Source organism: Rhizobacter sp. Root1238 (assembly GCF_001425825.1).
GTDB lineage: Bacteria > Pseudomonadota > Gammaproteobacteria > Burkholderiales > Burkholderiaceae_C > Rhizobacter.
The window spans coordinates 223988-447429 of sequence record NZ_LMDM01000001.1 but is presented as its reverse complement, the minus strand read 5'-3'; the positions used below and the strand labels follow the sequence as shown (position 1 = coordinate 447429).

The 223442-nt window shown below is 69.9% G+C and carries 225 protein-coding genes, 1 tRNA gene and 1 riboswitch (2 of these 227 running past the window's edge); of the genes, 116 read left to right on the top strand and 110 right to left on the bottom strand.

Going from position 1 to position 223442, the window contains the following annotated elements; genetic code table 11:
- Nucleotides 1–239 carry the final stretch of a biotin--[acetyl-CoA-carboxylase] ligase gene (locus tag ASC98_RS02110; RefSeq protein ID WP_082541812.1) on the top strand. The gene continues 775 nt to the left of window position 1, outside the view, so the window shows 239 of its 1014 coding nt (coding positions 776–1014); the start codon falls outside the window, past its left edge; the stop codon is at nt 237–239.
- Nucleotides 239–904, top strand: a complete 666-nt coding sequence (locus tag ASC98_RS02105) for a hypothetical protein (protein ID WP_056803780.1) — start codon at nt 239–241, stop codon at nt 902–904. The genes ASC98_RS02110 and ASC98_RS02105 overlap by 1 nt, the downstream gene beginning before the upstream one ends.
- Nucleotides 905–938: 34 nt before the next feature.
- On the opposite strand, the gene ASC98_RS02100 is transcribed toward ASC98_RS02105, so the two are convergent.
- The 5 genes from ASC98_RS02100 to tkt form a co-directional block, all read right to left on the bottom strand.
- Nucleotides 939–2726, bottom strand: a complete 1788-nt coding sequence (locus ASC98_RS02100; protein ID WP_057480036.1) for a S8 family peptidase — start codon at nt 2724–2726, stop codon at nt 939–941.
- A gap of 61 nt (nt 2727–2787) precedes the next feature.
- Nucleotides 2788–4770 carry a S8 family peptidase gene (locus tag ASC98_RS02095; protein ID WP_082541810.1) on the bottom strand — a complete coding sequence of 661 codons (1983 nt, stop codon included), beginning with the start codon at nt 4768–4770 and terminating at the stop codon, nt 2788–2790.
- Nucleotides 4771–4977: 207 nt separating this feature from the next.
- A complete protein-coding gene (gene gap, locus ASC98_RS02090; protein ID WP_056803769.1) occupies nt 4978–5976 on the bottom strand; it encodes a type I glyceraldehyde-3-phosphate dehydrogenase in 999 nt (332 codons plus the stop codon).
- A gap of 38 nt (nt 5977–6014) precedes the next feature.
- On the bottom strand, nt 6015–6692 hold the full coding sequence (locus ASC98_RS02085) for a TonB family protein (RefSeq protein ID WP_082541809.1): 678 nt from the start codon (nt 6690–6692) through the stop codon (nt 6015–6017).
- Between the two features lie 3 nt (nt 6693–6695).
- Nucleotides 6696–8753, bottom strand: coding sequence for a transketolase (tkt, locus tag ASC98_RS02080; protein WP_056803762.1), 2058 nt, complete (start codon nt 8751–8753; stop codon nt 6696–6698).
- Between the two features lie 81 nt (nt 8754–8834).
- Between tkt and speD the strand changes: the two genes are divergently transcribed.
- A complete protein-coding gene (speD, locus tag ASC98_RS02075) occupies nt 8835–9197 on the top strand; it encodes an adenosylmethionine decarboxylase (RefSeq protein WP_056803759.1) in 363 nt (120 codons plus the stop codon).
- 8 nt (nt 9198–9205) lie between these two features.
- Nucleotides 9206–9910, top strand: a complete 705-nt coding sequence (murU, locus tag ASC98_RS02070; RefSeq protein WP_157597852.1) for an N-acetylmuramate alpha-1-phosphate uridylyltransferase MurU — start codon at nt 9206–9208, stop codon at nt 9908–9910.
- On the opposite strand, the gene ASC98_RS02065 is transcribed toward murU, so the two are convergent.
- Nucleotides 9897–11216, bottom strand: a complete 1320-nt coding sequence (locus tag ASC98_RS02065; RefSeq protein ID WP_056803753.1) for an NAD(P)/FAD-dependent oxidoreductase — start codon at nt 11214–11216, stop codon at nt 9897–9899. The two genes, murU and ASC98_RS02065, sit on opposite strands and share 14 nt — an antisense overlap.
- Nucleotides 11217–11391: 175 nt before the next feature.
- Here ASC98_RS02065 and ASC98_RS02060 point away from each other — a divergent pair, with 175 nt between their 5' ends.
- Together ASC98_RS02060 and ASC98_RS02055 are read left to right on the top strand one after the other, a co-directional pair.
- Nucleotides 11392–11850: a hypothetical protein gene (locus ASC98_RS02060; RefSeq protein ID WP_056803750.1), complete on the top strand. Its 459-nt coding sequence runs from the start codon at nt 11392–11394 to the stop codon at nt 11848–11850.
- Entirely contained in the window at nt 11847–12416 is a 570-nt protein-coding gene (locus ASC98_RS02055; protein ID WP_056803746.1) for a DUF6036 family nucleotidyltransferase, read from the top strand. The genes ASC98_RS02060 and ASC98_RS02055 overlap by 4 nt, the downstream gene beginning before the upstream one ends.
- 10 nt (nt 12417–12426) lie before the next feature.
- Here the strand turns inward: ASC98_RS02055 and ASC98_RS02050 are convergent, their stop codons facing one another.
- Complete coding sequence (locus ASC98_RS02050; RefSeq protein WP_056803743.1) at nt 12427–13407, bottom strand: aldo/keto reductase; 981 nt, start codon at nt 13405–13407, stop codon at nt 12427–12429.
- A gap of 156 nt (nt 13408–13563) precedes the next feature.
- On the opposite strand from ASC98_RS02050, the gene ASC98_RS02045 reads away from it, so the two are divergent.
- From ASC98_RS02045 to ASC98_RS02035, 3 genes are read left to right on the top strand one after another with little or no spacing between them, the layout of a single operon-like run.
- Nucleotides 13564–14538: a hypothetical protein gene (locus ASC98_RS02045; protein ID WP_056803741.1), complete on the top strand. Its 975-nt coding sequence runs from the start codon at nt 13564–13566 to the stop codon at nt 14536–14538.
- A gap of 26 nt (nt 14539–14564) precedes the next feature.
- Entirely contained in the window at nt 14565–15953 is a 1389-nt protein-coding gene (locus ASC98_RS02040; RefSeq protein WP_056803738.1) for an aminopeptidase P N-terminal domain-containing protein, read from the top strand.
- Between the two features lie 27 nt (nt 15954–15980).
- Entirely contained in the window at nt 15981–17450 is a 1470-nt protein-coding gene (locus ASC98_RS02035) for a diguanylate cyclase (protein ID WP_056803735.1), read from the top strand.
- 4 nt (nt 17451–17454) lie between these two features.
- On the opposite strand, the gene ASC98_RS02030 is transcribed toward ASC98_RS02035, so the two are convergent.
- The 5 genes from ASC98_RS02030 to ASC98_RS02010 all read right to left on the bottom strand — a co-directional run bounded on the left by ASC98_RS02030 (nt 17455) and on the right by ASC98_RS02010 (nt 21704).
- The gene (locus ASC98_RS02030) at nt 17455–18747 is read right to left on the bottom strand and encodes a TRAP transporter large permease (RefSeq protein WP_056803732.1); all 1293 of its coding nucleotides are present in this window, start codon (nt 18745–18747) and stop codon (nt 17455–17457) included.
- Nucleotides 18744–19229 (bottom strand): TRAP transporter small permease, encoded by a 486-nt coding sequence (locus ASC98_RS02025; RefSeq protein WP_056803729.1) that lies wholly within the window; start codon nt 19227–19229, stop codon nt 18744–18746. Before ASC98_RS02025 ends, ASC98_RS02030 begins: the two co-directional genes overlap by 4 nt.
- On the bottom strand, nt 19229–20227 hold the full coding sequence (locus tag ASC98_RS02020; protein ID WP_056803725.1) for a sialic acid TRAP transporter substrate-binding protein SiaP: 999 nt from the start codon (nt 20225–20227) through the stop codon (nt 19229–19231). The genes ASC98_RS02025 and ASC98_RS02020 overlap by 1 nt, the downstream gene beginning before the upstream one ends.
- Nucleotides 20228–20252: 25 nt before the next feature.
- Complete coding sequence (locus tag ASC98_RS02015) at nt 20253–21182, bottom strand: dihydrodipicolinate synthase family protein (RefSeq protein WP_056803722.1); 930 nt, start codon at nt 21180–21182, stop codon at nt 20253–20255.
- An 81-nt stretch (nt 21183–21263) separates the two neighbouring features.
- Nucleotides 21264–21704 carry an RbsD/FucU family protein gene (locus tag ASC98_RS02010; protein WP_056803720.1) on the bottom strand — a complete coding sequence of 147 codons (441 nt, stop codon included), beginning with the start codon at nt 21702–21704 and terminating at the stop codon, nt 21264–21266.
- A 128-nt stretch (nt 21705–21832) separates the two neighbouring features.
- Between ASC98_RS02010 and ASC98_RS02005 the strand changes: the two genes are divergently transcribed.
- The 6 genes from ASC98_RS02005 to ASC98_RS01980 are packed head-to-tail and all read left to right on the top strand — an operon-like array spanning nt 21833 to nt 27289.
- Complete coding sequence (locus ASC98_RS02005; RefSeq protein ID WP_056803717.1) at nt 21833–23071, top strand: fumarylacetoacetate hydrolase family protein; 1239 nt, start codon at nt 21833–21835, stop codon at nt 23069–23071.
- Nucleotides 23068–23859 carry an ATP-binding cassette domain-containing protein gene (locus ASC98_RS02000; RefSeq protein ID WP_056803714.1) on the top strand — a complete coding sequence of 264 codons (792 nt, stop codon included), beginning with the start codon at nt 23068–23070 and terminating at the stop codon, nt 23857–23859. Before ASC98_RS02005 ends, ASC98_RS02000 begins: the two co-directional genes overlap by 4 nt.
- 2 nt (nt 23860–23861) lie before the next feature.
- The gene (locus ASC98_RS01995) at nt 23862–24083 is read left to right on the top strand and encodes a hypothetical protein (protein WP_056803710.1); all 222 of its coding nucleotides are present in this window, start codon (nt 23862–23864) and stop codon (nt 24081–24083) included.
- Between the two features lies 1 nt (nt 24084).
- Nucleotides 24085–24381 (top strand): type II toxin-antitoxin system RelE/ParE family toxin, encoded by a 297-nt coding sequence (locus ASC98_RS01990; RefSeq protein ID WP_056803707.1) that lies wholly within the window; start codon nt 24085–24087, stop codon nt 24379–24381.
- A gap of 38 nt (nt 24382–24419) precedes the next feature.
- On the top strand, nt 24420–25901 hold the full coding sequence (locus tag ASC98_RS01985; protein ID WP_056803704.1) for an ABC transporter substrate-binding protein: 1482 nt from the start codon (nt 24420–24422) through the stop codon (nt 25899–25901).
- The gene (locus ASC98_RS01980; RefSeq protein ID WP_056803701.1) at nt 25898–27289 is read left to right on the top strand and encodes an amidase; all 1392 of its coding nucleotides are present in this window, start codon (nt 25898–25900) and stop codon (nt 27287–27289) included. The genes ASC98_RS01985 and ASC98_RS01980 overlap by 4 nt, the downstream gene beginning before the upstream one ends.
- A gap of 6 nt (nt 27290–27295) precedes the next feature.
- On the opposite strand, the gene ASC98_RS01975 is transcribed toward ASC98_RS01980, so the two are convergent.
- From ASC98_RS01975 to ASC98_RS01965, 3 genes are all read right to left on the bottom strand, one after another.
- Nucleotides 27296–27937: a glutathione S-transferase family protein gene (locus tag ASC98_RS01975; RefSeq protein ID WP_056803699.1), complete on the bottom strand. Its 642-nt coding sequence runs from the start codon at nt 27935–27937 to the stop codon at nt 27296–27298.
- A gap of 63 nt (nt 27938–28000) precedes the next feature.
- The gene (locus tag ASC98_RS01970; protein ID WP_056803696.1) at nt 28001–28711 is read right to left on the bottom strand and encodes a YafY family protein; all 711 of its coding nucleotides are present in this window, start codon (nt 28709–28711) and stop codon (nt 28001–28003) included.
- Between the two features lie 63 nt (nt 28712–28774).
- Nucleotides 28775–29158, bottom strand: coding sequence for a VOC family protein (locus tag ASC98_RS01965; RefSeq protein WP_235581139.1), 384 nt, complete (start codon nt 29156–29158; stop codon nt 28775–28777).
- Between the two features lie 82 nt (nt 29159–29240).
- Between ASC98_RS01965 and ASC98_RS01960 the strand changes: the two genes are divergently transcribed.
- Nucleotides 29241–30557 (top strand): Nramp family divalent metal transporter, encoded by a 1317-nt coding sequence (locus tag ASC98_RS01960; RefSeq protein ID WP_056803693.1) that lies wholly within the window; start codon nt 29241–29243, stop codon nt 30555–30557.
- Between the two features lie 43 nt (nt 30558–30600).
- Here ASC98_RS01960 and ASC98_RS01955 read toward each other — a convergent pair whose 3' ends face one another.
- From ASC98_RS01955 to ASC98_RS01945, 3 genes are all read right to left on the bottom strand, one after another.
- On the bottom strand, nt 30601–30990 hold the full coding sequence (locus ASC98_RS01955; RefSeq protein ID WP_157597850.1) for a hypothetical protein: 390 nt from the start codon (nt 30988–30990) through the stop codon (nt 30601–30603).
- Nucleotides 30991–31150: 160 nt separating this feature from the next.
- Nucleotides 31151–32653, bottom strand: a complete 1503-nt coding sequence (glpK, locus tag ASC98_RS01950) for a glycerol kinase GlpK (protein ID WP_056803687.1) — start codon at nt 32651–32653, stop codon at nt 31151–31153.
- Between the two features lie 13 nt (nt 32654–32666).
- Nucleotides 32667–33431 (bottom strand): DeoR/GlpR family DNA-binding transcription regulator, encoded by a 765-nt coding sequence (locus tag ASC98_RS01945; protein WP_056803684.1) that lies wholly within the window; start codon nt 33429–33431, stop codon nt 32667–32669.
- A gap of 36 nt (nt 33432–33467) precedes the next feature.
- Between ASC98_RS01945 and glpD the strand changes: the two genes are divergently transcribed.
- The 7 genes from glpD (at nt 33468) to ASC98_RS01910 (ending at nt 41211) form a co-directional block, all read left to right on the top strand.
- Nucleotides 33468–35198, top strand: a complete 1731-nt coding sequence (gene glpD / locus ASC98_RS01940) for a glycerol-3-phosphate dehydrogenase (protein WP_082541807.1) — start codon at nt 33468–33470, stop codon at nt 35196–35198.
- Nucleotides 35189–36259, top strand: a complete 1071-nt coding sequence (locus tag ASC98_RS01935; protein ID WP_056803678.1) for an ABC transporter ATP-binding protein — start codon at nt 35189–35191, stop codon at nt 36257–36259. The genes glpD and ASC98_RS01935 overlap by 10 nt, the downstream gene beginning before the upstream one ends.
- Nucleotide 36260: 1 nt before the next feature.
- Nucleotides 36261–37370, top strand: a complete 1110-nt coding sequence (locus ASC98_RS01930; protein WP_056803675.1) for an ABC transporter ATP-binding protein — start codon at nt 36261–36263, stop codon at nt 37368–37370.
- Entirely contained in the window at nt 37367–38257 is an 891-nt protein-coding gene (locus tag ASC98_RS01925; RefSeq protein ID WP_056803672.1) for a carbohydrate ABC transporter permease, read from the top strand. The genes ASC98_RS01930 and ASC98_RS01925 overlap by 4 nt, the downstream gene beginning before the upstream one ends.
- Complete coding sequence (locus ASC98_RS01920) at nt 38250–39062, top strand: carbohydrate ABC transporter permease (protein WP_056803669.1); 813 nt, start codon at nt 38250–38252, stop codon at nt 39060–39062. The genes ASC98_RS01925 and ASC98_RS01920 overlap by 8 nt, the downstream gene beginning before the upstream one ends.
- Nucleotides 39062–39370, top strand: a complete 309-nt coding sequence (locus ASC98_RS01915) for a DUF2160 domain-containing protein (protein WP_056803667.1) — start codon at nt 39062–39064, stop codon at nt 39368–39370. Before ASC98_RS01920 ends, ASC98_RS01915 begins: the two co-directional genes overlap by 1 nt.
- A gap of 107 nt (nt 39371–39477) precedes the next feature.
- On the top strand, nt 39478–41211 hold the full coding sequence (locus tag ASC98_RS01910; protein ID WP_056803664.1) for an ABC transporter substrate-binding protein: 1734 nt from the start codon (nt 39478–39480) through the stop codon (nt 41209–41211).
- A 121-nt stretch (nt 41212–41332) separates the two neighbouring features.
- Here ASC98_RS01910 and ASC98_RS01905 read toward each other — a convergent pair whose 3' ends face one another.
- Nucleotides 41333–42313 carry an MBL fold metallo-hydrolase gene (locus ASC98_RS01905; protein ID WP_056803661.1) on the bottom strand — a complete coding sequence of 327 codons (981 nt, stop codon included), beginning with the start codon at nt 42311–42313 and terminating at the stop codon, nt 41333–41335.
- 88 nt (nt 42314–42401) lie between these two features.
- Between ASC98_RS01905 and ASC98_RS01900 the strand changes: the two genes are divergently transcribed.
- Nucleotides 42402–43352, top strand: coding sequence for a LysR family transcriptional regulator (locus ASC98_RS01900; RefSeq protein ID WP_056803659.1), 951 nt, complete (start codon nt 42402–42404; stop codon nt 43350–43352).
- 293 nt (nt 43353–43645) lie between these two features.
- Here the strand turns inward: ASC98_RS01900 and ASC98_RS01895 are convergent, their stop codons facing one another.
- Both ASC98_RS01895 and ASC98_RS32230 read right to left on the bottom strand, forming a co-directional pair.
- Nucleotides 43646–44020, bottom strand: a complete 375-nt coding sequence (locus tag ASC98_RS01895; RefSeq protein ID WP_157597849.1) for a hypothetical protein — start codon at nt 44018–44020, stop codon at nt 43646–43648.
- Between the two features lie 237 nt (nt 44021–44257).
- Complete coding sequence (locus ASC98_RS32230) at nt 44258–44428, bottom strand: pentapeptide repeat-containing protein (RefSeq protein WP_157597887.1); 171 nt, start codon at nt 44426–44428, stop codon at nt 44258–44260.
- A gap of 50 nt (nt 44429–44478) precedes the next feature.
- On the opposite strand from ASC98_RS32230, the gene ASC98_RS30000 reads away from it, so the two are divergent.
- A complete protein-coding gene (locus tag ASC98_RS30000) occupies nt 44479–44856 on the top strand; it encodes a hypothetical protein (RefSeq protein ID WP_157597848.1) in 378 nt (125 codons plus the stop codon).
- A 376-nt stretch (nt 44857–45232) separates the two neighbouring features.
- Nucleotides 45233–45484 (top strand): GlsB/YeaQ/YmgE family stress response membrane protein, encoded by a 252-nt coding sequence (locus ASC98_RS01885; protein ID WP_056803650.1) that lies wholly within the window; start codon nt 45233–45235, stop codon nt 45482–45484.
- 293 nt (nt 45485–45777) lie between these two features.
- Here ASC98_RS01885 and ASC98_RS01880 read toward each other — a convergent pair whose 3' ends face one another.
- Both ASC98_RS01880 and ASC98_RS01875 read right to left on the bottom strand, forming a co-directional pair.
- A complete protein-coding gene (locus ASC98_RS01880; protein ID WP_056803647.1) occupies nt 45778–49017 on the bottom strand; it encodes a glycoside hydrolase family 3 N-terminal domain-containing protein in 3240 nt (1079 codons plus the stop codon).
- Nucleotides 49018–49340: 323 nt separating this feature from the next.
- A complete protein-coding gene (locus tag ASC98_RS01875) occupies nt 49341–50183 on the bottom strand; it encodes a 23S rRNA (adenine(2030)-N(6))-methyltransferase RlmJ (RefSeq protein ID WP_056803644.1) in 843 nt (280 codons plus the stop codon).
- A gap of 167 nt (nt 50184–50350) precedes the next feature.
- On the opposite strand from ASC98_RS01875, the gene ASC98_RS01870 reads away from it, so the two are divergent.
- The gene (locus tag ASC98_RS01870; RefSeq protein ID WP_056803643.1) at nt 50351–51358 is read left to right on the top strand and encodes a zinc-binding alcohol dehydrogenase family protein; all 1008 of its coding nucleotides are present in this window, start codon (nt 50351–50353) and stop codon (nt 51356–51358) included.
- Nucleotides 51359–51394: 36 nt separating this feature from the next.
- Complete coding sequence (locus tag ASC98_RS01865) at nt 51395–52447, top strand: AbrB family transcriptional regulator (RefSeq protein WP_056803639.1); 1053 nt, start codon at nt 51395–51397, stop codon at nt 52445–52447.
- 12 nt (nt 52448–52459) lie between these two features.
- Here ASC98_RS01865 and ASC98_RS01860 read toward each other — a convergent pair whose 3' ends face one another.
- Nucleotides 52460–53029, bottom strand: coding sequence for an MOSC domain-containing protein (locus ASC98_RS01860; RefSeq protein ID WP_056804754.1), 570 nt, complete (start codon nt 53027–53029; stop codon nt 52460–52462).
- Nucleotides 53030–53041: 12 nt separating this feature from the next.
- The gene (locus ASC98_RS01855; protein WP_082541806.1) at nt 53042–53851 is read right to left on the bottom strand and encodes a substrate-binding domain-containing protein; all 810 of its coding nucleotides are present in this window, start codon (nt 53849–53851) and stop codon (nt 53042–53044) included.
- Nucleotides 53852–54175: 324 nt separating this feature from the next.
- Here ASC98_RS01855 and ASC98_RS01850 point away from each other — a divergent pair, with 324 nt between their 5' ends.
- On the top strand, nt 54176–56041 hold the full coding sequence (locus ASC98_RS01850; RefSeq protein ID WP_056803634.1) for a phosphoenolpyruvate carboxykinase (GTP): 1866 nt from the start codon (nt 54176–54178) through the stop codon (nt 56039–56041).
- A gap of 67 nt (nt 56042–56108) precedes the next feature.
- Here ASC98_RS01850 and ASC98_RS01845 read toward each other — a convergent pair whose 3' ends face one another.
- The 3 genes from ASC98_RS01845 to ASC98_RS01835 all read right to left on the bottom strand — a co-directional run bounded on the left by ASC98_RS01845 (nt 56109) and on the right by ASC98_RS01835 (nt 56942).
- Nucleotides 56109–56345 carry a hypothetical protein gene (locus ASC98_RS01845; RefSeq protein ID WP_056803632.1) on the bottom strand — a complete coding sequence of 79 codons (237 nt, stop codon included), beginning with the start codon at nt 56343–56345 and terminating at the stop codon, nt 56109–56111.
- Between the two features lie 43 nt (nt 56346–56388).
- Nucleotides 56389–56646 carry a hypothetical protein gene (locus ASC98_RS01840; RefSeq protein ID WP_056803629.1) on the bottom strand — a complete coding sequence of 86 codons (258 nt, stop codon included), beginning with the start codon at nt 56644–56646 and terminating at the stop codon, nt 56389–56391.
- Nucleotides 56647–56708: 62 nt separating this feature from the next.
- The gene (locus tag ASC98_RS01835) at nt 56709–56942 is read right to left on the bottom strand and encodes a hypothetical protein (protein WP_056803627.1); all 234 of its coding nucleotides are present in this window, start codon (nt 56940–56942) and stop codon (nt 56709–56711) included.
- A gap of 142 nt (nt 56943–57084) precedes the next feature.
- Between ASC98_RS01835 and ASC98_RS01830 the strand changes: the two genes are divergently transcribed.
- The 5 genes from ASC98_RS01830 (at nt 57085) to hutI (ending at nt 63017) form a co-directional block, all read left to right on the top strand.
- The gene (locus tag ASC98_RS01830; RefSeq protein ID WP_056803624.1) at nt 57085–58020 is read left to right on the top strand and encodes a LysR family transcriptional regulator; all 936 of its coding nucleotides are present in this window, start codon (nt 57085–57087) and stop codon (nt 58018–58020) included.
- Nucleotides 58021–58118: 98 nt separating this feature from the next.
- The gene (hutU, locus tag ASC98_RS01825; RefSeq protein ID WP_082541805.1) at nt 58119–59852 is read left to right on the top strand and encodes a urocanate hydratase; all 1734 of its coding nucleotides are present in this window, start codon (nt 58119–58121) and stop codon (nt 59850–59852) included.
- Nucleotides 59852–60427: a HutD family protein gene (locus ASC98_RS01820; RefSeq protein ID WP_056803620.1), complete on the top strand. Its 576-nt coding sequence runs from the start codon at nt 59852–59854 to the stop codon at nt 60425–60427. The genes hutU and ASC98_RS01820 overlap by 1 nt, the downstream gene beginning before the upstream one ends.
- A complete protein-coding gene (locus ASC98_RS01815; RefSeq protein WP_056803618.1) occupies nt 60424–61797 on the top strand; it encodes a formimidoylglutamate deiminase in 1374 nt (457 codons plus the stop codon). The genes ASC98_RS01820 and ASC98_RS01815 overlap by 4 nt, the downstream gene beginning before the upstream one ends.
- Nucleotides 61794–63017, top strand: coding sequence for an imidazolonepropionase (hutI, locus tag ASC98_RS01810; RefSeq protein WP_056803615.1), 1224 nt, complete (start codon nt 61794–61796; stop codon nt 63015–63017). The genes ASC98_RS01815 and hutI overlap by 4 nt, the downstream gene beginning before the upstream one ends.
- Here hutI and hutG read toward each other — a convergent pair.
- Nucleotides 62964–63782, bottom strand: a complete 819-nt coding sequence (hutG, locus tag ASC98_RS01805; protein WP_056803613.1) for an N-formylglutamate deformylase — start codon at nt 63780–63782, stop codon at nt 62964–62966. The genes hutI and hutG overlap by 54 nt on opposite strands.
- Before the next feature lie 129 nt (nt 63783–63911).
- On the opposite strand from hutG, the gene ASC98_RS01800 reads away from it, so the two are divergent.
- From ASC98_RS01800 to ASC98_RS01790, 3 genes are read left to right on the top strand one after another with little or no spacing between them, the layout of a single operon-like run.
- Complete coding sequence (locus ASC98_RS01800; RefSeq protein ID WP_157597885.1) at nt 63912–64841, top strand: ABC transporter substrate-binding protein; 930 nt, start codon at nt 63912–63914, stop codon at nt 64839–64841.
- Entirely contained in the window at nt 64838–65611 is a 774-nt protein-coding gene (locus tag ASC98_RS01795; RefSeq protein ID WP_056803607.1) for an ABC transporter permease, read from the top strand. Before ASC98_RS01800 ends, ASC98_RS01795 begins: the two co-directional genes overlap by 4 nt.
- Entirely contained in the window at nt 65608–66411 is an 804-nt protein-coding gene (locus ASC98_RS01790; RefSeq protein ID WP_056804748.1) for an ABC transporter ATP-binding protein, read from the top strand. Before ASC98_RS01795 ends, ASC98_RS01790 begins: the two co-directional genes overlap by 4 nt.
- Here the strand turns inward: ASC98_RS01790 and ASC98_RS01785 are convergent.
- The 3 genes from ASC98_RS01785 to hutH all read right to left on the bottom strand — a co-directional run bounded on the left by ASC98_RS01785 (nt 66395) and on the right by hutH (nt 69690).
- Entirely contained in the window at nt 66395–67681 is a 1287-nt protein-coding gene (locus ASC98_RS01785) for a type II toxin-antitoxin system HipA family toxin (protein WP_056803604.1), read from the bottom strand. The genes ASC98_RS01790 and ASC98_RS01785 overlap by 17 nt on opposite strands.
- A complete protein-coding gene (locus ASC98_RS01780) occupies nt 67671–68021 on the bottom strand; it encodes a transcriptional regulator (RefSeq protein ID WP_056803601.1) in 351 nt (116 codons plus the stop codon). Before ASC98_RS01780 ends, ASC98_RS01785 begins: the two co-directional genes overlap by 11 nt.
- Before the next feature lie 160 nt (nt 68022–68181).
- Entirely contained in the window at nt 68182–69690 is a 1509-nt protein-coding gene (hutH, locus tag ASC98_RS01775; RefSeq protein ID WP_056803597.1) for a histidine ammonia-lyase, read from the bottom strand.
- 73 nt (nt 69691–69763) lie between these two features.
- Here hutH and hutC point away from each other — a divergent pair, with 73 nt between their 5' ends.
- Genes hutC through ASC98_RS01760 form a run of 3 tightly spaced genes read left to right on the top strand, consistent with a single transcriptional unit; the run spans nt 69764 to nt 72088 of the window.
- The gene (hutC, locus tag ASC98_RS01770; protein WP_056803593.1) at nt 69764–70486 is read left to right on the top strand and encodes a histidine utilization repressor; all 723 of its coding nucleotides are present in this window, start codon (nt 69764–69766) and stop codon (nt 70484–70486) included.
- Nucleotides 70487–70542: 56 nt separating this feature from the next.
- Nucleotides 70543–71316, top strand: a complete 774-nt coding sequence (locus ASC98_RS01765; RefSeq protein WP_157597847.1) for a YecA family protein — start codon at nt 70543–70545, stop codon at nt 71314–71316.
- Between the two features lie 4 nt (nt 71317–71320).
- The gene (locus tag ASC98_RS01760; RefSeq protein ID WP_056803590.1) at nt 71321–72088 is read left to right on the top strand and encodes a metallophosphoesterase; all 768 of its coding nucleotides are present in this window, start codon (nt 71321–71323) and stop codon (nt 72086–72088) included.
- 4 nt (nt 72089–72092) lie between these two features.
- Here ASC98_RS01760 and ASC98_RS01755 read toward each other — a convergent pair whose 3' ends face one another.
- Both ASC98_RS01755 and ASC98_RS01750 read right to left on the bottom strand, forming a co-directional pair.
- On the bottom strand, nt 72093–72311 hold the full coding sequence (locus ASC98_RS01755; RefSeq protein ID WP_056803586.1) for a hypothetical protein: 219 nt from the start codon (nt 72309–72311) through the stop codon (nt 72093–72095).
- Nucleotides 72312–72415: 104 nt separating this feature from the next.
- Entirely contained in the window at nt 72416–73336 is a 921-nt protein-coding gene (locus ASC98_RS01750; RefSeq protein ID WP_056803583.1) for a LysR family transcriptional regulator ArgP, read from the bottom strand.
- Between the two features lie 103 nt (nt 73337–73439).
- On the opposite strand from ASC98_RS01750, the gene ASC98_RS01745 reads away from it, so the two are divergent.
- Both ASC98_RS01745 and ASC98_RS01740 read left to right on the top strand, forming a co-directional pair.
- Complete coding sequence (locus tag ASC98_RS01745; RefSeq protein ID WP_200952991.1) at nt 73440–74069, top strand: LysE/ArgO family amino acid transporter; 630 nt, start codon at nt 73440–73442, stop codon at nt 74067–74069.
- A gap of 10 nt (nt 74070–74079) precedes the next feature.
- The gene (locus ASC98_RS01740) at nt 74080–75387 is read left to right on the top strand and encodes a D-amino acid dehydrogenase (protein ID WP_056803577.1); all 1308 of its coding nucleotides are present in this window, start codon (nt 74080–74082) and stop codon (nt 75385–75387) included.
- A gap of 37 nt (nt 75388–75424) precedes the next feature.
- On the opposite strand, the gene ASC98_RS01735 is transcribed toward ASC98_RS01740, so the two are convergent.
- The 3 genes from ASC98_RS01735 to ASC98_RS01725 all read right to left on the bottom strand — a co-directional run bounded on the left by ASC98_RS01735 (nt 75425) and on the right by ASC98_RS01725 (nt 77341).
- Entirely contained in the window at nt 75425–75919 is a 495-nt protein-coding gene (locus ASC98_RS01735) for a hypothetical protein (RefSeq protein WP_056803574.1), read from the bottom strand.
- A gap of 109 nt (nt 75920–76028) precedes the next feature.
- Nucleotides 76029–76760 (bottom strand): anti-sigma factor domain-containing protein, encoded by a 732-nt coding sequence (locus ASC98_RS01730; RefSeq protein WP_056803571.1) that lies wholly within the window; start codon nt 76758–76760, stop codon nt 76029–76031.
- Nucleotides 76757–77341 (bottom strand): RNA polymerase sigma factor, encoded by a 585-nt coding sequence (locus ASC98_RS01725; protein ID WP_056803568.1) that lies wholly within the window; start codon nt 77339–77341, stop codon nt 76757–76759. Before ASC98_RS01725 ends, ASC98_RS01730 begins: the two co-directional genes overlap by 4 nt.
- Before the next feature lie 55 nt (nt 77342–77396).
- Between ASC98_RS01725 and ASC98_RS01720 the strand changes: the two genes are divergently transcribed.
- Nucleotides 77397–78701, top strand: coding sequence for an Hsp70 family protein (locus ASC98_RS01720; protein WP_056803565.1), 1305 nt, complete (start codon nt 77397–77399; stop codon nt 78699–78701).
- A 10-nt stretch (nt 78702–78711) separates the two neighbouring features.
- Here the strand turns inward: ASC98_RS01720 and ASC98_RS01715 are convergent, their stop codons facing one another.
- From ASC98_RS01715 to ASC98_RS01705, 3 genes are all read right to left on the bottom strand, one after another.
- Nucleotides 78712–79449, bottom strand: coding sequence for a YecA family protein (locus tag ASC98_RS01715; RefSeq protein WP_056803561.1), 738 nt, complete (start codon nt 79447–79449; stop codon nt 78712–78714).
- Nucleotides 79450–79913: 464 nt separating this feature from the next.
- A complete protein-coding gene (locus tag ASC98_RS01710; RefSeq protein ID WP_056803558.1) occupies nt 79914–80327 on the bottom strand; it encodes a PaaI family thioesterase in 414 nt (137 codons plus the stop codon).
- Nucleotides 80314–81306: a LysR family transcriptional regulator gene (locus ASC98_RS01705; protein WP_056803555.1), complete on the bottom strand. Its 993-nt coding sequence runs from the start codon at nt 81304–81306 to the stop codon at nt 80314–80316. Before ASC98_RS01705 ends, ASC98_RS01710 begins: the two co-directional genes overlap by 14 nt.
- A 102-nt stretch (nt 81307–81408) precedes the next feature.
- Between ASC98_RS01705 and ASC98_RS01700 the strand changes: the two genes are divergently transcribed.
- Complete coding sequence (locus ASC98_RS01700; protein WP_056803552.1) at nt 81409–82929, top strand: CoA-acylating methylmalonate-semialdehyde dehydrogenase; 1521 nt, start codon at nt 81409–81411, stop codon at nt 82927–82929.
- A 12-nt stretch (nt 82930–82941) separates the two neighbouring features.
- Here ASC98_RS01700 and ASC98_RS01695 read toward each other — a convergent pair whose 3' ends face one another.
- Entirely contained in the window at nt 82942–83430 is a 489-nt protein-coding gene (locus ASC98_RS01695; RefSeq protein WP_162249259.1) for a peptidylprolyl isomerase, read from the bottom strand.
- Here ASC98_RS01695 and ASC98_RS30975 point away from each other — a divergent pair.
- Nucleotides 83429–83662, top strand: coding sequence for a hypothetical protein (locus ASC98_RS30975; protein WP_162249258.1), 234 nt, complete (start codon nt 83429–83431; stop codon nt 83660–83662). The genes ASC98_RS01695 and ASC98_RS30975 overlap by 2 nt on opposite strands.
- 42 nt (nt 83663–83704) lie before the next feature.
- Here the strand turns inward: ASC98_RS30975 and ASC98_RS01690 are convergent, their stop codons facing one another.
- The 3 genes from ASC98_RS01690 to ASC98_RS01680 are packed head-to-tail and all read right to left on the bottom strand — an operon-like array spanning nt 83705 to nt 86380.
- The gene (locus ASC98_RS01690) at nt 83705–84532 is read right to left on the bottom strand and encodes an ABC transporter permease (RefSeq protein ID WP_056819562.1); all 828 of its coding nucleotides are present in this window, start codon (nt 84530–84532) and stop codon (nt 83705–83707) included.
- Nucleotides 84533–84542: 10 nt separating this feature from the next.
- Nucleotides 84543–85349 (bottom strand): ABC transporter ATP-binding protein, encoded by an 807-nt coding sequence (locus tag ASC98_RS01685; protein WP_056803546.1) that lies wholly within the window; start codon nt 85347–85349, stop codon nt 84543–84545.
- Complete coding sequence (locus ASC98_RS01680) at nt 85346–86380, bottom strand: ABC transporter substrate-binding protein (protein WP_056803543.1); 1035 nt, start codon at nt 86378–86380, stop codon at nt 85346–85348. Before ASC98_RS01680 ends, ASC98_RS01685 begins: the two co-directional genes overlap by 4 nt.
- 226 nt (nt 86381–86606) lie before the next feature.
- On the opposite strand from ASC98_RS01680, the gene ASC98_RS01675 reads away from it, so the two are divergent.
- From ASC98_RS01675 to ASC98_RS01660, 4 genes are all read left to right on the top strand, one after another.
- The gene (locus tag ASC98_RS01675; protein ID WP_056803540.1) at nt 86607–88508 is read left to right on the top strand and encodes a hypothetical protein; all 1902 of its coding nucleotides are present in this window, start codon (nt 86607–86609) and stop codon (nt 88506–88508) included.
- 82 nt (nt 88509–88590) lie between these two features.
- Nucleotides 88591–89940, top strand: a complete 1350-nt coding sequence (locus ASC98_RS01670) for a serine protease (RefSeq protein ID WP_056804739.1) — start codon at nt 88591–88593, stop codon at nt 89938–89940.
- Nucleotides 89922–90932, top strand: a complete 1011-nt coding sequence (locus tag ASC98_RS01665) for an FHA domain-containing protein (protein ID WP_056803537.1) — start codon at nt 89922–89924, stop codon at nt 90930–90932. The genes ASC98_RS01670 and ASC98_RS01665 overlap by 19 nt, the downstream gene beginning before the upstream one ends.
- Nucleotides 90889–91698, top strand: coding sequence for an SDR family oxidoreductase (locus ASC98_RS01660; protein WP_056804736.1), 810 nt, complete (start codon nt 90889–90891; stop codon nt 91696–91698). Before ASC98_RS01665 ends, ASC98_RS01660 begins: the two co-directional genes overlap by 44 nt.
- A gap of 8 nt (nt 91699–91706) precedes the next feature.
- Here the strand turns inward: ASC98_RS01660 and ASC98_RS01655 are convergent, their stop codons facing one another.
- On the bottom strand, nt 91707–92753 hold the full coding sequence (locus ASC98_RS01655) for a septal ring lytic transglycosylase RlpA family protein (protein WP_082541803.1): 1047 nt from the start codon (nt 92751–92753) through the stop codon (nt 91707–91709).
- Between the two features lie 50 nt (nt 92754–92803).
- Between ASC98_RS01655 and ASC98_RS01650 the strand changes: the two genes are divergently transcribed.
- Nucleotides 92804–93670 (top strand): class II glutamine amidotransferase, encoded by an 867-nt coding sequence (locus tag ASC98_RS01650; protein ID WP_082541802.1) that lies wholly within the window; start codon nt 92804–92806, stop codon nt 93668–93670.
- The gene (locus ASC98_RS01645; protein ID WP_056803534.1) at nt 93648–94619 is read left to right on the top strand and encodes a LysR family transcriptional regulator; all 972 of its coding nucleotides are present in this window, start codon (nt 93648–93650) and stop codon (nt 94617–94619) included. The genes ASC98_RS01650 and ASC98_RS01645 overlap by 23 nt, the downstream gene beginning before the upstream one ends.
- Nucleotides 94620–94639: 20 nt before the next feature.
- Here the strand turns inward: ASC98_RS01645 and ASC98_RS01640 are convergent, their stop codons facing one another.
- Nucleotides 94640–95296 carry a DUF2799 domain-containing protein gene (locus ASC98_RS01640; protein WP_056803532.1) on the bottom strand — a complete coding sequence of 219 codons (657 nt, stop codon included), beginning with the start codon at nt 95294–95296 and terminating at the stop codon, nt 94640–94642.
- A gap of 158 nt (nt 95297–95454) precedes the next feature.
- On the opposite strand from ASC98_RS01640, the gene ASC98_RS01635 reads away from it, so the two are divergent.
- From ASC98_RS01635 to ASC98_RS01535, 22 genes are all read left to right on the top strand, one after another.
- Complete coding sequence (locus ASC98_RS01635; RefSeq protein WP_082541849.1) at nt 95455–96402, top strand: DedA family protein/thiosulfate sulfurtransferase GlpE; 948 nt, start codon at nt 95455–95457, stop codon at nt 96400–96402.
- Nucleotides 96403–96861: 459 nt separating this feature from the next.
- On the top strand, nt 96862–97332 hold the full coding sequence (locus ASC98_RS01630) for a DUF6484 domain-containing protein (RefSeq protein ID WP_157597846.1): 471 nt from the start codon (nt 96862–96864) through the stop codon (nt 97330–97332).
- Between the two features lie 8 nt (nt 97333–97340).
- On the top strand, nt 97341–98576 hold the full coding sequence (locus ASC98_RS01625) for a TIGR02270 family protein (RefSeq protein WP_056803524.1): 1236 nt from the start codon (nt 97341–97343) through the stop codon (nt 98574–98576).
- The gene (locus ASC98_RS01620; RefSeq protein WP_082541800.1) at nt 98573–99685 is read left to right on the top strand and encodes a DUF2169 domain-containing protein; all 1113 of its coding nucleotides are present in this window, start codon (nt 98573–98575) and stop codon (nt 99683–99685) included. The genes ASC98_RS01625 and ASC98_RS01620 overlap by 4 nt, the downstream gene beginning before the upstream one ends.
- A complete protein-coding gene (locus ASC98_RS01615; RefSeq protein ID WP_056803518.1) occupies nt 99682–100707 on the top strand; it encodes a beta-ketoacyl synthase N-terminal-like domain-containing protein in 1026 nt (341 codons plus the stop codon). The genes ASC98_RS01620 and ASC98_RS01615 overlap by 4 nt, the downstream gene beginning before the upstream one ends.
- A 43-nt stretch (nt 100708–100750) precedes the next feature.
- A complete protein-coding gene (locus ASC98_RS29155) occupies nt 100751–101140 on the top strand; it encodes a PAAR-like domain-containing protein (RefSeq protein ID WP_082541799.1) in 390 nt (129 codons plus the stop codon).
- A 13-nt stretch (nt 101141–101153) separates the two neighbouring features.
- Nucleotides 101154–101936 carry a hypothetical protein gene (locus ASC98_RS01605; protein WP_157597845.1) on the top strand — a complete coding sequence of 261 codons (783 nt, stop codon included), beginning with the start codon at nt 101154–101156 and terminating at the stop codon, nt 101934–101936.
- Entirely contained in the window at nt 101933–102631 is a 699-nt protein-coding gene (locus tag ASC98_RS01600; protein WP_157604785.1) for a hypothetical protein, read from the top strand. The genes ASC98_RS01605 and ASC98_RS01600 overlap by 4 nt, the downstream gene beginning before the upstream one ends.
- Nucleotides 102628–103365 (top strand): hypothetical protein, encoded by a 738-nt coding sequence (locus tag ASC98_RS01595; RefSeq protein WP_056803506.1) that lies wholly within the window; start codon nt 102628–102630, stop codon nt 103363–103365. The genes ASC98_RS01600 and ASC98_RS01595 overlap by 4 nt, the downstream gene beginning before the upstream one ends.
- 711 nt (nt 103366–104076) lie before the next feature.
- Entirely contained in the window at nt 104077–105417 is a 1341-nt protein-coding gene (locus ASC98_RS01590) for a site-specific integrase (RefSeq protein ID WP_056803503.1), read from the top strand.
- A 73-nt stretch (nt 105418–105490) separates the two neighbouring features.
- Entirely contained in the window at nt 105491–105769 is a 279-nt protein-coding gene (locus ASC98_RS01585; protein WP_056803499.1) for a type II toxin-antitoxin system RelE/ParE family toxin, read from the top strand.
- A 9-nt stretch (nt 105770–105778) separates the two neighbouring features.
- The gene (locus ASC98_RS01580) at nt 105779–106093 is read left to right on the top strand and encodes a HigA family addiction module antitoxin (RefSeq protein ID WP_200952990.1); all 315 of its coding nucleotides are present in this window, start codon (nt 105779–105781) and stop codon (nt 106091–106093) included.
- Between the two features lie 104 nt (nt 106094–106197).
- On the top strand, nt 106198–106866 hold the full coding sequence (locus tag ASC98_RS01575) for a hypothetical protein (protein ID WP_056803494.1): 669 nt from the start codon (nt 106198–106200) through the stop codon (nt 106864–106866).
- Entirely contained in the window at nt 106863–107204 is a 342-nt protein-coding gene (locus ASC98_RS01570; protein WP_056803492.1) for a helix-turn-helix domain-containing protein, read from the top strand. The genes ASC98_RS01575 and ASC98_RS01570 overlap by 4 nt, the downstream gene beginning before the upstream one ends.
- A gap of 30 nt (nt 107205–107234) precedes the next feature.
- A complete protein-coding gene (locus ASC98_RS01565) occupies nt 107235–108137 on the top strand; it encodes a hypothetical protein (RefSeq protein ID WP_157597844.1) in 903 nt (300 codons plus the stop codon).
- A complete protein-coding gene (locus tag ASC98_RS01560) occupies nt 108137–108817 on the top strand; it encodes a hypothetical protein (protein WP_056819545.1) in 681 nt (226 codons plus the stop codon). Before ASC98_RS01565 ends, ASC98_RS01560 begins: the two co-directional genes overlap by 1 nt.
- Nucleotides 108814–108957 (top strand): hypothetical protein, encoded by a 144-nt coding sequence (locus tag ASC98_RS29995; RefSeq protein WP_157597843.1) that lies wholly within the window; start codon nt 108814–108816, stop codon nt 108955–108957. Before ASC98_RS01560 ends, ASC98_RS29995 begins: the two co-directional genes overlap by 4 nt.
- Before the next feature lie 236 nt (nt 108958–109193).
- Nucleotides 109194–109484 carry a hypothetical protein gene (locus ASC98_RS01555; RefSeq protein WP_056803469.1) on the top strand — a complete coding sequence of 97 codons (291 nt, stop codon included), beginning with the start codon at nt 109194–109196 and terminating at the stop codon, nt 109482–109484.
- A 157-nt stretch (nt 109485–109641) separates the two neighbouring features.
- A complete protein-coding gene (locus ASC98_RS01550; protein WP_056803466.1) occupies nt 109642–110148 on the top strand; it encodes a DUF2824 family protein in 507 nt (168 codons plus the stop codon).
- A complete protein-coding gene (locus ASC98_RS01545) occupies nt 110148–110846 on the top strand; it encodes a hypothetical protein (RefSeq protein ID WP_056803465.1) in 699 nt (232 codons plus the stop codon). Before ASC98_RS01550 ends, ASC98_RS01545 begins: the two co-directional genes overlap by 1 nt.
- Nucleotides 110847–110851: 5 nt before the next feature.
- A complete protein-coding gene (locus ASC98_RS01540) occupies nt 110852–112243 on the top strand; it encodes a hypothetical protein (protein WP_056803462.1) in 1392 nt (463 codons plus the stop codon).
- On the top strand, nt 112243–113391 hold the full coding sequence (locus tag ASC98_RS01535) for a hypothetical protein (RefSeq protein ID WP_056803459.1): 1149 nt from the start codon (nt 112243–112245) through the stop codon (nt 113389–113391). The genes ASC98_RS01540 and ASC98_RS01535 overlap by 1 nt, the downstream gene beginning before the upstream one ends.
- On the opposite strand, the gene ASC98_RS32225 is transcribed toward ASC98_RS01535, so the two are convergent.
- From ASC98_RS32225 to ASC98_RS01520, 4 genes are all read right to left on the bottom strand, one after another.
- On the bottom strand, nt 113292–113549 hold the full coding sequence (locus ASC98_RS32225; RefSeq protein ID WP_369820438.1) for a beta-ketoacyl synthase N-terminal-like domain-containing protein: 258 nt from the start codon (nt 113547–113549) through the stop codon (nt 113292–113294). The genes ASC98_RS01535 and ASC98_RS32225 overlap by 100 nt on opposite strands.
- 71 nt (nt 113550–113620) lie before the next feature.
- Complete coding sequence (locus ASC98_RS01530) at nt 113621–115294, bottom strand: beta-ketoacyl reductase (RefSeq protein ID WP_056803456.1); 1674 nt, start codon at nt 115292–115294, stop codon at nt 113621–113623.
- Nucleotides 115255–115707 carry a polyketide synthase dehydratase domain-containing protein gene (locus ASC98_RS01525; RefSeq protein ID WP_056803452.1) on the bottom strand — a complete coding sequence of 151 codons (453 nt, stop codon included), beginning with the start codon at nt 115705–115707 and terminating at the stop codon, nt 115255–115257. Before ASC98_RS01525 ends, ASC98_RS01530 begins: the two co-directional genes overlap by 40 nt.
- A 419-nt stretch (nt 115708–116126) precedes the next feature.
- A tRNA-Arg gene (locus tag ASC98_RS01520) sits at nt 116127–116202 on the bottom strand.
- A gap of 127 nt (nt 116203–116329) precedes the next feature.
- Between ASC98_RS01520 and ASC98_RS01515 the strand changes: the two genes are divergently transcribed.
- Nucleotides 116330–116944, top strand: a complete 615-nt coding sequence (locus ASC98_RS01515; RefSeq protein WP_082541797.1) for a cytochrome c5 family protein — start codon at nt 116330–116332, stop codon at nt 116942–116944.
- Nucleotides 116945–116991: 47 nt separating this feature from the next.
- Here the strand turns inward: ASC98_RS01515 and ASC98_RS01510 are convergent, their stop codons facing one another.
- The 4 genes from ASC98_RS01510 to purU are packed head-to-tail and all read right to left on the bottom strand — an operon-like array spanning nt 116992 to nt 119918.
- Entirely contained in the window at nt 116992–117525 is a 534-nt protein-coding gene (locus ASC98_RS01510; protein ID WP_056803447.1) for a DUF2946 family protein, read from the bottom strand.
- 20 nt (nt 117526–117545) lie between these two features.
- Entirely contained in the window at nt 117546–118559 is a 1014-nt protein-coding gene (locus ASC98_RS01505) for a YheT family hydrolase (RefSeq protein WP_056803444.1), read from the bottom strand.
- A 10-nt stretch (nt 118560–118569) separates the two neighbouring features.
- On the bottom strand, nt 118570–119019 hold the full coding sequence (locus ASC98_RS01500) for a nuclear transport factor 2 family protein (protein ID WP_056803437.1): 450 nt from the start codon (nt 119017–119019) through the stop codon (nt 118570–118572).
- Nucleotides 119020–119033: 14 nt separating this feature from the next.
- Nucleotides 119034–119918 (bottom strand): formyltetrahydrofolate deformylase, encoded by an 885-nt coding sequence (purU, locus tag ASC98_RS01495; protein ID WP_056803434.1) that lies wholly within the window; start codon nt 119916–119918, stop codon nt 119034–119036.
- A gap of 106 nt (nt 119919–120024) precedes the next feature.
- Here purU and ASC98_RS01490 point away from each other — a divergent pair, with 106 nt between their 5' ends.
- Together ASC98_RS01490 and ASC98_RS01485 are read left to right on the top strand one after the other, a co-directional pair.
- Complete coding sequence (locus ASC98_RS01490; protein WP_056803433.1) at nt 120025–120654, top strand: sigma-70 family RNA polymerase sigma factor; 630 nt, start codon at nt 120025–120027, stop codon at nt 120652–120654.
- Entirely contained in the window at nt 120654–121355 is a 702-nt protein-coding gene (locus ASC98_RS01485) for an anti-sigma factor domain-containing protein (RefSeq protein WP_056803430.1), read from the top strand. The genes ASC98_RS01490 and ASC98_RS01485 overlap by 1 nt, the downstream gene beginning before the upstream one ends.
- Here the strand turns inward: ASC98_RS01485 and ASC98_RS01480 are convergent.
- The 11 genes from ASC98_RS01480 to ASC98_RS01430 all read right to left on the bottom strand — a co-directional run bounded on the left by ASC98_RS01480 (nt 121331) and on the right by ASC98_RS01430 (nt 130557).
- Complete coding sequence (locus ASC98_RS01480) at nt 121331–122881, bottom strand: PAS domain-containing sensor histidine kinase (protein ID WP_056803427.1); 1551 nt, start codon at nt 122879–122881, stop codon at nt 121331–121333. The two genes, ASC98_RS01485 and ASC98_RS01480, sit on opposite strands and share 25 nt — an antisense overlap.
- The gene (gene waaF / locus ASC98_RS01475; protein ID WP_056803424.1) at nt 122871–123872 is read right to left on the bottom strand and encodes a lipopolysaccharide heptosyltransferase II; all 1002 of its coding nucleotides are present in this window, start codon (nt 123870–123872) and stop codon (nt 122871–122873) included. Before waaF ends, ASC98_RS01480 begins: the two co-directional genes overlap by 11 nt.
- Nucleotides 123873–123891: 19 nt before the next feature.
- Complete coding sequence (locus ASC98_RS01470; RefSeq protein ID WP_056803420.1) at nt 123892–124104, bottom strand: zinc-finger domain-containing protein; 213 nt, start codon at nt 124102–124104, stop codon at nt 123892–123894.
- A 7-nt stretch (nt 124105–124111) separates the two neighbouring features.
- Entirely contained in the window at nt 124112–125035 is a 924-nt protein-coding gene (locus ASC98_RS01465; protein WP_056803417.1) for a branched-chain amino acid transaminase, read from the bottom strand.
- A gap of 41 nt (nt 125036–125076) precedes the next feature.
- Nucleotides 125077–125475 carry a hypothetical protein gene (locus ASC98_RS01460; protein WP_056803415.1) on the bottom strand — a complete coding sequence of 133 codons (399 nt, stop codon included), beginning with the start codon at nt 125473–125475 and terminating at the stop codon, nt 125077–125079.
- Nucleotides 125472–126269, bottom strand: coding sequence for a metallophosphoesterase (locus tag ASC98_RS01455; protein ID WP_056803411.1), 798 nt, complete (start codon nt 126267–126269; stop codon nt 125472–125474). Before ASC98_RS01455 ends, ASC98_RS01460 begins: the two co-directional genes overlap by 4 nt.
- Nucleotides 126270–126281: 12 nt before the next feature.
- Nucleotides 126282–126545 carry a DUF6587 family protein gene (locus ASC98_RS01450; protein WP_056803408.1) on the bottom strand — a complete coding sequence of 88 codons (264 nt, stop codon included), beginning with the start codon at nt 126543–126545 and terminating at the stop codon, nt 126282–126284.
- A gap of 111 nt (nt 126546–126656) precedes the next feature.
- A complete protein-coding gene (locus ASC98_RS01445; protein ID WP_056803405.1) occupies nt 126657–128507 on the bottom strand; it encodes a ferrous iron transporter B in 1851 nt (616 codons plus the stop codon).
- Complete coding sequence (locus ASC98_RS01440) at nt 128504–128764, bottom strand: FeoA family protein (protein ID WP_056803402.1); 261 nt, start codon at nt 128762–128764, stop codon at nt 128504–128506. Before ASC98_RS01440 ends, ASC98_RS01445 begins: the two co-directional genes overlap by 4 nt.
- A gap of 126 nt (nt 128765–128890) precedes the next feature.
- Complete coding sequence (gene radA, locus ASC98_RS01435) at nt 128891–130249, bottom strand: DNA repair protein RadA (RefSeq protein ID WP_056804730.1); 1359 nt, start codon at nt 130247–130249, stop codon at nt 128891–128893.
- Nucleotides 130246–130557 carry a DUF2917 domain-containing protein gene (locus ASC98_RS01430; protein WP_056803399.1) on the bottom strand — a complete coding sequence of 104 codons (312 nt, stop codon included), beginning with the start codon at nt 130555–130557 and terminating at the stop codon, nt 130246–130248. Before ASC98_RS01430 ends, radA begins: the two co-directional genes overlap by 4 nt.
- 176 nt (nt 130558–130733) lie before the next feature.
- On the opposite strand from ASC98_RS01430, the gene ASC98_RS01425 reads away from it, so the two are divergent.
- The 5 genes from ASC98_RS01425 to ASC98_RS01405 all read left to right on the top strand — a co-directional run bounded on the left by ASC98_RS01425 (nt 130734) and on the right by ASC98_RS01405 (nt 135206).
- Nucleotides 130734–132194 (top strand): PLP-dependent aminotransferase family protein, encoded by a 1461-nt coding sequence (locus tag ASC98_RS01425; RefSeq protein ID WP_056803396.1) that lies wholly within the window; start codon nt 130734–130736, stop codon nt 132192–132194.
- 23 nt (nt 132195–132217) lie between these two features.
- Nucleotides 132218–132841: a LysE family transporter gene (locus tag ASC98_RS01420; RefSeq protein ID WP_056803393.1), complete on the top strand. Its 624-nt coding sequence runs from the start codon at nt 132218–132220 to the stop codon at nt 132839–132841.
- 135 nt (nt 132842–132976) lie between these two features.
- Nucleotides 132977–134473 (top strand): methyl-accepting chemotaxis protein, encoded by a 1497-nt coding sequence (locus tag ASC98_RS01415; protein ID WP_056803392.1) that lies wholly within the window; start codon nt 132977–132979, stop codon nt 134471–134473.
- A 62-nt stretch (nt 134474–134535) separates the two neighbouring features.
- Nucleotides 134536–134811, top strand: coding sequence for an AbrB/MazE/SpoVT family DNA-binding domain-containing protein (locus tag ASC98_RS01410; protein ID WP_056803389.1), 276 nt, complete (start codon nt 134536–134538; stop codon nt 134809–134811).
- Nucleotides 134811–135206, top strand: coding sequence for a PIN domain-containing protein (locus tag ASC98_RS01405; protein WP_056803386.1), 396 nt, complete (start codon nt 134811–134813; stop codon nt 135204–135206). The genes ASC98_RS01410 and ASC98_RS01405 overlap by 1 nt, the downstream gene beginning before the upstream one ends.
- 12 nt (nt 135207–135218) lie before the next feature.
- Here the strand turns inward: ASC98_RS01405 and arfB are convergent, their stop codons facing one another.
- Both arfB and alr read right to left on the bottom strand, forming a co-directional pair.
- Complete coding sequence (gene arfB, locus ASC98_RS01400) at nt 135219–135620, bottom strand: alternative ribosome rescue aminoacyl-tRNA hydrolase ArfB (protein ID WP_056804727.1); 402 nt, start codon at nt 135618–135620, stop codon at nt 135219–135221.
- On the bottom strand, nt 135617–136717 hold the full coding sequence (alr, locus tag ASC98_RS01395) for an alanine racemase (protein WP_056803384.1): 1101 nt from the start codon (nt 136715–136717) through the stop codon (nt 135617–135619). The genes arfB and alr overlap by 4 nt, the downstream gene beginning before the upstream one ends.
- 170 nt (nt 136718–136887) lie before the next feature.
- Between alr and lplT the strand changes: the two genes are divergently transcribed.
- On the top strand, nt 136888–138165 hold the full coding sequence (gene lplT / locus ASC98_RS01390) for a lysophospholipid transporter LplT (protein ID WP_056803381.1): 1278 nt from the start codon (nt 136888–136890) through the stop codon (nt 138163–138165).
- Nucleotides 138166–138169: 4 nt separating this feature from the next.
- A complete protein-coding gene (locus ASC98_RS01385; protein ID WP_056804724.1) occupies nt 138170–139084 on the top strand; it encodes a DMT family transporter in 915 nt (304 codons plus the stop codon).
- A gap of 1 nt (nt 139085) precedes the next feature.
- Here the strand turns inward: ASC98_RS01385 and ASC98_RS01380 are convergent, their stop codons facing one another.
- Together ASC98_RS01380 and ASC98_RS01375 are read right to left on the bottom strand one after the other, a co-directional pair.
- The gene (locus ASC98_RS01380) at nt 139086–139412 is read right to left on the bottom strand and encodes a hypothetical protein (RefSeq protein ID WP_056803378.1); all 327 of its coding nucleotides are present in this window, start codon (nt 139410–139412) and stop codon (nt 139086–139088) included.
- A 116-nt stretch (nt 139413–139528) separates the two neighbouring features.
- Nucleotides 139529–140332: a response regulator gene (locus ASC98_RS01375; protein WP_056803376.1), complete on the bottom strand. Its 804-nt coding sequence runs from the start codon at nt 140330–140332 to the stop codon at nt 139529–139531.
- 172 nt (nt 140333–140504) lie between these two features.
- Between ASC98_RS01375 and ASC98_RS01370 the strand changes: the two genes are divergently transcribed.
- The 3 genes from ASC98_RS01370 to ASC98_RS01360 all read left to right on the top strand — a co-directional run bounded on the left by ASC98_RS01370 (nt 140505) and on the right by ASC98_RS01360 (nt 144880).
- A complete protein-coding gene (locus ASC98_RS01370) occupies nt 140505–140957 on the top strand; it encodes a cytochrome c (RefSeq protein ID WP_056803373.1) in 453 nt (150 codons plus the stop codon).
- Nucleotides 140958–141083: 126 nt separating this feature from the next.
- Nucleotides 141084–143627 (top strand): SLBB domain-containing protein, encoded by a 2544-nt coding sequence (locus tag ASC98_RS01365; RefSeq protein ID WP_056803369.1) that lies wholly within the window; start codon nt 141084–141086, stop codon nt 143625–143627.
- Between the two features lie 5 nt (nt 143628–143632).
- Nucleotides 143633–144880 carry a Wzz/FepE/Etk N-terminal domain-containing protein gene (locus ASC98_RS01360; protein WP_056803367.1) on the top strand — a complete coding sequence of 416 codons (1248 nt, stop codon included), beginning with the start codon at nt 143633–143635 and terminating at the stop codon, nt 144878–144880.
- A gap of 10 nt (nt 144881–144890) precedes the next feature.
- Here the strand turns inward: ASC98_RS01360 and ASC98_RS01355 are convergent, their stop codons facing one another.
- The 3 genes from ASC98_RS01355 to ASC98_RS01345 form a co-directional block, all read right to left on the bottom strand.
- Nucleotides 144891–145709: a PhzF family phenazine biosynthesis protein gene (locus ASC98_RS01355; RefSeq protein ID WP_235581136.1), complete on the bottom strand. Its 819-nt coding sequence runs from the start codon at nt 145707–145709 to the stop codon at nt 144891–144893.
- 92 nt (nt 145710–145801) lie between these two features.
- Nucleotides 145802–146980, bottom strand: coding sequence for a PLP-dependent aminotransferase family protein (locus ASC98_RS01350; RefSeq protein ID WP_056803361.1), 1179 nt, complete (start codon nt 146978–146980; stop codon nt 145802–145804).
- A complete protein-coding gene (locus ASC98_RS01345) occupies nt 146977–147906 on the bottom strand; it encodes a DMT family transporter (RefSeq protein ID WP_056803357.1) in 930 nt (309 codons plus the stop codon). The genes ASC98_RS01350 and ASC98_RS01345 overlap by 4 nt, the downstream gene beginning before the upstream one ends.
- A gap of 86 nt (nt 147907–147992) precedes the next feature.
- Here ASC98_RS01345 and ASC98_RS01340 point away from each other — a divergent pair, with 86 nt between their 5' ends.
- Together ASC98_RS01340 and ASC98_RS01335 are read left to right on the top strand one after the other, a co-directional pair.
- Nucleotides 147993–149495 carry a PLP-dependent aminotransferase family protein gene (locus ASC98_RS01340; protein WP_056803354.1) on the top strand — a complete coding sequence of 501 codons (1503 nt, stop codon included), beginning with the start codon at nt 147993–147995 and terminating at the stop codon, nt 149493–149495.
- Between the two features lie 33 nt (nt 149496–149528).
- Nucleotides 149529–150287 (top strand): hypothetical protein, encoded by a 759-nt coding sequence (locus tag ASC98_RS01335; RefSeq protein ID WP_056803351.1) that lies wholly within the window; start codon nt 149529–149531, stop codon nt 150285–150287.
- A gap of 9 nt (nt 150288–150296) precedes the next feature.
- Here the strand turns inward: ASC98_RS01335 and ASC98_RS01330 are convergent, their stop codons facing one another.
- Together ASC98_RS01330 and pnuC are read right to left on the bottom strand one after the other, a co-directional pair.
- Complete coding sequence (locus tag ASC98_RS01330) at nt 150297–151325, bottom strand: AAA family ATPase (protein WP_056803348.1); 1029 nt, start codon at nt 151323–151325, stop codon at nt 150297–150299.
- A gap of 5 nt (nt 151326–151330) precedes the next feature.
- Nucleotides 151331–151822, bottom strand: coding sequence for a nicotinamide riboside transporter PnuC (gene pnuC, locus ASC98_RS01325; protein ID WP_235581135.1), 492 nt, complete (start codon nt 151820–151822; stop codon nt 151331–151333).
- Here pnuC and ASC98_RS30970 point away from each other — a divergent pair.
- Nucleotides 151800–152009, top strand: coding sequence for a hypothetical protein (locus ASC98_RS30970; protein WP_162249249.1), 210 nt, complete (start codon nt 151800–151802; stop codon nt 152007–152009). The genes pnuC and ASC98_RS30970 overlap by 23 nt on opposite strands.
- A gap of 46 nt (nt 152010–152055) precedes the next feature.
- Here ASC98_RS30970 and ASC98_RS01320 read toward each other — a convergent pair whose 3' ends face one another.
- The 8 genes from ASC98_RS01320 to ASC98_RS01285 all read right to left on the bottom strand — a co-directional run bounded on the left by ASC98_RS01320 (nt 152056) and on the right by ASC98_RS01285 (nt 162460).
- Complete coding sequence (locus ASC98_RS01320; protein ID WP_056803341.1) at nt 152056–153942, bottom strand: ATP-binding cassette domain-containing protein; 1887 nt, start codon at nt 153940–153942, stop codon at nt 152056–152058.
- Between the two features lie 45 nt (nt 153943–153987).
- Complete coding sequence (gshB, locus tag ASC98_RS01315; RefSeq protein WP_056803338.1) at nt 153988–154932, bottom strand: glutathione synthase; 945 nt, start codon at nt 154930–154932, stop codon at nt 153988–153990.
- A gap of 20 nt (nt 154933–154952) precedes the next feature.
- Nucleotides 154953–156116: a benzoate/H(+) symporter BenE family transporter gene (locus ASC98_RS01310; protein WP_235581134.1), complete on the bottom strand. Its 1164-nt coding sequence runs from the start codon at nt 156114–156116 to the stop codon at nt 154953–154955.
- Between the two features lie 75 nt (nt 156117–156191).
- Entirely contained in the window at nt 156192–158066 is a 1875-nt protein-coding gene (locus tag ASC98_RS01305; protein ID WP_056803334.1) for a potassium transporter Kup, read from the bottom strand.
- Between the two features lie 235 nt (nt 158067–158301).
- Nucleotides 158302–159597: a glutamate--cysteine ligase gene (gene gshA / locus ASC98_RS01300; RefSeq protein WP_056803331.1), complete on the bottom strand. Its 1296-nt coding sequence runs from the start codon at nt 159595–159597 to the stop codon at nt 158302–158304.
- A 213-nt stretch (nt 159598–159810) separates the two neighbouring features.
- Complete coding sequence (locus ASC98_RS01295; protein ID WP_056803328.1) at nt 159811–161334, bottom strand: ammonium transporter; 1524 nt, start codon at nt 161332–161334, stop codon at nt 159811–159813.
- 22 nt (nt 161335–161356) lie between these two features.
- Nucleotides 161357–161695 carry a P-II family nitrogen regulator gene (locus tag ASC98_RS01290; protein ID WP_047509787.1) on the bottom strand — a complete coding sequence of 113 codons (339 nt, stop codon included), beginning with the start codon at nt 161693–161695 and terminating at the stop codon, nt 161357–161359.
- A gap of 48 nt (nt 161696–161743) precedes the next feature.
- Complete coding sequence (locus ASC98_RS01285; RefSeq protein ID WP_056803325.1) at nt 161744–162460, bottom strand: TorF family putative porin; 717 nt, start codon at nt 162458–162460, stop codon at nt 161744–161746.
- Nucleotides 162461–162745: 285 nt separating this feature from the next.
- On the opposite strand from ASC98_RS01285, the gene ASC98_RS01280 reads away from it, so the two are divergent.
- Nucleotides 162746–164278, top strand: a complete 1533-nt coding sequence (locus ASC98_RS01280; RefSeq protein WP_056819542.1) for a YifB family Mg chelatase-like AAA ATPase — start codon at nt 162746–162748, stop codon at nt 164276–164278.
- Nucleotides 164279–164332: 54 nt separating this feature from the next.
- Nucleotides 164333–165253 (top strand): DUF72 domain-containing protein, encoded by a 921-nt coding sequence (locus tag ASC98_RS01275; protein WP_056803317.1) that lies wholly within the window; start codon nt 164333–164335, stop codon nt 165251–165253.
- On the opposite strand, the gene ASC98_RS29985 is transcribed toward ASC98_RS01275, so the two are convergent.
- The 14 genes from ASC98_RS29985 to metH form a co-directional block, all read right to left on the bottom strand.
- Nucleotides 165216–165431: a hypothetical protein gene (locus ASC98_RS29985; protein WP_157597840.1), complete on the bottom strand. Its 216-nt coding sequence runs from the start codon at nt 165429–165431 to the stop codon at nt 165216–165218. The two genes, ASC98_RS01275 and ASC98_RS29985, sit on opposite strands and share 38 nt — an antisense overlap.
- 69 nt (nt 165432–165500) lie before the next feature.
- Nucleotides 165501–167315 carry a protein-disulfide reductase DsbD gene (dsbD, locus tag ASC98_RS01270; protein WP_056803314.1) on the bottom strand — a complete coding sequence of 605 codons (1815 nt, stop codon included), beginning with the start codon at nt 167313–167315 and terminating at the stop codon, nt 165501–165503.
- Nucleotides 167316–167328: 13 nt separating this feature from the next.
- On the bottom strand, nt 167329–168465 hold the full coding sequence (locus ASC98_RS01265; protein ID WP_235581133.1) for a DUF3570 domain-containing protein: 1137 nt from the start codon (nt 168463–168465) through the stop codon (nt 167329–167331).
- Entirely contained in the window at nt 168452–168676 is a 225-nt protein-coding gene (locus tag ASC98_RS01260; protein ID WP_056803308.1) for a DUF4266 domain-containing protein, read from the bottom strand. The genes ASC98_RS01265 and ASC98_RS01260 overlap by 14 nt, the downstream gene beginning before the upstream one ends.
- A 21-nt stretch (nt 168677–168697) precedes the next feature.
- A complete protein-coding gene (locus tag ASC98_RS01255; protein WP_056803304.1) occupies nt 168698–169198 on the bottom strand; it encodes a TlpA disulfide reductase family protein in 501 nt (166 codons plus the stop codon).
- Entirely contained in the window at nt 169198–169593 is a 396-nt protein-coding gene (locus ASC98_RS01250; RefSeq protein WP_056803301.1) for a hypothetical protein, read from the bottom strand. Before ASC98_RS01250 ends, ASC98_RS01255 begins: the two co-directional genes overlap by 1 nt.
- Nucleotides 169590–170993, bottom strand: coding sequence for a S8 family serine peptidase (locus ASC98_RS01245; RefSeq protein WP_082541791.1), 1404 nt, complete (start codon nt 170991–170993; stop codon nt 169590–169592). The genes ASC98_RS01250 and ASC98_RS01245 overlap by 4 nt, the downstream gene beginning before the upstream one ends.
- Nucleotides 170990–171535 carry a hypothetical protein gene (locus ASC98_RS01240; protein ID WP_056803296.1) on the bottom strand — a complete coding sequence of 182 codons (546 nt, stop codon included), beginning with the start codon at nt 171533–171535 and terminating at the stop codon, nt 170990–170992. The genes ASC98_RS01245 and ASC98_RS01240 overlap by 4 nt, the downstream gene beginning before the upstream one ends.
- On the bottom strand, nt 171525–172172 hold the full coding sequence (locus ASC98_RS01235) for a sigma-70 family RNA polymerase sigma factor (RefSeq protein WP_056803293.1): 648 nt from the start codon (nt 172170–172172) through the stop codon (nt 171525–171527). Before ASC98_RS01235 ends, ASC98_RS01240 begins: the two co-directional genes overlap by 11 nt.
- 55 nt (nt 172173–172227) lie before the next feature.
- Nucleotides 172228–172941: a hypothetical protein gene (locus ASC98_RS01230; RefSeq protein WP_056803290.1), complete on the bottom strand. Its 714-nt coding sequence runs from the start codon at nt 172939–172941 to the stop codon at nt 172228–172230.
- 1 nt (nt 172942) lies between these two features.
- The gene (locus tag ASC98_RS01225) at nt 172943–173551 is read right to left on the bottom strand and encodes a glycine zipper 2TM domain-containing protein (protein ID WP_056803287.1); all 609 of its coding nucleotides are present in this window, start codon (nt 173549–173551) and stop codon (nt 172943–172945) included.
- Between the two features lie 83 nt (nt 173552–173634).
- Nucleotides 173635–175107: a DUF1501 domain-containing protein gene (locus ASC98_RS01220; protein WP_056803284.1), complete on the bottom strand. Its 1473-nt coding sequence runs from the start codon at nt 175105–175107 to the stop codon at nt 173635–173637.
- Between the two features lie 16 nt (nt 175108–175123).
- On the bottom strand, nt 175124–176884 hold the full coding sequence (locus ASC98_RS01215) for a DUF1800 family protein (RefSeq protein ID WP_235581132.1): 1761 nt from the start codon (nt 176882–176884) through the stop codon (nt 175124–175126).
- A gap of 259 nt (nt 176885–177143) precedes the next feature.
- A complete protein-coding gene (gene metH / locus ASC98_RS01210) occupies nt 177144–179933 on the bottom strand; it encodes a methionine synthase (RefSeq protein WP_082541789.1) in 2790 nt (929 codons plus the stop codon).
- A gap of 58 nt (nt 179934–179991) precedes the next feature.
- Nucleotides 179992–180066: riboswitch (S-adenosyl-L-homocysteine riboswitch) on the bottom strand.
- 120 nt (nt 180067–180186) lie between these two features.
- On the opposite strand from metH, the gene ASC98_RS01205 reads away from it, so the two are divergent.
- Nucleotides 180187–180816: an OmpA family protein gene (locus ASC98_RS01205; RefSeq protein WP_056803281.1), complete on the top strand. Its 630-nt coding sequence runs from the start codon at nt 180187–180189 to the stop codon at nt 180814–180816.
- A gap of 15 nt (nt 180817–180831) precedes the next feature.
- Here the strand turns inward: ASC98_RS01205 and ASC98_RS01200 are convergent, their stop codons facing one another.
- From ASC98_RS01200 to ASC98_RS01180, 5 genes are all read right to left on the bottom strand, one after another.
- Nucleotides 180832–181908 (bottom strand): homocysteine S-methyltransferase family protein, encoded by a 1077-nt coding sequence (locus ASC98_RS01200; protein ID WP_056803278.1) that lies wholly within the window; start codon nt 181906–181908, stop codon nt 180832–180834.
- Nucleotides 181909–181972: 64 nt separating this feature from the next.
- Nucleotides 181973–184027 carry a bifunctional diguanylate cyclase/phosphodiesterase gene (locus tag ASC98_RS01195; RefSeq protein WP_056803276.1) on the bottom strand — a complete coding sequence of 685 codons (2055 nt, stop codon included), beginning with the start codon at nt 184025–184027 and terminating at the stop codon, nt 181973–181975.
- 138 nt (nt 184028–184165) lie between these two features.
- On the bottom strand, nt 184166–186472 hold the full coding sequence (locus ASC98_RS01190; protein ID WP_157597838.1) for an ATP-binding protein: 2307 nt from the start codon (nt 186470–186472) through the stop codon (nt 184166–184168).
- 102 nt (nt 186473–186574) lie between these two features.
- Nucleotides 186575–186847, bottom strand: coding sequence for a DUF3567 domain-containing protein (locus tag ASC98_RS01185; protein ID WP_056803273.1), 273 nt, complete (start codon nt 186845–186847; stop codon nt 186575–186577).
- Nucleotides 186848–186916: 69 nt separating this feature from the next.
- Nucleotides 186917–187891 carry a DUF3108 domain-containing protein gene (locus tag ASC98_RS01180; protein WP_162249256.1) on the bottom strand — a complete coding sequence of 325 codons (975 nt, stop codon included), beginning with the start codon at nt 187889–187891 and terminating at the stop codon, nt 186917–186919.
- 110 nt (nt 187892–188001) lie between these two features.
- Here ASC98_RS01180 and ASC98_RS01175 point away from each other — a divergent pair, with 110 nt between their 5' ends.
- Both ASC98_RS01175 and ASC98_RS01170 read left to right on the top strand, forming a co-directional pair.
- Nucleotides 188002–189006 carry a fumarylacetoacetate hydrolase family protein gene (locus ASC98_RS01175; RefSeq protein ID WP_056803269.1) on the top strand — a complete coding sequence of 335 codons (1005 nt, stop codon included), beginning with the start codon at nt 188002–188004 and terminating at the stop codon, nt 189004–189006.
- A gap of 17 nt (nt 189007–189023) precedes the next feature.
- Complete coding sequence (locus ASC98_RS01170) at nt 189024–189857, top strand: tetratricopeptide repeat protein (RefSeq protein WP_056819539.1); 834 nt, start codon at nt 189024–189026, stop codon at nt 189855–189857.
- A 5-nt stretch (nt 189858–189862) separates the two neighbouring features.
- Here the strand turns inward: ASC98_RS01170 and ASC98_RS01165 are convergent, their stop codons facing one another.
- Nucleotides 189863–190276, bottom strand: coding sequence for a VOC family protein (locus ASC98_RS01165; protein ID WP_056803264.1), 414 nt, complete (start codon nt 190274–190276; stop codon nt 189863–189865).
- Between the two features lie 41 nt (nt 190277–190317).
- On the opposite strand from ASC98_RS01165, the gene ASC98_RS01160 reads away from it, so the two are divergent.
- Entirely contained in the window at nt 190318–191298 is a 981-nt protein-coding gene (locus ASC98_RS01160) for a TraB/GumN family protein (protein WP_157597837.1), read from the top strand.
- Here the strand turns inward: ASC98_RS01160 and ASC98_RS01155 are convergent, their stop codons facing one another.
- Nucleotides 191299–193119, bottom strand: a complete 1821-nt coding sequence (locus ASC98_RS01155; protein ID WP_157597836.1) for a S8 family peptidase — start codon at nt 193117–193119, stop codon at nt 191299–191301. It lies immediately after the preceding gene.
- Between the two features lie 243 nt (nt 193120–193362).
- On the opposite strand from ASC98_RS01155, the gene ASC98_RS01150 reads away from it, so the two are divergent.
- The 8 genes from ASC98_RS01150 (at nt 193363) to ASC98_RS01120 (ending at nt 200360) form a co-directional block, all read left to right on the top strand.
- Nucleotides 193363–194058, top strand: coding sequence for a PhaM family polyhydroxyalkanoate granule multifunctional regulatory protein (locus ASC98_RS01150; RefSeq protein ID WP_056803256.1), 696 nt, complete (start codon nt 193363–193365; stop codon nt 194056–194058).
- A 13-nt stretch (nt 194059–194071) separates the two neighbouring features.
- Entirely contained in the window at nt 194072–195304 is a 1233-nt protein-coding gene (locus tag ASC98_RS01145) for an FIST N-terminal domain-containing protein (RefSeq protein WP_056803253.1), read from the top strand.
- Complete coding sequence (locus tag ASC98_RS01140; RefSeq protein ID WP_056803250.1) at nt 195301–195882, top strand: GNAT family N-acetyltransferase; 582 nt, start codon at nt 195301–195303, stop codon at nt 195880–195882. Before ASC98_RS01145 ends, ASC98_RS01140 begins: the two co-directional genes overlap by 4 nt.
- A gap of 27 nt (nt 195883–195909) precedes the next feature.
- Nucleotides 195910–197412 (top strand): FAD-linked oxidase C-terminal domain-containing protein, encoded by a 1503-nt coding sequence (locus tag ASC98_RS01135; RefSeq protein ID WP_056803248.1) that lies wholly within the window; start codon nt 195910–195912, stop codon nt 197410–197412.
- Nucleotides 197413–197414: 2 nt separating this feature from the next.
- On the top strand, nt 197415–197678 hold the full coding sequence (locus ASC98_RS29980; protein WP_157597835.1) for a hypothetical protein: 264 nt from the start codon (nt 197415–197417) through the stop codon (nt 197676–197678).
- On the top strand, nt 197675–198766 hold the full coding sequence (gene glcE / locus ASC98_RS01130) for a glycolate oxidase subunit GlcE (RefSeq protein WP_056803246.1): 1092 nt from the start codon (nt 197675–197677) through the stop codon (nt 198764–198766). Before ASC98_RS29980 ends, glcE begins: the two co-directional genes overlap by 4 nt.
- A gap of 17 nt (nt 198767–198783) precedes the next feature.
- A complete protein-coding gene (glcF, locus tag ASC98_RS01125; protein ID WP_056803243.1) occupies nt 198784–200031 on the top strand; it encodes a glycolate oxidase subunit GlcF in 1248 nt (415 codons plus the stop codon).
- Nucleotides 200032–200156: 125 nt separating this feature from the next.
- Nucleotides 200157–200360 carry a CsbD family protein gene (locus ASC98_RS01120; protein WP_056803240.1) on the top strand — a complete coding sequence of 68 codons (204 nt, stop codon included), beginning with the start codon at nt 200157–200159 and terminating at the stop codon, nt 200358–200360.
- Between the two features lie 248 nt (nt 200361–200608).
- Here the strand turns inward: ASC98_RS01120 and ASC98_RS01115 are convergent, their stop codons facing one another.
- The 3 genes from ASC98_RS01115 to ASC98_RS01105 form a co-directional block, all read right to left on the bottom strand.
- Nucleotides 200609–201586: a DMT family transporter gene (locus ASC98_RS01115; RefSeq protein ID WP_157597883.1), complete on the bottom strand. Its 978-nt coding sequence runs from the start codon at nt 201584–201586 to the stop codon at nt 200609–200611.
- A 71-nt stretch (nt 201587–201657) separates the two neighbouring features.
- A complete protein-coding gene (locus ASC98_RS01110) occupies nt 201658–202983 on the bottom strand; it encodes an alpha/beta hydrolase (RefSeq protein ID WP_056803234.1) in 1326 nt (441 codons plus the stop codon).
- Complete coding sequence (locus tag ASC98_RS01105) at nt 202983–205622, bottom strand: tannase/feruloyl esterase family alpha/beta hydrolase (protein WP_056803232.1); 2640 nt, start codon at nt 205620–205622, stop codon at nt 202983–202985. Before ASC98_RS01105 ends, ASC98_RS01110 begins: the two co-directional genes overlap by 1 nt.
- Nucleotides 205623–205786: 164 nt before the next feature.
- Here ASC98_RS01105 and ASC98_RS01100 point away from each other — a divergent pair, with 164 nt between their 5' ends.
- A complete protein-coding gene (locus ASC98_RS01100) occupies nt 205787–206713 on the top strand; it encodes a LysR substrate-binding domain-containing protein (protein ID WP_056803229.1) in 927 nt (308 codons plus the stop codon).
- Nucleotides 206710–207687, top strand: a complete 978-nt coding sequence (locus tag ASC98_RS01095) for a tripartite tricarboxylate transporter substrate binding protein (protein WP_056803226.1) — start codon at nt 206710–206712, stop codon at nt 207685–207687. The genes ASC98_RS01100 and ASC98_RS01095 overlap by 4 nt, the downstream gene beginning before the upstream one ends.
- On the opposite strand, the gene ASC98_RS01090 is transcribed toward ASC98_RS01095, so the two are convergent.
- Nucleotides 207659–208513, bottom strand: a complete 855-nt coding sequence (locus ASC98_RS01090; protein WP_056803223.1) for an AraC family transcriptional regulator — start codon at nt 208511–208513, stop codon at nt 207659–207661. The two genes, ASC98_RS01095 and ASC98_RS01090, sit on opposite strands and share 29 nt — an antisense overlap.
- Before the next feature lie 27 nt (nt 208514–208540).
- On the opposite strand from ASC98_RS01090, the gene ASC98_RS01085 reads away from it, so the two are divergent.
- Nucleotides 208541–209767: a hypothetical protein gene (locus ASC98_RS01085; RefSeq protein WP_157597834.1), complete on the top strand. Its 1227-nt coding sequence runs from the start codon at nt 208541–208543 to the stop codon at nt 209765–209767.
- Nucleotides 209768–209775: 8 nt separating this feature from the next.
- Here ASC98_RS01085 and ASC98_RS01080 read toward each other — a convergent pair whose 3' ends face one another.
- Nucleotides 209776–210354, bottom strand: a complete 579-nt coding sequence (locus ASC98_RS01080; protein WP_056803217.1) for an SRPBCC domain-containing protein — start codon at nt 210352–210354, stop codon at nt 209776–209778.
- 46 nt (nt 210355–210400) lie between these two features.
- On the opposite strand from ASC98_RS01080, the gene ASC98_RS01075 reads away from it, so the two are divergent.
- The 3 genes from ASC98_RS01075 (at nt 210401) to ASC98_RS01065 (ending at nt 216383) form a co-directional block, all read left to right on the top strand.
- Nucleotides 210401–211639, top strand: a complete 1239-nt coding sequence (locus ASC98_RS01075; RefSeq protein ID WP_056803215.1) for a CaiB/BaiF CoA-transferase family protein — start codon at nt 210401–210403, stop codon at nt 211637–211639.
- A 29-nt stretch (nt 211640–211668) separates the two neighbouring features.
- Nucleotides 211669–213444, top strand: a complete 1776-nt coding sequence (locus ASC98_RS01070; RefSeq protein WP_056803212.1) for an ATP-binding protein — start codon at nt 211669–211671, stop codon at nt 213442–213444.
- A gap of 260 nt (nt 213445–213704) precedes the next feature.
- Nucleotides 213705–216383, top strand: coding sequence for a TonB-dependent receptor (locus ASC98_RS01065; RefSeq protein WP_056819532.1), 2679 nt, complete (start codon nt 213705–213707; stop codon nt 216381–216383).
- 67 nt (nt 216384–216450) lie between these two features.
- Here ASC98_RS01065 and ASC98_RS01060 read toward each other — a convergent pair whose 3' ends face one another.
- Nucleotides 216451–217188 carry a helix-turn-helix transcriptional regulator gene (locus ASC98_RS01060; RefSeq protein WP_056803201.1) on the bottom strand — a complete coding sequence of 246 codons (738 nt, stop codon included), beginning with the start codon at nt 217186–217188 and terminating at the stop codon, nt 216451–216453.
- A gap of 133 nt (nt 217189–217321) precedes the next feature.
- Here ASC98_RS01060 and ASC98_RS01055 point away from each other — a divergent pair, with 133 nt between their 5' ends.
- From ASC98_RS01055 to ASC98_RS01035, 5 genes are all read left to right on the top strand, one after another.
- Nucleotides 217322–217771 (top strand): YiaA/YiaB family inner membrane protein, encoded by a 450-nt coding sequence (locus ASC98_RS01055; RefSeq protein WP_056803198.1) that lies wholly within the window; start codon nt 217322–217324, stop codon nt 217769–217771.
- A 29-nt stretch (nt 217772–217800) separates the two neighbouring features.
- Nucleotides 217801–218220, top strand: coding sequence for a hypothetical protein (locus ASC98_RS31430; protein WP_235581131.1), 420 nt, complete (start codon nt 217801–217803; stop codon nt 218218–218220).
- A complete protein-coding gene (locus tag ASC98_RS31425; RefSeq protein ID WP_056803196.1) occupies nt 218217–218996 on the top strand; it encodes a DUF2145 domain-containing protein in 780 nt (259 codons plus the stop codon). The genes ASC98_RS31430 and ASC98_RS31425 overlap by 4 nt, the downstream gene beginning before the upstream one ends.
- A gap of 52 nt (nt 218997–219048) precedes the next feature.
- The gene (locus tag ASC98_RS01040) at nt 219049–220938 is read left to right on the top strand and encodes an MFS transporter (protein ID WP_056803193.1); all 1890 of its coding nucleotides are present in this window, start codon (nt 219049–219051) and stop codon (nt 220936–220938) included.
- A 64-nt stretch (nt 220939–221002) separates the two neighbouring features.
- Nucleotides 221003–221515, top strand: coding sequence for a pyridoxamine 5'-phosphate oxidase family protein (locus ASC98_RS01035; protein ID WP_056803190.1), 513 nt, complete (start codon nt 221003–221005; stop codon nt 221513–221515).
- Between the two features lie 21 nt (nt 221516–221536).
- On the opposite strand, the gene ASC98_RS01030 is transcribed toward ASC98_RS01035, so the two are convergent.
- A complete protein-coding gene (locus ASC98_RS01030; RefSeq protein ID WP_056803187.1) occupies nt 221537–222280 on the bottom strand; it encodes a FadR/GntR family transcriptional regulator in 744 nt (247 codons plus the stop codon).
- A 124-nt stretch (nt 222281–222404) separates the two neighbouring features.
- On the opposite strand from ASC98_RS01030, the gene ASC98_RS01025 reads away from it, so the two are divergent.
- Together ASC98_RS01025 and ASC98_RS01020 are read left to right on the top strand one after the other, a co-directional pair.
- The gene (locus ASC98_RS01025) at nt 222405–222734 is read left to right on the top strand and encodes a UxaA family hydrolase (protein ID WP_369820437.1); all 330 of its coding nucleotides are present in this window, start codon (nt 222405–222407) and stop codon (nt 222732–222734) included.
- 40 nt (nt 222735–222774) lie between these two features.
- Nucleotides 222775–223442: the 5' portion of a UxaA family hydrolase gene (locus ASC98_RS01020; RefSeq protein WP_056803181.1), read on the top strand. 580 nt of this gene lie beyond the right edge of the window; the window shows 668 of its 1248 coding nt (coding positions 1–668); the start codon lies at nt 222775–222777; its stop codon lies beyond the right edge, outside the window.

The following is a 223442-nucleotide window of genomic DNA, read 5'->3' as shown; positions in this document are numbered from 1 at the left end:
ACCGGCGCGGCTTCGGTGCCTTCGTCGACCGCTTCGCGGAGCGCGACCTGCTGCGCGGCCGCGCGATCACGACGACGCAGCCCGACGTGGCCGAGGGCATCGCCGACGGCGTCAGCGCCAACGGCATGCTGCGCGTGATCACCGTCGACGGCCCGCGCGAGGTCGGCAGCGGCGAGGTCAGCGTGCGCCTGACGCCGTCCGACGGCGGCGCGCCCGACGTGCCGGCCGAGGACGCCTGATGCTGCGTGCGGTCGTGCTGTTGCTGGTGCTCGCGAACCTGGGCTTCTGGGCCTGGACGCAGGGGCAGCTCGACGGCGTGGTCGGCGTGCGCGCGCAAGGCGACCGCGAGCCCGAGCGGCTGGCGCGCCAGGTGCGGGCCGACAGCGTGCACATCCTGCCGTCGAGCACGGCGTCGGCGCCGGCCGGCGGCCCCGGCGAGCCGGCGCTGGCCTGCCTGGAGGCCGGCCCCTACACGCCGGCGCAGATCGCCAGCGCCGAATCCGCGCTGCAGAGCGCGTTGCCGCCCGGCAGCTGGAGCAGCGTGAGGAACGAGCTGCCGGCGGTCTGGATGGTCTACATGGGCAAGTTCCCGAACCGCGAAGGCCTGCAGAAGAAGGAAGACGAGCTGAAGCGGATGAAGGTGCCGTACGAAGAACTGCGCAACGCGCCGGAGTTCGAGGTCGGCCTGTCGCTCGGCCGTTTCGACAACAGGGATTCGGCCGAGAAGGCGCTGGCCGAGCTGACGCAGCGCGGCGTGCGCACCGCCCGCGTCGCGCAGCTGTCGGCGCCCGGCGTCAGCCATTCGCTGCGCATCCCGCGCGCGGACGACGCGCTGTGGGCGCAGGTGATGGCACTGAAATCCGACGCGCTGCTCGGCCGCCCGTTCGGCAGCTGCGCGAGGTAGAACCGTAGCCCGGATGACGATCCGGGTCCGTGGATCAAACCGGCGCAGTACGTCGCAGCGCCACCACCGCCGCCAGCAGCCCCAGCAGCCAGCCGAATCCCAGCGCCCCGCCACCATCCCCCGGCGGGTTGATCGGCGGCGTCACCGGATCGCTTTCGCCGTTGCCCGGCAGGTCCTGGCCCTGGGCCGCCGCGGCCCGCAGCGCCGGCGTGTCGATCACGACCGACGACCAGTTCGGCGCGGTGTAGCCGGTCGGGTTCGCCGCATACACCAGCGCCTGCGCCGCATCCATCAGCCCGGCGCCGCAGGTGCTCGTCGTGCAGATGCAGCGCCCCGGGTTCGCGTTCGCACACGCCCCGACCACCGGCGACGTGACGTGCGGCCGCGCGCTGCGCTTGAGCCCGTCGATCAGCTGCGCGGTCGTGAGGTTCGGGTTGACGCTGACCATCAGGCTCAGCACGCCGGACACCAGCGGCGTCGAGAAGCTGGTGCCGAACACGTTGACGTAGTTGCCGGTGCCCGGGTTGCTGGAGCCGCTGTTGCTGATCGTCAGCAGCCCGTCGTCGTTGACCGTGCTGCCCCAGGCGCCGATCTGCGAGCTGTCGCCGCCGACCGTCGCGATCTGGATGCTCGGGCCGAAGTTCGAATAGCTGGCCTTGAAGCCGTCGCGGTTCACCGCGGCGACGCCGACCACGCCGCTGCAGTTGGCCGGTCGCGTCACGCCGCCGCTTTCGTTGCCGGCTGGCGCAACCACCACGGTCTTCACCGCGGCCAGGTCGTCGATCGCGCTCTGGTAGGCGGCGTTGCAGGCACTGCTGCCGCCGAAGCTCAGGTTGATCACGCGCGCCGGGTGCGGGTTGACCGGGATCGTGTTGTTGCTGCTGTCCAGCACCGACAGGCCGGCGGCCCAGCGCATGCCGTCGACGATGTCGCCGACCGTCGCGCCGCACTTGCCGGAGATGCGCACCGGCAGCACCCGGCTGGTCCAGTTGACGCCGGCCACGCCGACGCCGTCGTTGCTGGACGCCGCCGCGATGCCGGCCGTCGTGGTGCCGTGCCACGAGCTGTCCTCGACGCCGCAGCCGGCGAACGCGGGGTCGCCCAGGTCGGCCTGCGTGACCCAGTCGCCGGGATCGCTCGGGTCGGTGTCCCAGCCGTTGCCGTCATTCGAGTACTCGATCTCCGAGACGAAATCGCGTCCCGGCCAATAGCGTGCGGCCGACAGGTCGGGGTGAACCGTCACGCCCGAATCGAGGATCGCGATCGTGACCGCGGCATTGCCGGTGCTCGTGTCCCACGCACCCTGCACCCCCGGCACGCCGCGCATGCGGTCGACCGCAGCGTTCAGGTTCGAGCCGCTGACCGGCTGCAACCACCATTGCCCGGTGGTGCCGGCGGTCTTCGGGAAGCGCGGGTCGTTCGGCAGCGCCAGCCGGCGCTCCAGGTCGTTGGTGACGACCCATTCGACCTCCGGCTGCGCGCGCAGCCTGGCGGCCATCGCCGCAGCCTCGCCGGCCGTCAGCACGTGGTCGAAATCGACCCGCTGCGCCGCGCGCCCGTTCGGCGAGATCTTCAGCGCGGTGAGGCCCGACGCGCGCATCACGCCCTGCAGCCGTTCGGTGCCCGCCTTCGTCGCGCCGAGGGCCGCGGCCTGCTCGTGCGACGGCGCATCCTTCAGCTTGACCAGCAGCCCGAGCGCGCGCGGCGCGGTCGCCGTGGTCGTCAAAAGCCGTTCGGGCTGGGGCGAGGCGGCCGCGGCGTGGCCGGCGGCCAGGGCCCCGAGCACCGCGACGGCGCAAGGGAGTGTCAGAAAGTGGCGCATGGGGTGTCTCCGTCGAGCGGAGATCATGCCCCAATGCCGTGCTTCAAGTTGTGTGCAAGGGCTAGCGGCGGATGACGCGACGACGACGCGCGCGCGACGACCGCTGCAGCGCCAGCACCGCCGCCAGCAGCCCGGCCAGCCACGGCCAGCCGAGGGCGCCGCCGCCGCTGTCGCCGCTGGACGCGGTGGTCGAAGGGCCCGGCGCGGGGGGCAACCTCGGCGTCGTGCCCGCGCTCACCGTGACCGACGCGGTGCTGGTGGCTTGCGCCGCGGCGTCGTCGGTGACGGTCAGGCTCACGGTGAAGCTGCCGGCCGCCGTGGTCGCGAGCGTCGCGGTCGCGGCATTGGTCGCGCTGGTGAAGCTGGCGATGTCGCTGCCGGCGGTCAGCGTCCACTGGTAGCCGGTGATCGCATGGCCGGCTGGTGCCGACGAGCCGCTGCCGTCCAGCGTGATCGAAGCGCCGGGCGTCGTGCGGGACGAGCCGGCATCGATGCGCGCCACCACCTGGGCCACCGCGGTCACCGCCGCCCCGGCGTCCAGCAGGCCGGCGCCGCAGGTGGTCGTCGTGCAGTAGCACTCGGCGCTCTGCGCGGTCGCCGACGGCGCCTTGCAGGCCGCCACGCCGGCGCCCGCCCCGGTGCTCGGGAACGCACGCGCGGTGCTCTTCAGCACGCCGATCGCTTGCGCAGGCGTCAGGCTCGGGTTGGCGGAGAACATCAGCCCCAACGTGCCGGCCACCAGCGGCGTCGAGAAGCTGGTGCCCAGCGACGGGTTCGCGCTGTCGGTGTAGGCGCTGGCGACCGGCGTGGTGCTGCCGGTGTTCGTGGTCGTCAGGATCGGGTACAGGCAGGCGCCGCTCGTGTTGACGCAGTTGCCGGCGGGCGCGGCGATCGTCAGCTCCGGCCCGAGGCTCGAGAAGCCGACCTTGGTGCCGCTGTGGCGCACGCCGGCCACGCCGACGACGCCGGGGCAGTTGGCCGGCACGTTGACCGCGAGGCCGTCGTTGCCGGCCGCGGCCACGACGACGACACCGGCGGTGGTCAGCTCGGTCATTGCGTCCTTGTAGGCCTGCGAGCAGGTGCCCTCCCCCCCGAGGCTCAGGCTCAGCACCTTGGCCGGGTGGGCATTCGTCGCCACCCCGGCCACCCCGAGACCGGCGGCCCAGCGCATCGCCGCGATGATGTCGCTGTCGGTGCCGCCGCACTTGCCGAGCACGCGCACCGGCAGCACCTTGACGTCGCGTCCGATGCTGGCCATGCCGCTGCCGTTGTTGGTCGACGCGCCGACCAGCCCGGCCGTCTGCGTGCCGTGCCAGCTGCTGCCCTCGACACCGCAGCCGGCGAAGTCACCGCTCGCGTCCTCGGTCGACGAGATCCAGTCGCCGGGATCGCTCGGGTCGCTGTCGCGGCCGTTGCCGTCGTTCGCGGTGGCGGCGTCGCTGACGAAGTCGTAGCCGGGCAGCAGCTTGCTGGCGAGTTCCGGGTGGTCGGGGCGGATGCCGGTGTCCAGCACCGCAACGACGACGCTGCTGCTGCCGGTGGTGATGCCCCAGGCCGTCTCGGCGTTGATGGCCGAGACCAGGCTGGCGGTCGATGCGCGCAGGTACCACTGACCGGCGGTCGGCGACACGCTCGCGCCGCCGGCGTACAGCGGATCGTTCGGCGCGGCGAACGCGCGGCGCCGGCCGTCCGGCACGGCGTATTCGACATCGGACAACGCCGACAGGCGCGCCGCCAGGTCGGCCGAACTGAGCCCGCTCGCCTTCACGACCTGGCTGCGCGCCGTCAGCGCATGGCCGTCGCTGAGCGCGAGGCCGAGCCGCTGCGACAGCGCCTGCGCCTGCTGCGGCGCGGCCTGCGCGCTGCCGCTGGCAACCGACAGCGCCCGCATCGCGCTCGAATCGGCCTTGAACTTGACGATGACCCGCGCCTGCATCTCGGCCGGGATCTTGTGCACGGCGGGCGCCTGTTCGGCGGCCGACGCCGCTGGCGCGAACGCCACGGCCAGCAACGAGGCGATGCAGCAGGAAATGAGTCGCGTCATGGGACAGCCTGAAGGGGCTCGCAGCCCGGAACGGCCAGTGTAGGCATCGGCCGTGTGTCCAGGGGTGAACCGGACATCGGCCGACACGCTTGGAGACAACTCGGTTTCACGGACCGTGCAGATGCAACGGATCGGCGGGCCGGCCCATGAAAAAAGGCCTCCCGGGGGAGGCCTTTCGCGGTCGCGCTGCGCTGCGGCAGCCGACACTCACTTCGAGATCACGCGGACCATCTCGAGCACCTTGTTCGAGTAGCCCCATTCGTTGTCGTACCAGGCCACCAGCTTCACGAAGGTGCTGTCGAGCGCGATGCCGGCATCGGCGTCGAAGATCGAGGTGCGCGGGTCGCCGCGGAAGTCGGTCGCGACGACCTTGTCCTCGGTGTAGCCGAGGATGCCCTTCAGCGCGCCTTCGGACTGCGCCTTGAACTCGGCGCAGATCTCCTTGTAGCTCGCTTCCTTGTTCAGCTCGACCGTCAGGTCGACCACCGAGACGTCGGAGGTCGGCACGCGGAACGACATGCCGGTGATCTTCTTGTTCAGCTCGGGGATCACGACGCCGACGGCCTTGGCCGCGCCGGTCGACGACGGGATGATGTTCTCGAGGATGCCGCGGCCGCCGCGCCAGTCCTTGTTGCTCGGGCCGTCGACCGTCTTCTGCGTCGCGGTGGTGGCGTGCACCGTGGTCATCAGGCCGCGCTTGATGCCCCACTTGTCGTTCAGCACCTTGGCCAGCGGGGCCAGGCAGTTGGTGGTGCACGAGGCGTTGGAGATGATGTCCTCGCCCTTGTAGGTCTTGTCGTTGACGCCGAACACGAACATCGGCGTGTCGTCCTTCGACGGCCCGGTCATCACGACCTTCTTGCCGCCGGCGGCGATGTGCTTGGACGCGGTGTCCTTGGTCAGGAAGATGCCGGTGCCCTCGACGATGATGTCGGCGCCGACCTCGCCCCACTTCAGTTCGGCCGGGTCCTTGACGGCGCTCAGGCGGATCTTCTTGCCGTTGACGATCAGCGTGTTGCCGTCGACCTCCACCGTGCCGTCGAAGCGGCCGTGCACCGAGTCGTACTGCAGCATGTACGCGAGGTAGTCGGGCTCGAGCAGGTCGTTGATCGCGACCACCTCGATGTCCTTGAAGTTCTGGACGGCCGCGCGGAACACCATGCGCCCGATGCGGCCGAAGCCGTTGATGCCGATCTTGATGGTCATGAGATCTCCTTGGGGTGAAGCTGAGCGACGGCCGTCGATCAGTTGATTTTGAAACTGAATGCCCGGTCGACCGAGAAGGGATCGCCCGGTTTGAACTTGTAGGCCAGCATGGTCGCCATGGCGATCGCATCGAGCTTGGTATCGCCGGACGATTGCAGCATGCTGACCATCTCCACCGAGCCCGAGTCGTTCACGCGGGCTCGCAAGTTGGTGACGCCCTCGAAGGCGTATGCCAAGTGGACACCAGGAATCGCAGGGGCATGGATCAACCTCTCCGCGATGGCGGCGGCAGCCGCGGCCGGATCGGTGCGAGCCAAGCTCTCCGCATTCCAGCTGAGCACCGCGGTGTCCTGGTAGCTGCGTCCCTTGTCACGCTCCCATTCGAACCCTTTCGGCAGGTGGTAGCGGGACGAATTCACTCTCTCGACCACGGCCGCATCGATGATCTCGTCGCCGCTGCTCTGATAGACGCAGTCGACCGCAACCTTGCCTGATGCATCGATCAAGTGATACTGAAAGCCGACAGTACCTTCATGGCCGGCAGCAAACGCCGCCTCCGGGTACTTGAATGGCGGTCCGCTTCGGCGAGCGAGCGAAGGCACGTCCAGCATCGACGCGCAGCGTGTTGGCGCTGCTTGCCCCCACGCGGCACTCACGAAGAGCACGCTTGCAAGGCCGGAGAACGCTGCCCACCGACGCTTGTCGACCGCACCCATCACTTACTTGCCGAGCACGACACGCACGGTGTCGGCCACGTTTTCCGGCGTGAAGTGGAAGTGCTTGAACAGCACCGGCGCCGGCGCCGATTCGCCATAGGTGTCGATGCCGACCACCGCCGCGACGCCGTACTTCCACCAGCCGTCGCTGACGCCCATCTCGACCGCGATGCGCGGCAGGCCCTGCGGCAGCACGCTGGTCTTGTAGGCGGGGGTCTGGCGGTCGAACACCGAGGTGCTGGGCATGCTGACGACGCGCACCGCGATGGCGCCGTTCTCGGGCTTCGCGAGCAGCTGCTGCGCGTGCAGCGCGAGCTGCACTTCCGAGCCGGTCGCGATGATCACCGCCTGCGCCTTCTTCTTCAGGCCCACCTCGCTCGGCTCGGCCAGCACGTAGCCGCCCTTCTTGAGGGTGTCGACCGCCGCCTGCGGCTGGCCGGCCTGGAACTCGGCCTTCGGCGCGTACGGCAGGTTCTGGCGCGACAGCAGCAGCGCGCTCGGGCGGTTGCTGTTCTCGATCGCGCTGGCCCAGGCCACGGCGGTTTCGGCGGTGTCGGCCGGGCGCCAGACGTCCAGCCCGGGGATCAGGCGCAGCGCCGCGGCATGCTCGACCGACTGGTGGGTCGGGCCGTCTTCGCCGAGGCCGATGCTGTCGTGCGTGAACACGTGGATCACGCGGATCTTCATCAGCGCGGCCATGCGGATCGCGTTGCGGCTGTAGTCGCTGAACGTCAGGAAGGTGCCGCCGTACGGGATGAAGCCGCCGTGCAGCGCGATGCCGTTCATGATCGCGGCCATGCCGAACTCGCGCACGCCGTAGTTGATGTGGCGCCCGCCGTTCGACGCGCCGTCGGCCTCGAAGCGCAGCGGCGGCGTGCTGCTGGTGTTGGTCAGGTTCGAGCCGGTCAGGTCGGCGCTGCCGCCGAGCAGCTCTGGCAGCGCCTTCGTGAACGATTCGAGTGCGATCTGGCTCGCCTTGCGGCTGGCCACGTTCTCGGCCTTGGCGTTCGCCGCCAGCGCGGTGTCGAGCACCGTCTGCGCGAAGTTCTTCGGCAGCTCGTGCGCGGTGCGGCGGATGAACTCGACCGCCAGTTCCGGGAACGCCTTCGAGTAGGCCTCGAACGCGTCGACCCACTGCGTCTCGGCGGCCAGGCCGTCGGCGCGGCTGTCCCACTCCTCGTAGGCTTGCTCGGGGATCACGAACGGTTCATAGGTCCAGCCGAGGGCTTCGCGGGTCAGCTTGATCTCGTCGGCGCCCAGCGCCTCGCCGTGCGCCTTCGAGGTGCCGCCGCGGTTCGGCGAGCCCTTGCCGATGGTCGTCTTGCAGCAGATCAGCGTCGGCTTGTCGGCCTTCTTCGCGGCGGCGATCGCGGCATCGACCGCGTTCACGTCTTGCCCGTCGACGGCAGCGATCACGTTCCAGCCGTAGGCCTCGAAGCGCTTCGGCGTGTCGTCGATGAACCACGGCGCGACCTTGCCGTCGATCGAGATGCCGTTGTCGTCGTACAGCGCGATCAGCTTGTTCAGGCGCCAGGCGCCGGCCAGCGCGGCGGCTTCATGGCTGATGCCTTCCATCAGGCAGCCGTCGCCGAGGAACACGTAGGTGTGGTGGTCGACGATCGCGTGGCCGTCGCGGTTGAATTCGTGGGCCAGCAGCTTCTCGGCCAGCGCCATGCCGACGGCATTGGTGACGCCCTGCCCGAGCGGGCCGGTGGTGGTCTCGACGCCCGGCGTGTAGCCCACTTCGGGGTGGCCGGGGGTCTTGCTGTGCAGCTGGCGGAAGTTGCGCAGCTCGCTCATCGGCAGGTCGTAGCCGGTCAGGTGCAGCAGCGCGTACAGGATCATCGACGCGTGGCCGTTGCTCAGCACGAAGCGGTCGCGGTTGGCCCAGTGCGGGTTGGCCGGGTTGTGGCGCAGGTGCCGGCCCCACAGTGCGACCGCCATGTCGGCCATGCCCATCGGGGCGCCCGGATGACCTGAATTGGCCTGCTGGACGGCGTCCATCGCCAGGGCGCGGATGGCGTTCGCCATCAAGGTGGTGTCGTGGGCGGGGGCAGTCATGCCGGGCGGCTCCTGGGGTTGGTCTGGCGGGTGGAGAGGGGGCGAAACGCGGCATTTTAGGCGCCACCGATAATCCCGCCGATGCAAGGCCTGCACCTCACCGCCGACCTGCGCGGCTGCGCCACCGGCAACCCCGCGATGACCGACCCCGACGCGCTGCGCCGGTGCTGCCTCGCGGCCGTCGCGGCGGCCGCGCTGCGGCCGGTCGGCGAGCTGTTCCACCGCTTCCCGGCACCGGGCGGCGTGACCGGCGTCGTGCTGCTGGCCGAGTCCCACCTGGCGGTGCACACCTGGCCCGAGCTGGACGCGGTGACGCTGGACGTCTACGTCTGCAACCTGGGCGCCGACAATTCGGCCCGGGCGCAGGCGCTGCTCGATGCGTTGCTCGGGGTGTTCGAGCCGGCCCGGGTGCAACGCCAATCGCTGCTGCGAGGGGTCGAATGAAACCAGGCATGAAAGCCATCATCCTGGCCGCCGGCCGCGGCGAACGCATGCGGCCGCTGACCGATGCGCTGCCGAAGCCGCTGCTGGCGGTGCACGGCAAGCCGCTGATCGAATGGCACCTGGAGGCGCTGGCGCGCGACGGCGTGCACGACGTGGTGATCAACACCGCGTGGCTGGAAGACCTGATCCCCGCCGCGCTCGGCGACGGCAGCCGCTGGGGGCTGCGCATCCGCTACTCGATGGAAGGCCGCGACCACGGCGGCGCGCTCGAGACGGCCGGTGGCATCGCGAAGGCGCTGCCGCTGTTGGTCGACCATCCCGATGAGTGCTTCTGGGTTGTCTCGGGCGACATCCATGCGCCGGGCTTCCGCTTTGACGCAGCCCAAGGCGAGCGCTTCGCGGCCGGGTCGCTGCTGGCGCACCTGTGGCTGGTGCCGAACCCGGCCTTCCATGCGAAGGGCGATTTCGGGCTCGACGCCGAGGGCTTCGGACTGGCCGACTCTGCGGGGCCGGATGGCCTGCGCTGGACCTACGCCAACCTCGCGCTGTGCCGCGCGTCGCTGTGCGCCGGCATCGCGGCGGGAACGAAGGCGGCGCTCGGCCCGCTGCTGTTCGCCGGCATGCGCGAGCGGCGCATCAGCGCCGAGGTGTGGCGCGGCGCGTGGGAAAACGTCGGCACGCCGGCGCAGCTCGCTGCGCTCAATGCAGCTTGATCTTCGGACGATACGTGCGATCAAGGAATTCCGACAGCGTCACCAGCACCATCCGCCAGAAGCCGCCGAGCGCCATCTGGTGCTGCTTGTGCAGCGCCCAGTACATGAACTGCGCGAGCCGGCCTTCGATGAACAGGCTGCCGCGCGTCAGGCTGCCCATCAGGCTGCCGACCGACGAGTACTCCGACAGCGACACCAGCGAGCCCTTGTCGCTGAACACGAACGGCTTCACCGGCTGGCCGGCCAGCAGCTTCGGGATCGCCTTCACCAGGTACATCGCCTGCTGGTAGGCGGCCTGCGCGCGCGGCGGCACCCAGGTGCCGTCGGGCTGCTGGCAGGCTGCGCAGTCGCCGAACGCGAAGATGGCCGGGTCGCGCGTGGTCTGCAGGTTGCCGTTGACCACCAGCTGGTTGAGCTTGTTGGTCTCCAGCGGCTCAATGCCCGGCGCACCCCCCAGCGTGCGCAGGAAATCCGCCGCCTTCACGCCGGCCGCCCACACCGTCAGGTCGGAGCCGATCACCTTGCCGCTGGCCATCCGCAGGCTGTCGGCGGTCACCTCGACCACGCGCTCGTTGGTGTGCACCTCGATCGCCAGCTTGCGCAGCTCGCGCACCGCCGCTTCGCTCAGGCGCGCGGGCAGTTGCGACAGCAGCCGCGGCGCCGCCTCGACCAGCACGATCTGCAGGTCTTTCTCGGGGTGGATGTGGTCGAAACCGTAGTTCGCCAGCACGCGCGCGGCGGCATGCAGCTCGGCCGCCAGCTCGACGCCGGTGGCGCCGCCGCCGACGATCGCCACCGTCAGCCGGCCGCTGCCGGCCGCGCGCGGTACGCTCTGCGCGCGGATGCAGGCGTTGATCAGCCGGTCGTTGAAGCGCTTGGCGGCCGGCGGGCTGTCGAGCTTGATGGTGTGCTCGGCCGCGCCCGCGGTGCCGAAGTCGTTGGTCTGGCTGCCGACCGCGATCACCAGCGTGTCATAGGCCAGCGTCTGCGCCGGCGTGATCTCGCGGCCGGCCTCGTCGAAGCTCGCGTCGAGCTGCACCGTCTTCGCGGCGCGGTCGACGCCCGACAGCCGGCCGAGCCGGAACTTGAAGTGGTGGCCGCGCGCCTGCGCCAGGAACTCGATCTCTTCGGCGTGGGTGTCGAAGCTGCCGGCCGCGAGCTGGTGCAGCAGCGGCTTCCAGACGTGCGTACGTGCCGCGTCGACCAGCGTGATCTCCGCCAGTCCCTTGCGCCCGAGCGACTTGCCCAGCTGCGTGGCCAAGGCCAGGCCCCCGGCGCCCCCACCGACGATCACGATCCGTTGCATGCGACGCCTTTGTTGTGCTGATCCAGGCCGAGGGTATCAGCCAGCGGTTGGTCGCTGCGTGTGTGACATCGGCAGTGCCCGCGGGTACCGCCCTGCGGAATCCAGGTTGGTGTCGAATTTAAAGACATGTTGTCTAATTTGATCAAAAATGAACAAATCCTCAGGTGGGCATGTCATGAAGCAGTTCTCCTCCACGCACGCGAAGCAGTACTTCGGCGAAGTGATGAAGGCGGCCGGGCAGGCCCCAGTGGCCATCGAGCGTTACGGCAAGGTCGAAGCCATCGTCGCCGCGCCTCAGTTCTTTCAGGCAGCCGGAGCCGACGTGGCCGCGGAGCGCCGGCACATCCGCCTTCAACAGGCGATGGTCGAGAAAGACCGCCTCATCCGGCATCAGCGCATTGCGCTGGATCTGGTGACTGCCAACCCCAAGACCCGCGACGCGATGATCGGCGAGGCAGTGAAGGTCGTCGAACGGTGGCGGCGTGAACGGCTGTGCAGCGATGACTACATTGATCGCTGGTCAGCGATCCTTCGGCAACCTGTGCGCCAGATGGCGCAGACGATGATCTCGGACGCCGATGGCTGGGGCACGGCACTTCGCCAGAACTCGCCTTGGGTGGGGCTGCACGCGTGAACCTGAACGCGCTGTTCGCGTTGCTCGACGAGGCCCGGCGGCTGTCGGGGCATCTCGATTTCGTCGTGATCGGCAGCCTGTCGATCCTCGGTCTCGCAGAGCATTTCAATGTTCCGGCCGGCATGACCCTGTCCAACGACCTCGACTGCTACACGCGGGACGATCCGCGCCGCATCTTCGATGTGCTCGCTGCGCTCGGCGAAAACTCGGCCTATCACCAGAAATCCGGCTACTACCTGGACGGTGTCCGCCCAGGACTGGCCAGCTTGCCGTCCGGCTGGGAACAACGGCTGATCAAGGTGGAACGCAGCGGGCTGCGAGCGTGGTTTCTGGATCCCAACGATGCCGCCTTGTCCAAATACGCGCGTGGCGAGCGCCGCGATCAGCGTTGGATCCGTGCCGGCATCGAGGCTGGCGTCGTGTCGCTGGCGATGGTGAAGTCGCGTTTTGGCAGCACAAACTTCCTGGACGACGACGAGCGGGACCAGGCGCGACAGCGGGTGGACGCCGACCAGGCCTGGATCGACGGGGCCACCGGTTCCAGCCAGGAGCCCGAGAGCTCCTGACCCGAACAAGTCAAGCCGCGAACGGCATCGTGATCTCGTCGATCTTCGCCAGCACCTCCGGCGTCAGCTTCGGCGTGATCGCCAACGCGCCGAGGTTGTCCTGCAGCTGCGACAGCTTCGACGCACCCAGGATCACCGTGCTGACGCGCGGGTTGCGGTTGACCCAGGCCACCGCCAGCTGCGCCAGGTTGCCGCCCAGGTCGAGGGCGATCGGCTCCAGCTTCGCGACCGCGGCGTTCTTGTCGGCATCGGTCAGCCCCTTCAACAGGAAGCCCATGCCTTCGAGCGCGCCACGGCTGCCCTGCGGCACGCCGCTGCGGTACTTGCCGGTCAGCAGCCCGCTGGCCAGCGGGCTCCAGGTCGTCAGGCCCAGTCCGATGTCGTCGTACAAGCGGGCGTACTCCTGCTCGACGCGCTGGCGGTGGAACAGGTGGTACTGCGGCTGCTCCATCACCGGCTTGTGCAGGTGGTGGCGCTCGGCGATGTCGTAGGCGGCGCGGATCTCGGCGGCGCTCCACTCGCTGGTGCCCCAGTACAAGGCCTTGCCGCGGGTGATCATGTCGCTCATCGCCCAGACCGTCTCCTCGATCGGCGTGTGCGGGTCGGGCCGGTGGCAGTACACCAGGTCGATGTGCTCCAGCTGCATGCGCTTGAGCGAGCCGTCGATCGCCTGCGTCAGGTACTTGCGGTTCAGCGTGTCGCGCCGGTTGACGGTGTTGCCCTCGCGGTCCAGGCCCCAGAAGAACTTGGTCGACACGACGTAGTTCAGGCGCGGCCACTTCAGCCGGCGGAACGCCTCGCCCATCACGACTTCGCTCTGGCCGGCGGCGTAGGCTTCGGCGTTGTCGAAGAAATTGACGCCGGCGTCGAAGGCCGCGGCGAGCATTTCGGCGGCCGAGCCGGTGTCCACCTGGTTGTGGTACGTGACCCACGAGCCCAGCGACAGCTCGCTGACCTGCAGGCCGCTGCGGCCCAATCGACGGTATTTCATCGCTACACCTCGTTAAGAATTGCGGCATCTTAGCCACAGCCCCGCGTCGATTCGCGCACGCGACGCGAGCCCCGGGACGCCATGCGGGTACTGTGGCAGCCCGGTTTCTCGTCGTCCCTCTTTGCGGGCGCTGCGCTTCGCGTTACCGTCGCGTCCGTGATCAAGTTTCCCCGCCCCCGCTCCCTCCTGCTGCCGCTGGCGCTCTGTGCGCCGCTCAGCCCTTCGATGGCCGCCACCGCCGCCCGCGCCAGCGGCCTCGCGTCGTTCAGCACCTGGCTGCTGCTGCCCTTCCTGGTCGCGTTCGCGGTCGCCGGCCACATCCTGATCGGCCGCGGGGCGAAGGCGCTGACCGCATCCTTCCAGCCGCTGGCCAGCGGCGAACTCGAACTCGCCAGCTACGACCGCAACGTCTACGGCACCTCCGACCGCGCGATGCTCGAAGTCGTGGTCGTCCCGATCGTCGCCGGCCTGGTGATCTGGCTCGGCACCGCGCTGTCGTTCGGCTGGCTGATCTTCGTCGGCATCCTCGGCGTGCTCGGCGCGGTCGCCTTCGACATGGCGCGCTGGGAGCGCGTCAGCGTCAGCGCGAGCTACGTCTGGTTCCAGCGCGGCTTCGCCGGCAAGGTGCACCAGGTGGCGATCGAGAACATCCGCGACGTCAGCGTGGTCGAGGAAGACGGCACGCTGCCGACGCTGCGTCACCTGAACAACAACCGCGTCTGCCGGCTGCTGATGCGCATGACCGACAAGCGCGCCGTGGCCCTGCCGAAGACCGACGCCGAAACCCAGCTCGATGCGGTCGAGAACGCGGCCAACCAGATCCGCTGGCGCCAGCAGGCCCTGCTCGACAAGCAGAACGACAAGCGGGGCGACGCGGCGGCCGGCGAGAGGGGCGGCAGGAGCGAGAGGCACGAGAAGGGCGCGAGCACCCGACCGGGCCCGCTGGACACGCGCCCCGGCGCGCCGGACACCCGGCCCGGCGACGCTCCCGACCCCGACGGCGGCCGCATCCCGACCGCCGGCGACAAGGAAATGCTGCGCGAGCTGCGCCGCCTGCGCAAGCAGCGCGCCGCGGCCGCCGCCGCGGACCCCGCCCAGCCGCCCAAGGCCCGCGCGGACAGCGAGTCCTGACGCCCCGGCGCACCGCCCGCCCACCGATGCGCACCCCACCCTTCCGCCGTCGCCGCGCCGAGCTGGCCCGCCGCCTCGCCGCGGCCGGTGGCGGCATGGCGATCGTGCCGACCGCGCCAATGCAGATGCGCAACGGCGACAACGAGCACCCGTTCCGCCACTGCAGCCACTTCCACTACCTGAGCGGCTTCGACGAGCCGCACAGCTGCCTGGTGCTGCATGCCGACGGCTGCAGCGAGCTGTTCTGCCACGCCGCCAACGCCGAGCGCTCGGTGTGGGAAGGGCCGATGCTCGGGCCGGAGGCCGCGCCGCAGGCGCTCGGCGTCGACCTGGCCTGGCCGATCGAGCGCCTCGACGAGCTGCTGCCCGAGCTGATGGGCCGGGTGCGCAACGTCTGGACGCTGTTCACCGTGCCGAGCGGGATCGACCAGCGCCTGCCCGGCTGGCTGGCCCGCGCCCGCACGCGCGCCGGCCTCGGCGCCGAGGGCCCGGTGCACCGCGACCTCGGCCCGCTGCTCGACGAGATGCGCCTGATCAAGGACGCCGACGAGATCGACACGATGCGCCGCGCCGCGGCGATCTCGGCCGGCGCCCATGCGCGGGCGATGCGCTACTGCGGGCAGCGCTTCCGCGCCGACCCGGCGGCGGCCGTGCGCGAGTACGAGATCGAGGCCGAGCTGCTGCACGAGTTCCGCCGCCAGGGCGCGACCGGGCCGGCCTACGGCAGCATCGTCGCGGCCGGCGGCAACGCCTGCGTGCTGCACCACGCGGCCGGTCCCAGCGAGCTGCGCGCCGGCCAGCTGTGCCTGGTCGATGCCGGCTGCGAGCTGGACGGCTACGCGAGCGACGTCAGCCGCACCTTCCCGGCCGACGGCCGCTTCACCGGGCCGCAGCGGGCGCTGTACGACGTGGTGCTGGCCGCGCAGCAGGTGGCGGTGGCCGCGACGCGCCCCGGCAGCCGGCAGCGCGACGCCCACGAGGCGGCGGTGCGCGTGCTGTCCCAGGGCCTGCTCGACCACGGGCTGCTGGCGCGCGACCGCCATGGCGACGTCGACGCGGTGATGGCGAGCGGCGCCTACCGGCGCTTCTACATGCACGACACCGGCCACTGGCTCGGGCGCGACGTGCACGACGTCGGCGAGTACCTGTCGCTGCAGGAGCCGGCCGTCGACCAGCCGGATTTCCGCGGCGGGCGGGTCGTGCGCGCACCGTCGCGCCGGCTCGAATGCGGCATGGTCGTGACGCTGGAGCCCGGCCTGTACGTGCAGCCGGCGCCCGACGTGCCCGAGGCGTTCTGGAACATCGGCATCCGCATCGAGGACGATGCGGTCGTCATCCCGGGCGGCTGCGAGCTGATCAGCCGGGCGGTGCCGGTCGAGCCCGACGCCATCGAGGCGTGGATGAGCGCGCATTGAGGCACCTTCGCGCATGAACGGCATGCCATGAACGTCACCGAGACCCTGCCCCCCGCCGAACTGGCCAGCCTGTTCGAGCTCGCGCCGGTCTCGCTGTGGCTGGAGGACTACAGCGCGCTGCACGCGATGTTCGCGCGCTGGCGCACCGACGGCGTGACCGACCTGCGGGCGCACCTGCGGGCCGACCCGCGCCGCGTTGCCGAATGCTCGGCCTGCCTGCGCGTGCTGCAGGTGAACCGGCGCACGCTCGAGCTGTACGGCGCACGCGACCTGGCGCACCTGGTCGAGAACCTGCCGCGGGTCTTCCGCGACGACATGTTCGAGCAACTCGTCGAAGAACTGGCCGCGCTGTGGGACGGCCACACCCGCTTCACCAGCCAGACGGTGAACTACGCGCTCGACGGCCGGCGCCTCGACATCGTGCTGAACGCCACCGTGCTGCCCGGCCACGAGGCCGGCTGGGACCGCGTGCTGCTGTCGATCGAGGACGTGACCGAGCGCAGCGCCGCCGCCGAGGCGCTGCGCATGAGCGAGCTGTATGCGCGCGGGCTGTTCGAGCATTCGCCGGTGTCGTTGTGGGTCGAGGATTTCAGCAGCGTGAAGCGCCTGCTCGACGAGGCGCGCGCGCAGGGCATCAGCGACTTCCGGGTCTTCACCGACGTGCACCCGGAGTTCGTGACCCGCTGCCTGCAGGAAGTGCGCGTGGTCGACGTGAACCAGCAGACGCTGCGCATGTTCGGCGCGCCCGACCGCGACACCTTGCTCCGCCGGCTCGGCGACGTGTTCCGCGACGACATGACGGCGCACTTCGGCGAGCAGCTGCAGGAGCTGTGGAACGGCAAGACCACGCACCAGCGCGAGGTCGTCAACTACAACCTGGCCGGCGACCGGCTGCATGTCTACCTGCAGTTCTCGGTGCTGCCCGGCCACGAGGCCGACTGGGACCTGGTGCTGATCTCGCTGACCGACATCACTGCGCGCAAGCAGGCCGAGGCCTACCTCGAATTCCTCGGCAAGCACGACCCGCTGACCAAGCTGCGCAACCGGGCGTTCTTCGTCGACGAGATCAACCGGCTGGAGCGCAAGGGCCCGTGGCCGGTGACGGTGGTGGTCGCCGACCTGAACGGGCTGAAGACCATCAACGACACGCAGGGCCACGCGGCCGGCGATGCGCTGCTGCGGCGTGCCGGCGAGGTGCTGACGAAGGCGATCGACAAGCCGATGTGCGCCGCGCGCATCGGCGGCGACGAGTTCGCGCTGCTGCTGCCCGGCATGGACGCGCGCGCCGCGCAGCTGCTGCTGGACCGGCTGGCGTCGCTGTCGGAGCTGAACAACCAGTTCCATGGCACGACCACGCTGAGCTTCGCGCTGGGCATCGCGACCTGCGAAGCCGGCGGGCGCATCGAGGCCGCGGTCAACGAGGCCGATCACGCGATGTACGCGTCGAAGAAGGCGTTCTACGACCGCGCGGCGATGGATCGGCGCAAGGCGGGCTAGCGCGCTATCGGTACCCCATCGACTGCGGCAGCCACAGCACGATCTGCGGAAACAGCGTCATCGCGAGCAGCAGCGCCAGCAGCATCACGATGAACAGCCAGCCCTCGCGCAGCATGTCGCGGATCGGGATGCCGGTCAGCGCGTTGGTGACGAACAGCAGCATGCCGAACGGCGGATGGATCAGCCCGATCATCATGTTCAGCACGATCACCACGCCGAAGTGCACCAGGTCGATGCCCAGCGCCTTCACCATCGGCAGCAGGATCGGCACGAACACCAGCAGCAGCACCGAGATGTCCATGAAGCAGCCGAGCACCAGGAACAGCAGGTTCACCAGCAGCAGGAACGAGGTGCGGCCGAGCTCGAAGCTGGCCATCCAGGCCGCCAGCGACTGCGGCACGCCCTCGGCGGTGAATGCGTAGTTCATCATGAAGGCGCCGGCCAGGATCATCGTGATCACCGCGCTGGAACGCGTCGACTCCATCACCACGCCCCACAGCGTGCGCCAGCTCAGCGCCCGGTAGACCACGCCGGCCAGCAGCAGTGCATGCAAGGCCGCCACCGCGGCGGCTTCGGTCGGCGTGAAGATGCCGGTGTAGATGCCGGTCAGCAGCAGCACCGGCAGCGACAGCGGCAGCGCGCCCCGCCACAAGATGAGCGGCCATTCGCGCAGCGGCACCTTGTCCTCGCGCGGCATGTTGCGCCGCGTCGCGATGAAATGCACCACGCCCATCATCAGCAGCGCCATCAGCACGCCCGGCACCACGCCGCCCAGGAACAGCGCGCCGACCGAGCTGCCCGACACCAGCGCATAGATCACCATCGGGATCGACGGCGGGATGATCGGCCCGAGCGTTGCGCTCGCCACCACCACCGCGCCGGCGAAGCCGGGCGTGTACTCCGGCTTCTTCAGCATCTGCCGGATCGTCACGAGGCCCGGCCCGGCCGCATCGGCGATCGCGCTGCCGCTCATGCCCGAGAACACCACGCTGACCAGGATGTCGACCTGCGCCAGCCCGCCGCGCAACCGGCCGACCAGGATGCGGCAGAAGTCGAAGATGCGCTCGCTGATGGTGCCGGCGTTCATCAGGTTGGCCGCGAAGATGAACAGCGGCACCGCCAGCAGCACGTAGCTGTTGTAAAGCCCATTCAGCACCTGCTCGGCCGCGAGCCCGACATCCTGCCGCTTGACGATCAGGTAGGCGATGCCGCTGCCGATCATCGAGAAGCCGATCGGCGCGCGCAGCACGAAGCCGGCGACCAGCACGCCGACCAAGGCCCACAGCGCCGCGGTCATGGTTTCACCTCGCCGCTCAATTCGTGGTCGAGCCCGCGCGCAAGGCGCCACAGCGTGAACGCACTGCGCGCCACCACCGACGCGAGCATGAACGCGAACGGCATGAACACCGCCATGAACGGCAGCCCGAGCACCGGCGTGCCCTCGCGCGCCATGAAGCGGATGTAGTCCCAGCTGGCCGGCAGCGCCCACAGCGCGAGGCCGCCGAACAGCAGCGCCGCGAGGCCACGGAACACGCGCCGCACGCCGGCCGGCATCGCGTTGTAGACCAGGTCGAAGGCGACGTGCTCGCGCTGCGGCACGACGAACGCGGTCGACCACAGGATCACCCAGACGTACAGCACCACCGCCAGCTCGTCGGTCCACGGCAGCGGCTGGTTGAAGCCGAAGCGCGCGGTGATCTGCACCAGGAACACCAGGAACAGCAACACGAACAGGCCGCCGCCGACCGCGTCGGCGCCCCGTTTCAGCCAGCGCCGCATCACGAGGTTCCGTTGATGCGCCCAAGCATCCCCTGCGGCCACGCCTTCGCCTGCTCCGACGCGGCATAGGCCTGCTGCACCGCGAGGCGGAAGGCCGCCACGTCCGGCGTCGTCACCTGCAGCCCCTGCTGCTTGAAGAACTCGACCAGCTGCGCTTCTTCCTGGATGCGGTGGTCGTTGTTGTAGCGGGCTGCCGCCTGGGCTGCCGCCTTCAGCTTCTGCCGCTGCGCCGGGCTCGCGGCGTTCCAGGTCGTGTCGGCGATCGCGATGAACAGGCCGTCGACCAGGTGGCTGGTCAGCACCAGCTGCTTCGTCACCTCGTAGAACTTGGCGGCGCGCACCGTCGGCAGCGGGTTGTCCTGGCCGTCGATGGTGCCGGTCTTCAGCCCCAGGTAGACCTCGCCGAAGGCCAGCGGCGTCGGCGTCGCGCCGAGCGCCTGGCCGAGGAACAGCCATTCCTTCGAGCCCGGCATGCGCAGCTTCACGCCCTTCAGGTCGGCCGGCGTCGTCACCTTGCGCACGTCGCGCAGGTTGACCTGGCGCGTGCCGAGATAGGCGGTGGCGAGCACGGTGACGCCGAGCTTGTCGGAGACGCGCTTGAACATCTCGTCGCCGATCGGCCCGTTGAACACCTTCTGCTGGTGCTGCGGGTCGCGCAGCATGTAGCCGGCGGTGAAGATCGAGAACTCCGGCAGCAGCTTCGCGATGTCGAAGGCCGAGATCGACGCCAGCTCCAGGTTGCCGCGCGCCATCGCGGCCGGCTCGGCGCCCTGCTTGAACAGCGCCGCGTTCAGGTTGACCTGCACCTCGAACTCGCCGGGGGCCGATTGAGCGAGCGTGTCCTTGAAGACGGTCCACATCTTCGCGTGCCAGTCGTCCGGCACCGCCGGGGTCGAGATGCGCAGCAGCGTCTTGCCGGCGGCCAGCGCCCCGTGCGAGGCCAGGCCGGACAACACCAGGCCGGCCGCCAGGCGGCGGCGCCGTGAATCGAAAGTCATGCAGTCTCCAGGTTCCTTGTTCGGATCAGTCCACGTCGACATCCAGCGCGATCGGCTTCAGCGCATGCTGCAGCGTGTGCATCTGGTCCGTCGTCAGCGCCACCAGCGGCGCCCGCACCCGCAACCAGCCGGGTTCGCCGCTCAGGGCCGCCATGATGCCCTTCAATGCGGGGGTCAGCGCATACGGGCCGAGCATCGCGAGCAGCAGCCGCACCCGCGACACGTCGTGCGGCGTGTTCGGCGCGTCGGGCCGGCCGGCCAGCCGCTGCACCACGTGCGGCATGAAATTGGCCAGCCCGCTGACGGCCCCGGTGCTGCCGCGCCGCGCCAGCTCGGGCAGGTCGGGCTCGTGGCCGGCGGTGACCATCAGCGTCTCGTTGAAGGCATCGGCCAGCGCCAGCGTGTGCGCGGTGTCGCCGCTGCTGTCCTTGATGCCGACGATGGTCTGCGGGTACAGGCGCTTCAGCGTCTCGACCACCTTGCGCGAGAGCCCGACGCCGCTCACCTGCGGGATGTGGTACAGGTAAAGCCGCAGTCGGTCGTCGGCCGCGCCGTCGATCACCTGGCGGTAGCAGTCGATCACGCCCTGGTCGCTGACGCCCTTCAGGAAGAACGGCGGCATCATCAGGCAGCCGTGCGCGCCGATCGCCAGCGCATGGCGCGTCAGCGCCAGCGTGTCGGGCAGCGCGGCGCAGCTGGTGGACACCAGGATCTGCGACGCCGGCACGCCTTCGCCGACCAGCGCGTCGACCGCGTCGCGGCGCTCGTCGACCGAGAACGACGGCCCCTCGCCGGTGGTGCCGAACGGCACCACGCCGCCGCAGCCCTTGGCATGCACCAGCGCGCGGGCGTGCAGCCCGAAGCGGTGCAGGTCGATGCCGAGGTCGGGTTTCAGCGGCGTCAGCAGCGCCGGCCAGATGCCGTGGAAGGAGGCGGTTGCGGCAGGAATCGTCATGATCTTCTCCCGTCAATGGGAGCGGATGACGGCGCGGCTCCCGTCGCGCCAGAAACGAACGTCGGATCGGCAGGCGGTTCGTCAGTCGGTGGCCACCACCCCCTTGCGCAGCAGCAGGTTGCCGTATTTGCGCTGCTCGCCGGTGCGCAGGATCAGGAAGGCGCGCTTCGCCTGCTCGTAGAACGCGAAGCGCTCCAGCGTGGCCGGCTCGCGTTCGCCGGCGGCCCGCAGCAGCTGATGGAATTCGGCGACCGGCGGCGGCACTGCACGCGCATCGCCGACGACCTGCATCGTCCAGGCGCATTGCGGCACGAAGGTGTCGAGCGGAAAGAGCGGCAGCAGCGCCGCCAGCACGGCCGGGGCATCGGCGCCGGCGACCTGCACCAGCCGCGCACCGGCCTGCTGCGCCACCTGGGCGGCGGGGAAATTCGCGTCCACAATCGCCAGGTCGTCGCCGTGGCCCATGCTGGCCAGCGCGTGCAATGCATCGGGCGTCAGCAACGGCGATATCGTCTTGAGCATCGGGACTTCCTTCGCTTTCTTTGTGGGACAGCGGTGCCTGACACGCCAAGTGTCATGGTAAGCGCCGGCCCCGCAGCGTTCAGCGGGACAAACCCTTCTGCCCTGTCAACCCAGCCGCGAGAGCCTCCATGAGCATTCCGAACAGCAGTCCCACCAGCGCCCCCAGGAGCATCCAGTTCCCGCCGCTGCCGTTGCAGGTGGCCGAGTCGCTGCCGCACGACGCCCGGCGCGCCACGCTGGTGGGCCGGCTGTGGGTGCCCGGCGCCGGGCCGACGCTGGTCACGCTGGCCGGCGATGACCTGCACGACCTGTCGACGGTGGCCGCCACCAGCAGCCAGCTGCTGGAGCTCGACGACCCGGTGTTCGCGGTGCAGTCGGCGCTGCGCAACGGCCAGGCGCCGCGCATCGCGTCCTATGAAGCCTCGCTCGCCAACAGCGACGAATCGCTGCGCGACGGCACCCAGGCCTGGCTGATGGCGCCGTGCGACCTGCAGCCGGTGAAGGCGAGCGGCGTCACCTTCATCGCCAGCCTGCTGGAGCGGGTGATCGAGGAGCAGGCGCGCGGCGATGCGTCGCGCGCCGACGCGATCCGCCGCTCGCTGACCGGCATCCTCGGCAACAACCTCGCCGGCATCGTGCCCGGCTCGGCCCAGGCGGCGCAGGTCAAGGAGGTGCTGATTGCGCAGGGCGCCTGGTCGCAGTACCTGGAGGTCGGCATCGGCCCCGACGCCGAGGTGTTCACGAAGGCGCCGCCGATGGCCGCGGTCGGCACCGGCGCCGATGTCGGCCTGCACCCCGGCTCGTCGTGGAACAACCCGGAGCCCGAGGTGGTGCTCGCGATCGACAGCCGCGGGCAGGTGCGCGGCGCGACGCTCGGCAACGACGTGAACCTGCGCGATTTCGAAGGCCGCAGCGCGCTGCTGCTCGGCAAGGCCAAGGACAACAACGCGTCGTGCGCGATGGCGCCGTTCATCCGCCTGTTCGATGCGAACTTCACGATCGACGACCTGCGCCGCTGCGAGATCGCGCTGCGCGTGATCGGGCCGGACGGTTTCCGCGTCGAAGCCCGCGACACGCTCGCGAAGATCAGCCGCGACCCGCTCGACCTGGCGGCGCAGGCGATCGGCCCGCACCACCAGTACCCGGACGGGCTGATGCTGTTCCTCGGCACCATGCTCGCGCCGACGCAGGACCGCATGGGCCCGGGCCAGGGTTTCACGCACGTGGTGGGCGACGTGGTCACGGTGTCGTCGCCGGCCTTCGGCGCGCTGGTCAACCGGGTGCGCCGCTGCGACGAGATCGCGCCGTGGCGCTTCGGGCTGACCGCGCTGATGCGCAGCCTGGCGGCGCGCCAGCTGCTGGCGTGAGCCTGCCTGGCAACGGCGCTCCGCTGCTCGCGCTGGAGCAGGTGACGCGGCGCTACACGCTGCCGCGCGAGCGGCTGCTGCAGCCGGCGCCGGTGGTCGACGCGCTGCGCGGCGTCAGCCTGCAGCTGCAGGCCGGGCACAACCTGGGCGTCGTCGGGGAATCAGGGTCGGGCAAGTCGACGCTCGCGCGCATCGCGATGGCGCTGGAGCCGCCGAGCAGCGGGCGGGTGCTGTTCGACGGGCGCGACCTGAACGCGCTGGCGCCGGGCGCACTGCGCGCGGCGCGGCGCGATTTCCAGATGGTGTTCCAGGATCCGTATGGCTCGCTGGACCCGCGGCAGCGCGTCGGCCGCATCGTCGCCGAGCCGCTGCCCGCCGGCGCGCCCGATGCGGCCGGGCAGGTGGCCGAGGCGCTGGAGGCGGTCGGGCTGCGCGCCTCGGACGCCGACCGCCATCCGCACGAATTCTCCGGCGGCCAGCGCCAGCGCATCGCGATCGCGCGGGCGCTGGTGACGCGGCCGAAGCTGATCGTTGCCGACGAGCCGGTCAGCGCGCTCGACGTCTCGGTGCAGGCCCAGGTGCTGAACCTGATGGGCGACCTGCAGCAGCGCTTCGGCATGACCTACCTGCTGATCAGCCACGACCTCGCGGTGGTCGACCACCTGTGCGCGCAGGTGCTGGTGATGCGCGACGGCGAGGTCGTCGAACGCGGCGCATCGGACGAGGTGTTCCGCGCGCCGCAGCACCCGTACACGCGTGCGCTGGTGTCGGCTGCGAGTACCATCTGAGCATGCAAGTCACCACTGGAAAAGTGATCGGCGGAAAGGTCGTCGTTGACGGCGTGCCGCTGGTCGAAGGCTCGACCGTCACCGTGCTGTCGCGTGAGTCGAAGGTGCCCTTTACCTTGTCGCCCGAAGACGAGCGCGAGTTGCGGGAGGCAGTGGCCGAGATCGAACGCGGTGACTTCGTCACGCCCGAGCAGTTGAACGAGAGCCTGCGTCAGTTCGATTGAGATGGCGCTGCGCGTCAATATTTCCACCCGCGCCGGTTCGCAGATTCGCCAGGTTGCGGCTTGGTGGGCCGAGAACCGGACCAAAGCCCCCGGGGCGGTGCGTGAAGATTTAGGGGAAGCACTCGCGCTGCTGGCCCATCAACCCTTTCTCGGAAGCCCCTGCGCCAGCATCGGCACGCCCGAGCTTCGTCGCCTGCTGCTGGGCCGACTCCGGTACTTTCTCTACTACCGCGTGACCGACAAAACGGTGGATATCCTGGCGTTCTGGCACGCCAGCCGCGAGCCGCCCGGCATCTGACTCACCGACAGACCGATCCTTGCGCACGGAATGATCCGATGAACTCGACCCTCAAGACCACCGCCACGCTGCTGCTGTTCGCCGCGACGCTCGCCACCGCCCAGTCCCGCAAGGACAGCGCCGTCATCGGCATCACGCTCGAACCGCCCGGGCTCGATCCGACCACCTCGGCGGCGGCGTCGATCGGCGAGATCGTCCACTACAACGTGCTCGAGGGCCTGACGAAGATCAACGTCGACGGCAGCGTGACGCCGTTGCTGGCCGACAGCTGGAGCATCGACCCCGACGGCAGGCTCTACACCTTCAAGCTCAAGAAGGGCGTGCGCTTCCACGACGGCGAGGCCTTCGATGCGTCGGACGTCAAGTTCAGCTTCGAGCGCGCCCGCGCCGAAGGCAGCACCAACAAGGCGAAGAAGACGGTGTTCGACAACATCACCCGCATCGAGACGCCGGATGCGCAGACGGTGGTGCTGGTGCTCGCGAAGGCCGATGGCAACCTGCTGTTCCGCCTCGGCGAGAACACCGCGGTGATCCTCGACCCGAAGAGCGCCGCCGGCACGGCGACGAAGCCGGTGGGCACCGGCCCGTTCCGCTTCGAGAGCTGGTCTCGCGGCACCGCGGTGGTGCTGTCGCGCTGGGACGGCTACCGCAACGCCGCCGCGATCAAGCTGAAGAAGGTGAGCTTCCGCATCATCAACGACCCGGCCGCGCAATCGGCCGCGCTGCTGGCTGGCGACGTCGACGCGTTCCCGCGTTTCCAGGCGGCGCAAAGCCTTGCCCAGTTCCAGAACGACCCGCGCTTCACCGTCGCGATCGGCGGCACCGAAGGCAAGACCCTCGTCGCGATCAACAACAAGCGCAGGCCCTTCGACGACGTGCGCGTGCGCCGCGCGATCGCGATGGCGATCGACCGGCAGGCGGTGATCGCCGGCGCGATGGAAGGCCACGGCGCGCCGATCGGCAGCCACCTGGTGCCCAGCGATGCCGGCTACGTCGACCTGACCGGCGTGAACCCGTACAACCCCGACAAGGCGCGCGCGCTGCTGAAGGAGGCCGGCGTCGCGACGCCGCTGAACGTGACGCTGTCGCTGCCCCCGCCGCAGTACGCGCGCAAGGGCGGGGAGATCGTCGCGGCGCAGCTGGCCAAGGTCGGCATCGTCGCGAAGATCGACAACGTCGAATGGGCGCAGTGGCTGGCCGGCCCGTTCAAGGGCAGCTTCGACCTGACGATCATCAGCCACGTCGAGCCGCTCGATTTCGCGGTGTACGCCGACCCGTCGTACTACTTCGGCTACGACGGCAAGGCCTACGCCGGGATCGTCGCGAAGTACGACGCCAGCACCAGCGCGAAGGAGCGGCTGAAGCTGCTCGGCGACGCGCAGCGCCGGCTCGCCGGTGACGCGGTCAACGCCTGGCTGTTCCAGCTGCCGCAGTTCCTAGTCGCCAACAAGCGGCTGAAGGGGCTGTGGAGCAGCTCGCCGGTGTTCGCGAACGACATGGGCGCGGTGAGCTGGCAATGAATGCGCTCGCGCAGTTGGGTGCCGTGGAGCTGCTGGCCGCCTACGCGGCGCGCACGCTGTCGCCGGTCGAGGTGACGCGCGCGGTGCTCGCGAACATCGAGGCCTGGGAGCCCCGGCTGTGCGCGACCTATGCGCTCGACGCGGCGGCGGCGCTCGCGCAGGCCGAGGCCTCGCAGGCGCGCTGGCTCGCGAACGCACCGCTCGGCGCGCTCGACGGCGTGCCGGCGATGATCAAGGAGAACATCGCGACCCGCGGCACGCCGGTGCCGCTGGGCACCGCCGCCACCGAGCTGGTGCCGGCCGCGGCCGATGCGCCGCCGGCCGCGCGGCTGCGCGAGGCCGGCGCGGTGATCCTCGGCAAGACGACGATGCCCGACTACGGGATGCTGTCGTCCGGGCTGTCGAGCTTCCACCCGCTGGCGCGAAACCCGTGGGACCTGCGCCGCAACCCGGGCGGCAGCAGCGCCGGCGCCGCCGCGGGCGCGGCAGCGGGCTACGGGCCGCTGCACGTCGGCACCGACATCGGCGGCTCGGTGCGGCTGCCGGCCGGCTGGTGCGGGATCTTCACGCTGAAGCCGAGCCTCGGCCGCATCCCGATCCAGCCGCCGTATGCCGGCCGCGTCGCCGGGCCGATGACGCGGACGGTCGCCGATGCGGCGCTGATGATGGGCGTGCTGTCGCAGCCCGATCCCGGCCTGCGCGACACGATGAACCTGCCGTACCAGGACATCGCGTGGGGGCAGCTCGACCGCCCGCTGCGCGGCCTGAAGCTCGGCCTGCTGATGGACGCCGGCTGGGGCCTGCCGGTCGAGCCGGAGGTGCGGGCGGCGGTCGAGGCCGCGGCGCGTGCCTTCGAGAGCGCGGGCGCGATCGTCGAGCTGGTCGCACCGTTCATGACGCGCGAGATGATCGACGGCATGGACCGCTTCTGGCGCTGCCGTGCGTGGACGGACATCGCGGCGCTGCCCGAGGCGCGGCGCGCCAAGGTGCTGCCCTTCATCGTCGAGTGGGCGCGCGGCGGTGCGGCGCTGAGCGGCGCGCAGGTGTTCCACGGCTACAGCCAGATGGGCGCGATGCGCGAGGCGGCCGTCGCGGCCTGCCGTCCGTTCGACGCGCTGCTGTCGCCGACCGCGCCGATCCCGGCCTTCGCCGCCGAGCTGCCCTGCCCGACCAACGACCCGGCGCGGCCGTTCGAGCACATCGCGTTCACGCTGCCGTACAACATGAGCGAGCAGCCGGCCGCCAGCATCAACTGCGGCTACACCGGCGACGGCCTGCCGATCGGGCTGCAGATCATCGGCGCGCGGCACGACGACCTGGGCGTGCTGCAGCTGGCGCGGGCCTGGGAGCAGATGCGGCCGGCGCAGCGGGCGTGGCCCACGCCCTGAGCCCGCTCAGACCAGTGGCGGCTGCAAACCCTCGCTCGCCAGCATCCGCTGCACCGCCGGCCGCGCCAGCACGCGCTGCAGATGCGCCCCGAGCGCCGGCAAGGTGCGCGCCGGCCGGTGGAAGCCGCGCGTCCACCGGCACAGCATCAGCGCGTACAGGTCGATCGCGCTGAATGCATCGCCGAGCAGCCACGGCTTGCCGTGCGACGCGAGCTCGGCCTCGAGCAGGTCGACCAGCGCGCCGACGCGCGCCTCGGCGCAGTCCTTCACCTGCGGCACCGCGTCGGCATCGCGCACATAGCGGTCCGGGTAGAAGTACGTGATCAGCGCCGGCTGCAGCGAGTTGGTCAGCCACATCAGCCACTTGTAGAAATGCGCCCGCTGCGGCGTGCCGACGGCCGGCGCCAGGCCGCTCTGCGGGTGCGCGTCGAGCAGGTGCAGGCAGATTGCCGCGGCCTCGTACAGCACCAGCTCACCATCGACCAGCACCGGGATCAGCCCGTTCGGGTTCAGCTTCAGGTACTCGGGCGAGCGCAGCGCGCCCTTCTCGCGTTCGACGCGCACGAGCTCGAATGGAATGCCGAGCTCTTCGAGCAGCATGTGGGGCGCCATGCTGGCATTGCCGGGAAAGTAATACAGCTGGATCATGGGGAGGCCGGGTGGGTGCGGAACCCGGCATCTTAAGAGCCCGCCGTGCCCGGCGGACCCCGCTCAGGCCGCGCTCGCGTTGCGGTGCGCCTCGGCCGCGGCCTCGTTGTGGCGGAACAGGTCGGCCAGCGTCTTGCCCGGCTCGTCGCGGAATGCGCTGTCGGTGACGATCAGCTGCCGGATGCGGTCGACGCGGAAGCTGCGGAAGCTCTCTCGCGTCTCGCACCACGCGGCCAGCGTCCACACCGCACCCCAGTAGAAGCAGCCGAGCGGCCGCACCGTGCGTTCGGTGCCGACCTCTTTCAGGTCGACGTACTGCAGCTCGACACGGCGGCGCGATTCGGCGGCCAGCCGCAGCAGCTCCAGGTGCGAACGCGCCTGCGGGTCGAAGTCGAAGGTGGGTGCATACAGCGCGAGGCTTTCGGCGGCCGCGCGGGCCGCACTGGGCAGCACCGACAGGATCTTCGACAACGCGGCATCGGCACGCGCCGCCAGTGCCGCATCGATGCGCGGCTGGGCGATGCGCACCGCCGCCACCAGCGCCTGCGCCTCCTCGCCGCTGAACATCAGCGGCGGCAGGTCGAAGCCGGCCCGCATGCGGTAGCCGACCCCCGCCTCGCCTTCGATCGGCACGCCCTGCAGCTGCAGGTCGGCGACATCGCGGTACACCGTGCGCGCCGACACCTCGAGCCGCTCGGCGATGAACTCGGCGGTGGTCAGGCGCCGCCCGCGCACGAGCTGCACCAGCTGGAACAAGCGGTCGGCGCGGCGCATCAGTGGGGGAGGCCTTCGTGGGGCCGGTGGGTGGCGTTCATCGACGTCTCCTGGGCGCGCATGCTACGCCAGTGCGTGCAGCCCGATGCGGTTGCCTTCGCTGTCGGCGATGTGGGCGAAGCAGCCCATGTCGCCCGGCAGCGTGACCTTCGGCGTGGTGATGGCGCCGCCGGCGGCCTGCACGCGGTCGAGCACCGCATCGAGCGACGGCTGCGCGTTCAGGTAGACGATGGTGCCGCCCTGCGACGGCGGCGCGACACGGTCGCCGGCGATCAGGCAGCCGCCGACGCCGGGCTCGTCGTAGCCGAATACGGCCAGCGTCACGTCGCCCATCGGCTCGCGGCGCAGCGTCGTCGCGAAGAGCTTCTCGTAGAAGGCCTGGGCCCGGTCGAGGTCGGTGACCGGGATCTCGAACCAGTTGAGGGCGCTGCGGATGGTGTCGGTCATGGCGGGTCTCCAGAACAGGAGCCGCGATGCTGCGCGGCGACTGCTGACAACGTCGTGTCAGCAGCCCGGCAGAATGCGGCCCATGTTTTCGTTGCCACGCACCGCCACCGCCCCGTTCTGCCCGTCCGAAGTGCGCGGCAGCATCGCGATCCCCGCCACGGCCCCGACGTGGCGCAAGCTGCTGCGGGTGGCTGGCCCGGGCCTGCTGGTGTCGGTCGGCTACATGGACCCCGGCAACTGGGCGACCGACATCGAGGCCGGCTCGCGCTACGGCTACGCGCTGCTGTGCGTCGTGCTGCTGTCCAGCCTTGCGGCGATGCTGCTGCAGACGCTGAGCCTGCGCCTCGGCCTGGTGGCCCGCAAGGACCTCGCACGCGCCTGCCGCGACCACTACCCGAAGGCAACCAGCCGCGTGCTGTGGATCCTGGCCGAACTCGCGATCGTCGCGTGCGACGTCGCCGAGGTGCTGGGCAGCGCGCTCGCACTGCACCTGCTGTTCGGCGTGTCGCTCGTCACCGGCATCGTGATCACCGCGTTCGACACGCTGGTCGTGCTCGGGCTGAAGGGCAAGGGCTTCCGGCAGGTCGAGGCGATCGTGCTCGGGCTGATCGTCACGATCGGCGTCTGCTACGCGGTCGAGCTTGCAATGGTCGGGCCCGACTGGCGGGCGGTGGCGCAGGGCTTCGTGCCGCGGCTGTCAGCGATCGAGAACCCGCAGGCGCTGTACCTCGCGATCGGCATCCTTGGTGCCACCGTGATGCCGCACAACCTGTACCTGCATTCGTCGATCGTGCAGACACGCCATGTCGCCGGCGGCGACGCCGCGAGGCGCGAGGCGATCGGCTTGTCGACACTGGACACCATCGTGTCGCTGTCGCTCGCGCTGCTGGTGAACGCGGCGATCCTGACGCTCGCGGCCTCGGCCTTCAACGGCAGCGGGCACACCGAGGTCACCGAGATCCAGGACGCCTACCACCTCCTCGACCCGCTGGTCGGCGGCGTGTTCGCGTCGGTGCTGTTCGGCGTGGCGCTGCTCGCGGCCGGGCAGAGCTCCACCTTCACCGGCACCATCGCCGGGCAGGTGCTGATGGAAGGCTTCCTCGACCTGAAGATGCCGTGCTGGCAGCGCCGGCTGATCACGCGCGGCCTCGCGCTGCTGCCCGCGCTGGGCGGCGTGCTGTGGCTCGGCGAGGCGGGTGTCGGCAAGCTGCTGGTGGCCAGCCAGGTGGTGCTGAGCTTCCAGCTGCCGTTCGCGATCTGGCCGCTGATCCGCTTCACCAGCGACCGTGCTCTGATGGGATCGTTTGCCAACGGACCGTGGCTGAAGGCCGGCGCGTGGACGCTGTTCGTTCTGATCAGCGTGGCCAACCTGTGGCTGGTGTCGGCGCTCTGGCGCTGAAAAGGCACGTGGTTGAGGTTCACTCCACCACGGGGGTCCGCGTTCAGTTCAACGGCTCGAAGTCGGAAGGGCTGCGTTCACGCTTGCTCCAGACATGCCGTACCAGCCGCTCGGCGCCGACGCCCAGTGCGAACAGCACCGGCAGCGTGCCGCCGCCCACCCCCAGATAGGCATTGCGCCAGCTGGTGCAATCCATCACCCAGCCGAGCCCGACATGGTCGAGCACCCACGTCTGCGGCGCGAGCGGATACCACAGCCAGGTGCGATGCCACTCGGTCGTTGCCGCGCTCAGTCCACCGGCCATCCAGATGCAGGTGACGCACAGGTACAGGTAGAGCACGCACAGCACGAAGCCGGTCCAGCACATCCTCCATCGGGGCCACCGCCTGCCGGCGGGTGCTGTCGGGGTTTTCAGTGCTTGGGCTTGCGTCATCGTCTGCTCCTTGGACCCGGGGACCGGGGATGGGCGCAGAGCTTGGAGACGCTTTGTGCAGGGAAATTGCAGATGGGCATGCCGTCGCGAGATGGCGCCATGCTTGATTTAGATGGCCGGCGCGGCCGGCGGCACGCGACGCTGCGCGCAGCGCACTCGCTCAGCTCGCCGTCGTCTGCCGCACCGCGTGCTCCCACTCGCCCATCAACGCCTGCGCGCGCTCGCGCGACATCGTCGGGTGGAAGGTGCGCTCGACCTGCCACTGCCGTGCCAGTTCGTCGAGACCGCTGTAGACGCCGCACGACAGCCCCGCCAGCGAGGCCGCGCCGAGCGCGGTCGTCTCGATCACCTTCGGCCGCACCACCGGGATGCCCAGCAAATCGGCCTGGAATTGCATCAACAAGTTGTTGACGCAAGCACCACCGTCGACGCGCAACTCGCTGACCGGCGCGCCACCCGCCGCCACCGCATCGCGCCCCATCGCCTGCAGCAACGCCGCGCTCTGGAACGCGATGCTCTCCAGCGCTGCGCGCGCGATGTGCGCCACTGTCGTGCCGCGCGTCAACCCGACGATCGCACCGCGCGCATCGGCCTTCCAGTACGGCGCACCCAGGCCGGTGAAGGCCGGCACGAACATCACGCCGCCGGCGTCGGGCACGCTCTCGGCGAGCGACTGCACTTCGCTGCTTGCCTTGATCGCGTTCAGCCCGTCGCGCAGCCACTGCACCACCGCACCGCCGATGAAGACGCTGCCTTCGAGCGCGAACTCGGTCTGCGCCGTCGGTTGCGCCGCGCTGGTGGTGATCAGCCCGTTGGTCGAGGTCTGGAACTGTGCGCCGGTGTGCATCAGCATGAAGCAGCCGGTGCCGTAGGTGTTCTTCGCGAGCCCGGCGCGAAAGCAGGCCTGCCCGAACAGCGCGCTCTGCTGGTCGCCGGCCACGCCGCCGATCGGCAGCGAGGCGCCGAGCAACTCGGCCTTCGTGTGGCCGTACACGTGGCTCGACGGGAACACCTCGGGCAGCACCTCGCGCGGTACGTCGAGCAGTTGCAGCAGCTCGTCGTCCCAGGCATTGCGGCGCACGTTCAGCAGCAGCGTGCGCGATGCGTTGCTGACGTCGGTGGCATGCACCGCGCCGCCGGTCAGGTGCCACATCAGCCACGAATCGACGGTGCCGAAGGCCAGCTCGCCACGCGACGCCGCCTCGCGCGCGCCGCCCACGTGGTCGAGGATCCACTTCAGCTTGGTGCCCGAGAAGTAGGCGTCGATGATCAACCCGGTCTTCTCGCGGAAGGTGGCTTCGAGCCCGCGCTCGCGCAGCGCCGCGCAGGTCGGCTCGGCGCGGCGGTCCTGCCAGACGATCGCGTTGTACAGCGGCTCGCCGGTGCGGCGGTTCCACACCACCGTGGTCTCGCGCTGGTTCGTGATGCCGATCGACGCGATGTCGCGCGCCGCGATGCCGGCTTTCGCGAGCACCTCCTTCGCGGTCGCGAGCTGCGAGTGCCAGATCTCCATCGGATCGTGCTCGACCCAGCCCGGCTGCGGGTAGATCTGCCGGAACTCGCGTTGCGCCATCGCGACGATGGCGCCGGCGCGGTCGAACACGATGCTGCGCGAACTGGAGGTGCCCTGGTCGAGGGCCAGCAGGAAATTCGGAGTGCTCATGGCGGAAGAAGGGTCAGGCGGCGACCTCGCATTGGACGCCTGCGTCGGCCAGCAGGGAAGGGAAAGGTTCGGGCGGCGCCTGGTCGGTGAACAGCGCATCGATCTCGGCGAAGCCCGCCACCTGCACCATCGCCGGACGGTTGAACTTGCTGTGGTCCGCGGCCACCCACACCTGGCGCGACTGCTCGATGATCGCGCGCGCCACCTTGACCTCGCGGAAGTCGAAGTCGCGCAGCGTGCCGTCGCTCTCGATGCCGGAGATGCCGATCAGCCCGATGTCGACCTTGAACTGCTTGATGAAATCGACCGTCGCCTCGCCGACGATGCCGCGGTCGCGCGAGCGCACCACGCCGCCGGCCACGATCACCTCGCAGTCGGGGTTGTCCGACAGGATCGCCGCGACGTTCAGGTTGTTCGTGATCACGCGCAACCCCTTGTGCCGCACCAGCTCGCGCGCGATGGCCTCGGTGGTGGTGCCGATGTTCAGGATCAGCGAGCAGCCCTCGGGCACGCCCTGCGCCACGCTGCGCGCGATGCGCTGCTTGGCCTGCTCGTTGAGCTGCTGGCGCTGCCGGTAGGCGATGTTCTCGGTGGTCGAACTCGGCAGCCGCACGCCGCCGTGGAAGCGCGACAGCAGCCCGGCATCGGACAGCAGCTTCACGTCGCGCCGCACCGTCTGCAGCGTCACGCCGAACTGGTCCGACAGCGCCTCCACCGTCGCCGTGCCGCGCGCGCGCACCTCGTCGAGCAGCAGCGATTGGCGCGGGTTCGGGGTCATGGCGGCGGAGGGTACCGAAAGCCCGAACGAAAGCAGATGCTGGATTTCCTGGGTTGCATCGTTTTCGTTTTTCGCATAAAACGAAAAAAGAAGATCAGAAACGAACTTAAGCGAACAGTGCGTCGAACGACGCCACGAACAACAGCGCCGGACCGCCTTCGCGGTCGGCCAGGCGTCGATGGGCCAGGAGACCGAGTGTTGAACCAAGCTTTGCCGGGTGAAGTGGACGTGCTCGTCGTGGGCGGCGGCATCAATGGCGCCGGCATTGCCCGCGACCTGGCAGGCCGCGGCGTGCGGGTGCTGGTGTGCGAGAAGGACGACCTGGCGCAGCACACCTCGTCGGCGTCGACCAAGCTGATCCATGGCGGCCTGCGCTACCTGGAGTACTACGAGTTCTCGCTGGTGCGCAAGGCACTGGCCGAGCGCGAGGTGCTGCTGAAGGGCGCCCCGCACATCATGTGGCCGCTGCGCTTCGTGATGCCGCACGACGCCAGCATGCGGCCGGTGTGGATGATCCGCGCCGGGTTGTTCCTGTACGACCACCTGGCCAAGCGCGAGGTGCTGGCCGGTTCGCGCACGGTGTCGCTGCGCGAGCACCCGGCCGGCGCGCCGCTGAAGCCGCAGTACAAGCGCGGCTTCGTCTATTCCGACGGCTGGGTCGACGACGCGCGGCTGGTGGTGCTGAACGCCCGCGACGCGGCCGACCGCGGTGCGACGGTGCTGACGCGCTGGCGCTGCATCGATGCGCAGCGCGGCGACAACGCCTGGCGCGTCACGCTGCAGGCCGGCGACGGCCGCACGCACACGCTGACGGCTCGCGCGCTGGTGAACGCCGCCGGGCCGTGGGCGGCGCAGTTCCTCGCCGAAGGCACGCATGCGCCGCGCGCCCGCTCGCTGCGCCTGGTGAAGGGCAGCCACATCGTCGTGCGCAAGCTGTTCGACCACGACCACGCCTACATCTTCCAGAACCCGGACCGCCGCATCATCTTCGCGATCCCGTACCAGGACGGCGAGTTCACGCTGATCGGCACCACCGACGTCGAACACCACGGCGCGATCGGCGACGCGCGCATCGACGACAGCGAGATCGCCTACCTGTGCGAGCAGGCGAGCCGCTACTTTGCGAAGCCGGTGGTGCCGGCCGACGTGGTGTGGACGTATTCCGGCGTGCGGCCGCTGCTCGACGACGAGTCGGGCGATCCATCGGCCGTCACGCGTGACTACTCGCTGGAGCTCGACACCTCGAAGGCGCCCCTGCTGTCGGTGTGGGGCGGCAAGATCACCACCTTCCGCAAGCTGGCCGAAGAGGCCGCCGACCTGCTGGCCGCACCGCTCGGCAGCACCCGCGGCGCATGGACGGCCGGCGCCTTCCTGCCCGGCGGCGACCTCAGCGTGTGGATCGGCGACCCGCAGCGGCCCGACACCGACTTCGCGCGCTTCGAGCAGGCCTTCGCGCTGCGCCACCCGCAGCTGCCGGCGGCGATGCGCCACCGGCTCGCGCGCTGCTATGGCTCGCGCGTGCAGGAGCTGCTGGCCAACGGCGCCGGCGCCGAGGTGGTGCCCGGGCTGCACGAGGCCGAACTGAACTACCTGCACGACCACGAATGGGCGCGCGAGCCCGACGACGTGCTGTGGCGGCGCACCAAGCTCGGCCTGCACCTGACACCGGCCCAGCGCGAAGAGGTGGCCCGCTGGTGCGCGCAACACTGGCGCGGCACGCCCGGCGCGACGCCGCAGACGAGACCTTCGGAGACCTCATGGAATTGACGCTGGAGCGCATCGGCAAGCAGGTCGGTGCGCAGACCCACCTCTACCCGCTGGACCTGACCCTGGTCCCGCGCGCGGTGACCGTGCTGCTGGGCGCGACGCAGGCCGGCAAGACCTCGCTGATGCGCGTGATGGCGGGGCTGGACACGCCGACGCAGGGCCGTGTACTGGCCGATGGCCGCGACGTGACCGGGCTGCCGGTGCGCGAGCGCAACGTGTCGATGGTCTACCAGCAGTTCATCAACTACCCGTCGATGACGGTGGCCGACAACATCGCGTCGCCGCTGAAGCTGCGCGGCGAAAAAGGGATTGCCGAACGCGTGCAGGAGCTCGCGAAGCGCCTGCACATCGAGCCCTTCCTGAAGCGCTTGCCGGCCGAGCTGTCGGGCGGCCAGCAGCAGCGTGTGGCGCTGGCGCGGGCGCTCGCGAAGAAGGCACCACTGATGCTGCTCGACGAGCCGCTGGTGAACCTGGACTACAAGCTGCGCGAGGAACTGCGCGACGAGCTGTCGCAGCTGTTCGCGGCCGGCGAATCGACCGTCGTCTACGCGACCACCGAGCCGACCGAAGCGCTGCTGCTCGGCGGCTACACCGCGGTGATGGATGCCGGCGAGCTGCTGCAGTACGGCCCGACCGCCGAGGTGTTCCACCGCCCGCAGTCGATCCGCGTCGCGCGCGCGTTCAGCGACCCACCGATGAACCTGGTCGAGGGCACGCACGCGAGCATCGGCATCAGCCTGCAGGCGGGCGTGAACCTGTCGGTGCCGCTGCCGGCGTCGAGCACGCCGGCGCTGACCATCGGCATCCGCGCCAGTGCATTGCGCGTGCGCCAGCGCGACGGCGACATCGCGTTGAGCGGCAAGGTCGAGCTGGCCGAGATCTCCGGCTCCGACACCTTCGTGCACGTCGACACGCCGATCGGCGAGCTGGTGGCGCAGCTGACCGGCGTCCACCAGTTCACGCTCGGCGAATCGGTGACGCTGTACCTGAACGCGGCGCAAGTGCATGTGTTCGATTCGGCGGGCCAGCTGCTCGTCGCCCCGCAACGGGAAGGCACCTGAGATGGCACGCATTGACCTTGACCTCGCGCACGCCTACAAGCCGAACCCGCAGCGCGACGAGGACTACGCGCTGCTGCCGCTGAAGATGACCTTCGACGACGGCGGCGCCTATGCGCTGCTCGGCCCGTCGGGCTGCGGCAAGACGACGCTGCTGAACATCATCTCGGGCCTGGTGACGCCGTCGCAGGGCACCGTGAAGTTCGGCGGGCAGGACGTCACCGGGCAGTCACCGCAGCAGCGCAACATCGCGCAGGTGTTCCAGTTCCCCGTCATCTACGACACGATGACCGTCGCCGAGAACCTTGCGTTCCCGTTGCGCAACCGTGGTGTCGCACCGGACCGCATCCGCCAGCGCGTCGGCCAGATTGCCGAGATGCTGGAGATGAGCGGCCAGCTCAATGTGCGCGCGGCCGGCCTCACCGCCGATGCCAAGCAGAAGATCTCGCTGGGCCGCGGGCTGGTGCGCGAGGACGTGTCGGCGGTGCTGTTCGACGAGCCGCTGACCGTCATCGACCCGCACCTGAAGTGGCAGCTGCGCCGCAAGCTGAAGCAGATCCACCACGAGCTGAAGCTGACGCTGGTGTACGTGACGCACGACCAGGTCGAGGCGCTGACCTTCGCCGACCAGGTGGTCGTGATGACGCGCGGACGCGCGGTGCAGGTGGGCAGCGCGTCGGCGCTGTTCGAGCGGCCGCAGCACCGCTTCGTCGGCCACTTCATCGGCTCGCCGGGCATGAACTTCCTGCCGGTGCGCTGGGCCGGGCAGGGTCTCGACGTGGCCGGCCGCGTGCTGCCGCTGGCGCACAACCCGCTGCATGGCGAGGGCAGCTTCGCGCTCGGCGTGCGGCCGGAGTACGTGACGCTGGCCGCGCCCGAGGCCGCCGGCGCCGTGCCGGCCACCGTGACGCAGGCGCAGGACATCGGCACCTACTGGCTGCTCAGTGCGCGCCTCGGGTCCGGCGACAGTGAGCAGACGATCCGCGCCCGCCTGTCGCCCGACCAGCGCATCCCGCGCGTTGGCGACGCGGTGTGGCTGTCGCTGGTCGGCTCGCACACCTGCTATTACCGCGACGATGTCTTGATCGATTCTTCCGTGGAGGTGGCGGCATGAAGCCGGTCAACCAGAAAGCCTGGCTGCTGATCCTGCCGGTGGTGCTGTGCGTGGCCTTCTCGGCGGTGCTGCCGCTGATGACGGTCGTCAACTACTCGGTGCAGGACATCATCTCGCCCGAGCGGCGCGTGTTCGTCGGCACTGAGTGGTTCAAGTCGGTGATGCGCGACGAAGACCTGCAGGGCGCGTTGCTGCGCCAGATCTGCTTTTCGCTCGCGGTGCTGCTGGTCGAGATTCCGCTGGGCATCGGCCTCGCACTGTCGATGCCGGCCAAGGGCGCGCGCTCGTCCGCGGTGCTGGTGCTGGTGGCGATCTCGCTGCTGATCCCGTGGAACGTGGTCGGCACCATCTGGCAGATCTACGGCCGCACCGACATCGGGCTGATGGGCGCCGCGTTCGCGAAGCTCGGCATCGACTACAGCTACACCGGCAACGCGACCGATGCGTGGCTGACCGTGCTGCTGATGGACGTGTGGCACTGGACGCCGCTGGTGGCACTGCTGTGCTTCGCCGGGCTGCGCGCGATCCCCGACGCCTACTACCAGGCCGCGCGCATCGACGGCGCAAGCAAGTTCGCGGTGTTCCGCTTCATCCAGCTGCCCAAGCTGCGCGGCGTGCTGATGATCGCGGTGCTGCTGCGCTTCATGGACAGCTTCATGATCTACACCGAACCGTTCGTGCTGACCGGCGGCGGGCCGGGCAATGCGACCACCTTCCTGAGCCAGTACCTGACGCAGAAGGCGGTCGGCCAGTTCGACCTGGGCCCGGCCGCGGCCTTCTCGCTGATCTACTTCCTGATCATCCTGTTGCTGTGCTTCATCCTCTACAACTGGATGCAGCGCGTGGGCCAGGACGCCGCAACGACCGAGGGAGCCGCCCATGGATGAACGCCGTTTCAAGAAGCGGGTGGTCTTCCTGCTGCTGTACCTGGTGTTCGCGATCCTGCCGGTGTACTGGATGGTGAACATGTCGTTCAAGACGAACGAGGAGATCCTGTCCTCGTTCAGCCTGTGGCCGCAGCATTTCACGATCGACCACTACGTCACGATCTTCACCGACGAGTCCTGGTACTCGGGCTACATCAACTCGATGATCTACGTGGCCATCAACACGGTGATCTCGCTGCTGGTGGCGCTGCCGGCGGCGTATGCGTTCTCGCGCTACAGCTTCCTCGGCGACAAGCATGTGTTCTTCTGGCTGCTGACCAACCGCATGACGCCGCCGGCGGTGTTCCTGCTGCCGTTCTTCCAGCTGTACACGACGCTCGGGCTGATGGACACGCACATCGCGGTGGCGCTGGCGCACCTGCTGTTCAACGTGCCGCTGGCGGTGTGGATCCTCGAGGGCTTCATGAGCGGCATCCCGCGCGAGATCGACGAGACGGCCTACATCGACGGCTATTCGTTCCCGCGCTTCTTCCTGACGATCTACATCCCGCTGATCAAGGCCGGCGTGGGCGTGGCGGCGTTCTTCTGCTTCATGTTCAGCTGGGTCGAGCTGCTGATGGCGCGCACGCTGACCAGCGTCAACGCGAAGCCGATCGTCGCGGTGATGACGCGCACCGTCAGCGCGTCGGGCATGGACTGGGGCGTGCTGGCAGCGGCCGGCGTGCTGACCATCGTGCCGGGCGCGATCGTGATCTGGTTCGTGCGGCATTACATCGCCAAGGGCTTCGCGATGGGGAGAGTGTGATGTTCGAGTGGATGGCATGGACGACACCGGTGGCGGTGTTCTTCGTCTGCATCGTGCTGATGCTGGCCGGCATGACGGTGTGGGAGCTGAAGTCGCCCACCACGCTGCGCCGCGGCTTCCTGCCGATGGCGACGACGCGCGGCGACCGGCTCTTCATCGGGCTGCTGAGCGCGGCTTACGTGAACCTGGCCTTCGTCGCGCTGAGCGAGAAGATGGTCGGCTGGTTCGGGCTGGCGGAGGAACCGTCGATCTGGATCAGCTTCGGCGTCTCGATGGCCTTGCTGGCGCTCGTGATGCGCAAGGGCTGATGAGTCGACGCAAAAGCTGAAGCTCCCTTTCTGTTTGAAAACGCCGCCGGTGATTCTTCCCAGCCGGCGTGCCGAGTGAACCCCGGGAAGTACCAGAGGAGACAGACATGAAGTTGCGCTTGAACGCCGTGGCGTTTGCCGCCGTTGCGCTGGCACTGGGCCACAGCGCCTGGGCCGGCGAGGCCGAGGCGAAGAAATGGATCGATGCCGAGTTCCAGCCGTCGACGCTGAACAAGGACCAGCAGATGGCCGAGATGAAGTGGTTCATCGAGGCTGCGAAGAAGCTGCAGGCCAAGGGCGTGAAGGAGATCTCGGTGGTGTCGGAGACGATCACGACGCACGAGTACGAATCGAAGACGCTGGCCAAGGCCTTCGAGGAGATCACCGGCATCAAGGTGAAGCACGACCTGATCCAGGAAGGCGACGTGGTCGAGAAGCTGCAGACCTCGATGCAGTCGGGCAAGTCGATCTATGACGGCTGGATTTCCGATTCGGACCTGATCGGCACGCACTACCGCTACGGCAAGATCATGAACCTGACCGACTACATGTCGGGCAAGGGCAAGGAGTGGACGAACCCGGGCCTGGACATCAAGGACTTCATTGGCACGAGCTTCACGACCGCGCCGGACAAGAAGCTGTACCAGCTGCCCGACCAGCAGTTCGCGAACCTGTACTGGTTCCGCGCCGACCTGTTCGCACGCCAGGACCTGAAGGACAAGTTCAAGGCCAAGTACGGCTACGACCTGGGCGTGCCGCTCAACTGGAGCGCGTACGAGGACATCGCCGCGTTCTTCAGCGAAGACGTGAAGACGATCGACGGCAAGCCGATCTACGGCCACATGGACTACGGCAAGAAGGATCCGTCGCTGGGCTGGCGCTTCACCGATGCGTGGCTGTCGATGGCCGGCACGGCCGACATCGGCATCCCGAACGGCATGCCGGTGGACGAGTGGGGCATCCGCGCGTCGGCCGACGGTTGCACGCCGCAGGGGGCGTCGGTCTCGCGCGGTGGTGCCACCAACTCGCCGGCGGCCGTGTATGCGCTGACGAAGTATGTCGACTGGATGAAGAAGTACGCCCCGAAGGAAGCCACCGGCATGACCTTCGGCGAAGCCGGCCCGGTGCCGGCGCAGGGCCAGATTGCGCAGCAGATCTTCTGGTACACCGCGTTCACCGCCGACATGACCAAGCCGGGCCTGCCGGTGGTGAATGCCGACGGCACGCCGAAGTGGCGCATGGCGCCCGGCCCGAACGGCCCGTACTGGAAGCAGGGCATGCAGAACGGCTACCAGGACGTGGGCTCGTGGACCTTCTTCGAGGCGCATGACGCGAACCGCACGGCGGCGGCGTGGCTGTATGCGCAGTTCGTGACGGCGAAGACGACCTCGCTGAAGAAGACGATCACCGGCCTGACGCCGATCCGCGAGAGCGACATCCAGTCGAAGGCGATGACGGACCTGGCGCCGAAGCTGGGCGGCCTGGTGGAGTTCTACCGCAGCCCGGCGCGTGTGGCATGGACGCCGACCGGCACCAACGTGCCCGACTACCCGAAGCTGGCGCAGCTGTGGTGGAAGAACGTGGCGGTGGCGGTGACTGGCGAGAAGACGCCGCAGGCCGCGATGGACAACCTGGCCGAGGAGATGGACCAGGTGATGTCGCGGCTGGAGCGCGCCGGGATGGCACGCTGCGCACCGAAGCTGAACCCGAAGGGCGACCCGAACAAGTGGCTGAGCGACAAGGGCGCGCCGTGGAAGAAGCTGGCGAACGAGAAGCCGAAGGGCGAGACGATCGCTTATGACACGCTGCTGAATGCGTGGAAGGCTGGCAAGGTTCGCTGACCTGCATTGGAGGCACGGGAATTCTTCCGTGCCTCCGGCGAGCGTGCTGCGAGTTCAAGGCGCGTTTGGTTGCTTTCGACCCTGAGCCGCCATCCGCTGCCCTGAACCGCTGGGCCACGGTTCACTTCGCCTCGTAGTGGTCGTTCACGTAGGTCATGGGGATCCACCGGTAGCCTGTGCCATCGCGACGCAGATGGCCGACGCCGGGGAATGAGATGTGGTCGGCCGCGACCCAGTACCGGCCCTTGACCGCGTCGGCGAACGCCTTCTTGCGCGTTGCTGCGGCGGCCTTGGGATCGACGTCGAAGACGATCATCACGCCCGGGTCGGGCATCTGGACTTCCGCCACGTGAACCAGGTCGCCCCAGAACACCAGCTTCTCGCCCTTGCTCTCGAGCGCGTAGAACGTGTGGCCCGGTGTGTGGCCCGGAGCGGGGATGGAACGGATGCCGGGGAACAGCTCGGTCGCGCCGGAGAACGTCTTCACCTTTCCGGCATCGACATAGGGTTGCACCTTGGATGAAGCCTCGTCGAAGTACTTCTTCGCCGCATCCGGCGCCCGGGCGCGATTCTCGGGATTCAGCCAGTACGCGACCTCCTTCTGCTCGATGTGGACCGTGGCGTTGGGAAACACGATGCGCTTGCCATCCATCAGGCCACCGGTGTGGTCGGTGTGGATGTGCGTGATCAGGATGTCGGTGATCCGCTCCGGGGTGGCGCCCACCGCCTTGAGACTGGCCTCGAGCTTGTTCAACGTCGGACCGTAAAGCTCGCCGGTGCCGGCGTCCATCAGGATCAGGCGGTCGCCCGCCCGGATCAGGTAGGCGTTGACCGAGGCATCGACCTCGGTCGTCTGATACGTGTCCGCCAGGCGCGACACCACCTCGCCGGGCTGGGCGTTGGTCAGCAGCTTCAGCGTCGGAATCGGCAGCGTGCCGTCGGAGAGCGCCGCGACCTCGAAGTCGCCGAGCTTGAAGTGGTGATAGCCGGCTTGATAGCGGCTTGCCTTGGTCGCGGGCGCCTCGGCCGCGGATGCGACCGGGGCGACCAAGCTGGTGACGACAGCGGCGGCCAGGAAGGCCTCAAGGAATGTGCGTTTCATCGTGGAGGCTCTGTTAAGTGGTGAAAGGCACTATAGTTATCTCCATAAGATTGATAACGATTGAGATCGTGATTTCAAAATCACCGATATGGAAACAATGATCGACAACCTGGTCGAGCTGACGATCTTCGACAAGGTCGCCAGTGCCGGCAGTCTCACTGGGGCCGCGAACGAGCTGGGCCTGTCTCTGGCAGTGGTGAGCAAGCGCTTGGCCAGCCTTGAGGCGCGCATGGGCGTTCGCCTGCTCAACCGGACCACGCGGCGGCAATCAATGACGCAGGAAGGCGAACTCTTCCACCTGCATTGCGTGCGCATCCTTGCGGAGGTGCAGCAGGCCGAGTCGGTGATGCAGCACAGCCGCACCGACATCAACGGACACCTGCGGGTGACGGCGACGCGCATGCTGGGCACGCGCTATCTCGCAGCGCTGGCGGCGCAGTTCCAAGCCATGCATCCGGCGTTGCGAATCGAGCTCGTCTTGAGCGACGACGTCGTGGATCTCGTGGAGCAGGGCATTGATCTGGCGCTGCGCTTCGGAGTGCTCGACGACTCGACGATGACGGCACGCCACATCGCCGACAGTGAGCTCGTCCTGTGCGCCGCACCGGACTACTTGCGGCGCTTCGGTTCTCCCGACACGCCCGCTGCGCTCTCAGCGCACAACTGCATCCTCTACGGCAAGCGAAGCACGCGGCACTGGCTCTTCCAGCACGAAGGCAGACCGGTCTCGGCCGAGGTGAACGCGACCTTCCTGTGCAATGACGGCAACGCGGCCAAAGCGCTCGCGCTCGCCGGCGGCGGGATCTTTCTGAAGTCGATATGGGATGTGGGCTCGGAACTGAGGGAGGGAACGTTGGTGCGCGTGCTGGGGCGATACAGCATCCCCAGCGCACCGCTGCATGTCGTGTACCCGCATGCATTGCATCTGGCCCCGCGAGTGCGCCACTTTGCCGACTACGCTCTCAAAAGCCTCCGCGGCGAATGGGAGCTGCTCACCGACATGGCCTCCGCGGGGGATCGCTCTCGGCATGAGGTTTGATGCTGAGAGGACTCTTGCCTGCTCACGAACCGTTTGCCGCCAACCACCCCACTACGAACATCGGCCCGGCGCTCAGGCGACGCGCAAAAATTGAGAGGTCGACGCTTGCCTTCATGGCTGCGCATGCTGGCTGGGCGCACGTTCATGGTCTCGCCAGACGACCCTGAGCGGATCTTCAGGGCGTCCATTTCGTCACCCGCAACCGGGCGCTCGAGTTGGATGTTGGCGACTTCCGACCAGAAGGAACGTGCTTGACGTCGACTCGGCTCGAACCACAGCTCCGCGAGGTTTGATCAGTGGCCAGACTTCCCATAGTAGGCAAGCCATGCACGGAGCTCTTTCTCCAGAGTCTCCAGGGTGACGTTGTAGGCATTCGGAATGAAATCCTCGATTCCGACGACGACCTTTGCGAACGAGCGTGCCTTGCTTTCCTTGGTGTAGGTCGGGTGGTACTCAATGGCGATGACAGATCCTGCAGTGCCCAATGACGCGCGCCGGAAGGACTTGACGTCTTGCCACTTCGTCTTTCGCCGGACACGGCCCGACTTCAATTCAAACCCTTCACTGTCCAGGCGCAAGTATGTGAGGCCTGGCGTCATCATTCTGCAGGCCAGCACGAAAAAGGCCCCACCGAAAAGAACGAACATCCAGCCAAGGAGTGGGTGCATGAGAAACTTCCAGCCGAACCAGAAAAGAAGACACGCTCCGATCAAAAAACTGATCGCCAATCCGCGGCTCGGATGGAAAGTACGCGTGGGTTGCACAGAAGATGCTCGAACACTCATCGTAGCGATCACTTTAGTCGGAACCCTTGACTCGTCCCGCACCAGTCACTCGTGACCGTCAGGAAGTGGCCGAACTGAGGCCTTGGGTTTCAGCCCTATGCGAACTTGCGCGGCACCCCACTACCACTCCCAGGATGGCAGCTCGTCATCATCGCCCAGTTCGCAGCCGTAGAACGTCGCGCCCTTGACTTTGACTCCCTCTCGCACGGCACCCGTTGCCTTGATGGACTCTATCGCGGCGAGCTCGAACGTCGCGCCCGTGAGGTCTGCATTGGAGAAGTCGGCACACAGTCCTTCGAGGAGTCGAGGTGCTCAGCGGTTGACTTCCGCGAACGCCTGAGGTGGTCCGCTGGAACGAATGGTTAGACGCGCACATACGCCAGTGCAGCCTTGCTCAACAAGGGCCGAAGAATCTTGTTGAGCCGTACTTGGTGAAGGTGCTCGAGAAAGCAAGTGTCTGCTGCGTTCTCTCGATCTGCGCCGGAAGCTACGGCCTCACTGAGGTGGTCGGCAAGGAGCTGCCATTGCTTCTGCGTAGGGTGCGCGACTGCCACGAAGGGAAGGAAGCTCATGTAAACGCTATGAAGGCTCGAAGAGCGAAACTCTTCATCCTCGTTCTCCTCTTCCCAGACGGCCCGAAATTCCGGGAAGATCTTGACCAGCTCAGCGAGCAGGTCGTCTTGGTGATTGGTACTCATGCCGTTCAACGTTTGATTTGAGCGGCGCCATCAGGCGTCGGCTTGAAGCAATGTCACGGAGGTCGATCCTGCTCTTCGCCAGGTCAACCCTTTAGCCAATCCATGATGGCCACAGCCTACCCGAAAGTCGACCTTCGCCAGCGTCCGTTCCTGGCCGAGGCTGACGCGACCCTAGAGACGTCCTCGGTCCTGATCTCACCACCTCGAAGCTGCCGCTCAGGCACCGGTTGCGGGCCTCGCATCAGACGCCACACATCGGCAGGCCCGGCGCCGTAGCCAAGTTTCGGCTGCCGAGCGAAGCGCGGCAGCCATCAACACACGCCCGTCCGTTCGCGTGCTTGTGGCATGCTCGGTCTGGCAGGATCTTCAACATCCATCACACGAGAGAGCCAACACCATGGGCATCATCAGCACCATCCTCGTCGGGTTGATCGTCGGCGCGATCGCGCGCTTTCTGCTGCCAGGCGAGCAGAAAATGGGCTGGATCCTGACCTGCCTGCTAGGCATCGCCGGCTCGATGATCGCGGGCTTCGTCGGCCAGGCGATAGGCTGGTATTCGGTCGGGCAACCGGCCGGATGGATCGCCTCGGTCATCGGCGCCATCGTGCTGCTGTTCGTCGTCAGCAAGCTCAAGGCCCGCAGCAGCTGACCGCGTTCGCGGTTCAGCCACACCTGCGCGACCGGCGAGGCAACGCGCCGCCTGTCCGGGCACGACCGCCGGCTTGGCAGGCGTGACGCGGCCCATGCAGTGGTCGTGGGCGCCGCTCGCACCTCCTGAGAACAACCCACGCCCGTTCGCCCTGAGCGGCTGGGGCACGGCGCCTTTGTCGCAAGACAAACGCAGAACAGGAACAAAAAAACGGGGCGCAACTCGCGTTGCGCCCCTCAAGGGTCACGCGCTGACCGCCAGGCCCGCGCGACCGCCGCAATCGAGAACCTCGCTCAGAGGTTCTTCACGATCCGCAGGTTGCGGATCTGGAAATGGATGGTTCCCTTCTGGTCGTCCCACGCCGGCAGCATCTCCAGCGGCGACGTCAGCTTCGACGCGTCGAACCCGTTCGCCGTGTAGTCCGGCGAGCTGAACGGGATCTTCACCGTCTGCCAGGTGTTCAGCGCCGGGTGGCCGACCTCGTCCTTCAGGTCGCCGGTGCGGCAGGTGTCGCTCTTGCGATCGCACACCATCTTGGTCCAGAAGTCCTGCGTGCTGTTGCCGTAGTCGAGCACCCGGATCTCGAACTGCACGCCGCCGGTCGCCGCGATCGCCGACGCATCGATCAACGTGTTGTCCGGCACCGACAGGTAGATGCCGCCATTGCCGCCACCATCGGTCACGCCGTTGAACGCCACATCGATGACCTTGTCGGCGCCATCGACCACGTCGTTCGTCAGCGTCACGCTGCCCGTGCCACCGGTCGACCACGCACCCGGCGCCGCCAGCGCCGCCGCATCGCTGATGCCGTTGACGTACAGGTCCTTGTCGGCCGTCACCGCGATCACGTTCACCGCCGGCCCGCCAGCACACGGCACGTTGCCGGTGTTCTTCGGATCCCAGCGGATGTTCGCCACCGACACCTCGAACTGCCCCCCGCTGCTGTACAGCAGGAACGGCGTGTTCACCGCGGTGAAGTCGGTGCCCTGGTCGGCAAAGCAGTGCAGCGGCACCGCCAGCTCCGTCCAGGTGTTGGCCGGCAGCGCGCCGAAGGTGTTGGTCGCATCGATCTCGCCCATGCACGGGTAGCCGCAGTCCACCCGCATCTTGACCGCCGCGGTCGGCGCCACGGCGACGCGCGCATCGAACACCAGCGAGCCTTGCGAGTTCAGGTACGACTGCAGGTCCTGCTTGTCGGCGTCGTTGGTGCTCTGCATGTAGAGCTGGCCGGCGGCGCCGTTCCACTTCGCCTTGATCGCCGCCCACTGCTTGCCGTCCTTGTCGTCGACCGGCACCGCGGTGATCTCGCCCTGCGGCGTCGACGTGCTCGTCGCGGTCGACAAGCCCACCAGCACCGCCCAGCTCGACGGCGCGCCGATGCGCATCGAGAAGCCGCTCTGGTTCGCGCCGTCGAACACCGCCAACGTCTGGTCGGTGGTGCCGCCGCCACCGGCCGGCACGCCGCAACCCTGCGCCACGGTGGTCTCGTCGTACGCGCCCTGATCGGTGCCGGGTGCGGCGTAGGTCAGGCCGTAGCCGAACGCATACAGCGGGTCGTAGCCGGCATCGCCCTTGTTCAACGCGACCTGGCAGGCCGCCTTCGGCCACGAGTACGAGAGCTTGCCGCTGAAGTCGGCATTGACGCTGCCGTCGTCCTTCTTGAACAGAACGTCGGCCAGGCCGTCGCCCTCGGTGCCCGGCAGCCACGCGGCGACGAACGCATCCGAGCGGTTGATCTCGCGGCTCGCGTACAGCGGGCGGCCCGAGTACAGCACGGTGACGATCTTCTTGACGCCCTTGGCCTTCAGCGCGTCGATCAGCGCGACATCTTCCGGATGCAGCTTCGCGTGCTCCAGCGTCTTGTTCTTGCCGATGTCGCCGACGCCTTCTGCATACGGCGTCTCGCCGATCACGACGATGGCCGCGTCGTAGTCCGCGCTGCCCAGCGCGCCGGTGGCGCTGGTGTCGATCACCGCGTTCGGTGCGATCTTCTGGATCGCCGCCCACAGCGTGGTGCCGCCGCCGAAATCGGCATTCACGTTGTCGGTGCCCTGCCAGGTCAGCGACCAGCCGCCGCTCTGGTTCGACAGGCTGTCGGCGCTCTTGCCGGCCACCAGCACCTTGGCGCTGCGTGCCAACGGCAGCGTGGCACCGTTGTTCTTCAACAGCACCAGCGATTTGCGCACCGCCTCGCGGGCAACCGCGCGGTTCTCGGCGGTGCCGACCTCGCTGCTCGCATTGCGCGCCGACGGCTTCGGCTTGTTGAACAACCCGGCGCGCAGCTTGACGCGCAGGATGCGGCGCACCGCGTCGTCGATGCGCGCCTGCGGGATCTCGCCGCTCTGCACGCTGGCGATCGTGTTGGCGATGAAGGCCTTCCAGTCGTCGACGTACGGCACCATCACCATGTCGATGCCGGCGTTGATGGCCTGCGGGCAATTCGCGTTGGTGCACGCGATCGTCGAATCGCTGTTGGTCGTGTTGACCTGGCCGAGGCCGTTCCAGTCCGAGACGACGAAGCCGTCGAATCCCATCTTGGTCTTCAGCACGTCGGTCAGCAAATACTTGTGGCCGTGCATCTTGTCGGCGCGCGCGGTGTCGCCCTTCGATGCGTCCTTCCAGCTGCTGAACGACGCCATCACTGATTGGGCACCCGCCTGCAGCGCGGTGTAGTAGCCGCGGCCGTGGATGTTGATCAGGTCGGCCTCGGTGACCGCGGTGACGCCCTGGTCCTTGCCGTCGGTGGTGCCGCCGTCGCCCAGGAAGTGCTTCGCGGTCGCGACCACCTTCTCGCTGGCCTTCGCGTCCTTCGCGAGCGCGCCCTGCAGGCCCTTGATGACCTCGCCGCCGTACGACTGCACGACCAGCGGGTCTTCCGAATAGCCTTCGTAGGTGCGGCCCCAGCGGTCGTCGCGGACGACGGCGAGCGTCGGGCCGAAGGCCCAGTCGATGCCGGTGTGCGCCACTTCGCGCGCGGTGACCTCGCCGATGCGGCGCAGCAGTTCCGGGTCGCGCGTCGCGCCCAGGCCGATGTTGTGCGGGAACAGCGTCGCGCCCTTCACGTTGTTGTGGCCGTGCACCGCGTCCGTGCCCCAGATCAGCGGGATCGGGTTCGGGTTGGCCGGGTCCATCGACGCGGCCCACAGCGTGTCGGCCAGCGCCAGCCAGTCGCCCACCGCCGCATCCTTGTGCTGGCCGGGGAACGAGCCGCCACCGTTCAGCACCGAGCCGAGGTGGTAGGTCTTGATGTCGTCCGGCGTCACGCCCTGGATCTCGACCTGCGTCATCTGGCCGACCTTCTCGGCCAGGCTCATCTTGGCCAGCAGCGCGTCGACCTGCGACTCGATGCCGGCATCGCGGGCCACCGCGCTCTTGATCGCGGGCCAGTCCTGCAGCGGTGTGGTCGGGATGTCGGTGCTCACGGGAGGCGAGGGCGGTGGCGGGCTGTCGGAATCGCCGCCGCCGCAGGCGCCCAGCGTGAGCGCGACGGCCCAGGCGAGCCCGTGCAGGGCAGCGCGGGAAGAACGAATCATGGCTTTGTCTCCTCTTGTGGGTATGTCGACCGCATCGGCGGACCGTGCGAACGCGGCGCGAGCATAGCCACGGCTGAAAGCGCTTGCAAGAAGACGTTTACCAATCGTTAAGGCGATGACAAGCCCGGGACACCCCGTGGAAGACTGTGGAAAACCGCACATGACATCGCGCGACACAAGCTGCAGCGCGCCCTGGCGCGGATTGCGGCGGTGCAGCTACGGCACTGCAGCAAAACGGCGGGCGTCAGGGAATCTACCGAGCGTTTCGTGAAACTCGGCTGAAACCGCTTGCAACCTAACTTACGCGGCTGCGGCCGCGCGGTTCAGGCGGCTTTCTGCTCGAGCAGGTAGTTCGCGTCGTCGTACTGTCCCAGCACGTCGACCAGGTAGGGCAGCACCGCGAGCAGCTCGTCGTGCAGCGTGTACGGCGGGTTCAGGATGAACACGCCGCTGCCGGCCAGGCCGAAGCCCTGCGCATCGGGCACCTGCACCGTCAGGCGCACATGCAGCCAGCCCTTGGGCGCCAGGCCTTCGAGGCGGCGCGGCAGCTGCGCGGCTTCGAGCTTCTGCACCTGCGGGTACCAGACCATGTAGACGCCCTCGGCGAAGCGCAGCAGCGCCTCGCGCAGCGAGGCGATCACGCGGCCGTAGTCGCCGTGGCCTTCGTAGCTCGGGTCCATCAGGATGGCGGCGCGCCGGCTCGACGGCGGCACCTGGCCCTTCAGCCCGTCGAAGCCGTCGGCATTGAAGATCTCGACGTTCTTCGTGGCGCCGAGGAAGGACTCGAGGATGCGGTGGTCGGTGTTGTGCAGCTCGAACAGCCGCAGCTGGTCCTGGGCGCGCAGCAGCATCTGCGCAAAGGCGGGCGAGCCGGGGTACTGGCGCAGCTTGCCGTCGGGGTTGAACTGGCGCACCGCGGCCACGTAGTCGGCCACCGGGCCGGGCAGGTCGTCGCGGGCCCAGAGCCGTGCGATCCCTTGCTCGAACTCGCCCTTCTTGGTCGCGTACTGGCCTTCGAGCGAATAACCGCCGGCGCCGGCATGGGTGTCGACCAGGCGGTACGGCTTGTCCTTCTGGTTCATGTAGCGCAGCACCATGCCGAGCACGGTGTGCTTGAGCACATCGGCATGGTTGCCGGCGTGGAAGGCGTGGCGGTAGGCGAGCATCGGCGGCTTTCTGGAAACGGTTCAGCACCGTATTGTCGTTGCCTCGATCGCCGTCACGGCATCCTTCAAATTTTGTTTGAAGGTGATAGTGAGCGGATATGGATTATCAATTCTCATCGACTTGCCTACAGTGCCCGGACCGCACCACTACCTTCCGGAGCCGCTCGATGAAAGCCGTTGCCTACCGCCGCCCCCTGCCGATCACCGATGCCGAGTCGCTGCTCGACGTGACGCTGCCCGAGCCGGTCGCCGCCGGCCGCGACCTGCTGGTGCGCGTGGAGGCCATCTCGGTGAACCCGGTCGACGTGAAGATCCGCGCCGGCAGCACGCCCGCCGACGGGCAGGCAAAGGTCATCGGCTGGGATGCCGTCGGCACCGTCGAAGCGGTCGGCGAGCAGGTCACGCTGTTCAAGCCGGGCGACCGCGTCTGGTACGCCGGCGACATCACGCGCTCGGGCAGCAATGCCGAGTTGCAACTGGTCGACGAGCGCATCGTCGGCCACGCGCCGACGTCGATCCCGGCCGCCCAGGCCGCCGCGCTGCCGCTGACCGCGATCACCGCCTGGGAGCTGCTGTTCGACCGCCTCGGCACGACGGCCGACACCGAAGGCGCGCTGCTGATCATCGGGGCGGCCGGCGGCGTCGGCTCGATCCTGACGCAGCTCGCGCGCCGGCTGACGAAGCTGACGGTGATCGGCACCGCCTCGCGCCCCGAAACGCAGGCCTGGCTGCACGAACTGGGCGCGCACCATGTGATCGACCACCACCAGCCGCTGTTGCCGCAACTGCAGGCGGCCGGCGTGCCGCAGGTCACCGCGGTCGCGGGGCTGACGCACACACCCACCTATTTCCAGCAGATCGTCGAGGCGCTCGCGCCGCAAGGCAAGCTGGCACTGATCGACGACTTCAAGGAGCCGCTCGACGTGATGCCGATGAAGCGCAAGAGCCTGTCGCTGCACTGGGAGCTGATGTTCACCCGGCCGATGATGCAGACCGCCGACATGCACAAGCAGCACGAGCTGCTCGACGAGGTGGCCCGGCTGATCGACGCCGGCCGGCTGCGCAGCACGCTCGGCGAGCACTTCGGCAGCATCAACGCCGCCAACCTGAAGCGCGCGCATGCGTTCATCGAAAGCGGAAAAGCCCGGGGCAAGGTGGTGCTCGAGGGCTTCTGAAAGCGCGCTGACAGGCCCCGCGGCTAGCATCGCCGGGTGCCTGAATTCCTCGCGCGGCGCCCGGCCCGCCTTGCCCTGACCTTGCTCGCCGGCGCCGCGGCCGCCGGCTTGTGCCTGCTGCTGCGCACCCCGCTGCCGTGGATGATCGGCCCGCTGATCGCGACAGCCATCGGCTGCATGGCCGGTCTGCCGTTCGCGGCCGCCACGCCGCTGCGCAATGCCGGCCAGTGGGCCATCGGCACGGTGCTCGGGCTGTACTTCACGCCGCAGGTGGTCGGCATCGTCGCGAGCCACTGGGCGGTGATCCTCGCCGGCATCGCGTGGGCGCTGCTGCTCGGCGCCGGCTTCGGCGCCTACCTGGCGCGCGCCAACGCCGCCATGGCGCTCGACCGGCCGACGCTGTTCTTCGCGAGTGCCATCGGCGGCGCGTCGGAGATGGCGGTGCTGGCCGAGCGCTTCGGCGGGCGCATGGACCTGGTCGCGAGCGCGCATTCGCTGCGCATCCTGCTGGTCGTGCTGACGATCCCGTTCGGCTTCCAGTTCGCCGGCCTGCACGGGCTCGACCCGACGCTGCCCGGCCCGCAACGCGTCGAGTGGCACGGGCTGCTGCAGTTGATCGCGATGACGGCCGCCGGCGGCGCCTTCCTGCGCTGGCGCGGCGTCTCGAACCCGTGGGTGCTGGGCCCGCTGTTCGTCGCGTTCGGGCTCACCGCCACCGGCGTCGAGCTGTCGGCGCTGCCGAAGTGGATGACCAACCTCGGCCAGCTCTTCATCGGCGTCGCGCTCGGCACGCGCTTCACGCCGGCCTTCCTGCACACCGCGCCGCGCTGGCTGCTCAGCGTGGGCGTCGGCACGCTGGCGATGATCGCGCTGTCGGCCGGCTTTGCGCTCGGCGTCGCGCAGCTCAGCGGGCTGCACCCGGCCACCGTGCTGCTCGGCACCTCGCCCGGCGGCATCGCCGAGATGTGCCTGACGGCCAAGGTGCTGGAGCTGGGCGTGCCGGTGGTGACGGCGTTTCACGTGACGCGGATGGCGGCGGTCGTGCTGCTCGCGTCGCCGATGTTCCGCTGGTCGGCGCCGAAGGGCTGAGCCGCCCGGGCCTCAGCCCTTCTTCATGCGGGCGCGGAACAGCTCCGGAATGCCGACCTCGCGCGGCCCCGGCACCAGCTCGAAGGCCTGCCCGGCGCGCAGCGTGCCCGGCGAGCGCACCGACAGGTAGAAGCCGCACCAGGCGCTCGACGCCATCATCTTGACGGCCTGGTTGAAGCCCATCGCCGCATTGAACTTGAAGCACGGGAAGCGCGGCTCGCTGACCGCAAGCTCGCAGTCGGGAAAGCGCAGCACGTCGCCGATCCAGGCCTGGTTTTCCAGCATCCCCGCGAGCGTCAGGTTCTCGCCGATCGAGCCGGGTCGCAGTGGCTCGTCCCAGCCGGCCACCTGGGCCTGCGCGCGCACCGTCTGCCAGAACGGGTAGTGCTCGCTCGGGTAGGCGTAGACCGCCTTGCCCAGGCCACCGTGCACGCTGAGGTCGGCCTGCTCGTCGCCATCGAGCCCCATCGGCTGCGCCGCGACCGGGCCGTCGACCGGCTGCTTGCCGATCGCCGTCAGCACCGGCCGGCCGTTGATCGACCACTCGCTCGCGCGGGCGACGTTGACGCTGACCAGCCGCATCGACACCGGGGCTCAGGTCGCCGAGCGCCAGCCGCGCACGCTCGCCGCGACGCGGCGGCCTTGCGGGCCGGAGATCCACTGCGTGAACAACTTGGCCGCCGGGTGGTTGACGCGGAACGCGCGCATCACGTGCACCTCGGTCGCCAGCAGCGGGTCGCCTTCAACGACGATCGCAAGCGGCTTCGTCGGGTGGCTCAGCCAGACGCCGCGCTCCACCACCGCGTAGGCGTTCTGCGCCGCGGCCTGCGCGATGATCGAACTCTTCGGGTCAGCAGTCATGTACCACGGTGCGGCCGGTGCGACCTTCGACGCGCGCCACAGCGGCAGTTCCGCGAGTGCCGCACCGCTGCCGTTGTTGTTGCCCAGGAATCGCGCCTGCGCATTCGCGATGCCCATCAGCGCAGCGCCGATGTCCTTGCCACCCAGCACGCCGGCCGGGTCCTTGGCCTTCTTGCCCTTGCCCTCGACCGGGCCGATCAGCACGTAGTCGCCGAGCGCGACGCGGTGGCGGTCGTGCGCCAGGCCCTGCTTCTCGAGCTGCATCTCGAGTTCGGGCGCGTTGGTCATCGCCATGTCGATCTCGCCGCGCTCCAGCGCCTGGATCAGCGCGGCGCTCTGGCCACCCGACACCTGCACCGCAACGCCGGTGTCGCGGCCGAATCCCTTCTGGAAAGCCTGGCCGAGGCCGGAGTCGAGCAGCGACTGCTCGACGCCCATCAGCAGCGGGTCCGCCAGCGACTTGCGCTGGGCCGCACGGGCGGTGAACGGGACAGCCAGACTGCTGGCGGCTGCGAGGGAAAGGAGTAGGCGTCGTCGCATCATCCGACGATCTTAAAGCGGCCGCAGAAACGGCCAGGGGCGGCCGGATCGAGTGCCGCACCGCCCGGCCAGCCGCCGCGCAGAACCGCCGAAAAAGTCACGACTGCTTTGCATGTCCGTATTCCCAAATTGCATGGCCCCCCGGGCCCTGGTGGTTACGGCGCGATTACAGTCGAACGACAATGCCTTGCCCGGCGGCGGCACGCCGATTGCCGATCCGGCATGAAACCGCCTGTTCCTGGCGATGGCGATGGCAGACCGCGTTTGCGGCATGGGGCGAGCCCGGAGGTTCGCCCGATCCCGCAACTTTGATGATTGGAGTCCACGATGAACCGACCCGCGATGGAGGGTTTGCGCCTGAATGCGCCCGCCTACGTCAAACACACCCGGCTGATGGAATGGGTGGCCGAGATGGCGGCGCTGACCGAAGCCCGCGACGTGCACTGGTGCGACGGCAGCACCGCCGAATACGACAGGCTCTGTGCCCAGCTCGTCGCCGCCGGCACTTTCAAGAAGCTGAATCCCGAGCTGCGGCCGAACAGCTACCTCGCCTGCAGCAGCCCGAGCGACGTGGCGCGCGTCGAAGACCGTACCTTCATCTGCAGCGCGAAGAAGGAAGACGCCGGCCCGACCAACAACTGGATGGACCCGGCCGAGATGCGGGCGCTGCTGCAGACAGGCGACCGTGCCCTGTTCCGCGGCGCGATGAAGGGCCGCACGATGTACGTCGTGCCGTTCAGCATGGGGCCGCTCGGTTCGCCGATCGCGCACATCGGCGTCGAGCTGTCCGACAGCCCGTACGTCGCGGTCAACATGAAGATCATGACGCGCATGGGCCGGGCCGTGCTCGACGTGCTGGGCACCGATGGCGACTTCGTGCCGTGCATGCACACCGTCGGCGCGCCGCTGGAAGCGGGCCAGAAGGATGTCGCGTGGCCGTGCAACACCACCAAGTACATCGTCCACTACCCCGAGACGCGCGAGATCTGGAGCTACGGTTCCGGCTACGGCGGCAACGCGCTGCTGGGCAAGAAGTGCTTCGCGCTGCGCATCGCCAGCACGATGGGCCGCGACGAAGGCTGGCTGGCCGAGCACATGCTGATCCTCGGCGTCGAAAGCCCCGAAGGCAAGAAACACCACGTGGCGGCGGCCTTCCCGAGCGCCTGCGGCAAGACCAACTTCGCGATGCTGATCCCACCGGGCGGCCTGCCGGGCTGGAAGGTCACGACGATCGGCGACGACATCGCGTGGATCAAGCCGGCCGCCGACGGGCGCCTGTACGCGATCAACCCGGAAGCGGGCTACTTCGGCGTCGCACCCGGCACCAACGAGAAGACCAACTTCAACTGCATGGCCAGCCTGAAGCGCGACGTGATCTTCACGAACGTCGCGCTCACCGACGACGGCGACGTCTGGTGGGAAGGCATGACCGACGTGCCGCCGGCCCAGCTGACCGACTGGCAGGGCCAGCGCTGGACCCCGGCGATCGCGAAGGAGACCGGCGCGAAGGCGGCGCACCCGAATGCGCGCTTCACGGTGCCGGCCACCAACAACCCGGCGCTCGACCCGGCCTGGGACGACCCGGCGGGCGTGCCGATCGACGCGATCATCGTCGGCGGCCGCCGCTCGACGACCGTGCCGCTGGTCACCGAAGCGCGCGACTGGACCGAAGGCGTCTACATGGCCGCCACCATGGGCAGCGAAACCACCGCCGCCGCCGCCGGCCAGCAGGGCGTGGTGCGCCGCGACCCGTTCGCGATGCTGCCGTTCATCGGCTACAACATGAGCGACTACTTCCAGCACTGGCTGTCGCTGGGTGCGAAGCTGCAAGCCAAGGGCGCCACGCTGCCGAAGATCTTCTGCGTGAACTGGTTCCGCAAGGGCGACGACGGCAAGTTCGTCTGGCCCGGCTACGGCGAGAACATGCGCGTGCTGAAGTGGATGCTCGATCGCGTCGAAGGCCGGGCCGCGGGCCGCGAGAACGTGTTCGGCGTCACGCCGAGCTACCAGGACCTGAACTGGACCGGCCTCGATTTCAGCGCGGCGCAGTACGACCAGGTGACCGGCGTCGATGCCGGCGCGTGGCAGGCCGAGCTGGCGCTGCACGACGAGCTGTTCAAGCAGCTCGCCTGGCACCTGCCGGCGGAACTGACCGCGACGAAGGCGCGCATCGAGGCACGGCTGGCCGGCTGACGCGACCCGCGATCACCCATGAAAAAAGGCCCGCGGATGCGGGCCTTCTCGTTGGAGCGTCGAACGCTCAGACCTGGGCGTCGGCCCGGTCGGCAGCCGCGCGCAGGTCGGCGGCGTAGCTCGGTTGGCCGTCGCTGTAGGCGTCGGCCAGCGAGCGCAGGCGGCTCGCGGCTTCGGCCGGGCTTTCGGCGGCCGGGCTCAGCAGGCTGGCGAGCGCGGCGGTGGCGAACGCATAAGCGTCCGAGATGCGCTGGACGAAAGCCGTCGAGGCTTGCGAGTCAGCGAAGAAAGTCGACTGGTTCATGGTGGTCTCTCTGTGTGCCGCCGCCCGTGGCAGCGGCACCGGTTCAGTTGCCGAACAGCTCTTCGTGCCGGTCGGCGGCTGCGAACAGGTCCGCAGCGAAGCCGGGGTCGGTCTTCAGGTACTGGCGAGCCATCGCTCGCACGTCGGCGGCCTCACGGGCGGCCTGGTTCTCTTCGACGTTCACGCGCTCGGCGGGCTTCAGGGCGTTCAGCAGCGTGGCGAAAGCAGCAGCGAACGGCGCGGCCAGGCGCGGGGCGGTACGTTGTTGGGGGACTTGCAGGTCCATCGTCGTCGTGGTCATCGTGTTTCCTTCGGGTTGGGGTCGCTTGTGGCGAATTCGGGGGAGGTCGGTGCGTGCTGGTATCAGCGCTGGCGAACGGAAGCCATGGAGCGCAGCTGGGCTGCGAGTTCAGGCTGCGACGCTTCGTAGCGGCTGGCCAGCGCCAGCAGTTCGGGACGGGCGCGGGTCTGGCCGGCGGCCTCCAACGAGGCCCAGACACGGCGGCCGAGACGGCCCCACAGGTCTTGCGATGCCGAACCGGACGCGGCGGCGCCGGTCGGCACTTGCGGGAGATTCAGGCTGATCACGGGGTTCATGGAGAGGTCCTTTCAAGACTCGCGAAATCGTTTTCGACCTCGCATGCCGCAATCCTAGGGTTTACCCCATGGGTTGACTACTGAAAGCTGTGAATCAGTGATATACACGCCAGTGATATCCCGGTGTCGAGGAGTACGAAACATGAATTTCCGCACACTTGACTTGAACCTGCTGCGCGTGTTTGACGCGGTGATGGCCGAAGGCAACCTGACCCGCGCAGCCGAGCGGCTGGCGCTGACGCAGCCGGCGGTCAGCAACGCCCTCAAGCGCCTGAAAGACTCTGTCGGTGAGGAACTGCTCACTCGCACGTCGTTCGGGGTGAAGCCGACGCCGCGCGCCGAACAGCTGTGGCCGGAAGTCCAGGCCGCTCTGGCGGCGTTGCGCCAGGCCTTCGCGCCGGGCGACTACGACCCCCAGAAGGATGTGGCGAACTTCCGACTCGCGATGGCGGATGCGACCGCGGCGATGCTGATGCCCTCCCTCGTTCAGCAGATCGAACAGGGCCAGGCGCTCGCGAACCTGCGGGTGATCCCGCTGACCACCCGCGACCCGCGGCCGCTGCTGGAACGCGGCGAGGTCGACTTCGCGGTCGGTTACTTCCCGGACGCGGTCGCCAACCTCGTCGCCCAGGGCAGCACCAGCCCGATCCACCATGAGCGCCTGTATGACAGCGAATACGTCTGCGTGATGCGACGCGGCAACCCGCTCGCCGACGGCGAACTGACGCTGGACCGCTTCTGCGAGGCGCACCACCTGCTGGTCAGCTTCTCCGGCCGGCCGCACGGGCTGGTCGACCAGGCGCTGACGCAACTGCACCGCACGCGGCGCATCGTGCTGACGGTCAACCAGTTCTTCACCGCCGGCCGGGTGGTCGCCAGCAGCGACCTGCTGACCGTGCTGCCGCGCACCTTCATCGCCGCCACCGGCTACCAGGACCGGCTGGTGCAGCGCCCGATCCCGCTGCAGCTGGCGGGCATCCACGTCGAGGCGCTGTGGCACATGCGGCACGACCGGGCCAGCGCGCACCAGTGGCTGCGCGCGCGGCTGGTGGAGGCGGCGCAGTCGGCCACCGACTGATCGGCGGACCGGACCCCGGGGCTTGACGGCCCGTGCAAGTCCCGGCATCCTGCGCAAAGTGGTCTAGACCACTTTCCAGAACCCCTCGAAGGCCGCCGATGAACTCCACCACCGACATGAAGACCGTGGCCCATGCCGCGGCACAGGCCGCACGCTCGGCTCCCGGCCGCGTCGTGCGGGCCCCGCGCGGCAGCACGCTGAGCTGCAAGTCGTGGCTCACCGAAGCGGCGTTCCGGATGCTCCAGAACAACCTCGACCCCGAGGTCGCCGAGCGCCCCGAGGAGCTGGTGGTCTACGGCGGCATCGGCCGCGCGGCGCGCGACTGGGCCTGCTTCGACCAGATCCTCGCGTCGCTGCGCGAGCTGGAAGACGACGAATCGCTGCTGATCCAGTCCGGCAAGCCGGTCGGCGTGTTCCGCACGCACCCGGACGCGCCCCGGGTGCTGCTGGCGAATTCCAACCTGGTGCCGAAGTGGGCCACCTGGGAACATTTCAACGAGCTCGACCGCCAGGGCCTCTTCATGTACGGCCAGATGACCGCCGGCTCGTGGATCTACATCGGCACCCAGGGCATCGTGCAGGGCACCTACGAGACCTTCGCCGAAGCCGGACGCCAGCACTTCGGCGGCACGCTGGCCGGGCGCTGGGTGCTGACGGCCGGGCTCGGCGGCATGGGTGGCGCACAGCCGCTGGCCGCGAGCTTCGCCGGCGCGGTCTCGCTGAACATCGAATGCCAGCAGAGCAGCATCGATTTCCGGTTGCGCACGCGCTACCTCGACAAGCAGGCGAAGGACCTGGACGACGCCCTCGCGCTGATCCAGCACCACACGTCGAAGCGCGAGGCGGTGTCGATCGGCCTGCTCGGCAATGCCGCCGAACTGCTGCCCGAGCTGGTGCGGCGCGCGAAGGCCGGCGGCATCCGGCCCGACATCGTCACCGACCAGACCTCCGCCCACGACCTGATCAACGGCTACCTGCCGATCGGCTGGAGCGTCGCGCAGTGGCGCGATGCGCAGCGCGACCCGCACCAGCACGAGCGCCTGAAGCAAGCGGCAGCGCAGTCGTGCGCGGTGCACGTGCAGGCGATGCTCGACTTCCATGCGATGGGCGTCGCGACCGTCGACTACGGCAACAACATCCGCCAGGTCGCGTTCGACCAGGGCGTGAAGAACGCGTTCGACTTCCCCGGCTTCGTGCCGGCCTACATCCGCCCGCTGTTCTGCGAAGGCAAGGGCCCGTTCCGCTGGGTCGCGCTGTCCGGCGACCCGGACGACATCCGCAAGACCGACGCGAAGATCAAGCAGCTGTTTCCGCACAACGCGCACGTGCACCGCTGGCTCGACATGGCCGGCGAACGCATCGCGTTCCAGGGCCTGCCGGCGCGCATCTGCTGGCTCGGCCTCGGCGAGCGGCACGTGGCCGGGCTGGCGTTCAACGAGATGGTGCGCAGCGGCGAACTGAAGGCGCCGATCGTGATCGGCCGCGACCACCTCGACACCGGCTCGGTCGCGAGCCCGAACCGCGAGACCGAAGGCATGAAGGACGGCACCGATGCGGTGTCCGACTGGCCGCTGCTGAACGCGCTGCTGAATGCCTCGGGCGGCGCGACCTGGGTGTCGCTGCACCACGGTGGCGGCGTCGGCATGGGCTACTCGCAGCACGCCGGCATGGTGATCGTCGCCGACGGCAGCGACGCGGCCGCGAAGCGGCTGGCACGCGTGCTGGTCAACGACGCCGGCTCGGGCGTGATGCGCCATGCCGATGCCGGCTACGAGCTCGCGGTGCAGACGGCGCAGGCCCAGCACCTGAAGCTGCCGATGGTCGGCCGCTGATGAGCGGGCGCAGCGAAACGCTGGACCTGCAGTCGCTGCCCGCCATGGCCTGGCGCAACGGTGCCGGGCTGACGCGTGAGCTGGCGGTGCAGCCGCGCGACGCCTCGGCCAATTTCGACTGGCGCCTCAGCGTCGCCGAGGTCGAGCGCGACGCGCCGTTCTCGGCCTTTCCGGGCATCGACCGCTGCATCGTGCTGCTGCGCGGTGCCGGCATGCACTTGCAGTCGCCCGACCGTCGGCTCGACGAGCGGCTCGACCGCGCGCATGAGCCCTTCCATTTCTCCGGCGACGACGCGCTGAACGCCACGCTGCTCGACGGCCCGTGCCGCGACTTCAACGTGATGGCGCGCCGCGGCCGCTGGCGTGCCGACGTGCGCGCGCTGCACGGCGCCACGCGCACCGAGCCGGCCGCGGCCGGGCTGCTGCTCGCGAGCCTCGGCCGCTGGTCCGACGGTGCGCGCGGACTCGGTCCGCTGCAGGCCTGGCTGTGGCGCGACGGCATGCCCGCGCTGTCGCTCGACTGCACCGGCGACGCGCCCTGCGCGCTGCTGGTGCGGCTGGAGCCCCTCGCATGAGCCCGGCAGGATCGCTGTTCGCCTCCCACGCGCTGCTGCCGCAGGGCTGGGCCGACGACGTGCTGCTGCAATGGGACGACGCCGGCACGCTGACCTGCGTCGAAGCCGGCCTGCCGCTGCCCGCCGGCACCGAACGCGTGGCCGGCGTGCTGCTGCCCGGCCTGCCGAACCTGCATTCGCACGCGTTCCAGCGCGCATTCGCCGGGCTCACCGAGCACCGCAGCGCCGAGCAGGACAGCTTCTGGAGCTGGCGCACGCTGATGTATGGCTTCGCGCAGGCGCTGACGCCCGACGCGCTGCAGGCGATCGCGACGCAGCTCTACATCGAGATGCTGCAGGCCGGCTACACCGCCGTCTGCGAGTTCCACTACGTGCACCACCAGCCCGACGGCCGCGTGCATGCCGATGCGGCCGAGATGTCGCTGCGCTTGGTGGCCGCTGCGCGCGACGCCGGCATCGGCCTGACGATGCTGCCGGTGCTGTACCAGGCGAGCGGGTTCGGCCGCCAGCCGGCGCTGGCCGGGCAGCGCCGTTTCCTGAACAGCGTCGACGGTCTGCTGTCGCTGATCGGCCGGCTGCGCCACGACGGCGTGCGCGTCGGCGCGGCGCCGCATTCGCTGCGCGCGGTGCCGCCCGAGGCGCTGCGCGACCTGCTCGGCGGGCTGCACGGCGCCGATGCCAGCGCGCCGGTGCACATCCACGTGGCCGAGCAGCAGCGCGAGGTCGACGACTGCCTGGCCTGGAGCGGCCAGCGGCCGGTGCAGTGGCTGCTGGACCATGCCGCGGTCGACGCGCGCTGGTGCCTGGTGCATGCGACGCACCTCGATGCGGCCGAACGCCGCGCGCTCGCCCGCAGCGGCGCGGTCGCCGGCCTGTGCCCGAGCACCGAGGCCAACCTCGGTGACGGCGTGTTCGATGCCGAGGCCTTCATCGCCGACGGCGGGTACTGGGGCATCGGCTCCGACAGCCATGCGTGCGTCGACGCCGCCGAGGAACTGCGGCTGCTCGAGTACGGCCAGCGGCTGACGAAGCTGCGCCGCAACGTGCTCGCGAGCGCCGCGCACCCGCAGGTCGCCGACGCGATGTGGCTGTCGGCGGTGGCCGGCGGCGCGCGCGCCAGCGGGCGCTCGATCGCCGGGCTGCGCGTCGGCCAGCAGGCCGATTTCGTTCACCTGGCCGCGTTCGATGACGCTGGCCTCGCCGCGTCGCAACGCCTCGCGCGCCATGTGTTCTCGACGCACGGCGCCCGCGGCGTGCGCGACGTCTGGGTGGCCGGGCAGCGCCGTGTGCACGACGGGCAGCATGCAGGCGCCGGGCGCGCCGCCGAGGCCTTCGTCGCCGCGCGCACCCACCTGCTGGAGCACCGATGACCGACCTGCTGCTGACGAACGCGCGCATCGTCGACGGGCTGGACGAGGCCTGCACGCCGTCGGCGCCGGGCTTCGTCGCGGTCACCGGCGGCCGCATCGAGCGCGTCGGGCCGATGTCCGCGCTGCCGGCCGGCCTGCAGCCGCGCACCGAGCACGATGCCGGCGGCGCGCTGCTGACGCCCGGCCTGGTCGATTGCCACACCCACCTGGTCTACGCCGGCGACCGCGCGCGCGAGTTCGAACTGCGGCTGCAGGGCGCCAGCTATGAAGAGATCGCGCGGGCCGGCGGCGGCATCCGCTCGACCGTGCGGCAGACCCGCGACGCGACGCCCGAGGCCTTGTTCGACGCGTCCGCCCGCCGGCTGCGCGAGCTGATGCGCCACGGCGTGACGACGGTCGAGATCAAGTCGGGCTACGGCTTGTCGCTCGATGCCGAACGCAAGTGCCTGCAGGTGGCCCGCCGGCTCGGCGAGCGCTTCCCGATCGACGTGCGCACCACCTTGCTGGCCGCACACGCACTGCCGCCGGAGTTCGACGGCCGCGCCGACGCTTACATCGACGAGATCGTCGAACACCTGCTGCCGGACATCGCACGGGCCGGCCTGGCCGATGCGGTCGACGCGTTCTGCGACACGATCGGCTTCACGCCGGCCCAGACGCAACGCGTGTTCGACGCGGCGCAGCGCCACCGGCTGCCGGTCAAGCTGCATGCGGAGCAGCTGTCGAACCAGCACGGCGCCGCACTTGCCGCCGACTTCGGCGCGCTGTCGGCCGACCACCTGGAGCATGTCGACGAAGCCGGCGTCATCGCGATGGCGCGCGCCGGCACGGTGGCGGTGATGCTGCCGGGCGCGTACTACTTCCTGCGCGACACCGTGGTGCCGCCGATCGCGCTGTTCCGCCGGCACCGCGTGCCGATGGCCGTCGCGACCGACTGCAACCCGGGCACCAGCCCCGGCACCCACCTGCCGCTGATGATGAACATGGCCTGCACGCTGTTCCGCATGACGCCGGCCGAGGCGCTTCTCGGCGTCACCCGCCATGCGGCCCAGGCGCTCGGCCTGGCGGCCACGCACGGCTGCATCGAGATCGGCAGGCAGGCCGACCTGTGCCTGTGGGACGTCGACCACCCGGCCGCGCTGAGCTACGCGATCGGCGCGAGCCCGCTACGTGCGTGCTTCCATCGCGGCATCGAGCGCGGCCTGCAGCATCCGCTGTAGCAGCGGCCGCACGCGGGCCGCGAGATCGGGCCGGAAGCCGAACGGCGCCGGCTCGTCCATGTAGGTGCAGTGGCACATCTCCATCTGCAGCGCGTGGATGCCGCGCGCCGGTTCGCCATAGTGGCGCGTGATGTAGCCGCCCTTGAAGCGGCCGTTGCTCACCTGCGTGTAGTCGCGCTGGCCGCCGAGCACCGCCTCGACCGTCGCCTGCACGCGCGGTGCGCATGCGCGCCCCTGGTCGGTGCCGAGGTTCAGGTCGGGCAGCTTGCCGTCGAAGAAGCGCGGCAACACGCTCGAGATCGAGTGTGCGTCCCACAGCACGGCCACGCCGTGCAGGTCGCGCAGGCGCTCCAGCTCGCCGCGCAAGGCCACGTGGTACGGGCGCCAGAAGCGCTCGCGCCGCGCGTCGACCTCGGCCGCGTCGGGCGCCTGCCCAGCAAGGTACAGCGGCTGCTTGTGGAAGGTGTCCTGCGGCACCAGGCCGGTGGTGTCCTGCCCGGGGTACAGATTGGTGTCTTCCGGCGGGCGGTTCAGGTCGATCACGTAGCGCGACATCTGCGGCACCAGCGTGCTCGCACCCATCTTCGCGACGAAGTCGTAGAGCAGCGGCAGGTGCCAGTCGGTGTCGGCGCGCAGCAGCGCCTCGGGGGTCATGCGCGCCTCGATGTCCGGCGGGATGCCGGTGCCGGCGTGCGGGAACGAGACGAGCAGCGGAATGCTGCCCCGCGAGAGTGCATGCGTCGGTGCGTGCGTGCTGGTTTCCATGGGTGGAAGTGGCCTAGACAACCGGAAGGCCGAGTGTAGACTGCCCGGCACGGGGCTTGCATCAGGCCCGTCGGCTTTCCCCTTCCCGCAGGAGTCCTGATGAATCCAGTGCGTGCCCTGGCCGGTCTGATGATCGGATCGATGATGTGGTCGGCGCTGCCGGCGATGGCGCAGGAGACGCCGGTCGCGATCGCGATCTCCGGCTGGACCGGCTTCGCGCCGCTGACGCTCGCGAAGGAGGCCGGCATCTACAAGAAGCACGGCCTCGACGTGTCGATCAAGAAGATCCCGCAGAAAGACCGCCACCTCGCGATCGCGTCGGGTGACGTGCAATGCGCGGCCACCACCGTCGAGACCTGGGTGGTGTGGAACGCCAACGGCGTCGCCACGACGCAGATCTTCCAGCTCGACAAGAGCTTCGGCGCCGACGGCATGGTGGTGCGCAACCACATCGCGAAGATCTCCGACCTGAAGGGCAAGACGGTGGCCGCCTCGGCACCGGGCACCGCGCCGTACTTCGGGCTGGCGTGGATGCTGAAGAAGAACGGCCTGTCGGTGAAGGACGTGAAGGTCGTCACGCTCGAACCGCAGGCGGCCGCGAATGCCTTCGTCGCGAACGCCGGCGACCTGGATGCCGCGATGACCTACGAGCCCTACCTGTCGACGGTGCGCGCGAAGCCCGAGGCCGGCAAGATCATCGCGACCACACTGGACTACCCGATGGTGATGGACACCTTCGGCTGCACGCCGAAGTTCCTGGCGGAGAACCCGAAGGCCGCGAAGGCGCTGGCCGACAGCTACTTCGACGCGCTGGAGATGATCCGCAACGAGCCGAAGAAGTCGTTCGAGATCATGGGCGCCGACGTGAAGCAGAGCGGCGAGGCCTTCGAGAAGTCGCAGGCCTACCTGCGCTGGCAGGACCGCGCGGCGAACCAGCGCTTCTTCACCAGCGTGCTGCAGCCGTTCAGCAAGGAGGCGGCCGAGCTGCTGCTGGAGATCGGCAGCATCAAGCAGATCCCCGACCTGAAGGCGCTGTCGGACACCCGCTTCATCCAGTGAAGCCGCTGCAGCAGGTCGAACCCGGGCAGCGCATCGCGCTCGGGGTCGCGTTCTTCGTGCTGTTCTTCGCCGGCTGGGCGTTCGCCACGCTCGGCGGCTTCGTCTCGAAGACCTTCCTGGCCGACCCGCTCACCATGGTCCGCTCGGGCTGGGACCTGCTCGCGCAGCAGGGCTTCGCGCACGACATCGGCATGACGATGTGGCGCGTGATCGGCGGCTTCGTCGCGGCCGCGCTGCTCGCATTGCCGCTGGGCGTCGCGATGGGCGCGTACAAGCCGGTCGAGGCGTTCTTCGAGCCCTTCGTGTCGTTCGCGCGCTACCTGCCGGCGTCGGCCTTCATCCCGCTGCTGATCCTGTGGGCCGGCATCGGCGAGGCGCAGAAGCTCGCGGTGATCTTCCTCGGCTCGTTTTTCCAGCTGGTGCTGATGATCGCGGTGAGCGTGGGCAACACCCGGCGCGACCTGGTGGAGGCGGCCTACACGCTGGGCGCGCGCGACTGGGGCATCGTGCGCCGCGTGCTGATCCCGGCCGCCGCGCCGCAGGTGGCCGAGACGCTGCGCCTGGTGCTCGGCTGGGCCTGGACCTACGTGATCGTCGCCGAGCTGATCGGCGCATCGAGCGGCATCGGCCACATGATCACCGACAGCCAGGCACTGCTGGCCACCGACCAGATCATCTTCGGCATCATCACCATCGGCGTGATCGGGCTGGTGTCCGACCTGGGGTTCAAGCGCCTGAACCGCCGCCTGTTCCGGTGGGCCTCGCTGTGAGCCGGCTGTCGATCCGCGGCGTGGGCCGCAGCTTCGCCGGCCTGCATGGCGGCAGCCCGACGCTCGCCTTGCAGCCGACCGACCTGGAGGTTGCCGACAACGACTTCATCACCGTGCTGGGGCCGTCGGGCTGCGGCAAGTCGACGCTGCTGCGCATCGTGGCCGGGCTGGATGAGCCGAGCACCGGCCAGGTGCTGCTCGACGGTGCGCCGGTGCGCGGCCCGGGCGCCGACCGCGGCATGGTGTTCCAGAGCTACACGCTGTTCCCGTGGCTGACGGTGCGGCAGAACATCTGCTTCGGGCTGCGCGAGAAGGGCCTGCCCGACGCGCAGCAGCGCGAGATCGCGCAGCGCTTCATCGCCGAGGTCGGGCTCGCCGGCTTCGAATCGCACTACCCGAAGCAGCTGTCGGGCGGCATGCAGCAGCGCGTCGCGCTGGCACGGGCGCTGGCCAACGACCCGAAGATCCTGCTGCTCGACGAACCGTTCGGCGCGCTCGACCACCAGACGCGCGCGCTGATGCAGGAGTTGCTGCTGTCGATCTGGGAGCAGCACCGCAAGACGGTGCTGTTCGTCACGCACGACATCGACGAGGCGATCTTCATGGGCAACCGCTGCGCGGTGTTCAGCGCACGGCCGGGCCGCATCAAGACCGAACTCGCGATCGACCTGCCATACCCGAGGCACTACACGGTGAAGACGACGCCGCGTTTTTCGGAATTGAAGGCCCGGCTGACGGAGGACATCCGGGCCGAGAGCATCAAGGCGGCCGGCATGGCCGAGGTCACGAGCCGGTCTTGAGGAGTTGCTGCAGGCCGGCGATGCGTGTCGCTTCGGTCAGCGGCACGCCGGCTTGCTGCGCGCAGGCCGGCCAGCGCGCGAAGACATCCGCCAGCCGGTCGATGTGGTGAGCGGGCTGCCGGATCCCGAACTGGTCGCCCACCTGCACGAGGTCTGCACGCGTGATGCCTTCTCCTTTGCCCGCGACCAGCATCTGGTGCTGGCGCGTCCATTTGCCCGGTGCCGGGTTGTGCGCAAAGCAAAGGTCGTAGGCGGGTGCCAGCGACCACGCGCCGGACTCGTCCATCAGGAACGCGAGGTTCTTCGTGTGATCGTCGCAGTTCCTCGCCATCACATTGAAGACGCATCGCAGCCACGCCTGCTCCATCGCCGCGGCGCCGAGGTTCATCGACAGGATCGTGCGGAAGAACTGCTCGTAGCCGTGCACGTAGGGCGTGTTGAAGTCCAGGTGCTGCAGGCCGCACAGTGAATGCACATGCAGCTTGCGGTTGCCCACGCGGTCGAAGCGGCGGGTCATGAAGTGCGCCCGCCCGCCTTCTTCCAGCAGACGGCATTCGCTCATCTCGATGCCGCACGCGATGGCCATCAGGTAGTGGGCGTACTCGATGCGCCCGAAGCCCGCCGCGGCGCCGAGCTGGCCGTCGTCGCCGACCCCATCGAACTTCAGCAGCCAGTGCTCGTACCCGGCCGGCAACTCGAACTGCCCCGACACGATGCTGTTGCTCTCGGCATTCCAGCCGATCACGGCCTTGGCACGGGCACCGCCGGCGGAGCTGCCAACGTCGATGATGTCCTGCGCGACCTCGGAGAACTCGCCGCGCAAGGCCCGCCGCGCGTCCTCGACGAGGCTCGCCATCTGCAGCGGGGCCGCGGCCTGCGCCGAGTCGCGGTCGCGCACGGCCGGCTCGAACTCCAGCGCACCCATCGCGCGGCGACCGACGTACACGAGGCGCTGCAGGGTCGTGATGTCCGACGGCGCGATGCCGCGCCGCGTCAGGTATTCGTTGATGAGCGCGTTGCCGAAGCGGTCCGGCAGCGCGTCGGCCAGCAGCCCGGGCAATCCGAAATAGGTGTCTTGCGGGAGCCCGGGAAAGCTGTAGCGCCGGCGTGGGCTGAGCGGCATCTGCAGCGGCGACAGCTCGAGGCCTGAACGCGCGAAATCCGCGCTGTACTGGAATTCGAAGAAGCCGGGCTTGCCGCGCAGCGCCGCCACCGCACCGACCTGTTGCCCCCACAGCCGGACCTCGACGACACGGAGGTCACTGGCCATGTTTCACGCCGAGGCTGGCGCTGGCGCGCCGCGGCGCGCGCTGGCGGACCGGCTTGGCCTGTTCGGCTTCGAGCAGGTCCAGCGGGCCCGGCCCTTCGGGAGTGGGAACCAGCGCTCCCAACCGGTCGAGGAGCCCCATCGCCCGCATCAGCGCAATCAGGTTGCGCAAGGTGATGCCACCGGTTTTCTCGAATCGCTTCAGTGGGGTCAGCCCCATGCCGCTGCGTTGCGACAGTTCGTCGAGCGTCATGCCGGCGGCATCGGGATCGAGGCGCCACGCACGGAGCTGCTGCGCAAGCTGCAGCGCGACTTCCTCGTTGGTCAGGTGATCCAGGCTCATGGTGGTCTCTTGCGATAATAGTCTAAAAGTAGCCTGCTAACAGCCCACTCAGCCGACAACAGCCTAACATTAGGCTATCACATTGGAGACACCGGAGTCGATGGCCAATCAGGCCAACTTTAGATTCATAAGCACAGAAATTCTCGATAGCAGACTATTTTTAGCCCTTTATCGACTCAGCATGTTCCAGCATGTCGATGGCCGCCTCGATGTCCGGCGCCATCAGCCGGTCTTCCTTCAGGAATGGCACCCGCTCGCGCAGCCGCGCATGCAGGCACTCCAGCGCCGGCGACGAGCGCAGCGGCCGGTGGAAATCGAGCGCCTGGGCCGAGGCCAGCCACTCGATCGCGACGATGCCGGCCGTGTTGTCCAGCATCTGGTGCAGGCGCCGCGCGGCGTAGGTCGCCATCGACACATGGTCTTCCTGGTTGGCCGAGGTCGGCAGCGAATCGACGCTCGCCGGGTGCGCCAGCGACTTGTTCTCGGACGCGAGCGCCGCCGCCGTCACCTGCGCGATCATGAAGCCGGAGTTGAGCCCGCCGTTCTCGATGAGGAAGGCCGGCAGCCCGGAGATGCCCGGGTCCATCAGCATCGCGGTGCGCCGCTCCGACAGCGCGCCGATCTCGGCGATCGCGAGCGCCAGGTTGTCGGCCGCGAAGGCCACCGGCTCCGCATGGAAGTTGCCGCCTGACAGCGCCTCCAGCGTGTCGGCGAACACCAGCGGGTTGTCGGAGACGCCGTTCGCCTCGGTCAGCAGCACGTTCCATGCATGCTGCATCTGGTCGAGGCAGGCGCCCATCACCTGCGGCTGGCAGCGCAGGCAGTACGGGTCCTGCACCTTGTCGCAATCGAGGTGCGACTGGCGCAGCGCGCTGCCGGCCAGCCAGCTGCGGAAACTGGCCGCCACCTTGCGCTGGCCCGGCTGGCCGCGCACTTTATGGATGCGGTCGTCGAACGGCGTGTCGGCGCCCTTGGCGGCATCGACCGTCATCGCGCCGATGCCGATCGCCGCGTCGAAGATGCGCTCGAGCCGCTGCACCGCGACCAGCGCGAGCGCGGTCGACGCCTGCGTGCCGTTCAGCAGCGCCAAGCCTTCCTTCGGGCCCAGCACCAGCGGTTGCAGCCCGGCGTGCGCGAGCGCCTGCAGCGCGGGGACGCGCTTGCCGTCGACGAAGGCCTCGCCGACCCCGATCAGCACGCCGCTCAGGTGCGCGAGCGGCGCCAGGTCGCCCGACGCACCGACCGAGCCCTTCTCCGGCACCACCGGCAGCACGTCGGCCGCCAGCAACGCCAGCAGCGCCTCGATGACCTGCGGCCGCACGCCCGACACGCCATGCGCGAGGCTGGCCGCCTTCAGCAGCAGCATCAGCCGCACCACCGGTGCCGCCATCGGCTGGCCGATGCCGGCGCTGTGCGACAGCACCAGGTTCTTCTGCAACTGCGCCAGCTGGTCGTCGGGGATGCGCGTCTGCGCCAGCTTGCCGAAGCCGGTGTTGATGCCGTAGACCGGTTCGTGGCGCGCCATCAGCATGGCCACCGCCTGCACGCTGGCGTCGATGCCGGCCCGGGCCGACGGCGCGATCGTGAAGCGGGCCCGGCCCGCGGCCGCATCGAGCAGCATCGCCTTGTCGAGCTGGCCGGGGGTGATCAAGTGCGCAGGCGTCGTCATGAGGGTCCTCGCAGGCCGCGGCGAGCGCCGCAAAGTGGTCTAGACAACTTTAGCACAGGGGTAAGATCGGCCCATGAAATCCGGCGACAAGACGCTGCCCTACGAAGCAGTCAAGCATTCGATCCGACACCGCATCGCCGAGGGCGGCTGGCAGCCGGGCGTCAAGCTGCCGTCGGAGCGCGAACTGGTGCAGGAGTTCGGCTGCGCCCGCATGACGGTGCACCGCGCGCTGCGCGAACTCGAAGACGAGGGGCTGATCGAGCGCCGCCAGGGTTCGGGCTCGTACGTGGCCGAGCTGCACCCGATCTCCAACCTGCTGCAGGTGCGCGACATCCACGACGAGATCGTCGAGCGCGGCCACCGCCACACGACGCGGGTGTGCGGCGTCGAGCGGGTGAAGGCGAGCGCCGAGATCGCGGCCGCGATGCGCCTGCGCAAGGGCGCGGCGGTGATCCGCTGCCGGCTGGTGCACCTGGAGAACGGCGTGCCGATCCAGTACGAAGACCGGCATGTGAACCCGGCGCTCGCGCCCGACCTGCTGGCGCAGGACTTCACGCAGGTCACGCCGTCGCACGTGCTGTTCGAGCACGCGCCGCTGACCGAGGCCGAGCAGGTGGTCGAGGCGGTGCTCGCGACCGACGAGCAGGCGCGGCTGCTCGACGTGCCGCCCGGCAGCGCGCTGCTGCAGGTGTCGCGGCGCACGCTGTCGCAGGGCGTCGTCGCGTCGGTCGCGCGGCTGGTGCATCCGGGCGGGCGCTATCGCTTGATCGGCTCTTTCTCCCCCGGCAAATCGTGATCGCCCGCCGATCCGGATGACAATCCGCCTTCGATCGTTTGTTCAAGAGACCCGCCATGCCCGCTCCCACCGCCCTGCCCGCTTCGCTGCCGCCCGCCCATGACCTGACCGATGCCGAGTTCGCCGAACTCGACGACTTGCTCGCGGCGACGCCCGAGCCGCTGCAGCCGGTCGATGCGGTGATGCTCGACGGCTTCCTGTGCGGCGTGCTGGTGCAGCCGGTGCTGCTCGATCCGGCGACCTGGTTCCCCCACGTGTTCGATTTCGACGGCCAGCCGCTGCCCGACGACGTCGACACCGCCTGGCTGGAGCGCACCCGCGCGCTGGTGCTGCGCCGTTACACCGCACTGAACCGCGCGATCGTCGAGGACGGCTGGTTCAACCCGCTGGTGCTGGAGTTCGACGACGAGCACCCGCCGGCCCCGCTGGCCGAAGGCGAGGTCGATCCGATGGAAGGGCTGGCCGAGGTGTCGCAGCCGCTGATGCCGTGGGTCGCCGGCTTCCAGCATGCGGCGATCTGCTTTCCCGACCTGATGGAGCTGCCGCAGGACGAGGTGATGACCTCGCTCGCGCGGCTGTACCGCCACCTGCCGGCCGAGACCGACGAGGAGCGCGAGGTCGTCGCGACGCTCGACCGCGAGTACCCGCTGTCGACGCTGGACGACGCGATCGAGGAGATGGTCACCACCGTCGCCGAGCTGTCCGACCTGACGCGCGACGCGCGCTACAAGGTCGACACCGTGAAGCGCGAGACGCCGAAGGTCGGCCGCAACGACCCCTGCCCGTGCGGCAGCGGCAAGAAGTTCAAGCAATGCCACGGAGCCACTTGAACCGGTGAAGCTCCAGCTGCTGTCCGACCTCCACCAGGAGACCGAGAGCTTTGCCCCCGAGCCCGCACCCGACGCCGAGCTGCTGGTGCTGGCCGGCGACATCGACAGCACCTGGAAGGCGTTCGACGCCTTCCGCGGCTGGCCGGTGCCGATCGTCTTCGTCGCCGGCAACCACGAGTTCGACGGGCGCGAGCTGAACGACACCTGGCCGGCGCTGCGCGCAAGCTGCGAAGCGCTCGGCATCACGATGCTGGAGCGCGAGACCTGCGTGCGCAGCGGCGCCGACGGCCGGCGCATCCGCTTCGTCGGCACGGTGCGCTGGTGCGATTTCGACCTGTTCGGCGCCGCGCAGCGCGACAAATCGATGCGCGCCGGCTCGTACTTCATGAAGGTGCAGCGCTCGACGCTGAACGGCGAGGTGTTCGCCGCGCCGCAGGTGCGCGACGAAGCGCTGGCCTGCCGCGACTGGCTGGCCGCCGCGCTCGCGGAACCCACCGACGCCGACGCGACCGTCGTCATCACGCACTTCGGCCCGAGCTTGCGCAGCGCCGACCCGCGCTACGGCAGCCAGGCCGGCACCGCGAGCTTCTGCAATGCCGACGACGACCTGCTGCCCGGCGCCAACCTGTGGATCCACGGGCATGTGCACTGCCGGCACGACTACCAGGTGGCCCATGCGACAGGCGTCACGCGCGTCGTCTGCAACGCGCGCGGGCACACGAAGCGCGGCGAGAGCGCGGGCTACGACGGCCTGCGCGTGATCGAGGTGTGAGCGCTCAGGGGTGGCGCCGCGCGGTGATGCGGCTCATCCACTGCAGCGGTGCCGGCGCGGTTGCCCCCGGCGAGAACGCATCGAGCTCGCTGTCGCGCGGCGGCGACAGGCTCATGTCGAGCCCGAATGCGGTGCCGTAGTCGGCGGCCTCGGGTTCCACCTGGCGCGGGGCGCGGCGCGGGGCCAGCGATGCCAGCCAGGACCATCCGGATGCCAGGTTCATGATGCGGCTCCACGAGTGCTTGTGACATTCAGTGTCGGATGCCACCTGCTGTTGCTGAAGCTCGAAATGAAGCACGCGAACGGTGCAGTTCGCGCCGCCGTGGTTCAAGTCACATCCAGCACCGCGCGCGCGCCGGACAGCAGCGCGTCGCCGACCCGGTCGAGCAGCCCGACGCGCGCCGACGGCGCCGCGCCGTCCGGGCCGAGCTTCCACTGGTGCCAGTACAGGCGCACCGCCAGCCGGTCGTCCGGCCGCAGCGCGACCAGTGCACCGCTGTCGAGCAGTGGACGCGCCTGCAGTTCCGGCACGACGCCGATGCCCCAGCCCATCGCCGCCGCCCGCACATAGGCCTCGGACGACGGCACGTAGCGCTCGCTGAGCCGCGGCTGGCGTACGCCGAAGGCCTTCGACACCCAGTGCTGCTGCATGTCGTCCTTGCGGTTGAAGATCAGGAACGGCACCTGCGCGAAATTCGCGCGCGTCAGCCCGTGCGGCAAGGCCTCGGCGATGAAGCCGGGGCTCGCGACCGCGGTGTAGTGCATCGCGCCCAGCGGCACGACGCGGCAGCCGCGCAGCGCCTCGCTGATGCTGGTCACGCAGCCGAGCACCGCGCCTTGGCGCAGCCAGTCGTGCGTGAAGTCCTGGTCGTCGACCACCAGCTCCAGCGACAGGCCTTCGTGCACCAGCGCATCGAGCGCCGGCAGCACCCAGGTCGCGAGGCTGTCGGCATTCACCGCGATCGGCAGGCGCTGGTCGGACGCCGGCGCCTCGCCCAGCTCCAGCGCCAGGTCGGCCCGCATCGCCTGCAGTTGCCGGGCGAAGCGCAGCAGCAGCTTGCCGGGCTCGGTGAGCCGCAGCGGGCGCGAGCGCACCACCAGCGGCTGGCCGACCTGCAGCTCCAGCGTGCGCAGCCGCTGCGAGACGGCCGATTGCGTGATCGCCAGGCGCTGCGCCGCCCGTTCGAAGCTGGCGGTGTCGGCCAGCGCAGCCAGCGCATCGAGCGCGGCGGGGTCCAGGTCTTTCATAAGTCATGCTAATGCAAGCCGAGAAATATGAATCCTCCTTCATGGATTCGTGGGGCTTGCCGACAATCCGGCGGCCTGCCGTTGCCCATCAGAACCCGCACCGATGCCCATGCCCCCCGATCTCTCCGCCGCATTCGCCCAAGGCTGGCTGATGACCGCCGGGCTGATCGTCGCGATCGGCGCGCAGAACGCGCTGGTGCTGCGCCAGGGGCTGGCGCGGGCCCACGTCGGACCGGTGGTCGCGCTGTGCACCGCCTCCGACTGGCTGCTGATCCTGCTGGGCGTGTTCGGGCTCGGCGCCGCGGTGCAATCGATGCCGGTGCTGCTGCAGGTGCTGCGCTACGGTGGTGCGGCGTTTCTGTGCCTGTACGGCCTGCGCTCGGCGCGCCAGGCCTGGCGCGGCGCCGAAACCGGGCTGCAGGCCCGGGCCGGCGCCGGCAGCCTGGGCGCCACGGTGGCCAGCGTGCTGGCGATGACCTACCTGAACCCGCATGTCTACCTCGACACCGTGCTGCTGCTGGGGACGGTCGGTGCGCAGCAGCCGGGCGACGGCCGCTTCGCCTTCGCGGTCGGCGCGGGTCTTGCGTCGCTGATGTGGTTCATGACGCTCGGCTATGGTGCCGCAGCGGCCTCGCGCTGGCTGCAGCGCCCGGCGGTGTGGCGGGCGATCGATGCCAGCGTCGCGGTGGTGATGTTCTGCGTGGCAGCCCAGCTGTTGTGGCGCCCGCTCTGAAGGAGCTTCCATGAAAGTCGTCGTGTTGGGTGCCGGCATCATCGGCGTGAGCACCGCCTGGTACCTGCTGGAGCAGGGCCACGAGGTCACCGTGGTCGACCGCCAGAAAGACGCGGCGCTGGAAACCAGCTTCGCCAACGGCGCACAGATCTCGGTCAGCTTCTGCGAGCCGTGGGCGAATGCCGGTGCGCCGCTGAAGGTGCTGAAGTGGCTGGCGCGCGACGACGCGCCCTTGCTGTTCCGCCCGAAGCTCGATCCGCACCAATGGCGCTGGGGCCTGAGCTTCCTGCTGCAGTGCAACGATGCGGCCTTCGAGCGCAACGTCGCGCAGCTGGTGGCGCTGGGCCGCTACAGCCACGAATCGCTGAAGGCGCTGGTCGCGCAGACCGGCATCCAGTACGACCGGCTGGAGCGCGGCATCCTGCACTTCTTCTCGACGCAGCAGGAATTCGACGAAGGCGCGGCCGGCGCCGAACTGATGCGCCACCATGGCGTCGACCGCCGCGTGCTGTCGCGCGACGAGGTGCTGAAGGTCGAGCCGGCGCTGCGGGGTTTTGCGAACGGCATCGCCGGCGGCACCTTCACGCCGAGCGACGAGTCAGGCGACGCACGGGTCTTCACGCAGCAGCTGGCGCTGCGCTGCCAGCAGCGCGGCGCGACCTTCCTGTACGAGCACGACATCGCCGGCATCGAATCGGCCGGCGGCGCGGTGCAGTCGGTGCAGTTGCGCTCGCTGCAGACCGGCGAACGCCGCACGCTGACCGCCGACAGCTTCGTCGCCGCGATGGGCAGCTTCACCGCGCCGCTGCTGCGGCCGCTGGGCATCTACCTGAACATCTACCCGGCCAAGGGCTACTCGGCAACGCTGGCGCTGAAGCGCCCGCAGGACGCGAGCGTGGTCAGCATGATCGACGACGCCCGCAAGATCGCGATCAGCCGGCTCGGCGACACGATCCGCATCGCCGGCACCGCCGAGATGGCCGGCTACGACACCGGCCTGGCGAGCGCGACCTCGCGCGTGCGCTGCCAGGCGCTGATCGAGCGCTACGAAGAACTGTTCCCCGGCGTCGCGGACACCAGCGAACCGAATTTCTGGGCCGGCCTGCGGCCGAGCACGCCGACCAACGTGCCGTACATCGGGCGCAGCAAGCTGGCCAACCTGTGGATCAATGCCGGGCACGGCACGCTGGGCTGGACGCACGGTGCCGGCTCGGGCCGCGTGCTCGCCGAGCTGATGAGCGGCATGCGGCCGGCGCTGGATTTCGGGTTCTGCGGCGCGGTGCCGGCAGGCAGCGCCACGCGGATGGTGGCGGCCTGACGAGGTCGCCCCGATCCGGGAAGCGTCCGTCGACGCCTTACCAGCTGCTGGCAACGAACTTGTTGCCCGCCGCCTTGTAGCGCTCGATCGCCTTCTTCAGCTCGACCGTCTCGTCGCAGCCGGCGCCGCACACCTTGTTCAGCGACGCGAGGCGCTGCTCGGCGGTCGGCAGGTCGCCCTTCATCAGCGCCAGCTCGCCGGAGTACTCCAGCGTGCCCTTGTGCTTCGGGTCGATGCGCAGCGCGTCGTTGTAGAACTTCTCCGAGCCGGCCAGGTCCGGCGTCTTCGCCTTGCGCAGGCTGTAGCCCATCAGGTTGTTCCAGTCGGCGCTGCCGGTGTCGTTGACCTTCTTCAGCTCGTCGATCGCGCCGCTCCAGTTCTTCGCGGCAATCTGTGCGCGCGCGGCACCGAGCTTGTCAGCGGCCGCGGCGGCCGGCGTCGGGGCCGGCGGCGCGCTGTCGGCGGCAAAGGCGCTGCCCAGCGCGAGCGCGAGGGTCGAAAGGGTCAGCAAGCGGGCGAATGCGGTGTTCATGATCGTCAGGTCCTTTGAGCGGTGGGTTGGCAGACACCATCGTCGATGTCTTGCGGGCACTTACGGGTCGGGAGGCGCCGACGGACGCATCCGCGATTGAAAGAAATTGCTACCAGAGCTTCACGCACGGTCCGATCAGCACGAACGGTGCCGACGGGGCCGCACCGGCCTGCGCCGGCGCCGCCTCCAGGCTGACCGCGAGCCGTGTCACGTTGAAGAACAGCGTCTCGGAGCTGTCGGCGAGCGCCACCACGCCGCTGCCGTGGTCGGGCACGACGCCGACCGGGAACGGCGCGCTGCCGTCGCGTGGCAGCGCCCACAGCTGCGCGACGCGGCCGGCCGGCACCGCGACCGGCTGCAGCAGCTTCACGCTGAGCTGCCGGCCATGGCGCAGCGAACTCGCGAGCACCGCCGGGCGGCCTTCGGTATCGCTGAGCAGGCCGACATAGCTTTGCGGCAGCGCCTCCGACGGCGGCTGCAGGCCGATCAGCCCCGGCTGCAGCCGCAGCACCGCCAGGCACAGCAGCACGCCGGCCAGCGCCCCGCCAAGCGAGCGCGCGGACAGCATGCTGGCCAGCCAGGCACCGAAGCCGGGCGCCTTGCCGGACGCCGCCGGGAACAGCCGGCGCTCGAGCCCTTGCCAGGCGGCCTCGCGCGGCTGCATCGGCGGCACGCTGGCCGCGAGCACCGAGAAGCGCTGCTGCCACGCGCCGACCGCGAGCGACGCCGCCGGGCTGGCCGCCAGCACGCGCTCGAAGCGGCGCCGCGCGCCGCCGGTCAGCGTGCCCAGCACGTACTCGCGCGCCAGCCGGTCCAGGCGTTCGGGCTGCAGGTAGTTCATGCGCCCACCCCCGCCGCGCCGAGGCAATCCTTCAGCTTGTCCAGGCCGCGCCGCACCCAGGCCTTCGCGGTGCCGACCGGCGCGTTCAGCGCCAGCGCGATGTCGGTGTGCACCATGCCGCGGTAGTACGCGAGCGCCAGCGCCTGCCGCTGCGAGGCGTTCAGCGCCGCCATGCAGCCGTCGATGCGGGCCTTCGTCAGCCCGTCGTCCAGCAGCCGCTGCGGCTCCAGCGCCGGATCGCCGGCCACCGCCATCGCGTCGTCGTCGAGCGCGACGGTCGAGGCGCGTTCGGTCTTGCCGGAGCGCAATGCATCGATCGCCTTGTTGCGCACGATGTTGATCAACCAGGTCATCGGCGCCGCCACATCCGGCCGGTAGCCGGCGGCGTTGTGCCAGACGTTGATGAACGCCTCCTGCAGCACGTCTTCGGCGCGGTCCCGGTCGTTCAGCACGCGGTAGGCGACGCCCAGCAGGTGCGCGCAGGTGGCGCGGTACAGCGGCTCGAAGGCCGCTCGCTCGCGCAGCGCGATGCGGGCCAGCAGCGCGGACAGGTCGGGGGGCGGGGCGCTCGTCGGGCTCATCGCGCGGCAGTGTGCCCTACAATCCGCGCCCCCCATCCGTTGTGACCCCGCCGCCATGATGTATTGCGCCATCGATTTCGGCACGTCCAACTCGGCCATCGCGATTCCCGATGGATCGCCCCCCAGCGCCGGCGGCGCGATGCGCCTGGTCGAGCTCGAACCCGGCCAGCGCACGATGCCGACCGCCGTGTTCTATTTCGTCGACGGCGCCGAGACCAACGGTCCGCCGCGGGCGTTCGGCCGCGCGGCGCTGGCCGCCTACGTCGACGGGCTCGACGGCCGGTTGATGCGCTCGATGAAGAGCATCCTCGGCAGCAGCCTGGCCGACCAGACCACCGACGTCGGTGGCGGGCGCGGCGTCAAGTACCTCGACATCATCGCCGGCTACCTGAAGCACCTGAAGACGCTGGCCGAGACCGAGGCGCAGTCGCCGATCCACCGCGCGGTGCTCGGCCGGCCGGTGTTCTTCGTCGACGACGACCCGGTGCGCGACGCGCAGGCGCAGGCCACGCTGGCCTCGGCCGCCGCGATGGTCGGCTTCGACGAGGTGCATTTCCAGTACGAGCCGATCGCCGCGGCCTTCGACTTCGAGAGCGGCATCGACCGCGAGCAGCTGGTGCTGGTGGCCGACATCGGCGGCGGCACCTCGGACTTCTCGCTGGTGCGCGTCGGTCCCGAGCGCGCGCCGCGGCTGGAGCGCAAGGACGACATCCTCGCCAACCACGGCGTGCACATCGCCGGCACCGACTTCGACCGCCGCGTCGAACTGGCCAGCATCCTGCGCGAGTTCGGCTACGGCGCGCTCGGGCCGAGCGTGGCCGGCGCGCCGGCGCGCGAGGTGCCGACCGGCGTCTACTTCGACCTCGCGACCTGGCACCTGATCAACTCGGTCTACAGCCCGCAGCGGGTCGCCGAGCTGCGCAGCATGCGGGGCTTCTACGGCAACCCGCTGCACCACCAGCGGCTGATGACGGTGGTGACCGAGCGGCTCGGCCACGAGCTGGCGTCGCGCGCCGAGGCCGCGAAGATCAGCGTCGCCGAGGGCGGCGACACCACCATCGACCTGTCGCACGTCGAGCGGCGGCTGGAGGTGCTGCTGACCGAGCGCGAGGCGGTGCAGGCGATCGAGGGCGACATCGCGCGCATCGTCGGTGCCGCGCGCGAGACCGTGCAGCAGGCCGGGCTGCGGCCGGAACAGGTCGACGCGCTGTACTTCACCGGCGGCTCGACCGGGCTGCGGCTGCTGGCCCAGCAGATCGCCGCGGAGTTCCCGCAGGCGCGCGCGGTGCGCGGCGACCGGTTCGCGAGCGTCGCGACCGGTCTCGGGCTGCACGCGAAGCGCTGGTTCGAGCGCGGCTGACGCGAAAGGCTCAGCGCCGCGGGCGGTGCGGCGGCCGCTGCTGCGACCGGGGCGCCGGCTGCTGCGGCGGCAGTGGCCGGCCGACGTCGGCCAGCAACAGCGTCGCGCGCACCAGCCCTTCGACCGCCTCGCTCAGGTCGGCCGGCGGTTCCAGCGATTCGATCTCTTCGAGCAGGTCGTCGGCGTCTTCCAGGTCCTCGGGGTCGAGGTGGCGGTACAGCAGCGCAAGCGGCTCGGTCAGCGCCTGCGCGTCGCCGTTCATCAGCTCGGGAAAGGCCTCCATCGCGGTCGCGAAGCCGGCCACCCAGGGCAGCACCGCCTCGATGCTGGCATCGTCTTCGTCCGCCCCATCGTCGAGTTCGAACACCCACGGGTCGAACCACTGGCGGCGCGCGATCGCATCGTTCAGTTCGGCATGGCGGCGTTGCGCCAGCTCATGCAGGCGGCGAGCGTCGAAGTTCGCCGGCAATGCGCGCCCGTCGACATCGGTCAGCAGCGGCAGCCAGCGCTGCGCCGGCACCCGCACCGGCTGCACCAGCACGCCGCACAGGAAGCCGTCGACCATGCTGGCGTCCAGTGGATCGAGCGGCGCCGGCACCGCGTCGAGGCGCGCCTGCAGTTCGTCGATCTCGGATTCGTTCAACGCAGCGGCGGGCGCATGCGTGCGCGCGGGTGGACGGCGGTGGGAAGGCGGGTGCATCACCGGATTGTCGCGCTGCGCGGTGTGAACGTCGCGCCACAGTGTCATTCGCGATGCGAACGCAGGAAATTGCATGCGAACTTTCGGGCGAAATATTGAAATCGTTTCGGACGCCCTGTTGAACGAGGACCGGCATGCACCGACATCCGTCAATCACCGCAAAGCCGCGCCGTTGCTGGCTTTGCGGCCTGCTTCGACGCGCCCATCGGTCGCCTGTGCCACAAGTGACGTGAAAACGTTTCCCCCGTTTTGGGGATGGCCCAAACGATTCCCCCCCTTCTATAGTCGCTGCAGGCTGTCACCCGACGGCAACGATCCCAACGACGTCCTCTCTCTTGAGGACTTCCAGCCCACCCCTCACAGGGTGGGCTTTTTTTTATTGGATGTGACCCACCCCCGAGGCGCTGGCGCGCCTCCCCCTCAAGGGGGCGCCACCAGCGGCCCGGCGGAGCCGGTTCCGCGGTGGCCGCTGGGCCGTCGCTTTGCTTCGCTCGCTCTGTTCTCTCGAGTCGTCACACAAGGATGATTTGCGTGCAGCGGAACAAGGCCATCTTCTTGCCTTGGGGGCTGAAGACGGTGGCGGACCAGACCTGGGTCGAGCGGCCGAGGTGGTCGGCGCGAGCCTCGCAGCGCAGCAGGCCTTCTTTCGCGGTGCTGAAGAAGTTGCTCTTCAGCTCGATGGTCGTGAAGTTCTTCGCCCCTTCGGGCAGGTGCGCGATGGTCGCGTAGCCGGCGCTGGTGTCGGCCAGCATGATCACGCTGGCGGCGTGCAGGAAGCCGTTCGGCGCCAGCATCCACGGCTGCACCTGCATCTGCGAATCGAGGTGCCCCTCGGCGAGGGCCGTGATCTGCACGCCGAAGCGGTCGGGCGCGAAGCCCGCCTGGCGTTCGTGGAATCCTTCGATGGTGATGTCAGCGCGCAGCATGGTGTCCCTCCGGTTCGTCAGAAGACGACTGTAGCGAGGCTTCGCCGAAACCGCCGGCCAGCGCCGCGCGCAGGTGCGCCACCACCGCCTGCACCGCCTTCGGCGTGCCCGGGCTCCACGGCCGCATCGCATAGACCGCATCGCCGAAGAAGCCGACCGGCCGCCAGTCGGGCAGCACCTCGCGCAGCTTGCCGGCGCGCAGCGCCGCCGCCGCGCTGAAATCGGGCAGCAGCGCGATGCCGAGCCCGGCCAGCGCCGCGTCACGCAGCACCTCGCTGTTGCCGGCCCGCAGCGGCCCTTGCGCGACGACGCTCTCCCGCTGCGGCTCGCCCGCCTGCGCATGGCGCTCGAACTGCCACACCGCCGGGCCCGGTCGCAGGTAGGTCAGGCAGGCATGGGCGGCCAGGTCGGCCGGTGCCTTGGGCGTGCCCTGCCGTTTCAGGTAGGCGCGGTTCGCCACCAGCAGCGCGCGCGACGCGCAGAGCTTCCAGGCCACGTGGTTCTCCGGCGGCGCACTGGTGTGCCGCACCGCCAGGTCGAAGCCCTCGTGCGCCAGCGTAACGAGGCGGTCCGACAGGTCGAGCTCGACGCGGATGTCGGGGTGCGCCCGCACGAAGGCCTCGAGGTGCGGCGCCACATGCTGCCGCCCGAGCGCGACCGGCGCGGTGATGCGCACCAGCCCGCGCGGCTGCGCCGCCTGGTCGCGCGCCTCGACGACGCTGCGCGCGATCAGCTCGAAGGCCTCGCCGGTCTGCTCGACCAGCCGCCGGCCGGCATCGGTCAGCCGCACCGAACGGGTGGTGCGCTGCACCAGCGGCTGGCCGACGGCCCGCTCCAGCTCGGTGATGCGCTGGCTGACCGCCGCCTTCGACAGCCCGAGCCGCTGCGCCACTTGCGTGAAGCTGGCCAGCTGGCCCAGCAGCGTCAGCGTGTGCACCTGCGGCCAGAGCAGGTCGATGCGTTGGTCTGTGGTCGTCATTGTTCAGATTATCGAACAATGAAGTCACCGTGATCGCATTGGCAAGTGGCGGCTCGACTCCTAGACTGGATTCGCACCCCCACCGTTTCAGGAGACCACGCCATGGGCGCCCACGAACCGTTCACCGCCACCGCCGAGGTTGGCCATTTCATCCAGGGCGCGCCGGTCGCGAGCCGCAGCGGGCGCCGCCAAGCGGTCTACAACCCGGCGACCGGCGCGGTCGCGCGCCAGGTCGCGCTCGGCAGCGTCGACGAGGTGAACGCCGCGGTGGCCTCCGCACAGACCGCGTTCGACGGCTGGGCGCAGACGCCGCCGATCCGCCGCGCGCGCGTGATGTTCAAGTTCCTGGAGTTGATGAACCGGCACCGCGACACGCTGGCCGCGATGATCACCGCCGAGCACGGCAAGGTGTTCACCGACGCGCAGGGCGAGGTCTCGCGCGGCATCGACATCGTCGAATTCGCCTGCGGCATCCCGCAGCTGCTGAAGGGCGACTTCACCGACCAGGTCTCGACCGGCATCGACAACTGGACGCTGCGCCAGCCGCTGGGCGTGGTGGCCGGCATCACGCCGTTCAACTTCCCATGCATGGTGCCCTGCTGGATGTTCCCGGTGGCGATCGCCGCCGGCAACAGCTTCATCCTGAAGCCGAGCGAGCGCGACCCGTCGGCATCGCTGTTCATGGCCGGGCTGCTGAAAGAGGCCGGGCTGCCGGACGGCGTGTTCAACGTCGTGCAGGGCGACAAGGTGGTCGTCGACGCGCTGTTGACGCACCCCGACGTGAAGGCCGTCAGCTTCGTCGGCTCGACCCCGATCGCGCAATACATCTACGAGACCGGCGCGCACCACGGCAAGCGGGTGCAGGCGCTGGGCGGCGCGAAGAACCACATGGTGGTGATGCCCGATGCCGACCTCGACCAGGCGGTCGACGCGCTGATCGGCGCCGGCTACGGCTCGGCTGGCGAACGCTGCATGGCGATCAGCGTCGCGGTGGTGGTGGGCGACATCGCCGACCGGCTGGTTGATGCGGTGGCCGCGCGCGCGAAGACGCTGAAGGTGAAGAACGGCATGGAGCTCGATGCCGAGATGGGCCCGATCGTCACCGCGCAGGCGCTCGAGCGCATCGCCGGCTACATCGACGTCGGCGTGCAGGAAGGCGCGACGCTGGTGGTCGACGGCCGGGGCTTGCGCGTGCCCGGGCATGACGGCGGATTCTGGATCGGCGGCACGCTGTTCGACCACGTGACGCCGCAGATGCGCATCTACCGCGAGGAGATCTTCGGCCCGGTGCTGGCGGTCGTGCGGGTGCCCGATTTCGCGGCCGCGCTCGACCTCGTCAATGCGCACGAGTTCGGCAACGGCGTCGCCTGCTTCACCAGCGACGGCAACGTCGCGCGCGAATTCGCGCGGCGCGTGCAGGTCGGCATGGTCGGCATCAACGTGCCGATCCCGGTGCCGATGGCCTGGCATGGCTTCGGCGGCTGGAAGAAAAGCCTGTTCGGCGACATGCACGCCTACGGCGAAGAGGGCGTGCGCTTCTACACGAAGCAGAAGAGCGTGATGCAGCGCTGGCCGTCGAGCATCGCGCGCGGCGCGGAATTCGTGATGCCGACGGCCAAATGAGCGCCTGCGCGGCTACTTGAGCTGCTGGACCCAGAAGGTCGCGGTGGGCACGGTCGGGGCGGCGAAGTAGTCGACCTTCAGCTCGGTGATCTTGTCGAGGGTGTCGAGCCCCGCGATGACCTTGCCGAACACCGCATAGCCGTTCTGGTCGCAGTTGGCACCGGTCGGGTGGATGTCCAGGCAGGCGTGGTTGTCGGCGACGTTGAAGAAGAACTCGCTGGTGGCGGTCGTCGTGTTGACGTCGCTGGTGCGGGCCATCGCGATCGTGCCGCGCACGTTGCTCAGGCCCTTGTCGCTCTCGAGCGCGATCGGGGCGTAGGTCGCGATGTGCTTCCAGTTGGCGTCGTAGCCGCCGCCCTGCACGACGAAGCCCTTGACGACGCGGTGCAGCAGCGTGTTGTCGTAGCGCTTGGCCGCCGCGTACTTCAGGAAGTTCTCGACAGTGATCGGCGCCTTGTCGGCGTACAGCTCCAGCACGATCTCGCCATGCGTGGTGAGCATGCAGACGGTGTTGGTGGCCGTGCTGGCGGCGGCGGCCGCCTTGCCGGCATCGCTGCAGCTGGTTGCCGGCGCGGCCGGGATCGAAACCGGCGCGGGCGGAAAGGTCGGCGCGGGCGGGTACGAGGGAGCGTCGCTGCCCCCGCCGCCGCAGGCGGTCAGGGCAACCATCGCGAACAACGGAATCAGGCGTGATGTCGACATGGGGCTGGAACGGAACAGGCCGCTGATTTGACGAAGGCCGCATTGTCGGCGACTTCGCCGCCCGCTGCCCCGCTCAGAGTTTCTCGGTTTCCCCGCTCTTCGGCTGCCATTTCATCAGCCGCCGCTCGCCCCAGCCCACCGCGGCGTCCAGCAGCAGCGCGAAGGCCGTCAGCACCAGGATGCCGGCCATCACGGTGTTGATGTCGAACGAGCCCTCGGCCTGCAGGATCAGGTAGCCGACGCCCTCGGCCGAGCCGAGGTACTCGCCGACCACCGCGCCGACGAAGGCCAGGCCGACGCTGGTGTGCAGCGAGCTGAACACCCAGCTGGTCGCGCTCGGCAGGTACACGTGCCGCAGCAGCTGGCGCCGGCTCGCGCCCAGCATGCGCGCGTTCGCGAGCACCACCGGGCTCACCTCCTTCACGCCCTGGTAGACGTTGAAGAACACGATGAAGAACACCAGCGTGATGCCCAGCGCCACCTTGCTCGCGACACCGAGCCCGAACCACACCGCGAAGATCGGCGCGAGGATCACCCGCGGCATCGAGTTCAGCGCCTTGATGTAGGGCTCGCAGATCGCCGCCGCCATCGGGCTCAGCGCGAGCCACAGCCCGCAACCCAGCCCCATCGCGGTGCCGATGCCGAACGCGAGCACCGTCTCCTGCAGCGTGATCCACAGGTGGTGGTAGATGTCGGCGCCGGTCACGAACCAGGCCCACACGCGGCCGAAGATCTTCAGCGGCTCGCCGAAGAAGAACGCCGCCTGCCGGTCGTTGTCGAACAGGAACGGGCGGATCAACCCGGGCGCGGTCAGCAGGTGCCACGACGCGAAGATCGCGACCAGCAGCCCGAGCTGCCAGACGCGCAGGTTGCCGGGACGCGGCTTGATGAATTTCCACATGGTCGTCACGTCAGGCCGCGAGTTGCTGCTGGTAGCCCTTGACCACCTCGTCGCGCAGCACCGACCAGATCGCCTGGTGCAGCTCGACGAAGCGCGGCGTCGCCCGCACCTCGGCCACGTCGCGCGGGCGCTCGAGGTCGATGCGGAATTCGCCGATCGGGTGCGAGCCCGGGCCGGCGCTCAGGCAGACCACGCGGTCGCTCATCGCGATCGCCTCGTCGAGGTCGTGCGTGATGAACAGCACCGCCTTCTTCTTCGCGGCCCACAAGGCCAGCACCTCGTTCTCCATCAACTGCCGGGTCTGGACGTCGAGCGCCGAGAACGGCTCGTCCATCAGGATGATGTCGGGGTCGAGCGCCAGCGTCTGCGCCAGGCTCACGCGCTTGCGCATGCCACCCGACAGCTGGTGCGGGTAGCGGTCGCCGAAGCCGCCCAGGCCAACGCGGCGCAGCCAGTCGCCGGCCTGCGCCTTCGCGTCGGCGACGCCGCGGAACTCCAGCCCGGCCATCACGTTGCCGAGCGCTGTGCGCCACGGCATCAGGCTTTCCGCCTGGAACATGTAGCCGGCCTTCGAGTTCAGCCCGGCGAGCGGCTGCCCGAACACGCTGACGGTGCCGCTGCTCGGCGTCAGCAGCCCGGCCGCCATGTTGAGCAGCGTGCTCTTGCCGCAGCCGGTCGGCCCGACCACCGAGACGAACTCGCCGGCGCCGACGGTCAGCGAGACATCGCGCACCGCGGTGTAGCGCTGGCCCGGGTCGTCGCGCGAGATGAAGGTGCAGCTGACGCCGTCGAACTGCAGCGCTCGGTCCGCGGTCATGCCTTCGGGTACTTCGCGTTGGCCTTCTTCACGAAGTCGTTCGTGTAGACGGCCGACAGGTCCAGCTTCGCCGCGGCGATCTCGGGGTCGACGCTCGCGAGTGCGCGGCGCGCGGTCTCGGGGCCGGCCTCCGGCATCAGCCCATCGACCGACAACGCGCCCTTGGCCGCCAGGAAGGCGTCGATGTAGACGGCGCGGTCGCCGAGCAGGTAGCTTTCCGGCACCGCCTTGATGATCTCGCCCGGGCCGGCGGCCTGGATCCACTTGTCGGCCCGCACCAGCGCATTCGCGAGCGCCTGCGTCGCCAGCGGGTTCTTGTCGATGAAGGTCTGCGGCGCGTACAGGCAGCCGGCCGGCATCGGCCCGCCGAACACCTTGTCGGCTTCGGCGACGATGCGGGTGTCGGAGACGATCTTCAGGTCGCCGCTGCGCTGCAGCAGCGTGATCACCGGGTCGAGGTTGCTCATCGCGTCGATCTGGCCGGAGCGCATCGCCGCGACCGCGCCGCTGCCGGCGCCCACGCCGATGATCGACACGTCGCTCGGCTTCAGCCCGGCCTTCGCGAGCACGAAGTTCGCGAGCACGTTGGTCGACGAACCCGGTGCGGTGACGCCGATCTTCTTGCCCTTCAGGTCGGCGATGCCCTTGAAGGCCGGCATCGTCTTCGGGTTGACGCCCAGCACGATCTGCGGCGCCCGGCCCTGCAGCGCGAACGCGCGCATGCGCTGGCCCTTGACCTGCATGTTCAGCGTGTGCTCGAACGCGCCGGACACCACGTCGGCGCTGCCGCCGACCACCGCCTGCAGCGCGCGCGAACCGCCGGCGAAGTCGACGATCGTCACCTCGAGCCCCTCGGCCTTGAAGTAGCCGAGGCTCTCGGCGATCGTCAGCGGCAGGTAGTACAGCAGGTTCTTGCCGCCGACCGCGACCGTCAGCTTCGGCTTGTCGAGCGCCTGTGCATGCAGCAAGGCGGGAAAGGCGGCCACCGCGCCGGCGGCGGCGCTGCGCAGGAGGATGTCACGACGTTGCATGGTGCGAATCCGGATCCGAGGAACCGCCGACTTTAGCCCCGATGCCCATCCGGCCCGTGAGGGTTGCTGCGTAGGCGCCGGCACGTCACGAAGTCACGTTCGGGCGGGAGACCCCGACTCAAGCGCGCCGTGGCCGCGCCGAAGACGGGTCACCACGGGCCGCCGGAAATCGCTTCCGGGACGGCACCGTGCGTTCTTGCCATCTTGCCGGTCGCGAAGGAGCGCCATGAACCTCGGATCCCACCGTTTCACCCTCTCCGTCCTGGCCGTGCTCGCGCTGGCCGCCTGCGGCGGCTCGCCGTCGTCGCAGAACGCCGCGCCGGCATCGACCACGCCGACCACGCAGCTCAGCGGCTCGGTCGCGGTCGGCGCGCCGATCACCGGTGGCACGCTGCGCATCCTGGACGCCGACGGCGTGCTGGTCGCGCACGACATCGCGGTCGGCGCCGACGGCAGCTTCACGGTGCCCGCGCTGACCGGCAAGGCGCCGTTCCGCATCGAGGCCTGCGGCTATGCGGGTGCGAACTACCAATGCCTGTACTCGGTCGTGCAAGGCCCCGGCACCGCGCAGGTGACGCCGCTGACCAGCGCCACCGTGCTGCTGGCGGCCGGCCAGTCGCCGGCCGACCTGATGGCGGGCAGCAGCAGCGTGCTCGACGCGGGCGCCGTCGCCGGCGCGCAGGCGCAGCTGCGGGCTGGCCTGTCGGGCGTGCTGAGCGGCAACGTCGCGGCCGATTTCGACTTCATCACCGGCGCGCTGTCGGCCGGCTCGCGCAGCGGCTACGACAAGGTGCTCGACGCCGTCGGCGTGACCACCGGCGTCGACGACAAGGCCTTCGTGCAGATCACGCCGCGCCTGGGCAGCGGCAACCTGTACCTCGAGCAGGGCTCGACGGTCGGCGCAGTGACCGTGGCCAACGGCGCCGGCGAGCTGTCGCTCGGCGGGCTGGAGACGCTGTTCGCCAACATGACGCAGGCGATGGCCGGCGCGGGCGCGTGCAGCAGCGGCCTCGCGTCGCAGCTCGCGAGCGGCGCGCGCATGAGCACCGACGACGGCGCGCCGCTGAGCGGCGCGAGCGCGGTCGCCGCCGGCCTGTGCGGGATGTTCGCGTCGCAGGACATGTTCGGCTCGCGGCTGCTGAGCCCGACGCTCGGCCGCTGCGACCTCGACGGCGCGCAGCCGGTGTGCCGCGTCAGCTTCGTGCTGCAGGACCGGGACGGCGGCGTGCAGCCGGTGGGCAGCGGCATGGGCGTCACGCGCGAGAGCGGCGCGTGGAAGTTCCTCGGCGATGTCGACCCGGTGCAACTGCATGCCTCGGCGAAGGCGCAGCGCGACGTGCGCATCGACGGCGACACGCCCGTCGCCAGCTACTCGCGCGCGATCGCGTTCGACATCCAGGCCGTCAGCGGCCTGCAGTGCGCGCAGGTGGTGCAGCGCAACGCCGACCAGGCGCTCGTGACCATCGCGTACTACAAGCGCTTCGGTGCCGGCGTGCCGCGGCTGTCGCTGTGGCAGCAGAACGGGTTCAGCAACGAGCGCAGCCTGGATCCGGCGAACGGCGCGTTGCGCAGTGCCGACGACACCTGGGTCGCGCTGCCGGACGGCGATGCCGGCGACGTGGTCGTGCGCAACTTCTTCCGCGGCGGCCGCACCGTCACCGTCAACACCTTCAGCGACGATGCCTGCAGCCTGCCGTTCGCGGTCTCGGGGCGCAGCAGCTTCGAGGTCGACGTCGAAGGCGTGCCGCCGGTCTGGGCCGCGATGCCGAGCCTGCCGTGGACCGACCTGACGGGCACCGCCCGGCAGGCCCTGCTCGACCTCGCGCTCGACGCGAACGCCGGCACCACGCTGAACCTGGCGTGGACCTTCGCCCACGGCACGCTCGGGCTCGACAGCGGCTCCGTCTGCAGCGACCGCTCGCAATGCGGCCAGGGCGGCAGCGGCCGGATCGCCGACTTCCGGCTGCGCCCGGGTGCCACCTCGGCAGCCATCGCGGTCGCCAACGGCGGCAGCGCGCTGGCGGCGACGGGCTACAAGATGCTCGCGCTGTACGGCCGCACCGGCGACGGGCTGGACCTGCAGAGCAACGCGATCGCGTGCCCGCCGGGCACGACCGAATGCCACTGACACATCGGTCGTAGAAGAGGCGGCCCGAGCGAAGAGGCGGGCCGGGCGAGGGGTCGCCATCCCGCCCCGTAGAATGATTTCGATGAGATCCTTCCGCACCGGGCTGCCGGTCCTCGTCTGCGCGCTGTGGCTGGCCGCGTCCGGCAGCGCGATCGCGCAGGCCGCGCCCCAGAAACCCGTTCCGCCCGACCCCCCGGCGTCCGCACCGGTGTCGCTGTCGGCCCGCAAGGTCTACGAGCAAGCCCGCTCGCAGCTGGTGCAGATCCGCACCGTGCTGAAGGGCCAGGCGAGCCAGACCTCGGTCGGCTCCGGCTTCATGGTGTCCGCCCAGGGACACATGATCACCAACTTCCATGTCGTCGCCGAGGCCGCATTGCAGCCCGAGCGCCACGACCTGGTGTCGGTCACCGCCGACGGCCGCGAGGCGCCGGTCAAGATCCTGATGCTCGACGTGCTGCACGACCTGGCGCTGCTGAAGCTGTCCGACCCGAAGGCCGCCGCCTCGTTCGATGCGCTGCCGTTCCGGCCCGAAGCCCAGAAGCTCGCGCAGGGCGAGCGCATGTACTCGCTCGGCAACCCGCTGGACGTCGGCTTCGCGGTGATCGAAGGCAACTACAACGGGCTGGTCGAGCGCTCGTTCTACCCGCAGATCTTCTTCGCCGGCTCGCTGAGCGGCGGCATGAGCGGCGGCCCCGCGCTCGACCAGGAGGGCCGCGTGATCGGCGTCAACGTCGCGCGGCGCGTCGACGGCGAGCAGGTCAGCTTCCTGGTGCCGGGCGCTTTCGCGAGCGCGCTGCTGGCACGCGGGCGCGACGCCGCGCCGCTCGCGCTGCCGGCCTGGCCGGTGCTCACCGAGCAGATGATGGGGCACCAGCAGCTGCTGACCGACCGCTTCATCGCGCAGGGCTGGAAACTCGCGACGCACCCGCGCTACCAGGTGCCGGTGCCGCCCGACCGCTTCATGCGCTGCTGGGGCAGCAGCGAGCCGTCGCGCACCGGCGGGCTCGATTTCGAGCGCTCCGATTGCGTGATGGACACCCGCATCTTCATGGGCGAGTTCACGACCGGCGCGATCTCGGTGCGCCACGAGAGCTACGACGGCCGCAAGCTCGGCACGCTGCGCTTCTCGGCGCGCTATGCACAGAGCTTCCGCAACGAGCACTTCGACCGCCGCCGCCCCGACCAGCAGACGCGTCCGCAGTGCCACGAAGACTTCATCGACCGCGACGGCCTGCCGCTGCGCGCGGTGGTCTGCCTGCGCGCCTACAAGAAGCTGCCGAAGCTGTACGACGTCTCGGTGCTCGTCGCGACGCTCGACGAGCCGAAGTCCGGCGTGCAGGGCCGCTTCGACGCGCAGGCCGTCAGCTACCCGAACGCGATGAAACTCGCACAGCATTACCTGGAGGCCTACGCATGGGTGCGGTCGCGCTGATCGAAGTGCTGGAACGCGACGGCACGCCGCGCCACGGCGTGGCGGTGCCGCAGTGGCCGCTGCGGGTCGGGCGCGCGCTCGACAACGACCTGGTGCTCGACGACCCGCACGTCGCGCCGTACCACCTGGTGATCGACCGCGACGAGTCCGGCGCGTTCGTGCAGGTGGGCGAGACGATCAACGGCGCGCTGCTCGGCACGCAGCAGGTGGGCGCTGGCGGGCGCGGTGCGGTCGGCGACGTGCCGCTCGCGATCGCGATCGGCCGCGTGCACCTGCGGCTGCGGCTGGCCGAGCACGCGCTCGCGCCCGAGCTGCGGCTGGACCCGACGCGTCCGCTGGCGCAAGGCCTGCCGCTGCTCGCGCTGCTGGTGCTGCTGGTCGGCGCGATGGAGGTGTTCAACACCTACCTCGACACCGACCCCGACGGCTTCGTGCGCGCGCTCGGCAGCGGCGCCATCTCGGCCATCGTCGGCCTGCTCGGCTGGTGCGGCGTGTGGACGCTGCTGTCCAAGCTGTTCACGCGCCAGGGGCATTTCGGCTGGCACCTTCGGGTGGCGCTGATCGCGGTGCTGGCCTGGGAGCTGATCAGCGGCGCGACGCAGCTGCTGTCGTTCTCGCTGTCATGGCCGTGGCTCAGCGATTTCAAGTTCGTGCTCGGCTATGCGGTGGGTGCCACGCTGCTGTACTTCCACATGCTGGCGGTCGAGCCCTACCGGCACCGCCGCGTGCGGCAGGCGGCGGTCGCGATGGCGCTGGTCGGCACCTCGCTCAGCCTGTGGTTCAACTGGCAGAACGGCGACCGCCTGGGCAGCGAGCTCTACATGAGCCACCTGTTCCCGCCGGCGCTGCGCGTCGCGAAGCCGGTCGACACCGCCAGCTTCATGAAGGGCGTCGCGGAGCTGCAGGCCACGCTCGACGCGAAGGCGAAGCGCAAGGAGGATGCCGGCGATGACGACAGCAGTGCAGAGGGCGGCGGTGGCGACGACGACTGACACCGGCGCCCGCACGGTGCTGGTGACCGGTGGCAGCCGCGGCATCGGCGCCGCGGCGGCGCTGTGCTGCGCCGGGCTGGGCTTCGACGTCGTCGTGAACTACACCCGCGATGCCGCGGCGGCGCAGGGCGTCGTCGACCGCATCGTGGCGCTCGGCCGGCGCGCGATCGCGCTGCAGGCCGACGTGTCGATCGAGGCCCAGGTGCTCGCGCTGTTCGCGCAGGTCGACGCCGCGCAGCGCGGCGGCACGATCGGGCCGCTGCACGGCCTCGTCAACAACGCCGGGGTCGTCGACCGGGCGGCACGCGTCGAGCAGATCGATGCCGCGCGGCTGCAGCGCATGTTCGCGATCAACGTGTTCGGCAGCTTCCTGTGCGCACGCGAGACGGTGCAGCGGCTGTCGACGCGCCATGGCGGCCCGGGCGGCGCGATCGTCAACCTGTCGTCGGCCGCGGCGCGGCTGGGCGGGGCGGGTCAGTACGTCGACTATGCCGCCGCGAAAGGGGCGATCGACACCTTCACGACCGGCCTGGCGCGCGAGGTGGCCACCGAAGGCATCCGGGTGAACGCGGTGCGGCCGGGCATCATCGAGACCGACATCCATGCGTCCGGCGGCCAGCCCGACCGGGTGCAGCAACTCGCGCCGCAGGTGCCGATGCAGCGCGCCGGCAGTGCCGACGAAGTGGGCCGCGCGATCGCGTGGCTGATCTCCGACGCGGCCAGCTACACGACGGGCGCGCTGCTCGACGTCACCGGCGGCCGCTGACAACCCGTTCAGCGGCGCTCGACGATCAGCGGCACCAGCTTCAGCGCATCGCGGATGCGGGCCGCCGCGTCCTGCGCCTCGCTGCGGCTCGGGTACGGCCCGGCCTGCAAGCGGAAGATCGACGGCTCGCTGAACACCGCGAGCAGCGGCGCCAGCCAGTCGAGCTCGCCGGACACCCGGCGCTGGAATTGTTCGGCGCCATCGCGCTGCTTGAACGCACCGATCTGCACCCAGAAGCCCTGCGCCGCCGTCGTGAAGGCGCGGCTGGGCTTCGGGTCGATCGGCGCGTCGGGCGCCGAGGCGGAAGGCGGTTCGGCAGGTGCCGAGGCAACGCTTGCGACCGGCGTCGGCACCGGCAGCGCCGCCGGTGCAGGCAGCAGCACCGGCAGCGGCGTGGACCCTTGCGCGGGCGGTAGCGTGGGCGCAGGCGCGGGTGCCGGTGCCGCCGCCACCTCGGTCGCACCGCCATCGCGCCGCCACGACCCGGTGCGGATCTGCTCGAACGTGATGCGCTCGACCTCGACCGGCGCGACGCCGGCGAGCACGCCGAGCTTCATCGCCGCGGTGTAGCTCAGGTCGATCACGCGGCCCGGGTGGAACGGGCCGCGGTCGTTGACGCGCACGATCACCTCGCGCCCGTTGGCCGGGTTGCGCACGCGGGCGTAGCTCGGGATCGGCATCGTCTTGTGCGCCGCCGTCATCGCGTACATGTTGTAGACCTCGCCGCTCGCGGTGCGCTTGCCCTGGAACTTGCGGCCGTACCACGACGCGAGGCCGCGTTCGGCCAGCGGGCTGTCGTCGCGCTGCGGCGTGTAGTCCTTGCCGAGCACCTCGTAGGGCTTGTTCGGCCCGCCCGGGCGGATCGGTTCGACCTGCGGCTGCGCATCGGGCACGCGCGCGAGATCGGGCGGCGTCTTCGCCTCCGGCCCGTCGCGCGACGGCGACCTCGACGGACCCGACGCGCACGCCGCCAGCAACGCCGCCACGCACAGCATCGAGAGGTGGTGCCTGTGCTGCTGGAGCAGCTCGCGACCGATCGCATCGAACTTCGTCATTTCTCCTCAATTGGCCGACAGGATGCCGATTATTGAACACCAGACCTGCCATGTGTCAGCTTCTCGGAATGAGCTCCAGCGCGAATGCCGCGATCACGTTCTCGTTCACCGGCTTCGCGCAGCGCGGCGGCCGCACCGGCGACCACGCCGACGGCTGGGGCATCGCGTTCTACGAGCGCTCCGGCTGCCGTCTCTTCCTCGACGACCAGCCGGCCTGCGATTCGCCGCTGGCCGGGTTCGTCGGCCGCTACCCGATCAAGTCGAAGATCGTGCTGGCCCACGTCCGCAAGGCCACGCAGGGCGAGCCGATGCTGTCGAACTGCCATCCGTTCCAACGCGAGTGGTTCGGCCAGTCATGGATCTTCGCGACCAACGGCGACCTGCGCGATTTCAATCCGCCGCTGCGCGGGCCCTACCGGCCGATGGGCAGCACCGACAGCGAGAAGGCCTTCTGCTGGCTGCTGCAGGAGTTGCGCCGCCGCTTCGACGGCCGGCCCCAACCGCCAGGCTGGCTCGAGATGGCGCCTTGCGTCGCCGAGCTCGCCGCGTCGATCGCGCGCCACGGCAACTTCAATTTCCTGCTGTCCAACGGCCACGGGCTGTACGCGCACTGCTCCAGCCGGCTGGTCGTGCTGGAGCGCCACCATCCGTTCCCGACCGCGCGCCTGGTCGACTGCGACCTGTCGCTCGACCTGGGCGTGCTGAACCGCCGCGACGACCGCATGGTCGTCATCGCGACCGCGCCGCTGACGCTCGACGAACCCTGGTCGCCGCTGAAGACCGGCGAGTCGCGGCTGTTCGTCAATGGCGAAACGGCCTGGCGCCACACGCATCCCGACACCCGGATGTTCCCGCCGCCGACGACGCATTGCGGCCGGGGACGCATCGCCGCCGATGGACCTCCGGTGGCTCGATGATTTCCTGACGGTGCTCGACTGCGGCAGTTTCACGCAGGCGGCGCAGCGCCGCGGCGTGTCGCAGTCGGGACTGTCGCGGCGCATCCAGGCGCTCGAGCAGTGGGTCGGCGCGCCGCTGTTCGACCGCCTTGCGCAACCCCTGCTGCCGACCGCGGCGGGGCGCCGGTTCACGCCGCTGGCGATCGGGCTGCGCTCGATGTTCGACGGCGCGCGGCGCCACGCGCCGTCCCGCGATCCGCGCACCGTGGCCATCGCCACTTCCGACGGCTTCGAGGCCGGCCTGCTCCCGCTGCTGCTCGGGCGCATCCGGCGCCAGTTCCCCGACACCCCGTTGCGGGTCGTCGGCCACGACGAGCGCGGTGCGCGTGCCGCGCTGCTGTCCGGCCAGTCGCTGCTGTGGGTGGTGGCCCAGGATCCGCAGGCGCCGATCGACCTGGTGCCGGAGTTGTTCCACGCCAAGCGGGTCGCGCGCGACCGGCTGATGCCAGTGGTCGGGGCGCGCGGCGGCCGGCCCTTGTTCGAACTGCCCGGCACGCGGCAGCGGCCGGTCCCGGTCATCGACTATGCCGATGCGCATCCGCTCGCAACCTTCCTGAGCCGGCGCCTGGCGCGCGAGCGCACGTTGCCGCACCTGCGCGTGGCCTGCGTCGCCGAGAGCATGCACGCGCTGCGCGCGCTGGTGGCGCAGGGGCTCGGGCTCGGCATGCTCTACGAATCGATGGTGAGCGACGACCTGCGCGCCGGCGAGCTGCTGTGCGCCCAGCCGCGCTGGACCTCGGCGGTGGACGTGCTGATGGTGCGGCCGCGTTGCGCGATGCGCGCCAGCCCGGCGATGGCGGTCGCGAACGCGATCTGGGACCAGACCGTCGAACTGTCCGAGGAGCCGCGCAACCCGCCGGTCACCTCGGCCGGGCGCGGCGCACTGCTGGTCAGCGACGTCGTGGTGTGAGGCGTCCGCCGAGCGCCGCGTCAGAACGACAGCGCGGACAGCTCGGCCTGGCGGATCAGCCGGCGCGTCGCGGCCTCGTCGCCGTCGAGCTGGCGCAGTAGGCGGCGGGCGGTGTCGCGCTGGTCGGCGCTCGACTTGTCGTCGGCGAGGACCTTGCGCTGCTCGCTCGCGTCGCGCTGGATGCCGTCGAGGCGGCCGTTCAGCTCGCGCAGTTCGGTGCCCATGCGCAGCCCGGCCTGGAACGGGCCGGCCAGGTCGGCCGGGCAGGTGTTGCGGTAGTTACCGCCGAGGCGCGCGAACTCGTAGCCGTTGCGCGCGGTGCAGAACTGGATCAGGCCCATCGCATAGCCGGTCTGGTAGGCGTTGCCGAGCGGCACCGGCGCGCACAGCGGCGCCGACACCTTGCCGAGCGTCGCATCGTTCTCGCCGAGCTCGCCGGTGCAGTAGGCGCGCTGCCCGTCGGCATGGCCGGCGGCATAGGCGGCGCGGTCGGCGCCGATGTCGTTCTTGCGGCAGGCGTCGGCACGCGCGGCGAAGCGCTCGATCGCGAGGCCCTGCGACGCATCGCGGCGGCCGAGCTCGCGCCAGTCGGCCTTCAGGCAATCGTCCTTGCTCATCACGGCGCAGCCGGCGAGGAGGGTGGCGGACAGGGTGGCGAGGACGAGGGTGCGGATCATCGGGGTTGTGCTTCAGCAGTCTCTTTGACCGCGCATGCGCGCAAACTTTGGCCGCCATAGTACCTTCCAGCGCCGATCCTCCGGCGCGCGGTAGCGCTCCCCATCGCGGAATGCAGCTTGCTTGGGACGGCGATATCCTCTGCTCCTTTGCACCCATGTTGAACACCATCCTTGGCTGGCTCACCGACTACGGGCTGGGCGTTGTCTTCTTCAACGTGTGGGCGGAGCAACTCGGCCTGCCCGTGCCTGCGTACCCCGTGTTGGTGGTGACCGGCGCGCTGAGCGTCGAAGGCCGCTACTCGGCCATCGCACTGCTGGGTGCGGCGGTGTCGGCCTGCCTGCTGGCTGACCTGGTCTGGTACGCCGCCGGCCGCCGCTACGGCAGTCGCGTGCTGCGTACGGTATGCCGCATCTCGATGTCGCCTGACTCCTGTGTACGGCAAACCGAGTCGATGTTCGAGCGTTGGGGCATCTGGTCGCTGCTGGTCGCCAAGTTCATTCCCGGCTTCGCCACCATCGCCACCGTTCTGTGCGGGCGGATGCGGTTGCCGTTGGCAGCGTTCATCATGGTCGACCTGATCGGCGCCACTCTCTATGCGGGCGTCGGCATCACTCTCGGTGTGCTGTTCCATGAGGCCATCGACGATGTCATCGCGGTGTTCGCGAATCTTGGCCGCATCGGCCTGGTGGTGCTGCTGCTGGCGCTGGCACTGTTCATCGCCACCAAGTGGCGGCAGCGGCACCGACTGATCCGGGCGCTGCGCACGGCGCGCATCACGGTGTCAGAGTTGGAACTGCTGATCAGCCAGGGCATCGCGCCGGCGATTGTCGACGTGCGTTCGGCCGGCAGCCGCGAACGTGACGGCACCATTCCCGGGGCGCTGCCTTGGTCGGTGAACGCTGCATTGGACAGCGCACCCGAGCTGCCGCGCGATGCCCAGGTGGTGGTCTATTGCGCTTGTCCGAACGAGGCCTCGGCCGCCAAGGTGGCGCAGCAACTGCAGCGCGCCGGTTTCACTAACGTCCGGCCGCTGCACGGCGGCATCGACGCCTGGATCGCCGCCGGCCTGCCGATCGAGCGGCCGCTGGCGGTAGCGGTTGCCTGATTCGGCACGCAGACAAAGGAGCCCGGTCAGTGGCCGACTTTGTCGGTGCAGGCAAACAGGCGGTCGCCGTAGCTGTCGCCGCATGGGTACCCAACGCCTTCGGAACCCCTGAACGGCTCTTGCAGCCTACGTTCCCCACGGTAGGTGCCGTCCGTTGCACATTGAGACAGTGGTCAATTGCGCGGCCATGCATCGGACCGCCTCCTGGGTCAGTCGTCGCTCGGTCACGACACCTGCACGGAACAAAGACCCCGTCGCCTTTCCACCTGGCATGACCAAGGTCACTGGCTGGCCTTCTCTGCCTCAGCAGAATCCGTCAACCTAAAGACGCAAACGTCTGCGCACAGAGAGGGGCGTATTTGCATGCGGAATGACCAAACGGTGCACAGCCGAACTGCTGCGTCGGTGAGCGAGACTGCTGAACACCCTGCACCGCCCAGGGACAGTTCGGATGCCCTGATGCGCCTGCTGGTGCGCGAGCCTGCCGCTGCTCCGCCCATTGACTACCACGGCGTGGTCGTGGGCCGTCTGTTGGGTCTGATTGACGCAGGGCAGGTGCCACTGGTGGCATTGGCTGATGCGCAAGCCCCGGCCGCCATGCCGGCGCGCAGCATCGTGGACCTGCACCACAACCACATCGGCTCCAGCGTGCTGCTGATGTTCGAACAGGGCGATCGCACCCGCCCGATCGTGATGGGGGTGCTGCGCGAGCCTCGCGCCGATGGCGTGTCGCAGATGCCACCCGCCCTCGAAGTCAGGTACGAAGGCGGACGCGTGCTGCTGAATGCCGACACTGAACTGGTCTTGCGCTGTGGCAAGTCCCACCTCACTTTGCGCCAGGACGGTCGCGTTGAATTGCACGGCGAGACCATCGTCACGCGCGCTACCGGCGCCAACAAGGTGCAGGGTGGGTCGGTGCAGTTGAACTGACAGGCTCCATGCGCAACGGCTTCAGCCCGGCAGAGATTTCATCCCTGCAGAACGCGCCTGTGCTCGCCGAGCACGCCGACGAAGCTGCATTTCTCTGGCGGGCGCGCGAGCGCGCAGCCTTGGGCCCGCACTACCGCTTCGTCCAGTTGGCTCAACTCGACGAGCGCCTGCTGGGACACCTGCAGGGTTTGCACGTCGCTGGTGCGACCGGACAGAAACTGGCGCTGCACGCGCTGGGCGACCTCGATGCCGGCACGCTGTTCGTCGCAACGCATCTCGCTTTCGGCCGCCAGGACCCCGACGCCATGGCACACACCCTGTCAATCGCCAGTAGCGATCCAGCGTGGGCGCAGCCGTTCGTTGCGGCGCTGTCGTGGCTCGAGCCGGCGGCGCTCGAGCCACTGCTGAATCGCATGGCGTTGTCGCCTGTGGCTGAGCATCGCGCCATCGCCCTGGCTGCGCGGGTGGCTCAACGCGCGGTCGTGCGGCCGCAACTCGTCGCGGCGCTCGACGATCCGCACGCGGGCCTGCGCGCTCACGCGTTGCGAGCGGTCGGCGAATTGGGCTTGATCGAGTTCCATGCCCGGATCGAGACTTCGGCAGCGGACCCAGACGCTTCCTGTCGTTTCTGGACCGCATGGTCACGTGCACTGGGCGGCGACGAGGATGCGGCCGAGCGCGCCTTCGAGGCCGGCATCGAGGCGCATGTGCCCGGTCCGGCCCTGGAAGTCTCGATGCGTGCCGGCCGTGCCGGGTGGGCTCGCGAATTGATCCGCCGCCTTGCGAGCGACAGCGGGACTCAGCGGCAGGCTATCGTCGCTGCAGGCGCTCATGGGGACCCGGCCACCGTGCCCTGGCTGCTTCAGCTCTGCGACGAAGACGCCTTGGCGCGCGCCGCGGCGCAGGCGCTGGCGATGATCACCGGCGTCGACCTGGAGGACCCGCTGTTGCGGCGCGACGCCCCCACGTCGGAAGAGGAACACGTGGACGATGCCGATGCCTGGTGGGCCAGTGCCGATGCGTTGCGCCGCTGGTGGCAGGTCGAATCCGGGCGGTTCCGTGCGGGTGTCCGGCACCTCGGGGGGCGTCCCGTCGGCGAAGAGGCCGCCGTGCAACTGCTTCGCGACGGAACCCAGCTGCAGCGCCGCAGTGCGGCGCTCGAAGCCGCCCGGCTGCGTCGGGGCACCGCCGTGTTCCCCGTGACCGCGCGTGCCGACTGGCAACACCGGCGGCTCGCCGCATGAAGTTCACCAATGTGACAGCGTTCCCTGCCACCTGGACCATGGGCTTCCAGCGCGATGGCCGGGAGTTGCTGGTGGCGATCGTGAAGGCCACGTTCCGGATGCCGAGCGGGCAGGGTGAGGCGGCGACGGTTCATGACGAGCAGCAATCGCTCGTGCGTGCCGACGAGTTCGTCGACGAGCCCGGCCTCAGTGCGCCGCTGCGCGAGACCGACTTTGCCCACATGAAGCCCGCCTGCGACGTGTTGCTGCTCGGCCATGCCCGCGCGCCTGGCGGCGGCATGGCCAGGCGCCTGGTGGCCGGCCTGCGCGTGGGGACGATGAGCAAGCAATTCACCGTCGTCGGCGACCGGCAATGGCGCAAGAGCCTGCTGGGCATCGTCAGCGCGAGCGAAGCCGTGCCCTTCGCGGCGATGTCCGTGGGCTACGAGCGGGCCTTCGGTGGCATCGACAACACGACCCTGGCGCGCACCGGGCGGGCCGACACTTTCATCGCCAACCCGGCGGGCCGCGGCTATTGGCGGCACACCGACCACATCGATGGCCAACCCCTGCCCAACACCGAGGAGACCGCCCGCCCGGTGTCGCAGCATGACGGCGACTACCGGCCGATGGCACTCACGCCGGTCGGCCGCCACTGGGCGCCGCGCCACCGCTACGCCGGCACCTATGACGATCGCTGGCTCGACGAGCAGGCACCGTTCTGGCCCGATGACTTCGACGAACGCTACTTTCAGGCCGCACCCGCAGACCAGGTCATTGCACATCCGCAGGGTGGCGAGGAGGTCGTGCTGCAGCACCTCACTGCGGACGGCCTGCGCGCATTCCAACTGCCGCGGCTGGCCATGCCGGTCACCTTCGTTCCGCATCGCGGCCGCGACGTCACGCGCGACGCGGTGCTCGACACCATCGTGCTCGAACCCGACCAGGAGCGCTTCACGCTGACCTGGCGTGCAAGCATCGCCCTCGGCAAAAGCGTGTTCGACGTGAAGGAAACCATCACCGGCGAGATGACGCAAGCCTGGCATCGCGCACGGCGCTTCCCCGACAAGACCTACCACCGCAGCCTGGCGGATGCCGTGGCCGCCAAGCGTGCGAGGGCGCGCCGATGAACCTGCAACTGTCGCTGCAGGCGTCCGGGCTGGTCACCGCGCTCGGGTACAACGCGCCGTCGACGCTGGCGGCCTTGCGGGCGGGGATCAGCGGTGTGCGCACGCAGGCGTGGGCCGACCTCGAAGGCGGAGAGCCCTACCGGTGTGCGCGCGTCGATCTGCCGCAACGCTGGGGCGGCGTGGCACTGCTGGCCGACCTGCTGAGTCCGGCCATCCACGAGTGCCTGCAAGGGGGCGGCGCCGGCGGGCTGACCGAGATTCCCCTTCTGGTCGGGGTGTCGCACCCCTCGCGACCCGGGCGCGCGGCGCAGATCGAGACGCAGCTGCTGGCGGCGGCGGCCGAACGCCTCGAGGCCCGCCTGCACCCCGATTCGCGAACCTTCGCTGCCGGCCAGACCGGCTGCGCGCAGGCCCTCGCGCACGCACGCGAGCTGATCGCGGGCGGGCGCGCGAGCCACGTGCTGGTGGCCGGGGTCGACAGCTACATCGATCGTGAAACGCTGCGGGCCTACGATCAACAGCGCCGCTTGTTGTGCACCGGCAACTCGAACGGCTTCCTGCCGGGCGAGGCCGGGGCGGCGGTACTGGTGTCCTCGCATGCCGCCGGTGCCGCAGAGCCGTATGTCGCGAGCGGCGGCCAGGCCGTGGAGGCGGCCACCATCGAGAGCACCTCGCCGCTGCGCGGCCACGGCCTGGCGCAGGCGGTGCGCCAGGCCATGTCCAGTGCCGGCGCGACGATGGGCGACATGGCGTTCCGCCTGAGCGACCTGTCCGGCGAGCACTACAAGTTCAAGGAAGCGCTGCTCGTCGCGATGCGCCTGGACCGCGGCGAGCGGGCCCAGCCGCTCCCGATGTGGCACCCGATCGAGCATCTGGGCGAAGTCGGCGCGGCCATCCTGCCGTGCCTGCTTGCCTGGGCGGCCCATGCGATGCGCGAGGGCTATGCCCCCGGAGGGCGTGCGCTGTGCCACGTCGGCAGCGACGCAGGCGAACGAGCCGCACTGGTCGTGCGAGCGGCGTGATGCAGGAAACCGGAACACGGCAAAGAGACAGGAGTGAGCCAGCATGAGTGCGAATGTTTTCGCCAACGGGCGAGAGATTTCCGCGGAGAAGGACGACACGCATGTCTCGGGTGCCATGCCCGATGTCTGCCTGTCGCCGCCCGGCCCCCCGGCGGGTCCGATCCCAATCCCCTATCCCAACTTCGCGCAAGCCAGCGACACCTCGCAGGGTTCACGCTCGGTCAAGATCAAGGGCGGACAGGTCGGATTGAAAAGCACCTCCAACTATGCAAAGTGCAGCGGCGACGAGGCGGCGACGCGCTCCTTCGGCATGAGCGTGACCGACCACTGCCTGCAGGGCAAGACGATCTCCCAGGCCTGGTCGTTCGACGTCAAGATCGAGGGCAAGAACGCCGCGCGCCTGCTCGATCTGTCCACCAGCAACAATCGATGAGGGAGCCCGGGCGATGAGCATGTCCATGATCCTTTACGGTGGCTCCCCGGCCTTGGGTGAGCCGGTCCCCACCTGCAGCCAGCTCCAGAAGCGCAATCTCGACGAGCGGGCCCATTTCATCGCAACCAGCCCCCCGCGCGTCAGCAAGCCCAAGGCGGACGGCAGCATGCCGAAGAAGACACCGTGGGAGATGGCCAGCGGCTCCGGCATGACGTATTCGTCGGCTCACAGCACGGTGCCGGGTGCATCAGGCACCAGCACCTATACCAGCAACAAGCTATCGGACACCTACCTGCACCAGACCGGACTGGGGGGGACCAGCGAGCAGCGCAATGGCCTCAACCAGGAGATCCGCGAGAGCAAGAAACCGGAGCATGCTGCGGCCAAGCAGAAGGCCGGTGCGCTGTGCGACGAGTACGTCCACCCGGGTGGCGGCAAGGGGGCGCATGCGGAGTGCAAGATCTTCAACGAGCTCACCAACGCGGTCACCAAAGGCACCCTGCGCGGCGGCAAGGTGCTGCTGAGCATCGACTGGCGCTCGCAGGGCAAGGACGGCATCGAGTATTCGGGGATGCCGTGTTCGGACTGCTACAAGATGCTGTGCCACGCGGCCAACGAGTGCGGCATTGACATCCACATCTGCGACTACAAGAACGAGCCGGTGGTGATGCGCAAGACCGACTGCGACAAGGCAGGCGGCCACCGTCGCTTGGCCAAATTAGTTGATGGCAGGCCGACCGGTGGAAGAATGGATGTGCCTCCGGGCGTGCCACCTCGAAGAATCTTCATCGCGTGAATGCCATGAACATCCCAGACCACCTGCTGCAAACCGGTATCGATCAGCTTCCGCTCGACTACAAGTGGGACGTGAGCATCGGCAACAAATTTCAGGGCGCTCGCTCCGAGAGCAAGCCCAAGCTCGCCGAGGCCATCCGCGCCATCAGCACAAGGGCGTCGTATGGGCTGGTGATCGCCGCGACCGAGTGGGTGGTCGCGCGCTTGTCACGGCATATCGACGTTTCGGATTCGCTGCAACGCATCGAGGCCTCCTGGGCCGCGATGATCGATGCACGCTATGCGAATCTGCCCGAGCCCGATGAACCCGATGTCGATGAGCGCTTCGTGCTGACGGGGCCGCTGTGGACCTCGGCGACGATGATGGGCGACTGCTTCGAGTACGGCATCGTGCCGGATGACAACACCATCTTCTTTGACACCAGCATTGGCGTCTGCATGCTGGCAGAGCACGTCTGCGGCCGTTCGCCGGCGTTCAAGGCATGGCTGCCCGACACCTTGAGACGGCTGCAGCAGCAGCACCCGGATGTCGCGTTGCCGGTCTCGGCCCAGCAGCCAGCAGGCGTCGACTTCTTCCGCCCGGCTGGCCCCGGCTCGTTCATTGCAACGCTGTCGCCGCAACGCAACCCCTACCTCAGGTCGGCGGCCGAACTGCAGGCCGATGGTATGGCCAATCCCTATCCGGGCGGCTCTTGAACCGTCCCGATTGGATCGCGCTGGACGAATCCTCCCGGCACAGCCTGCGCTTCGTCTGGGACGATGCGCGTGTCGATGCCGACTTTCGTGCCGACAACACGGCGCTGCTCGATGCGGCAGCGCTGTTGTCGATCCGCGCACGCATGGCCTTGGCCGTCGGCCTCTATGAATGGCTGGTGTGGCGCTTCGATGGCCTGCACGACCGAGCCGAGCCGAAGCAGGTGCTGCAGGCGGCGTGGTGTGGCACGGTGGATCCGCGCTACCTGAAGTACTTCGAACTGGTGCGCCAGGACTGGACCGGGCCGATTGACGGTGCGCTGTGGTGCGGTATGACCCATCTCAGCCATGGCGTGAACAACGGCCATGCTTATGAGGGCGATCTTTACGCCGCGCTGGGTTTCCTCTACCGGCTGACGGTGCACGTGCTTCCGCTGCGCAACTCGCTCGATCGCTGGCTTGAGCCGGTGCTGGCCCGGCTGGCGCAGCAGCATCCGGTGCAGCCGATTGATCCACTGGCTGACTTGTTCGATCGACACATCGCGGAGCAACTCGGTCCTCTCGTGGGGCGCCGCGCACTTGACCCGTCACTGCCTTTCGACGTCGCGCACGATCGGCAGTTTCTGGCCGGCTGCCTTGCCGATGCGGCCGCAGACGGCAACCCCTTTCTTTCGTCCCCGCAGGACTTGATCGATTTCGACCTCGACGTCGCAGGAGAGCACTACCCTCTTCCTTGAACTGGGCTTGAGCCACCTCGAAGGTCAGTTTCAGCGCCGAAGTCCACGAGACTGCCCTTTCTCGAACATCGCTGGACCAGTTCCTGCGTTGTGCGCGGCCGGAAAGATCGCACCGGGTGCGCTCTTCGGTCTTCACAGCTCGCTGGCACGGTGGTTGCCGTCGAGTTGTTCCTACGTCGCGCGGGGCTGGAGCGCAGCAATAGGTTCAACTGCTGGCGCGTGAGCCCTTGGCGCGGAACCGCAAATTGCGCCGCATGCAGCTCTGCCCACTACCAAGCCCTGGCGCGTCAGCAACGCTGAGGACCGCTGCCGTTGCGAAGCAGCCTCGCCCACCCGCCAGTGGCTGGCCGAAGCAACACGGCAAGTCTGCCTGTCCTCGCTGGCTCTCAGCTCTTGCCCGCAAAGACGGAGTGAAGCAAAAGCTGGCCGCGAATAAATCGCGCCAACACTGGCCAAACGGCCAAACCAGCAGCGAAATCACAGGGGGGGCACTCACCGGTCGAATCCGGCGGAGTGGTGCGCCCGGCTGGGATCGAACCAGCAACCCCTGCCTTCGGAGCCAAAGGGTCTTGGTATTTCTGGTGTTCCACGAAGTTCCCTCACCGTTGATTTCAAAGGGCTTTCGGGTAGGCTTGAGGTTGATGCAGTACTACCAACTTCCCTCGGTGCTACCTTCGGCGGTAGCACTGGGGTAGCCCTGAAGACCCACCAATGCCCTCTCCCCGCCTCGTTTTCGATCGGAAGACCCTCTCAGCCATCGTAGCGCCGCAGAAGCGAACGACGTACCTCGACGAGGAGACGCGGGGCTTGATCCTTGACGTCACCGTGAATGGTGTGAAGACATTCCGCGTGTACCGCAAGGTCGCCGGCCGGCCAGAGCGAATCACCCTCGGTCGCTTCAACCCGTCGTTGCCCGACAGTCGAGAGTTTCCTCGCGACACCGATCTCCTCAAGGCGATGCTGGCACAACCCGAGCTGAACGTCCGGATGGCGCGCCGCCTGGCCGAGGCTGTCAACCTGCAGCTGGACAGCGGACGCAATCCGGCGGAGACGAAGCGCCAGGCGCGCGGCGAACTCACGTTGGGCCAGATGCTGGATCGCTACATCAAGGACCACGCCGAACCCCACAAGATCCGGACGTTGTCGATGATCCGCGAGAACTTCCAGCGATATCTGGGAGCACTGCCCGACGAGCCCCGCAAGAAGCACGGGAAGGAGCGGACGAAGCCGCCCTTCGCCGTCAACTGGGAGCATCGCCGCCTCTCCTCGATCCGAACAGAGGAGATCCGCAAGCTCCAGCTCGCCGCGGTGAAAGAGCGGACATACGCCACAGCGAACCGCATCGTTGAACTGCTGCGTCGCCTGTACAGCAAGGCGATCCTCTGGGGCGAGTTCAAGGGGCCGTCGCCAGTCGATGGGATCAGCCTGTTTTCCGAGGTAAAGCGGGATCGCTTTGTGCAGGCGGGAGAGATGCCTGCATTCTGGAAGGCGCTCGATGAGGAGACGAACGAACCCTTCCGCGACTACGTGATGCTCGCTTTGCTGACGGGTGCGCGCGCCGGCAATCTGATGTCGATGCGATGGGCGGACATTGATCTGCAAGCTTCCGAGTGGCGGATACCTGATCCGGACTCCAAGAACGGCGAATCGATGCGCGTAGTGCTGGTGCCCGAGGCCATCGACATTTTGGAGCGCCGCCGCCTCGACAGCATCTCGTCCTGGGTCTTCCCTGCCGACTCGGCAAGTGGCCACATCACTCCGCCGAAAAAGCCCTGGGCAGCGCTGCTCAAGCGCGCAGGGATCGCCAACCTCCGATTCCACGATCTGCGCCGCTCGCTGGGAAGCTGGCAGGCCCGCACCGGAGCGAGCCTCATCATCATCGGCAAGAGCCTTGGCCACAAGAGCCACGAGGCGACTCAGATCTACGCGCGGCTCGATACCGATCCAATCCGGGAGAGTGTCACTCGCGCCACATCGGCGATGCTCGCCGCGCGGCGGGGCGAACCGGCGGCCGTGGACCCGATCACGAAGCCGAAGCGCCGTGTCGCGTGAAGAAGTCTCGCATCGGGTTGATGACTGCAATCCCATGCATTACAATGATATGCATCACATAGCAGGTTGATCGATGATCCGATCGTTCAGGCACAAGGGCCTTGAGCGGCTTTTCACCAAGGGTGATCACCGCGGCGTCCCGGCACAGAGTGTGGCGCGGATTGAGCGGATGCTCGACAGGCTCGATGCAAGCATCCACCCCAGCGACATGGATCTGCCGGGGTATCGTTTCCACCCGCTCAAAGGTGCACGAGCCGGTGAGTTCGCTGTGACAGTGACCGGCAATTGGCGGATCACATTCGGCTTCGACGGCAAGGATGCGGTCGACGTGAACCTTGAGGACTACCACTGAGGAATGACCATGAAGTCCCTTCGCAACCCGAACCGGCGGCCGACGCACCCTGGCGCGATCCTGCGTGAGGATGTGCTGCCTGGCCTCGAGATCACGCAAGGCAAGTTGTCCGAACTGCTGGGGGTCAGCAGGCTCACCGTCTCGCAGCTGCTGAACGAGCATCGAGCGCTGTCGCCTGACATGGCGATGCGACTCGAAAAGCTGCTCGGCACGAGCGCCGAGAGCTGGTTGCACATGCAGGAAGCGGTCGACCTTTGGGAGGCTCGGCAGCAGCCGGATCGATTTGCGGGCATCAAGCGCCTGCCGGCTTCCGCCGCGGCTTGACGAATCCGGCGCCTCAGCGGACCTGAGGTAAAGCGGGGAGCACCGGCGCGGCAACGCCGGCGACCCCTCACCACAACGCACACACCGAGAAAGGACTGTGCACCATGGCTACCGAGACTGTATCGCGACTCGCTGACGCGGGCGCCCCCGAGCTGGTCATCCAGCTGAGATCGCTCATCGACGAACTGGAGCGTCGACTCAATCCGTCAGTGACCACTGGCGCCTCAATGGCACTGACGGCGACGGATCAAAACAGCCAGAGCCCGCGCGGCCGAGGCCGCTACTACACGCCGGCGACAACCATTCGCGAGACGGAAGGCGTCACGAAGAACATCAGCAGCGTCTGGCAGGACAGCTACGTTGGAACGCTCGACGCGCTGGTCGCCTCTGGAATTGCAACAGCCGACATGTTCCCCGGGCAACCCGGAAACGGCAGGTCGCGCACTACCTACCAGGTTGCAGGCGTCCTGCCTCCGAAGGGCGAGAGCGTCAGCAACGTCGCCGGGTACATCGAAATTCATCGGACTGTTGCTGGTGACTTCCGCGTTCACCTGACCGTCACCCGCGAAGAGCGGGCCCGACGCGAGCAGCTGCAGCGCGAAGAGCGTGAAACCAACGAGGAACGCAGGCGCCAGGCGACAGCCATCGTCCAGAACGCACAGGAGCTGGCTCGCTCGATGCGACAGCGCGACGACATCGAACAGGCGCCCGTCGTCGACCTCGCTACCTTGGCCGGGAGGCCGGTGCGCCCCACGCACCTCCGCCTCGTATGACCTCGCCCGCGCCCCTGGTGCCGATGATCTCCGCGCTCGAGGTCGGGCGCCTCCTCGGCATCAGCGCGCGGGCCGTGTACGACTTGCACGCGACGGGGCGGCTGCCGGCGTACCGGATCGGCCGCGCAGTACGGTTCGAGGTGGCCGACGTCGAGGCCTTCAAAGCGGCATGCCGCGTGACCGTCCAGCCGTTCGACGCTGGCCGAGCACCTGGTCGGCCGCGCACAGCAATGACCGCCGGCATGGATGCGACTGCAGAGCTGCGCAAGCTCTTCCAGGACGCAAAGGCACCGAAGAGGAAGCCGCGGCTGGCAAGACCGCGCGGTGGCGGGCGGTAACAGGCTGGCGCCAAACCCAAGGGACCGGCAATGACAAACCCAGACCACCGTTCTTCTGCGCCGCAGGGCCGCCTCGTGAGCAACACGTCGACCAAGCCGTTCCTCGCCATCACCGGCCTCTGGAAGACCAGCGCGCAAACGGAGGGTGGTAGCTCCTTCTATCCAGATGGCCTGCTGTGGCGGTTCGATCCGGGGCGCGAAGTCTCTCGGCTCGCATCTCGAGCGCTGGTCGTTTGCGGCGAGAGGCGGTCATGGGTCGAGGTGCGGCAGATCGCGCAGTTCGCCATGGAAGAGCTTGACGCCATTGCGGAGGGGCACGCCGAGCAGTGGCGCCGAGAGTTCAGCCGCCCAATGACTGCAACGAGGATCATCCAGGAGCACGGCGCGGCCGAGGTTCTCGCCTGGGGCCGTCTGTGGAGTCTGCAAAGTGCCGAGGCGAACAACCGGTCCAAGGCCAGTGCCGTTGCATTGAGCGACGACCAGATTGTGGCGGCCTTCGCGTTGCTGATGGTCGATCATGCCGCCCACGAGCTGCACGGCGCGCATCCAACGACTGCGGCAGAGTTTCTCAGCATCGCCGGTTCGGCATTGGCCTTCGCGACCATGGACCGCGCAAGCCACGAAGCGGAGAAGCAGCGATTCGACCAAGCCTCGGCGAGAGGCCGCACCGGCGCCACAGCCAGGTGGACAACTGCAACTGACCATCGCGCCGAAGCGCTTCGGATGGCAAAGGAAGGCAAGTTCAGGACCCGGATCGAAGCTGCTCGCCGCATCGCACAGGACCTCGTCAAGGCAAAGCATGGCGAGACGGAAGAGTTCTACACGCCGGAGACGATCGACGCCTGGTTGAAAGACGCGAACTGGAAGCCAGCAGCAAAGGCCGAGAAAGGTGAGGGGCACAACCCGAAGAGCAAGCGCCAGGATCCCAGCTGATGGTCGCCTTCACCGATCAGTTCGAGCGACGTGATCCGCTCACCTTCAATGCCTATGGCAGCGTCATGAATCTCTGGCCTCGGCAACTCGCCTGGGAGGCGCGGCGCTTGGTCGCCACCAGGTCGGTCATCGACCTCACGGAGATTGGGCGCGCAATTGATCGCGTCGTCTGGAGAGCCGCCGAAGCGACCATTGATCGCGGACCCCGTTCGATCGCTGAGTCGCGCCAGCATCCGCCGAAGACCAGCGGCCTTCTGACGCCGCGCGAACACTCGGCCCGAGCGATCGGGGAAGTGCGCCACGTTGACGGCGATCTCAACCTGTACCGAGAGGCCGGCGGCATTGGCGAACTACTCCGGGACCCCGCATTAGCGCGGCTAATTCCCACGGACTGGGAGGCGTACGCAACGATTGCGCTGTGGAAGCTGGTGGATCTGTACGAGCACCTGGCAGCGGCGATGGAGCGAGATGAAGAGGGGCGTGTGGTGAGCTCGCTGTATCGGCAGGACGACCCTGATCACCTGCGACGCTCTCGTTCGGGGCTGCGATACGCATCAGAGGAGGCGATCGAGGCGGCCTGCGCCTGCACGCTCGCGTCCGAAGCAAGACTTCGTCACGACATCGCGGCAGTCCTGACGGCAGCCACTGATCAGCAAGCTTCGTCCTGTGGCCAGACATGACACTCGGCTTCGTGCTCATCACGCGTGATGACGCCGCCTACCGGGCCCGCCTGATCGCGTCCTACCAGTCTGCGCGCAGTTCGCTGGAGCTCCTGGCTCTCGAATTCTTCCAACTCTTCGACCGCACCAAGCCGCAATGATGGATTGGCTCTCCGGAGTCAGGCCAAGCCACAATCCGCGGGAGCGATCGGCACACTCGGTGTGTCTCGTCGCCTGCTGGTGGAGATCAGCGGTGCTGATATGGCTGCGAAAACCCATTGGCGGTCGACCGATCCGCGCACCGCGTAGTCCGGCGCACCTGCTGTGCCAGGTCGGCCGGACCTCGGCGGCGCAGACGAGGCGCTCAATCGACCGTAGGCTGCATGAAAGGCAAGGGATGAGCAACGATCGTGAAAATCCAGATTTCGACAGAGAGGAACTCGCCCAGGCGCTCTCTCGCATGGAGTCCCGGCTGCGCGGAATCGATGAGAGCACAAGCGCGGCACGCGGAGACCTCGAGGCGCTTCACGAACTCGCCGAGACGATGAAGGAACTCGCGGTGGACTTCCGGGGGTACTACGTCGGCGGCCAGGTGGCGGCCAGCGGCGAGCTCGCCAGGCACCTGCGCCACATCAAGCTGCTGTTGCTGGTGATCGCTGTTGCGACCGTCGCCAGGCTCATTCTGTAGGCCTCGCCGAGCTGCGGCAGTGTCCAAAGGCGGCACTCATGGCAGCGCGGCCTTCCGCTGAAGAAGGCCCGAGCCTATACTGGCTCCGTTGCCGGACAGTGTTCGACGACAGCTGAGTTTCGAGCGCCCAGCGGCTCATGACCCCGAAAGGGAGCGCATGACACTCGCTGACCTGGCCGCCGACGCTGCCCCCCGCACCAGATCCATCCGCATCGCGCCCATCGCCGACGAGGCCCTGATCGGCGCGACGTTGCGCCACCCGCGCATCTTCCCCCACATCCGCGACGACGGCTGCCCGACGGCCGCGTCGCTGCAGATCGTGCTGTCCGAGGCACTCCGCTACCTGGGCGTCTACGACGGCGACAAGTACCTCGGCCTCTTCCTCGCGCACCCGCACAACCTCGTGCTGTTCGAGGTGCACACCTGCCTCCTGCCGGCAGCGTGGGGTCCCGCCGCTGTCGACGCGGCGAAGGCATGCGCCTCGTGGCTCTACGAGCACACGCCGTGCCGCCGAATCGTGACGTGCGTCCCCGAAGGCAACGTGCTCGCGCTGCGGCTCGCGCGCCAGGCCGGCATGACCGAGTACGGCCGCAATCCGCGCAGCCTGCTGCGTGACGGGCTGCTGCTCGACCAGATCCTCCTCGGCATGAACAAGGACGCGTGATGCCAGCTGCAGCAGTGGCCGGAGCGGCCGTCATCGGGGGGATTTACTCCGCACACAAGCAGGCCAACGCCGCAGAGGATGCGGCGAATACGCAGGCCGCCGCGAGCGATCGTGGCATTGCAGAACAACGGCGACAGTTCGACGCGGTGCGCGAGCTGTTGCAGCCCTACGTCAGCACCGGTACGACCGCCCTCGCGCAGCAGGGCGATCTGGCCGGCCTGGGCGGCATCGGCGCGCAGCAGGCCGCCATCAACGCGCTGCAATCCTCGCCAATGTTCACCGCGCTGCAGCAGCAGGGTGAGAGCCGCATCCTCGCCAACGCGTCGGCCACCGGCGGCCTGCGCGGCGGGAATGTGCAAGGTGCCCTGGCGCAGTTCAGCCCGGCCCTGCTCAACCAGGTCATCACCGACCAGTACGCGCGCCTGGGGGGGCTGTCCTCGATGGGCCAGAACGCCGCAGCCGGCGTCGGCAACGCCGGCATGCAGACCGGCTCCGGGATCTCGAACCTGCTGCAGCAGCAAGGTGCGGCGCTCGCCGGCGGCGCGCTCGCCGGCGGCCGCGCGCAGGCCGGCTATGCGAATGCCGTCGGCAGTGGGCTCGGTCTCTACGGTGCGATGGGTGGGTTTTCGAGCGGCCGGCCCTTCACGGGCGACACCGCACTCTCCAACGCAGACCTCGCGGCCAAGTACGGGTTTTGAACACCATGACTTCCCCAATCGACTACACCATCGACGTCCAGACGCCGTTCCTGGCCGCGCTGCAGGGCTACCAGGGCGGCGCGGCGATCCGCAACGACCAGCAGCAGCAGACGATGCTGGCGCAGCAGCAGGCTGCCGCGCAGCAGCAGCAACAACTGCTCTCGCGCCTGGCGAGCAATCCGAACGCAACCGCGAACGACTATGCGGCCGTGATGACGCAGATCCCGTCGGCGTCCGAGCACCTCGCGCGCGCCTGGTCGACGAAGAACACCGCGCAGCAGCAGTCCCAGGCGTCCGATCTTCTGCAGTGGGGGGCAGCCATCAAGTCCGGTCGGCCGGACATCGCGGCGGAGATGCTGAACAAGCGCGCCGACGCAATGGAGGCCCGCGGTGGATCTACCCCCGAGTCGCAGGTGCTCCGCGTGCATGCGCAGACCATCGAGGCCCACCCAGAGTTCGCTCTCGGGCTGATCCAGGCATTGCTGTCGGCCAACCCGAACGGCAAGGATGCGGCGAACACCCTGGCGTCCTTCGGCACCGAGCAGCGCGCACAGGATGCCGCGCCTGTCGAGCTCGCGACGAAGAAGGCAGAGGCGACCATCAAGGGCGTCGAGGCTGCGAATGCTCCGGAGAAGACCGCACTCGAAAACACGAACGTGCGCAGCCAGATTCAGGACCGCGCCGGCCGCCTGGCGCTCGACAAGGACAAGCTGCAGAGCGATGTCGAGCTCGAGCTCTACAAGCTCAAGCAGAAGCAGGGTGAGTTGCCCGAGTACGTTGCGAAGGGTGTTGAATCGGCCGTCACCGACGCAATCGCGGCGCAGCAATCGGGCGCGCGGATGATGCAGCTCGCCGACCAGATCACCAATGCCGCGAGTGAGATGGGGACAGGCTGGAAAGGATCTCTGGACGAGTTCGTCAAGCGGGCCACCGGCACGCAGAACGAATTGACCCGCATCCGTTCGGAGTTCAGTCGCATCGTCACGCCGGCGGCGATGGCCGCCTACAAGAAGGTCGCCTCGGGCCCGACTTCCGACAAGGATATCGACACCGCGATGATCGGCGTGCCGAAGGACACCGACCCGCCGGAGCGCATGGCCTCGTTCCTGCGTGGGGTGGCGAAGCTGCAGGCGTACGACGTGGCGCTGAACAACGCGAAGAGCGAGTGGCTCGGCGCGGTGCGCAGCCTCGGGAAGTCGAAGGCCGACGTGGAGATCGACGGCGTGAAGGTGCCGGCCGGCACGACCTTCAAGGACTTCACCGACCAGTACGTCGAGCGCAAGGTCACGCAGCAGGCGGCCGCCGACGCCGCGAAGGTGGTGCAGGGCCGCAGCTACATGCGCTTCGCCCAGCCGCCGCAGCAGGCCAACAACGCGCCAGAACCGGCTGCACAGTAATGGCCGCCGAAGCACCGAACAGCTACAAGGACCCGTTCTGGTCCGATCTCGCTGGCCGCGTGGAGGCGAAGCTCGAGCTGCCGAAGGGGCTGCTGACGGCGGTCGTCACGCGCGGCGACGCGCGGCTGCTGCCGACCGAGAAGAAGCTGCTGGCCACGCTCAACGGCGAGGACGGCCCGGTCACCTACGCGCTGCTCGACCAGACCCGCAAGCAGATCGGCCAGGCGATGCGCAAGGCATCCGGCCCGTTCGCCGATTCGGAGTCCGGGCTGCTGAAGCGGCTGTACTCGACCCTGTCGACGGATCAGATGGCTGTGGCCGAGGCGCAGGGCGCCGGTGACCTCTTCAAGGCCGCGAACGCCGCCGTCTCGGTGCGCAAGGGCATCGAAGACGACATGGTCGGCCTGTTCGGCAAGACGCTCGATTCGAGCTTCGTCGGAGACCTCTCCGGCGCCGTGCGCGCACTGCCGCAGGGTGATGCCTCGAAGCTCGTGAAGCTGCTGTCGGCGCTGCCGCCCGACATGCGCCCGCAGGTCGTCGCGTCTGGCCTGGCGTCGGCATTCCGCACCGCCGGCACGCGTGGCCCGATCAACTTCAACACCTACGCGAAGTGGTACGAGGGGATCCTGCGCAACCGCCAGGCGCATGCCGCGTTGATGTCGAACCTGCCCGGCCCGGCGCGCAAGCAGCTGAGCGACCTGTACCGCGTCTCGAGGGCCATCAGCGCCTCGACGCGCGAGCGCATCACGACCGGCCGCATCCAGGCCGTGCAGGAGCAGTTCAAGGACGCAGACACCCTGGCCGGGAAGATCTACGAGGGCGCGAAGCGGCATGCAGCCAGCGCGGCCGCCGGTACCGTCGCCGGCGCTGTCGGCGGCCCGGGGCTCGGCGCGGCGGTGGCCAGCGCGCTCGCCAAGGGCGCGAAGCCGAACGCCATGAAGGCCGCCGACGCGCTGCTGTCGTCGCCCGAGTTCATCCAGGCCACGAAGGCCGGTGGCAATCCGGCGATGAAGGCCCGGCTGCTCGCGAACTCGAAGCCCTTCATCCGCTACGTGCGCGCGCTCGGCAGCCCGCGCGAGATGAGCAACGGGGAGCGCTGGGTCCTCGCGACTTTGCAGGCCCGCAACAACACCAGTGAGAACCCCTGATGCTTGCGACCACCGCCCCCTTCCCGCATCGCATCGACGCCGTCGACGAGCACCTGCCAGCACTGCTCGGGGCTGTCGGCGCCGCCTGGGAAGTGGCAGCCCATGCCGACAACCGCGATCGTGTCGGCGCGGATCAACGCCTCGCTCTGGCCGCGCATCTGCTGCGCCATCGACGCAAGCTTGACGGCGGAGAGCTGGTTCAGCGGCAGGGCGGGCTTGTCGCTTATCGTCAGCGCCTCTTGCGCAGCAGGCGCGCCGCGTCTCCGCCTGAGAGTTCGGCGACGGCAGCCAGTACCGGCGCCGCCGCTGCGAGTGCGGCGGGCGCCGCGGCCATCGGCTCCTGCTCGCCCGCCAGGAACGCGACCAGCACCTCCACCGTCGGGTAGTTCCACGTGAGCGTCGCCGACAGCGGCTTGCCGTGCAGCGGCTCCAGCCGGTTGCGCAACTCCAGCGCCATCAGGGAGGTCAGCCCCATCGTGCCGAGCGGCTTGCGGGCATCGATCTTCGACCGCGTCAGCTTCAGCACGCGGCCGACGATGTCGCGCACCGCGCGGTCGAGCGCGCGGCGGCGCTCGGCCGGGTCGGCGCTGTCGGCCGCCGGCGCCGCGGCGGGCGCCTGGTCGGCGGCCTCGGCCAGGCACCCGCGCAGCAGCGGCAGTTCGCGCGCGCTGACGCTGCGCCGCATAGCGCGCCAGTCGAACGGCACCATCAGCAGGTGCGCCGCGTCCTCGCGCAGCGCCTCGCCGAGCAGCGCGAGTGCCAGCGCCGGTGCGGAGCCGATGCCCTGGCGCTGCAGCTCGTCGAGCTGGCGCCGGCCGGCGTCGGCGCGCATCACGCCGGTCCGCGCCCACACGCCCCAGCCGATGCTCTGGGCGTGCCGGCCCTGCGCGCGGCGCTGTGCAGCCAGCGCATCGAGGAAGGCGTTGGTCGCGGCATAGCTCGCCTGGCCGGCCTGCGGCATCACGGCCGCCATCGACGAGAAGAAGACCAGGCGATCGAGCTCGGGCAGCGCGCGGTGCAGGTTCCACGCGCCCTGCAGCTTCGGCGCCAGCACCGCGGCGGGCGACGCGGCACCCAGCTCGTGCAGCAGCGTGTCGTCGGTGATGCCGGCCGCGTGGATCACGCTGCGGATCGGCGGGCGGCCCGCAGCGTGGTGGCGCGCCAGGAAGGCGGCCAGCGCGGCCTCGTCGGCAACGTCGACCGCCGCGTATGCGACGTGGGCGCCCTGCGCCTCCAGTGCGCGCACCGCCTGCACCACCGGTGTCAGTGCCGTGGCCCATTGGTCACGCGGCAGCGGCGTGCGTCCCTGCACGACCAGGTGGCGCACGCCCTGCGCGACCAGCCAGCCGGCGACGTGGCGGCCGACATCGCCGAGCCCGCCGGTCAGCAGGCAGCTCGCATCGGCGCGCCATAGCGGCGCGAGCATCGGCTGCGGCGCGATACGACGCAGCACCGGGCGCGTCCAGCGGCCACCACGTAGCGCGCACGAACCGGCATCGGCCAGCACCGCATCGATCACCGCGGCCAGCGCGCCGTCGAGTTCGACCAGGCCGCCGAAGCGGTCACCGTGCTCGGCGGCCAGCGTCGCGGCCAGGCCCGTCAGCGGCGATTGCACCAGCGAGCCGGCCGTCACGAGCCACAGCCGCACGTCGAGGCCGGCCCGCAGGCGGATCACGGCCTGCGCGTCCTGCACGATGGCGTGCAGCGTGGGCACGTCGCCGACCGCCTGCAGGTCAAGCTGCCGCAGGTCGACGACATCGAGGCGGGCCGACGGCGCGAGGCCGGTCAGCGCCGCATCGGCCGGCCGGTGCACCGTCTCGCCGCGCTGCTGCAGCAGCTGCCCGAGGCCGCCGCGATCGCCGATCACGGCCCATTCGCGGGCCTGCGGCTTCGGTGTCGGCACCAGCTCGGCAGCGTGTAGAACGCATCGGCGGCGTCGGCACGCGCCCCCGCACCCAGGCGTTCGAGCACCAGACCGTCGAGTTGCGTCGGCAACCACAGCGCGCCGGGCGGGGCCAGCGTCACCATCAACTGGAAGCAGGCGTCGAGCGCGGCCGGCGCAATGCCGAAGCGCTCGTCGGCTGTCGGCGCGAGCTGGGCCAGCGCTTCGGCGGGCGCGAACCAGGCCTGCGCGATGCCGTGCAGCGCGGCTCCGAACTTCGCGCCGGTCGCGTCGAGCCGCGCGTAGAGATCCGCGCTGCGGACCGCGGGCTGCGTGCGCAGCCGCGCCGGCGCGGCGGTGTCGTGCGAGGGTGGCGCGAGCGCGGCGATCCGGGCCTGCGCATGCAGCGTCCAGGCGCCGTCGGCGCCGGCCACCGCCTGCAGCTGCAGCGCGCTCGCGCATCGGGCTGCAGGTGCAGCGCGCGCTCGAAGCGCAGGCCCTGCACGCCGGCCGGTGCGATGTCGGCCGCGGCGAGCCAGTGGCGCTCGCGCTGCCAAGGGTAGGTCGGTAGCGTCAGCGTGCGGCCGCGCGGCAGCACGCGCGTCCAGTCGAGCGCGACGCCGGCGCAGTGCAGCGCACCGAGCGCGGCGCGCAGCGCCGGCAGCTCGAGTACGTCGCGGCGCGCGCAGGCGCTATGGGAGCAACAGATCCTTCAGACGAAGCACAGAGTCACCTGCACAGCGCATCGTCGACTCGAGGTCTGTCGTGCATCGAAATTGATCGCTCGGGTAGCGCAGAGGTAGCACCCACGAAGAGCGGTTGGCGCGTACTCGCTGGCCAAGCCTCGTGTGAATGGTGCGCCCGGCTGGGATCGAACCAGCAACCCCTGCCTTCGGAGGGCAGTACTCTATCCATTGAGCTACGGGCGCGAAGTGCGCGATTCTACAGTGGTCGCCGACTGCCTCGGGTGAGCCCTGTGGCGCACCAGAAGGCGACCTCTATAATCCCGCGGTTTTGCCAGCACCGGCAGCCAACGGATACGCCTCGAGGAACTCCATGAGCGATGCCCACAGCACCCCCGAACACGACGCCCCGCACGAGGGCCCGATCAAGACGCCCAAGCAGTTGATCCTCGCGGTGTTCTTCGCGTTCGTGATCCCGATCCTTGCCATCATCCTGCTCGTCAGCTTCGTCGAGGCCGACCACCAGCCCGGCGCCGGCAGCGACGGCCTGAAGGCCGAGGCGGTGGCCAAGCGCATCCAGCCGATCGCCAGCTACGAGGTCAAGGACCTGTCCGACCCGGCCTCGCTGAAGAGCGGCGAACAGGTCTTTGCCGCCCAGTGCACCGCCTGCCACACCGCCGGCGTCGCCGGTGCCCCGAAGTTCGGCGACACCGCCGCCTGGGGCCCGCGCATCCCGCAGGGCTACGAGGTCCTGCTGACGCACGCACTGAAGGGCAAGGGCGCGATGGGCCCGCAAGGCGGCGGCGATTTCAGCGACGTCGAGATCGGCCGCGCGGTCGTCTACATGGCCAACAAGGGCGGCGCCAAGTTCGCCGAACCCGCGGCCGCACCGGCCTCCGGCGCCGCATCCGCCGCCACGGCCGAAGCCGCGCCGGCAGCCTCTGCGGCAGCACCCGCCGCGTCGTCCGCCGCCTCCGCCGCGAAGTAACCCGGGCGCCCGGCCCACGCATCGAAGCCGGCCTCGCGCCGGCTTCGTCATTTCAGGGCCTGCGGGCTCAGGCAGACACCGAAGCGCTGCAGCAGCGCCGCCTGGTCGATCGCCTGCGGCACCCACCAGCCACGCTCGACGGCATCGGCAGCCGCTTCCATGTCGAGCGTGTGCACGATGCCCAGCCCGAGGTCGGTGCCGAGGTACAGGCGCCCCGCTTCATCGAGCCAGGCCGTGTCCATGCGCGCCGCGCGGCCGGTGTGCGATTCGAGCAGCGGCGCCGCGTCGGCCCGCGCTGCCAGCCGCCACACCCACGGCGCCGCCTCCAGTTCGACGAACACCTGCTGCGGTCCGTTCTGGAAGAACCAGCGGCCTTGCGCATCGCCCTCGTAGTTGCGGCCGATGAACTCGCGCAGCTTGTCGTGGCGGATCACGCTGCCCTTGACCTGCGGGAACGCGCCGGCCGCCTGCACGCGGTCATCGCGCATGTACCACTCGCCGCGGGCATCGAGCGCGAGCCAGCCGACGCAGGCCGGCACGTTGGGCCACTTCTTCAATGCAGCCTTGACCATCTCGTCCATCGCGGCTCCTTTCGGCTGGATCAGTCAGCCGCAGCGGTGGCCACGTGCGGCGCCAGCCAGCCCATCACCTGCTCCGGCAGCGTCATCACATGCCCCGGCCACGCGCCGGCCGGAAACCCGACATGCCCGCCATGGTGCGGCTGCCACAGCGTGACGAACGGGCCGACCTCGGCCTGCCGGGGCAAGCTGTGTGCCGGCACGAACGGGTCGTTGCGCGCATTCAGCACCAGCGCCGGCACGCGGATGCGGTGCAGGTGCGGCTTCGCCGACCCGCGCTGCCAGTAGTCGTCGGTGTCGCGAAAGCCGTGCAGCGGCGCGGTGAACACGTTGTCGAACGCATACAGGTCACGGGCCGCGCGCAGGCGCTCGCGGTCGAACAGGCCCGGGTGCTGCTCCCATTTGCGCAGCGCCTTCGGGATCATCGTGCGCAGGAACATGCGGGTGTAGACATGCCGGTTGAAGCCGCGCCCGATCGCCTGCCCGCCGGCCGCCAGGTCGATCGGCGACGAGATCGCGCAGACCCCGCGCACCACGGCCGACGCCGTCTCGCCGGCCTCCTCGGCCCAGCGCAGCAGCGCGTTGCCGCCCAGCGACACGCCGACCGCGACGATCGGCCCGGCGTGCCGGGCCCGCAGCACCTGCAGCACCCAGCCGATCTCCTCGAAATCGCCGGAGTGGTAGGCGCGCGGCGCCAGGTTGATCTCGCCGGAGCAGCCGCGGAAATGCGGCACCGCGTAGCGCCACCCGCGCTCGCGCGCCCAGTGCGCAAAGGCCTGTGCGTAGTGGCTTGCCGACGAGCCTTCGAGCCCGTGGAACAGCACCAGCAACGGCGCATTGGCCGCCGCATCAGCCACGTCCGCGCCGACCTGGAAATCGACATCGATGAAATCGCCGTCCGGCGTGTTCCAGCGTTCGCGGCGGTACACCGGAGCCGGCCCGTGGTAGCGCTTCGAGTACAACGCCGGCCAGATCGTCTGCAGGTTGCCGCCGACGGCACCGCGGCCGCCGAGCCAGCGCGGGGATGAAAAATCCATCGGCGTCACCTCAGTGCAGCATCGCCGGCGTCTCGCCGACCTCCTGCACCTCGCCGATCGACCCCGGGCTCGCATGGTGCGCGACCATGCGCCAGCCGAGTGCCGTCTTCACGTAGACGTTGGTCGCGACGACCCAGGCCGCCTGCGGGCCTTCGTTGGTCATCACCTGCACCCGTTCGAGCACGCTGTGCACCGCGATCGACTCGCTCTCGAGCCGGCGCACTTTCTCGGGGTGCGCATCGATGCTGCCGTTCGAGAACATCGATTCGAAGGCCGCGCGGATCGCGGCCGGCCCGACCACCCGCGGCCCGCCCGGATGCACGCAGGTGATGTCGTCGTCGTCGGACCAGGCCGCCATCAGCTTCTCGATGTCGCCGCGCTGCAGCGCCTCGTAGAACTGCTGTTCGGTGTCGTCGGCCGAAGACAGCAGCGTGGCGGCGGGCGGTTTGGGGCGGGCCATGTCGACAGGGTTCCTCAGCGGAAGACGACGGTCTTCTGACCGTTCAGCAGCACACGGTGCTCGACGTGCCAGCGCACCGCGCGCGCGAGCACCATGCACTCGACGTCGCGGCCGACCGCGGTGAAGTCCTGCGCGCTCAGCGAATGGTCGACGCGGGCCACGTCCTGCTCGATGATCGGCCCTTCGTCGAGGTCGGCGGTCACGTAGTGCGCGGTCGCGCCGATCAGCTTGACGCCGCGGTCGTGCGCCTGGAAGTACGGCTTCGCGCCCTTGAAGCTCGGCAGGAAGCTGTGGTGGATGTTGATCGCCCGGCCCTTCATGAAGCCGCAGAAGTCGGCGCTCAGGATCTGCATGTAGCGCGCGAGCACCGTCAGGTCGACGCGCTCGCGCTCGATCAGCGCTTCGACCTGCTGCTCCTGAGCGCGCTTGGCCTCGGCGCTGCTGCCGGCCGGCAGCGGCAGGTGGTGGAACGGGATCGCGTAGCGCTCGGCGAGGCCGGCAAAGTCGGGGTGGTTCGACACGATGGCCGCGATGTCGACGCTCAGTTGCTGCGAATGCCAGCGGTACAGCAGGTCGTTCAGGCAGTGGCCGTGCTGGCTGACCATCAGCAGCAGGCGCGGGCGCCGCGACAGGTCGTGGAAGGTCGCATCCATGCCGTACTGCTCGCGCACGCTGGTGAACAGCTTGTCGAGCGTCGCGCCGTCGGCCAGGTGGGCCGGTGCCTCGAAGTGCACGCGCATGAAGAACAGGCCGGTCGCCGACGCCTCGCCGATGTCGCCGAACTGCTGGGAATCGAGGATGTTGCAGCCGGCCTGGTACAGCAGGCCCGAAACGGTGTAGACGATGCCCTTGGTGTCACGGCACGACAGGGTGAGGACGAATTCACGGGCAGGCTGCATGGGCACAGATTGTACGGACGGGGTGGACCGGCGCGCAGTGCCGCCGGGGCGCCGCATAGAATCGCCGCCACGTGAACCTCGTCACGCCTTGTCGTGACCCCGCACCATGGCCGTAGCACCCGCCGAATGGAGTGAACGCAGCAAGGAGCTGTCGCAGCTGCTGGCCCGCAGCGGGCTCGGCGACCGCCAGGCCTTCGCGGTACTGTACGAGCGAACCAGCGCGCATCTGTTCGCCGTCGTGCTGCGTATCAACAGGGACCGGGCCCAGGCGGAAGACGTGCTGCAGGAGGTCTACGTCAACGTCTGGCGTGCCGCGCAGAGCTTCGATGCGGCGCAGAGCCAGCCGCTGACCTGGCTGACCAGCGTGGCCCGCAACCGCGCGATCGACAGCCTGCGCCGCAAGCAGACCGAACCGCAGACGCAGCCCGCGCCCTTCAACGACGACGAGGACAAGGACGTGTACGACGATGTGGCCGACGACGCGCCGACCCCGCTCGAGATGCTGAGCCGGGCCTCGGATGCGCGTGCGCTCGCGCAGTGCATGGAGGGCTTGAGCGCCCCGCAGCGGCAGAGCGTGGCACTCGCGTTCTACGACGGCCTGAGCCATGCCGAGGTGGCCGACCGGATGCGCGAGCCGCTCGGCACCGTGAAGTCGTGGGTGCGGCGCGCGCTGCTGTCGCTGAAGGCCTGCCTCGACAACGCCGTGCTGCGCGATGGCCGTGCGCGGGGTGCCTGATGGACTACAGCCGGCCCGAGCTGGCCGATCGCCTCGGCGCCGAATACGTCGCCGGCACGCTGCGCGGCCCGGCGCGGCGGCGCTTCGAATCGCTGCTGCCCGGCCACCCGGCGCTGCGCGGTGCGGTGCAGCGCTGGCAGGACCGGCTGATGCCGCTGACCGTCACGCTGGCGCCGGTGACGCCGCCGGCACGCGTGTGGCGGCGCATCGAGGCGCGCCTCGGGCTGCGGCCCGCTGAAGCGCCGTCGCAGGCCTGGTGGGCGCGGCTCGCGTTCTGGCGCGTGCTGACCGGCATCGCCAGCGCGGCGACGCTGGCGCTGGCGTTCATCGTCGCAAGCCCGCCGCCGGCGCAGGCGCCGATCGTCGTCGTGCTGTCGGCGGCCGCGCCGGCCGACCAGCCGAATGCGGTGACGCCGGCCAGCTTCGTCGCCAGCATCAGTGCCGACGGCCGCGCGATGGTGACGCGGCCGCTGTTGCCGGTCAGCGTGCAGGCCGACCGCTCGCTCGAACTCTGGGCGCTGCCGCCGAGCGGCGCGCCGCGCTCGCTGGGCGTGATCTCGGCCAGCGGATCGACGGTGGTGCGCCGCGGGCAGGTGCTGCAGGGCACCTCGGCGCTGGCCGTCACGCTGGAGCCGCCGGGCGGATCGCCGTCGGGCGCGCCGACCGGGCCCGTGCTCTACGTCGGCAAGCTGAGCTCGTAGCCAGCGGGCAACACCACGCTGAAGGTCGAGCCGACGCCCACGACACTCTCGACCTCGATGCGCCCGCCCATCAGCACGACCAGCGCGCGCGTGATCGCGAGGCCGATGCCGGTGCCCTGGATGCCGCTGCGCTGCTGCGCGAGCCGGTTGAACGGCTCGAACAGCTGCGGCAGGTCCTTCGGCGCGATGCCGACGCCGTCGTCGATCACCTGCAGCAGCACCTCGCCGTCGAGCGGTTCGGCACGCACCCGCACCGAGCCGCCGGCCCGGTTGTACTTGACCGCATTGCTCAGCAGGTTCAGCACCACCTGGCGCAGCCGCGTCGGGTCGGCACGCACCTGCAGCGCCTGCGCGCCTTCGATCGGCTGCAGCGCGACGCCCGCCTCGCCGGCCTGCGGCGCCAGCATGTCCAGGCATTCGCCGAGCAGCGGGCCGAGCGCGATGTTCGCCGATTCGATCGACAGCTGGCCCGCCTCGATGCGGGTGTGGTCGAGCAGGTCGCCGATCATGCGCAGCAGGTGCTCGCCCGATTCGCGGATCAGCCCGACGCGCCTGCGCTGCGCCGCGCTGAGCGGCTCGTCGTCGAGCTCGAGCAGCTGCGCGAAGCCGAGCACCGCGTTCAGCGGCGTGCGCAGCTCGTGGCTCATGCGCGACAGGAACTCGGTCTTCGCACGGTTCGCCGCGTCGGCCGTCACCGCGGCGGCGCGCGCCTTCTCGAGCTCGCGGTAGTCGGTGACGTCCTCGAGGTAGCCGTGCCACAGGACCGAGCCGTCGTCGCCCCGCCGCGGCGACGACACCGCCTGCATCCAGCGCAGCGTGCCGTCGGGGTGGTGGTAGCGGTACTCGGTGCGCTGCGTGGCCTTGCTGCGCGCCCAGTCCGACACCGCGGCCATCAGGTCCTCGCGGTCGCTGCGCGCGATGCGGCGGAACATCTCCATCGCGTCGCCCATCAGCTGCTGCGGCGTCAGCCCGAGCACCTCGACGCAGCGGTCGCTGACGAACGGGATCTCGGCGCGCCCGTCGGGCCACAGCCGGTACTGGTACAGCACGCCGGGCACGTGCCGCATGATCTGCTGCAGGCGTTCGTCGCGCTCGGCCGCCTCGCCCTGCGCCTGCCGGCGCAGCGTCACGTCGCTCAGCGTGCCGACCATGCGGCGCGGCCGGCCGTCCGGCCACCATTCGACGATGCGCCCGCGCTCGGCCAGCCAGCGCCAGCTGCCGTCCTTGTGGCGCGCGCGGTATTCGCTCTCGTAGGCCGAGATCTCGCCGCGCGCATGGCGCAGGTAGGCCGCATGGTTCAGCGGCCGGTCGTCGGGGTGGATCACGGTGTCCCAGCCGGCCTGGTTCGGCGGCAGCTCGCCGACCGCGTAGCCGAGCAGCGCGACGCTGCCGTCCATGCCGCTGAGCGCGTCGGCCTCCATGTCCCACGCCCAGACCGAGGTGCCGGCACCGACCAGCGCCTCGCGCATCAACCGGTCCTGCTGCAGCTCGGTGGCCATCGCGGTGCCGTCGGTGTCAGGCGGCAAGCAACCGGTCGGCGAGCGCGGCTTCGACCCGCTGCGCGCTGACGCCCGTCAGGCAGCGGGTGTGGCCGAAGCGGCAGACGCGGTCGAAGCAGGGCGCGCAATCGAGCTGCAGCTCTTCCTTCAGCCAGATCACCTGCGCGCGCGGATTCAGCGGCGGCGTGTGCTCGGGGCTGGTCGAGCCGAACACCGCGACCTGCGGGATGCCGAACGCCGCCGCGACGTGCATCAGGCCGGAGTCGTTGCTGACGACGCCGCGGGCGCCGGCGATCAGCACCATCGCGTCGATCAGCGGGGTCTTGCCGGCCAGCACTCGGCAGGCGCCGGGTGCGGCTGCGGCGATCTCGTCGCACAGCGCGACCTCCTTGCCCGAGCCGAGCAGCACGACCGGCAGGCCGTGCGCGGCGTGCAACGAACGCGCGAGCTCGGCGTAGTGCGAAGCCGGCCAGCACTTGGCCGGGCCGTATTCAGCGCCCGGCGCGAAGGCCCAGTAGCCTTGCGGCGCCAGCCCGGCGGCGGCGGTCACGCGTTCGAGCGTCGCCGCATCGAACTGCAGCCGCGGCCTTTCCGTCTCGGCAGGCCCACCGGCCAGCGCGCTGTAGAACGCCACCATCGGCGGTCGCCCGGCCGGGTTCGGCAGCCGCTTGTTGAGCAGCAGCGGGCGGCCTTCGCCCTGGTAGCCGATGCGCTGCGGGATGCCGGCGAAGAACGGGATCAGCGCCGACTTGATCGAGTTCGGCAGCACGTAGGCGGTGTCGAAGCGGCCGCGCAGCCTGGCCGCGACGCGGCGCCGCGCCGACCAGTCGAGCCGCCCGTGCGCGAACGGCAGCTCGATCACCTCGCGCACGCCGGCCATCGCCCGGTACACCGGCGCGACCCACGGCAGCGCGGCCACCGCGATCTCGTCGCCGCGCGCGGCCAGCCGGCCGACCAGCGGCTGCGACATCACCGCGTCGCCGATCCACTGCGGGGCGATCAGCAAGGCGCGGCTCATGGCGTCGGTCGGGCTGCGGTCAGTGGCTGTGCAGTTTCTCGCCCGCCTTCAGGCGGTAGACGGTGCCGCAGTACGGGCACTTGCCTTCCCCGGTCGTCGCGACGTCGATGAACACCTTCGGGTGGGTGCTCCACAGCGTCATCTTCGGGTTCGGGCAGAACACCACGCCGGGGCCCTGCACGTCGTGCGCGGTGACCTCGACCACTTCCTGTTGCTTGTTCGTGCTGCTCATGGGGTCCTCAGACGGCGGTCAGCCATTCGGCGTATTTGGGGTTGCGGCCGTTCACGATGTCGAAGAACGCGCTCTGGATCTTCTCGGTGATCGGCCCGCGCGAGCCGCTGCCGAGCTCGATGCGGTCGAGCTCGCGGATCGGCGTCACCTCGGCGGCAGTGCCGGTGAAGAAGGCCTCGTCGCTGATGTAGACCTCGTCGCGCGTGATGCGCTTCTCGACCAGCTTCAGGCCGAGGTCGTTGCAGATCGCGAAGATGGTGTTGCGGGTGATGCCGTTCAGCGCACCGGCCGACAGGTCGGGCGTGTAGACCACGCCGTTCTTGATGACGAAGATGTTCTCGCCGGCGCCTTCGCTGACGAAGCCGGAGGCATCGAGCAGCAGCGCCTCGTCGTAGCCGTCCTCGGTGGCTTCCATGTTCGCGAGGATCGAGTTGGTGTAGTTGCTGACCGCCTTGGCCTGCGTCATCGTGATGTTGACGTGGTGGCGGGTGTAGCTGCTGGTCTTCACGCGGATGCCGCGCCGCAGGCCTTCTTCGCCGAGGTAGGCGCCCCAGGACCAGGCGGCGACCATCAGGTGGATCTTGTTGCCCTTCGGGCTCACGCCCAGCTTCTCGGAGCCGATCCAGGTCAGCGGGCGCAGGTAGCAGCTCTCGAGCTGGTTCTCGCGCACCACGGTGCGCTGCGCGTCCATCACTTCCTGCAGCGAGAACGGGATCTTCATGCGCAGGATCTTCGCGCTGTTGAAGAGCCGCTCGGTGTGCTCGCGCAGGCGGAAGATCGCCGTGCCCTGCGCGGTCTTGTAGGCGCGCACGCCCTCGAAGGCACCGCACCCGTAGTGCAGCGTGTGGCTGAGCACGTGGATCTTGGCGTCGCGCCAGTCCACCAGCTGCCCGTCCATCCAGATTTTTCCGTCGCGATCGGCCATCGACATGGCAGGCTCCTGTAGGGGGAAATGAGGCTGAACCGGCGATTTTACGGATGCGACGGGTCGGACGGCTCGGCCGGGCGCACCAGCGTCCAGGTCGCGAGCTTGCCGCCCTTGAATTCGAGCGTGACCTCGCTGCCGCCGTCGTCGGCCCAGGCCCAGGTGTCGCGCTGCGGATCGATGCGCCGGCCGAGGCTGCGCGTCATCGTCACCACCTGCATCATCGTCAGGCCCGCGCTCAGCTTCGCGTTCAGCATCACGGTGCTGCCGACATGGCCGACCGGCGCCTCGCCGGCGTTCTTCATCACGCGCAATGCGCGGCTGAACTGGATCAGCAGCCAGAACACGACCACCGACACCGCCATCACGACGCCCTGCCAGCCATAGGCCTGCCACGCTGCCGCCACCGCGATCAACGCGAGGCCCCACCCGACGATTGGATTCATGCGCGCGATGTTACGGGGCCGATCGGGGCTGCCGACTGTGCAGTTTCCACAACGAAGCCGGTTCGCAGCGCGCCGGCCCAGTCCGGTCGGCCGTGCCGTTCGGCCAGGCGCGCGGCCGGCTCGGGGTCGTACGGCACCGCGCGCCACTCGACCTGCCAGCCGGCCGGGCGGCGCGTCAGCAGCGCATAGCGGGCATGCGGCGTGCCGTTCTCGACGACGTGTGGGTGCGGGTGCGCGTCGTCGTAGGCCTGCAGCCCGACGCTGCCGGGGTTGACGACGAGGCGGCCGTCGGCGAGCCGCAGCGCGCGCGGCACGTGGGTGTGGCCGCACAGGATCACGCCATGGGCGACCCCGCGCTGGGCTTGGCCGGCGCGGGCCGTCGCCTCGGCCAGCGTTGCGGGCCGCATGCCGCCGGGGTCGACCGATTCGAGGAAGTAGACGAGGTCGCTGTCGGGCGTGCCGTGGCAGCAGAACAGCTCGTCGGTGAGTTGCAGCGTGGCCGGCAGCCCGGCGAGCCAGGCCCGCTGGTGCGGCAGCAGCCGAGCCGCAGCGAACGCATCGGAGGCGCCCATCGCCGCAACGTCCGGCGCCAGCACCTGGCGCTCGTGGTTGCCGCGGATCGTCGGCACATCGAGCGAGATCAGCCGCTCGGCGGTTTCGGCGATCCACAACGGGCCGGACAGGATGTCGCCGAGGTTGACCGCCAGGTCGGCGCCGGTGGTGGCGATGTCGGCCAGCACCGCGTCGAGCGCGTGCAGGTTGCCGTGGATGTCGGAGAAGGCGGCCAGTCGCATGCCGCCATTGGACTACGAACGGCGGTGGATGCGAATGGTCTGCGCCTTGCCGCCCTGCGCCGCCGCGGCCGCCTTCGCCGGCACGTCGCAACCGTCGCAGCCGCAGCCGGTGGGCACCTGCGCGGCCCGTTGCAGCCGCCGCGCGACCGGCGCCGGCCACGCCGACCAGCGCGCGAGGCGCCCGGCGAGCGTGCGGCGAAGCGCCGCCGGCATCAGCACGTTGACCGCATAACCGAAGCAGCCGAGGACGATCAATCCGACGATCAGGTCTTGCATGTCAGTAGCTCCAAAGATGCAGCCATCAAGCGGCCGCCGCGGAACCGGCTTTGCCGGGCCGCTGGCGGCGCCCCCTTGAGGGGGAGGCGCCGCAGGCGCTTCGGGGGTGGGTCATGTCAACCACAGCGTGGCGCGGTAGGTGATGAAGGACGCGATGTACGCGAGCGCGAACAGGTAGCCCGCCATGATCAGCGGGTAGCGCCAGGAGTTGGTCTCGCGGCGCACGACGGCGAGCGTCGACATGCACTGCGGCGCGAACACGTACCAGGCGAGCAGCGAGTAGGCAGTGGCGATCGACCAGCTCTGCGCGATCACCGGCGCCAGCGAATCGGCCACCTCGCCGGCCGCCGACATCGCGTACACCGTGCCGAGCGCGCCGACCGCCACTTCGCGCGCCGCCAGCCCCGGCACCAGCGCGATCGAGATCTGCCAGTTGAAGCCGATCGGCGCGAAGATCACTTCGAGCGCCCGGCCCAGGTAGCCCGCCAGGCTGTACTGGATGGCCGGGCCGGTCGCGCCGTCGGGCGGGCCGGGGAAGCTCGACAGGAACCACAGCACCACCGTCAGCGCGAAGATGATCGTGCCGACGCGGCGCAGGAAGATGCGGGCGCGTTCCCACAGGCCGATCGCCAGGTTGCGGAAGTTCGGCACGCGGTACGGCGGCAGCTCCAGCATCAGCGGCTGGTAGCTGCTCTTCATCCAGGTGCGCTTGAGCAGCCAGGCCACCGCCATCGCCGACACGACGCCGGCCACGTACAGCACGAACAGCGTGATGCCCTGCAGGTTGAACCAGCCGACGCTGCGCTTCGGCACGAAGGCGCCGATCAGCAGCGCATAGACCGGCAAGCGGGCCGAACAGGTCATCAGCGGCGCGACCATGATGGTCGCGAGCCGGTCGCGCCAGTTCGCGATGGTGCGGGTGGCCATGATGCCGGGGATCGCGCACGCGAAGCTCGACAGCAGCGGGATGAAGGCCCGCCCCGACAGGCCGACCTTGCCCATCACGGTGTCGAGCAGGAACGCGGCGCGCGGCAGGTAGCCCGAATCCTCGAGCACCAGGATGAACAGGAACAGGATCAGGATCTGCGGCAGGAACGCCAGCACGAGGCCGGCCCCGGCGATCACGCCGTCGACCAGCAGGCTGCGCAGCGGGCCGTCGGGCAGGTGGGCAGTCAGGAACTCGCCGGCCGCGGCCATGCCCTCCTTGATGGCGTCCATCGGCACGTTGGCCCACGAGAACACCGCCTGGAACATCAGGAACAGCAGCACCGCCAGCAGCACCAGGCCCCACACCGGGTGCATCACGACCGCGTCGATGCGGTGGTTGAAGCGCTTGAACTGCATCGCGCCGGGCACCGCCACCGACAGGATGCGGCGCACCTCGCGCTGCAGCTCGGGCAGCGTCGGCGTGTCGGCCACCGCCGGCGGCGTCGGCCACTCGGCCTGCTTCTCGAGCTGGGCCAGCAGCGCCTCGTGGCCGCGGCTCTGCACCGCGACCGTCTCGACCACCGGCACGCCGAGCTCGGCCGACAGCTTCGCGACGTCGATCTGCAGCCCGCGCGCGCGGGCGACGTCGGCCATGTTCAGCGAGACGATCATCGGCCGGCCGAGGCGGCGCAGCTCGAGCACCAGGCGCAGGTTCATCGGCAGGTTGGTCGCGTCGACGACGGCCACCAGCGCATCGGGCGGCGCCTCGCCGGCGCGCAGGCCCATCACCATCTCGCGGGTGACTTCTTCGTCGGGGGTGGCCGGCGTCAGGCTGTAGGCGCCGGGCAGGTCGATCACCGACACGGTGCGGCCGCTGCGCAGCGTCGCGCTGCCGACCTTGCGCTCGACGGTGACGCCGGCGTAGTTGGCGACCTTCTGGCGCGCGCCGGTCAGCAGGTTGAAGAGGGCGGTCTTGCCGCAGTTCGGGTTGCCGACCAGCGCGATCCGAAGGGACTGCAGGGCTTCGGTGCTCATGACGGCAGCCCTTCGACATTCACCTCGACGCACTGCGCCTCGATCTTGCGCAGCGCGAAGAAGGTCTCGCCGATCTGCACCGCGAGCGGTTCGCGCCCGCCCGGGCCGCGGCGCAGCAGCTGCACCGGCTCGCCGGGCAGGAAGCCCAGTTCGCTCAGGCGGTGCAGCAGCTGCGGATCGGGCGAGCCCTCGGCGCGCAGGCCGATGACGGTACCGCGGGCACCGGCGGGCAGGTCGGAAAGACGGGGAGCGGTCATACGGGCGGGAGCAATCACGGCAGGGCGAAAGCCGCCCGATGCAAATGATAATAGCTCTTGTTTGGCCGCACGGCTGCAGGGGCGCTCCCACCCCAGGCGTGTCACGGTGTGACGCTTTGCGCGATGTCAGCTCAGCGTGCGCAGCAGGTCGATCGCCTCCTCGATGCGCTCGACCGGGTGGATCGTGAGCCCCTCGATCGCCTTCTTCGGCGCATTCGCCTTCGGCACCACGGCCACGCTGAAGCCGAGCTTGGCGGCTTCCTTCAGCCGCTCCTGGCCGCGCGGCGCCGGCCGCACCTCGCCGGCCAGCCCGACCTCGCCGAACGCGATGAAGCCGCGCGGCAGCGGCCGCCCGCGCAGGCTGCTCTGGATCGCCAGCATCACCGCCAGGTCGGCGGCCGGCTCGCTGATGCGCACGCCGCCGACGGCATTGACGAACACGTCCTGGTCGAGGCACGCGATGCCGGCATGGCGGTGCAGCACCGCCAGCATCATCGCGAGGCGGTCGCGGTCGAGGCCGACGCTCAGGCGGCGCGGGCTCGGGCCGCCGGAGTCGACCAGCGCCTGGATCTCGACCAGCAGCGGCCGCGTGCCCTCCAGCGTGACCAGCACGCAGGAGCCGGCGACCGGCTCGCCATGCGTCGACAGGAAGATCGCGCTCGGGTTCGCGACGCCCTTCAGCCCCTTCTCGGTCATCGCGAACACGCCGATCTCGTTGACCGCGCCGAAGCGGTTCTTGATCGCCCGCACCAGCCGGAAGCTGCTGTGGGTGTCGCCCTCGAAATAGAGCACCGTGTCGACGATGTGCTCCAGCACGCGCGGGCCGGCCAGCGCGCCTTCCTTCGTGACGTGGCCGACCAGGATGATCGTGGTGCCGCTGCTCTTGGCCACACGGGTCAGCTGGGCGGCGCATTCGCGCACCTGGGCCACCGAGCCGGGCGCGGAGGTCAGCTGGTCGCTGTAGACGGTCTGGATCGAATCGATCACGCAGATCGCCGGCTGCTCGGCGTCGATGGTCGCGGTGATCTTCTCGAGCTGGATCTCGGCGACCACGCGCACCTGCGAGCCGTCGAGCCCGAGGCGGCGCGAACGCAGCGCGACCTGCGCGCCGGATTCCTCGCCGGTGACGTACAGCGCGCGCATGTTGCGCGACAGCGCGTCGAGCGCCTGCAGCAGCAGCGTCGACTTGCCGATGCCGGGGTCGCCGCCGATCAGCACGACGCCGCCGGCGACGATGCCGCCGCCGAGCACGCGGTCGAGCTCATCGATGCCGGTGGGCTGGCGGTCGACGTCCGAGGCTTCGATCTCGGACAGCGTGGCGACCGGCTGCGCGCCGGCCAGCGATTGGTAGCGGTGCTTGGTCGGCGCCTCGGCGACGCCCTCGACCAGCGTGTTCCAGGCGTTGCAGTGCGGGCACTTGCCCAGCCACTTGGGGCTGGTGCCACCGCACTCGCTGCAGGTGTAGACGGATTTGGGTTTGCTCACCCCGCGACTGTAGCGGCCGGCCGGCGCCCGCCGCCGAGGCGGCGCCACCACGGCGTGGACGGCAGTGCTGCCTTCGCCGGCGCGAACAGTCGCAGGCTCGCGCCCGACTCCGCCTCGATCAGCGCGAGCGCCCCGCGGCGCAGCGCGAGCGTGTCGCCGGCCGCGAGGAAGTGATCGTCCTCGTCGCCGCTTTGCGTGACCCACACGCGGCCGGCCAGCACCTGCAGCTCGACCGTGCCGGCCGAACGCCAGCGGCACAGTTCGCCGACGGCGAGTTGCAGATCCAGGGGGTGGAGTGTCTTCGTCATGGTGGTCGTGCCGTGAATTCCTCAGAGCACCAGTGTTCCGGGAAGCCGCCATGCCGACCACATCCAGAACAGCGTGAACTGCACCGGCACAGTGGCCCGCCGCGGCGGCTGTGCTGGTGACAACTGCCCGGCTCTGTACCTGTGCCGCCCACCAGCGCGCGGCGACAATCCGTCCCATGGAAGAGGCCTTGCTCGATCTCGACGCGCCGCTGCAGTCCCCGCCGTCGTTGCCGATCTACCAGGCGGTGGCCGGCGGGCTGGAGAAAGCGATCACCTGCGGCAGCCTGCGCAGCGGCGACCGGCTGCCGTCGGTGCGGCAGCTGTGCCAGCAGCATGGCGTCAGCCCGTCCACCGTGACGCTCGCCTACCGCTGGCTCGAGAACCGCGGGCTGGTCGAGGCCCGGCCCAAATCCGGCTATTTCGTCGCGCCGCGCCCGCAGCCGCTGCCCGAGCCGGAGCTCGACGCCCGCATGAGCAAGGCCGATTTCGTCACGCCCGACGGCCTGACGCGCCAGTTCCTGCTGGTCGCGAACGAGCCCGGCGCGATGCCGTCGTTCCGCGTGCAGGCAGGCCGCGGCCTGCTGCCCGAGGCCAAGCTACGCCAGCTGACGGCCAGCATCAACCGCCGCCACCCCGAATTCGCGTCGCGCGTCGAAAGCAGCGGCAGCCCGGCACTGCGCCGCGAGATCGCCCGCCGCGCGATCCACAGCGGCGTGCGCCTGCACCCCGACGAGATCCTGCTGACCAACGGCGGCATGGAGGCGATGCACCTCGCGCTGCGCGCGGTGGCCAAGGCCGGCGACACGATCGCGCTCGAATCGCCGACCTACTTCATGCTGCTCGACGTGATCGAGAGCCTGGGCATGCGCTCGCTGGAGATCCCGTCGCACCCGCGCGACGGCCTGTCGATCGAGGCGCTCGACCTCGCGACGCGCACGCCCGGCGCGGTGCGCGCCTGCGTCGTGATCCCGAATTTCCAGAACCCGGTCGGCAGCCTGATGCCGGTCGAGAACAAGCGCCGGCTGGTCGCGCTGGCCGCCGAGCGCGGCTTTCCGCTGATCGAGAGCGACATCTACGGCGAGCTGCATTTCGGCGACGAGCGCCCGCCGGCGCTGAAGAGCTTCGACACGCGCGACGACGTGATCCTGTGCTCGGCCTTCACGAAGGCGGTGGCGCCCGGCTACCGCGTCGGCTGGATGGCGCCGGGCCGCCACCTGCGCGAATGCCAGTCGATCAAGTTCCGCACCTCGTCGCCCGGCGTGCAGTTGCAGCAGGAGGTGATCGCCGAGTTCCTGGCCGACGGCGGCTACGACCACCACATGCGCCGGCTGCGCGCGTCGCTGAAAGCCCAGGCGCAGGCCATGGCCGATGCGATCACGCGATACTTCCCGCCCGGCTGCCGGCTGAGCCGGCCCCGCGGTGGGCTGGCGCTGTGGATCGAGATGCCGCCGCAGGTGGATTCGCGCAAGGTCTTCGAGCAGGCCTGCCGCGAGCTGATCGGCGTGGCGCCGGGCTCGACCTTCACCTGCAGCGCGCGCTTCGACCACTTCATCCGGCTGCACTACGGCGACCCGTGGACGCCGCTGCTCGAGACGCGGCTGAAGCGGCTCGGGCAGATCATCACCGAACAACTCTGACACCTTCCCGGGAACAGCACGACATGGACTTCTCCCTCTGGCTCGCCTTCTTCGCCGCCGCCTGGGCCATCAGCCTGTCGCCGGGGGCCGGCGCGGTCGCCGCGATGAGCGCCGGCGTCAACCACGGCTTCGCGCGCGGCTACTTCATGACCTTCGGCCTGGTGATGGGCATCTGGACGCAGGTGCTGGTGGTGGGCCTCGGGCTCGGCGCGCTGATCGCGGCGTCGAGCCTCGCGTTCGCGGCGGTGAAGTGGCTGGGCGTCGGCTACCTGCTGTGGCTGGGCATCAAGCAATGGCGCGCGCCGGCGCAACCGATGGTCGCGGCCACCGGCGAGGCGCAGGTCACGCGGCGTTCGCTGGTGCTGCGCGGCTGGATGATCAATGCGGTCAACCCGAAGGGCACGGTGTTCCTGCTGGCGGTGGTGCCGCAGTTCCTCGACCTCGCGCAGCCGCTGGCGCCGCAGTACGGCGTGATCGGCGCGACGCTGATGTTCACCGACCTCGTCGTGATGGCCGGCTACACCGCGCTCGCTTCGCGGCTGCTGCGGGTGCTGAAGTCGCCGGCGCAGATCCGCGCGCTGAACCGATTGTTCGGCAGCCTGTTCGTCGCCGCTGCGGCGTTGTTGGCACTCTTCAAGCGCGCCTGAACGGCGCGGGTTTGCACGCCGCGCGACACCGCCTGTACGATCGCTTGCCCACGGTGCCGGTTGTTCGCAACCGGCACCACCTGATCGGGCGGCTTCTACGGGGGGTGGATGGACGAGCATCGCAGCGGGGGGCCGATGGGCCCGGGAATCGCCGCATTCGGCAAGCTGGGGCTGGGCGCGAAGCTGTCGGTGCTGGCCGTCGGCGGTGCGTTGCTGGCCGCCGGCGCGATCGGCGCCTGGGTGCAGCAGCACGGCTGGACGCACTGGGGCAGCCTCGCGCTGCTGGCGGTGGCGGTGCTGCTGGCCTACCTGCTGCTCGCGCTGTACCTGCAGATGGCCGGCGCTCTCGGCGCGCTCCAGGGCGCGGTGTCGCGCATGAAGCAGGGCGACCTGTCGCGCCGGGTCGAGATCCGCGGCAATGATGAATTCGCCCGCATCGGGGCTGCGCTCGATGCGGTCAGCGAGACGCTCTCCGGGCTGGTGGCCGACGTCCGCAGCAGCACGCTGCTGGTCACCGCGGCCAGCACCGAGCTGACGGCCGACACCGGCGACCTGTCGCGCCGCACCGAACAGCAGTCGGCCAACCTGGAACAGACCTCGGCCAGCGTGCAGCAGCTCGACGCCACGGTGCGCCAGAACGCCAGCGACGCCCGCGAGGCCGAAGCGCTGGCCTCGCGCGTGCACGGGCTGGCCGGCTCCGGCGGCGGCGCAATGCGCGAGGCGGTCGATTCGATGCATGCGATCAAGGCCGGCTCCGAGAAGGTCGGCGACATCATCGGCGTGATCGACTCGATCGCGTTCCAGACCAACATCCTCGCGCTCAATGCGGCCGTCGAGGCGGCGCGGGCCGGCGAGCAGGGGCGCGGCTTCGCGGTCGTCGCGTCCGAGGTGCGCGCGCTCGCGCAGCGCAGCGGCGAGGCCGCCCGCGAGATCAAGGCGCTGATCGAGCAGTCGGGCACCGAGACCGCCAGCGGCGTCGGCCACATCGACCGGGTGAGCAGCGTGCTGACCGAGATCGTCGGCGGTGTCGCCGAGCTCACCGGGCGGATGGGGCGCATCACCTCGGCCGTCGGCGAACAGAGCGACGGCCTCGCGCAGGTGTCGCAGGCGATGACGCAGCTCGACGAGCTGACGCACCAGAACGCGCAGATGGTCGAGCAGACCTCGCGTGCCTGCGCCAGCCTGAGCGAGCGGGCGCGCCAGCTGTCGGCCACGGTCGGCGGCTTCCGGCTGCGCCAGGGCACGGCCGACGAAGCGCAGGCGCTGGTGCAGCGCGCGGTGGCGTTCTACAAGGAGCGCGGCGGGCCGGCGGCGCTGCCGGGCATCACCGAGCCGGGCAACGGCTTCAGCGACCGCGACATGTACGTCTTCGCGTGGGACCGCGGTCTGGTGTACCACGCGTTCGGCGGCAAGCCGGCCAACGTCGGCAAGAGCGCGAAGCAGATCATCGGCACCGACGTGACCCAGCTGACGCACGACGTCTGGGCGGCCGCCGAGGCCGGCGGCGGCTGGGTCGACTACGACTTCCTGAACCCGGCCAACGGGCAGGTGCTGCCGAAGACCTCGTACATCGTGCCGGTGGCGCAGGACCTGGTGCTGGGCTGCGGGATCTACAAGACGCGGCGCGGCTGAGCCGGCCCGCAGGATTCCTTACAGGCCTAGAATGTAAGGAATCAACGACCGGGTTCTCCGCCATGTTCGCCACGCTCACCAGCAAAGGTCAGGTCACCGTTCCGAAGGAAATCCGCGACCGGCTCGGCCTCGACGCCGGATCGACACTGGATTTCCAGCTGCTGCCCGACAACACCATCACGGCCCGGCCGGTCAAGCCCGATGCGCGCCGGATTCGAGGCATCCTCAGATCGCCCCATGCCGGCCCCTTGTCTGTCGAACAGATGGACGAGGGCATCGAGAAACACCTGCGCGAAAAGCACGCGCCTGCAGTGGGCCGCCCCAAGACGCCACGCTGATGATCGGTGTCGACACCAACATCCTGCTGCGTCTGTGGCTCGATGACGATCCCGCGCAGGGCAGACGGATCGACGCGCTGCTGGCGGAACATGGCGGCGCCCCCGGCTCCCTGCTGGTGACCGATGTCGTGCTGGCCGAGGCGGTGTGGACCTTGCGATCGGCGTTCTCGCAGGACAAGGCTGCGCAGCTGAGTGCCGTGCGCAGCCTGCTCGACGAAGCAGCGTTCGCGTTCGAAGATCGCGAAGCGATCGGCCGCGCGGTCGCGATGTTCGAGAGCGCGTCCTGCGGCTTCTCGGATTGCCTGGTGGTCGCCAAGCACGCACACCAGGGCTGCGACTTCACGGCCACGTTCGATCGCGCGATGCGCAAGTTGCCCGGCGTGCGCGTACTCTGAGCCGGCGCGGGTTCAGCCGTCGCGCACCTTGCCCCGCGAACTCTTCAACTCGCCGCGCTGCGACTTCCCTTCCAGCCGCCGCTTCTGCGAGCCGCGCGTCGGCTTGGTCGCACGCCGCGGCGGCGCCACCACGGCGACGCTGTCGACCAGCTGCTGCAGGCGCTGCAGCGCATCCTGGCGGTTCATGTCCTGGCTGCGCGAGGTCTGCGCCTTGATCACGACGACGCCTTCACCGGTGATGCGCTGGTTGGACAGCGCCAGCAGCCGCTCCTTCAGCGGCTCGGGCAGCGACGACGCACGGATGTCGAAGCGCAGGTGCACCGCGCTCGAGACCTTGTTGACGTTCTGACCGCCGGCCCCCTGCGCCCGGATCGCGCTGAACTCGACCTCGGCCGGATCGACCTGGGGGATCACGGCACCGTGTGCGTTGGCACGCGCGGCGCGAGCGCGCACATCAACTCGTAGCCGATCGTGCCGGCCGAGCGCGCGACCTCGTCGATCGGCAGCACGCTGCCGTGCGGGCCCTGGCCCCACAGCGTGACCTCGCTGCCGACGCCGGCCTGCGGCACCGGCGTCAGGTCGACCGTCAGCATGTCCATCGACACCCGCCCCACCAGTGCGCAGCGCACGCCGTCGACCAGCGCCGGCGTGCCGGCCGGTGCCACGCGCGGGTAGCCGTCGGCATAGCCGCAGGCCACCACGCCGATGCGCATCTCGCGCTCGGCGGTGAACACGCTGCCGTAGCCGACGGTGTCGCCCGGCTTCAGCGCCTGCACGGCGATCAGCTGCGAGCGCAGCGTCATCGCCGGGCGCAGGTCCCAGTCGGCGATGGTCGATTCGGGGTGGTCGGGCGACCCGCCGTAGACCATGATGCCCGGGCGCACCCAGTCGGCCCGCACGCCGGGTTGCGTCGGCGCGAAACGCAGTGTCGCCGCGCTGTTGCTGAGCGAGCGCTCGCCATCCAGGTCGGCGGTGGCGGCGTCGAACACCGCCACCTGCGCCGCGATGCCGCGCGGCCCGTCGGCATCGGAGAAATGCGTCATCAGCGTGATCTGGTCGACCTGCGGCAGGTTCGACAACCGCAGCCAGGCGGTGCGGAACGCGGCCGGCGTGAAGCCGAGCCGGTTCATGCCGGTGTTCATCTTCAGGAAGACATGGTGCGGCCAGGTGGTCTTGTGCATCGCGAGCCAGTCGATCTGCGCCTCGTGGTGCACCGCGTGCCACAGGTTCAGCCGCGAGCACAGCTCGAGGTCGCGCGATTCGAAGCAGCCTTCGAGCAGCAGGATCGGCCCGCGCCAGCCCATCGCGCGCACGCGTTCGGCCTCGGCCAGGTCGAGCAGCGCGAAGCCGTCGGCGGCCTGCAGCGCGCCGTACACCCGCTCGATGCCGTGCCCGTAGGCGTTCGCCTTGACGATCGCCCACACCCGGGCATCGGGTGCGCAGGCGCGGGCGCGCTGCAGGTTGTGGCTCAGTGCATCGCTGTGGATCAGCGCTTCGATCGGACGCGGCATGGCGTGGATTCTGCCAGCGCAAGGGGCGCCATCGCGGGCTTTGCCGTCGGTTCGCCAGCACCTGCGTGCTATAACCGCCGCCGCGGGGAACCAGCAGCGGCCGCTTCGAGCGCTGCATCGATTGATGACCGGGCCCACCCGGCAGGCGACAGGCAGCACGCTCTCAGCGAATGAAAAAAGGTTTCTACACCATCATGTCGGCGCAGTTCTTCAGCTCGCTGGCTGACAACGCGTTGCTGGTGAGCGCCATCGAACTGCTGAAGACCTCCCACGCGCCGACCTGGCAGGTCCCCGCGCTGAGTCCGATCTTCGCGCTGTTCTACGTGATCCTCGCCCCCTTCCTCGGCGCATTCGCGGATGCCGTGCCCAAGGGGCGGGTGATGTTCGTGTCGAACGCGATCAAGGTGATCGGCTGCCTGATGATGCTGTTCGGCAGCCACCCGCTGGTCTCGTACGCCATCGTCGGACTGGGCGCCGCGGCCTACTCGCCGGCCAAGTACGGCATCCTGACCGAGCTGCTGCCGAACTCGCAGCTGGTGAAGGCCAACGGCTGGATCGAGGGGCTGACCATCCTGTCGATCATCCTGGGCCTGCTGCTCGGCGGCCAGCTGGTCGGCCACATGGTGTCGGCGCACCTGCTCGCGTTCGACATGCCGCTGGTCGACACCGGCGTCGACACGCCGCCCGAGGCCGCGATCTCGCTGATCGTGTTCCTGTACGTCGTCGCGGCGCTCTTCAACCTGCGCATCCCGCGCACCGAGGCCCCGCTGCAGCCGCTCTCGCACAGCGTCGTCGAGCTGGTGCGCGACTTCTCCAGCTGCAACGCCCGCCTGTGGAGCGACAAGCTCGGCCAGATCTCGCTGTCGACGACCACGCTGTTCTGGGGCGTCTCGGGCAACCTGCGCGTGATCGTCTTCGCATGGGCGGCGGCGGCGCTGGGCTACACGACCACGCAGGCGTCGACGCTGGCCGGCGTCGTCGCGCTCGGCACCGCGGTCGGGGCGATCGCGGCGTCGATGCGGGTGCGGCTCGACCAAGCCACCAACGTGATCCCGCTCGGCATCGGCATGGGCGTGCTGGTGATCGGCCTGAATTTCATCCACAACGTCTGGGTCGCCGCGCCGTTCCTGGTGATCCTCGGCGCGATCGGCGGCTACCTGGTGGTGCCGATGAACGCGCTGCTGCAGCACCGCGGGCACAACCTGATGGGCGCCGGCCGCTCGATCGCGGTGCAGAACTTCAACGAGCAGGCCTGCATCCTCGGGCTGGGCGCGTTCTACACCGGCATGACGAAGTTCGGCATGTCGGCCTTCGCGTCCATCACGGTGTTCGGGCTGGTCGTCGCCGGCACGATGTGGCTGATCCGCCGCTGGCACGCGCGCAACCTGGTCGTGCACCGCGACGAGGTCGATCACCTGCTCGCGCTGGCCCGCAGCGACAAGCACTGAATTGATGACGCCCGCCGCTGCCGCCGGCGGCGGTGGGCGAACCGCCGCCGGATTCCTTCCCGCGCTTGCCCTTGCCTTCAACGCGCTCGTCTGGGGCCTCTCGTGGTGGCCGTTCCGCGAACTGCACGCGCTCGGCCTGCACCCGCTGTGGGCCACCGTGCTGGTGTACGCCGTCGCGGTGCTGCTGATCGTCGCGACACGCCGCCGCGCCCTCGGCACGCTGCTGCGCACGCCCAGCCTGTGGCTGCTGGTGTTCGCATCGGGCGCGACCAATGCGGCCTTCAACTGGGCGATGGTGATCGGCGACGTGGTGCGCGTCGTGCTGCTGTTCTACCTGATGCCGCTGTGGACGGTGCTGCTGTCGCGGCTGGTGCTGAAGGAAGCCTTCACGCCGACTGCCGCGCTGCGCATCGCGCTGGCGCTGGCCGGCGCGTTCATCGTGCTGAAGCCGGCCGGCGCGGGCGTTGCGCTGCCACTGCCGCAGTCGCTGCCCGACTGGCTGGCGGTGTTCGGCGGCTTCTCGTTCGCGCTCAACAACGTGATGCTGCGCCACCAGGCGCACCGGCCGGAAGAGGCGCGGGCGCTCGGGATGTTCATCGGCGGCGTGCTGGTGGCCGGCACGCTCGCGAGCACGCTCGCCGCGAATGCGCTGGTGCCCTGGCTGCCGGCGCCGCAGCCCGGCTGGGTGCTGGCGATCGGCGCGCTGAGCCTCGCGTTCCTGGCCAGCAACCTCGCGCTGCAGTACGGCGCGTCGCGGCTGCCGGCCAATGTCACGTCGGTCGTGATGCTGTGCGAGGTGGTGTTCGCGACGCTGTCGGCCATCGCGCTCGGCGCCGGCACGCTGACGCCGACGGTGCTGATCGGCGGCGCGCTGATCCTGGCCGCGGCGCTGCTGTCGGCCTTCGAACGGGTCCGCTGATCTACTGCAGCGTGCGCGTCCCCGGCAGGCTGAAGACCTCGGCCGGCGACTGCGGTGCATGGCAGGCCGCGCCGGCATCGCGGGTGCAGCCCGCCATCACCGCCCAGCGCTCGTGCAGGTGCCACAGCACGCAGCGGCAATCGCCCGACAGCTGCGGGTGCGCGGCCAGCATCGCGAGGTTGCGTGCGATCTTCTCGCCCATCCCTGCGCGGTGCGCCGGGTCGCTGGCCGCCTGCAGGTACTGGCTGTAGCCGGTCATCAGGGCCAGCGTGCCCGCGAGCACGGCCTCGACACCGGGCATCTGGTGTTCTTCGACGAGCAGGTCCATGCGACGCTCCCTCGACAGTGGCAATGGGACGATGCTATCTCAGATGAGAATGATTCTCAAATGGAGACAGTCGAATCACCCTGGACCAGCCGCGCCTTCAGCGCGTGTGATGCACGTCAGGGCACGGCGAAGTCGGGATCGAGTTCGCGCAGCGCCTGCAGGAACTCGGGGTCCATCAGCGGCTTGGCCAAGTAGGCGTCGCTGCCGGCCAGCGAGGTGCGCACCCGTTCGGCCGGGGTGGCCTGCCCGGTGACAAGCACGATGCGCGGCCCGCCGGCCGACTGGCGGGCGGTCTGCTTCATGAACTGGCACAGCTGCAGCCCGTCCATCGGGCTGTCCGCGCCGAGCGCGATGTCGATGAAGGCCAGCGCGAAACTGTGCACCGTCATCCGGTCGAGGGCCTGCGTGCTGTTGCGCGCCAGGTGCACGCGGTAGCCCAGGCGCATCAGCCGCACCTGCAGGAACTTGAGCGCGATGCGGCTGTCGTCGACGACCAGCACGTCCTTCACGGCGCGGCCGCGACCGGCGGCGGCCTCGTCCAGCAGGCCGGGACCGGAGGCGACCCAGTCGGCCTGCGGCGGCTCGTCGAGCAGCGCGAGCCGCTGTTCGAGCAGCAGGTCGAGTTCGCGCACGATGCGGGTCGGCTCGATCGGGCGCGGCAGGTGGGCCGCCGCGCCGGCCGGCGCCCGCGCGCCGATGAAGACGGTGTCGGCGAGCCGCCCGGCGGCCGTCACCGCGGCGATCGCGGCCGGGTGGTCGGCATCGGCGAGCACGAAGTCGGCCTCGGCCAGGTCGGCCGCGCGTTCGTACGCCGGCGCACGCTGCTCGGCCAGGCGCAGGAACGACTGCACGCCGTCGCGCTCGAAATCGCTGAACCCCTGCAACGCCACCGAATACCGCGTGCGGATGCGCTCGGTCATCGTGTGCTCCCTTGGTCTGTTGGTATGGCGAGGATGGTGGGCGCGGTGGCAGAACGCGTCAAGCGCCGGCCGGGAATGGAATGCCGCTCTGCTGCGTACACTGCCCTGCGGATGCCGCTTGCAAGCCGCGTTCGACGACACGCCACCCCAGCCCCACGCCAGGAGATCCCGCATGAACCGATCGATCCTCGTCCTCGCCACTGTGGCCGGCCTCGCCGCTGCACTGCCGGCGGCCGCCCAGTTCGCCAAGCCCGAAGACGCGGTCAAGTACCGCAAGGCGGCCTTCACGGTGATGGCGAGCCACTTCAGCCGGGTGGCCGCGATGGCCAACGGACGCGTTCCGTTCGACGCCAAGGTCGCCGCCGACAACGCCGAGATCGCGACGATGATGTCCAAGCTGCCGTTCGCCGGCTTCATCGAAGGCACCGACAAGGGCGACACCAAGGCCAAGCCGGAGATCTGGGCCGAGCAGGACAAGTTCAAGGCCGCCGCGTCGAAGATGCAGGACGCGATGGAGAAGCTGAACGTTGCCGCGAAGGCCGGCAACGTCGACACGCTGAAGCCCGCGGCCGGCGCGGTGGGCCAGGCCTGCAAGGGCTGCCACGACAGCTACCGCAAGGAGTGATCGACGCGCGGCCGTGCGACCGGCCGGCGCGGGGAGACCATCCGCTACCATTCGGGGTTGCGTTGCGCGCAGCCACCCGCCTGGCGCTGCCCCACGCCTGCCCACGACTTCACGAGCCCGCTTCGAATGACTGTGTCTTGTTTCCGAGCCGCGCGCGTCCTCGCCGTCCTGCTTCCGCTGCATGCCGGGCTCGCAGCGGCTGCCGACGAATTGCCGCCCGGCGGCACATTCACCACCCCGGCCTATGCGACGGCTGCCAGCGCGCCCGCCGGCACCAACACCCCCGGCTATGCGCCGACGACGCCCGGCGGTGCGCTGCGCAACGTGCCGACACCCGGGCAGACGGCGCCACGCGACGACGATGACGCCGCCGCCCGCCTGCGCAACCTGCAGCCGCCGAAGCCGAGCGAGTTCCAGAAGTTCGTCGAGGCCGCGACCGGCCGCCAGCTGCAGCCCTTCGGCAGCAACTTCTTCGCCGAGGCCTCGCGCGCCGCCCAGCCGGTCGACAACGTCCCGGTGACCGCGGACTACACCGTCGGTCCCGGCGACGAGGTGCTGGTGCGGGCCTGGGGCTCGATCGACGTCGACTACCGCAGCACCGTCGATCGCAATGGCCAGCTGAACCTGCCGAAGGTCGGCAGCTTCACGGTCTCGGGCATCAAGGCCTCCGAACTCGAAGGCCAGCTGCGCGCGCAGATCGGCCGCCTGTACCGCAACTTCAACCTCAGCGTGTCGCTGGGCAAGCTGCGTGGCCTGAAGGTGTTCGTCGTCGGCCCGGCCCGCCTGCCGGGCGTCTACACGGTGCCCAGCCAGGCGACGATGCTGTCGGCGGTGGTGGCCGCCGGCGGCCCGGGCCCGAACGGTTCGATGCGCCGCGTGCAGTTGCGCCGCGACAACCAGCTGGTGTCCGAACTCGACATCTACGAGTTCCTGGTGCAAGGCGACAAGTCCAAGGACCTGCAGCTGGCCGCCGGTGACGTGCTGGTGTTCCAGCCGGTGGGGCCGCGCGTCGCGCTGAGCGGCGCGCTCGACAATGCCGCCATCTACGAACTGAAGAACACGCAGGAGCCCGTCGGCGAGCTGCTGCGCTATGCCGGCGGCTCGCCGGTGCTGACCAATCCGAACCGCGTGCAGCTCGAGCGCATCGACCCGGCCCAGTCGCCGGCAGCGCGCTACGTCGAAGACTTCAAGCTGGACGCCGCCGGGCTGCAGCACCCGCTGCGCGACGGCGACGTGCTGACGCTGCTGACGATCTCGCCGAAGTTCGCGAACGCAGTGACGCTGAAGGGCCACGTGGCGCAGCCGCTGCGCTACACCTTCACGCCGGGCATGCGCATCCGCGACCTGATCCCCGACAAGGAAGCCCTGATCTCGCCCGACTTCTACCGGCGCAAGAACCTGCTGGTGCAGGTCCTCGCCGACGACGACGACATCCTGCTGGAAGAAGCCGAGCAGCGCGCCGCCCGCACCGGCAACAATGTCGGTGTCGGTCTGCCCGTCGCACCGACCGGCCGTGCCACCGGCACGCGCAGCGAAGGCGGCGGGACCGACAACACGGCGACGCCGTTCGTCGTGGCGTCCGCGGCCGACCCCTCTGCCGCGCGCGACCCGAACCGCTTCCCGCTGACCGAGGGCGAGCGAGCGCGCCGGCGCATGGACCGCCTGGCCGCGGCCGAGTCGAGGCGCACGCCGGCCACCTTGTTCAACGAACTGAACTGGGACTACGCGGTGATCGAGCGGCTCAGCGACAAGGACCTGAGCACGCAGGTGATTCCATTCAACCTCGGCAAGGCGGTGCTGCAGGGCGATCCCGACAACAACATCGAACTGAAGGCCGGCGACGTCGTCACCATCTACAGCCAGAAGGACATCCGGGTGCCGGTGGCCAAGCAGACGCGGCTGGTCTCGGTGGAGGGCGAAGTCGGCGCACCGGGCGTGTACCAGTTGCTGCCCGGCGAGACGCTGGGCCAGCTGATCACGCGTGCCGGCGGCTTCACGCCGCAGGCCTACGTGTACGGCCTCGAGTTCAGCCGCGAGGAAACCCGCAAGCGCCAGCGAGAGAACCTGCAGGTGGCGATTGCGCGTCTCGAAGTGCTGTCGGCGCAGCAGGCGGCCCGCGAAGCGGCCAACCGGCGCGAAGAGCAGGCCGGCGGGGCGGCGATCAGCTCGGCCGCGACGCAGGCGCAGATGGCGCGGCTCAGCCGCGTTCAGCCGAACGGTCGCGTCGCGCTCGAACTGACGCCCGAAACCACCTCGGTGAGCCAACTGCCCGAGGTGCCGCTCGAAAACGCCGATCGCATCGTGGTGCCGAGCCGCCCCGGCTTCGTGACGGTCGCCGGCGCGGTCGTCAACAACAACGCCTTCCTGTGGAAGCCCAACCGCACGGTCGGCGATTACGTGAAGCTGGCCGGGCTCGACGAGGCCGCCGAGCCGTCCAACATGTTCGTGCTGCGCGCCGACGGCACCGTCAGCCATGCGAACGAACGCCGTGGCTGGTTCGGCAGCCTGGAATCCCAGTCGTTGCAGCCGGGCGATGCGGTGGTGGTGCCGAACCAGCTCGACTACGAGAGCTGGGGCCGCGCGACCATCCGCAACCTGAAGGACTTCTCGCAGATCTTCTACCAGTTCGGCCTGGGTGCGGCGGCCATCAAGACGCTGCGCGGAGACTGAGCCCGATGATGCAGAACGATCCATTGACGAACGTGCCGACCGACGATTTCGAGGAGCACGACGGGCCGTCGATCAGCCTGTTCGACCTGCTGGTCTGGCTGGGGGAAGGCAAGCGGATCATCGCGGCCTGTGCCGGCGCCGCGATGCTGCTGGCCGTGGCCGTGGCGCTCATGAAGCCCAACATCTTCACTGCACGCGCGACCTTGCTGGCCCCGGGCGGGCAGCAGCAAAGCTCGTCGGCTGCGGCGCTGGCCGCGCTGGGATCGCTCGGCGGGCTGGCCGGCGGCGTCGGCGCCAAGACGCCCGACGAGCTGTATGTCAGCCTGCTCAAGAGCGACAGCGTGCAGCGCGCGCTGGACCAGCAGTTCAAGCTGCGGCAGCGCTACGACGTCGAGACCTACGAACAGTTGCGCCGGGTGCTGCCCGAGTACGTTCGCGTCAACTCGGACAAGAAGTCCGGCCTGATCACGGTCGAGATCGACGACGAAGTGCCTCAGTTCGCCGCCGACCTGGCGAACGCGCACGCCAACGAGGTGACCAAGCTGCTCGGCCGGCTGGCCGTGTCCGAGGCCCAGCAGCGGCGCGTCTTCTTCGAGCAGCAGCTGAAGGACACGAAGGAAAACCTGATCCAGGCCGAGCAGGCGCTGCGCGCGGTGCAGGAGAAGTCCGGCATGGTGGTGCTCGACAAGCAGGCCGAGGCGATCATCACCGGCGTGGCCCAGCTGAAGGCGCTGATCGCCGAACGCGAGGTCCGGCTGAAGGTGATGCGCACCGGCGCCACCTCCGAGAACCCGGACGTGCTGCGGCTGACCTCGGAACTGACCGCGTTGCGCAGCGAGCTCGCGCGGATGGAGGCGGCGCCCGGTGGCAGCGCCAGCAGCGCCGCCACCGGCAGCATCGACATCCCGGTCGGCAAGCTGCCCGGTGCGGCGGTCGACTACGTGCGGGCGCGCCGCGAGGTGAAGTTCCAGGAGACGCTGCTCGAAAGCATGCTGCGCCAGTACGAGATCGCCAAGCTGGACGAGGCGAAGGAAGGGCCTTCGCTGCAGAAGGTCGACATCGCCCAGGCGCCGGACCGCAAGTCGAAGCCGGCGCGATCGCTGATCGTGCTGTCGAGCACCGTGCTGGCGCTGCTGGCGTCGGCGATCTTCGTGATCGGGCGCCGCTACATGGCCCTGCGCCGCGAGCAAGACCCCGGCAACGCGCAGGCGCGCGAGGCGCTGCGCCATGCGTGGCGCTGGCGCCGCGCCTGACGGTCCTCGCTCAGAGCGACAACGTGCCGCGGATGCAGCTGATGCTGTGTCCGCCGACCCACACCTGGCCGTCGACCTGCGCGATGTGCACGCGGCCGGCGCGGTCGAGCCGGGTGCCTTGCGCCGCAACGTAGCGGGCCGGCGCGAGCCCGGCGCCGATCAGCCACTGCGCGAAGCTCGCGTTCAGGCTGCCCGTCACCGGATCTTCCGGAATGCCGATCGGCGCGGCGAACCCGCGCACCTCGAACTGGCAGGCGCCGCCCGCCGCATGCGGCCCGATCACGCCGACCTTGGCCAGCGACTTCAGCGCCGCATGGTCCGGCTCCAGCGCCAGCACCGTCCCCGCGTGGTCGAGCAGCAGGCCGAGCCAGCGCGGTCCGTTGTCGAGCCACTGCCCCTGCAGCACCTGGTCGCGGCGCAGGCCGAGCGCTGACAGCACCGGCGTCAGGTCGGCCTCGGTGACAGGCTCCTTGCGCAGCGGCGGTGCCGCGAAGGCCGCGCGTTCGCCGTCGAGCCGGATGTCGACCCGGCCGACGCCGCACTGCTGCACGACCGCGCCGGGCGTCTTCGGCACGCCGCCGACCTCGAGCCAGGCGTGGCAGCTGCCGAGCGTCGGGTGGCCGGCGAACGGCAGCTCGCCGCCCGGCGTGAAGATGCGCACCCGGTAGTCGGCCTGCGGATCCGACGGCTGCAGCAGGAAGGTGGTCTCCGACAGGTTGGTCCAGCGCGCGAAGGCCTGCATCTGCGCGTCGTCCAGCGCATCGGCCCCGTGCACCACGGCCAGCGGGTTGCCCTTCAACGCGACATCGGTGAAGACATCGACCTGCATGAATGTCAGCCCCTCGCCCGATGGGTACATCGGACGGTCCCCCGAGGGGACGCGGGCCGGCTTGGGAGCGGCCCGGCGCTCGGCCCGCTCGCTCACAACACGTCCTTCAGCGCCGCGGCCAGCGCGCGGATGCCGCGTTCGATCTGCTCCGGCGACACCGTGACGAACGACAGCCGCATCGTGTTGGCGCGCGCATGCTCGGCGAAGAAGGCCGCGCCCGGCACGAAGGCCACGCCGTTGGCGACCGCCTTCGGCAACAGCGCGATCGCATCGACGTTCGCCGGCAGCTCGACCCAGAAGAACATGCCGCCGGTCGGCACCGTCCAGCGGCAGCCAGCAGGCATGTGGGCTTCGAGCGCGGCGCGCATCGCATCGCGCTGGGCTTTGTAGCGCGCTCGGATGGTCGGCACGTGCGTGTCGAGGAAGCCGTCGCGGATCACCTCGTGCACCACGCGCTGGTTGAAGCCCGGCGTGTGCAGGTCGGCGGCCTGCTTGGCCTGCAACAGCTTCGGAATCAGCGGTGCCGGCGCCACCACGTAGCCCAGGCGCAGGCCGGGCGCCAGCACCTTCGAGAACGAGCCGAGGTAGACCGTGCCGTCCGCCCAGCGCGCGGCCAGCGGCGGCGGCGGCGGTGCGTCGAACCACAGGTCGCCGTACGGGTTGTCCTCGACCAGCGGCAGGTTCAGCGCCTGCGCCCGCGCGACCACCGCGGCACGGCGGGCCTCGCTCATGCAGCGGCCGCTCGGGTTCTGGAAGTTCGGCAGCAGGTACAGGAAGCGCGCGCCTTCGGCGGTGTGCAGCGCATCGGGCAGCGGGCCGTCGTCATCGCAATCGACCGCGGTGAAGACCGGCTCGTACGGTGCGAAGGCCTGCAGCGCGCCGAGGTAGGTCGGCGATTCGACGGCCACCCGGCTGCCCGGGTCGACCAGCACCTTGCCGACCAGGTCGAGCCCCTGCTGCGAACCGGTGGTGATCAGCACCTGCGCCGCGTCGACCTGCTGGCCGTGGCCGCGCAACATCGCGGCGACCCATTCGCGCAGTGCCGGCAGGCCTTCGCTCGACGCGTACTGCAGCGCCTCGCGCGGGGTGTCGCGCAGCACGCGGGCGGTGGCCTCGCGCATCGCGTCGACCGGAAAGCCGTCGGGCGACGGCAGGCCGCCGGCCAGCGAGATGATGCCGGGCTGTTCGGTCACCTTCAGGATCTCGCGGATGATCGACGGGTTCATGCGGTGGGCGCGCTGCGCGAGCTGCCAGGGGGTGCGCGAGGTCATGCGGATTTCCTTGGAGAGGTGACGGGGGAGACGAGAGAGGCCGAAGAAGAGGCGGCGTGCGTCGGCATCTTGCGCCCGACGAACACGGTGGCGATCACCGCCAGCGAGAAGAAGACGGTCGTCGCCGACAACCGCTCGCCGAGCACCGGCACCGCCAGCAGCATCGACAGGAAGGGCTGCAGCAGCTGCACCTGGCTCACCCGCAGCGTGCCGCCGAGCGCCAGCCCGCGGTACCACGCGAAGAAACCGAGCCACATCGAGAACAGCGTGACATAGCCGAAGCCGACCCACGCGCCGGCGCGCACCGGCTGCGCCGGCCAGGTCCAGCCCATCAGCGGCAGCGTGAACGGCAGGCTGATCACGAGCACCCAGCAGATCACGTGCTCGCCGTGCCATTGCCGCGACAGGTGCGCGCCGGCGACGTAGCCGATCGAGCCGCTGACGACGGCCAGCAGCAACAGGCCGTCGGCCCGGCCCAGCCCGCTGCCCGATTGCGCCGCGAAAGCGAGCACCAGCGCGCAGCCGACCGCCGCACAGGCCCAGAAGCCGACCGACGGCCGCTGGCGGAAGAACACCGCCGCCGCGATCGCGGTGCCCAGCGGCAGCACGCCGGTGATCACCGCGGCATGCATCGCATCGACCTCGCGCAGCCCGAGGCCGAGGAACAGCGGGAAGCCGACCACCGTGCCGGCCGCGCTGACGGCCAGCGCCGTCCATTGCCGGCCGCGCGGCCGCGGCGCGCCGGTCAGCAGCAGGTAGAAGACGCTCAGCACCCCGGCCAGCGCGGCGCGCCCGGCGACGACGAACAGCGGCGACAGCTGCGGGTCGGCCGCCGGCCCGACGGCCAGGCGCGTCATCGGCGTCGTCATCGCGAAGATCGCGACGCCCAGAAAGCCCAGCCACAACCCCTTGCGCTCGATGTCCATGCACCAGTCTAGGCGCTGTGACCAACACAGCGCCGGTACACTCACCCCTCTCAGATTGCGCACTGTATTGGTCACCTCGCCAGCACATGAACCCGCTTGCTCCGCTCGATCCGCTGTCCCGCCATGCCGATGCCACGCTGACCGAGCAGCTGTCCGGCCGCTTCGCCGAGCGCATCCGGCAGCGGCTGCTCGCGCCGGGCTCGCGGCTGCCGTCGGTGCGCGACTGCGCGCGCCGGCATGGCGTCAGCGCCTACACGGTGGTCGCCGCCTACGACCAGCTGCTGGCGCAGGGGCTGGTCGAGGCCCGCAAGCAGCGCGGCTTCTTCGTGCGCGAACAGCACCCGCGCGATGCCGGCCGGGCTGCCGCAGCGGCGGCGCCGGCCGCGGCCGACCCGGTCGCCCGCCCGCGCGCGCCGCTCAGCGCGATTGCGCTGGTGCGCAGCATGTTCCAGCCGCCGGGCGCGCGGCCGATGCCGGGGCTGGGCACGCTGCCGTCGGAATGGCTGGATTTGCCGATGCTCAGCACCGCGCTGCGCCGCGTCAGCAGCGGCGCGCAGCTGGCCGCGCTGGCGCTGCAGTACGGCGAGCCGGCCGGCGACCTGCGGCTGCGCCGGGCGCTGTCGCAGCGGCTGGTCGACTTCGGCGTGAAGGCCGCGCCGGAGCAGATCGTCACCAGCTTCGGCGCGACCCATGCGCTGGACATCGTCACCCGCAGCCTGACCCATGCCGGCGACACCGTGCTGGTCGACGAACCCGGCTGGTCGGTCGAGTTCGCACGTCTGGCCGCGCTCGGCCTGCGCGTGCTGCCGGTGCCGCGCGGCGAGGACGGCCCCGACCTCGCGGTGATGGAGCGGCTGATCGAGGCCCAGAAGCCGCACGAGCGGCCGCGGCTGTACATCACCGTCTCGGTGCTGCACAACCCGACCGGCGCGACGCTCGCGCTCGGCCATGCGCACCGGCTGCTGAAGCTGGCGCAGGCGCACGGGCTGCACATCGTCGAGGACGACACCTACGCCCACTTGGCGCCGCCGCACCTGCCGCGGCTGGCGGCGCTGGACGCGCTGGAGCGCACGATCTACATCTCCGGCTTCTCGAAGATCCTGGTGCCGAACTGGCGCGTCGGTTATCTGGCAGCGCCCCCCGGATTGGTCGACCGCTTCGTCGACACCAAGCTGCTCGGCAGCCTGACCACCACCAGCCTGACCGAACAGGCGCTCGCCCACTGCCTCGAGCAGGGCCTGCTGCGCCGGCACGCCGAGCGCGTGATGGCCCGGCTGGATGCAGCCCGGGCGCGCTCGGTGCAGCTGGCCGAAGCGGCAGGCTGCCGGTTCGCGGCCACGCCGCGCGGCCTGTTCGGCTGGGTCGACACCGGCGTCGACACCGAACGGCTGTCGCAGGTGATGCTGGACGGCGGCTGGCTGCTCGCGCCGGGGTCGATCTTCCATGCCACGCCCCGGCCGAGCACGCTGATGCGCATCAACTTCGCGACCACGCAGGATGCGCAGTTCTGGCAGGCGCTGCAGCGCGCCCGCGACACGCCCGGCATGGCGACACCCCGGAATCCGGGCTTTTCAGCGCCAGCCCGGTGACCTACAGTCACACCTTCCTGCATTCCCGAGTCCATGTTCGAGCCCACCATCCCGTTCGGCGAGCCGGAACTGATGCGCGTCAGCGCCTTCGAGCGTTACCTGCATGAGCCGGGCGGCCCGCGTGCGCTCGGCGAGGTCGCCGACAGCAGCCTGCGCGGCGCGACGCTCAGCCCGTCGCTGCTGGCCGACCTGAGCCGCTTCGAGCGGGCCGGCCAGGCCTCCGAGGTGCTCGACGTGCTGGCCGCCTGCGTGCGGCATTCGCAGCAGGTCGTGATCCACCTGCAGATGGGCGAGGCGGTGGTGCCGCTGACGGTCTTCGCGCGCGAACGCCTGGTGCACTGCCCGATCAGCCTCGATGCCCTGCTGCGCGAGCGGCCGACCGAATTGCGCGTGATGCATGTCGAGCCGGCGGTGCTGCGGCCGCCGGGCGACGAAGAGCTGTCGCTGGTGGCCGACGAGCAGCACTACCACTCGCTCGGGCCGGTGCTGTGGGAGCTGGCGCTGCGCGGCTCGCGCGGCACGCTGCTGCCGGAGATCGCCGGGCCGGTGGCCTACCGGGTCGCGCCGGGCTTCGCGATGGGCGGCCTGCGGGCCGGCGGCCTGCTGCGTGCGGCGGTGCAGCGGCTGCAGGGCGACCGCTCGTCGCTGCGCGAGATGGCCGACTGGCCGGGCTTCGACAGCTCGCGCGCGGCGCGGCTGCTGAACGCGCTGTACCTGCAGTCGGGACTGATCATCAGCCGCTCGCACCGCAATGCGATCGGCGAATCGTGGTTCGGCGCGCTCGGGCGCTGACCAAGCCGCTCAGTCCGCGGGCTGCACGGCCCCGATCACCGCCACCATCTGCGCGAGCCGCTGCGGCGCCGGACCGGTCAGGCGCGTGAACGCGATGCCGCGCTCGGCCAGTTGCGCCTCGTACCAGCGGTGCTGCCACTGACGGAACGCCTCGTCGCGCCGTGTGCCGTCCTGCACCAGCGGGTAATCGGGCTCGCACAGGAACCAGTGCGCATAGGGGCGCTGCGACAGCGCCCGCAGTTCATCGTCGCAGCGCCCGAACAGCGCGTCGGCATAGCATTGCGTGACCAGCGGCGTGGTGTCGCAGGCCAGCAGCTGGTGCGCCTGCGCCAGCAGCGCGTCTTCGCGCGCGACCTGCGTGCGCGCGATGCGCAGCAGGTCGGCTTCGCTCAGCACGCCGGCCTGCGCTTCCCACAGTTCGCGGCCGTATTCCGCGGCCCACACGCTGCCGTAGTGCGCGGCGAGGTCGCGCGCCAGCGTCGTCTTGCCGGTCGACTCGGCGCCGACCAGCGCGATGCGCGACACGAAGCTCGCATAGACGCGCGGGTCGAGGAAGCGCCGATGGCGGTGCGGCTCGGCACGGATGCGGCTCGCGCTGATTGGCACCTGGCTGCGTGACGGATCAAAGGGCACGGCGGCCACCGGCCGGCCGAAGGTGTGTGCCAGCAGCGCGGCCGTCGCATGCACGTAGTCCTCGCTCGCGAAGAGCGCGTCCACCGGGTGACCCAGCCCGTCGCGCAGCAGTTGCGCGAGGAACTGCTGGTGCGCGGCGTCGGGCGCGTCGTTGGGCAGCAGGCGCAACGCCATGCCGCGTTGCTGGAGCCAGGCATCGTCGATCACCACGCCCTCCACCTGCGGCAAGACTGCCTGCAGCCAGGCATGCCGCTGCGCTGGCAACGCGGGTTCGAACTCGGGTTGGGTGTAGCTGACCACCAGCACCCGCTCGCACTGCGACTGCGCAAACGCGATCAATGCTTCGTGCCCGCGGTGCAGCGGGGCGAACTTGCCGACCACCAATCCCACCCCGTAGCGGACCATCGTTGTCAGCCGGCCTGGGTCATCGCCCGCCGCCACAGCCACCAGCCATGCCACGCGTTGAGCCAGTAGGCCGCGTACAGCACGGCCGTCAGCGTCAGTCCGCGGGAGGCGTACAGCGGCACCGACAGCGTGTTGACCAGCAGCCACGCCGGCCAGGTCTCGATGCGCCGGCGCATCAGCAGCAATTGCGCCATCACGCTGAAGGCCAGCACCGCCGAGTCGACATACGGCGCATACGCATCGGTCCAGTGGTGCAGCAGGCTGCCGTACGCGACGGTCACCGCGAGCGCCGCCAGCGTGCTTCCCGCAAGCAGTGGTACCGGACTGCGCCGCACCGGCGGCGCAAGCGCCGCGACGCCGCCGCGCCAGTGCCACCAGCCGATCGCGCTGGTCGCGATGAAGAAGCCCTGCAGCGTGACGTCGGCGTACAGCTGGCTGTCGAAGAACAGCAGCGCGAACAGCCCGCACCCGACGATGCCGGTCCACCAGGTGTGCACGCTGTTGCGTGCTGTAGCGCGAATCGGTGACCAGCGACAGGAACACGTCGCGCACCTGCGCACCGTTGAGGATCAGGTCGAAGCGCGCGCGGCCAGCACGATCGACATCGTCGTCACCGCATTCGCCGCCAGCTCGAGCGGGGGCGGCAAATCCATCAGCGCGCGCCGAGCCGCCTCAAGCGGCTGAGCGCCCCCGTCGGGGGGCAGGAGCGGAGCGACGTGGGAGTTGTCATTCAGCGCGCGCCGAGTTCTTCCCAGCGCGTCAGCGCCGCGAGCAGTTCATCGTCGAGCACCGCGAAGCGCGCCTGCGCGGCCGCGAGCTTCGCGGCGTCGCCGGCGTAGATCTCGGTGCCGGCCAGCAGCTCCGACAGCGTCTTCTGCTCGGTCTCCAGCGCCTCGATGCGTGCCGGCAGGCCGTCGAGCTCGCGCTGTTCCTTGTAGCTGAGCTTGGCCTTCTTCGCGGCCGGTGCGGCAGCGGGCGGCGGGGGAGCAGCAGGCGTCGGCGCCGGCGCGGCCTTCGCAGCCTTGTCGCGCATCGCACGCGCGCGGTCGCGCTGCAGCTTCCAGTCCTCGTAGCCACCTTCGTACTCGCGCCAGAAGCCCGGGCTGTCGTCGCCTTCCCACGCGATCGTGCTGGTGACCACGTTGTCGAGGAAGCGCCGGTCGTGGCTCACCAGGAACACCGTGCCGGGGTAGCCCTGCAGCAGCTCCTCGAGCAGCTCCAGCGTGTCGATGTCGAGGTCGTTGGTGGGTTCGTCGAGCACCAGCACGTTGGCCGGCAGCGCGAACAGGCGTGCCAGCAGCACGCGGTTGCGTTCGCCGCCGCTCAGCGTGCGCACCGGCGAGTTGGCACGCTCCGGCGAGAACAGGAAGTCGTTCAGGTAGCTCATCACGTGCTTGCGCTGGCCGTTGAACTCCACCCATTCGCTGCCGGGACTGATGGTGTCGGCCAGCGTCGCATCGAGCTTCAGCGTGCTGCGCATCTGGTCGAAGTAGGCGACTTCGAGCTTGCTGCCCTGGCGCACGTGGCCGGAGTCGGGCTTCAGCTCGCCGAGGATCAGCTTCAGCAGCGTCGTCTTGCCGGCGCCGTTCGGCCCGATCAGCCCGACCTTGTCGCCGCGCAGGATGGTCGCGGTGAAGTCCTTCACGATCACCTTCTCGCCGAAGCGCAGGTTCACGTCGCGCAGCTCGGCGACGATCTTGCCGCTGGGCGCGCCGGAGTCCACTTCCAGCCGCACCTGGCCGAGCGAATCGCGCCGCTTCTGGCGCTGGTCGCGCAGCACCTCGAGCCGCTGGATGCGCGCGACGCTGCGCGTGCGGCGGGCTTCGACGCCCTTGCGGATCCACACCTCTTCCTGCGCCAGCAGCTTGTCGGCGCGCGCATTCGCGAGCGCATCGGACGCGAGCTGCTCTTCCTTCATGCGCTCGTAGGCGCTGAAGTTGCCGGGGTAGCTGCGGATGATGCCGCGGTCGAGCTCGACGATGCGGGTGGCCACGCCGTCGAGGAACGCGCGGTCGTGGGTGATCAGCATCACGCTGCCCTTGAAGCCGCGCAGCAGCTCCTCGAGCCAGGCGATCGAGTCGAGGTCGAGGTGGTTGGTCGGCTCGTCGAGCAGCAGCACGTCGGGCACCGCGACCAGCGCCTGCGCCAGCGCGACGCGCTTCTTCATGCCGCCCGACAGCTGGCTGATCTCGCGCGTGCCGTCGAGGTGCAGCTGCGCGAGCGTGGTGTCCACGCGCTGCTCCCAGTTCCAGGCATCGAGCGCCTCGATGCGCGTCTGCAGCGCGTCGAGGTCGACGCCGTCGGCATGCTCTTCGTAGGCCTGGCGCACCGCGCGCGCTTCGGCAACGCCTTCGCTGACGGCTTCGAACACCGTGTGGCCGGGCTCGAACGCCGGCTCCTGCGGCACGTAGCAGATGCGCACGCCCTGCGTCATCTGCAGCAGGCCGTCGTCGAGCTTCTCGAGCCCGGCGATGATCTTCAGCATCGAGGACTTGCCGGCGCCGTTGCGGCCGATCAGCCCGAGGCGTTCGCCGGTCTCCAGCGAGAAGGCCGCGTTGTCGAGCAGGGCCACGTGGCCGAAGGCCAGGTGGGCATTGGAAAGCGAAAGGACGGCCATGGAGAAACCAGCGGAGGAAACCGCGATTATCCCGTGCCCGCGGTTTCAGGGGAGCTTGGCTTCCAGCGCGTCGATGAACATCTCGGCCACGTCGAATCCTGCCTGCTGCGTGATCTCCTGGAAGCAGGTCGGGCTGGTCACGTTGATCTCGGTCAGGCTGTCGCCGATGATGTCCAGGCCGACCAGCAGCAGCCCGCGCGCCGCGAGCACCGGGCCGAGCGCTTCGGCGATCTCGCGGTCGCGCGTGGACAGCGGCTGCGCGACGCCCTTGCCGCCGGCGGCCAGGTTGCCGCGGATCTCGCTGCCCTGCGGAATGCGCGCCAGCGAGAACGGCACCGGCACGCCGCCGATCACCAGCACGCGCTTGTCGCCGTGCACGATCTCCGGCAGGTAGCGCTGCACCATCACCGTCTGCATGCCGCCCTTGTTCAGCGTCTCGGTGATGCTGCCCAGGTTCAGCCCGTCGGGCCCGACGCGGAAGATGCCCATGCCGCCCATGCCGTCGAGCGGCTTCAGGATGATGTCGTGGTGCACGCCATGGAAGCGCTTGATCTCGGCCTCGTCGCGGGTGACGAGCGTCGGGCCGATGAAGTCGGGGAACTCGAGGATCGCGAGTTTCTCGGGGTGGTCGCGCAGCGCGGCCGGCTTGTTGAAGACGCGCGCGCCTTCGCGCTCGGCCTGCTGCAGCAGGTGGGTGGCGTAGAAGTACTCGCTGTCGAAGGGCGGATCCTTGCGCATCAGCACCGCGGTGAGGTCGGCGAGCGCCACGGTCTGCGCGGGTTGTTCGGTGAACCAGGCGTGCGGGTCGCTGGTGACCGTGAACGGCCGCACCTTGGCCTGCACGCGGCCGCCGCGTTCCCAGACCAGGTCGCGCGGCTCGCAGGCGGCCAGCAGGTGGCCGCGGCGGGCGGCTTCGCGCATCATCGCGAAGGTCGAATCCTTGTAGGTCTTGAAGCCTTCCAGCGGGTCGGCAACGAACAGCAGCGTCATGGCGGGGCTCTCTCTGTCGGTCAGGCGGCGATGCGGGGCCGCCACTGTTGCACAAAAAGCGCGAGCGCGCCGGCGACCACGCCCCAGAACGCCGAGCCGATGCCCCACAGGCTCAGGCCGCTCAGCGTGACGAGGAAAGTGATCAGCGCGGCCTCGCGGTGCGCGTCGTCCTTCAGCGCGGACGCGAGGCCGTTGCCGATGGTGCCGAGCAGCGCGAGGCCGGCGATCGCGACCACCAGTTCGCGCGGAAACGCCGTCAGCACGCCGGTGACCGCCGCCCCGAACAGCCCGATCACGCAGTAGATCAGCCCGCAGGCAACCGCGGCCATGTAGCGGCGGCCCTTGTCCTCATGCGCCTCTCGTCCCATGCAGATCGCCGCGGTGATGGCCGACAGGTTCAGCGCGAACGCGCCGAACGGCGCGAGCAGCAACGTCGCGAGGCCGGAGAGCGTGATCAGCCGCGAGATCGGCATGTCGTAGCCGGCCGCGCGGATCGCCGCGACGCCGGGCAGGTTCTGCGAGGCCATCGTGACGATGAACAGCGGCAGCGCGAGGCTGACGAGCGCCGGCAGCGTGAACACCGGCATCGTGAAGACCGGCGCCGTCAGCGCGAACGAGACGGCGCCGAGGTGCAGCTGGCCCTGCAGCGCGGCGAACGCGGTGCCGACCGCCAGCACGCCGGGCACCGCGTAGCGCGGCCAGAGGCGGCGGCCGACCAGGTAGGTGGCGAGCATCAGCAGCACCAGCGCGAAGGCCGACTTGAGGGCGACGAAGGCATCGAGCCCGAAGCGTGCCAGCACGCCGGCGAGCAGTGCGCTCGCGATCGGCATCGGGATGCGCCCCATCAGCCGTTCGAACCAGCCGGTCATGCCGAACAGCGTGATGAGCGCCGCGCTGGCGAGAAAGGCCCCGACCGCCTCGGGCAGGTGGAAGCCGCCGCTCGCGGCCGCGGTGGCCAGCACGGCGGCGCCGGGCGTCGACCACGCGATCATCACCGGCTGGCGCAGCCACAGCGACGGCAGCGCCGAGCACAGCCCCATGCCGAGCCCGAGCGCCCACATCCACGAGCTGATCTCGGCCGGCCCGGCGCCGAGCGCCTGCGCGGCCGAGAACACGATCGCAACCGAGCTGGTGAAGCCGACGAGCACGGCGACGAAGCCGGCGACGAAGGCGGACAGGGACATGTCGGACGGGCGAAGGTTCATCACGCAGAGCCTATCAAAGGACTGCGCGCGAGACCCGGCCACGCCGCGCAGGGCTCAGATCTCGACCTTCGACCCCAGCTCGACGACTCGATTCGTCGGCAGCGACAGAAAATCCGCCGCCGCCGCGGCATTCCGGTGCATCCCCGCGAACAGCTTCTCGCGCCAGCTCGCCATCCCGCTGCCGAAGGTCGGGATCACGATGTCGCGCGACAGGAAGTACGAGGTCTCCATGTCGTCCATCTGGCAGCCCCGCGTGCGCAGGAAGGCCAGCGCCTCCGGCACGTCGGGCTCGTTCTTGAAGCCGAAGTGCACCGTCACCTGCCAGCAGTCGCGGCCCAGCGGCTCCATCTCGCAGCGCTTCTCGAAGCCGATCCACGGCACCTCGTGCAGCTTCACGGTGACGAACAGGTTGGTCTCGTGCAGCACCTTGTTGTGCTTCAGGTTGTGCAGCAGCGCGTTCGGCGTCAGCCCCTGCTCGCTGACCAGGAACACCGCAGTGCCGGCCACCCGCGTCGGCGGGCTGACGAACACCGCATCGAGGAAGCTCTTCAGGTCGATCGCGTCCTCGCGCAGGCGCTCGGCCATCAGCCGGCGCCCCTGCTTCCAGGTCATCATGATCATGAACATCACGCCGCCGATCACCACCGGGAACCAGCCGCCGTCGAACACCTTGATGACGTTGGCGCTGAAGTAGGTGAAGTCGACCAGGAAGAAGAAGCCGGTCGCGGCCACGCTCAGCGACCACGGATAGCGCCAGCCGTAGCGGATCACGAAGAAGGTCATCGTGGTGGTGATCAGCATGTCGATCGTCACCGCGATGCCGTAGGCCGCCGCCAGCTTGCTGCTGGAGCCGAAGGTCACGACCGCCAGCACGATGCAGGCATACAGCCCCCAGTTGACGAACGGCAGGTAGACCTGCCCGGTCTCGCGCACCGAGGTGTGCAGGATGCGCAGCCGCGGCAGGTAGCCGAGCTGCATCGCCTGCTTCGTGACCGAGAACGCCGCGGTGATCAACGCCTGCGATGCGATCACCGCGGCGGCCGTCGCCAACCCGATCAGCGGGACCACCGCCCACGGCGGCGCCATCTCGTAGAACGGGTTGCGCACGTTCTCCGGGTGCGCCAGCAGCATCGCGCCCTGGCCGAAGTAGTTCAGCACCAGCGCCGGCATCGCGAGGCTGAACCATGCGACGCGGATCGGGCGCTTGCCGAAGTGGCCCATGTCGGCATACAGCGCTTCGGCACCGGTCACGCACAGCACGATCGAGCCGAGCGCGATGAACGCGATCGTCGGGTGGCCGAGCAGGAAGGCCAGCGCGTAGCTCGGGCTCAGCGCCGCCAGCACCGCCGGGTTGGTCGCGATCTGCGCCAGCCCGAGCACCGCCAGCACCGCGAACCACAGCACCATCACCGGCCCGAACAGCTTGCCGACCGTCGTGGTGCCGTGGCGCTGCACCAGGAACAGCAGCGTCAGCACGACCAGCGACAACGGCACGATGTAGTGGTGCAGGCCGGGTGCCGCGACCTCCAGGCCTTCCATCGCACCCAGCACCGTGATGGCCGGCGTGATCACGCCGTCGCCGAAGAAGATCGCGGTGCCGAAGATGCCCACCATCAGCAGCCGCTTGCGCAGCACCGGCCGGTCTTTCACCGCCTGCGAGGCCAGCGCCAGCATCGCGATCAGCCCGCCTTCGCCGTTGTTGTCGGCCCGCAGGATCAGCGCGACGTACTTGATCGAGACCACCACCGTCAGCGTCCAGAACACCAGCGACAGCACGCCGTAGATGTTCTGCGGCGTCAACGGCACGTGGCCGTGGGCGAAGACTTCCTTGAGTGCGTAGAGGGGGCTGGTGCCGATGTCGCCGTAGACGACACCGATGGCGCCCAGCGTCAGGGCGGCCAGGCTGGAGCTGGGACGGTGCTGATTCACGATTCACCGCGCTCGCCGAAGGGGCACGGCTCAATCCAAAGGACGGCCATTGTGCGCCCGCGGATACGAGCCGAAACAGCTCGACACCCGCCACCCCCAGGCCATTGGGGGTGCATGTTGCACTGCAGCAACGACAGGTGTAGATGGTGCCCCTCGGTCGCCGGGGACGTCGACCGATCCCCCGCGGGGATGCGGGCCGGCTTGGGAGCGGCCCGGCGCTCGGCCCGCCAAATGGCTACTCGTAGACCTCGGCGTCGGGGTCGGTCGCTTCCAGCTCGTAGCTGGCGGCCAGCATTGCCAAGCGAGCGATCACTCCGTACATGTAGAAGCGATTTGGCGCACTGGCACCCGGCTTGACGCCCGGCTTCGGCAACTGGTTCGACTCGGCAAAGGCCAGCGGCACGAAGCTCGCCCCCGGCGAATTCAGGTTCTCGTCGATGCCGCGCTCGGCGTTGACGCGGTAGAAGCCGCCGACCACGTAGCGGTCGATCATGTAGACGACCGGCTCGGCGACCGCGTCGTTGACGCGTTCGTAGGTCGGCACGCCTTCCTGCAGGATGACCTCGCTGACCTCCTGGCCGTCCTTGATCACGCTCATCTTGTTGCGTGCCTTGCGGTTCAGGTCGACCAGGTCCTTCGGATCGCGCACCGTCATGATGCCCATGCCGTAGGTGCCGGCGTCGGCCTTCACGATGATGAACGGCTTCTCCTGGATGCCGTATTCCTTGTACTTGCGGCGGATCTTGCCGAGCAGCGCCTCGGCATTGCTCGCCAGGCATTCGGCGCCGGTGCCGTCGCTGAAGTTGACCTCGCCGCAGCGCGCGAACATCGGGTTGATCAGCCACGGGTCCATGCCCAGCAGCTTCGCGAACTTCTTGGCCACTTCTTCATAGGCCTGGAAGTGGTTGGTCTTGCGGCGCACGGCCCAGCCGGCGTGCAGCGGCGGCAGCAGGTACTGCTCGTGCAGGTTCTCGAGCACCTTCGGGATGCCGGCCGACAGGTCGTTGTTCAGCAGGATCGTGCAGGGATCGAAATCCTTCAGCCCGAGGCGGCCGCGGGTGCGCAGCAGCGGTTCGACCGTCAGCGAGCTGCCGTCGGGCAGGTCGATCTGGGTCGGCGCCTTGATGGTGTCGTCGAGCGTGCCCAGGCGCACGTTCAGCCCGGCCTGGTGGAAGATCTGCGTCAGCCGCGCGACGTTCATCAGGTAGAACGTGTTGCGGGTGTGCTTCTCGGGGATCAGCAGCAGGTTCTTCGCCTCGGGGCAGATCTTCTCGATCGCCGCCATCGCCGCCTGCACGGCCAGCGGCAGCATCTCGGGCGTCAGGTTGTTGAAGCCGCCGGGGAACAGGTTGGTGTCGACCGGCGCCAGCTTGAAGCCGGCATTGCGCACGTCCACCGAGGTGTAGAACGGCGGCGTGTGCTCCATCCATTCGAGGCGGAACCAGCGTTCGATGGCCGGCAGCGATTCGAGGATGCGCTGCTCCAGTTCGTTGATCGGGCCGGTGAGTGCGGTGATGAGATGGGGAACCATAAGAGCCCGTTGAACGCCTGGGGATCGCGGATTCTAGGCATCTGGGGTCGCCCGCGTCGATGGCAAGCGGGGAGGCCCCAGCCGGGATGCGCCTTGTTTGCGGCTTGCATCACGGGCGGACCGCTGAAAAAGAAAAGGCCGCCCGGAGGCGGCCTTCCCAGTGTCCCGCGGACCGAGGTCCGCGTCTCTCTTCCCAAATACCTCTCTTCCCAATTACTTGTGGTAGGCCGTCTCGCCGTGTGACGAGATGTCCAGGCCTTCGCGTTCTTCTTCTTCCGTCACGCGCAGGCCGACCACCAGGTCGACGAGCTTGAACGCCACCACCGAGACCACGCCCGACCAGACGATGGTCAGGACAACGGCCTTCAGCTGGATCCAGACCTGGGCGCCGATGCCGTTGGAGGTGACCGTGGCCGTGACCCAGTCGCCGACCAGGCCGGGGCCGCCGAGCGCCTGCGTGTTGAACACGCCCGTCAGCAGCGCGCCGACGATGCCGCCGACACCGTGCACGCCGAACACGTCCAGCGAGTCGTCGGCACCGAGCAGCTTCTTCAGCGCATTGACGCCCCACAGGCAGGCGAGACCGGCGAGGAAGCCGATCACGATCGCGCCCATCAGGCCGACGTTGCCGGCCGCCGGCGTGATCGCCACCAGGCCCGCCACCGCACCCGAGGCGGCACCCAGCATCGAGGCCTTGCCCTTCATCAGCGCTTCGCCGAGGCACCAGGCGAGCACCGCGGCCGAGGTGGCCGTGAAGGTGTTCATGAAGGCGAGCACCGCGCTGTTGCCGGCTTCGAGCGCCGAGCCGGCGTTGAAGCCGAACCAGCCCACCCACAGCAGCGAGGCACCGACCATCGTCAGCGTCAGCGAATGCGGCGTGAAGGCTTCCTTGCCGTAGCCGACGCGCTTGCCGACCATGTAGGCACCGACCAGGCCGGCGACGGCGGCGTTGATGTGCACCACCGTGCCGCCCGCGAAGTCGAGCGCGCCCCATTGCCAGATCCAGCCGGCCTTCGCGTTCATCTCGTCGACGACGCCGGCGGCGCTGTACGCATCCGGGCCCATCCAGAACCAGACCATGTGCGCGATCGGCGCATAGCTGAAGGTGAACCACAGCGTCATGAACAGCAGCACCGCCGAGAACTTGATGCGCTCGGCGAACGCGCCGACGATCAGGCAGCAGGTGATGCCGGCGAAGGTCGCCTGGAAGGCCGCGAACAGCAGCTCGGGGATGTAGACGCCCTTGCTGAAGGTCGCGCCCATCGCGAAGGCGCCGGTGGCCGGATCGAAGATGCCCTTCATGAACAGCCGGTCGAGGCCGCCGACGAACTTGTTGCCTTCGGTGAACGCCAGGCTGTAGCCGTAGATGGTCCACAGCACGACGATCAGCGAGAAGGTGACCATCACCTGCATCAGCACCGACAGCATGTTCTTGCTGCGGACCAGGCCGCCGTAGAACAGCGCCAGGCCGGGCACGGTCATCATGATCACGAGCAGCGTCGCGACGATCATCCAGGCGACGTCGCCCTTGTTGGCGACCGGTGCGGCCGGCGCCGATGCGGCCGCGGCGGCCGAAGCCGCTGCTGCCGGTGCGGAGGCCGCCGCGTCAGCCGACGCTGCGGGCGCCGCGGCCGAGGCCGTGGCGGCCGGCGCGGAGGCCGCGTCCTGCGCCAGCGAGACGCCGGCGAAACCCCAGGCGGCAAAGCCCAGGGCGAGTGTGGCAATGAGTTTCTTCATGGTTGTCTCTGTTGTTGTGGGCTCAGAGGGCGTCCTTGCCGGTCTCGCCGGTGCGGATGCGCACCACCTGCTCGAGGGGCGACACGAAAATCTTGCCGTCGCCGATCTTGCCGGTGCGGGCAGCGCCTTCGATGGCTTCGATCACGCGGTCGATCAGGCCGTCGTCGACGGCCGCCTCGATCTTGACCTTCGGCAGGAAGTCGACCACGTACTCCGCGCCGCGGTACAGCTCGGTGTGGCCCTTCTGGCGGCCGAAGCCCTTGACCTCGGTCACGGTGATGCCCTGCACGCCGATGGCGCTCAAGGCTTCACGCACTTCGTCGAGCTTGAAGGGCTTGACGATGGCAGTCACCATCTTCATGGAATGCTCCTGTTGCAATGAATGGGTGGGACTCGCGGGGATGCGGGCTCACATCGACTTGGTGATCGTCACGATGGCGCGCGCCTTGTTGACGTCGCCGTAGAAATCCTTCTTGGTCGCGCCGACGATCGCGGCACCGGCCGAGAATCCCGAGCCGAGGTCCATCGTCGCGCCGAACTTGTAGTCGGCGTAGTTCTCGTAGCCGACGTCCTTCAGTTCGCTCGACAGGCGGGTGAAGCCCATGTGGGCGTTCAGCGTGATGCCCTTGGCGACCTCGAAGTTGCCGGACAGGTCGAGGTAGCCGGTGCCGCGCCCCTTGACGTCGGCGGCGTCGCCGAGGCCGAAGTAGTCCTTCGACACCGTGGTCGAGTACTTCAGCGAGACCGGCCCGTAGCTCAGCGCGCCGTACAGCTCGGTGGTGTTGTAGTCGGTGACCTTGTCCTTCTGCGAGTAGTAGTACTGCAGCACGCCGACATCGAAGCCGACGTCCTTCGTGATCTCGCCCTTGTAGCCGCCGTAGAAATCCATCTCGATGCCGGAATTCGTGAAGCCGATGCTCGAGTTCCAGTTGCCGACGTAGAAGCCGCTGTTCGCGTAGTCGAAGCCGCCTTGCACCGCCGGCTTGTTGTTGCCCTGGTCCTGGCCGCGGTACTTGTAGTTCGAGGTCAGGCTGAAGTTGGTGGCAACTGCCGGCGCGGCGTCTTCGGCATGGACCGACACGGCGAACAGCGAAGCCAGGGCGGAAAGGATCACGATCTTCTTCATGCAGATTTCTCCAGGCGTGTTTTGAACTGAGGGGGCCGGGGCCTCAGTGCAGCTTTTGTGCCATGGACTTTTTGGGGCGTGCGCGCCCCATCGGCGCTCATTCTCCAGCTTTCAATCGGCTGTCCTGCGAAAAACGCACCGCAGAGGTGCCGATTGACACAACACGCACCGGAGTGCCCTCTCATGGTGCGGGTTCAGCCGTCAGGACAGGGGACAGATGCCCCGTGTCGGTGGATCACCTCCCTGGGCAGAATCGCGGCCCTCACCTCCGACAGGGACCTTCGCATGACATTGGCCGTCGTCCACAGCCGGGCCCTCGACGGCCTCGCGGCACCCGAGGTCACGGTCGAGGTGCACCTGGCCAACGGCCTGCCGGCCTTCACGCTGGTCGGGCTGGCCGACACCGAGGTGAAAGAAGCGCGCGAACGGGTGCGCGCCGCGCTGCAGAACAGCGGCCTCGCGTTCCCTCACAACAAGCGCATCACCGTGAACCTGGCCCCGGCCGACCTGCCGAAGGAGTCCGGCCGCTTCGATCTGCCGATCGCGCTGGGCATCGTCGCGGCGCAGGGCGGGCTCGATCTGCAGCGCCTCGCCCGCTTCGAGTTCGCCGGCGAGTTGTCGCTCGCCGGCGACCTGCGGCCGGTGCGCGGCGCGCTGGCGATGGCGCTCGCGCTGCAGACCCAGGCCAACCCCGCGCGGGCGCTGGTGCTGCCGGCGGCGAATGCCGAAGAGGCCGCGCTGGTCGCCGGCATCGAGGTCCACGGCGCGAGGCACCTGCTCGAGCTGGTGCAGGCGCTGCGCCCGGACGACCCCGACGACCCGACGCTGCGCGAGCCGCTGCCGCGCGCGCTGCCGCCTGGCCCGGGCGTACCGTCCGCGCTGCCCGACCTGCGCGACGTGAAGGGCCAGGCCGGCGCGAAGCGCGCGCTGGAGATCGCCGCGATCGGCGGCCACAGCCTGCTGATGATCGGCCCGCCGGGCACCGGCAAGTCGATGCTCGCGCAGCGCTTCGCCGGCCTGCTGCCGCCGCTGACGCCCCAGGAGGCGCTCGAATCGGCTGCGGTGCTGAGCATCAGCGGCGGCTTCCGCGCCGAGCATTGGCAGCAGCGGGTGATGCGCAGCCCGCACCATGGCGCCTCGGCGGTGGCGCTGGTCGGCGGCGGGTCGCCGCCACGGCCGGGCGAGATCTCGCTCGCGCACCATGGCGTGCTGTTCCTCGACGAACTGCCCGAGTTCCCGCGGGCCGCCCTCGAAGCGCTGCGCGAGCCGATGGAAACCGGCCGCATCACGATCTCGCGCGCGGCGCGGCAGGCCGATTTCCCGGCCCGTTTCCAGCTGATCGCCGCGATGAACCCGTGCCCCTGCGGCCACCTCGGCAACCCGCAGCGCGCGTGCCGCTGCTCGCCCGACCTGGTGCTGCGCTACCAGGCCCGCATCAGCGGCCCGCTGCTCGACCGCATCGACCTGCAGGTCGAGGTGCCGGCGCTGCCGGCCGACGCGCTGGCCGCGGCGCCCGACGGCGAGGCGAGCGCACCGATCGCGCAGCGCGTCGCGGCGGCGCAGCAGCGCGCGCTGGCGCGCCAGGGCTGTCGCAATGCGCAGCTGAACGGCGATGCGCTCGATGTGCATTGCGCGCTCGACCCCGCCGGCGCGGCCTTTCTTCGCTCGGTGTCGACCCGGCTCGGCTGGTCCGCGCGCGGCTTCCACCGCGTGCTGCGGATGGCGCGCAGCATCGCCGACCTCGCGGGCCGGCCGGCCATCGAAACGGCCGACCTGGCCGAGGCGGTCCAGTACCGGCGCGCGTTGTCGTCCGGATGAACCGGCCGGCCCCGGTCGCGCAGGTCGCGGGCATGCGGCTTGCCGCCGCATCGCATGGCCACCGGCACGGTTCGAATCGGCATCTCGGGATGGCGCTATGCGCCCTGGCGCGGTGTCTTCTACCCGCCGAAGCTGCCGCAACGGCAGGAACTGGCGTTCGCGTCGCGCATGCTGCCGAGCATCGAGATCAACGGCTCGTTCTATTCGCTGCAGCGGCCCTCGTCCTACGAAGCCTGGCACGACGACACGCCGGACGACTTCGTGTTCTCGGTCAAGGGGCCGAAGTACATCACCCACCTGCGCCGCCTGAAGGAGGTGCGCACGCCGCTGGCCAACTTCTTCGCGTCCGGCGTGCTCGCGCTGCGCGACAAGCTCGGGCCGGTGCTGTGGCAGTTCCCGCCGCAGCTGGCCTTCGACGCCGAGCGCTTCGACCGCTTCTTCGCGATGCTGCCGCACGACACCGACGCGGCACGCGCGCTGGCGCGCGAGCACGACGCGCGCCTCGACGACCGCACGTGGTTGAAGGCGGGGCCGACGCGGCCCGTGCGGCATGCGGTGGAGATCCGGCATCCGAGCTTCGTCGACCCGGCCTTCATTGCGCTGCTGCGCCGCCACCGCATCGCGCCGGTGGTGGCCGACACCGCGCAGCGGTGGCCGCTGATCGAGGACCTGAGCGCCGACTTCGTCTACCTGCGGCTGCACGGCGACAAGGAGCTGTACGCCAGCGGCTACGGCGATGCCGCGCTCGACCGCTGGGCGCAGCGCATCGAGGCGTGGCGCCACGGCGGACAGGTGGCCGATGCGCGGCTCGCGTCGCCCCATGCCGCGCCCCGGCGCGCGAAGCGTGACGTGTTCTGCTACTTCGACAACGACGTCAAGGTGCACGCGCCGTACGACGCGGCGCACCTGGCCGCCCGGCTGGGGGTGACGACCGGGCTCAGCTCACCCGCGCCGGCGACAGCAGCGGCATCTTGAACAACCGCCCATCGGGCAGCACGACGTAGTGGCAGCAGGTGTTGCCCGGCCGCTCGGTGACGGTCATCGACGCGCTGCGCCACGAGCGCATGTCGGCGGGATGGGGTTCGCGCAGGTCCCGCAGCGTGAGAGCGGCGTGGACGGGCGCGGCGGGCGGTGCGGCTCGAGTTGTGTTCATGTGTTCATTTTGTTGAGCACATGAAAGAACGCGGCACCCCCGGCGAACCTGCGTGCAGCGCCGCGAACATCAACGCCGCTGGTCGAGGTGCTCCCGGAAGCTCGCCGCGTCGAGGAAACCCACCACCCGCGCGTCGGCGCGCTCGTCGCCGCCGGGTGCAAAGAACAGCAGCGCGGGCGGCCCGAACAGGCCGTACCGGCGCATTAAGGCCTTGTCCTGCGCGTTGTTGGCCGTCACGTCGACGCGCAGCAGCGTCATGCCGGCCAACCGCTCGCGCACCGCGGCATCGGTGAAGGTCAGCGACTCGAACTCCTTGCAGGCGACGCACCAGTCGGCATACAGGTCGACCATCACCGGCTTCGTCGACGCGCGCACCGCGGCATCGAGCGCCGCGAGGTCGGCGACCGGCTGGAACGGCAACGCCGTCTCGCGTGGCTGCCCCGCCGTGCCCACGCCGGCCAGGTGCTGCAGCGGCTGCAGCAGGTCGCGCCCGCCGGACGCGAGGCCGGCCAGTTGCAGCACTGCCAGCACCGCCAGCAACAGGCCGACGCCGCGCGTCGCGGCGCGCCCCGGCGACGCGGGGCCACCGTCGAACGCGCCGAGGTACACCGCACTCGCCAGCAGCAGCGCGGCCGCGCCGAGCATCAAGCCCCATGACGGCAGCACCGGCGACACCATCCACAGCGCGACCGCCAGCAGCATCGCGCCGAAGAAATGCTTCACGCGGTCCATCCAGGCGCCGGCGCGCGGCAGCAGCGAGCCGGCCGACACGCCGACCAGCAGCAGCGGCACGCTCATGCCGGCGGCCAGCGAGAACAGCGCGATGCCGCCCAGCCACACGTCGTGCGTGCGGCTGATGTAGACCAGCGCACCGGCCAGTGGCGCCGCGACGCAGGGGCCGACGATCAGCGCCGACAGGCCGCCCATCACGAACACGCCGAGGTACTGCCCGCCCTGCAGCCGGCCCGACACCTCGCTCAGCCTGCTCTGCAGCGCATTCGGCAGCTGCAGTTCGTAGACACCGAACATCGACAGCGACAGCCCGGCCAGCAGCAGCGCGAACGCGCCCAGCACCCAGGCGTTCTGCAGCGCGGCGGCGAGGCCTTCGCCGAGCAGCCCGGCCGCCATGCCGAACGCGGTGTAGACCAGCGCCATCCCGAGTGCATAGGCCGAAGCCAGCGAGAAGCCGCGCCAGCGCGACACCGTGCCGCGCTGCCCGACGATGATCGACGACAGGATCGGCAGCATCGGCAGCACGCAGGGCGTGAACGACAGCAGCACGCCGGCCAGCAGGAACACGCCGGCCACCGTCAGCAGGCTGCGCGATTGCAACGCGCTCGCGAAGCGGCCGGTCTCGGCGGCGGCGGGGGGAGCAGCAGCCGGCGGGGCAACCGGTGGGGCAGCCAGCGGCGCCACCGCGCCGTCCGCGTCGGCCACCGCGGTCACGGCCCACCCACCCGCCACCGGCTTCAGGTCGAACGCGTGCGTGGCCGGCGGATAGCACAGGCCTTTTTCGGCACAGCCCTGGTGGCCCACCGTCAGCCGGAACGGTGGCGCACCGGCGGCGATGGGCAGCACCAACGTCACCTCATCGTGGAAGGTCTCGACCTCCTTCTGGAAGGTCTCGTCGAACTTCGTCTTGCCGCGCGGGATCGCCGGCTCGGCCGCGGCGGCCGCGGCCGGCAGCGCCTGCACGCTGAGCCGTTCGCGGTACAGGTAGTAGCCGGGTGCGATCGCGAAATGCATCGCGACGTGCTGCGCATCGCGCGCCTGCACGCTGAGCCGGAACGCGGCGTCCGGGTCGAGGAACGCATCGGCCGCGACCGCCCGCCACGGCAGCAGCGCGGCCATCAGCCACAACGCCCGCAACAACAGGTTCTTCATCGAAGGGTCTCCGTCAGAACTGCCGGCTGACGCCGAGCTGCACCGAGCGTGCGCGGAACGGCGCGACATTCGGCGAACCGTCGCCGCCGGCACGCCAGCTCCCGCGCTGCTCGTAGGCCTCGAGCTTCGCGTCGACCGACCACAGCGCGTCGAGCTTGTACTCGGCCTTCAGACCCACCGTGAACGCGCCGAAGGCCGACAGCCGCTGGTCGCCCGAATTCAACTGCCCCGGCGCCACCGTCGGGTAGAGCGGCAAGCCGTTCGCGTCGACCGCCGACTTGCTGTAGAAGTCGGCCGCGCCCTGCGTGTGATACCGCAGCAGCGGCGTCAGCGCGAACTGCGCGCCGAGCGGCTGCACCCACTCGGCCTGCAGCGTGTGGGCGCGCACGCCGTAGCTGTCGCGGTACACCCGCCAGCTGCTGCGCAGCGTCGCGCCGAGGTCGGCGACGTGGTGGTTCCAGCGCGCCAGCAGCGCCACCTGGCGCCGCCGGCCGGGCCGGACGTCGAGGTCCTTGTACGGGTCGTCGAAGTAGCCGTGGCCCAGGCTGTGGCTCGCATCGAGCTGCACCAGATCGACCGGCGACACCGCCTGCGTGACACCGGCGATCAGGTCGGTGCCGCTGCGCTCGCGCCGGTCGATGCCGACGTTGCCGCCATCGGTCGGGTGGATGCGGTCGCGGTTCGCGCCGATGCCGGCATGCCAGGTGGTGTTGTTGTCGTCGTTCGACCAGCTGCCGTTGAACGACAGCGCATCGGAGTCGTAGTCGTGCTCGCGCGAGACGCTCGCGCCGACCGCATACGACGCGCGGTCGAGGTAGCGCGTCAGCCGCAGGTCGCCGGCGCGCCGCGTCTCGTGCATCGTCGACGCGCTGGAGACCGCGCTCTGCCAGCGCGGTGTCGCGCCCGACAGCGAATCGAGCACCGCGGTGCCTTCGACCGACCAGCGCGGGCCGAGCGGCGCGAGCAGGTAGAACGACGGCGAATCGACGGTGATGCGGTGCAGCCCCGGTTGCGAGTCCTCGTAGTGCAGGTGCTTGATCGCGACGAGGCCGTGCTCCGGCGCGCCCTGGGCCTCCGCGCTGCCGGCCCACACGCCGGGCAGCGCGAGCGCCGCCAGCACCAGCGCGCCACGTGCGTCAGTTGCAGCCACAGCCACCTCCTCCGACGCCGTAGCCGCCCGCGGCGGACTCCTTGCTGGCGTAGATGTGCTGCGCATAGCGATCGCCCAGCGCATCGCCGCCCATCGTCATCTCGGGCCGCGCGAGCTGGCCCTTCTCCCATGGCTGCGGCGGCGCCCAGGCGGAACATCCGCCGAGCACGGCCAAGCACAGGCAGCCCGCTGCCCGAAGCATCGATCGCATCGAAGATCCTTGAGTTGAGAACTACGGCGTCGCGAGCGCTGCCGCCAACCGCGCTTCGAGCGCCTGGCGCTCGTCCTCGCGAAAGCCCTGGTGCACCATCAGCACCTCGCCGTTGCGCCCGATCAGCACCGAGGTCGGCATGCCCTTCACGCCGAAGCGCTTCGCCGAGGCCCCGGCCGCATCGAACGCGAGCCCGAAGCGCGCCGGCACCTGCGCGAGGAACGCGTCCGCATCGGCCCGCTTCGCATCGAGGTTGATCGCGACGACCTGCAGGCCCTTCGCGCCGTACTTCGCCTGCATCTCGTTCATCCACGGGAACGACTGCCGGCACGGCCCGCACCACGAGGCCCAGAAGTCGACGTAGACGAGCTTGCCCTTCAGCCCCGACAGCCGCGGCGCGGCGTCGACGGCCGCCGGCAGCTCGACGTCGGGCGCCGGCTGGCCGGCCTCGATCGCGAACGCGGGCCACGCACCGAGCCCGCCCGCCGCGAGCAGCGCGGCGGCCACCATCCGCCGTCGCATCAGGTGCAGCCGGGCGTGACGACGTGGGAATGCTGGGAGTCGGTCGTCGAGGTCACGACCACGATCTGCCCGGCTTTCAGCGCCTGCAGTTGCGCCGGCGTGAAGCTCACGCTGTGGGAGTGGCTGGCCGCGCCGTGGATGTCGTAGGTCATCGCTGTGGCCGAATCGAGGTCGGCCGTCGGGATGGTCAACACGTGGCCGTGGTTGCCGGTGATCGCCGCGTTCGACGCCCCGCAGCTCTGCGGTGCCGGTCCCGGCGCGGGGGCTGGCGCCGGACCGGGCGCGGGTGCCGGGCTGCCGTTGTAGTCGCTGCCGCCACCGCCGCAGGCCTGCAGGAACAGCATCACCGTGCTGCCGGCGGCAGCGCCCAGGAAACCCTTGCGTGTCATCGTCATTGCATCGCTCCTCGTGGTCTTTCATCACCCGACTCGATTGGCGGACCCGTGGGCCTGCCGCGCGAAGCGCACGGTCCGGAACCGTCCTGCTCCTGTCGGTGGGTGCGGGTGGGAGCGAAAAGAGTTGCAAGCGCTTCGCAGGCGTTGATCGACGCGCCGCTGCGGCTGCGTTCGAGCGCGGTGCGCACCGCGGCGGCGCCCTGGGCCGGAACCGCTTCCAGCAGCAGCGCCGCGACCGCACTGGCATGCGCGGCGGCGAGCGACGAGCCGGAGGCGTAGTCGTAGCGGCCGCCCGGTTCGAGCGTCAGGATGTCGCGGCCCGGCGCGCGCAGCACCTTGTCCGGCGCGGCATTCGCGGCGCCGTCCGCCGTGTCGACCGCGATCACGCCGGCGATGCCGGTCGGGAAGCCGTGCGGCCGGCCGTCCGGCGGCATCGCGCCGATCACGATGCGACCGCGGCCCAGCGCGGTGCCGACCAGCCGCGCGAGCAGCGGGTCGTCGGGCCCGCCGAGGCTCAGGTTGATGATGCGGGCGCCGTCGTCGATGCTCGCACCCAGCGCCTGCGCCAGCGTGAACGAGTTGCAGCGCGCCCCGCCGCCTTCGGTCGCGGGGCGTTGCCAGCAGGCCTTGTAGACCGACAGCGTCGCCTGCGGCGCGACGCCGACGATGCCCTGCCGGTTGTTCGCGACCGCGGCGATCACGCCGGCCACCTCGGTGCCGTGGCGGTCGGCATCGAATTGCGCCGCGCGGCCGTCGACGAAATCGCGCGTCGCGACGATGCGGCCGTGCAGGTCGGGGTGCGTGGTGTCGACGCCGGTGTCGATCAGCGCGATGCGCACGCCTTCGCCGCGCGCACGCTGGTGCGCATCGACCGCATCCACTTCGACGAAGCCGCGCTGCAGGTCGACGTAGGGGTCGTTGTACGGGACCGCAGCCGCGGCGGGGGCCGTCGTCGCGGCGCTCGGCGCGGCCAGCGTGTCGAAATCCTGCAGCGGCTGCGCCAGTTCGACGCGCGGGTCGCGCGCCAGCCGGGCCAGCACCTGCTCGCGCTCGGCACCGGGCGCGATCTCCAGCACCACGCAGTGCACCCGCAGCGCGCTGATCGGCCACGCGGCGATCTCGCGCAGGCCATGCTCGCGCTCGATCGCTTCGAGCGTCGCCCGCGCCTCGCTGCCGGCACCGTAGCGCTGGCTCGCGTTGTAGGTGGCCAGCGTCGAGCCGGCCTGCGGCACGACGCGCTCGCGCGGGTTCGCGACCGCGACGACGACCAGCCGCTGCGGGTGCTCGCGCAGCAGCGCGGCATCGGCCGCATCGCGCGGCAGCGCCGCCGACGGTGCGGCGCAACCGGACAGTAGCAGCACGCCCGCCGCCGCGAACATCGCGGCCAGCGCGCGGATCATCGCGGGCCGCCGACCGGTTCGACCAGCCGCATGCCGGGCGCCGCACGCAGCGCCGCCACCTTCGCGGCGACCTGCTGCTCGCTCGGCGCGCGCGCCTGCAGCGCGAGCCCGTACGCGCCGGCCGCATTCGGGCCGCTGACGATCTGCAGGTCGAGCCCGCGCAGCAGCGCCTGCAGCTCGTCGGCCCGCAACGCCGGTGCCGGCACGATGCGCAGCGCGACGCCGGCCGGCTCGCCCGCCGGCGCCGACAGCGTCTGGTAGGCCGGTGTCGCCGCATCGCGCCACAGCAGGCCGGCGCCGAGCACCGACAGCCCGACCGCCTCGACGACGACCGCCGCCGCCAGCCAGCCCACCAGCGGCCCGTGGCCGCGGCGGCGCGCGGGCGCCATCGCCGGCGCGGCGTCACCCTGGTCGATGCGCCGCATCAACCGCTTCAGGCCCGCGTCGGCATCGGTCAGCGGCGGCAGCGGCTCGGCCAGCGCCTGGCGCAGCGCACGCTGCCAGGCCAGGTCGGTGGAATCGTCATCGGCGTCATGCTTCATCGTCGTTCTCCTGGCGGCCCGCGCGGCCCGGATGCCGCACGGCCGGCATGCCGGCCAGCATCGGCAGCACCTGGCGCAGTTTCGCGCGGGCGTGGAACATGCGCGCCTTCACGGTGCTGAGTTCGCAGTCCATGATCTGCGCCACCTCGTCGAGCGAATGGCCGGCGCCGTAGGCCAGCTCCATCGTCGCTCGCTGCTCGGCCGTGAGCCGGCGCATGCCCTTGGCGACCCAGTCGGCCAGCTCGTGGCGGGCGTGGGGGTCGTCGAGGGCATGCAAGGCGTCGGCCGCGCTCGCCGCGTCGGCCGGTTCGGTGGGCTCGTCGCCATGCTCGCGCAGCGTCTTCAGCGCGCAGCGCCACGCGATGCCGAGGATCCAGGTCGACACCCGCGAATCGCCGCGGAAGTCGCCGGCCTTCTGCCAGACGATCCAGAACGTGTCGTTGATCACCTCCTCGACCACGTCGGCGCGGCGTGTCAGCCGGGCCAGGAAGCGGTCGAGGCGGCGGTGGTAGCCGCGGTACAGCGACTCCAGCGCCGCTCGCTCGCCCAGCGCGATCCGGCGCAGCAGCGCGGCCTCGTCCGCATCGCCCTGGGGGGCGGTGGCGGGGCGGGCGCGGATCAGCGAAAGCAGCGGCATGACGGTGTGTACGCGCGAGCGCCGCAAAAGTTGCAGAAATAGTTCGGGCGCGCGATCAGAACCCGACCGTGAGGCTGCCGACCCAGCGGGCGTCGGCCGCCGAACCGAAGCCCTCGCGCGCCCGGCGGTCGCTGGCCACGCGCGCCAGCTCGAACTGCAGCGCGCCGACGCGCCCACTCGCGCCCAGGTGGCCGTAGTCGTAGCTGAAGCCGGCGCGGCGCTGCAGGTCCTGGTGGCCCAGCCCGGCCGTCAGCGCCAGCGACACCGGGCCGACGCGCCCCAGCGGCTCGCGCAGCACCAGGTCGGCCGCCCAGCCGCTGCGGTGGCCGTCCGGCGACACGTGGGTCTGGCGGAGCGCGGTGATCGAGCCGAACACGCGGTCCCGCCATGCGAGCGTGGCACCGAACTCGTCGCGGTCGAAGCTGCGCAGGTAGTCGTCGAACGGGTAGGCGTAGTGGGTGGCCGCGAGCTGGGCGCTCCAGTCGTCGTCGAGGCGGAACGCGTGGCCGGCGCGGGCGTACAGCTGGGTCGTCCAGCCTTGGTCGGTGGAAGGCCGCAGCGCGGCAACCCCGAGTCCCGCCAGCCAGCCGTCGACCGTGTCGACCGCCGCGCCGGCCTGCAACACCGGCCTGGCATTGCCGAGCGCGACGCCACGCACCAGCAGCGCCGAACTGGCGCCCAGCGTTCCGTCGACCTCCTGGGCCCGCGCACCGGACAGCAGGGCCAGTGCCGCTGCGGCCGTCGCGACGGCGCGCAGCAGGGAAATCACGTCAAGCCTTCGGCAGCGGGATCGCCTTCAGCGTGCTGCCCTCGACCTCGAAGCGGCCGCCGACCGCCGGGGCGGCCTGCTGCGTGACGGTGCGGGTCGTGCCGTCGTCCATGCGCAGGCGCACCTGGTAGACGGTGGTGCTGCGGGCGCGCTTCTCAACCTCGTGGCCGGCGAAGCCGCCGCCGACGGCGCCCAGCACCGTCATCGCCTTCTTGCCGTTGCCGCCGCCCATCTGGTGGCCGACCACGCCGCCGAGCACACCGCCGGCGACCGCGCCGATGCCGGTGCCTTCGCCCTTGCGGGTCTCGGCCTTCACGCTCTCGACGGTGCCGCAGTTCGCGCAGATGTCGGCCGCTGCCGTGGTGGTGGCGGCCGGGGCCGGCTTGACATGGTTGGCCTTGCCCTTGGCGGTGACGACCACGGCGACCGGCGCCGCGGCGTCGACCGGCGCGGGCTTCGGTCCGCTGGTCAGTGCCGCGGCCAGCGCGCCGGCGCCGACCACGCCCAGGCCGCCGGCGACCCACCAGGCGGTGCGGCGCGGGGTGGCTGCGGCGGCCCCCGGCGTGGCCGAAGGATCGAGGGCGAGGCTGCTGGAGGTGGTGTTGTCCATGGGGAATCCTGGTTCAAGAAAAAGCGGTCATCGGAAAGACGGTCGGGACGGCTGCGCGGCCCCGAGCGTTGCAGGCGTGATCATCACCCCAGGAAGCCGAGATTTCGTTTCGAAAAGTTCCCGAGATTCGGAAAAACCATGTCGAGGTTGGCATCGCTGACGCCGAACCACTTGCCCAGCGTCGCGCCGACCTGGTCGACCGCGATGCCCGGCAGCAGGCTGCCCGAGCCCACTTCGTCGTCGTGGTTGATGCCGACCTGCGGGAAGCGACCGTACAGCTCGCCGCCCTTGACCGCGCCGCCGTGCACGAAGTGGTGGCCGCCCCAGCCGTGGTCGGTGCCGTCGCCGTTGCTGGTGAAGGTGCGGCCGAAATCGGACGCGGTGAACAGCGTCACCTGCTCGCGCACGCCCAGCGTCGCGAGCGTCGCGTCGAAGTAGTTGATCGCATGCGAGATGCGCGCGTACAGGTCGGCATGCGCGCGGTTCTGGTTGTCGTGCGTGTCGAAGCCGCCGATGCTGACGAAGAACACCTGCCGCTTGGTGCCGAGCGCGGTGCGCGCGCCGATGATGCGCGCCACCGTTTGCAGCTGCTGCGCGAGGCCGTTGTTGGCGTTCGCGCGCTGCGCCGGGTTGTAGTACTGGGTCGGCGCGGTCACGGTCGACGCGGTGAAGGCGCCCTGGAACGCCGCCTGCGCGTCCATCGAACGGCGCACGATCACCTGGTGTTCCTTGCCGAGCAGGTTCTGGTTGTCGGCGGTGATGATCGACTTGAAGGCGGTGGTCGCCGCGGTCGAGCCGAACAGCGAGCCGGTCAGCCCGCCGATGGCCGTGGCGCCGTTGTTCGTCACCTGGTACTGGAACACCGAGTTGCCGGCCATGTAGACGGCATTGCCCTGCACCGAGATGTTGGTGAAGGTCGAGGTGCCGTTGTTGCCGGCCAGCAGGTCGCCGAAGCGGCCGCCCCAGCCGACGCGCGCGCCTTCGGGGCCGAGCGCCTGCCACATCGACTGCTGGTCGTTGTGCGAGAACAGCTTGGCCGGTCGCGTCTTCGTGCCCTTCTGGTACTCGGCCTTGGTGAGCGGCGTCACCAGCGGCCCGGCGTTGGCGATGATGGCGAGCCGGCCCGCGTCGAACAGCGACTTGGTCTCGGTCATGCTCGGGTGCAGCGCGAACTTGCGCGCCGCGTTCTCCGGGTTCGCGAGGTTCTTCGGCGCGATCGACAGCACGCCGCCGAGCGCCGCGGGCGAGCCGGCCGCGGCGGTCGCGTCGGCCGCGGTGCCGACCGGCTTCAGCGCGATCGGGTCCGGCGCGGTCGCGCGCAGCGTGCTGTAGGTCTGCCACGACGCGTCGTCCCACGGCAGCACCATGTTGGCGGAGTCGTTGCCGCCGTACATGAACAGGCAGACGATGGCCTTGTAGTCGCTGGCGGTCTGCGCGACGGCCGCGCCCATCGTGGCCATGTTCAGTGCGAAGGGCAGGCCGGCCGAGCCGACGGAGCCCGACAGGATCGTTGCGCGGCGCAGGAATTCGCGGCGGGAAGCTTGGTTGGTCGTCATGTCCGCTTTCCTTACTTCACTTTTGGGTCAGGTAGTCCGGCGAGGCCATCGTCAGGAAGACGGCGATGGCGACGCGGTCGCGCGTGGCGGCATCGATGTCGGTCTGGTTGACGACCTTGCCGGCGGTGTCCTTGCGCACCGGCGGGATCATCCGGCCGTTGACGGCCGACAGCAGCTGCGCGCGCAGCGTCGCCGGCATCTGCCCGGACATCATCAGCAGGTCCAGGCGGTCCAGCAGCTGCTCCGGCTTGTCGGCCAGCGCCTGCTCGGCCGAGAAGTCGACCTGCACGTCGCGGCCGGTGTTGATCGCGATCCAGCCGCGCAGGTAGTTCAGGTAGCCGGCCACCGACACCTCGTTGGCCAGCTGCAGCTCGGGCGCGACCAGGTCGGCCGCCTCGATGCTGGTGTTCGGCGGCGTGAAACCCGGGCGGTAGAAGTTGAACACCGTCGGCGAGCGCATCGCGGTCTGGCCCAGGCGGTTGGCCGGGTCGTCGGTGTTGTCGATGCCCTGGAACTTGCCGGTCGTCGACTTCGCATGGAAGGTGCGCAGCAGGTGGGCCAGCCGCATCACCGGCTCGCGCAGCTTGCCGAAGTCGTTGCGCGACGTGTCGACGTTGCGCGCCTCGGCGTCGAGCAGCACCGCGCGGAACACCGCACCCAGGTCGCCGCGCACGCCGCTGCCGTTGTTGTTGAACACGGCCGCCACCCGCTCGACATAGGCCGGGCTCGGGTTGCTGGTGACCATGCGCTGGATGATCTGGCGACCCAGGAACGGGCCGACGTTCGGATGGTTGAACAGCGTGTCGAGCGCGATCTTGATGTCGCCCTCGACGTCCGGCTTGTCGGTCGCCGCGATGGTCTTGCCGAGGAACTTCTTCTCGGTGGCCGAGTGGAAATCGGTGTTGCTGGCGTACTTGTTGTAGCCCTGCATCGGCTTCCAGTCGCGGTCGGCGTTCACGTCGCCGCCGAAGAAGCGGTTGCGGGTGCGGTCGGCGGTGTTCGGGCCGGCGTACCAGCTCAGGCCGGTGAACACCTTGGCCAGGCCGGCGATGTCGTCGTGGGTGTAGGTCTCGGGATTGCCGCTCTTGACGGTGCCGTCGGCGTTCAGCTGGTACAGGCCGATCGAGAACAGCTGCATGATCTCGCGCGCATAGTTCTCGTCCGGCACGCGGCCGGTCTTCGCGTCTTCCTTCTGGTTGCGCAGGCTGGTCAGGTACGCGCCCATCATCGGGTGCATCGTGATCGCCTCGAGCAGGTCGCGGTAGTTGCCGAACGCGTGCTTGCCCAGCGTGTCGTAGTAGTCGGCCACGCCACGCGGCAGGTTGCTCAGCGTCGAGTCGACGAACGACACCACGAAGATCTGCGACAGCACGTAGGCCGCGCGCTGGCGCAGCTGGTCGTCGCCGGTGATCGCCTGCGCCCAGTACGACTCCATGAAGTTGCTGGAGGTCACGTTGGTGCCTGCGGCCGCGGCGGCATTCATCGCCGCCGTCATGTAGTCGCGGTGCAGCTTCTGCGGCTTGGCCATCTGCTGCTCGAGCCAGCGGCGGTAGCCGACCTGCGCGAGCTGGTCGATGTCAGCGCTGGTCGGGCCGTAGGTCGCCTGCGTCAGGAAGCGGGCGGCCGCCTCCTTGGTCGGCGGCGGACCGCTGTCGGCGGCGGCGTTCTCTTCGTCGTTCTTGTTCCCGCCGCAGGCGGCCAGCAGGCTGATCAGCAGCGCGCCGGCCCACAGGCGGGAGGTCTTGCGGATGGCGAATGTCGGTGGAAGCGATATCACTTCAGTCTCCCTCGAGGCGGTGCGTACGACCTGATACGGGTCGTTTGCGTGCAGGAGACATACCAGCGACATCGTCGGACACCGCCTACAGGGTGTCGGTTCGCGAATGCGCCAATCCTTGGCAGATAGGACGGTCTATCTGGCGCCGAGGACGGCGCCGGGATGACACGAACGGTCGGCGATGCGTTCGGATGCTTCGAACGTAACCAGAGGCAACCGGCGCTGCCGCGCCGCCGTCACCGCACCGTCATGCCGGGCGTTACAACAACGCGGCCAGCGAGCGCTTCACCAGGGCCGCGTCCTGGCCGCTGCGGGCGGCCCAGTCCTGCAGCTGGTCGTCGCCGATCTTGCCGACGTTGAAGTAGGTCGCGTCGGGGTGCGCGAGGTAGAAGCCGCTGACGCTGGCCGCCGGCGTCATCGCGAGGCTCTCGGTCAGCGCCATGCCGATGTCGGCGCACTGCAGCACGCGGAACATCTCGGCCTTCACGGTGTGGTCGGGGCAGGCCGGGTAGCCGGGCGCCGGGCGGATGCCGCGGTACTTCTCGGCGATCAGCTCGTCGTTGCGCAGCGTCTCGTCGGCCGCATAGCCCCAGAACTCGGTGCGCACGCGCTGGTGCATGCGCTCGGCGAAGGCCTCGGCCAGCCGGTCGGCGAGCGACTTGAACATGATCGCGCTGTAGTCGTCGAGGTCGTCGAGGAACTGCTTCTCCTTCTTCTCGGTGCCGATGCCGGCGGTCACCGCGAACAGCCCGATGTGGTCTGCCACGCCCGAGCCCTTCGGCGCAATGAAGTCCGCGAGGCAGCGGTTCGGCCGGCGGACGCCGTCGATCACCGGCCGCTCGGTCTGCATGCGCAGCCCGCGCCAGGTCATCAGCACCTCGCTGCGCGTGTCGTCGGTGTAGATCTCGATGTCGTCGTCGTTGACGGTGTTGGCCGGGAACAGCCCGATCACGCCGTTGGCGGTCAGCCAGCGGCCTTCGATCAGGCGCTTCAGCATGCGCTGGCCGTCGCTCAGCACGCGGCGCGCCGATTCGCCGACGATGTCGTCGGTGAGGATCGCCGGGTAGGCGCCGGCCAGGTCCCAGGTCTGGAAGAACGGGCCCCAGTCGATGCACTGCGCGATCTCGCCGAGGTCTTGGTTGCGGAACACGCGGCGGCCGGTGAACTTCGGCGCGGTCGGCGCGTAGCCGGCCCAGTCGATCGGCGTCTTGTTGGCACGCGCCTGCGCCAGCGACACCAGCGGCGTGGCCTTCTTGTTCGCATGCTGCTCGCGCACCCGCAGGTAGTCGGCGTTCAGCTCGGCGATGTAGGCGCTGGCCTTGTCGTCGCTCAGCAGGTCGCTGCAGACGCTGACCGAGCGGCTCGCATCGGGCACGTAGACCACCGGGCCGTCGTAGTGCGGCGAGATCTTCACCGCGGTGTGCACGCGGCTGGTGGTGGCGCCGCCGATCAGCAGCGGGATCTTCTTGATGCGAAAGTGCTCGTCGCGCTGCATCTCGGCGGCGACGTACTGCATCTCCTCGAGGCTCGGCGTGATCAGGCCCGACAGCCCGATGATGTCGGCGCCCTCGACCTTGGCGCGCGCGAGGATGTCCTGGCAGGGCACCATCACGCCCATGTTGACGACCTCGAAGTTGTTGCACTGGAGCACGACGGTGACGATGTTCTTGCCGATGTCGTGCACGTCGCCCTTCACGGTGGCGATGACGATCTTGCCCTTGGCGCGCGCTTCGCCGCCGGCATCGATCAGCTGGCGCTTTTCTTCTTCGATGTAGGGCAGCAGGTGGGCCACCGCCTGCTTCATCACGCGTGCGCTCTTGACCACCTGCGGCAGGAACATCTTGCCCTGGCCGAACAGGTCGCCGACGACGTTCATGCCGTCCATCAGCGGGCCTTCGATCACGTGCAGCGGGCGGCCGCCGTCGGCCTTGATCTGCTGGTACACCTCTTCGGTGTCGTCGGTGATGAAGTCGTTGATGCCGTGCACCAGCGCGTGGCTCAGGCGCTCGCGCACCGGCTTCGCGCGCCATGCGAACTTGGCGCTGTCGTCCTTCGCGGCGCCCTTCGCGGTCTCGGCGATTTCGATCAGGCGCTCGCTCGGCGTCAGTTCGGCCTCGCCCGGCTGGTAGACCGGCTTGCGGTTCAGCACCACGTCTTCGACGCGCTCGCGCAGTTTCGGATCGAGGTCGTCGTACACGCCGACCATGCCGGCGTTGACGATGCCCATGTCCATGCCGGCCTGGATCGCGTGGTACAGGAACACCGTGTGGATGGCCTCGCGCATCGGGTCGTTGCCGCGGAAGCTGAAGCTCACGTTCGACACGCCGCCCGAGACCTTGGCGCCCGGCAGGTTCTGCTTGATCCAGCGCGTCGCGTTGATGAAGTCGACCGCGTAGTTGTCGTGCTCCTCGATGCCGGTGGCGATCGCGAAGATGTTCGGGTCGAAGATGATGTCTTCCGGCGGGAAGCCGATCTCGTCGACCAGCATGCGGTAGGCCCGCTCGCAGATCTCGACCTTGCGCTCGTAGGTGTCGGCCTGGCCTTTCTCGTCGAAGGCCATCACCACTGCAGCCGCACCGTAGCGGCGGATCAGCCGGGCCTGGCGCTTGAAGGGCTCGACGCCCTCCTTCATCGAGATCGAGTTGACGATGCCCTTGCCCTGGATGCACTTCAGGCCGGCCTCGATCACGTCCCACTTCGAGCTGTCGATCATGATCGGCACGCGCGCGATCTCGGGCTCGCTGGCGATCAGGTGCAGGAAGCGCACCATCGCGGCCTTGCTGTCGAGCATGGCCTCGTCCATGTTGACGTCGATCACCTGGGCGCCGTTCTCGACCTGCTGGCGCGCCACGCTGAGCGCCTGCTCGAACTCGCCGTTCAGGATCATCCGCGCGAACGCCTTCGAGCCGGTGACGTTGGTGCGCTCGCCGATGTTGACGAACAGGCTGCCTTCGCCGATGAGCACCGGTTCCAGTCCCGACAGCTTCATCGGCGGAACAAGGCGGGCGGCAGGGGTCGGCGACGACGACGAAGTGGCGGAGGCGGTCATGGCGGGTCGGCTGGCACCGCCCCGGAGCTCACCCGGGGCGCATGCGTGGATCATCATGCGGGGGTGAGCGTGGTTGCAAGCGTCCAAGCCTGGCAGCGGCCGATCGGCCCCCGTCGCAACGCTCCTTGGAGGGGCGCATTTTATGCGGCCCGCCCCGCCGAATGCCTTGGTTACAACTTGGCAAAGCCCTGATGCGGTCGTGGCGCACGGAGCGTGTCCAATCCGGGCTCCCACGACTGGACTTCTTTCTGCCGTGAACAACAACACACGATTCTTCGCGCTCGTTCTCCCGGCCGCCATCGCGGCCGCCCTGCTGGTTGCCTGCGGTTCGCCGCCGGTGAAGCCGCTGCCGGCCCCCGGGCCGGCCGTGCCGGGTTCCGCGCCGGGCCCGGTCTACGACCAGGCGGCTTCCGGTGCCGCACGCAGCTGGTCGCCGCAGATGGAGACGGTCGAGCGGCAGCTCGCCGCCGGCCTGAACGGCACGCCGATGGTGCTGGCGCGCACGACCGACGAACGCCTGTGGCTGACGCTGCCGGGCGACGTGGCCTTCGAGCCGAACCGCTCGGCGCTGAAGCCGGCGGCCACCGGGCTGCTCGACAAGGTGGCCGCGGTGCTGCGCGGCCAGCCGCAGCTGGAACTGCGCATCGTCGGCCACACCGACAGCAAGGGCTCGGCGGCCGGCAACGACGCGTTGTCGCTGGACCGGGCCGCCAGCGCCCGCGACTGGCTGGTGGCGCGCGGGCTGTCGCCGGTCAAGATCGGCGTGGCCGGGCGCGGTTCGCGCGACCCGGTGGGCAGCAACGACGACGAGGCCGGCCGCGCGGCGAACCGGCGCGTCGAGATCCTGATCGGCGAACGGGCGCTGCGCTCGGGCAGCAAGTAGCGGCCCGGCGGCGCGTCAGGCCGACTCGGCCAGCGTCGCCTCGTCGGCCGGCACGAGCCCCGCAAACAACGGATCGTGCCGCGAACGCGGCCGGTACGCGCCGACCCGCTTCGCGATCTCGGCGATGTGCGCCGGCGTCGTGCCGCAGCAACCGCCGGCGATGTTCAGGAAGCCGGCGCGCGCGAACTCCTCGACCAGGCTGCCGGTGATTTCAGGCGTCTCGTCGAAGCCGGTGTCGCTCATCGGGTTCGGCAGGCCGGCATTCGGGTAGCAGCTGATGAAGGTGTCGCCGGCCACCTTGGCCAGTTCCTCGATGTAAGGCCGCATCAGCGTCGCGCCCAGCGCGCAGTTCAGGCCGATCGCGATCGGCCGCGCATGGCGCACGCTGTGCCAGAACGCGCTGACCGTCTGCCCCGACAGGATGCGCCCCGACGCGTCGGTCACCGTGCCGGAGATGATCACCGGCAGCCGCTCGCCGGTGTCTTCCATCAGCTCGTCGAGCGCGAAGATCGCGGCCTTGGCGTTCAGCGTGTCGAAGATGGTCTCGACCAGGAACAGGTCGCAGCCGCCTTCGAGCAGGCCCGCCGCCTGTTCGTAATACGCCTCGCGCAATTCGTCGAAGCTGACGTTGCGCGCGGCCGGGTCGTTGACGTCGGGGCTGATGCTGGCGGTGCGCGGCGTCGGGCCGAGCGCGCCGGCCACGAAGCGCGGCTTGTCGGGGGTGCTGTACTTGTCGCAGGCCTCGCGCGCCAGCCGCGCGCCGACCACGTTCATCTCGCGCGCCACCGCGGCGAGGCCGTAGTCGTCCTGCGCGACGCTGGTCGCGCCGAAGGTGTTGGTCTCGATCAGGTCGGCGCCGGCCGCCAGGTACTGCTCATGGATCTCGCGGATCACGTCGGGCCGCGTGAACTGCAGCAGCTCGTTGTTGCCCTTCAGGTCCTTCGGGTGGTCGGCAAAGCGCTCGCCGCGGTAGTCGGCCTCGCCCAGCTTGTAGCGCTGGATCATCGTGCCCATCGCACCATCGAGCACCGCGATGCGTTGCGACAGGATCTGCGGCAGGGCCGCGCCACGGGTGTAGACAGGGGCGTTCATCGGGAGATTGTAGGCAACGCTCGCGGGTCGCACGCGCACCAGGGTCGCAGCGATCAGCGGATCCTCAGAGCACCGCCGACGAAATCGTGTCGCTGAACAGCGAAGCCCGGAAGTCGATCGGCGCCGGTCCCTCGTCGTTCATCGCCCACAGCGCCAGCGCCTTGGCCGACATCGGCTTCGCGAACAGGAAACCCTGCAGCTCGTTGCAGCCGAGCGAGCGCAGGATCTCCTGCTGCTGCTCGGTCTCGACGCCTTCGGCCACCACCTTCAGCCCGAGCGCCTGCGCGAGCTTGACGACCGCGTCGACGATCGCGCGTGCATCGGGGCTGCTCTCCAGGTCGAGCACAAAGCTGCGGTCGATCTTCAGCTCCTCCGACGGCAGCTTGCGCAGGTAGCTCAGGCTCGAGTAGCCGGTGCCGAAGTCGTCGATCGACAGGTGCACGCCGATCGCCGACAGCTCCTCCAGCACCTGCAGGTTGGCCCGCGTGTCGTCCATCGCGGCCGATTCGGTGATCTCGCAGGTCAGCTGCGACGGCTCGATGCGGTGCGCGCGCAGCGCCGCGTCGATGCGCTTCGGCAGGTCCGCCTGGCGCAACTGGTGGACCGACAGGTTGATCGCCACGCGCATGCGCAGCCCCTGGTCGCGCCACAGGCGGATCTGCCGGCAGGCGTCCTCGATCAGCCAGTTGCCGAGCGCATTGATCAGGCCGAAGCGCTCGGCCAGCGGAATGAAGACGGCCGGACTGACCATGCCGCGCTGCGGGTGGTGCCAGCGCATCAGCGCCTCGGCGCCGGTGATCTGGCCGCTCGGCGCATGGATCTTCGGCTGGTAGTACAGCTCCAGCTCGCCATGCTCGATCGCACGGCGCAGGTCGTGCAGCAGCTCGACCTGGTCGCGCGCCCCGGCCACCATGCGCGGCTCGAAGAAGCAGTGCGCCGCGCCGCCGGTGCGCTTGACGGAATTCATCGCGGCGGCCGCGTGCGGCACCAGCTTCGACAGCGCGCCGTCGTCGGGGTACATCGCGATGCCGATCGAGCAGCTCAGCGGCACCTCGTGCCCGTCGAAGCGGCACGGCTCGTGCAGCGCCGCCATCACGCGCGCCGCGAGCCGCCCGGCGCCTTCCCTGTCGGGCGAGCCTTCGAGCAGCACCAGGAACTCGTCGCCGCCGGCGCGCGAGACCATGTCGCGCTCACCGGCCAGCCGGGTCACGCGCTCGGCAACCTCGCGCAGCACCGAGTCGCCGCTCGCCTGGCCGAACGATTCGTTGATGGCCTTCAGGCCGTCGAGGTTGCAGAACAGCAGCGCGATCCGGTGCCCGTGGCGGTCGGCGCGCTGCACCGCACGCTGCAGCCGCTCGTCGAACATCGCACGGTTCGGCAGGCCGGTCAGCCGGTCGGTGTAGGCCGCCACCTGCAGGTCTTCGCGGGCGCGCCGCAGCATCGAACGGAAACGCGCCTCGAGGATCGAGGTCAGCAGCAGCAGCGCCAGCAGGATCGGCACGCCGACCACGGCCAGCGCGGTGACGGTGGCCAGGCTCACCTGATCGGCGGTCAGCGACAGCGTCAGCAGCGGCACCTGCGCGCTGATCACGACCGCGGCATTGCCGACGGCCATCGCGGTGCCCAGCACCACCGAGACGATCGCGCGCCAGCGGAAGCCGACCGGCGCGATGCGCCGGCGATACGCCATCAAGCCGAGCCCGCTGCCGCCGATCGCGCAGGCGGCCAGCCAGCCCGGCACCAGGATGCGCCAATCCCATTCGACATGCGGCTGCAGGCGCAGCGCGACCAGCGCGACGACCGAGGTCGCGCACAGCGCGCTGCCGACCGTCAGCCCGGCGAGCACTCCGTCACGCAGGTGCAGGCCGGCGCGGCTGCCGAGCAGGCAGGCCAGCAACGATCCGGCATAGGCCACCGCCAGCGAGCCGAACACGATCCAGCCGCTGTAGCCCATCGGGAACGGCAGCGGCCCGGAAGCCATCACGATGAAATGCAGCGCCCAGGTGCCGACGGCCAGCGCCAGCGCCGAGCCGGACAGCGCGCGCAGCGAGGTCGCGCGGTGGCTGGACGCGACGCCGCGGGCCAGGTCGAGCGCGACGTACGCGGCAAAAACGGCCATGCCGAAGGAAGCCGCCCACAGCTCGGGCCGGAACCTCCAAGGAATGAATGCCTCGTCCATCGAACTCGCCGCTCCAGGTCGTTCGGTCGTTATCGGCCGGCCCGACCCGGGCTTGAGGCGCGCGAGCGCGATCGGCGGTCAGTGCATGAAGCCGATCCCGCGGCGCTGCCTCACCTCGGGTTTCACGCGGTGCTCCGATTCAAGCTGGGACAGGAATTCGGACGGAGTGAACGCTTCCCCCAGCACGTCGATCTGGCGCCGCACCGCGGCGAAATCGCCGGGCGCGAGCAGGTCCAGCAGCGCCAGCCGGCCGCGCTGCTCGTCGTCCAGCAACGCCGCGTCGCCGCCCAGCGCCTCGGCAATGAACATGCGCTCGCGCTGCGCCGCGGTCAGCGGCAGGAACCGGATCTTGAACGTGAAGCGGCGCAGCGCCGCCTCGTCGAGCTCGTCGAACAGGTTGGTCGTGCAGATGAAGACGCCACCGAAGCGCTCCATGCCCTGCAGCATCTCGTTGACCTCGCTGACCTCGTAGTTGCGCTCGGCCCTGCGGCGGCTGCGCAGGAAGCTGTCGGCCTCGTCGAGCAGCAGCACCGCCTGCTCGGACTGCGCCTCGTCGAACATGCGCGCCATGTTCTGCTCGGTCTCGCCGACGAACTTGCTGACGATGTCGGAGGCCTGGCGGATCAGCAGCGGGCGCTGCAGCTGCTGCGCGATGTGCTCGGCCAGCGCGGTCTTGCCGGTGCCCGGCGGCCCGTGGAAGCACAGCGTGCCGTGGCCCTTGCGGCGCAGCGCCTCGATGATGCGGGCCAGCTCGAAGCGCGATTCGGTGTGGACGAGGTCGAGGTCGTACGTGGTGACGACATGGCGCGCGCCGCGGCCCGGGAGGCCGTTGCCGAGCGCCTTGTCGGCATGCCCCAGCTGGCGCTCGATCAGCGCCTCGATGGCCGGCCCGTCGGCGTCCTCGGCGGCGAGCCGTGCGAACTTCACCGCGGTGCGCACCTGGGCCGGCGTCAGCCCGCGCCGCTCGGCCAGCCGCGCGGCGAAGCCGTCGGACACCGGCACGTCGACCAGCGCACGCGTCACCAGCGCCTCGCGCGCACCGGGCGGCGGCGATTTCAGCTCGAGGTGGTACTGGAAGCGGCGGCGGAATGCCGGGTCGATCTGCTCGATGCGGTTGGTGACCCAGATCACCGGCACCGGGTTGGTCTCGAGGATCTGGTTGACCCAGGCCTTGCCGCTGACGCTGCCCGAGACGACGCCGTCGCCGGTGTCCATGCGCGCCATCAGCTGCGCGGCATCGGTGGAGATCGGCGGGAACACGTCCTCGACCTCGTCGAACAGCAGCGCAACCTGGTTGCCGCCCTTCAGGAACACCTGGCTGATCTGCAGCGAGCGGTAGCGGTCGCGGCCGGACAGCGAGTTGCCGTCGCGGTCGGCGTACTCCACCTCGTAGAGCTCCAGTCCGGCGGCCTGCGCCGCCACCTTGGCGAGCTCGGTCTTGCCGGTGCCGGGCGGGCCGTACAGCAGCACGTTGACGCCGGCCGCCTTGCGCGCGACCGCATTGCGCAGCAGCGCGGTCAGCACCCGCTGGTCGTCGCCGACGTAATGGAAGTCGCTGGCCTGCAACTCGCTGCGGGTGGCCGGCCGGGTGAACACCGCCATCAGGTCGGACGGGCCGGCGTAGTGCCGCATCAGCACCGGCGGCAGTTGCTCGCTGACCTTCATCAGGTCGGCCAGGTCGGTGATGTTGTGCTCGGAGATCAGGTTCTCGACCATGCCGATGCGCTCGAGGCGCGAGCCGGCGCGCAGCGCCTCGGCGACGTCCTGCTCGTTGACGCCGGCCACCGCGGCGATGGCCGCATAGGCCTCCTGCGCGTTCGACACCTTGAACTCGACCAGCAGCCCGCGCAGGTCGCGCTGGTAGCGCGCGAGCGTGCCGTACAGCAGCAGCGCGCGCTCGGCCGGGTTCAGCTGCAGCAGGCCGGCCAGCGCGTCGATGTTCTTCTGGACCAGCGTCGATTCCTTCTTCAGGCTGCGATCGAGCCAGTCGGCGGTGGCGCCCAGCACCGCGAGCAGGTCCTTCGGTGCGTCCTTGATGTACTCGTCGACGTAGAAGAACAGCGTGCCTTCTTCGTACGGACCGCGCCATGCGCCGTGGCGCGCCATGAAGGCCTCGTCGGCCAGCGCCTCGTGGCCGCGCCATTGCTCGTTGCCCTTGCAGCGGGTCTTCAGGAAATCGCGCAGCCGCGCGAGCACGCTGGCCGGCCACACCAGGTGCCGCCCGGTCAGCGACAGCAGGCTGTTCCAGTCGCGGCGCAGGTTGAAGCGCCCGGCGTGCCGCACCGTGAGCGTCAGCACGAACTGCGAGCACATGCGGTCGAGCACCGGCGCGTCTTTGAGGCCGGGCGACAGCAGCATGCGTGCATCGAGCTGGCGGGATGCCATGGATCCTCCTGCGGTGCGGGCGATCTTGGCGCAGCCCGCGCCGGGCGGCAAGCCCAACCGCCGGAAGAGGTGCCCGGCTTTACAAATCTGTCAGCGAATCGCCTAGTGAAGGACGAGCGGGTGTTGCATCAACGGCGAGAAACGCTCGAGGTAGTCGTCCATCTCCTCTTCGGTGGGCGAGCTTTCGATCAGCGCCTCGACACCCTGCTTGAAGCTTTCCGCCAGGGCTCCTTCGATGAAGATCTCCTTGCGGGCGAACTTGTCGACGATCTCGTAGCCGCCGCGCATCAGCGATTCTTCGCGCACCGCGCTCGCGCCCTGCGTGTTGTCGAACTGCACCACGACGAAGTTGTCCGAGTTGTAGAGCATGTGCATGGAAGGCTCCTCCTTCAAGGGCAGGTGGTGGGGCAGGGCCGGTTTTTCAAGTCGCTCCCCCCGTGCGGGTCAGGAGGCGATCTGCATCTCTTGCAGGATCAGGTCGAGCACGTCGCTCGCGCCATCGCTGCTTTGCCGGTACCGCACCGGCAGGTAGTGGCGGGCCGGATCGAGCCACACCTCGATGCGCGTGTCGTGCGGCTTGCGCGCTTCGCGCACGAAGCGCCATGCGGGCGTCGGCTGGTCCTGCAGGCTCAGCGTCTGCAGGCCCTGCCCGACGAAGTGCCAGACCTCGCCTTCGCCCTTCGCGCCGGCCACGAAGAACGACAGACGCTCGCCGGCGGCAGGCGGCGCGCTGCGGGCGTTCAGCACCGCGCCGAGCTGGATCATCCAGCTGAGGCGGTCCTGCGCGCCGGCGACCAGCGGGTATTCGGTGCTCGGGCCGGAGAACGTGATCTTGCCGGCCTCGCGCTGGAAATTGGCGGCCTGCAGCGACTTGCCGCGGCGCTCGTCGGTGAAGCGCAGCGGCGCGATGCCGGCCTTGTCGACGCGCCCCTGGCTGGCCCAGGTGAAGACCTTGAAGCCGGCGACGCTGCCTTCGAGGCGCGCCTGGTACTGGCCCTGCGCGCCCAGGTTCTGCCATTGCAGCTCGCTGCGCCCGCTGAAGCCGCTGCGGCGCAGGTCGAAGCGCAACACGGCCGACGGCGGCAGGCGGGTCGGGTAGACGGGCGCGACCTCGGCGTCGCTCGGCGCCGCCACCGGTGCAGACGCCGCCGCAGCCGCAGCAAGCAGCGTCGGCGCGTCAGATGGGGGCGGCCCGGGTTCGGTCCGCAGGGGTGACTCGCGGCGCGGTGCAGCCGGAGGCGGCACCACGACGGCGGCAACCGCTGCCGCAACCGGTACCGGTGCGACCGTGCGCACCTGCATCGCCGACACCACCAGGTCGGAGCGCCTGGGCGACGCGTCCCCCGCGACGCCCTGCCAGGCGGCGGCGTGCATCAGCAGCACGAGGGACAGGGCGGTGAGCGGGGGCAGGATTCGCAAGGCGGCAGGCGACGGGACGTCAAAGTTGGGGGGATGGAGGGCAGGTGGGGATCGTTCAGGCATCGACAATACGGCAAACCGCATACCTTTCCCGATCCTACGGACACCCGATGAAACTCGCCACCTACAAGGACGGCTCGCGCGACGGCCAGCTCGTCGTCGTCTCCCGCGACCTGAGCACCGCGCACTACGCCACCGGCATCGCCACCCGCTTGCAGCAGGTGCTGGACGACTGGAACTTCCTGTCGCCGCAGCTCGAAGACCTGTTCGTCACGCTGAACCACGGCAAGGCACGCCACGCGTTTCCGTTCGACCCGAAGCTGTGTGCCGCGCCGCTGCCGCGCGCCTACCAGTGGGCCGACGGCTCGGCCTTCATCAACCACGTCGAGCTGGTGCGCAAGGCGCGCAATGCCGAGGTGCCGGAGAGTTTCTACACCGACCCGCTGATGTACCAGGGCGGCAGCGACGACTTCATCGGCGCCTGCGACGACATCGTGGTGCCGAGCGAGAAGATGGGCATCGACTTCGAGGCCGAGGTGGCGGTGGTCACCGGCGACGTGCCGATGGGCACCACGCCGGAGCAGGCGCTGGAGGGCGTGCGGCTGCTGATGCTGGCCAACGACGTGTCGCTGCGCCAGCTGATCCCGGCCGAGCTGGCCAAGGGTTTCGGCTTCTTCCAGAGCAAGCCGGCCACCGCGTTCAGCCCGGTCGCGGTGACGCCCGACGAACTCGGCGGCGCCTGGAAGGGCGGGCGCGTGCACCTGCCGCTGCAGAGCACCTGGAACGGCAGGAAGGTCGGGCTGTGCGATGCCGGCGACGAGATGACCTTCCACTTCGGCCAGCTGATCGCCCACATCTGCAAGACGCGCAACGTGCGCGCCGGCAGCATCGTCGGCAGCGGCACCGTGAGCAACAAGGACTGGTCGCGCGGCTACAGCTGCATTGCCGAGAAGCGCGCGATCGAGACCATCGAGAGTGGCGAGCCGAAGACCGGGTTCATGCAGTTCGGCGACACGATCCGCATCGAGATGAAGGGCGCGGACGGCCAGTCGCTGTTCGGCGCGATCGACCAGCAGGTGCGCCAGGGCGGCGCTGCGCCCGACATGGCGGAGTGACGTGGGAGGCTGACGCGATGGACATCCGCTCGCTTTGGGATTTCGACGACCCGGCGGCATCCGGGGCACTGTTCCGTCGACTGCTCGCCGATGCGCAAGGCGACGATGCGTTGTCGCTGAGAACCCAGATCGCGCGTACGCACAGCCTGCGCCGGCAGTTCGCCGAAGCCCATGCCGAACTCGATGCGATGCTGCCGGCGCTGGACGCGGCGGGCGCCGAACCGCGGGTGCGCCACCTGCTGGAACGCGGCCGCACGTTTCGCTCGGCCGGCGAGCGCGAGCAGGCGCTGCCGCTGTTCGTGCAGGCGGTCGATCGGGCGCACGCCGCCGGGCTGGATGAACTGCGGGTGGACGCGATGCACATGGTCGCGCTCGTCGAACCGGACACCGACGACCAGCTGGCCTGGAACGACCGCGCACTGGCCGCCGCGCTGGCCTCGGACGAACCCAACGCCCGCGCGTGGGAAGGCTCGCTGGCCAACAACATCGGCATGAGCCTGCACGCTGCCGGCCGCTTCGACGAGGCGCTGGCGAGCTTCCGCCAGGCGCTTGCCGCGCGCGAGCGCGACGGCCGCCCGTCGCAGGTGCGGATCGCGACCTGGATGGTGGCGTGGGCGCTGCGTGCGATGAAACGCCACGACGAGGCACTGGCCTTGCAGCAGCGGCTGGCGCAGGAATGGGCGGCGGCCGGCGAGGTCGACGGCTGGGTCTACGCCGAGCTGGGCGAAAACCTCGCTGCGCTCGGTCGCGGGCCGGAGGCGGGGCCGTGGTTCGAGCGCGCGATCGACGCGCTGGCGGGCGAACTGCCCGACGCCGACACGCTCGCCCGCTGGCGGGCGGCGATCGGCTGAGCCGGTCAGTGGTCGTAGACGCTGTCCAGCGACCGGAAGCCCTTCACCTCGATCGGGTTGCCCGACGGATCGCGGAAGAACATCGTCCACTGCTCGCCCGGCTGGTTCTCGAAGCGCACGCCGGGCGGCAGCACGAACGCGGTGCCGGCGGCCTGCAAGCGCTGCGCGAGCGCTTGCCAGTCGGGCAGCTCCAGCACGACGCCGAGGTGCGGCATCGGCACCAGGTGGGCGCCGACGCGGCCGGTGTTCGTCGTCGCGAACGGTTCGCCCAGGTGCAATGAAATCTGGTGGCCGAAGAAGTCGAAGTCGACCCAGGTGTCGGTGCTGCGGCCCTCGCGGCAGCCGAGCACGCCGCCGTAGAAGCGGCGCGCGGCATCGAGGTCGGTGACGTGGAAGGCGAGGTGAAACAGGCTGCGCATGGTGTGGCGGATTCTCGCGCAGCTTGGCTACAGTCGCAGGCATGACGCCTTCCCTCCCTGCCTTCGTGCGCCGGCTGCTTGCCGCCCTCCCGTTGCTGTGGTTCGCCGCGACCGCGCCCGCGCAGGACGTCGGCACGGCCTGCGCCCAGCAGGCCGCCGCGCAGGCGGCGCGTGCGCTGAAGGCGCAGTCCGAGCCCGGCGGCGCGCGCGACCGCGGCTTCCTGTGGCGCATCAGCAAGGGCGGCCACGACTCCTGGCTGTACGGCACGATGCACGTCGCGCGGCCCGACTGGGTGATCCCCGGGCCGGCCGTCGCGGCCGCGCTGCGCGAGAGCGAACGCATCGCGCTCGAACTCGACATCACCGATGCCGACATCGCGCGCCGGCTCGGCGCCGCGCAGGCACCGGGCGGCGGCGAGCCGCTGCCCGAGGCGCTGGAGCAGCGGCTGCAGGGCCAGGCCCGCGCGGCCTGCATTCCCGATGCGATCAGCCAGTCGCTGAGCCCGGTGCTGCTGGCGCTGAACCTGGCGGTCACCGCCGGCCGCGCCGACGGGCTGGACCCGGCCTACGGCATCGATGCCTTCATCGCGCTGCTCGGGCACCAGCTGGGCAAGCAGGTGGTGTCGCTGGAGACGCCGGAGATGCAGCTCGAGATGCTGACCGGCGGCACGCCGGAAGAGCGCGTCGAGATGATCGACCGCACGCTGGCCGACCTGGAGAAGGGCCAGACGCGGCGCATGCTGAAGCGCATCGCCGACGTCTGGTCGGGCAGCAGGCTCGACGAGCTGGAACGCTACGCGAGCTGGTGCGACTGCATGAAGACCGCCGACGACCGGCGCGACATGAAGCGCATGCTCGACGAGCGCAACCCGGCGATGGCCGAGCAGGTCGCGGCCTGGCACGACAGCGGCGAACGGGTGTTCGCCGCTGTCGGCAGCCTGCACATGATCGGGCCGCAGGGCCTCCCGGCCCTGCTGAAGGCCCGCGGCTACCGCGTCGAGCGCATCGTCTTCAGACGCTGATCAGTTGATCAGCAAGGTGTACTTGCCGTTCGTGGCGCCGGTGCCGCCGCTGTAGTACAGCACGCGCACGTAGTACGTCACCGCGCTCGCGCTGCCGTTGCTCACCGAGGCCGCGTCGACCTGGCCGGTGCCCTTCTCGCTCTGCGCGAGCTGCGTGCCGCTGGCGTTGTAGATGTACAGGTCGTAGTCGGAGCTGGAGTTCGGCGTCAGCGTCGCGGCCAGCGAGCTGCCGCTGGCCACCGTCACCTTGAAGTAGTCGGTGTCGGAACTGCTGCCGATGGTGCCCGACACCAGCGAGTTCTTGTTCACCGCCTGCGCCGTCGCGAGCGTGTTGTTCGACTCGGTGTCCGTCACCGGCGTCGGTGGCGTCGTCGTGCCGCCGCCCGCTGCATCGACCGCCGCATTGGCATCCACCAGGCCCGCGCCGCACTGCGAGCAGGTCGCAGGGAATGCGCGCGACGACGACTTCAGCAGCGTCTCCACCTGGTCCGGCGTCAGCGACGGGTTCTTCGACAGCATCAGCGCCACCACGCCCACCACGTGGGGCGTCGCCATCGACGTGCCCTGGTAGTAGTCGTAGCTGTCCGAGCCCGGCGTCGTCGCGCCGGAGTTCAGCGTCGACAGGATGCCGTTCGCCGCGCTCGTGCGCACGTCGCCGCCCGGGGCCGCGACGTCGACGATGGCGCCGTAGTTCGAGTAGTACGCGCGCCCGCCGCTGCGGTTCGTGGCCGCCACGGTGATGACGCCGCTGCAGCTCGCCGGCGAGAAGCCGGAGGCGTTGGCATTGCTGTTGCCGGCCGCCACCACCACCACCGTCCCGCGGCCGCGGGCCGAGGTGATGGCGTTCTGCGACGTGGTGTCGCAGGCGCCGCTGCCACCGAGCGACATGTTGATCACGCGCGCCGGGTTGGCATTCGCCGGCACGCCGCTGACCGTGCCGCCCGAGGCCCAGATGATGGCCGCCGCGATGTCGGAGGTGTAGCCGCCGCACTTGCCGAGCACGCGCGCCGGCACGACCTTGGCGTTGAACGCCACGCCCGCCACGCCGCTGCCGTTGTTGGTGACCGCCGCGATGGTGCCGGCCACGTGGGTGCCGTGCCAGCTGCTCGATTCGGCCGGGATGCCGCTGCCGCATTCGCCGGCGGTGATCCAGTCGCCGGGATCCTTCGCATCGCTGTCGCGCCCGCCGCCGTCGTTCGCGGTGGCGGTGTCGGCGATGAAGTCGTAGCCGGGCAGGATGTTGGCCGCGAGGTCGGCATGCGGCCGGTAGCCGGTGTCGATCACCGAGACGACGACGCCGGTGCCGGTCGACTTGTCCCACGCCGCCGGCAGCCTCAGCCCGGCGGTGGCCTCGAAATACTGCCATTGCTGGCCGTATTGCGTGTCGTTGGGCACGAACAGCGCATGCAGGATGCGGTCGGGCTCGGCGTACTCGACGTTCGGGTCCGAAGCCGCGATGTCACGTGCGATCTGCGCGACGTCGGCCTGCGGCAGCCGGCGGTCGAACTTCATCACGTGGGTGTCGAGCGCGCCGACGCGCAGCAGCTGCATCTGCACGCCGGCGCGCAGCGCGACATCCTGCGCGCTGCGGTGCAGCACGGCACGTTCGGTGGTGGAGGCGGTGGACGCGGCGCCGGCTGCGCCGCTGCGGTACTTGATGATCAGCCGGTCGGTCGGGGTCGGTACGTCGGCCTGGGGTACTGCGGTGATGCTCTGGGCCGCCGCTGCTGCCGACAGGACGCCGGCATGGGCCGAGAGCGCGGTGGCGCCCGTCAGGACCAGCAGGGCTGACAACACCCCGCGCAGAGAGATTCGATGCATGGATCGCTGTGTCATGTTTCATTCCCTTGTGAGGTTGGAAGCAAAAGCGCCGACAGTCAGCGGCGCATCCCCAGGGTCGGCGAGAAGCCGCGGCACGTCAACGCAGATTGCCCTCGACCTGCAAGAGTTGTCAGGTCGGGCCTGTTAGGGGGTTGCGCGCCGCTGCGGCCCATGATTGAACGGGGCCGGGAGGCGTGCACAATCGGCTGTTGAAAAGACAGCAGACGCTGACAAGGAGACACCATGGCCGAGGCCCCGAACTTCACGAAGCTGGTGCCCGGGTTCGACTTCCTGCAGGGGCTCGTGAAGAACGCCGGCGCGGCGCTTCCGAACATCGGCCAGTGGGTCGCACCGACACTGAACCCCGAGGAGCTGGAGAAGCGCATCGAGGAGCTGCGCACCGTGCAGTTCTGGCTCGAGCAGAACGCCCGCATGCTGGGCGCAACCATCCAGGCGCTCGAGGTGCAGCGCATGACGCTGTCGACGCTGAAGACGATGAACGTGCAGATGGAAGACCTGCGCGATTCGCTGACCGCGCGGCCTGCCGCTGCGGCAGCGGCGCCCCCGGCGCAGGACGCACCCGCCCCCGCGTCGACGCGCAAGCCGGCGGCCAGGGCCGGCGCCAAATCCGCCGCTGCCAGTGCGAATGCGGCCGCCGTCGACCCGATGCAATGGTGGGGCGCGCTGACCAAGCAGTTCACCGAACTCGCCGCCACCGCGATGAAGGACAGCGCGTCGGATGCGGCGCGCAACCTGGCCGGCGCGCTGGTCAAGCAATCGGTCGATGCCGCGGGGCAGACGCTGAAGCGCGCGGCGACGATGCCGGGCCAGGTGGCGGTCAAGACCGCGAAGGCCGCCGCCGGCGTGGCCGCCAAGACGGTCGCGAAATCAGCCGCCAGGACAGCCGCTGCCCGCAAGCGCGCCGCGCCGCGGCCATGAGGAGCGTGCCGCGATGAAGCTGTTCGCCCACGCCCACGCGACGCACCCCGACTGGCGCATGGCGCTCGCGCTGTCGGCGGCGCAGATCGATGCGCAGCGCGCCGACCCCGGCGGCGCGCACATCAGCGAGCCGACGCTCGGCTGGGTCTACCTGACCGACCACTACGCGCCGCATGCGGCCGAGCTGCTGGCCGAGTTGCGCCAGCGCTGGCCGGGCGTGGCCTGGGTCGGTTCGGTCGGCGTCGGCATCGCGGCCAACGGCGTCGAGTACTTCGACGAACCGGCGCTCGCGCTGATGCTGTCGGACCTGCCGCGCGAGCAGTTCCGCGTGTTCTCGGGTGCCGCGCCATTGAGCGTCGGCGCCGCCGGCTTCGCGGCCAGCGCCGCGCTCGTGCATGCCGACCCGGCCGCCACCGACCTGGCCGAGCTGATCGCCGAGATGAGCGACCGCACCGCCACCGGCTACCTGTTCGGTGGCCTCGCGTCGGCCCGCACGCAGGCGCTGCACATCGCCGACGGCGTGTTCGACGGCGGCCTCTCCGGCGTCGCGTTCAGCCGCGAGGTGGCGCTGGTCTCGCGCGTGACGCAGGGCTGCCAGCCGGTCGGCCCGGCGCGCCGCATCACGCAGGGCGAGCGCAACGTGGTCGCGCGGCTCGACGACGAGCCGGCGCTCGACTGCCTGCTGCGCGACCTGGGGATCGACGGCGACGAGCCGCGCGAGGCGCTGCCGCGGCTGCGCCAGACGCTGGTCGGCCTGAGCGACCCGCGCGACGACCTGATGGCGCGGCCTGGCCAGTTCGGCACTGACACGCGGGTGCGCCACCTGGTCGGCATCGACCCGCAGCAGCGCGGCGTCGCGGTCAGCGACCAGGTCGAGCCGGGCATGCACCTGGCGTTCTGCACCCGCAGCACCGAGGCGGCACGGCGCGACCTGGTGCGCATCTGCAGCGAGATCCGCGAGGAACTCGAGCCCGAGACGATGCCGCGCGAGACCGCGCTCGCGCTGCAGCAGGGCGCCGACGGCAGCTCGACGCCGCACGCCGCGCGCCGCATGGCCGGTGCGGTCTACGTGAGCTGCGCCGGCCGCGGCGGCCCGCATTTCGGCGCGCCGTCGGCCGAGCTGGCGATCGTGCGGCGCGCGCTCGGCGACGTGCCGCTGGTCGGCTTCTTCGCGGCCGGCGAGATCGCCCGCCACCACCTCTACGGCTACACCGGCGTGCTGACCGTCTTCACGACCTCGGCATGAGCCTCGGTGCGTCTGCCAGGTTGCGCGGCGAGCGCGTCCTGCTGCGGCCGTGGCGAGACGACGACCTCGCGCCGTTCGCCGCGATGAACGCCGATCCCGAGGTGATGCGGCATTTCGTGGCCCCGCTGACGCGCGAGCAGAGCGATGCCTTCGCTCAGCGCGCGCGCCTGCAGGTCGAGCAGGCCGGATTCGGGCTGTGGGCGCTGGAACTGCCCCAGCTGCGTTTTGCCGGCTTCGTCGGCCTGAGCGCCGTGCCGTTCGTGCTGCCGGTGCCGGACCTGGCACCCGATCCTCACGAGATCGGCTGGCGGCTCGCGCGCGCGGCCTGGGGCCAGGGCTACGCCAGCGAGGCCGCAAGGCTGGCGTTGCGCCATGCGTGGGACGTGCTGCGACGGCCGCAGATCGTCTCGTTCACCGCGCGGGGCAACCAGGCGTCGCAAGCGGTGATGCGGCGCATCGGCCTGGCGCGGCGTGCGGAGTTCGACCACCCGCGCATCGCCGAAGGCCACCCGCTTCGCCCCCACGTCCTGTACGCGATCGAGGCGCCCGGTGCACGCGCTACAGTCGTGGGCTCTTGAACAGGTCGCCGCCGGAACCCTGCCGTTGTGAATGCTCCCGAGAGAATCGACGCGCCCAGCGCTGACGAACGCGCGCAGCGCCGCGCGCAGGTCGTCGCCGAACTCGCACCGCTGCTGCCGCCGCATGCGCTGCTGTCGCGCAGCGAAGACACCGTGCCCTACGAATGCGATGGCCTCACCGCCTACCGCCAGCAGCCGCTGGTGGTGGTGCTGCCGGAAACCGAAGACCAGGTGGCCGCCGTGCTGCGCGCCTGCGACCGGCTCGGCGTTCCGGTGGTCGCGCGCGGCGCCGGCACCGGGCTGAGCGGCGGCGCGCTGCCGCATGCGCTGGGCGTTACGCTCAGCCTGGCCAAGTTCAACCGCATCCTGAAGGTCGACGTGCTGGCCCGCACCGCCACCGTGCAGTGCGGCGTGCGCAACCTCGCGATCAGCGAGGCCGCGGCCCCGTTCGGCCTGTACTACGCGCCCGACCCGAGCAGCCAGATCGCCTGCAGCATCGGCGGCAACGTGGCCGAGAACTCCGGCGGCGTGCACTGCCTGAAGTACGGGCTGACGATCCACAACGTGCTGCGCGTGCGCGGCTTCACCGCGCAGGGCGAGGCGGTGGAGTTCGGCTCCGAGGCGCTCGACGCCGCCGGGCTCGACCTGATGGCGGTGCTGGTGGGCAGCGAAGGCATGCTCGCGGTCGTCACCGAGGTCACCGTGAAGCTGGTGCCGAAGCCGCTGCTCGCGCGCTGCATCATGGCGAGCTTCGACGACATCCGGCAGGCCGGCGACGCGGTCGCCAACGTGATCGCCGCCGGCATCATCCCGGCCGGGCTCGAGATGATGGACAAGCCGATGACGGCCGCCGTCGAGGATTTCGTGCACGCCGGCTACGACCTGAACGCGCAGGCCATCCTGCTGTGCGAGAGCGACGGCACGCCGGAAGAGGTGGCCGAGGAGATCGGCCGCATGCTGGACGTGCTGGCCGGCAGCGGCGCGTCGCGCATGGAGGTCAGCAAGGACGAGGCGCAGCGGCTGCGCTTCTGGAGCGGCCGCAAGAACGCCTTCCCGGCGAGCGGGCGCATCAGCCCCGACTACATGTGCATGGACTCGACGATCCCGCGCAAGCGGCTGGCCGACATCCTGCTGGCGATCGGCGAGATGGAGAAGAAGTACGGGCTGCGCTGCGCCAACGTGTTCCATGCCGGCGACGGCAACCTGCACCCGCTGATCCTGTTCGATGCGAACGACCCCGACCAGCTGCACCGCTGCGAGCTGTTCGGCGCCGACATCCTGGAGACCAGCGTCGCGATGGGCGGCTCGGTGACCGGCGAGCACGGCGTCGGCGTCGAGAAGCTGTCGTCGATGTGCGTGCAGTTCTCCGACGCCGAGCGCGAGCAGATGCTGGCCGTCAAGCACGCCTTCGACCCGGCCGGGCTGCTGAATCCCGGCAAGGTGATTCCAACGCTGGTGCGCTGCGCGGAGTACGGCCGCATGCACGTGAAGCGCGGCCTGCTGCCGTTCGCCGACATTCCGAGGTTCTGAGCGTGCGCATCAAACCCACCGTTCGGGCTGAGCCTGTCGAAGCCGGCGATGTGAGCCGGCGCCTCCCGTTCAACGCGAGCCGCTACCCTCCGTTCACTGTGAGCCAGCACGCTCCGTTCGCGTTGAGCCTGTCGAAACGCTCGCATCACGCGCTGGCTTCGACAAGCTCAGCCCGACCCTTCGACAAGCTCAGGGCGAGCGGGGGCAAGACGGGCTTCGACAAGCTCAGCCCGAACGGGCTCTTTGCGATCTCCTGCCTTTCATGACCCACGACCCGGCCCTGCAAATCCTCATCGACAAGGTCGAGGCCGCCCGCGCCGCCGGGGCACAACTGCGCATCCGCGGCGGCGGCACCAAGGACTTCTACGGCGAGCCGCCGCAGGGCGAGATCCTCGACACCACGGTGCTCGAAGGCATCTCCAGCTACGAGCCGACCGAGCTGGTCGTCACCGCGCGCTGCGGCACCTCGCTCGCGACGCTCGAGGCGGCGCTCGCCGAGAAGAACCAGTACCTGCCGTTCGAGCCGCCGCACTTCGGGCCGGGCAGCACGGTCGGCGGCATGGTGGCGGCCGGCCTGTCGGGGCCGCCGCGCGCGTCGGTCGGCGCGGTGCGCGACTACGTGCTCGGCGCGACGCTGCTGAACGGCCGCGCCGAGGTGCTCAGTTTCGGCGGCCAGGTGATGAAGAACGTCGCCGGCTACGACGTCTCGCGGCTGCTGGCCGGCTCGCTCGGCACGCTGGGCGTGATCCTCGAGGTTTCGCTGAAGGTGCTGCCGCTCGCGCCGGCCACCGCCACCGTGCGCTTCGAGCTGGCGCAGATCAGCGCGATGCAGAAGATCAACGAATGGAGCGGGCTGCCGCTGCCGATCAACGCCAGCGCCTGGTGGGACGGCATGCTCGTCGTGCGGCTGCGCGGCGCGCTCGCGGCGGTGCAGTCGGCGCTGGTCGCGCTCGGCGGCGACGTGATCGAGCCGACGCAGGCCATCACGTTCTGGCGCGGCTTGCGCAACCAGACCGACGAGTATTTCGAGAAGGCGCGCCAGGCGGTGGAACACGGCGGTGCGCTGTGGCGGCTGTCGGTGCCGCCGACCGCGCCGCCGCTCGGCGTGTCGGGCGAGCAGCTGATCGAATGGGGTGGCGCGCAGCGCTGGCTGTGCACCGCGGCGCCGGCCGCCTCGGTGCGCGACGCGGCGACGCTGGTCGGCGGGCATGCCACGCTGTTCATGTCGAACGACAAATCGGCCGGCGCGTTCGCGCCGCTGCGCGCACCGCTCGACCGCATCCACCGCGAGCTGAAGAAATCCTTCGACCCGCAGGGTGTGTTCAATCCCGGCCGCCTGTACCCGGGTCTCTGATGTCGGACCTCTGATCGATGCAAACCAAGCTGTCCTCCGAGTTCAAGGGAACGCCCGACGGCGATGCCGCCGAAGCGATCCTGCGCAAGTGCGTGCACTGCGGCTTCTGCACCGCGACCTGCCCGACCTACCAGCTGCTCGGCGACGAGCTCGACGGCCCGCGCGGCCGCATCTACCTGATGAAGCAGGTGCTGGAAGGCGAGCCGGTCACGCGCAGCACGCAGCAGCACCTGGACCGCTGCCTGACCTGCCGCAACTGCGAGAGCACCTGCCCGTCGGGCGTGCAGTACGGCGAGCTGGTCGAGATCGGCCGCCAGCTGGTCGATGCGCGCGTCGAGCGCCCGCGCGGCGAACGCGCGGTGCGCTGGCTGCTGAAGGAAGGGCTGACCTCCTCGCTGTTCGCGCCGGCGCTGAAGCTCGGCCAGGCGGTGCGGCCGCTGCTGCCGGCCGCGTTGCGAAACAAGGTGCCGGCGCGTGCCGGTGCGTCGGCGCACCGCTGGCCGACGCGGCAGCACCCGCGCAAGATGCTGCTGCTGATGGGCTGCGTGCAGCCGGCGATGGCGCCCAACATCAACAGCGCGACCGCGCGCGTGCTCGACGCCGCCGGCATCCAGACGGTGGTGGCCGACGAGGCCGGCTGCTGCGGCGCGATCCGCACCCACCTGGGCGACCGCGACGGCGGGCTCGACGACATGCGCCGCAACATCGACGCCTGGTGGCCACTGGTGATGTCGAACCAGGTCGAGGCGATCGTGATGAACGCGTCGGGCTGCGGCGTCACCGTGAAGGACTACGGCCACGCGCTGGCGCGCGACCCCGCCTACGCCGAGAAGGCGGCGCACATCGCCGGGCTGACGCGCGACCTCAGCGAGCTGCTGCCCGAGCTGGTGCCGCGGCTGAAGCCGCGCATCAGGCTGCGCGACGGCCGGGCCGGCCCGCGGCCGCTGGCCTACCACCCGCCGTGCACGCTGCAGCACGGCCAGCAGCTGCGCGGCGGCGTCGAGACGCACCTGACGACGCTCGGCTTCGAGGTGCGCGTCGCGGCGGTCGAAAGCCACCTGTGCTGCGGCTCGGCCGGCACCTACTCGGTGCTGCAACCCGAGCTGGCGTACCCGTTGCGCGACCGCAAGCTCGGCCACCTCGACGCGCTGCAGCCGCAGGCCATCGTGTCAGCCAATGTCGGCTGCATCCAGCACCTGCAGAGCGGCACCGCGATCCCGGTGCGGCACTGGGTCGAGGTGCTCGATGAAGCGCTCGCGGCCTGACCCACAGAAACGGACGGATCTGTCCGACATCGAACGCGGCTGCGTCTGACAGACCTGCCCCGGCACGGCGACCACACTGTGTTCACCGCAGCGCATTCCGCACTGCAACGCACAAGGAGATCGCCATGAACAAGGACCAGGTCAAGGGCCGTGTCGAGGACGTCAAGGGCAAGGTCAAGGAAGCCGCCGGCAAGGTGGTGGGCAATGACCGGCTGCGCACCGAAGGCGTGGTCGACCAGGTCGCCGGCAAGTCGCAGGCCACCTATGGCGATGCCAAGGAAAAGGTCCGCGACGCCGCGAAGGACCTCGCGAACCGCCGGGACGACTGATCCCGCGTGACCGCTTCCAGCCCGGGCCGTGCGTAGCGCGACCGGGCTGTTACCCCTCCAGACCTTTGCCGCATCATGAACATCGAAACCCTGCAAGCCGCCGAGCGCGTCAGCGCCTGGTACCGCAACCGCCGTGTCGTGACCGCCGCACACACCGCTGCGCTGACCCCCACCCACACGATCCCGAGCGCCGATGCGCACGCCGCCAATGACGGGCCGCTGCCGAAGACACCGGCAGTCGCACTCGCTCAGGGATGCAGTTCCGACGTCAGCTCGGTCGGCGCCGCCGCCTTGCTGCGCAACGCCCACAGCACGCCCGCGACCAGCAAGGCCACGCCCGCCAGCGTTTCGCTCTGAGGCCAGCTGCGGCGCAGCACGAAGGCATAGGCCAGCGCCGACAAGGTCTCGAACACGATCAGCTGACCCGCCAGCGCGGTCGGCAAGCGCTGGCTGGCTTCGTTCCAGCACAGCGTGCCCAGCCAGGACGCGAACAGCCCGATCGCGAACATCAGCCCGATGAAATCGCCGGCCCGCGGGCCGAACGGCATCTCGAACGCATTCCCGCTCGCCACCATCCAGGTCCACGTGACGGCATAGCCGATCACCGCCAGCGGCAAGGTCGCAAGCCCTTGCGCGGTGGCCCAGCTGCGCGGGCTGCGGTCCGGGTGCGCGCGCAGCCAGTCGGCATTGCGCAGCGGGTACCAGGTCCAGCAGACGACGGCCCCGAGCGCGAGCAGAGCTCCCAGCGCATAGCGCGCCAGGTCGGCCTGCGGGTCGGCGCGCAGCTGCGCGATCTCGACATGGTTCACCAGCGCGATGCCGGCGCCGATCAGCCCGAGCGACGGCAGCAGCCGCGTCCACGCGATCGGCGCGCCGCCGGCCGCGCTGCCGCGCAGGTTGGCGCTGACCGCGATGACGACCGGCAGCGTGCCGATGATCATCGTCGGCAGCGGCCCGCCGGCGCGCTGGATCGCGCTCGCGAGGAACAGGTAGTAGACGACGTTGCCGACCGCGGCGAGCTTCAGCGCCTCGATCCAGTCGGCGCGCGTCAGCTGCGACAGCCGCGCGCGGTCGAGCCAGCCGAGCGGCAGCGCGATCAGCCCGAACGCGAGGTAGCGCCCGAAGGACTGCAGCGTGGCCGGGTACTCCGGCAGCATCAGCGGGCCGACGAACACCAGCCCCCACATCAGGCCGGCGGCGAGGGCGAACAGGGTTCCGGTGAGCAGGCCAGGGGTCGTCATCCGCGCAGTGTCGCGCGCCGAGGGCCGCCGGGTCTTGTACGAGATTGCCGTCGAGTTCAGCGCGGCGTCCGCGCCGGCACGCGCGACGACAGCGGCAAGGGGCGGTACTCCGGGCGGAAACGGCAACCGGCACCGAAGCGCGCCTCGCCGGCCGCGCACAGCCTGGCCACGCCCTCGGGCGACGGCCGCTCGCCATGGTCGATCCACTGCAGCAGCGCCGTCATCAGCGCCGGGTATTCCGGGTCGCCCAGGTAGCTGTGGTCGGCCTCGTCGCTGAAGGTCTGCACCAGCCACGACGACGCGCCGGCCGCATCGACGATCTCGCGGTACGCGCTCTCCAGCTCGACGAAGGCGGTCGGGTCGTGGATGGCATGCAGCGTCAGCACCGGCAGCTTCAGCCGGCCGGAGGGGCGGCTGTCGGCCGCCAGCGCGGCCACCGCCTGCGGGTCGGCGGCGTAGCGCAGCACCTGCTTGTTCAGCGCGGCATCGTCGGCCGCGCCGCTGTAGACCACCTTTGCGTTGCCGAACGGGTTGCGGCCGCCCAGGCGCTTCTGCGTCAGGTCCTGGAACAGCCAGGTGGCCCAGTTCAGGTGGCCGAGCAGGCTGCGCTCGGGGATGTGCACCACCGACAGGATGGTGTGCAGCCGCGCCGCCTGCTCCGGCGTGCGCTGCGCCGCCGGCAGGCCGACGCCGGTGCAGTCCTTGACGCGCTCGGCCAGCTCGGCGCGCGTCAGCTTCGAATCGGGCGGCAGGCCCTGCCACAGCGGGTAGGCCGGCTCGTCGGGCTTCGGGTGGTTGCGGCAGACCTGCTGGTAGACCACCCGCAGGTCGAGCCGGAATTCATACGCGTTGCCGCCGCCGCCGAGCACGCCGCTGGTCAGCAGCACGCCGTCCCAGGCCGGCGGCCCGACCAGCTCCGCCGCCTTGGCCGCGACGCCGGCGCCGTAGCTCTGCCCGTGCAGCACGGTGCGGCGAGGCTTGCCGAACTGCGCGACGAACAGCTGGCGCAGCCGCTCAGTGTCTTCGGCGGCCATCGTGACGCCGTAGCCGCCGCGCCGGTAGGTGGAGCCGGCCCAGGCGTAGCCGGCCTTCACCATCACGGCCCAGCGCTGCAGGTCTTCGGCGCCGCGAGCCAGCGTCGGCGTGCCGACCTCCGGCCCGCCGTGCGCGTGCACGACCAGCACCTGGTTCCAGTCCGCGGGGATCGCGATCCAGTACAGCGCGCCCTCGGCATCGCGGCCGTTGTAGCAGCGCGCGTCGGACACGACGCCGTCGGGGCAGGGCGCCGGCTGCGGCTCGTCGGCACGCGCGGCCGGCAGCCACGCGACCAGCGATGCGGCGAGGGCACAGGCCCGCCAGAATCCCGTGGCGTCGATCTTCATCAGTTCCGGATCCCGAGTTGGTAGACCACCGTGCTGCCGGACGACACGAAGCCCAGCACGCCGGCATTGAACACGAAGTTGCCCGCCGCCGCGCCGCTGCTCTGCGCCACGCCGAGGACCGGCGTGTCGTAGGCGAGCGTGCCCGCGGCCGAGCCCAGCGCGAGGCCCGTGCCGGACACCACCGCATCGGCCTGGCTGCCATCGCTCGCGGCGAGCGCGAAGTGGCCGTCGGCACTGCCGGCCGCGAGCGGCGCCTGCGGCGAGTACAGCCGCAGGCCGTGCGCGCCCGACGGATCTCGCACCAGGAACAGCGGCACCGTGCTCGCGCCGACCTGGCCGAAGATCACCGAGCCCGACAGCGTGCCGCCGGTGGTGGTGGCGCCGCCGGTGGCCGTGGTGGTGAACACATCGAACGCGTTGCGCGCGGCGTTGTAGGTGACGTAGCCCTTCGCGGTCGACGTGCACGCGGCGTCGTAGGTCATGAAACGGCCACTGGCCGGATCCTGGCAGTGCTGGAAGGTGCCGGCATTGCGCACCCGCGACGACGCGGCATAGACGCTCGCGACGCCATCGGCGCCGTACTGCACGCCGGCCACGTCGAAAATGTTGGCGACCGGGTTGAACACCGTCGGCGTCGCGCCGTTCTGGAAGGTGCTCTGGAACGCCACCAGGCCGATCGACGTCGTGCCGGTCGGCGCGGCGACCCCGCCCTGCAGCAGGCCGCCGGCACCGAACGTGAACTCGGCGCCGTTCTCGGCACTGCCGAACACGCAGTTGCCGCGCGGCAGCAGCGTGCCGCTGCGCTGCGTGCCGGCGGCGCGCTGCCCGCTGGCGTCGATGGTCACGGTGTAGGCGAGCGTCGCCGGGTCGAGCGACACGCTGAGCTCCTCGCCGAACAGGTCGCCGCCCTTGTAGGTGGTGGCGGCACCCGGCAGGTTCGGGCAGGCGAGCGGGTCGACGGTCTCCTGCACGCAGCTGTAGTTCGACGCGGCGTCCACGCTGCCGCTGCCCTTGTACTTCGGCCAGGCCGGGAAGCGGCACAGCGGGCGCGTGCGGCCGGCGGTCGCGGCGACGGTGTCGGTCACGATGCCGGTCTCGGGCGCGACGCCGTGCTCGACCCAGTTCTCCAGTGCGGCGAGCGAATCCCAGCTCGGGATGAACACGCCGGTGCCATGGCCCATGCCCGGCACGGTGTAGAAGCGGACGCCCTGCTCGACCGCCGCATCGCCGACCGTCGCCTTCACGCGGGCGACGTAGTCGATCGTCGAGTTGTTGCTGATCACCTCGTCGGCCAGGCCGTGCAGCAGGATCAGCCGGCCGCCGTGCGCGAGGAACGGCGACAGGTCGGGGTCGAGCGCGTCGGTCAGCGCCGACACCGCCGCGATGCGCGCCGCCCAGGCGCCGGGCGCGACCGGGTCCAGCGTCAGCGTGTCGAAGCCGGCGTCGCGGGTCACGAAGTACTTGGCCCACTGGTCGCCGGTGACGAAGACGTTGGCATCGGCGGTGGTCGCCGGGTTGCCCGGCACGGCCCGCGTGCCGAGGTCGCGCGAGGTGAACGGCCCGGCCACCAGCGTGCCTTCGAGGAGGTTGTAGCCGCCGGCGCGCGTGGTGCCGCTGGCCAGCGTGTAGCCGTTGAACTCGAGCGGCGATTCGATCGTGCGGATGGTGGCGAGCTGCGCGTCGGACAGGCAGCTGTCGCCGGCGTCGCCGCCGCCGGCGCAACGCAGGGTCGCAAGGATCTGCGGGTTCAGCCGCCGGCAGCTCTCGACGTTGCTGACGATGCCGTCGGCGGCGCCGTCGAGCTTGTCGCAGGCGGCCAGCACGGTCTTCTGCACCAGCAGCGTCTTCGCCAGGTTGACCCAGCCGGCGCCGCCGTTGGCGTACAGCGCGCGGCCCACGGCCACGTTCGACAGCCGCGTGCCGCTGTAGTTGAGGGCCGGCTCGTTGGCGACCACGCCGTCGTAGTCGGCCGGCCAGCGCTGGATGTGCATCAGCGCATCGCGCCCGCCGGTCGAGGTGCCGAGGAAGTAGGCCTTGTCGGGCGCCGCGCCGTAGCGCGTCTTGACCAGCAGCATCGCGACGTCGTGCGTCTTCTTCAGCGACTGCCCGCCGTAGTTCGCCAGCGCCTCGTCGTTGGCGGCGAAGCTGCCGTCGGTGATGCTGCTGCTCTGGTGGCCGCCGTCGTCGCCGAAGGTCGCGTAGCCGAGCGCCAGCGGGGCCGGCTTGCCGGCGGGGCCGAAGCGCAGCGGCTCGGTGCCGTCAATCAGCGTGCCGTTGAAGCCGCCGCCGCCGAAGTGGATGGCCTTGTGGTTCCAGGTGTCGGGCAGGTTGACCGCGAAGCGGATCGCCGGCGCGGTCGGGTCGACCGGCAGGATGCTGCCGCGCACGCGGCAGTAGTCGCCGAGCGGGTTGCCGGCGTCGGTGGCGGCGACCGGCGTCGCGCTGGTCACGCTGGCGCCCTGCGTCGGCAGGCCGATCTCCGCAGCCGGGATCTGCAGGCCGGCGAGGGCCGCGCAGGAGGTGCCGGTCGCGAGTGGCGGGGTGTCGGACGGCGGCGTGCCGTCATCGCCGCCACCGCCGCAAGCGACGAGCAGCACGGACAGCGCGAAGCTGGAAAGGAAGGGACGGATGCGTTGCATGACGCGTCCATCCATGCGGCGGCCTGGGCCCATGGTCTTGTCTCCGGTCTGAGGCCTCGAGGGCCTTCTGTTGAACAGCGCCGCGACGATAGGGGTGGGCCTGATCTGCGGTCAAATAAAATAAGCAGGCCATTCCGATACGAAAAACATATGGAGACGACGTCATGGAAATGAGGCAGCTCCGCTATTTCGCGGCCGTTGCGCAGACCGGCCACCTGACGCGCGCGGCCGAGCTGCTGGGCATCCAGCAGCCGCCGCTGAGCCAGCAGATCCACACGCTGGAGCGCGAGCTCGGCATGCCGCTGTTCCGCCGCCATCCGCGCGGGATGGCGTTGACCGATGCGGGGCGGCAATTCCAGGTCGAGGCGCTGCGCCTGCTGCAGGACATGGAGGCGATGTCGCAGCGCATGGCGCGCGTCGCGCAGGGGCAGGAGGGGACGCTGGCGATCGGCTTCACCAGCTCGGCGGCGGCACACCGCTTCATGCCGGAGGTGCTGCGGGCGTTCCGGCGCGCGCACCCGAAGGTCGAGCTGCAGCTGCGCGAGGACAACGCGGCCGAGCTGACCGCGGCGCTGTCGGGCGGCCGCCTGCACTGCGCGCTGCTGCGCGTGCCGGTCGCGCGGCCGCAGGGCCTGCGCTTCGAGACGCTGCTGCGCGAGCCGGTGATGGCCGCGATGCCGAGCGACCATGCGTTCGCGGCGCCGCCGAAGCGCGGCAGCGCCGCGCGGCCGCTGACGCTGGCGCAGCTGTGCACCGAGGGGCTGATCCTGGTGCGCCGCCCGGGCGCGCCGGGGCTGTACGCCGAGCTGCTCGCGCTGTGCCACGAGAAGGGCCTGCGACCGCGCATCGTCGCCGAGGTCGACCGCATGATGACGAACCTGAACCTGGTCGCGGCCGGCGCCGGGCTGTCGGTGGTGCCGGCATCGATGACCGGGGCGCATCCGCATGCGATCGCGTACCGCCGGCTCGCCGGCTGCGGCTCGCTCGATGCGCCGCTGACGCTGGCCGCGCGCGTCGACGACGACAACCTGCCGGCGCAGCGCTTCGCGGCGCTCGCGGGCGAGCTGGCATCGCGGCAGGGGGCGGCATGAACGCGACCCGTCGGCTGATCGTCCGCGCTGCATGGGCACTGCCGGCCTGCGCGGTCGCGGCACCGCCGGCAGCGCCGTGGCCGTCGAGACCGGTGCACCTGATCGTCGTCTACCCGCCGGGCGGCGTCAGCGATGCGATGGCGCGCACGCTGGCCGAGCCGCTGGCGCAGGCGCTGGGCGTGCCGGTGGTGGTCGAGAACCGCGGCGGCGCCGGCGGCGCGCTCGGCATGGAGCTGCTGGCGCGCGCCGCGCCGGACGGCTGCACGCTGGCCTTTTCGGCCGTTTCGCCGCTCACGCTGCAGCCGCTGCTGGCCGGTGGTCCGCGCGACCTGCTGGGCAGCGTGGTCCCGGTGGCCGGCGTGATGAACACGCCGGTGCTGGTGGCGGGCACGCCGGCGTTCACCGGCCACAGTTTCGGCGACCTGATCGCGCAGGCGCGGGCGCATCCCGGCGAGCTGCGCTGGGCCACGTCGGGCATCGCGACCAGCGGGCACATGGTGCTGGCGCAGACGCGGCTGCAAAGCGGCGTCGACATCACGCACGTGCCCTACCAGGGCGGCGGGCCGCAGATCAACGACGCGCTCGGCGGGCAGTTCGAGGTGCTGTCGACGAACGTCGCGGCGGCCCAGCTGCAGCTGCTGGCCGCCGGCCGGCTGAAGGCGCTGGCCGTCGGCGCGCCGACGCGGCTCGACGCCTTGCCGCAGGTGCCGACGCTGGCGGAGCTGGGCTATCCGCAGGCCAACATCGGTTCGCTGTTCGGGCTGTTCGCGCCGGCCGGCACGCCGGCGGCGGTGGTGGCGCGGCTGAATGCCGAGGTCGGCCGCTTGCTCGCGAGCGATGCGGTGGCTTCGCGGCTGCGGGAGTCGCACAACCTGCCGGCGGGGGGGACGCAGCAGGATTTCGTGCGGCAGATTGCGGCGGAGCGGCGGCGCAACCAGGAGCTGGTCAAGCGGTCGGGGGGATTGCTGTCGTGATCGCGCGCGTCTGCTGCTGGTAGCGCGCCGGCGTCACGCCATACATCCCGGCGAAGCGACGCGTCAGGTGGGCCTGGTCGGTGAGCCCGTTGTCGGCCGCGACCAGCGCCGGTGCGATGCCGGCCGACAGCTGGCGCTTCGCGCGGAACAGCCGCAGCGCCATCAGCATCTGGTGCGGCGTCGCATGGTGCCGCGCCTTGAAGCGGCGCTGGAAATGGAACGGGCTCAGCCCCGCCGCCTGTGCCAGGTCGGCCAGCGTCAACGGGTCGGCCAGGCGGTCGTGCATCAGGTCGATCGCGCGCTGCAGCGGCGCGTCGCACTCGCTCGCGCGCTCCGGCCGCCCACGGCGCGCATGCGGCTGCACCGCCTGCACCAGCTCGAGCAGCGCGCCATCGAACGCGAGCGCTGAATCGGCCGTCCACAGCGCCTGCAGGGCCGCACCGGCGCGCTGCGCGCTCGCTGCATGCCGCAGCACCGGTTCGGCGAACGACCAGTCGGCCTCGCCGCTGACCTCGCGCAGCAGCGCGGCATCGACATACGCCATCCGGTAGCGCCAGCCGTGCACGGTCTCGGCACGGCCGGTGTGCAGCACGTCGGGGTTCATCACCACCAGCGACTGCGGCGGCGCCAGGTGCTCGCTGCCGCGGTAACGGAAGCGCTCGACGCCGGCATCGATCACGCCGAAGCCGTAGGCCTCGTGCGTGTGCGGCTCGAACGCGTAGCGCACGATGTGCGCGCGGTACAGCTCGATGCCGCCGCGGTGCGCGGGTTGCTTGAACTGCGCACGGTCGCTGGCGTGCTCGAAACGGTCGGGGACGGCTTCCACCGCGCGATGATGGCATGCTGGGCGGCGATGAGTGCCTTGCCCGCCCTGCCGCTCCACCCTGCCGACAGCCTGCGCGTGTCGGACCAGGAGCGCGCGACGCTGGCGCAGTTCGTGACGCTGTCGGTCGTGCTGCACGTGCTGGCCGTGATGTGGGTCGGCACGCAGACCGGCCGGCCGAATGGAGGTGCCGAACCGCGGGCCGACGCGTGGGGGCCGCTGCGGGTCACGCTGGCGCCGCCACCGGCGCCACGCGCGGCCGCCGCGCGTGCGCCCGCAGTGCCACCCGCTCCGCGCGCCGTCGTCGCACCGCGGCAGGTCCCGGTCGCGAAGGCCGCGGCACCGGTGACCCCGCCGTCGCCACCGCCGCCGCCGCCACCTCCTCCGCCGCGAGTCGAAGCACCACCGCCACCCGCACCGCCAGCCCCGCCGAAGGTCGAGGTCCGGACGATGCCGGCACCAGCGCCCGCCGCGCCGCGCGTCGACCGCGCCGCCCCCGTGCCGCCGCCCGTCGTGGCCGACGCCGCCGCATCCGCGCCCGAGCCGGCGGCGTCGCAGCCGCTGCCGCCCCCACCGGCAGCGCCCTTGCCCCTGCCGGCAGCGCCCGCCGCACCGCCGATGGCGATGCCGGTTCCGACACCGGTGCCGGCGCCGCCGCCCGTCGCGATTCCGCCAGCCGTGCTCCCGCCCTTGCCGGAGCTGGTACCCGAGCCGATCCGGCAACCAGGACCCGTGGAGGTGGTGCCGCCGATTCCCATGCCGACGCCGGCACCTGCACCCGCGCCCGTTCCGGCCCCGGCGCCGGTCCCTGCACCCGTCGCCTCTCCGGCTCCCCCGGCCCCGGTCCCCGCGCCCGAGCCGGCGCTTGCGCCGGCAGCGCAACCCTCCCCACCGCCGACACGGCGCGTCAGCCCCGGCACCACGGCCGAGCCCACCACCGCCCCGTCACTGGGCGGCCCGGTCGCGAATCCGAACAACGACACCAGCCGCGACAGCAGCGCCCCGGCCGGCGCGCCCGGCGAGCCGAAGCTGAACCTGACCGTGCCCGGCCTGCGCAGCCGCGGCAGCAACTTCGGCGGCGCGGCACCCGGCGTGCTGCCGCTGCTGCCGCCGCCGCCCGAGCGCAAGGCCAAGATCACCGAGGAACTCGACAAGGCCGGCCGCGCCGACTGCCGCAACGCCTACAGCGGCATGGGCCTGCTGGCCGCGGTGCCGCTGGCGGTCGATGCGGTCAAGGGCGGCGGATGCAAGTGGTAGCGGCGCGCTCAGCGCGCCACCGCATGCGCCTTGCGCAGGCTTTCCATCCACGCGGTCCAGTCCATCGGCCCGACGGCGTGGCGCTTCTGCAGGTTCTCCAGCACCCGGCCCCAGGCGCGGTCGAAGTAGGCGTAGGTCTTGTCCCATTCGCCGCCGTCGCCCCAGCCGACGTGGTGCAGCGTCACGCGCGTGGTGTCGGCGTCGACCGGCGCGAAGCGCACGACCACGAAGGTGCGCTGCTGGCGGGCCTCGGGCAGCGAGGGCGGCGCGTTCCAGTCGAAGCTGATCATCTTCATCGGCTGCAGCGCCATGAAGCGCATGTCGTCGGCGCCCTTCATGCCCGGCTCGGCCAGCGGATCGATGTGGATGTGGAAGGCGCCGCCGACGCGCGCGTCGACTTCCGCTTCGGGTGCGAAGAAGCCCTCGACGCCGGCCTTCGTGGTCCAGCTCTGCCACACCGCGGCCAGCGGCGCGGCCACCACCACCTCCTTGTCGATCGCGCGCTCGGCAGCGGCGGCATCGCCGACGGCGGCTGCGAACACGGTGGTCCACAGCAGCGCGCATGAGACTCCAACGACGAAGCGCATGGCTTTCTCCGGTGATTCGGCGGCGCCAGACACTACCATCGCGGGCATGCCTGCTCAAGCGCCTCCCCAAGCGCCCACCTCCCCCGGCCCGCTCGCCGGCCTGAAGGTGCTCGAACTCGGCCAGCTGATCGCCGGCCCGTTCGCCGCGAAGACGCTGGCCGACTTCGGTGCCGACGTGATCAAGGTCGAGCCGCCCGGCAGCGGCGACCCGCTGCGCCAGTGGCGCCTGATGCACGAAGGCACCAGCGTCTGGTGGGAAGTGCAGTCGCGCAACAAGCGCAGCCTCGCGCTCGACCTGAAGCAGCCCGAGGCGCGCGACATCGTGCGCCGCCTCGCCGCCGAAAGCGACGTGCTGGTCGAGAACTTCAAGCCCGGCGTGATGGAAGCCTGGGACCTCGGCTACGACACGCTGTCGGCCGCCAACCCGGGCCTCGTGATGCTGCGCATCAGCGGCTACGGCCAGACCGGGCCCTACAAGGACCGGCCGGGCTTCGGCGTCGTCGCCGAAGCGATGGGCGGGCTGCGCCACCTGACCGCCGAGCCGGGCCGCGTGCCGGTGCGCGTGGGCGTCAGCATCGGCGACACGCTGGCCTCGCTGCACGGCGTGATCGGCATCCTGATGGCCTTGCAGCACCGCCATGCCAGCGTGTCGGCCGACGCGCCGAAGGGGCGCGGGCAGGTGATCGACGTCGCGCTCTACGAGGCGGTCTTCAACTGCATGGAGAGCCTGCTGCCCGAATACAGCGCCTTCGGCACCGTGCGCGAGCCCGCCGGCTCGGCGCTGCCCGGCATCGCGCCGAGCAATGCCTACGCCTGCCGCGACGGCTGGGTGCTGGTGGCCGGCAACGGCGACAGCATCTTCAAGCGGCTGATGGCCGCGATCGGCCGCGACGACCTCGGCCGCGATCCGGCGCTGGCCGGCAACGCCGGGCGCGTCGCACGGGTCGCCGAGATCGATGCGGCGATCGGCGACTGGGCCGCGCCGCGCCGCGTCGCCGAGGTGCTCGACGCGCTGCATGCCGCGCATGTGCCGGCCGGGCGCATCTACACCGCGCGCGACATCGCCGACGACCCGCACTACCGCGCGCGCGGCATGCTGCAGCGCGTCACCACCGCGCACGGCCTGTCGCTCGAGACACCGGGTATCGTGCCGAAGCTGAGCGCAACGCCCGGTTCGATCCGCCGCCGCGCCCCGGCGCTCGGCGAAGACAGCGACGCGGTGCTGCGCGAGATCGGCGTGACCCCCGAGCAACTGGCCGCGCTGCGCGAGCGCGGCGTTCTCTGATTCGCGCCCCCTGAACCGGAGCGACCCTGATGCAAGAGCGCCCCCATCGCAGCCCCGTCGTGCTGGTCCTCGCCTACCTGGTGGTCGGCACGGCGTGGGTGCTGCTCTCCGAGCATGCGGCGCTCGCGCTGACCAGCGACCCGCGCCAGCTGACGCTGGTGCACACCATCCAGGGCCTGCTGTTCGTCGCGATGTCGGGCTGCCTGCTGATCATGCTGCTGCGCTCGCTGGCCACGCGCGCCAGCACCGAAGACACCGTGCTGCACGAGATCGCCGTCAGCTACGAGCAGATGTTCCACGCCAATCCGCAGCCGATGTGGATCTACGACGCGCTGTCGCTGCGCTTCCTCGACGTGAACGGCGCGGCGATCGCGCAGTACGGCTGGTCGCGCGAGGAGTTCCTGCAGATGACGCTGGCCGACCTGCGCCCGCCGGAAGACGTTGCGGCGATGGAGTCGCAGGTGCGCGCGTCGCGCCTCGCCGATGCGGCCGGCGTCACGTCGTCCGGGCCGTGGCGCCACCGCCGCAAGGATGGCCGCGAACTGCTCGTGCGCGTCAGCGCGCACAGCCTGCAGTTCGGCGACCGCAGCGCACGGCTGTGCCTGGTGAGCGACGTGACGGCGCAACAGGCGCTGGCCACCGAGCGCGAGCAGATGATCGCGCAGCTGCAGCATTCGCGCGAATGGCTCGATGCCGCGATCGACGGCGGCCGCATCGGCCTGTGGGCGCGCGACCTGCGCAGCGACGTGCTGACGCTCGGCGGGCGCTGGGCCGACCTGCTCGGCACGACGCCGGACGAATTCAACGCCCGCTTCGGCGAGATCGCCACCGACAGCTTCGAAACGCTGTGCCATCCGGACGACCTGCCCGGCGCCAGGGAGCGCTTCCGTGCCTTCCTGCGCGACCCGGGCCACCCGTATGCCGACGAGTACCGGCTGCGCCATGCCGACGGCCGCTGGATCTGGGTGCTCAGCCGCGGCCACGTCGCCGAGCGCGATGCCGACGGCCGCATCCTGCGCATGGTCGGCAGCTTTGCCGACATCACCGACGTGAAGGCGGGCCAGGCCGCACGCGAGCAGCAGCATGCGGCCGAGCAGGCCAACGCGATGAAGTCGCAGTTCCTCGCGCGCGTGAGCCACGAGCTGCGCACGCCGCTGAACGCGGTGCTGGGTTTCTCGCAGCTGCTGCGGCTGGACACCGCGACGCCGCTGCATGCGCAGCAGCTGGAGCGCGTCGACCACATCGAGCGCGCCGGCCAGCACCTGCTGCGCCTGATCACCGACCTGATGGACCTGAGCAAGGTCGAGGTCGGCGCGATGGACATGCACAGCGTGCCGCTCGACCTGCGGGCGCTGGCAGACGAGGCGCTCGCGATGGTGGCGGGCGACATCGCACAACGCCGGATGCAGCTTGAGCGCGCATTCGAACCCGAGCTGCCGCCGGTGCTGGCCGATCCGCTGCGGCTGAAGCAGGCGGTGCTGAACCTGCTGTCGAACGCGATCAAATACGGTGCCCCCGGCGGAACCGTGCGGGTGACGCTGCACCGCGCCGAGGCAGGCGCACTGCAACTGGCGGTCTGGAACACCGGCCCCGGCCTCAGCGACGAACAGCTCGCGCGCCTGTACGAGCCGTTCAACCGGCTGGGCCGCGACACCGGTGCCGAGCCCGGCAGCGGCATCGGCCTGGCGATCAGCCGCCAGCTGATCGAGAGCATGGGCGGGCGCATCGACGCCCGCAGCCAACAAGGCGCCTGGGCGGAGTTCACGCTCACGCTGCGCAGCACCGCATCCGCCGCCACCGGCTGACGATCTGCCATGACCTGTGTCATGGCCCACCACTTGCTTTGCTTTTTTTCACACGGGTGACATATCTCTTACCCGTTCGTGGAGCGCTTGGGCAGTTGCGGTTTCCCCGGGATCACAAGCGGGGCCGCACTGATCAGGATGGAGGCTGAGCAAGGGGTCGGCGGATTGTCCGGCTCCGGGCACATGGCGGCAGCGGAGGGATCCTTTCGCTGCCTTTCTTTTGGCGCCAGAAGATCCTGGCACTTGATCGAAGGATGCGAATGTTCCGCTTGAAGTACGTGAGCGCGACCGTCATGGCGCTGTGCGCCGCCGGCGCAACCCCGGTATGGGCTCAGACGACGGACACCCCGGTCCCCGAAACGCCGAGCACGGCACAGAAGACGCTGCAACGCGTCGAGGTCACCGGTTCGCGCATCAAGCGCATCGATGCCGAGACCGCGTCGCCGGTGCAGGTGATCACGCGGGAGCAGATCGACCGCTCCGGTGCGCAGTCGGTCACCGAACTGCTGAACCGCCTGCCGGCCAGCAACGCCGGCAACTTCAATTCGAACGCGGTCGCGAGCTTCACGCCCGGTGCCGGCGGTGTCTCGCTGCGCGGCCTCGGCGCGCAGGCCACGCTGGTGCTGATCAACGGCCGCCGCATGGCGCCGTACGGCTTCGCATCGGGCGGACAGCAGTCGTTCTTCGACATCAATTCGATCCCGCTCGACGTCGTCGAACGGATGGAAGTGCTGCTGGACGGCGCGTCGGCCATCTACGGCTCCGACGCGATCGCCGGCGTGATCAACGTGATCCTGCGCAAGAACTACAACGGCCTGTCGCTGTCGGGTTCGGGCTCGCAGTCGGGCTACCACGACGGCGCGTCGGGCAAGTTCAGCACCACCTGGGGCAAGGGCGACCTCGACAACGACAAGTACAACTTCTTCCTGAACTACTCGCACGAGCAGCAGAACGCGGTGAAGGCCTCGGAACGGCCGATGACCTCGACCGCCGACTTCCGCCGCTTCGGGCTGACCGACTTGCGGTCCACCTACGGCTACCCGGGCAACCTCTACTCCACCGGCGGCGCGTTCATCGGCCCGATGCCGGGCTGCACGCCGCTGAACGACCCGACGGCCGCCGCCAATGGCCGCTGCATCTACCAGGGCACCGATCACCAGGACCTGATCCCCGAGACCAAGCAGGACGCGCTGTTCGGCGCCGGCACGCTGGACCTCGGCGGCGGTTTCGAGCTGTTCGGCGATGCGCTGTTCGTGCGCAACAAGTACAAGGGCGAGTCGCCTTCGTACAACAGCGCGACCTACAACTCGACCGGCACGCTGCCCACCACCTACATCACGCTGCCGGCCAACCACCCGCAGAACACCACCGGCGCCGACGTGGCGTTGCGCTACCGCTTCATGGACGTGCTGCACACCACCGAGGTGACGGCCGACACGTCTCGCCTGGTGTTCGGGGGACGCGGCGTCATTGCCGGCTGGGACGCGGAAAGCGCGTTGATGTACTCCGGCACGCATGCGCGCGTGTGGACCAACGGCCTGCTGAACGATTCGGTGCTGATCGGCGGCGACGTGCTCGATGCCAACGGCGTCGCGAACCCGAACTTCATCTTCGGCAACCCGGGCGCGAACAACCCGGCGCTGATGGCCGCGCTCTACCCGACGCTGCACGACGAAGGCAAGACCAAGACGACGTCGATCGACGTGCGCGGTTCGCGCGAGCTGATGAAGCTGCCGGCCGGCGGGCTGGGCCTGGCGATCGGCGCCGAGTTCCGCCGCGAGTCGTTCAAGAGCACGCCGGATCCGCTGACCGCCAACGGCGACATCAGCGTGCTCGGCGGCTCGTCGTCGGACGGCAGCCGCAATGTCAGCGCGTTCTTCGCCGAACTGTCGGTGCCGATCACGAAGTCGCTCGAAGCCTCGCTGGCCACGCGGACCGACCGCTACAGCGATTTCGGTTCGGCCACCGTGCCGAAGGCCGGCATCAAGTGGAAGGTGGCGTCGAACGTGGCGCTGCGGGCCACCTATGCCGAGGGCTTCCGTGCTCCGTCGTTGACCGAGACCACGCAGAGCCCGTCGACCGGCTTCTACTCGCTGCGCGACCCGAAGCTGTGCCCGGACCCGAACGACACCAACAACCCGAACATCGATCAATGTGACGCATCGATCCGGGCGATCTCTGGGTCCAACCCGAACTTGCAGCCCGAGAAGTCGAAGAGCCTGACCGCCGGCATCGTGTTCGAGCCGAGCGAGAACGTCTCGTTGTCGTTCGACGCTTACAAGATCAAGCGCCGCGACGAGATCGCGTCGATCGATCCGGACTACCTGCTGGCCAATGAAGCGATCTACCCGGGCTACGTGCAGCGCGATCCGGTGACGCAGAAAATCGAGCAGCTGAACCTGCAGTACACCAACCTCGGCTCGACCAAGGTGTGGGGCTACGACATCGAGCTGAAGGCGCGCCAGGACCTCGGCTCGGCCGGGCGCGTCGGCCTGACGATCGTCTACAACAAGATGCCGCGCTACCTGGTGGCCAATGTGAAGGACGCACCGGAAGTCGACTACGCCGGCACCTACAGCCAACCGAAGGAGCGCTTCAAGGCCGGCATCGACTGGGACATCGGCGACTGGTCGACCACGCTGACCGGCAACTACACCGGCGGTTTCCTGCGCGCCTTCTCGCCGGCCGACCTGAGCTGCCAGTATTCGAGCGGTGCGCATCCGGAGCTGTGCCGCGTGAAGGCCTGGTCGACGGCCGACCTGTACGTGGCCTACAAGGGCATCAAGAACCTGACGCTGAGCGTGAACATCGACAACATCGAGAACCGCGAAGCGCCGCTCGACGAGAACCGGGTCACCCGCTACGTCGCGTACAACGCGGGCTACCACAGCCAGATGGGCCGCAAGATCACGCTGGCGGGCAAGTACACCTTCTGGTGATGGCTGGCGGCGCACGCCGCGACAGCGACGAAGGGACCCGCGAGGGTCCCTTTTTTTTTCGTGGGGCTCAGACCTCGCGTTTGAGATCCCTGAAGGCCGCGAACAGCCACGAACGCATCCCCACCACCAGCGTGTACGCCCGCCGCTGGTCGGCCGGCAGCTTCTGGTCCGCCAGGTGCTGCTGCGCGAAATCCTGCCCGACGCGCTGCAGCCGCTCGACGAAGCTCGCCGCCAGGCTGGTGCCGATCTGGCCGTGCACCAGCATCATCAGCTCGCCCTCGCCGTCGAAGCCGCTGTTGAAGTAATCGTCGGCGACGTGCTCGCGGAAGAACGCCATCACCGGCCCGTTCGGCCGCCAGCGGAAGGTCTTGGCCACCTGAAGCCGGTAGCGGTTCATCGGCCGCAGCTCGATGATGCCGAGCCGGTCGAGCTGCAGCAGGTAGCGCACGCAATCGGCCTCGCTGAAGGTGTAGGTGCCGATCATCTGCTCGTAGGTCCACTGGCTCATGCAGCAGATCGCCAGCAGCAGCAGCCGGCGGTCGGCCACCACCGCCTTCTCCTGCTCGAGCGTCAGCTCGCGGCGCAGCGGCTGCGCATCGGCGATCTGGCGCGCCAGTTCGGCGAAGTCCATCTTCAGCACGCGCAGCACATCGTCGATGCGCGACAGCGGCATGTCGCCCTTCGCGAAGATGCGCTTGATGCTCGATTCCGACATCTCCAGCTCGTCGGCCAGCCGGGCGTACGTGATGTCGGCGCGCTTCAGCTCGGCCTTCAGCGCCTGGACCAGGTCCTGGGTGGTGCTCATCTCGACCCTCAAAAAGTATCGCCAGACGATACCTGATGGCCATGCCGCCGCAACCCCTCCTGGGAGGGATTGAACTCCGGTGGCGGACGCACGACCATCCGCTCCGTCATCAACCCACCGATCGAGAGTTTCCATGCAAGCCACCCTGATCCGCAAAGACACCAAGGCCTGGAAGGCCCAGGTCTGGATCTCGTTCGGTACCGCCGCGACGCTGTGCGCGACCGGCCTCGCCTACCTGCCCGGCGAGGACATCCAGCGCGCCTTCATGGTGATGGGCTACGTGTTCTGCCTGTCGACCGCGTTCGCGCTGGCCAAGTACATCCGCGACAACGAGCTGCGCAAGAACGACACGCCGATGTGGGGCTTCGTCGTGTGGGGCGGCTTCGCGCTGGCGATGGCGCTGACCGGCTGGGGCCTGTGGCGCATGGACATCAACCCGACCTGGAAGGCCTACCTGGGCGTGTGCTGGCTGTTCCTGATCTCGAGCGTGTTCACGCTGGCCAAGACGCTGCGCGATGCCCACGAAGCGGCGCTGGCCGAAGCCCGCCGCGACGGCATGCGCACGATGCGCGAAGCCGAGTGAGCCCCCTGAACCATCCACCGGAGACGACCATGAAGCGATTTGCCCTGGATGCCCTGATCGCGGCCAGCCTGCTGGCCGCCGGTGTCCCGGCGGTGCATGCCCACCCGCCGAACGCGTCGGACGCCAGCGCGCTGTCGATGCTGCCGATCGCGATCTCGGTCAGCGCACCGGTGATGGTGCTGTCGGCCGGCGCGGTCCTCAGCGTCGTCGCGGTCGAGGCCTCGGCCGACGGCGCGGTCTGGGTGCTCGAACGGGCATCCGACGGCGCCCGCGCCAGCCTGCGCCTGTCCGGCCAGCTGGCCGGCGCGATGTCGGTCGCGGCCGGCACCACGGTGATGGTCGCGGCGATCAGCACCGGCTGGGTGCTGTCGGCGGCCGGCCAGGCGATCGCCTTCATCCCGAACGAGATCGGCAAGGCGCTGCTCTACAACGAGCGGGTCACGCTGTGAACGCCCGGGCGGCGCTCGCGCTCGCGCTGCTGGCCGCGGCGCAGGGCGCCCAGGCCGGCCGCTCGTGCGAGCGCAAGCTGCCCGACAGCCGCAGCGTCGAACGCGCGATGACGCTGGCCGAGCACACCGCGCAGCGCCTGGACGCGAGCGGGGCGCAGGTGGTGCTGCTGGCGCGCGTCGGCCAGAACCTGAGCGACTACGGCCAGCGCTATTCGCACCTCGGCATCGCGTACCGCGACACCCCCGGCGCGCCGTGGCGCATCGCGCACAAGCTGAACCAGTGCGGCACCGCGAAGGCCGCGGTCTACCGCCAGGGCCTCGGCGAGTTCTTCCTCGACGACCTGTACGACTACGAAGCCGGCCTGGTCGTGCCGACGCCCGAGGTGCAGGCCCGGCTGCTGCCCGCGCTGCGCGACAACCGCCGGCTGGCCCGGCTGCACACGCCGGCCTACAGCATGGTGGCCTACCCGTGGGCGCAGGCCTACCAGCAGTCGAACCAGTGGGCGATCGAGACGCTCGCGGCGGCGCAGGAGCCGTCGATCTCGACCCGCCCGCAGGCGCAGGCCTGGCTGCGCGAGCATGGCTACCTGCCGGACACGCTGCACCTGTCGGCCTTCCAGCGGCTCGGCGCGCGCATGACGGCGGCCAATGTCGCGTTCGACGACCACCCGAATTCGAAGCGATTCACCGATCGCATCGAAACCGTCACGGTCGACTCGGTCTTTCGCTGGATGGGACGCAGCGGACTGGGTGGTCCGGTCGCCGTTGTGCGGTAGATTGCCCGGCGGCGCCCCGCACGACAACAACAGACAGCAACCAGGAGACACCGTGGACCCCCACGCGCACCCCAACCAGTTCGCTCTGCTCGGCCAGCGCCGCTTCGCGCCGTTCTTCTGGACGCAGTTCCTCGGCGCCGGCAACGACAACCTGTTCAAGTTCGCATTCACCGTGCTGGTGACCTACAAGGTGCAGGTGTCGTGGCTGTCGCCGCAGCTCGCCGGGCTGGTGATCGGCGCGCTGTTCATCCTGCCGTTCCTGCTGTTCTCGGCCACCAGCGGGCAGCTGACCGACAAGTACGACAAGACGCGCGTGATCCAGCTCGTCAAGTCGCTCGAGATCGCGATCATGCTGCTGGCCGCCTGGGGCTTCTGGGCCACCCACGTGCCGGTGCTGCTGGCCTGCGTGTTCCTGATGGGCCTGCATTCCACGCTGTTCGGCCCGGTGAAGTTCGCCTACCTGCCCCAGCACCTGGGCGAGCGCGAACTGACCGGCGGCAACGGCATGGTCGAGATGGGCACCTTCGTCGCGATCCTGCTCGGCCAGGTGGCCGGCGGGCTGCTGGTCGGCATCCCCGAGGTCGGTCGCCACTACGTCGCGATCGGCTGCGTCGCGGTCGCGCTGCTCGGCCGGCTGACCGCGCAGTACGTGCCGCCGTCGCCGTCGACCGACCCGGGGTTGAAGATCAACTGGAACCCGGTCACCGAGACCTGGCGCAACCTGAAGCTCGCGAACCAGAACGTCGCGGTGTTCCGCTCGCTGCTCGGCATCTCGTGGATGTGGTTCTTCGGCGCGGCCTTCCTGTCGCTGTTCCCGGCCTTCGCGAAGGAGGTGCTGCACGGCGACGAGCAGGTCGCATCGCTGCTGCTGGTGGTGTTCTCGATCGGCATCGGCACCGGCTCGCTGCTGTGCGAGGTGGTGTCGCGCCGGCATGTCGAGATCGGCCTGGTGCCGCTCGGCGCGATCGGCATGAGCATCTTCGCGATCGACCTGTTCTTCGCGTCGCGCGGGCTGCCGCCGTCGGCACAGCTGTCGCTCGCCGGCTTCGTGTCGGTCGGCGCGCACTGGCGGGTGATGGCCGACCTGGCGCTGCTGAGCCTGTTCGCCGGGCTGTACAGCGTGCCGATGTACGCGATGATCCAGCTGCGCTCGCAACCCAGCCACCGGGCCCGCATCATCGCGGCCAACAACATCCTGAACGCGCTGTTCATGATCGTCAGCGCGGTGCTGGTCGGCGCGCTGCTGAAGGCGGGGCTCTCGATCCCGCAGGTGTTCCTGATCGTCGGCGTGCTGAACGCGGTCGTCGCGTTCTACATCTTCCTGGTGGTGCCGGAGTACCTGCTGCGCTTCATCGCGCTGGTCGCCACGCGCTGCATCTACCGCTTCAAGGTGCGCGGCGACGAGCACATCCCGCTGAAGGGCGCGGCGATCCTGGTGTGCAACCACGTCAGCTTCGTCGACGCGGTGCTGCTGATGGCGGCCAGCCCGCGGCCGATCGCCTTCATCATGGACCACCGCATCTTCAAGCTGCCGGTGCTGGGCTGGATGTTCAAGCTGGCCAAGGCGATCCCGATCGCACCGCAGCGCGAGAACGCGCAGGTCTACGAGCAGGCCTTCGAACGGGCCCGCGCGGTGCTGGCCGACGGCGAACTGGTGTGCATCTTCCCCGAAGGCGCGATCACGAAGGACGGCCAGCTCGGCGAGTTCAAGGGCGGCGTGATGAAGCTGCTCGAAACCCACCCGGTGCCGGTGATCCCGCTTGCGCTGCAGAACCTGTGGGGCTCGTTCTTCTCGCGGGTGGAGCAGGGCGGTGCGATGGTGAAGCCGTTCCGGCGCGGCCTGTTCAGCCGCGTCGGCATGGTGGCCGGCGCGCCGCTGGCTGCCGGCGACGTGACGCCGGACGGGCTGCGCACCCGGGTGGGGGAACTCCTCGCCAGCTGAGTGGGCACGCCGATTGCCCCTCGGGTCTTGCATCCTTCAGCTCGACCCATACCTACAAGCCGCCATGAACCTTCCGAACCTGTCCTTCCTCGGCCGCCGCGGCAACGACTGGGATTTCCACGCGTTGTGGCCTTCGCTGCAGCGCGCCCGGCATTGCATGGTCACGACCCGCCTGAACAGCGGCCACCCGCACGCCGCGCGGGTGAGGATCTCGATGACCTCGGGCGACGGTCCGCCGCACGTCTGGCTGATGGTGCCTCGCGACAGCCGTCTCGCGCAGGACATCGAACTCGACCCGAGCCTGACGCTGTCGTTCACCGAGCCGCGCTCGCAGCAACTGGTGCATCTGACAGGCGAGGTCGCGCTGGTCGAGGCGCATCACAACCCGGTGTACCTGCACCCGAGCGTGCGCCATGCGCCGGACCTGACCGTCGTCGAAGGCGAGCAGGATTTCGTGATGCTGCGGGTCGACATCCCGAGCGACCAGCGCCCGCGCACGCAGATGGACGGCGCGCGCCCGTCCGACTTCGGCATCTCGCGGCCGCAGCAGTGGTCCGAGACGATGCCGTCGGCCTGAGTTTCCGGGCCGGGCCGCGGTTCAGCGGCCTGCGACGATCGCTCGCGAGAATGTCTTGCGCACCGTCGTCAGGTGCCGGCGCATCGCCTGCCGGGCCGCCGCCGGGTCGTGCGCCGCGATGGCCTCCAGCACGCGCCGGTGGTCGTCGACCGCGGCGACATGCAGGCCGGGCGTCGTGAACAGCGTTTCCATCCGCTCCTGCATCGGCGTGTAGCGCTGGTCCCACAGCGTCGTCACGATGAACAGCAGCGCCGCGTTGCCGCTGGCGCGCGCGATGCCGATGTGGAAGGCGCGGTCGCCGTCGTGCAGCAGGGGGTTGCGGGCATGGTCCTGCACCATCTGGTCGAGGCTGCGCTGCAGGGCCTGCACATCCTGCTCGGTGGCATGGCGCGCGGCGAGCGCGGCGGTCTCGGTCTCGACGACCAGCCGCGCCTCCAGCAGCTCCAGCGGGCCGACCGGCGGCTCGTCCGCCGAGGCGCCTGACGCGCCCGGCGCGATGCCCGGGGCCTCGGCCTTCGGCGCCGACGCATCGAGCACCTGCACCCCCGCCCCGACCCGCACCGACACCCGCCCCTGCACCTCCAGCGCGATCAGCGCCTCGCGCACCGAGGCCCGGCTGACGCCCAGCTGGTCGGCCAGCTCGCGCTCCGGCGGCAGGTAGCTGCCGATGCCGAAGCGGCCGCTGTCCATCGACTCGCGCAGCACGCCGGCGATGTGCTGGTACAGGCGCTTGGTCTCGATCGGCGGCAGTCGCTGGTGGCTCATCGGTCGATTTTCCCATCAGGGTCAACCCGGTTGCCGCGGATCGCTGGCGATCGCAACAATGGTCTATTGGTCTGACCTTTATACCTTTTCAGGCCGACCCAAGGAAGCCGGAATGACCCCCGCCATCGACCCGCCCGTGACTGATCCGCGCCTGCTGCTGCTGAACCCGGCCGACAACTGCCTGGTGGCCTGCCGTGCGTTGGCGGCCGGCGAGACGCTGTTGATCGACGGCGTGCCGGCGACGCTGCCGCGGCCGGTCGCGATGGCGCACAAGCTGGCGCGGCGCGCGCTGGCGGTCGGCGACAAGGTGCTGCGCCATGGCGCGGCGATCGGCAGCGTGCAGCGGCCGATCGCCCGCGGCGAGCACATCCACACCGACAACCTCGCCAGCGACTACCTCCCCACCTACACGCTGCAGGACGGCTCGAAATATGTCCTCACTTCACACGACTGAGCGCACGACTGAGCCCACGGCCAGGCAGCCGACGGAGCCGATGCCCGTGCTGACCGGCTTCCCGCGCGCCGACGGCCGCAAGGGCATCCGCAACGTGGTCGCGGTGGCCTACCTGGTCGAATGCGCGCACTTCGTTGCGCACGAGGTCACGCTCGCATTCCGCGGCGAGCCGGTGCACCTGGTCGGCTTCCCCGGCTGCTACCCGAACGCCTATGCCGACAAGGTGATGCGCCGGCTGCTGACGCACCCGAACGTCGGCGCGGTGCTGCTCGTCTCGCTCGGCTGCGAGAGCTTCGACAAGCGCGGGCTGGAGGCCGAGGTCGCCGCCAGCGGCCGGCCGGTGCACACGCTGACGATCCAGGAGCGCGGCGGCACGCGCAAGACGCTGAACGAGGGCATCGAGTGGGTGCGCTGGGCGCTCGCCGAGCTCGACACGCAGCCGCGCGTGCCGATGCGCTGGGACGAACTGGTCGTCGCGACCGTCTGCGGCGGCAGCGACGGCACCAGCGGCATCACCGCGAACCCGGCGGTCGGCCGCGCGTTCGACACGCTGATCGCGCGCGGCGCCGCCTGCATCTTCGAGGAGACCGGCGAGCTGGTCGGCTGCGAGTTCCACATGCAGCGCCGCGCCGCGACCCCCGAGCTCGGCGACGAGATCGTGCGCTGCGTCGCGAAGGCGGCGCGCTACTACGAGACGCTCGGCCACGG

Coding starts and splice junctions, on each gene's coding strand:
- hutG (WP_056803613.1), bottom strand. CDS start 63,782: ATGGAAACCAGCACGCACGCACCGACGCATGCACTCTCGCGGGGCAGC.
- ASC98_RS01485 (WP_056803430.1), top strand. CDS start 120,654: ATGGACTACAGCCGGCCCGAGCTGGCCGATCGCCTCGGCGCCGAATAC.
- ASC98_RS02095 (WP_082541810.1), bottom strand. CDS start 4,770: ATGACGCGACTCATTTCCTGCTGCATCGCCTCGTTGCTGGCCGTGGCG.
- ASC98_RS01615 (WP_056803518.1), top strand. CDS start 99,682: ATGAACCTGCAACTGTCGCTGCAGGCGTCCGGGCTGGTCACCGCGCTC.
- ASC98_RS01980 (WP_056803701.1), top strand. CDS start 25,898: ATGAATGCGCTCGCGCAGTTGGGTGCCGTGGAGCTGCTGGCCGCCTAC.
- ASC98_RS01650 (WP_082541802.1), top strand. CDS start 92,804: ATGTGTCAGCTTCTCGGAATGAGCTCCAGCGCGAATGCCGCGATCACG.
- ASC98_RS01455 (WP_056803411.1), bottom strand. CDS start 126,269: ATGCGACTGGCCGCCTTCTCCGACATCCACGGCAACCTGCACGCGCTC.
- ASC98_RS01575 (WP_056803494.1), top strand. CDS start 106,198: ATGGCTACCGAGACTGTATCGCGACTCGCTGACGCGGGCGCCCCCGAG.
- ASC98_RS01685 (WP_056803546.1), bottom strand. CDS start 85,349: ATGACCGCGGACCGAGCGCTGCAGTTCGACGGCGTCAGCTGCACCTTC.
- ASC98_RS01705 (WP_056803555.1), bottom strand. CDS start 81,306: ATGACGACCACAGACCAACGCATCGACCTGCTCTGGCCGCAGGTGCAC.
- ASC98_RS01670 (WP_056804739.1), top strand. CDS start 88,591: ATGAGATCCTTCCGCACCGGGCTGCCGGTCCTCGTCTGCGCGCTGTGG.
- ASC98_RS01140 (WP_056803250.1), top strand. CDS start 195,301: ATGAGCCTCGGTGCGTCTGCCAGGTTGCGCGGCGAGCGCGTCCTGCTG.
- ASC98_RS01545 (WP_056803465.1), top strand. CDS start 110,148: ATGCCAGCTGCAGCAGTGGCCGGAGCGGCCGTCATCGGGGGGATTTAC.
- ASC98_RS01620 (WP_082541800.1), top strand. CDS start 98,573: ATGAAGTTCACCAATGTGACAGCGTTCCCTGCCACCTGGACCATGGGC.
- ASC98_RS01875 (WP_056803644.1), bottom strand. CDS start 50,183: ATGCTCGCCTACCGCCACGCCTTCCACGCCGGCAACCATGCCGATGTG.
- ASC98_RS01240 (WP_056803296.1), bottom strand. CDS start 171,535: ATGAAGCATGACGCCGATGACGATTCCACCGACCTGGCCTGGCAGCGT.
- gshB (WP_056803338.1), bottom strand. CDS start 154,932: ATGACGCTGCTGTTCGTTGCCGACCCGCTGGAAGGCTTCAAGACCTAC.
- ASC98_RS01915 (WP_056803667.1), top strand. CDS start 39,062: ATGTTCGAGTGGATGGCATGGACGACACCGGTGGCGGTGTTCTTCGTC.
- ASC98_RS01425 (WP_056803396.1), top strand. CDS start 130,734: ATGGAAGAGGCCTTGCTCGATCTCGACGCGCCGCTGCAGTCCCCGCCG.
- ASC98_RS02065 (WP_056803753.1), bottom strand. CDS start 11,216: ATGCAACGGATCGTGATCGTCGGTGGGGGCGCCGGGGGCCTGGCCTTG.
- ASC98_RS01405 (WP_056803386.1), top strand. CDS start 134,811: ATGATCGGTGTCGACACCAACATCCTGCTGCGTCTGTGGCTCGATGAC.
- ASC98_RS01730 (WP_056803571.1), bottom strand. CDS start 76,760: ATGAACTACCTGCAGCCCGAACGCCTGGACCGGCTGGCGCGCGAGTAC.
- ASC98_RS30970 (WP_162249249.1), top strand. CDS start 151,800: ATGCCGGTCCACCAGGTGTGCACGCTGTTGCGTGCTGTAGCGCGAATC.
- ASC98_RS01100 (WP_056803229.1), top strand. CDS start 205,787: ATGGAAATGAGGCAGCTCCGCTATTTCGCGGCCGTTGCGCAGACCGGC.
- ASC98_RS01945 (WP_056803684.1), bottom strand. CDS start 33,431: ATGACCCCGAACCCGCGCCAATCGCTGCTGCTCGACGAGGTGCGCGCG.
- ASC98_RS01605 (WP_157597845.1), top strand. CDS start 101,154: ATGAGCATGTCCATGATCCTTTACGGTGGCTCCCCGGCCTTGGGTGAG.
- ASC98_RS01700 (WP_056803552.1), top strand. CDS start 81,409: ATGGGCGCCCACGAACCGTTCACCGCCACCGCCGAGGTTGGCCATTTC.
- ASC98_RS01960 (WP_056803693.1), top strand. CDS start 29,241: ATGTTTTCGTTGCCACGCACCGCCACCGCCCCGTTCTGCCCGTCCGAA.
- ASC98_RS01420 (WP_056803393.1), top strand. CDS start 132,218: ATGGACTTCTCCCTCTGGCTCGCCTTCTTCGCCGCCGCCTGGGCCATC.
- ASC98_RS01085 (WP_157597834.1), top strand. CDS start 208,541: ATGAGTGCCTTGCCCGCCCTGCCGCTCCACCCTGCCGACAGCCTGCGC.
- ASC98_RS01065 (WP_056819532.1), top strand. CDS start 213,705: ATGTTCCGCTTGAAGTACGTGAGCGCGACCGTCATGGCGCTGTGCGCC.
- ASC98_RS01860 (WP_056804754.1), bottom strand. CDS start 53,029: ATGCGGCTGGTCAGCGTCAACGTCGCCCGCGCGAGCGAGTGGTCGATC.
- ASC98_RS01970 (WP_056803696.1), bottom strand. CDS start 28,711: ATGCGCCGCGCCGACCGCTTGTTCCAGCTGGTGCAGCTCGTGCGCGGG.
- ASC98_RS01290 (WP_047509787.1), bottom strand. CDS start 161,695: ATGAAGATGGTGACTGCCATCGTCAAGCCCTTCAAGCTCGACGAAGTG.
- ASC98_RS01110 (WP_056803234.1), bottom strand. CDS start 202,983: ATGAAGATCGACGCCACGGGATTCTGGCGGGCCTGTGCCCTCGCCGCA.
- ASC98_RS29995 (WP_157597843.1), top strand. CDS start 108,814: ATGACACTCGGCTTCGTGCTCATCACGCGTGATGACGCCGCCTACCGG.
- ASC98_RS02015 (WP_056803722.1), bottom strand. CDS start 21,182: ATGACGATTCCTGCCGCAACCGCCTCCTTCCACGGCATCTGGCCGGCG.
- ASC98_RS01935 (WP_056803678.1), top strand. CDS start 35,189: ATGGAATTGACGCTGGAGCGCATCGGCAAGCAGGTCGGTGCGCAGACC.
- waaF (WP_056803424.1), bottom strand. CDS start 123,872: ATGAGCCGCGCCTTGCTGATCGCCCCGCAGTGGATCGGCGACGCGGTG.
- ASC98_RS01590 (WP_056803503.1), top strand. CDS start 104,077: ATGCCCTCTCCCCGCCTCGTTTTCGATCGGAAGACCCTCTCAGCCATC.
- ASC98_RS01720 (WP_056803565.1), top strand. CDS start 77,397: ATGATGTATTGCGCCATCGATTTCGGCACGTCCAACTCGGCCATCGCG.
- ASC98_RS01955 (WP_157597850.1), bottom strand. CDS start 30,990: ATGACGCAAGCCCAAGCACTGAAAACCCCGACAGCACCCGCCGGCAGG.
- ASC98_RS01655 (WP_082541803.1), bottom strand. CDS start 92,753: ATGACGAAGTTCGATGCGATCGGTCGCGAGCTGCTCCAGCAGCACAGG.
- ASC98_RS01735 (WP_056803574.1), bottom strand. CDS start 75,919: ATGAACACCGCATTCGCCCGCTTGCTGACCCTTTCGACCCTCGCGCTC.
- ASC98_RS01845 (WP_056803632.1), bottom strand. CDS start 56,345: ATGAACCAGTCGACTTTCTTCGCTGACTCGCAAGCCTCGACGGCTTTC.
- ASC98_RS01510 (WP_056803447.1), bottom strand. CDS start 117,525: ATGGACGAGATGGTCAAGGCTGCATTGAAGAAGTGGCCCAACGTGCCG.
- gap (WP_056803769.1), bottom strand. CDS start 5,976: ATGACCATCAAGATCGGCATCAACGGCTTCGGCCGCATCGGGCGCATG.
- ASC98_RS01370 (WP_056803373.1), top strand. CDS start 140,505: ATGAACCGATCGATCCTCGTCCTCGCCACTGTGGCCGGCCTCGCCGCT.
- ASC98_RS01840 (WP_056803629.1), bottom strand. CDS start 56,646: ATGACCACGACGACGATGGACCTGCAAGTCCCCCAACAACGTACCGCC.
- ASC98_RS29985 (WP_157597840.1), bottom strand. CDS start 165,431: ATGAACACAACTCGAGCCGCACCGCCCGCCGCGCCCGTCCACGCCGCT.
- ASC98_RS32225 (WP_369820438.1), bottom strand. CDS start 113,549: ATGCGCGGCCAGAGCGAGGCGTTGATCCGCGCCGACACGATCGCGGTT.
- ASC98_RS01075 (WP_056803215.1), top strand. CDS start 210,401: ATGCCTGCTCAAGCGCCTCCCCAAGCGCCCACCTCCCCCGGCCCGCTC.
- alr (WP_056803384.1), bottom strand. CDS start 136,717: ATGCCGCGTCCGATCGAAGCGCTGATCCACAGCGATGCACTGAGCCAC.
- ASC98_RS01175 (WP_056803269.1), top strand. CDS start 188,002: ATGAAACTCGCCACCTACAAGGACGGCTCGCGCGACGGCCAGCTCGTC.
- ASC98_RS01375 (WP_056803376.1), bottom strand. CDS start 140,332: ATGACCGAGCGCATCCGCACGCGGTATTCGGTGGCGTTGCAGGGGTTC.
- glpK (WP_056803687.1), bottom strand. CDS start 32,653: ATGAGCACTCCGAATTTCCTGCTGGCCCTCGACCAGGGCACCTCCAGT.
- ASC98_RS02085 (WP_082541809.1), bottom strand. CDS start 6,692: ATGGGTGCGGTCGACAAGCGTCGGTGGGCAGCGTTCTCCGGCCTTGCA.
- ASC98_RS01245 (WP_082541791.1), bottom strand. CDS start 170,993: ATGATCCGCGCGCTGGCCGCGATGTTCGCGGCGGCGGGCGTGCTGCTA.
- ASC98_RS01750 (WP_056803583.1), bottom strand. CDS start 73,336: ATGAAAGACCTGGACCCCGCCGCGCTCGATGCGCTGGCTGCGCTGGCC.
- ASC98_RS01645 (WP_056803534.1), top strand. CDS start 93,648: ATGGACCTCCGGTGGCTCGATGATTTCCTGACGGTGCTCGACTGCGGC.
- ASC98_RS01885 (WP_056803650.1), top strand. CDS start 45,233: ATGGGCATCATCAGCACCATCCTCGTCGGGTTGATCGTCGGCGCGATC.
- ASC98_RS01855 (WP_082541806.1), bottom strand. CDS start 53,851: ATGATGCGACGACGCCTACTCCTTTCCCTCGCAGCCGCCAGCAGTCTG.
- ASC98_RS02035 (WP_056803735.1), top strand. CDS start 15,981: ATGAACGTCACCGAGACCCTGCCCCCCGCCGAACTGGCCAGCCTGTTC.
- ASC98_RS01200 (WP_056803278.1), bottom strand. CDS start 181,908: ATGAACGCCCCTGTCTACACCCGTGGCGCGGCCCTGCCGCAGATCCTG.
- ASC98_RS01930 (WP_056803675.1), top strand. CDS start 36,261: ATGGCACGCATTGACCTTGACCTCGCGCACGCCTACAAGCCGAACCCG.
- ASC98_RS01340 (WP_056803354.1), top strand. CDS start 147,993: ATGAACCCGCTTGCTCCGCTCGATCCGCTGTCCCGCCATGCCGATGCC.
- ASC98_RS01345 (WP_056803357.1), bottom strand. CDS start 147,906: ATGGACATCGAGCGCAAGGGGTTGTGGCTGGGCTTTCTGGGCGTCGCG.
- ASC98_RS02005 (WP_056803717.1), top strand. CDS start 21,833: ATGAGCATTCCGAACAGCAGTCCCACCAGCGCCCCCAGGAGCATCCAG.
- ASC98_RS01335 (WP_056803351.1), top strand. CDS start 149,529: ATGTTCGAGCCCACCATCCCGTTCGGCGAGCCGGAACTGATGCGCGTC.
- ASC98_RS01385 (WP_056804724.1), top strand. CDS start 138,170: ATGACGCCCGCCGCTGCCGCCGGCGGCGGTGGGCGAACCGCCGCCGGA.
- ASC98_RS01295 (WP_056803328.1), bottom strand. CDS start 161,334: ATGAAGAAACTCATTGCCACACTCGCCCTGGGCTTTGCCGCCTGGGGT.
- ASC98_RS01220 (WP_056803284.1), bottom strand. CDS start 175,107: ATGACGACCAACCAAGCTTCCCGCCGCGAATTCCTGCGCCGCGCAACG.
- ASC98_RS01355 (WP_235581136.1), bottom strand. CDS start 145,709: ATGCAGGTCGATGTCTTCACCGATGTCGCGTTGAAGGGCAACCCGCTG.
- ASC98_RS01715 (WP_056803561.1), bottom strand. CDS start 79,449: ATGACACTGTGGCGCGACGTTCACACCGCGCAGCGCGACAATCCGGTG.
- murU (WP_157597852.1), top strand. CDS start 9,206: ATGAAAGCCATCATCCTGGCCGCCGGCCGCGGCGAACGCATGCGGCCG.
- ASC98_RS01900 (WP_056803659.1), top strand. CDS start 42,402: ATGGAAACAATGATCGACAACCTGGTCGAGCTGACGATCTTCGACAAG.
- ASC98_RS01785 (WP_056803604.1), bottom strand. CDS start 67,681: ATGGCCAGTGACCTCCGTGTCGTCGAGGTCCGGCTGTGGGGGCAACAG.
- ASC98_RS01490 (WP_056803433.1), top strand. CDS start 120,025: ATGGCCGTAGCACCCGCCGAATGGAGTGAACGCAGCAAGGAGCTGTCG.
- ASC98_RS01365 (WP_056803369.1), top strand. CDS start 141,084: ATGACTGTGTCTTGTTTCCGAGCCGCGCGCGTCCTCGCCGTCCTGCTT.
- speD (WP_056803759.1), top strand. CDS start 8,835: ATGCAAGGCCTGCACCTCACCGCCGACCTGCGCGGCTGCGCCACCGGC.
- ASC98_RS01255 (WP_056803304.1), bottom strand. CDS start 169,198: ATGCGACGGCGGATGGTGGCCGCCGCGCTGCTCGCGGCGGGCGGGCTC.
- ASC98_RS01745 (WP_200952991.1), top strand. CDS start 73,440: ATGCCCATGCCCCCCGATCTCTCCGCCGCATTCGCCCAAGGCTGGCTG.
- ASC98_RS01505 (WP_056803444.1), bottom strand. CDS start 118,559: ATGGATTTTTCATCCCCGCGCTGGCTCGGCGGCCGCGGTGCCGTCGGC.
- ASC98_RS01755 (WP_056803586.1), bottom strand. CDS start 72,311: ATGAACCTGGCATCCGGATGGTCCTGGCTGGCATCGCTGGCCCCGCGC.
- ASC98_RS01550 (WP_056803466.1), top strand. CDS start 109,642: ATGACACTCGCTGACCTGGCCGCCGACGCTGCCCCCCGCACCAGATCC.
- ASC98_RS01905 (WP_056803661.1), bottom strand. CDS start 42,313: ATGAAACGCACATTCCTTGAGGCCTTCCTGGCCGCCGCTGTCGTCACC.
- ASC98_RS01285 (WP_056803325.1), bottom strand. CDS start 162,460: ATGAAGAAGATCGTGATCCTTTCCGCCCTGGCTTCGCTGTTCGCCGTG.
- ASC98_RS01780 (WP_056803601.1), bottom strand. CDS start 68,021: ATGAGCCTGGATCACCTGACCAACGAGGAAGTCGCGCTGCAGCTTGCG.
- ASC98_RS01160 (WP_157597837.1), top strand. CDS start 190,318: ATGACGCCTTCCCTCCCTGCCTTCGTGCGCCGGCTGCTTGCCGCCCTC.
- ASC98_RS02030 (WP_056803732.1), bottom strand. CDS start 18,747: ATGACCGCGGCGCTGTGGGCCTTGGTCGGCGTGCTGGTCGCCGGCTTC.
- ASC98_RS01165 (WP_056803264.1), bottom strand. CDS start 190,276: ATGCGCAGCCTGTTTCACCTCGCCTTCCACGTCACCGACCTCGATGCC.
- ASC98_RS01680 (WP_056803543.1), bottom strand. CDS start 86,380: ATGCAACGTCGTGACATCCTCCTGCGCAGCGCCGCCGCCGGCGCGGTG.
- ASC98_RS01155 (WP_157597836.1), bottom strand. CDS start 193,119: ATGCATCGAATCTCTCTGCGCGGGGTGTTGTCAGCCCTGCTGGTCCTG.
- ASC98_RS01660 (WP_056804736.1), top strand. CDS start 90,889: ATGACGACAGCAGTGCAGAGGGCGGCGGTGGCGACGACGACTGACACC.
- ASC98_RS01625 (WP_056803524.1), top strand. CDS start 97,341: ATGCGCAACGGCTTCAGCCCGGCAGAGATTTCATCCCTGCAGAACGCG.
- ASC98_RS01415 (WP_056803392.1), top strand. CDS start 132,977: ATGGGCCCGGGAATCGCCGCATTCGGCAAGCTGGGGCTGGGCGCGAAG.
- ASC98_RS01225 (WP_056803287.1), bottom strand. CDS start 173,551: ATGGACAACACCACCTCCAGCAGCCTCGCCCTCGATCCTTCGGCCACG.
- ASC98_RS01675 (WP_056803540.1), top strand. CDS start 86,607: ATGAACCTCGGATCCCACCGTTTCACCCTCTCCGTCCTGGCCGTGCTC.
- ASC98_RS01925 (WP_056803672.1), top strand. CDS start 37,367: ATGAAGCCGGTCAACCAGAAAGCCTGGCTGCTGATCCTGCCGGTGGTG.
- ASC98_RS01910 (WP_056803664.1), top strand. CDS start 39,478: ATGAAGTTGCGCTTGAACGCCGTGGCGTTTGCCGCCGTTGCGCTGGCA.
- ASC98_RS31430 (WP_235581131.1), top strand. CDS start 217,801: ATGAAGCGATTTGCCCTGGATGCCCTGATCGCGGCCAGCCTGCTGGCC.
- ASC98_RS01350 (WP_056803361.1), bottom strand. CDS start 146,980: ATGACCTCGCGCACCCCCTGGCAGCTCGCGCAGCGCGCCCACCGCATG.
- ASC98_RS01815 (WP_056803618.1), top strand. CDS start 60,424: ATGAGCCCGGCAGGATCGCTGTTCGCCTCCCACGCGCTGCTGCCGCAG.
- ASC98_RS01765 (WP_157597847.1), top strand. CDS start 70,543: ATGCCCGCTCCCACCGCCCTGCCCGCTTCGCTGCCGCCCGCCCATGAC.
- ASC98_RS01630 (WP_157597846.1), top strand. CDS start 96,862: ATGCGCCTGCTGGTGCGCGAGCCTGCCGCTGCTCCGCCCATTGACTAC.
- ASC98_RS01515 (WP_082541797.1), top strand. CDS start 116,330: ATGAGCGATGCCCACAGCACCCCCGAACACGACGCCCCGCACGAGGGC.
- hutH (WP_056803597.1), bottom strand. CDS start 69,690: ATGACGACGCCTGCGCACTTGATCACCCCCGGCCAGCTCGACAAGGCG.
- ASC98_RS01555 (WP_056803469.1), top strand. CDS start 109,194: ATGAGCAACGATCGTGAAAATCCAGATTTCGACAGAGAGGAACTCGCC.
- ASC98_RS01560 (WP_056819545.1), top strand. CDS start 108,137: ATGGTCGCCTTCACCGATCAGTTCGAGCGACGTGATCCGCTCACCTTC.
- ASC98_RS01410 (WP_056803389.1), top strand. CDS start 134,536: ATGTTCGCCACGCTCACCAGCAAAGGTCAGGTCACCGTTCCGAAGGAA.
- ASC98_RS01120 (WP_056803240.1), top strand. CDS start 200,157: ATGAACAAGGACCAGGTCAAGGGCCGTGTCGAGGACGTCAAGGGCAAG.
- ASC98_RS01280 (WP_056819542.1), top strand. CDS start 162,746: ATGACATTGGCCGTCGTCCACAGCCGGGCCCTCGACGGCCTCGCGGCA.
- ASC98_RS01030 (WP_056803187.1), bottom strand. CDS start 222,280: ATGAGCCACCAGCGACTGCCGCCGATCGAGACCAAGCGCCTGTACCAG.
- ASC98_RS30975 (WP_162249258.1), top strand. CDS start 83,429: ATGCAGACGGTGTTGGTGGCCGTGCTGGCGGCGGCGGCCGCCTTGCCG.
- gshA (WP_056803331.1), bottom strand. CDS start 159,597: ATGGTTCCCCATCTCATCACCGCACTCACCGGCCCGATCAACGAACTG.
- ASC98_RS01430 (WP_056803399.1), bottom strand. CDS start 130,557: ATGACGAAGACACTCCACCCCCTGGATCTGCAACTCGCCGTCGGCGAA.
- ASC98_RS01870 (WP_056803643.1), top strand. CDS start 50,351: ATGAAAGCCGTTGCCTACCGCCGCCCCCTGCCGATCACCGATGCCGAG.
- glpD (WP_082541807.1), top strand. CDS start 33,468: ATGCTGGATTTCCTGGGTTGCATCGTTTTCGTTTTTCGCATAAAACGA.
- ASC98_RS01465 (WP_056803417.1), bottom strand. CDS start 125,035: ATGTCGATGGCCGATCGCGACGGAAAAATCTGGATGGACGGGCAGCTG.
- ASC98_RS01250 (WP_056803301.1), bottom strand. CDS start 169,593: ATGACGATGACACGCAAGGGTTTCCTGGGCGCTGCCGCCGGCAGCACG.
- ASC98_RS01800 (WP_157597885.1), top strand. CDS start 63,912: ATGATCGGATCGATGATGTGGTCGGCGCTGCCGGCGATGGCGCAGGAG.
- ASC98_RS01975 (WP_056803699.1), bottom strand. CDS start 27,937: ATGATCCAGCTGTATTACTTTCCCGGCAATGCCAGCATGGCGCCCCAC.
- ASC98_RS01035 (WP_056803190.1), top strand. CDS start 221,003: ATGAACCTTCCGAACCTGTCCTTCCTCGGCCGCCGCGGCAACGACTGG.
- ASC98_RS01470 (WP_056803420.1), bottom strand. CDS start 124,104: ATGAGCAGCACGAACAAGCAACAGGAAGTGGTCGAGGTCACCGCGCAC.
- ASC98_RS01710 (WP_056803558.1), bottom strand. CDS start 80,327: ATGCTGCGCGCTGACATCACCATCGAAGGATTCCACGAACGCCAGGCG.
- ASC98_RS01830 (WP_056803624.1), top strand. CDS start 57,085: ATGAATTTCCGCACACTTGACTTGAACCTGCTGCGCGTGTTTGACGCG.
- dsbD (WP_056803314.1), bottom strand. CDS start 167,315: ATGAAGAACCTGTTGTTGCGGGCGTTGTGGCTGATGGCCGCGCTGCTG.
- ASC98_RS01690 (WP_056819562.1), bottom strand. CDS start 84,532: ATGTGGAAATTCATCAAGCCGCGTCCCGGCAACCTGCGCGTCTGGCAG.
- lplT (WP_056803381.1), top strand. CDS start 136,888: ATGAAAAAAGGTTTCTACACCATCATGTCGGCGCAGTTCTTCAGCTCG.
- ASC98_RS01580 (WP_200952990.1), top strand. CDS start 105,779: ATGAAGTCCCTTCGCAACCCGAACCGGCGGCCGACGCACCCTGGCGCG.
- ASC98_RS01260 (WP_056803308.1), bottom strand. CDS start 168,676: ATGCGATCGATGCTTCGGGCAGCGGGCTGCCTGTGCTTGGCCGTGCTC.
- ASC98_RS02100 (WP_057480036.1), bottom strand. CDS start 2,726: ATGCGCCACTTTCTGACACTCCCTTGCGCCGTCGCGGTGCTCGGGGCC.
- ASC98_RS01380 (WP_056803378.1), bottom strand. CDS start 139,412: ATGGACCTGCTCGTCGAAGAACACCAGATGCCCGGTGTCGAGGCCGTG.
- tkt (WP_056803762.1), bottom strand. CDS start 8,753: ATGACTGCCCCCGCCCACGACACCACCTTGATGGCGAACGCCATCCGC.
- ASC98_RS01540 (WP_056803462.1), top strand. CDS start 110,852: ATGACTTCCCCAATCGACTACACCATCGACGTCCAGACGCCGTTCCTG.
- ASC98_RS01450 (WP_056803408.1), bottom strand. CDS start 126,545: ATGCAAGACCTGATCGTCGGATTGATCGTCCTCGGCTGCTTCGGTTAT.
- ASC98_RS01150 (WP_056803256.1), top strand. CDS start 193,363: ATGGCCGAGGCCCCGAACTTCACGAAGCTGGTGCCCGGGTTCGACTTC.
- ASC98_RS01965 (WP_235581139.1), bottom strand. CDS start 29,158: ATGACCGACACCATCCGCAGCGCCCTCAACTGGTTCGAGATCCCGGTC.
- ASC98_RS01835 (WP_056803627.1), bottom strand. CDS start 56,942: ATGAACCCCGTGATCAGCCTGAATCTCCCGCAAGTGCCGACCGGCGCC.
- ASC98_RS01880 (WP_056803647.1), bottom strand. CDS start 49,017: ATGATTCGTTCTTCCCGCGCTGCCCTGCACGGGCTCGCCTGGGCCGTC.
- ASC98_RS01850 (WP_056803634.1), top strand. CDS start 54,176: ATGAACCGACCCGCGATGGAGGGTTTGCGCCTGAATGCGCCCGCCTAC.
- ASC98_RS01195 (WP_056803276.1), bottom strand. CDS start 184,027: ATGGCCGTTTTTGCCGCGTACGTCGCGCTCGACCTGGCCCGCGGCGTC.
- ASC98_RS01740 (WP_056803577.1), top strand. CDS start 74,080: ATGAAAGTCGTCGTGTTGGGTGCCGGCATCATCGGCGTGAGCACCGCC.
- ASC98_RS01145 (WP_056803253.1), top strand. CDS start 194,072: ATGAAGCTGTTCGCCCACGCCCACGCGACGCACCCCGACTGGCGCATG.
- ASC98_RS01665 (WP_056803537.1), top strand. CDS start 89,922: ATGGGTGCGGTCGCGCTGATCGAAGTGCTGGAACGCGACGGCACGCCG.
- hutC (WP_056803593.1), top strand. CDS start 69,764: ATGAAATCCGGCGACAAGACGCTGCCCTACGAAGCAGTCAAGCATTCG.
- ASC98_RS01105 (WP_056803232.1), bottom strand. CDS start 205,622: ATGCAACGCATCCGTCCCTTCCTTTCCAGCTTCGCGCTGTCCGTGCTG.
- ASC98_RS01585 (WP_056803499.1), top strand. CDS start 105,491: ATGATCCGATCGTTCAGGCACAAGGGCCTTGAGCGGCTTTTCACCAAG.
- ASC98_RS01535 (WP_056803459.1), top strand. CDS start 112,243: ATGGCCGCCGAAGCACCGAACAGCTACAAGGACCCGTTCTGGTCCGAT.
- glcE (WP_056803246.1), top strand. CDS start 197,675: ATGACCCACGACCCGGCCCTGCAAATCCTCATCGACAAGGTCGAGGCC.
- ASC98_RS01640 (WP_056803532.1), bottom strand. CDS start 95,296: ATGATCCGCACCCTCGTCCTCGCCACCCTGTCCGCCACCCTCCTCGCC.
- ASC98_RS01060 (WP_056803201.1), bottom strand. CDS start 217,188: ATGAGCACCACCCAGGACCTGGTCCAGGCGCTGAAGGCCGAGCTGAAG.
- ASC98_RS01895 (WP_157597849.1), bottom strand. CDS start 44,020: ATGCACCCACTCCTTGGCTGGATGTTCGTTCTTTTCGGTGGGGCCTTT.
- ASC98_RS02105 (WP_056803780.1), top strand. CDS start 239: ATGCTGCGTGCGGTCGTGCTGTTGCTGGTGCTCGCGAACCTGGGCTTC.
- ASC98_RS01170 (WP_056819539.1), top strand. CDS start 189,024: ATGGACATCCGCTCGCTTTGGGATTTCGACGACCCGGCGGCATCCGGG.
- ASC98_RS01360 (WP_056803367.1), top strand. CDS start 143,633: ATGATGCAGAACGATCCATTGACGAACGTGCCGACCGACGATTTCGAG.
- ASC98_RS01565 (WP_157597844.1), top strand. CDS start 107,235: ATGACAAACCCAGACCACCGTTCTTCTGCGCCGCAGGGCCGCCTCGTG.
- glcF (WP_056803243.1), top strand. CDS start 198,784: ATGCAAACCAAGCTGTCCTCCGAGTTCAAGGGAACGCCCGACGGCGAT.
- ASC98_RS01320 (WP_056803341.1), bottom strand. CDS start 153,942: ATGGCCGTCCTTTCGCTTTCCAATGCCCACCTGGCCTTCGGCCACGTG.
- ASC98_RS01190 (WP_157597838.1), bottom strand. CDS start 186,472: ATGGCATCCCGCCAGCTCGATGCACGCATGCTGCTGTCGCCCGGCCTC.
- ASC98_RS01185 (WP_056803273.1), bottom strand. CDS start 186,847: ATGCACATGCTCTACAACTCGGACAACTTCGTCGTGGTGCAGTTCGAC.
- ASC98_RS01095 (WP_056803226.1), top strand. CDS start 206,710: ATGAACGCGACCCGTCGGCTGATCGTCCGCGCTGCATGGGCACTGCCG.
- ASC98_RS01070 (WP_056803212.1), top strand. CDS start 211,669: ATGCAAGAGCGCCCCCATCGCAGCCCCGTCGTGCTGGTCCTCGCCTAC.
- ASC98_RS01995 (WP_056803710.1), top strand. CDS start 23,862: ATGCAAGTCACCACTGGAAAAGTGATCGGCGGAAAGGTCGTCGTTGAC.
- ASC98_RS01080 (WP_056803217.1), bottom strand. CDS start 210,354: ATGCGCTTCGTCGTTGGAGTCTCATGCGCGCTGCTGTGGACCACCGTG.
- hutI (WP_056803615.1), top strand. CDS start 61,794: ATGACCGACCTGCTGCTGACGAACGCGCGCATCGTCGACGGGCTGGAC.
- ASC98_RS02040 (WP_056803738.1), top strand. CDS start 14,565: ATGCGCACCCCACCCTTCCGCCGTCGCCGCGCCGAGCTGGCCCGCCGC.
- ASC98_RS01570 (WP_056803492.1), top strand. CDS start 106,863: ATGACCTCGCCCGCGCCCCTGGTGCCGATGATCTCCGCGCTCGAGGTC.
- ASC98_RS01985 (WP_056803704.1), top strand. CDS start 24,420: ATGAACTCGACCCTCAAGACCACCGCCACGCTGCTGCTGTTCGCCGCG.
- ASC98_RS02050 (WP_056803743.1), bottom strand. CDS start 13,407: ATGAAATACCGTCGATTGGGCCGCAGCGGCCTGCAGGTCAGCGAGCTG.
- ASC98_RS01460 (WP_056803415.1), bottom strand. CDS start 125,475: ATGAATCCAATCGTCGGGTGGGGCCTCGCGTTGATCGCGGTGGCGGCA.
- ASC98_RS01445 (WP_056803405.1), bottom strand. CDS start 128,507: ATGAGCACCGAAGCCCTGCAGTCCCTTCGGATCGCGCTGGTCGGCAAC.
- ASC98_RS01695 (WP_162249259.1), bottom strand. CDS start 83,430: ATGCTCACCACGCATGGCGAGATCGTGCTGGAGCTGTACGCCGACAAG.
- ASC98_RS02025 (WP_056803729.1), bottom strand. CDS start 19,229: ATGCGGCGCTGGCTGAAACGGGGCGCCGACGCGGTCGGCGGCGGCCTG.
- ASC98_RS01440 (WP_056803402.1), bottom strand. CDS start 128,764: ATGACCGCTCCCCGTCTTTCCGACCTGCCCGCCGGTGCCCGCGGTACC.
- ASC98_RS01235 (WP_056803293.1), bottom strand. CDS start 172,172: ATGCCGCTGCTTTCGCTGATCCGCGCCCGCCCCGCCACCGCCCCCCAG.
- ASC98_RS01725 (WP_056803568.1), bottom strand. CDS start 77,341: ATGAGCCCGACGAGCGCCCCGCCCCCCGACCTGTCCGCGCTGCTGGCC.
- hutU (WP_082541805.1), top strand. CDS start 58,119: ATGAACTCCACCACCGACATGAAGACCGTGGCCCATGCCGCGGCACAG.
- ASC98_RS01920 (WP_056803669.1), top strand. CDS start 38,250: ATGGATGAACGCCGTTTCAAGAAGCGGGTGGTCTTCCTGCTGCTGTAC.
- ASC98_RS01310 (WP_235581134.1), bottom strand. CDS start 156,116: ATGTCCCTGTCCGCCTTCGTCGCCGGCTTCGTCGCCGTGCTCGTCGGC.
- ASC98_RS01055 (WP_056803198.1), top strand. CDS start 217,322: ATGCAAGCCACCCTGATCCGCAAAGACACCAAGGCCTGGAAGGCCCAG.
- ASC98_RS01990 (WP_056803707.1), top strand. CDS start 24,085: ATGGCGCTGCGCGTCAATATTTCCACCCGCGCCGGTTCGCAGATTCGC.
- ASC98_RS01820 (WP_056803620.1), top strand. CDS start 59,852: ATGAGCGGGCGCAGCGAAACGCTGGACCTGCAGTCGCTGCCCGCCATG.
- ASC98_RS02010 (WP_056803720.1), bottom strand. CDS start 21,704: ATGCTCAAGACGATATCGCCGTTGCTGACGCCCGATGCATTGCACGCG.
- purU (WP_056803434.1), bottom strand. CDS start 119,918: ATGCAGCCTGCCCGTGAATTCGTCCTCACCCTGTCGTGCCGTGACACC.
- metH (WP_082541789.1), bottom strand. CDS start 179,933: ATGACCGCCTCCGCCACTTCGTCGTCGTCGCCGACCCCTGCCGCCCGC.
- ASC98_RS01500 (WP_056803437.1), bottom strand. CDS start 119,019: ATGGCCCGCCCCAAACCGCCCGCCGCCACGCTGCTGTCTTCGGCCGAC.
- ASC98_RS01330 (WP_056803348.1), bottom strand. CDS start 151,325: ATGGTCCGCTACGGGGTGGGATTGGTGGTCGGCAAGTTCGCCCCGCTG.
- ASC98_RS01275 (WP_056803317.1), top strand. CDS start 164,333: ATGGCCACCGGCACGGTTCGAATCGGCATCTCGGGATGGCGCTATGCG.
- ASC98_RS02060 (WP_056803750.1), top strand. CDS start 11,392: ATGAAGCAGTTCTCCTCCACGCACGCGAAGCAGTACTTCGGCGAAGTG.
- ASC98_RS02020 (WP_056803725.1), bottom strand. CDS start 20,227: ATGACTTTCGATTCACGGCGCCGCCGCCTGGCGGCCGGCCTGGTGTTG.
- ASC98_RS29155 (WP_082541799.1), top strand. CDS start 100,751: ATGAGTGCGAATGTTTTCGCCAACGGGCGAGAGATTTCCGCGGAGAAG.